162 protein-coding genes and 3 pseudogenes (1 of these 165 only partly in view) are annotated in these 175,513 nt (G+C 66.0%); 86 read left to right on the top strand and 79 right to left on the bottom strand.

Annotation, left to right across the window (positions count from 1 at the left end; genetic code table 11):
- Window positions 1-152: 152 nt before the first annotated feature.
- Window positions 153-737 carry a TetR/AcrR family transcriptional regulator gene (locus AAFP30_RS12045; protein WP_419230143.1) on the bottom strand — a complete coding sequence of 195 codons (585 nt, stop codon included), beginning with the start codon at window positions 735-737 and terminating at the stop codon, window positions 153-155.
- 82 nt (window positions 738-819) lie between these two features.
- On the opposite strand from AAFP30_RS12045, the gene AAFP30_RS12040 reads away from it, so the two are divergent.
- Together AAFP30_RS12040 and AAFP30_RS12035 are read left to right on the top strand one after the other, a co-directional pair.
- The gene (locus AAFP30_RS12040; RefSeq protein ID WP_419230142.1) at window positions 820-1,191 is read left to right on the top strand and encodes a DUF4267 domain-containing protein; all 372 of its coding nucleotides are present in this window, start codon (window positions 820-822) and stop codon (window positions 1,189-1,191) included.
- 37 nt (window positions 1,192-1,228) lie between these two features.
- Window positions 1,229-1,750: a cupin domain-containing protein gene (locus tag AAFP30_RS12035; RefSeq protein WP_419230141.1), complete on the top strand. Its 522-nt coding sequence runs from the start codon at window positions 1,229-1,231 to the stop codon at window positions 1,748-1,750.
- A 4-nt stretch (window positions 1,751-1,754) separates the two neighbouring features.
- Here the strand turns inward: AAFP30_RS12035 and AAFP30_RS12030 are convergent, their stop codons facing one another.
- Window positions 1,755-2,711 carry an alpha/beta hydrolase gene (locus AAFP30_RS12030; protein WP_419230140.1) on the bottom strand — a complete coding sequence of 319 codons (957 nt, stop codon included), beginning with the start codon at window positions 2,709-2,711 and terminating at the stop codon, window positions 1,755-1,757.
- A gap of 158 nt (window positions 2,712-2,869) precedes the next feature.
- On the opposite strand from AAFP30_RS12030, the gene AAFP30_RS12025 reads away from it, so the two are divergent.
- Complete coding sequence (locus AAFP30_RS12025) at window positions 2,870-3,715, top strand: Cof-type HAD-IIB family hydrolase (protein ID WP_419230139.1); 846 nt, start codon at window positions 2,870-2,872, stop codon at window positions 3,713-3,715.
- Window positions 3,716-3,764: 49 nt separating this feature from the next.
- Window positions 3,765-5,138: a wax ester/triacylglycerol synthase domain-containing protein gene (locus AAFP30_RS12020; protein WP_419230138.1), complete on the top strand. Its 1,374-nt coding sequence runs from the start codon at window positions 3,765-3,767 to the stop codon at window positions 5,136-5,138.
- Window positions 5,139-5,165: 27 nt separating this feature from the next.
- On the opposite strand, the gene AAFP30_RS12015 is transcribed toward AAFP30_RS12020, so the two are convergent.
- The 4 genes and pseudogenes from AAFP30_RS12015 to AAFP30_RS12000 all read right to left on the bottom strand — a co-directional run.
- On the bottom strand, window positions 5,166-6,617 hold the full coding sequence (locus AAFP30_RS12015; protein WP_419230137.1) for an MFS transporter: 1,452 nt from the start codon (window positions 6,615-6,617) through the stop codon (window positions 5,166-5,168).
- A complete protein-coding gene (locus tag AAFP30_RS12010) occupies window positions 6,614-7,861 on the bottom strand; it encodes an alpha/beta hydrolase family protein (RefSeq protein WP_419230136.1) in 1,248 nt (415 codons plus the stop codon). Before AAFP30_RS12010 ends, AAFP30_RS12015 begins: the two co-directional genes overlap by 4 nt.
- Before the next feature lie 2,068 nt (window positions 7,862-9,929).
- A pseudogene (locus AAFP30_RS12005) lies at window positions 9,930-10,433 on the bottom strand (AfsR/SARP family transcriptional regulator); the annotation flags it as partial.
- Window positions 10,416-10,673, bottom strand: a pseudogene (locus tag AAFP30_RS12000) (AfsR/SARP family transcriptional regulator); the annotation flags it as partial. The pseudogenes AAFP30_RS12005 and AAFP30_RS12000, both read right to left, overlap by 18 nt.
- Window positions 10,674-10,782: 109 nt before the next feature.
- Between AAFP30_RS12000 and AAFP30_RS11995 the strand changes: the two are divergent.
- The 10 genes and pseudogenes from AAFP30_RS11995 to AAFP30_RS11950 all read left to right on the top strand — a co-directional run bounded on the left by AAFP30_RS11995 (window position 10,783) and on the right by AAFP30_RS11950 (window position 23,955).
- Window positions 10,783-12,090, top strand: a complete 1,308-nt coding sequence (locus tag AAFP30_RS11995; protein ID WP_419230135.1) for an MFS transporter — start codon at window positions 10,783-10,785, stop codon at window positions 12,088-12,090.
- Window positions 12,091-12,175: 85 nt separating this feature from the next.
- Window positions 12,176-12,750, top strand: a pseudogene (locus AAFP30_RS11990) (dihydrofolate reductase family protein).
- A 62-nt stretch (window positions 12,751-12,812) separates the two neighbouring features.
- On the top strand, window positions 12,813-14,441 hold the full coding sequence (locus tag AAFP30_RS11985) for a sigma-54-dependent Fis family transcriptional regulator (protein WP_419230134.1): 1,629 nt from the start codon (window positions 12,813-12,815) through the stop codon (window positions 14,439-14,441).
- 156 nt (window positions 14,442-14,597) lie between these two features.
- Complete coding sequence (locus tag AAFP30_RS11980) at window positions 14,598-16,040, top strand: aldehyde dehydrogenase family protein (RefSeq protein WP_419230133.1); 1,443 nt, start codon at window positions 14,598-14,600, stop codon at window positions 16,038-16,040.
- Between the two features lie 21 nt (window positions 16,041-16,061).
- Entirely contained in the window at window positions 16,062-17,171 is a 1,110-nt protein-coding gene (locus AAFP30_RS11975; protein WP_419230132.1) for an NAD(P)-dependent alcohol dehydrogenase, read from the top strand.
- A 7-nt stretch (window positions 17,172-17,178) separates the two neighbouring features.
- Window positions 17,179-18,726 carry a class I adenylate-forming enzyme family protein gene (locus tag AAFP30_RS11970; protein ID WP_419230130.1) on the top strand — a complete coding sequence of 516 codons (1,548 nt, stop codon included), beginning with the start codon at window positions 17,179-17,181 and terminating at the stop codon, window positions 18,724-18,726.
- A gap of 112 nt (window positions 18,727-18,838) precedes the next feature.
- The gene (locus AAFP30_RS11965; protein ID WP_419230129.1) at window positions 18,839-19,252 is read left to right on the top strand and encodes a PEP-utilizing enzyme; all 414 of its coding nucleotides are present in this window, start codon (window positions 18,839-18,841) and stop codon (window positions 19,250-19,252) included.
- A 20-nt stretch (window positions 19,253-19,272) separates the two neighbouring features.
- Window positions 19,273-20,709, top strand: coding sequence for a hypothetical protein (locus tag AAFP30_RS11960; RefSeq protein WP_419230128.1), 1,437 nt, complete (start codon window positions 19,273-19,275; stop codon window positions 20,707-20,709).
- Window positions 20,710-20,830: 121 nt separating this feature from the next.
- Window positions 20,831-21,451 carry a hypothetical protein gene (locus AAFP30_RS11955; RefSeq protein WP_419230127.1) on the top strand — a complete coding sequence of 207 codons (621 nt, stop codon included), beginning with the start codon at window positions 20,831-20,833 and terminating at the stop codon, window positions 21,449-21,451.
- A 5-nt stretch (window positions 21,452-21,456) separates the two neighbouring features.
- A complete protein-coding gene (locus AAFP30_RS11950) occupies window positions 21,457-23,955 on the top strand; it encodes a pyruvate, phosphate dikinase (RefSeq protein ID WP_419230126.1) in 2,499 nt (832 codons plus the stop codon).
- A gap of 123 nt (window positions 23,956-24,078) precedes the next feature.
- On the opposite strand, the gene AAFP30_RS11945 is transcribed toward AAFP30_RS11950, so the two are convergent.
- From AAFP30_RS11945 to AAFP30_RS11925, 5 genes are read right to left on the bottom strand one after another with little or no spacing between them, the layout of a single operon-like run.
- Window positions 24,079-24,261, bottom strand: coding sequence for a hypothetical protein (locus AAFP30_RS11945; RefSeq protein WP_419230125.1), 183 nt, complete (start codon window positions 24,259-24,261; stop codon window positions 24,079-24,081).
- 55 nt (window positions 24,262-24,316) lie between these two features.
- The gene (locus tag AAFP30_RS11940) at window positions 24,317-24,598 is read right to left on the bottom strand and encodes a BMC domain-containing protein (RefSeq protein WP_419230124.1); all 282 of its coding nucleotides are present in this window, start codon (window positions 24,596-24,598) and stop codon (window positions 24,317-24,319) included.
- An 11-nt stretch (window positions 24,599-24,609) separates the two neighbouring features.
- A complete protein-coding gene (gene surE, locus AAFP30_RS11935; RefSeq protein WP_419230123.1) occupies window positions 24,610-25,434 on the bottom strand; it encodes a 5'/3'-nucleotidase SurE in 825 nt (274 codons plus the stop codon).
- Window positions 25,431-26,390 (bottom strand): HAD family hydrolase, encoded by a 960-nt coding sequence (locus AAFP30_RS11930; RefSeq protein ID WP_419230122.1) that lies wholly within the window; start codon window positions 26,388-26,390, stop codon window positions 25,431-25,433. The genes surE and AAFP30_RS11930 overlap by 4 nt, the downstream gene beginning before the upstream one ends.
- A 22-nt stretch (window positions 26,391-26,412) precedes the next feature.
- Window positions 26,413-27,417 carry a DUF7064 domain-containing protein gene (locus AAFP30_RS11925; protein ID WP_419230121.1) on the bottom strand — a complete coding sequence of 335 codons (1,005 nt, stop codon included), beginning with the start codon at window positions 27,415-27,417 and terminating at the stop codon, window positions 26,413-26,415.
- 248 nt (window positions 27,418-27,665) lie between these two features.
- On the opposite strand from AAFP30_RS11925, the gene AAFP30_RS11920 reads away from it, so the two are divergent.
- The 6 genes from AAFP30_RS11920 to AAFP30_RS11895 all read left to right on the top strand — a co-directional run bounded on the left by AAFP30_RS11920 (window position 27,666) and on the right by AAFP30_RS11895 (window position 32,870).
- Window positions 27,666-27,959 carry a EutN/CcmL family microcompartment protein gene (locus AAFP30_RS11920; RefSeq protein ID WP_419230119.1) on the top strand — a complete coding sequence of 98 codons (294 nt, stop codon included), beginning with the start codon at window positions 27,666-27,668 and terminating at the stop codon, window positions 27,957-27,959.
- 98 nt (window positions 27,960-28,057) lie between these two features.
- Window positions 28,058-28,375, top strand: a complete 318-nt coding sequence (locus AAFP30_RS11915; protein ID WP_419230167.1) for a BMC domain-containing protein — start codon at window positions 28,058-28,060, stop codon at window positions 28,373-28,375.
- Window positions 28,376-28,404: 29 nt separating this feature from the next.
- Complete coding sequence (locus AAFP30_RS11910) at window positions 28,405-29,781, top strand: aldehyde dehydrogenase family protein (protein ID WP_419230118.1); 1,377 nt, start codon at window positions 28,405-28,407, stop codon at window positions 29,779-29,781.
- A gap of 79 nt (window positions 29,782-29,860) precedes the next feature.
- Complete coding sequence (locus AAFP30_RS11905; RefSeq protein ID WP_419230116.1) at window positions 29,861-30,496, top strand: hypothetical protein; 636 nt, start codon at window positions 29,861-29,863, stop codon at window positions 30,494-30,496.
- Window positions 30,493-31,836, top strand: coding sequence for a malate dehydrogenase (locus tag AAFP30_RS11900; protein WP_419230115.1), 1,344 nt, complete (start codon window positions 30,493-30,495; stop codon window positions 31,834-31,836). The genes AAFP30_RS11905 and AAFP30_RS11900 overlap by 4 nt, the downstream gene beginning before the upstream one ends.
- On the top strand, window positions 31,833-32,870 hold the full coding sequence (locus AAFP30_RS11895; RefSeq protein WP_419230114.1) for an alcohol dehydrogenase catalytic domain-containing protein: 1,038 nt from the start codon (window positions 31,833-31,835) through the stop codon (window positions 32,868-32,870). Before AAFP30_RS11900 ends, AAFP30_RS11895 begins: the two co-directional genes overlap by 4 nt.
- Here AAFP30_RS11895 and AAFP30_RS11890 read toward each other — a convergent pair whose 3' ends face one another.
- The 6 genes from AAFP30_RS11890 to AAFP30_RS11865 all read right to left on the bottom strand — a co-directional run bounded on the left by AAFP30_RS11890 (window position 32,871) and on the right by AAFP30_RS11865 (window position 37,550).
- Window positions 32,871-35,027: a helix-turn-helix domain-containing protein gene (locus tag AAFP30_RS11890; protein ID WP_419230113.1), complete on the bottom strand. Its 2,157-nt coding sequence runs from the start codon at window positions 35,025-35,027 to the stop codon at window positions 32,871-32,873.
- Window positions 35,028-35,061: 34 nt separating this feature from the next.
- Entirely contained in the window at window positions 35,062-35,877 is an 816-nt protein-coding gene (gene eutJ, locus AAFP30_RS11885) for an ethanolamine utilization protein EutJ (protein WP_419230112.1), read from the bottom strand.
- A gap of 168 nt (window positions 35,878-36,045) precedes the next feature.
- A complete protein-coding gene (locus AAFP30_RS11880; protein WP_419230111.1) occupies window positions 36,046-36,486 on the bottom strand; it encodes a VOC family protein in 441 nt (146 codons plus the stop codon).
- Between the two features lie 22 nt (window positions 36,487-36,508).
- Entirely contained in the window at window positions 36,509-36,841 is a 333-nt protein-coding gene (locus AAFP30_RS11875; RefSeq protein WP_419230110.1) for a VOC family protein, read from the bottom strand.
- Between the two features lie 6 nt (window positions 36,842-36,847).
- Entirely contained in the window at window positions 36,848-37,057 is a 210-nt protein-coding gene (locus AAFP30_RS11870) for a hypothetical protein (RefSeq protein ID WP_419230109.1), read from the bottom strand.
- A 97-nt stretch (window positions 37,058-37,154) separates the two neighbouring features.
- Window positions 37,155-37,550, bottom strand: coding sequence for a DUF2255 family protein (locus AAFP30_RS11865; protein WP_419230108.1), 396 nt, complete (start codon window positions 37,548-37,550; stop codon window positions 37,155-37,157).
- A 163-nt stretch (window positions 37,551-37,713) separates the two neighbouring features.
- Here AAFP30_RS11865 and AAFP30_RS11860 point away from each other — a divergent pair, with 163 nt between their 5' ends.
- Entirely contained in the window at window positions 37,714-38,376 is a 663-nt protein-coding gene (locus tag AAFP30_RS11860; protein WP_419230107.1) for a hypothetical protein, read from the top strand.
- A 64-nt stretch (window positions 38,377-38,440) separates the two neighbouring features.
- On the opposite strand, the gene AAFP30_RS11855 is transcribed toward AAFP30_RS11860, so the two are convergent.
- Window positions 38,441-39,256, bottom strand: coding sequence for a DUF1206 domain-containing protein (locus tag AAFP30_RS11855; protein WP_419230106.1), 816 nt, complete (start codon window positions 39,254-39,256; stop codon window positions 38,441-38,443).
- Window positions 39,257-39,596: 340 nt separating this feature from the next.
- On the opposite strand from AAFP30_RS11855, the gene AAFP30_RS11850 reads away from it, so the two are divergent.
- Window positions 39,597-41,186, top strand: a complete 1,590-nt coding sequence (locus AAFP30_RS11850) for a DUF222 domain-containing protein (RefSeq protein WP_419230104.1) — start codon at window positions 39,597-39,599, stop codon at window positions 41,184-41,186.
- 50 nt (window positions 41,187-41,236) lie between these two features.
- On the opposite strand, the gene AAFP30_RS11845 is transcribed toward AAFP30_RS11850, so the two are convergent.
- From AAFP30_RS11845 to AAFP30_RS11820, 6 genes are all read right to left on the bottom strand, one after another.
- Window positions 41,237-41,722 (bottom strand): SRPBCC family protein, encoded by a 486-nt coding sequence (locus AAFP30_RS11845; protein WP_419230103.1) that lies wholly within the window; start codon window positions 41,720-41,722, stop codon window positions 41,237-41,239.
- On the bottom strand, window positions 41,722-42,432 hold the full coding sequence (locus AAFP30_RS11840) for a hemerythrin domain-containing protein (RefSeq protein ID WP_419230102.1): 711 nt from the start codon (window positions 42,430-42,432) through the stop codon (window positions 41,722-41,724). The genes AAFP30_RS11845 and AAFP30_RS11840 overlap by 1 nt, the downstream gene beginning before the upstream one ends.
- A 10-nt stretch (window positions 42,433-42,442) precedes the next feature.
- On the bottom strand, window positions 42,443-43,090 hold the full coding sequence (locus AAFP30_RS11835; RefSeq protein WP_419230101.1) for a TetR/AcrR family transcriptional regulator: 648 nt from the start codon (window positions 43,088-43,090) through the stop codon (window positions 42,443-42,445).
- A gap of 126 nt (window positions 43,091-43,216) precedes the next feature.
- Window positions 43,217-44,578 carry a flavin monoamine oxidase family protein gene (locus AAFP30_RS11830; RefSeq protein WP_419230100.1) on the bottom strand — a complete coding sequence of 454 codons (1,362 nt, stop codon included), beginning with the start codon at window positions 44,576-44,578 and terminating at the stop codon, window positions 43,217-43,219.
- A gap of 125 nt (window positions 44,579-44,703) precedes the next feature.
- Entirely contained in the window at window positions 44,704-46,362 is a 1,659-nt protein-coding gene (locus tag AAFP30_RS11825) for a CotH kinase family protein (RefSeq protein WP_419230099.1), read from the bottom strand.
- Window positions 46,363-46,453: 91 nt separating this feature from the next.
- Window positions 46,454-47,458: an alpha/beta hydrolase gene (locus AAFP30_RS11820; RefSeq protein ID WP_419230098.1), complete on the bottom strand. Its 1,005-nt coding sequence runs from the start codon at window positions 47,456-47,458 to the stop codon at window positions 46,454-46,456.
- A 128-nt stretch (window positions 47,459-47,586) separates the two neighbouring features.
- On the opposite strand from AAFP30_RS11820, the gene AAFP30_RS11815 reads away from it, so the two are divergent.
- The gene (locus tag AAFP30_RS11815) at window positions 47,587-48,714 is read left to right on the top strand and encodes a nitronate monooxygenase (protein ID WP_419230097.1); all 1,128 of its coding nucleotides are present in this window, start codon (window positions 47,587-47,589) and stop codon (window positions 48,712-48,714) included.
- Between the two features lie 7 nt (window positions 48,715-48,721).
- On the opposite strand, the gene AAFP30_RS11810 is transcribed toward AAFP30_RS11815, so the two are convergent.
- A complete protein-coding gene (locus tag AAFP30_RS11810) occupies window positions 48,722-50,368 on the bottom strand; it encodes an amidohydrolase (protein ID WP_419230096.1) in 1,647 nt (548 codons plus the stop codon).
- 26 nt (window positions 50,369-50,394) lie between these two features.
- Entirely contained in the window at window positions 50,395-51,936 is a 1,542-nt protein-coding gene (locus AAFP30_RS11805) for an APC family permease (protein ID WP_419230095.1), read from the bottom strand.
- A gap of 173 nt (window positions 51,937-52,109) precedes the next feature.
- Between AAFP30_RS11805 and AAFP30_RS11800 the strand changes: the two genes are divergently transcribed.
- The gene (locus AAFP30_RS11800) at window positions 52,110-52,856 is read left to right on the top strand and encodes a TetR/AcrR family transcriptional regulator (protein ID WP_419230094.1); all 747 of its coding nucleotides are present in this window, start codon (window positions 52,110-52,112) and stop codon (window positions 52,854-52,856) included.
- Here AAFP30_RS11800 and AAFP30_RS11795 read toward each other — a convergent pair.
- Window positions 52,820-53,296 carry an Lrp/AsnC family transcriptional regulator gene (locus tag AAFP30_RS11795; protein ID WP_419230093.1) on the bottom strand — a complete coding sequence of 159 codons (477 nt, stop codon included), beginning with the start codon at window positions 53,294-53,296 and terminating at the stop codon, window positions 52,820-52,822. The two genes, AAFP30_RS11800 and AAFP30_RS11795, sit on opposite strands and share 37 nt — an antisense overlap.
- A 148-nt stretch (window positions 53,297-53,444) precedes the next feature.
- Between AAFP30_RS11795 and AAFP30_RS11790 the strand changes: the two genes are divergently transcribed.
- The 3 genes from AAFP30_RS11790 to AAFP30_RS11780 all read left to right on the top strand — a co-directional run bounded on the left by AAFP30_RS11790 (window position 53,445) and on the right by AAFP30_RS11780 (window position 57,528).
- Window positions 53,445-54,857 (top strand): NAD(P)/FAD-dependent oxidoreductase, encoded by a 1,413-nt coding sequence (locus tag AAFP30_RS11790; RefSeq protein ID WP_419230092.1) that lies wholly within the window; start codon window positions 53,445-53,447, stop codon window positions 54,855-54,857.
- A gap of 123 nt (window positions 54,858-54,980) precedes the next feature.
- A complete protein-coding gene (locus tag AAFP30_RS11785; protein WP_419230091.1) occupies window positions 54,981-55,949 on the top strand; it encodes an alpha/beta hydrolase in 969 nt (322 codons plus the stop codon).
- On the top strand, window positions 55,942-57,528 hold the full coding sequence (locus AAFP30_RS11780; RefSeq protein WP_419230090.1) for a flavin-containing monooxygenase: 1,587 nt from the start codon (window positions 55,942-55,944) through the stop codon (window positions 57,526-57,528). Before AAFP30_RS11785 ends, AAFP30_RS11780 begins: the two co-directional genes overlap by 8 nt.
- 11 nt (window positions 57,529-57,539) lie before the next feature.
- On the opposite strand, the gene AAFP30_RS11775 is transcribed toward AAFP30_RS11780, so the two are convergent.
- Complete coding sequence (locus tag AAFP30_RS11775) at window positions 57,540-58,616, bottom strand: AraC family transcriptional regulator ligand-binding domain-containing protein (protein ID WP_419230089.1); 1,077 nt, start codon at window positions 58,614-58,616, stop codon at window positions 57,540-57,542.
- 135 nt (window positions 58,617-58,751) lie between these two features.
- Between AAFP30_RS11775 and AAFP30_RS11770 the strand changes: the two genes are divergently transcribed.
- The 4 genes from AAFP30_RS11770 to crtI all read left to right on the top strand — a co-directional run bounded on the left by AAFP30_RS11770 (window position 58,752) and on the right by crtI (window position 62,713).
- Window positions 58,752-59,552, top strand: coding sequence for an SHOCT domain-containing protein (locus AAFP30_RS11770; protein ID WP_419230087.1), 801 nt, complete (start codon window positions 58,752-58,754; stop codon window positions 59,550-59,552).
- Between the two features lie 106 nt (window positions 59,553-59,658).
- A complete protein-coding gene (gene idi, locus AAFP30_RS11765) occupies window positions 59,659-60,204 on the top strand; it encodes an isopentenyl-diphosphate Delta-isomerase (protein WP_419230086.1) in 546 nt (181 codons plus the stop codon).
- Complete coding sequence (locus AAFP30_RS11760; RefSeq protein WP_419230084.1) at window positions 60,201-61,124, top strand: phytoene/squalene synthase family protein; 924 nt, start codon at window positions 60,201-60,203, stop codon at window positions 61,122-61,124. Before idi ends, AAFP30_RS11760 begins: the two co-directional genes overlap by 4 nt.
- Window positions 61,121-62,713 (top strand): phytoene desaturase family protein, encoded by a 1,593-nt coding sequence (crtI, locus tag AAFP30_RS11755; protein ID WP_419230083.1) that lies wholly within the window; start codon window positions 61,121-61,123, stop codon window positions 62,711-62,713. The genes AAFP30_RS11760 and crtI overlap by 4 nt, the downstream gene beginning before the upstream one ends.
- Window positions 62,714-62,782: 69 nt before the next feature.
- On the opposite strand, the gene AAFP30_RS11750 is transcribed toward crtI, so the two are convergent.
- Genes AAFP30_RS11750 through AAFP30_RS11710 form a run of 9 tightly spaced genes read right to left on the bottom strand, consistent with a single transcriptional unit; the run spans window position 62,783 to window position 71,636 of the window.
- Window positions 62,783-64,264: a phytoene desaturase family protein gene (locus tag AAFP30_RS11750; RefSeq protein ID WP_419230082.1), complete on the bottom strand. Its 1,482-nt coding sequence runs from the start codon at window positions 64,262-64,264 to the stop codon at window positions 62,783-62,785.
- Window positions 64,261-65,406 carry a glycosyltransferase gene (locus AAFP30_RS11745; RefSeq protein WP_419230080.1) on the bottom strand — a complete coding sequence of 382 codons (1,146 nt, stop codon included), beginning with the start codon at window positions 65,404-65,406 and terminating at the stop codon, window positions 64,261-64,263. The genes AAFP30_RS11750 and AAFP30_RS11745 overlap by 4 nt, the downstream gene beginning before the upstream one ends.
- A complete protein-coding gene (locus AAFP30_RS11740; RefSeq protein ID WP_419230079.1) occupies window positions 65,393-66,193 on the bottom strand; it encodes a carotenoid biosynthesis protein in 801 nt (266 codons plus the stop codon). The genes AAFP30_RS11745 and AAFP30_RS11740 overlap by 14 nt, the downstream gene beginning before the upstream one ends.
- Window positions 66,190-66,885, bottom strand: coding sequence for a monooxygenase (locus tag AAFP30_RS11735; RefSeq protein WP_419230078.1), 696 nt, complete (start codon window positions 66,883-66,885; stop codon window positions 66,190-66,192). Before AAFP30_RS11735 ends, AAFP30_RS11740 begins: the two co-directional genes overlap by 4 nt.
- Complete coding sequence (locus AAFP30_RS11730) at window positions 66,882-68,003, bottom strand: polyprenyl synthetase family protein (RefSeq protein WP_419230076.1); 1,122 nt, start codon at window positions 68,001-68,003, stop codon at window positions 66,882-66,884. Before AAFP30_RS11730 ends, AAFP30_RS11735 begins: the two co-directional genes overlap by 4 nt.
- A 36-nt stretch (window positions 68,004-68,039) precedes the next feature.
- Window positions 68,040-68,810, bottom strand: a complete 771-nt coding sequence (locus AAFP30_RS11725) for a 2-keto-4-pentenoate hydratase (RefSeq protein WP_419230075.1) — start codon at window positions 68,808-68,810, stop codon at window positions 68,040-68,042.
- 14 nt (window positions 68,811-68,824) lie between these two features.
- Window positions 68,825-69,871, bottom strand: a complete 1,047-nt coding sequence (gene dmpG, locus AAFP30_RS11720) for a 4-hydroxy-2-oxovalerate aldolase (protein ID WP_419230074.1) — start codon at window positions 69,869-69,871, stop codon at window positions 68,825-68,827.
- On the bottom strand, window positions 69,868-70,821 hold the full coding sequence (locus AAFP30_RS11715) for an acetaldehyde dehydrogenase (acetylating) (RefSeq protein WP_419230073.1): 954 nt from the start codon (window positions 70,819-70,821) through the stop codon (window positions 69,868-69,870). The genes dmpG and AAFP30_RS11715 overlap by 4 nt, the downstream gene beginning before the upstream one ends.
- A complete protein-coding gene (locus tag AAFP30_RS11710; RefSeq protein WP_419230072.1) occupies window positions 70,818-71,636 on the bottom strand; it encodes a 2-keto-4-pentenoate hydratase in 819 nt (272 codons plus the stop codon). The genes AAFP30_RS11715 and AAFP30_RS11710 overlap by 4 nt, the downstream gene beginning before the upstream one ends.
- A 138-nt stretch (window positions 71,637-71,774) precedes the next feature.
- On the opposite strand from AAFP30_RS11710, the gene AAFP30_RS11705 reads away from it, so the two are divergent.
- The 6 genes from AAFP30_RS11705 to AAFP30_RS11680 all read left to right on the top strand — a co-directional run bounded on the left by AAFP30_RS11705 (window position 71,775) and on the right by AAFP30_RS11680 (window position 77,350).
- Window positions 71,775-72,494, top strand: coding sequence for an IclR family transcriptional regulator (locus AAFP30_RS11705; protein ID WP_419230166.1), 720 nt, complete (start codon window positions 71,775-71,777; stop codon window positions 72,492-72,494).
- Window positions 72,495-72,531: 37 nt separating this feature from the next.
- On the top strand, window positions 72,532-73,884 hold the full coding sequence (locus tag AAFP30_RS11700; protein WP_419230071.1) for a hydroxysqualene dehydroxylase: 1,353 nt from the start codon (window positions 72,532-72,534) through the stop codon (window positions 73,882-73,884).
- A gap of 136 nt (window positions 73,885-74,020) precedes the next feature.
- Entirely contained in the window at window positions 74,021-74,680 is a 660-nt protein-coding gene (locus tag AAFP30_RS11695; RefSeq protein WP_419230070.1) for a response regulator, read from the top strand.
- Window positions 74,647-75,852 (top strand): sensor histidine kinase, encoded by a 1,206-nt coding sequence (locus tag AAFP30_RS11690; RefSeq protein ID WP_419230068.1) that lies wholly within the window; start codon window positions 74,647-74,649, stop codon window positions 75,850-75,852. The genes AAFP30_RS11695 and AAFP30_RS11690 overlap by 34 nt, the downstream gene beginning before the upstream one ends.
- A gap of 135 nt (window positions 75,853-75,987) precedes the next feature.
- Window positions 75,988-76,914 carry a hypothetical protein gene (locus AAFP30_RS11685; RefSeq protein ID WP_419230067.1) on the top strand — a complete coding sequence of 309 codons (927 nt, stop codon included), beginning with the start codon at window positions 75,988-75,990 and terminating at the stop codon, window positions 76,912-76,914.
- Between the two features lie 103 nt (window positions 76,915-77,017).
- Entirely contained in the window at window positions 77,018-77,350 is a 333-nt protein-coding gene (locus tag AAFP30_RS11680; protein ID WP_419230066.1) for a response regulator transcription factor, read from the top strand.
- A gap of 7 nt (window positions 77,351-77,357) precedes the next feature.
- On the opposite strand, the gene AAFP30_RS11675 is transcribed toward AAFP30_RS11680, so the two are convergent.
- Window positions 77,358-77,954 (bottom strand): hypothetical protein, encoded by a 597-nt coding sequence (locus tag AAFP30_RS11675; protein WP_419230065.1) that lies wholly within the window; start codon window positions 77,952-77,954, stop codon window positions 77,358-77,360.
- Between the two features lie 130 nt (window positions 77,955-78,084).
- Window positions 78,085-78,669, bottom strand: coding sequence for a TetR/AcrR family transcriptional regulator (locus tag AAFP30_RS11670; RefSeq protein WP_419230064.1), 585 nt, complete (start codon window positions 78,667-78,669; stop codon window positions 78,085-78,087).
- Window positions 78,670-78,763: 94 nt separating this feature from the next.
- Here AAFP30_RS11670 and AAFP30_RS11665 point away from each other — a divergent pair, with 94 nt between their 5' ends.
- On the top strand, window positions 78,764-79,801 hold the full coding sequence (locus tag AAFP30_RS11665) for a hypothetical protein (protein ID WP_419230063.1): 1,038 nt from the start codon (window positions 78,764-78,766) through the stop codon (window positions 79,799-79,801).
- Here the strand turns inward: AAFP30_RS11665 and helR are convergent.
- On the bottom strand, window positions 79,785-81,950 hold the full coding sequence (gene helR, locus AAFP30_RS11660; protein WP_419230062.1) for an RNA polymerase recycling motor ATPase HelR: 2,166 nt from the start codon (window positions 81,948-81,950) through the stop codon (window positions 79,785-79,787). The two genes, AAFP30_RS11665 and helR, sit on opposite strands and share 17 nt — an antisense overlap.
- Window positions 81,951-82,044: 94 nt before the next feature.
- Window positions 82,045-83,232 carry an ROK family protein gene (locus AAFP30_RS11655; protein ID WP_419230061.1) on the bottom strand — a complete coding sequence of 396 codons (1,188 nt, stop codon included), beginning with the start codon at window positions 83,230-83,232 and terminating at the stop codon, window positions 82,045-82,047.
- A gap of 54 nt (window positions 83,233-83,286) precedes the next feature.
- Between AAFP30_RS11655 and AAFP30_RS11650 the strand changes: the two genes are divergently transcribed.
- The gene (locus tag AAFP30_RS11650; protein WP_419230060.1) at window positions 83,287-84,477 is read left to right on the top strand and encodes an MFS transporter; all 1,191 of its coding nucleotides are present in this window, start codon (window positions 83,287-83,289) and stop codon (window positions 84,475-84,477) included.
- A gap of 258 nt (window positions 84,478-84,735) precedes the next feature.
- Window positions 84,736-85,968 carry a kynureninase gene (locus AAFP30_RS11645; RefSeq protein ID WP_419230059.1) on the top strand — a complete coding sequence of 411 codons (1,233 nt, stop codon included), beginning with the start codon at window positions 84,736-84,738 and terminating at the stop codon, window positions 85,966-85,968.
- A 12-nt stretch (window positions 85,969-85,980) separates the two neighbouring features.
- Here the strand turns inward: AAFP30_RS11645 and AAFP30_RS11640 are convergent, their stop codons facing one another.
- Window positions 85,981-87,264: a competence/damage-inducible protein A gene (locus AAFP30_RS11640; protein ID WP_419230058.1), complete on the bottom strand. Its 1,284-nt coding sequence runs from the start codon at window positions 87,262-87,264 to the stop codon at window positions 85,981-85,983.
- 75 nt (window positions 87,265-87,339) lie between these two features.
- On the opposite strand from AAFP30_RS11640, the gene AAFP30_RS11635 reads away from it, so the two are divergent.
- Together AAFP30_RS11635 and AAFP30_RS11630 are read left to right on the top strand one after the other, a co-directional pair.
- On the top strand, window positions 87,340-88,536 hold the full coding sequence (locus AAFP30_RS11635) for a hypothetical protein (protein WP_419230057.1): 1,197 nt from the start codon (window positions 87,340-87,342) through the stop codon (window positions 88,534-88,536).
- Window positions 88,537-88,538: 2 nt separating this feature from the next.
- Window positions 88,539-89,756: a sulfotransferase family protein gene (locus AAFP30_RS11630; RefSeq protein WP_419230056.1), complete on the top strand. Its 1,218-nt coding sequence runs from the start codon at window positions 88,539-88,541 to the stop codon at window positions 89,754-89,756.
- Between the two features lie 4 nt (window positions 89,757-89,760).
- Here AAFP30_RS11630 and AAFP30_RS11625 read toward each other — a convergent pair whose 3' ends face one another.
- Window positions 89,761-90,669 carry an MBL fold metallo-hydrolase gene (locus AAFP30_RS11625; protein ID WP_419230055.1) on the bottom strand — a complete coding sequence of 303 codons (909 nt, stop codon included), beginning with the start codon at window positions 90,667-90,669 and terminating at the stop codon, window positions 89,761-89,763.
- Window positions 90,666-91,556, bottom strand: a complete 891-nt coding sequence (locus tag AAFP30_RS11620) for an SDR family NAD(P)-dependent oxidoreductase (protein ID WP_419230054.1) — start codon at window positions 91,554-91,556, stop codon at window positions 90,666-90,668. Before AAFP30_RS11620 ends, AAFP30_RS11625 begins: the two co-directional genes overlap by 4 nt.
- A gap of 134 nt (window positions 91,557-91,690) precedes the next feature.
- On the opposite strand from AAFP30_RS11620, the gene AAFP30_RS11615 reads away from it, so the two are divergent.
- The 5 genes from AAFP30_RS11615 to AAFP30_RS11595 all read left to right on the top strand — a co-directional run bounded on the left by AAFP30_RS11615 (window position 91,691) and on the right by AAFP30_RS11595 (window position 99,901).
- A complete protein-coding gene (locus AAFP30_RS11615) occupies window positions 91,691-95,053 on the top strand; it encodes a protein kinase domain-containing protein (protein WP_419230053.1) in 3,363 nt (1,120 codons plus the stop codon).
- Window positions 95,054-95,097: 44 nt separating this feature from the next.
- Window positions 95,098-95,739 carry a GntR family transcriptional regulator gene (locus AAFP30_RS11610; RefSeq protein ID WP_419230052.1) on the top strand — a complete coding sequence of 214 codons (642 nt, stop codon included), beginning with the start codon at window positions 95,098-95,100 and terminating at the stop codon, window positions 95,737-95,739.
- A complete protein-coding gene (locus AAFP30_RS11605) occupies window positions 95,736-96,962 on the top strand; it encodes an MFS transporter (protein WP_419230051.1) in 1,227 nt (408 codons plus the stop codon). Before AAFP30_RS11610 ends, AAFP30_RS11605 begins: the two co-directional genes overlap by 4 nt.
- Before the next feature lie 87 nt (window positions 96,963-97,049).
- Window positions 97,050-98,195, top strand: a complete 1,146-nt coding sequence (solA, locus tag AAFP30_RS11600; RefSeq protein ID WP_419230165.1) for an N-methyl-L-tryptophan oxidase — start codon at window positions 97,050-97,052, stop codon at window positions 98,193-98,195.
- Between the two features lie 458 nt (window positions 98,196-98,653).
- The gene (locus tag AAFP30_RS11595) at window positions 98,654-99,901 is read left to right on the top strand and encodes an HNH endonuclease (protein ID WP_419230050.1); all 1,248 of its coding nucleotides are present in this window, start codon (window positions 98,654-98,656) and stop codon (window positions 99,899-99,901) included.
- A gap of 459 nt (window positions 99,902-100,360) precedes the next feature.
- On the opposite strand, the gene AAFP30_RS11590 is transcribed toward AAFP30_RS11595, so the two are convergent.
- The gene (locus tag AAFP30_RS11590) at window positions 100,361-101,593 is read right to left on the bottom strand and encodes an oxygenase MpaB family protein (protein WP_419230049.1); all 1,233 of its coding nucleotides are present in this window, start codon (window positions 101,591-101,593) and stop codon (window positions 100,361-100,363) included.
- Window positions 101,594-101,879: 286 nt separating this feature from the next.
- On the opposite strand from AAFP30_RS11590, the gene AAFP30_RS11585 reads away from it, so the two are divergent.
- A complete protein-coding gene (locus tag AAFP30_RS11585) occupies window positions 101,880-102,497 on the top strand; it encodes a TetR/AcrR family transcriptional regulator (RefSeq protein ID WP_419230048.1) in 618 nt (205 codons plus the stop codon).
- A gap of 78 nt (window positions 102,498-102,575) precedes the next feature.
- Here AAFP30_RS11585 and AAFP30_RS11580 read toward each other — a convergent pair whose 3' ends face one another.
- From AAFP30_RS11580 to AAFP30_RS11565, 4 genes are all read right to left on the bottom strand, one after another.
- On the bottom strand, window positions 102,576-103,454 hold the full coding sequence (locus tag AAFP30_RS11580) for a 2-hydroxy-3-oxopropionate reductase (protein WP_419230047.1): 879 nt from the start codon (window positions 103,452-103,454) through the stop codon (window positions 102,576-102,578).
- 13 nt (window positions 103,455-103,467) lie between these two features.
- Entirely contained in the window at window positions 103,468-104,283 is an 816-nt protein-coding gene (locus tag AAFP30_RS11575; RefSeq protein WP_419230046.1) for a hydroxypyruvate isomerase family protein, read from the bottom strand.
- Window positions 104,284-104,367: 84 nt separating this feature from the next.
- The gene (locus AAFP30_RS11570) at window positions 104,368-105,162 is read right to left on the bottom strand and encodes a CoA-transferase subunit beta (RefSeq protein WP_419230045.1); all 795 of its coding nucleotides are present in this window, start codon (window positions 105,160-105,162) and stop codon (window positions 104,368-104,370) included.
- On the bottom strand, window positions 105,159-106,079 hold the full coding sequence (locus AAFP30_RS11565) for a CoA transferase subunit A (protein ID WP_419230044.1): 921 nt from the start codon (window positions 106,077-106,079) through the stop codon (window positions 105,159-105,161). Before AAFP30_RS11565 ends, AAFP30_RS11570 begins: the two co-directional genes overlap by 4 nt.
- 122 nt (window positions 106,080-106,201) lie before the next feature.
- Between AAFP30_RS11565 and AAFP30_RS11560 the strand changes: the two genes are divergently transcribed.
- A complete protein-coding gene (locus AAFP30_RS11560; RefSeq protein WP_419230043.1) occupies window positions 106,202-107,104 on the top strand; it encodes a LysR family transcriptional regulator in 903 nt (300 codons plus the stop codon).
- Window positions 107,105-107,162: 58 nt separating this feature from the next.
- Here the strand turns inward: AAFP30_RS11560 and AAFP30_RS11555 are convergent, their stop codons facing one another.
- Window positions 107,163-108,584: an MFS transporter gene (locus AAFP30_RS11555; RefSeq protein WP_419230042.1), complete on the bottom strand. Its 1,422-nt coding sequence runs from the start codon at window positions 108,582-108,584 to the stop codon at window positions 107,163-107,165.
- Between the two features lie 280 nt (window positions 108,585-108,864).
- Here AAFP30_RS11555 and AAFP30_RS11550 point away from each other — a divergent pair, with 280 nt between their 5' ends.
- The 12 genes from AAFP30_RS11550 to AAFP30_RS11495 all read left to right on the top strand — a co-directional run bounded on the left by AAFP30_RS11550 (window position 108,865) and on the right by AAFP30_RS11495 (window position 121,521).
- Entirely contained in the window at window positions 108,865-109,248 is a 384-nt protein-coding gene (locus AAFP30_RS11550; protein ID WP_419230041.1) for an ethanolamine utilization protein, read from the top strand.
- A gap of 6 nt (window positions 109,249-109,254) precedes the next feature.
- The gene (locus tag AAFP30_RS11545) at window positions 109,255-109,812 is read left to right on the top strand and encodes a dimethylamine monooxygenase subunit DmmA family protein (protein WP_419230040.1); all 558 of its coding nucleotides are present in this window, start codon (window positions 109,255-109,257) and stop codon (window positions 109,810-109,812) included.
- A complete protein-coding gene (locus AAFP30_RS11540) occupies window positions 109,809-110,798 on the top strand; it encodes a PDR/VanB family oxidoreductase (RefSeq protein WP_419230039.1) in 990 nt (329 codons plus the stop codon). The genes AAFP30_RS11545 and AAFP30_RS11540 overlap by 4 nt, the downstream gene beginning before the upstream one ends.
- Complete coding sequence (locus AAFP30_RS11535; RefSeq protein ID WP_419230038.1) at window positions 110,795-112,309, top strand: heme-dependent oxidative N-demethylase subunit alpha family protein; 1,515 nt, start codon at window positions 110,795-110,797, stop codon at window positions 112,307-112,309. The genes AAFP30_RS11540 and AAFP30_RS11535 overlap by 4 nt, the downstream gene beginning before the upstream one ends.
- Window positions 112,310-112,312: 3 nt before the next feature.
- Window positions 112,313-113,290, top strand: coding sequence for a PDR/VanB family oxidoreductase (locus tag AAFP30_RS11530; protein ID WP_419230037.1), 978 nt, complete (start codon window positions 112,313-112,315; stop codon window positions 113,288-113,290).
- A complete protein-coding gene (locus AAFP30_RS11525; RefSeq protein WP_419230036.1) occupies window positions 113,287-114,315 on the top strand; it encodes a heme-dependent oxidative N-demethylase family protein in 1,029 nt (342 codons plus the stop codon). The genes AAFP30_RS11530 and AAFP30_RS11525 overlap by 4 nt, the downstream gene beginning before the upstream one ends.
- A 46-nt stretch (window positions 114,316-114,361) precedes the next feature.
- Window positions 114,362-115,702 (top strand): ammonium transporter, encoded by a 1,341-nt coding sequence (locus tag AAFP30_RS11520; RefSeq protein WP_419230035.1) that lies wholly within the window; start codon window positions 114,362-114,364, stop codon window positions 115,700-115,702.
- Window positions 115,703-116,017: 315 nt separating this feature from the next.
- Window positions 116,018-117,361 carry a type III glutamate--ammonia ligase gene (glnT, locus tag AAFP30_RS11515; RefSeq protein WP_419230034.1) on the top strand — a complete coding sequence of 448 codons (1,344 nt, stop codon included), beginning with the start codon at window positions 116,018-116,020 and terminating at the stop codon, window positions 117,359-117,361.
- Between the two features lie 39 nt (window positions 117,362-117,400).
- Window positions 117,401-118,297 (top strand): glutamine amidotransferase, encoded by an 897-nt coding sequence (locus tag AAFP30_RS11510; protein ID WP_419230033.1) that lies wholly within the window; start codon window positions 117,401-117,403, stop codon window positions 118,295-118,297.
- Window positions 118,285-118,974: a protein glxC gene (locus AAFP30_RS11505; RefSeq protein WP_419230032.1), complete on the top strand. Its 690-nt coding sequence runs from the start codon at window positions 118,285-118,287 to the stop codon at window positions 118,972-118,974. The genes AAFP30_RS11510 and AAFP30_RS11505 overlap by 13 nt, the downstream gene beginning before the upstream one ends.
- Window positions 118,975-118,993: 19 nt before the next feature.
- A complete protein-coding gene (locus AAFP30_RS11500) occupies window positions 118,994-120,331 on the top strand; it encodes an FMN-binding glutamate synthase family protein (RefSeq protein WP_419230030.1) in 1,338 nt (445 codons plus the stop codon).
- A complete protein-coding gene (locus AAFP30_RS11495) occupies window positions 120,331-121,521 on the top strand; it encodes an NAD(P)/FAD-dependent oxidoreductase (protein WP_419230029.1) in 1,191 nt (396 codons plus the stop codon). Before AAFP30_RS11500 ends, AAFP30_RS11495 begins: the two co-directional genes overlap by 1 nt.
- A gap of 139 nt (window positions 121,522-121,660) precedes the next feature.
- On the opposite strand, the gene AAFP30_RS11490 is transcribed toward AAFP30_RS11495, so the two are convergent.
- Both AAFP30_RS11490 and AAFP30_RS11485 read right to left on the bottom strand, forming a co-directional pair.
- A complete protein-coding gene (locus AAFP30_RS11490) occupies window positions 121,661-123,358 on the bottom strand; it encodes an MDR family MFS transporter (RefSeq protein WP_419230028.1) in 1,698 nt (565 codons plus the stop codon).
- 145 nt (window positions 123,359-123,503) lie between these two features.
- Window positions 123,504-123,935 carry a MarR family winged helix-turn-helix transcriptional regulator gene (locus tag AAFP30_RS11485; RefSeq protein ID WP_419230027.1) on the bottom strand — a complete coding sequence of 144 codons (432 nt, stop codon included), beginning with the start codon at window positions 123,933-123,935 and terminating at the stop codon, window positions 123,504-123,506.
- Window positions 123,936-124,107: 172 nt separating this feature from the next.
- On the opposite strand from AAFP30_RS11485, the gene AAFP30_RS11480 reads away from it, so the two are divergent.
- A complete protein-coding gene (locus AAFP30_RS11480) occupies window positions 124,108-124,824 on the top strand; it encodes a DsbA family oxidoreductase (protein ID WP_419230026.1) in 717 nt (238 codons plus the stop codon).
- Between the two features lie 4 nt (window positions 124,825-124,828).
- Here AAFP30_RS11480 and AAFP30_RS11475 read toward each other — a convergent pair whose 3' ends face one another.
- The gene (locus AAFP30_RS11475) at window positions 124,829-125,986 is read right to left on the bottom strand and encodes a lipase family protein (RefSeq protein ID WP_419230025.1); all 1,158 of its coding nucleotides are present in this window, start codon (window positions 125,984-125,986) and stop codon (window positions 124,829-124,831) included.
- A gap of 123 nt (window positions 125,987-126,109) precedes the next feature.
- Here AAFP30_RS11475 and AAFP30_RS11470 point away from each other — a divergent pair, with 123 nt between their 5' ends.
- Window positions 126,110-128,086: an OPT family oligopeptide transporter gene (locus AAFP30_RS11470; protein ID WP_419230024.1), complete on the top strand. Its 1,977-nt coding sequence runs from the start codon at window positions 126,110-126,112 to the stop codon at window positions 128,084-128,086.
- Between the two features lie 4 nt (window positions 128,087-128,090).
- Here the strand turns inward: AAFP30_RS11470 and AAFP30_RS11465 are convergent, their stop codons facing one another.
- Window positions 128,091-129,413 carry an aspartate aminotransferase family protein gene (locus AAFP30_RS11465; protein ID WP_419230023.1) on the bottom strand — a complete coding sequence of 441 codons (1,323 nt, stop codon included), beginning with the start codon at window positions 129,411-129,413 and terminating at the stop codon, window positions 128,091-128,093.
- A 72-nt stretch (window positions 129,414-129,485) separates the two neighbouring features.
- On the opposite strand from AAFP30_RS11465, the gene AAFP30_RS11460 reads away from it, so the two are divergent.
- Window positions 129,486-130,259, top strand: coding sequence for a crotonase/enoyl-CoA hydratase family protein (locus AAFP30_RS11460; protein ID WP_419230022.1), 774 nt, complete (start codon window positions 129,486-129,488; stop codon window positions 130,257-130,259).
- A gap of 8 nt (window positions 130,260-130,267) precedes the next feature.
- On the opposite strand, the gene AAFP30_RS11455 is transcribed toward AAFP30_RS11460, so the two are convergent.
- The 7 genes from AAFP30_RS11455 to AAFP30_RS11425 form a co-directional block, all read right to left on the bottom strand.
- On the bottom strand, window positions 130,268-131,125 hold the full coding sequence (locus tag AAFP30_RS11455; protein ID WP_419230021.1) for a ribokinase: 858 nt from the start codon (window positions 131,123-131,125) through the stop codon (window positions 130,268-130,270).
- 29 nt (window positions 131,126-131,154) lie between these two features.
- Window positions 131,155-132,372: a cytochrome P450 gene (locus AAFP30_RS11450; protein ID WP_419230020.1), complete on the bottom strand. Its 1,218-nt coding sequence runs from the start codon at window positions 132,370-132,372 to the stop codon at window positions 131,155-131,157.
- A gap of 30 nt (window positions 132,373-132,402) precedes the next feature.
- Window positions 132,403-133,353 (bottom strand): PDR/VanB family oxidoreductase, encoded by a 951-nt coding sequence (locus AAFP30_RS11445; protein ID WP_419230019.1) that lies wholly within the window; start codon window positions 133,351-133,353, stop codon window positions 132,403-132,405.
- A gap of 111 nt (window positions 133,354-133,464) precedes the next feature.
- Window positions 133,465-134,223, bottom strand: coding sequence for an IclR family transcriptional regulator (locus tag AAFP30_RS11440; RefSeq protein WP_419230018.1), 759 nt, complete (start codon window positions 134,221-134,223; stop codon window positions 133,465-133,467).
- 58 nt (window positions 134,224-134,281) lie between these two features.
- Window positions 134,282-135,325: a quercetin 2,3-dioxygenase gene (locus tag AAFP30_RS11435; RefSeq protein WP_419230017.1), complete on the bottom strand. Its 1,044-nt coding sequence runs from the start codon at window positions 135,323-135,325 to the stop codon at window positions 134,282-134,284.
- Window positions 135,322-136,284, bottom strand: a complete 963-nt coding sequence (locus AAFP30_RS11430) for an alpha/beta hydrolase fold domain-containing protein (protein ID WP_419230016.1) — start codon at window positions 136,282-136,284, stop codon at window positions 135,322-135,324. The genes AAFP30_RS11435 and AAFP30_RS11430 overlap by 4 nt, the downstream gene beginning before the upstream one ends.
- Window positions 136,285-136,347: 63 nt before the next feature.
- On the bottom strand, window positions 136,348-137,232 hold the full coding sequence (locus AAFP30_RS11425) for a LysR family transcriptional regulator (RefSeq protein WP_419230015.1): 885 nt from the start codon (window positions 137,230-137,232) through the stop codon (window positions 136,348-136,350).
- 317 nt (window positions 137,233-137,549) lie between these two features.
- Between AAFP30_RS11425 and AAFP30_RS11420 the strand changes: the two genes are divergently transcribed.
- The 5 genes from AAFP30_RS11420 to AAFP30_RS11400 all read left to right on the top strand — a co-directional run bounded on the left by AAFP30_RS11420 (window position 137,550) and on the right by AAFP30_RS11400 (window position 142,784).
- The gene (locus AAFP30_RS11420; protein ID WP_419230014.1) at window positions 137,550-138,728 is read left to right on the top strand and encodes a 4-hydroxybenzoate 3-monooxygenase; all 1,179 of its coding nucleotides are present in this window, start codon (window positions 137,550-137,552) and stop codon (window positions 138,726-138,728) included.
- 35 nt (window positions 138,729-138,763) lie between these two features.
- A complete protein-coding gene (locus tag AAFP30_RS11415; protein ID WP_419230013.1) occupies window positions 138,764-139,978 on the top strand; it encodes a lyase family protein in 1,215 nt (404 codons plus the stop codon).
- Complete coding sequence (gene pcaC / locus AAFP30_RS11410) at window positions 139,978-140,355, top strand: 4-carboxymuconolactone decarboxylase (RefSeq protein ID WP_419230012.1); 378 nt, start codon at window positions 139,978-139,980, stop codon at window positions 140,353-140,355. The genes AAFP30_RS11415 and pcaC overlap by 1 nt, the downstream gene beginning before the upstream one ends.
- 47 nt (window positions 140,356-140,402) lie before the next feature.
- A complete protein-coding gene (locus tag AAFP30_RS11405; RefSeq protein WP_419230011.1) occupies window positions 140,403-141,155 on the top strand; it encodes an IclR family transcriptional regulator in 753 nt (250 codons plus the stop codon).
- A gap of 93 nt (window positions 141,156-141,248) precedes the next feature.
- Window positions 141,249-142,784: an acyl-CoA synthetase gene (locus tag AAFP30_RS11400; protein ID WP_419230010.1), complete on the top strand. Its 1,536-nt coding sequence runs from the start codon at window positions 141,249-141,251 to the stop codon at window positions 142,782-142,784.
- 7 nt (window positions 142,785-142,791) lie between these two features.
- Here the strand turns inward: AAFP30_RS11400 and AAFP30_RS11395 are convergent, their stop codons facing one another.
- Complete coding sequence (locus AAFP30_RS11395) at window positions 142,792-143,232, bottom strand: MarR family winged helix-turn-helix transcriptional regulator (RefSeq protein ID WP_419230009.1); 441 nt, start codon at window positions 143,230-143,232, stop codon at window positions 142,792-142,794.
- A 120-nt stretch (window positions 143,233-143,352) separates the two neighbouring features.
- Between AAFP30_RS11395 and AAFP30_RS11390 the strand changes: the two genes are divergently transcribed.
- Genes AAFP30_RS11390 through AAFP30_RS11380 form a run of 3 tightly spaced genes read left to right on the top strand, consistent with a single transcriptional unit; the run spans window position 143,353 to window position 145,678 of the window.
- Window positions 143,353-144,270 carry an SDR family oxidoreductase gene (locus AAFP30_RS11390; RefSeq protein ID WP_419230008.1) on the top strand — a complete coding sequence of 306 codons (918 nt, stop codon included), beginning with the start codon at window positions 143,353-143,355 and terminating at the stop codon, window positions 144,268-144,270.
- Entirely contained in the window at window positions 144,267-145,157 is an 891-nt protein-coding gene (gene couO / locus AAFP30_RS11385; RefSeq protein ID WP_419230007.1) for a 4-hydroxyphenyl-beta-ketoacyl-CoA hydrolase, read from the top strand. The genes AAFP30_RS11390 and couO overlap by 4 nt, the downstream gene beginning before the upstream one ends.
- A 38-nt stretch (window positions 145,158-145,195) precedes the next feature.
- Window positions 145,196-145,678: a MaoC family dehydratase gene (locus tag AAFP30_RS11380; protein WP_419230006.1), complete on the top strand. Its 483-nt coding sequence runs from the start codon at window positions 145,196-145,198 to the stop codon at window positions 145,676-145,678.
- A gap of 183 nt (window positions 145,679-145,861) precedes the next feature.
- Here the strand turns inward: AAFP30_RS11380 and AAFP30_RS11375 are convergent, their stop codons facing one another.
- Together AAFP30_RS11375 and AAFP30_RS11370 are read right to left on the bottom strand one after the other, a co-directional pair.
- Window positions 145,862-146,911, bottom strand: a complete 1,050-nt coding sequence (locus AAFP30_RS11375; RefSeq protein ID WP_419230005.1) for an alpha/beta hydrolase — start codon at window positions 146,909-146,911, stop codon at window positions 145,862-145,864.
- Window positions 146,912-146,932: 21 nt separating this feature from the next.
- Entirely contained in the window at window positions 146,933-147,418 is a 486-nt protein-coding gene (locus AAFP30_RS11370) for an Lrp/AsnC family transcriptional regulator (protein WP_419230004.1), read from the bottom strand.
- A gap of 189 nt (window positions 147,419-147,607) precedes the next feature.
- On the opposite strand from AAFP30_RS11370, the gene AAFP30_RS11365 reads away from it, so the two are divergent.
- The 3 genes from AAFP30_RS11365 to AAFP30_RS11355 are packed head-to-tail and all read left to right on the top strand — an operon-like array spanning window position 147,608 to window position 149,761.
- Window positions 147,608-148,399: an SDR family NAD(P)-dependent oxidoreductase gene (locus AAFP30_RS11365; protein ID WP_419230003.1), complete on the top strand. Its 792-nt coding sequence runs from the start codon at window positions 147,608-147,610 to the stop codon at window positions 148,397-148,399.
- 2 nt (window positions 148,400-148,401) lie between these two features.
- Window positions 148,402-149,253 (top strand): LLM class F420-dependent oxidoreductase, encoded by an 852-nt coding sequence (locus AAFP30_RS11360; RefSeq protein ID WP_419230164.1) that lies wholly within the window; start codon window positions 148,402-148,404, stop codon window positions 149,251-149,253.
- 19 nt (window positions 149,254-149,272) lie between these two features.
- Window positions 149,273-149,761: a nuclear transport factor 2 family protein gene (locus tag AAFP30_RS11355; protein ID WP_419230002.1), complete on the top strand. Its 489-nt coding sequence runs from the start codon at window positions 149,273-149,275 to the stop codon at window positions 149,759-149,761.
- A 1-nt stretch (window position 149,762) separates the two neighbouring features.
- On the opposite strand, the gene AAFP30_RS11350 is transcribed toward AAFP30_RS11355, so the two are convergent.
- The 3 genes from AAFP30_RS11350 to AAFP30_RS11340 all read right to left on the bottom strand — a co-directional run bounded on the left by AAFP30_RS11350 (window position 149,763) and on the right by AAFP30_RS11340 (window position 153,370).
- Window positions 149,763-151,424, bottom strand: coding sequence for an AMP-binding protein (locus AAFP30_RS11350; protein WP_419230001.1), 1,662 nt, complete (start codon window positions 151,422-151,424; stop codon window positions 149,763-149,765).
- Window positions 151,421-152,377: a cyclase family protein gene (locus tag AAFP30_RS11345; RefSeq protein WP_419230000.1), complete on the bottom strand. Its 957-nt coding sequence runs from the start codon at window positions 152,375-152,377 to the stop codon at window positions 151,421-151,423. The genes AAFP30_RS11350 and AAFP30_RS11345 overlap by 4 nt, the downstream gene beginning before the upstream one ends.
- 153 nt (window positions 152,378-152,530) lie before the next feature.
- The gene (locus AAFP30_RS11340; protein ID WP_419229999.1) at window positions 152,531-153,370 is read right to left on the bottom strand and encodes a TetR family transcriptional regulator; all 840 of its coding nucleotides are present in this window, start codon (window positions 153,368-153,370) and stop codon (window positions 152,531-152,533) included.
- Between the two features lie 101 nt (window positions 153,371-153,471).
- On the opposite strand from AAFP30_RS11340, the gene AAFP30_RS11335 reads away from it, so the two are divergent.
- Window positions 153,472-155,124 carry a class I adenylate-forming enzyme family protein gene (locus AAFP30_RS11335; RefSeq protein ID WP_419229998.1) on the top strand — a complete coding sequence of 551 codons (1,653 nt, stop codon included), beginning with the start codon at window positions 153,472-153,474 and terminating at the stop codon, window positions 155,122-155,124.
- 57 nt (window positions 155,125-155,181) lie between these two features.
- Here AAFP30_RS11335 and AAFP30_RS11330 read toward each other — a convergent pair whose 3' ends face one another.
- From AAFP30_RS11330 to AAFP30_RS11320, 3 genes are all read right to left on the bottom strand, one after another.
- Window positions 155,182-156,330 (bottom strand): acyl-CoA dehydrogenase family protein, encoded by a 1,149-nt coding sequence (locus AAFP30_RS11330; RefSeq protein ID WP_419229997.1) that lies wholly within the window; start codon window positions 156,328-156,330, stop codon window positions 155,182-155,184.
- Between the two features lie 29 nt (window positions 156,331-156,359).
- On the bottom strand, window positions 156,360-156,935 hold the full coding sequence (locus tag AAFP30_RS11325; RefSeq protein WP_419230163.1) for a TetR/AcrR family transcriptional regulator: 576 nt from the start codon (window positions 156,933-156,935) through the stop codon (window positions 156,360-156,362).
- Window positions 156,936-157,005: 70 nt separating this feature from the next.
- A complete protein-coding gene (locus AAFP30_RS11320) occupies window positions 157,006-158,199 on the bottom strand; it encodes a thiolase family protein (protein ID WP_419229996.1) in 1,194 nt (397 codons plus the stop codon).
- Between the two features lie 149 nt (window positions 158,200-158,348).
- Here AAFP30_RS11320 and AAFP30_RS11315 point away from each other — a divergent pair, with 149 nt between their 5' ends.
- Complete coding sequence (locus AAFP30_RS11315; RefSeq protein ID WP_419229995.1) at window positions 158,349-158,783, top strand: DUF1330 domain-containing protein; 435 nt, start codon at window positions 158,349-158,351, stop codon at window positions 158,781-158,783.
- Between the two features lie 10 nt (window positions 158,784-158,793).
- Here AAFP30_RS11315 and AAFP30_RS11310 read toward each other — a convergent pair whose 3' ends face one another.
- A complete protein-coding gene (locus AAFP30_RS11310) occupies window positions 158,794-159,114 on the bottom strand; it encodes a putative quinol monooxygenase (RefSeq protein WP_419229994.1) in 321 nt (106 codons plus the stop codon).
- A 95-nt stretch (window positions 159,115-159,209) separates the two neighbouring features.
- Window positions 159,210-159,836 carry a TetR/AcrR family transcriptional regulator gene (locus AAFP30_RS11305; protein WP_419229993.1) on the bottom strand — a complete coding sequence of 209 codons (627 nt, stop codon included), beginning with the start codon at window positions 159,834-159,836 and terminating at the stop codon, window positions 159,210-159,212.
- Between the two features lie 117 nt (window positions 159,837-159,953).
- Here AAFP30_RS11305 and AAFP30_RS11300 point away from each other — a divergent pair, with 117 nt between their 5' ends.
- The 3 genes from AAFP30_RS11300 to AAFP30_RS11290 are packed head-to-tail and all read left to right on the top strand — an operon-like array spanning window position 159,954 to window position 162,615.
- Entirely contained in the window at window positions 159,954-160,997 is a 1,044-nt protein-coding gene (locus tag AAFP30_RS11300) for a Rieske 2Fe-2S domain-containing protein (protein ID WP_419229992.1), read from the top strand.
- 30 nt (window positions 160,998-161,027) lie between these two features.
- The gene (locus AAFP30_RS11295) at window positions 161,028-162,113 is read left to right on the top strand and encodes a dihydrodipicolinate reductase (protein WP_419229991.1); all 1,086 of its coding nucleotides are present in this window, start codon (window positions 161,028-161,030) and stop codon (window positions 162,111-162,113) included.
- Between the two features lie 19 nt (window positions 162,114-162,132).
- Complete coding sequence (locus AAFP30_RS11290) at window positions 162,133-162,615, top strand: PPOX class F420-dependent oxidoreductase (RefSeq protein ID WP_419229990.1); 483 nt, start codon at window positions 162,133-162,135, stop codon at window positions 162,613-162,615.
- Window positions 162,616-162,791: 176 nt separating this feature from the next.
- Here AAFP30_RS11290 and AAFP30_RS11285 read toward each other — a convergent pair whose 3' ends face one another.
- Both AAFP30_RS11285 and AAFP30_RS11280 read right to left on the bottom strand, forming a co-directional pair.
- Entirely contained in the window at window positions 162,792-163,214 is a 423-nt protein-coding gene (locus AAFP30_RS11285) for a hypothetical protein (protein WP_419229989.1), read from the bottom strand.
- 447 nt (window positions 163,215-163,661) lie between these two features.
- Window positions 163,662-164,234 (bottom strand): type 1 glutamine amidotransferase domain-containing protein, encoded by a 573-nt coding sequence (locus AAFP30_RS11280; RefSeq protein WP_419229988.1) that lies wholly within the window; start codon window positions 164,232-164,234, stop codon window positions 163,662-163,664.
- 148 nt (window positions 164,235-164,382) lie between these two features.
- Between AAFP30_RS11280 and AAFP30_RS11275 the strand changes: the two genes are divergently transcribed.
- Window positions 164,383-165,480: an NAD(P)/FAD-dependent oxidoreductase gene (locus AAFP30_RS11275; RefSeq protein WP_419229987.1), complete on the top strand. Its 1,098-nt coding sequence runs from the start codon at window positions 164,383-164,385 to the stop codon at window positions 165,478-165,480.
- A 7-nt stretch (window positions 165,481-165,487) separates the two neighbouring features.
- On the opposite strand, the gene AAFP30_RS11270 is transcribed toward AAFP30_RS11275, so the two are convergent.
- Window positions 165,488-166,705 (bottom strand): PucR family transcriptional regulator, encoded by a 1,218-nt coding sequence (locus AAFP30_RS11270; RefSeq protein WP_419229986.1) that lies wholly within the window; start codon window positions 166,703-166,705, stop codon window positions 165,488-165,490.
- Window positions 166,706-166,823: 118 nt separating this feature from the next.
- Between AAFP30_RS11270 and AAFP30_RS11265 the strand changes: the two genes are divergently transcribed.
- Window positions 166,824-168,332: a flavin-containing monooxygenase gene (locus AAFP30_RS11265; protein ID WP_419229985.1), complete on the top strand. Its 1,509-nt coding sequence runs from the start codon at window positions 166,824-166,826 to the stop codon at window positions 168,330-168,332.
- 3 nt (window positions 168,333-168,335) lie between these two features.
- Here AAFP30_RS11265 and AAFP30_RS11260 read toward each other — a convergent pair whose 3' ends face one another.
- Together AAFP30_RS11260 and AAFP30_RS11255 are read right to left on the bottom strand one after the other, a co-directional pair.
- Window positions 168,336-169,400 (bottom strand): 2-oxoacid:ferredoxin oxidoreductase subunit beta, encoded by a 1,065-nt coding sequence (locus AAFP30_RS11260; protein WP_419230162.1) that lies wholly within the window; start codon window positions 169,398-169,400, stop codon window positions 168,336-168,338.
- A gap of 5 nt (window positions 169,401-169,405) precedes the next feature.
- On the bottom strand, window positions 169,406-171,343 hold the full coding sequence (locus AAFP30_RS11255; protein WP_419230161.1) for a 2-oxoacid:acceptor oxidoreductase subunit alpha: 1,938 nt from the start codon (window positions 171,341-171,343) through the stop codon (window positions 169,406-169,408).
- Window positions 171,344-171,484: 141 nt separating this feature from the next.
- On the opposite strand from AAFP30_RS11255, the gene AAFP30_RS11250 reads away from it, so the two are divergent.
- Both AAFP30_RS11250 and AAFP30_RS11245 read left to right on the top strand, forming a co-directional pair.
- Complete coding sequence (locus tag AAFP30_RS11250) at window positions 171,485-171,781, top strand: hypothetical protein (protein ID WP_419229984.1); 297 nt, start codon at window positions 171,485-171,487, stop codon at window positions 171,779-171,781.
- 40 nt (window positions 171,782-171,821) lie between these two features.
- On the top strand, window positions 171,822-173,126 hold the full coding sequence (locus AAFP30_RS11245; protein WP_419229983.1) for an NAD(P)/FAD-dependent oxidoreductase: 1,305 nt from the start codon (window positions 171,822-171,824) through the stop codon (window positions 173,124-173,126).
- A 75-nt stretch (window positions 173,127-173,201) separates the two neighbouring features.
- Here the strand turns inward: AAFP30_RS11245 and AAFP30_RS11240 are convergent, their stop codons facing one another.
- Both AAFP30_RS11240 and AAFP30_RS11235 read right to left on the bottom strand, forming a co-directional pair.
- The gene (locus tag AAFP30_RS11240) at window positions 173,202-173,720 is read right to left on the bottom strand and encodes a hypothetical protein (RefSeq protein ID WP_419229982.1); all 519 of its coding nucleotides are present in this window, start codon (window positions 173,718-173,720) and stop codon (window positions 173,202-173,204) included.
- Window positions 173,721-173,752: 32 nt separating this feature from the next.
- Window positions 173,753-174,532, bottom strand: coding sequence for a sulfite exporter TauE/SafE family protein (locus AAFP30_RS11235; protein ID WP_419229981.1), 780 nt, complete (start codon window positions 174,530-174,532; stop codon window positions 173,753-173,755).
- Between the two features lie 87 nt (window positions 174,533-174,619).
- Between AAFP30_RS11235 and AAFP30_RS11230 the strand changes: the two genes are divergently transcribed.
- Together AAFP30_RS11230 and AAFP30_RS11225 are read left to right on the top strand one after the other, a co-directional pair.
- Entirely contained in the window at window positions 174,620-175,039 is a 420-nt protein-coding gene (locus AAFP30_RS11230; RefSeq protein WP_419229980.1) for a CoA-binding protein, read from the top strand.
- 23 nt (window positions 175,040-175,062) lie between these two features.
- Window positions 175,063-175,513 carry the 5' portion of a hypothetical protein gene (locus tag AAFP30_RS11225; protein ID WP_419229979.1) on the top strand. Its footprint extends 293 nt past the window's final position, so 451 of the gene's 744 nt are visible here — the first part of the coding sequence; its start codon is at window positions 175,063-175,065; its stop codon lies off the right edge, out of view.

Raw genomic sequence — 175,513 nt, 5'->3', positions numbered from 1 at the left:
GCCCGGCTCCATTCCGAACCCGGAAGCTAAGCCCTCCAGCGCCGATGGTACTGCACCCTAACCAGTGTGGGAGAGTAGGACACCGCCGAACTAAACATTAAAACTGTAGCCCCCGAAGGTAATTCGGGGGCTACAGTTGTTTTTGCAGTAATTCATTTCTCCGATACGGCGGAATTGCCGAACAATTCGGTGAGCTCATCGATACGTGCGCCAGCATTGTCTGGACGGAGTCGCTGCGTTCGACTGAGCACCGACATGCCATGCAATGCGCTCCACAAAAGCTCCGCACGCGTCTCGGCATCGGGGCTGCCCTCGCCGCCGACGGCGTCCACCAGAACGCCGAACGCGTCGCGAAGTTCCGCCGGCGTGGACTCGTCCGCGAATCGCACCTCCAGTTGCATGGAGAACATCGCCTCGTACGTCGCCGGGTTGCCCGCGGAAAAATCCAAGTATGCCGTGATGAAACGCGTCAGATGATCATCCGCGTCGTCGTCCAAGACCGCGCGCATCGTCGTGGCGAAGTCACCGAACCCGGCAATCGCGACGGCATTGACGATCCCGTCCCGGCCGTCGGGGAAGTGTCCGTATAGGACAGGTGGGCTGTACTCGATTTCATTGGCCAGTCGGCGGGTGGTCACCGCTGACCACCCCTCGCTGTCGGCGATGGCACGAGCGCACTCGATAATCCTGCGCTCACGTTCCTGCCGTTCCCGCATCCTGCGTTCCTGAACTCCCACGACGCAAACTCTATCATTGATAGGGTTTCTATCGTACGATGTCTATCGTTGATAGAAGTTCTTCATATGGAAGAGGTACGCAGTGGTTGTCACCTGGATCGGACTCGTCATCGCCTGGATCGGCGCCGTGGGCATCGTCGCGATCGGCGTCGCCTACCTGGCGCGGAGCGAGAAGAATGCCGCCGGATTCGGCCTCCCGAGTACGCTGCCACCCGATGCTCGAGGGTGGTGGCAGGTCAAGGGTGCACGGGACATCGTCACCGGGGTACTGGTGATCGTGTTCACCTTCGCGGCGCGTGAGCAGTTGGCGCTGCTGGTACTCGTGCTGGCACTGATACCGCTGATGGATATGTGGATCGTGCTGTCCAACAAGGGCGATCGCAAAGCTGCGTACACGATCCACGGAGCGACAGCGCTCGCCCTGATCGTCGCAGCAATCCTGCTGGCCGTCTGACCACCTGCCCCAACCGCCCACAAGGATTCCGATCACCATGTCCGACAACGCCACTCATCCAGAAATCGCCGGCACCGACTCGACCGCGACGGTGCGCACCGCGCACGACGAGGTCGTCGGAAGCGAACGGGCGTCGATGCGCCTGCTCTTCGACGCCTCGGACACCGATGCTGCGCTCAGCTCATTGGAGGTACGTCTCGACGTCGGCGCCGATGGTGCTGCGCCGCATTATCATCGGCAGTCGTCGGAGATGTTCTACGTCCTCGACGGTGAGCTGCAGATGCTGGCGGGCGATCAGATCATGACCGTCGGTGCCGGGTCGTCGCTCATGGTGCCCAGACTGATGCCGCATGCGTTCGGTGCGACACCTGACAGTGCGGCGCGGGTCCTGAGCGTCCTGACTCCCGGCGTCGAACGCTTCGACTACTTCCGCCTGCTGGCTCGGCTGCAGGCCAACGACGCGACGCTGGAGGAACTGGCGGCAGCGCAAGGAGAGTTCGACAACCACTTCGTCGATGCCCCCGAATGGTGGCGGGAGCGCCACGCCGCCGCACGCTGACGCGTCAGAAGAAGGCGGGGCGGAACGTCGTGAACCAGGACTGCTTGAAGTCGCGTTGCCAGTAGTCCCACCAGTGGGTGCCGTCGGGCGTGACGTGCGTGGTCAGTTTGACCCCCGGAACCAGCGCGACGCGCGGGATGTAGATCTGCGTGCTGATCGAGGCCGCGGTCTCCAACGGCACCATCTGCGCGAACCACACCGGATCGAAGGTCGGGCTGCCGGGATTGACCCGTGGATCGTAACGACTTCCGAGGCCGGAACCCGACGAGAGATACACGTACTTGCCGGCCAGGTTGTTCGCACTCAGGAACGGGTCGTTCTGTGTCCATTCGCCGAAGGGCCAGAAGCCCCACATGTTGATCGGATTACCGCCGACATCGGCGATCGCCAGCTGAATTCCTTGCGCGAAACCGGGCGCGGACACCGTCGGATATCCGCTGTAGGAGGCGACGGAGTTGTAGAAGCCCGGGTGTCGTGACGCGAGGTTGAGCGCCGAGGTCCCCGACATGGACAGGCCGGCGATGCCGTTGCGCCGGTTGTCGCTGTTGTGGCGGCGCGCCATGTACGCAGGCAGTTCGCGGGTCAGGAAGGTTTCCCACTGGTTGACGCCGAGGACCGGGTCCGGGCGCTCCCAGTTGGTGTAGAAACTGCCGGCACCGCCGAACGGCATCGCCAGGTTGGTGCCCTTACCCACCATGAACTGGTCGACGTCGGTGTTGATCAGCCAGCCGCTGTTGTTGTTGGGGGCACGCAGGCCGTCAAGCAGGTAGAGAGTGGGTTTCGGTCCGCCTCCGCCGCCGTCGACGATGCGGACGGGGATGCTGCGGCGCATCGCCGCCGAATACACCATCTCGGTGGTGCCGGCGGCGTGCGCCGACGGCGCCACCACAACCACGATGCCCAACGCCACCAGCAGTGCCACGAAGCCGGCGATCACGCGAGTGCGAACCAGAGTTACCATGCGGCAGTCCCATCGTCGGACCAGGGATCGGATCACCGGTCGCTTGTAGGGCAGTCTAGGGTTCGACATATCAGTTCGCGCACCTAAATGGTGGAACCGAAACCTGTGAATGTCGCGGACTCGATCACCACCGACCGCCACCCAGGAAGCCCCCGACGATGACCATCCCGATCCCGCCGGTACCCACCGACGTCCGTCTGATCGTCACCGACATGGACGGCACCCTGCTCGACGGTGCGAAACAGATCCCCGATTCGTTGTGGCCGCTCCTCGACGACCTGGGTGATCGCGGGATCGTGTTCAGTCCGGCGAGCGGTCGGCAGGCGGCGACACTGCTGCATCAACTCGGTCACGCGGTGCCCGGACTGGTGGTGATTGCGGAGAACGGGTCGGTCGTCGCCCGCGACGCGGAGACATTGCACGTCGCGCCGCTGGGTCGGGCCGTCGTCGACGAGGTGCTGGCCCGCGCGCGTGAGCTTGCCGCCACCGGCACCGACCTCGGTGTTGTCTTGTGTGCACCCGACGGGTCGTTCGTCGAACGGTCCGACGATCGGTTCCTCGAGCAGGTGCATCCGTACTATTTCGCCAACGAGGTGGTCGACGACCTCACCACCGTCGACGCCGAGTTCGTCAAGGTCGCGATCTACGACTTCGGCGGCATCGAGGGGGTCACCGCGCCGGCGCTGATGAAGCTCGACGGCGCGATGGAAGTCGTTGTGTCGGGTGAACATTGGCTGGACGTGATGGCTCCCGGTGTCGACAAGGCGGTCGCCGTGCGGGCAGTGCAGGAGCGGCTCGATGTCACGCCGGCCCAGACGATGGTGTTCGGCGACTATCTCAACGACCTCGCCATGCTCGGTACCGCCGACTGGTCCTACGCGATGGCCAACGCACATCCCCGCATCCTCGAGGCGGCCCGCTACGTCGCGCCGTCGAACGAGGAGAACGGGGTGGTGCGCACGGTCCGTGCCGCTCTGGGCCTGCCGGATCTGCCCGCTTCCTGACGACCAAAGACCCTGCCGCTCGTGACGTCGACGGAGAACACTGAACGGTGTGAGCAGCGACGCCCTCCGGATGACCCAATCGGACATGTTCTCCTGGCGCATGGAGCAGAACCCGATCCTGCGCTCGACAGTGGTGGCGGTGCTGCTGCTCGACGCCTCCCCGGACTGGGATCGCTTCCTCACCACCGTCGAACGTGCCGCGCAGGTCCTGCCGTCGATGCGACGCAAGCTGGTGCCGGATCTCGGGCTCGCGCCACCGCAGTGGGTCGACGACCCCGATTTCGACCTGAGCTTTCACGTCCGACGTCTCGACGCCCTACATCCCAAGAATCTGCAGGGTGTGCTCGAGGTGGCCCGCACCAAGGCGATGACCGCGTTCGACCCGGCGCGACCGATGTGGGAGTACACCCTGCTCGACGGGCTCGAACAGGACGCCGCGGCCGCGGTGGTGATGAAGTTCCACCACTCGATGACCGACGGAGTGGGGGCGGTCCGCATCGCCGCCGAGATCATGGATTTCGAGCGGGCCGGCACGGCACGCGAGCCGATGCCCGCCGCCGACGTGTCCGCGAGCGGCCCGTCGATGATCGGGACCATCGGCTGGTACGCATCGTCGGGCACTGCGCTGGTGCGTGATTCGGTCTCGACGATGGCGAAGCTGGGCGCGCGGTTCCTGATCCGCCCGATCCAGGTGGTGCGTGACGTGGCCGGCACCGCACTGTCGGTCGCCCGCATCGTCGAACCGGTCGTCACGACGGCGTCGCCGGTGATGACCGACCGCAGCACCCGGCGACACTTGGCGACGCTCGATGTCCCGGTGGATCGGCTGGCGGCGGCCGCGAACGCAGGCGGCGGCACGCTCAACGACGCTTTCCTCGCCGGCATCGTGCTCGGCATGCGGGAATACCACCGCCGCCACGATGCCCAGACCGATCAGCTGCGGATCACCATGCCGGTGAACCTCCGAGCAGACGACGATGTCACCGTCGGCGGGAACCAGATCACATTGCTGCGCTTTGCGATTCCGTGCGACATCGCCGAGCCGGAGAAACTGATCGACCGCATCCACGAGATCATCGTGAACTGGCGGCTCGAGCCCGCGGTGCCGCTGGCCGAGCCGATCGCGGGGGCACTCAACATGCTGCCCTCCGGTGCCGTCGGCGCGATGCTCGAGCACGTCGACTTCCTCGCCTCCGACGTTCCGGGCTCGCCGGTCCCGCTGTACCTGGCCGGCGGAAAGATCCTCCGGCAGTATGCTTTTGGCCCGACGATCGGGGCCGCGTTCAACGTCACCCTGCTGTCGTATGTCGGTGACTGCTGTATGGGCATCGACGTCGACGACGCCGCGGTGCCCGACCTCGACGTGTTGGTCGAGAGTCTCACCCTCGGATTCCGTGAGGTCTGCGACCTGAACTCGGCGTGACCACCACTGGTCACGCCGAGACACAGATCAGAGCGCAGGCTCGGTGGTGCCCGCGGGCTGTGCGATGATCCGCTCTCGCGAGAGGAACACCACGGCGGAACCGAGTGCGAGGGCGAAAACCCCTGTCGCCACCCAGAATCCGACGGTGATCGCATCGGCCGCGTGCTGCGGAATCGGAGTGCGGGTGACCTGATGCTCGATACCCATCACGATCGACCCGATCACCGCGACGCCCAAGGTACCGCCGAGCTGCCGGATGGTCTGCACGATGCCCGACGCCTGACTCCGCTCGGCCGTGCTGACCCGCGACAGCGCATCGGTGTTGGTCGGTGAGAACACCAGTCCCAGGCCGAAACCGGTGATGATCATGCCGGGCACCTGCAGTGTGTAGTCGAGATGCGGGAGCGCGAGCGTCCAGCAGATCATGCCAATGGTGGCGATCGCCAGTCCGGTGATCACCGGCGGACGATTTCCGCGGCGGTCGTACCAGCGACCTCCGAGCTGTGCGGCAACGGTGATCGGCAGGATCAGCGGCAGCGACGCGAGGCCGGCCTTCATCGGACTCATGTGCAGCAGGTCCTGCATGTACAGCGTGGAGAACAGGATCGTGGCGAGCAACGAGAACTGCACCAGCCCGAGGGTGACGAGGTTGGCGGTGAATGCTCGGCGGGTGAACAGTCGGACCGCGACGAGCGGTGTGGCCGAACGCCATTGGGTCGCCACAAACGCGGCGGTGAGCAGCAGGCCGGTGATGAGAGGTACCAGCGTCGCCGCCGAACCCCAGTGCCAGGTGCTGCCCTGTTGGATGGCGAGGACCGTCAGGAACAGTCCGGTGATGAGCAGTGCAGCGGCACCCATGCTGATGTGGGCGTCGCGACGGCGCTCATTGGCGGGGCGGGCGACGGCGACGAGAATCAGGGCGATAACCCCGACCGGCACGTTGAGCCAGAAGACCGCACGCCAGCTGACCCACTCGGTCAACGCCCCGCCGATGAGCGGGCCGATGGCCAGAAAGATCTGGGAGACACCGGCATAGACGGCCATCGCCCGGCCGCGTTCGGTGATCGGGAATGCGTCCATGACGATCTTCGCGGAGACCGGCATCATCAGCGCGGCGCCGATGCCCTGCGCCGCGCGTGCGGCCAGGATCCAGAACTCGCCGCCGCCGGCGGGCGCGATACCGCAGAAGACCGAGGCGACGAAGAAGGTGATGACGCCCAGACGGAAGCAGGTCACCGGTCCCAGTCGGTCACCGAGCTTCCCGCCCAGTGCCACGCAGGCGGCCATCGCGAGGACGTAGGCATTGACCACCCATTGCTGGCCGGACGACGACAGTCCGAGGTCGCGGGTCATCGACGGAAGAGCCACGGTGACGACGGTCTGGTCCAGCATGATCATCGACAACGCGCCGGTCATCGCGAACAGCGTCAGCCAGCGGTTGCCGGTGAGGGTTGAGGCGCGGTTGATCACGGTGCTCATCGCCGGCCCCCGACCGTGGTGGTGGACTCAGCGGTGACGCGGTCGGCGAGGACGGTGTCGAGCCAGTCGTAGACGACGGCGTCCCACACCCGTTGGCCGATACCGCCGCAGTGACCCGACAGGCCGGTGCTCGGATCCGGTGCGCAGAGTTCCTTGCGTTCGACCGTGAGTGCGTCGAACAGTGTCTTGCCCTGGCCGCCGACGGGATCGCCGGACGATTCGACAATGATTGTGGAACAAGTGATTTGGTGTGCGCGGTCCAGAACGGTGTATCGCTTCAGCTCGGTGAAGTAGTCGGCGATGGTGGTCACGCCATGGCAGGCCATGCGCGAGCCGAAGAAGTCGGCGCGTTCCCGGCTCATCCGGCTGAGCAGGGTCATCAGCGGCGCAGCGATCCGGCCCTTCCATCCGCCGGGGATCTTGGCACCCATGTCGGGTTGGGCGGGATCGCAGATCATCGCCGCCACCCGGGAGTCGCCGGCGACACCGCGCGGGATGAGATAACCGGCGAACGATCGTCCCTCGGCGACAACACGTTCGGTGTCGACGCCCGGCACCGTGACGAGCCAGTCGAGGATCTGCGACAGCACGACCTCGTAATCGGGCCGGAAGTAGAGGCGATCGACGATCAGCGACGCCCCCTGACCGGGACCTTCGACGGACAGCACGTTGTAGCCGCGGGCCAGCGCACCCTGCGCGAAGCCCCAACCGGATTCGGCGGTCGAGTCGTACCCGCACGGCATGACGATCGTGGGTCGCGGGCGATCGGTGTCCGCGTTCGGACGGAACAGCCATGCGTGGATGCCGACCGATGCGGCGCTCGGGGTTGCGGTGTACGGCACCGACATCTCTTCGGCGACGATCGGGCTTGCGGTGTGCGGCAGCAGTTGCATCGCTCGGGCAAAGGTCTGGCAGTGCGCCTGGTAGGCGTCCTGGAGTCGCTGATCGTCGAGGTCGCTGCGGAGGTAGAAGTAGGCCTGGCGGTAGTACTCGCTCGCACGCAGGTAGGCCTGGTGGGCGGTCACCAGGTGGCCGGCGACATGGGCCTGCTCCGCGGCATCGCGGACCGACTCGGCCCGGGCGAGCCACTGCTGGTACCAACGCTGAGGGCGGTACTTGCCACCGATCGCGTGGGCGGTGGTGAATGCCTCGCCGAGGTCGGCGGCGCCGACGGCCGCAGCCGACAGTGTCCGGCCGAACTGGCCGTCGAACTCTTCGTTGGTGAATGCGATGTGCTGTGTCATGAGAATCTCCGGGGGGTGTGCTGATGTGGTGACATCAGGAGACCGCCCGGTCCTCACAAAACGCTCACATCCCGGAAAACCGCTGGTGATCGCTGGTTGCGAGGGCGTCGGTCGCATCGGTCCAGCCGTCACGCCAACCCTGCTCGAATTGCGCGGGATCGGTTTCACGGCCACGTTTGAGCGAGTCGTGGGTGAACGGATTGCGGGGCCAGTCGAGGCCGGCATCGACGGCATAGCGCCGCGACACGGCGAACGCCCGCCCTGCGCGTTCGGTCTCGCCGGCTGCGGCCAGATGATTCCCGCGTTGTTCGACGGTGTCGCAGATCTGCACTCCGCCGCAGTCCAGATACGCGCGGAAGGCCTGATCGTTCCACCGCAGTCCCATGCCGGAGTCACCTTCGAAGAGCGCCGCGATACCCAGCATGACCGCGGCGAGATGGGTCGCGAGGGGGTCGCCACGTTCGGTACCGAGGGCCAGTGCGGTGTGTGCGTGATCGAGTGCCTCGGTGAACTGCCCGGCGATCACCTCGCTCAGTGCGGTCGCGGCGATGACGGTGGCCTCGATCGCGGCGGTACGGCCTTCGAGGAGCGTGGCGGCCCGTGCGGCGTAATCGCCGGCGAGCGCGTGGTCGTCGCCGACCCAGGCCGCCAGGGACGCGAGGGCGAGCCGGACGATGTGGGTTTCCGGGTCGCGGTCATCGGGGACGACGATCGATTCCACCTCGTCGAGGCTGCGCACGGTGAGGTGCCGGTGGGCTTCGTCGGTGAGCTGGCTGAAGGCGAGTACCGAGCCCAGCGTCAGATCGACCAGGGCCACGGTCCGAGGGCGGCACGCACCGTCCGCGGTGGTGGCCGCGGCCATGCGCAGAAGCCGGATGCCGTCGGCCAGTCGTCGACGGAAATACCAGTAGGCGCCGAGTCTTTCGAGCAGATCGATATGGTCGTCGAGGAGTGCCGGGTCGGTGACGACGGACTCGAGGAATGCCACGACTGTGCTGTGGTCGTCGTCGATGCGGGCGAGGTCGCGCGCCGACCGTGAGGTGATGCCCATGGGGGTGGCCGCCAGCAGTGCCGCGACCGCGGTGTCCCGCGCAGCCACTGCCGCTGCAGCTTGGTCGGGTGCGCTGCTGCGGGCGTGATCGGCGACGGTCCGCAGAATGGTGAATCGGGTGGGGCGACGACGATTGCCGCGGATCGGCCAGAGCAGTGAGCGCCGGGTGAACTCGGCGAGGTCGTCGGCGATCGTGGGGCGGTCACCGACGGCGGCGGCGAGTGCCGGTGTGAAGGGGTTGCGCAGTGCGGTCAGGCGAAGGAACAGGTCGAACTGGTCCTCCGGCATGGCGTCGAAGGCCAGTGTGAAGGCTCGTGTCACGGGTTCGGGCACCGCGGTGCCGAGCTGATCGGCGACTTCGCCGACCGAGAAGGTGGCGGTGCGGGCTGCGGCGAGTTCCAGTCCCAGCGGCAGGCCGCCCATGGCGCGGCAGATGCGGTCGAGGTCGGTCCGCTCGTCCGCCCCGACCTCGAGGTGACCGGTAGCAGCCCGGATGCGATCGATGAGCAGGTGCTGCGCGGGCGACGGTGCGTCGCCGCCCGGAGATTCGATCGGCAACGGATGGACCGTCACCGCATGTTCGCCGTCGACGCCGCTTCGTTCGCCGACGCACAGTACCGTCACAGCGGCACACCGCTGCAATACGGTATCGATATCGTTGTCGCCCAGTGGCTTTTGCTGATCGATGGACGGTCGACCATCAAGCACGAGTAGCGCCGACATCGACGACAGGTGGGTGCACACCTGGTCGATAGCCGTGGGGAACTCGGCCGACGGCTGGATGCGCATCGTCTCGAGGATCGCGGTGGCGTCGTCGGTATCGTCACGGCGCGGGATGTACCAGACTCCGTCGTCGAACACGTCCGCGGCGCGTCGGGCCGCCTCGATCGCCAGGCGTGTCTTGCCGACTCCCGGGATGCCGGTCAGGCTAACGGCCCGTTCGGATTCGAGGAGGCGGATCACCTCGGCGAGCTCGGTGTCGCGTCCCACGAACGACGTGTGCTGCGACGGCAATCGGATGTGGCGCACCGCGCGACTGTGGTCGTCGAGGACAAGTCGTTGTGCGGCACGCACTTCGGTGCCGGGTTCGACGCCGAGCTCGGTGGCGAGGAGATCGCGGATGTCACGGTAGGCGGTGAGCGCCTCGGCCCGCTGCCCACCGGCGGCGAGCGCGCTGATCTTCACCGTCCACGCATGTTCGTCGAGCGGATCCCTGGTGATGAGGGCCTGGGCCTCGTCGAGCGCGCGGTCGAGGTCACCGGCGGTGAGGAGCAGGTCGGCACGGCGGGTCAGGAGCGCGGCCCGGACGGTGGTGAGTCGTCGGCGCGCCTGATCGAGCAGGGGCGTCGACGTCGCGGTGGTGAACGGTTCACCGCGCCAGCGGCGCAACACGTGCTCGAGGGCGTCGACGGTGGTGATGCGGGACTGGTCAAGGGCGGCGGCCGCCGCGGTCTCGAAGGCGATCGAGTCGACCGTGACTTCGGTGAGGTCGAGGCGATATCCGGCACGGTCGGTGACGATGGCCGACGGTTCACCGTTCGGCGACAAGGACTTGCGCAGCCGCCAGATCTGCGATTCCAGTGCCCGCTGCGTGCGCTCGGGCGCGTCCGGCCCCCACACCTCGGTGATGAGTGCGGTCGCCGGGACCGGGTGGCCGGCGTGCGCGCACAGGACCGCGAGGATCGTTCGTGGCTTGGCGCCGCCCGGGTCGCACAGCTCGGTGTCGCGTTCGGCGGCGAGCTCGCCGAGGTCGTGGATCACCAGCACCGGCAGGCCTCGGCGTGCCGCGTGGGCGGACGTCTCATTGGTCGAGTGTAGGTGGCCACCACCTCGAACGGGTCGCGTAAACCGACCTTGGGAGAATGGTCGGGTGACCGCAGCACCCCGCACCTCCCAAGCGATGGCGATCTGGCTCGTCGGGCTGGCCGTCTACTTCGTCGCGGTGCTGCACCGCTCGTCGCTCGCGGTCGCCGGACTTCTTGCCGCCGAACGGTTCGACATCAGTGCCTCGCAGCTCTCGACGTTCGTCGTGCTGCAGCTTCTGGTGTACGCGCTGATGCAGGTGCCGGTCGGACTCCTCGTCGACCGATTCGGCCCACGTCGGGTGCTGCTCACCGGCACCCTCATCCTCACCTGCGCCCAGCTGAGTTTCGCGTTCGCCGACAACTACGTCTGGGCGCTGTCGTCGCGATTTTTCGTCGGGGTCGGCGACGCCATGACCTTCGTGTGCGTGCTGCGGTTGGTGACGATCTGGTTCCCGACCCGACGCATCCCGCTGATGACCCAGCTGACCGGTGTGCTCGGCCAACTCGGTGCAGTCGCCGCTGCGGTGCCGATGACCTGGGCGCTCTCGACACTGGGCTGGACGCACGCCTACCTGCTGACCGCTGCGCTCGGCGCGATACTGCTGGTCGCTGCGCTGGTGATGGTGCGGGACTCGGTCGACGCGCGTTCGGTCTCCGGGCCGATGCTCGGCCTGGCCGGGATACGTCAGAGCGTCGCGGCGTCGTGGGAACATCCGGGGACCCGGCTGGGCTTCTGGATGCACTTCTCCACCCAGTTCAGTGCGACCGTCCTCGGATTGCTATGGGGCTACCCGTTCTTCGTCCAAGGACAGGGCCTCAGTTCCGGATCCGCCGGCGTGCTGCTGACGATCATGGTGCTCTCCATCATGGCGTTCGGGCCGGCGTTCGCGTGGCTGATCACCCGATGGCCATGGCATCGCTCGACCTTGGTGCTGTTGGTGATCGCCTCGATCGCGACGATGTGGGCGGTGGTGCTCGCGTGGCCGGGTGACGCGCCGTACTGGGTACTCGTCGTGCTGGTCGTGGTCTGCGGAATGGGTGGTCCCGCGTCGATGGTCGGCTTCGACGTCGGACGCACGTCCAACCCGATGTTCCGGGTGAGCACCGCCACCGGCATCATCAACCAGGGCGGTTTCTTCGCCAGCCTCATCACGGTGGCGATGATCGGCATCATCCTCGACTGGCGTACCCCGGACGGCGTCGACGGCTACACGTCTGACGCGTTCACCTGGGCGATGTCGGCACAATTCCTGCTGTGGGCCGTCGGGGCGACACAGATCTGGCGGTACCGCCGCAAGGGCCGCAACCGTCTCCTCCGCGACGACCCGGTGCTGTGGTCGCAGCAGTCGGGGCGAGCGGTACCGGACAACTGACGCTCTGCTCTGGTCTGAGCGATGAATTCCGCTGTGGTGATCCGTCTGTACCTGCAGACCAGATCAACACACACCGGAGGCCATCATGTCCACCACCTACACCTTCGACGTCTTCTGCACGCTCGACGGATTCGGTTCCGTCAGCGGCGGTGACTGGGGCGGATACTGGGGCAAGCAGGGTCCCGAACTCCTCGACCACCGCCTCGCTCTGTTCACCCCAGAACAGCGAATGATCTTTGGGCCCAACACCTATCGGTTGTTCACCGAGCTGTTGAAGGGCGATGATATGTCGGTGTTCGATCCGTGGGTCACTCGGATGCGCAACCTGCCGATGACAGTGTGTCGAAGACCCTGGACGGTCCGCTCGATTGGCCGGACGGCGCCGTCGTCCATGGCGACGCGGTCGACGTCGTCGCACGTCTCAAGGAGGAATCCGACGTACCCTTGCGGTCGCATGGAAGCCTGGCGATGAACCGGTCGTTGATGGCCGCCGGCCTCGTCGACCGGGTACACGTGACGCTGTTTCCCGTCATCACCGGGCGAAACGGTGCCGACCCGATCTTCGCCGGCGCTGCCGACTTCGATCTCGAACTACTCGAGACGCGGACGTTGGACGGCAGTATCCAGGAGCTCGTGTATCGGCCGACGCTGCATTCGTGAGCCGCACCACAGTCCATCGCTAGACTGGCAGGCGACCTCGTCGAGAACTGTGAGGGTGCACCATGTCGTTGGACTCCGAAGCCGACCTGCGGCCCGAGATCGCTCTCGGATGGCGGAGGTCGCTGATGAGCGGCCTCGACCCGGGCATGGAGGTCAAGGAGTCGACGATCTTCGAGGTCGACCGGCACAGCCGCTTGATCCGGGCCGCCGACCCCGTCCTCACCCGGATGGCCGACGAACTCAACGACACCCGGTTCTCGGTCCTGCTCGCCGATCACGGCGCGCGAATCGTCGACCGCCGACGCAGCAACCGGGTCCTCGACCGTCACCTCGACCGGGTCAAAGCGGTACCCGGGGCGCAGTACGTCGAAGAGGTCAGCGGCACGAACTCGCTCGCGACGGCGTTCGAATTGCGCAAGCCCATCGCGGTGACCGGTGACGAACACTTCCTGGAGGCGCTGCGCGTCTTCTGCTGTTACGGCGCCCCGATCATTCACCCCATCACCCGTCGCCTCGAGGGTGTGCTGGACGTGACCGGTCCCCGCGAGGATCTCAGCAACCTCCTCGGTCCCTTCCTCATGCGTGCCGTCCGCGACATCGAGCAGCGCCTGCAGGAAGGCTCTCGCCTCACCGAACAGCGCTTGTTTGCCGAGTTCCAGCAGGAATCGGCGCGCCGCAAGTCGGCCATCCTGCTCTTCGGCGAGAACCTCGCCCTGAGCAACGCGGCCGCGATGGACCTCATCACCACCGACGACCATCCGACGTTGCGGGCGCTGGCCGAGGATCTCGACAACCACGACCGGCTGACGCGAACCCTCTCGCTGACCTCCGGACGGTCGGTCGATGTGCATGCGCGTCTCGTCGAGGGTGGTCGCGACGGCGTCATCATCGAGGTCGTCCCCACCCGGGAATCCGGTGCACGACCGACGGTACGGCGGTCCCCGTCGGGAATCGAACGGCGCGTCGTTTCGATCGTCGGGGCGCCGGGTGCCGGAAAATCCACGCGCGCTGCGCAGATCGCCGGGGATGAGGCGCTCATCGTCGACTTCGCCACTGCCGCAAGTCAATCCATCTGGCGCCCCCAGGTTGCTGATGCGATCCGTGCCGAGAAGCCGCTCGTCTTCGACAATCTTCATCTCTGCGAGACGCGAGATGCGGCGACCATCCGCATGCTGACCGCCGACGCCAAAGGTGTTGTGGTCCTGGTGACGTCGGCGGACACCGAACTCGGGGGCGAACTGCGCGCACTGCTGTCCACCGCGGCGGAGCATGAAACGCTTCCGCTCGTTCGTGATGTCGGCGCCCGGTTACCGCAGATCGTGCACGACATCCTCGAGCGGGTGACCGCGTCGAACGACGTGCCGTCGGATGCGGCCGATCGGTTGCGGATGACCCCGTCGGCGCTCGACGTCCTCATCGAGCAGGAATGGCCCGAGAATCTGACCGAGTTGACGCGCGTGCTCCGGATCGCGGCACGCGGACGCACTCGCGGCGACGTCACCGTCGAGGACCTACCGAGCACGCATCGTGTGCGTCCGTCCCGGACCCTCACGCCCCTCGAGCGTGCCGAACGCGCGACGATCCTTTCTGCCCTGCGTGACTCCGACGGCAACAAGGCGGCCGCGGCGACCGCACTCGGAATCGGGCGAAACACCCTTTACCAGCGACTTCGCTACTACCAGATCTCCTGACAGGAGTATCTGCGGCCCGATCACACTCCCCGGGGGAGTGTTCGAAATCAGGACACTCGGCGCGTCCGAGCCGGACCACAGTGATGAGTGCCATAGTTACCACCCTGGGTGCCCGGGATCCCTGTCCGGTCACACCGCCGTTGCCGAGGAGGCCACGTGAGCGCGCCGACAGACGTCAAGTACGTCAACATCATCAATGGTCAAGCGACGGGAGCGGACACCAACGCACCGGTCTACAACCCGGCCACCGGGCAGCCGTTCGCCGAGGTACCTGTCGCCACCCGAGACGACCTCGATCGCGCGGTCGCCGCCGCCCGCGACGCGTTCCCGGCGTGGTCGGCGACCCCGATCGCCGAGCGGCAGGCCATCGTCTCGGCCATCGGCGACCGACTCGAGGAGCATGCCGAAGAGTTCCTGGCGTTGCTGACCGCCGAGCAGGGCAAGCCGCGCCCGATGGCCGAATGGGAGGTCTACGGCAGTGTCGCGTGGTTCCGTGAGATCGCCAAGCAGGAACTGCCTGAGGACCTTTTGGAGGAGACGTCGGAGCGCAAGGTCATCAGTCGCCACACGCCGCTCGGCGTCGTCGGCGCGATCGTGCCCTGGAACTTCCCGATTCTGCTTGCGGTGTGGAAGATCGCGCCCGCGCTCGTGTCCGGCAACACCATCATCGTCAAGCCGTCACCGTTCACCCCGCTCTGCGATCTCAAACTGACCGAACTCGTGCAGGATCTCCTTCCGCCGGGTGTGTTCAGCGCGCTCGCCGGCGACGACGACCTCGGCAAGTGGATGACTTCGCATCCCGGCATCGACAAGATCGCGTTCACCGGCAGCACCGAAACCGGAAAGCACGTGATGGCGTCGGCGGCGGGAACTCTCAAGCGGGTCACCCTTGAGCTCGGTGGCAACGATCCGGCTATCGTGCTCCCCGATGTCGACCCCAAGAAGGTTGCGCCGCAGATCTTCTGGGCGGCGTTCCAGAACAACGCGCAGTTCTGCAACGCCGCCAAGCGGATCTACATCCACGACGACGTCTACGACGCGGTGCGCGACGAGCTCGTCGAGTTCGCGAGGACCGTTGTGGTCGGCGACGGTTCACAGCCGGACACGCAGCTGGGGCCGATCCAGAACCGTCCACAACTGGAGAAGGTGACCGAGTACTTCGACGACTGCAGGGCCAACGGCTACACCTTTGCCCTGGGCGGCACGATCGACACGTCCTCCGACGGCTGGTTCGTGCCCGTCACTCTGGTCGACAACCCGCCGGAGGATTCGCGGCTGGTCGCCGAGGAGCCCTTCGGGCCGATTCTGCCGCTCCTCAAGTGGTCCGACGAGGCCGACGTGATCCGGCGCGCCAACGACACCGTGTGGGGTCTCGGCGCCACCGTGTGGGGCGCCGACCTCGAGGCGGTCGAGCGTATCGGCCGGCAGCTCGAGGCCGGCACGGTGTGGCTCAACGAGGTTCACGAATACTCGCCGCACCAGGTCTTCGGTGGTCACAAGCAGTCGGGCATCGGTGCGGAGAACTCGTTGCACGGTCTGGCCGAGTACACCAATCATCAGACCGTGTGCCTCAACCGCTCCGAGGGCTCGGTCGCCTGATCGCCGAAGGAGTACCTGATCATGAAAACTCAAGCAGCAGTGCTGAAAGCGGCGAGCACCGATCTCGAGATCACTGAACTCGACGTCGCCGAGCTGCAACCCGGTGAGGTGCTGGTCCGGATAGCGGGAGTGGGTGTCTGCCACACCGACCTCGGCGTGATCGCCGCGCCGGCCGACGGCCAGACGCCGATCGTGTTGGGACACGAGGGTTCCGGAGTCATCGAGGCGATCGGCTCCGGTGTCACCCAGCTCGAGGTCGGGGACAGCGTCGTGCTCTCCTACGCCCACTGTGGGGCCTGCGACAACTGTGAGAGCGGGGTTCCGCAGCATTGCCGGGAGTTCATCCCACGCAACCTCACCGGTGCCCGCGTCGACGGGACGACTCCGCTGAGCGAAGACGGGTCGCCGGTGCTGGGTGCATGGTTCGGTCAGTCGTCGTGGGCGCGGCACGCGGTCGTCGACGAACAGAACGCGATCAAGGTCGACGCCGATCTGCCGTTGGAGATCCTCGGTCCGTTGGGCTGCGGTATCCAGACCGGTGCCGGCGCCGTACTGAACACGTTGAATCCACCGTCCGGCACCTCGATCGCGATCTTCGGAGTCGGTTCGGTCGGACTCGCGGCGCTGCTGGGCGCGGTGGTCGCCGGATGCACCACGATAGTCGCGGTCGACATCGACGACTCCCGGTTGGAGACCGCTCGCGCGTTCGGCGCCACGCACACAGTGAACTCCTCGACGGTGGACGCCGTGGAGGAGATCGTCCGGGTCACCGGTGGCGGTACGCGATTCTCGGTCGACTGCATCGGTTTGCCGACGGTTGTGTCCGCCGCGATCAACTGTCTGCAGACGCCGGGCACATGTGCGACTGTCGGGTTCCAGGGCCTGCCCAACCAGTTGCCGATCGACCAGGGAAACCTATTATTCGGGAAGTCGCTGATCGGGGTGATCGAGGGCGACGCCGTTCCGCGAGAGTTCATTCCGCGGATGATCGAGCTCTACCGGAAGGGACGCTTCCCATTCGACAAGCTGATCGAACGCTTCTCCTTCGCCGAGATCAACATGGCCATCGACGCTGCCCATCATGGCAAGGTCACCAAGGCCGTACTCGTCCTCGACGACGCGGAGGGCTGAGGTCGACATGGCAACTCCACGCCCCGCGGTCGGCCTCGCCGAACTGCTTCCCTGGGCGGCTGAACGACACCCTGATCGCACCGCACTGATCACCTCCACACGGACACTCACCTACGCCGAGCTCGACGAACTCTCCAACCGCGTGGCATCAGCTCTGGCGGCCAACGGATTCGAGGTCGGCGACGTCGTGTCCCTGTTCGGACAGAACAGTTGGCAATGGATCGTCGCCTATCACGGTGTGCTGAAGGCCGGGGGTGTGGTCAACCCGGTCAACGTGATGCTGACGGGTCCCGAACTGCGGTACGTGCTCGACGATTGCGGGGCGAAGGCCCTGTTCCTCGGCGCCGCGGAGGCCGCTCGAGTCGGTAAGGAAATCTCGGATGTTCCTCTGGCACTGAGGGTTACGTTGGATACCTCATTCGATGAGCTGCTCGACAAGGGCAGTCCGGAACCGGTGGTACTGCCCGAGCGGGCGGGCCGGGATCTGGGCAGCATCGGCTACACATCGGGCACCACCGGACATCCCAAGGGCGCCATGCAGTCGCTGGAATCGGTACTGCTCAACTGCGCCCACACCGCAACGATGCACGGCAAGACCGAGCATGACGTCATTCTGTCCGCCCTGCCAGCTGCCCACGTCTACGGCAATGTCGCCATCAACGGCACGTTCCTCGCCGGAGGCACCGTAGTGCTGATGGAGCGGTTCAATCCGGATACTGCGCTCGAACTCGTTGCGCGTCATGGTGTCACCGTGTTCGAGGGCGTGCCGACGATGTACTCGATGCTGCTCGCGTCGCCGCATCTCGGATCTGCGGATCTCGGTTCGATCCGGGTGAGTACGGTTGGCGGACAGACGTTCTCGCCGGTGATCATCGAGCGGTGGGAGGCCCGCACCGGGGCCCCGTTGCTCGAACTCTGGGGGATGACCGAGCTGTCCGGACTTGGCACCACTCACTCGGTGTACGCGCCGCCATGTCCCGGATCGATCGGGGTGTCGTTGCCCGGCAACGATATTGCCGTGGTCCCCACCGACGGATCGGCTGGACCGGTACCAGTGGGGCAACCTGGAGAACTTACCATCCGGGGGCCGCTGGTGATGCTGGGTTATCACGGTCGACCCGAGGCCACGGCCGACGTGCTGGGGCCCGACGGATGGCTGCGCACCGGCGACGTGGCCTACCTCGACGAGGGTGGCCACGCCTTCATCGTGGATCGATTGAAGGACATGATCATCACTGCCGGCTATAACGTCTACCCGGCGGAGATCGAACGCGTTGTGGCCGCACATCCCGACGTGGCCATGGTGGCCGTCGGGCGACGCCCCGACCCGATCAAGGGGGAGATCGCGGTCGCGTATGTCGTCGCTCGCGCCGGCACCAGCCCGGACGCCGACTCGATCCTGACGTTCTGCGTCGATCTACTGGCCGCCTACAAGCGGCCGCGAGACGTCGTGTTCGTCGACGCGCTGCCGACGACATCGTCGGGAAAGCTGCTTCGACGCAAGCTTTCGGAGTTCGACCCCGCGGCCGGCACGAGCACTATCCCGCAGGGATAGACCACACCATTCATGTCTGTCTCGCGAGCGAGTGCGGTGCACCACACCACAAGCGCATTGTGAGCTTAGGAACATCACACGCCGGGGGTCCGGCTGAGGAAGAGGAGATTCCATGCAGGTCATCGCAGAGGGCTACAACGCCTTCGAAACATCGAAATCCCCAGTGGGCGAGGTGAAGTATCTCGACTCGCCGCAGGACGTCATCGAGGTTGTGCAGTCCGGCAAGCTCGGCGAGTACGTCCTGCTGGTGCGGGGCGGCACCACGACGTTCCTCACCCCCGCGCTGAGCATGGGCGCGATCGGCGTCATCACGATGTCGGGCGCACCCGAATCTCATCTCGGGATCCTGTCTCGGGAGTTTCAGATCCCCTGTGTCATGACCGCCCACCTCACCGATAGTGAGTCCCGCTACGAGGTCGGCAATACCGACGAATCGCACTTCGTCGAGATCACCGAGGCGTTGGTCGGCAAGAAAGTCCAACTGCTCTGTGACGATGACGAAACCGGCCGCGTGAGCCTCGTCTGACGACCTGGAGGGAATAGATCATGACCATCAACGCAGAAGCCGGCGCCAAGGCCACCTACAAGGACCGCTACCGACCCGAGGACGACGGATTACGTTTCCAGGACCTGACTTTCGAGGGCAACTTCGTCGGTCTCGAACCCGTCACCGACGGCATCCTGGGCGACAAGATGATGCGCTCTCGCGCCAAGAGCAAGGTGCTCGAGAAGGTCACCAAGGACGACGTCCTCAATGACCAGTTCACCCTCGACGAGCTCAACGACCTGAACAACTATCTGGCGTGGAACATCTGGGACACCCTGGTGATGCGCGCGACCGAGGGTGTCTCGGGCATGATCCCGCGACAGGAGTACGAGATCCTCGCGTTCATGCACGAGTTCTACCGGTGGCCGGAGTTTCTCCGTCTCGCCACCGACACCGTCGGTGCGCAGGGGCTGCTCGACATCGGTGCCTCGGCTCGCCGCGAGGTCGGCACCAAGGTGAACTCCGTGCACGACTGGTGCATCGGCGCCGTTGGATTCGGTATGGGACGTTGCGGACTCCTCGCTCTCGAGGCCATCGGACCCGATGAGTACGTCGAAGAGTCCAACACGATGCTGAAGTTCATGCAACGCATCCTGTGGGGCAAACGGCAGGACGGCTACATCCTCAACTCACAGGACCGCTATCGGTGCGCCATCCACGACGACGACTTCCTGCAGACCCTCACCGAGCAACTGGTGCCGCTGGAAGAAGGCGCTCCGGATCACTCGGCCTTCACCAGGTTCAACGCCGCTGCCGAACTGCTGGCGTTCCTGCAGCACTTCGACAATCGACTCGGTCTTGGTGACACGGGACCGTATGAGCTGCCCAACGGCAACCTGCTGATCCTGCGTGACCTGTTCGTGAACGAACCGATCTACCACTGGTCGGACGTGTGCGAGGACGCCGGACTGCCTTACTCCTACACCGTGGCCATCGAGATCGACCCGAATGCCATGGGACTGCAGGAGATCCGCGTCAACGATATCTCGACGACATTCACCCGGCCGAAGAACTACATCCCGGCCATCGTCGGCGGACGGGTGTTCGCCCGGGCCAAGCACGACAGCCCGATGAGCGAACTGCGGTCGCTGTCCATCGAGGAACTTGCCGGCGAACTCCCCAAGGTGCAGGAGGCCACGCTCAAGCTGTACCGCAAGATCTCCACCATGTGCCGTCGCGACCTGATCTGGTCGGGACACTACGTCTACTACATCGACATGATCCTGCCGTATCTGCGCCGCGCCGGCGTGTATGAGAAGTGCGTGCGGGACCTGCAGATGTGGGAGGTGGACCAGCGGGTGTCGAACTACTACTACGACATCACCAAGCGCGGATTCGCCCAGGAAGTGGTGCCGCAGAAAATCTTCTCCGGACGCGGCTACCTTCCATTCGGCGAGAACGCCGATCTCCGGTCCTCCAAGTACAAGTGGCTCTGAGGAATTGAGCGACCTGGATCGTCCAACGTAGGTCGTGACACCTCGCGGTGGTCGCGCCCGGTCGCGTCGTCGCGCCGGGCCCGGCCACCGCTTCGGTGTCCGCGCAACAGCTAGGAACCCCATGCCATCAACACTTCTCGACAAAGATCTCTACGACGCACTCAATGCGGTGGCGCTCAAGAAGATGTCCACCGTCGCCGGCGTCGCCGATGTCACCACCCTCGACCTCGAGGCCGCACAGACCGCTCTCTCTGCGTTGGCCGAGCGCAACCTCATCGTGCTCGTCGGTGACAACGCTCTACCCACCGACTCCGCTGCCGAGGTGCTCTCCGACTCCGCGTCGGCGATCTACGCCGACGTACGCACCGATCCCGCCGTACTGCGGGTCGCCGACAAGTTCGAGGACGTGAATTCACGCTTCCTCAAGGCGATGTCGGCGTGGCAGCAGATCGAGGTCGGCGGGCGAAAGATCACCAACGACCACTCCGATCCCGACTATGACATGAAGATCATCTCCCAGATCGACAAGCTCGTATCGCGATTGTCGGGCCTGCTGGAGACCTTGGGCGAGCGAGACCCACGTTTCCGTCTCTACATCACCCGATTCCGTGACTCGTCGGACAAGGTCGACGCCGGCGATGTCGCGTTCGTGTCCGACCCGACCCGGGACTCCGTGCACAACATCTGGTTCGAGTTTCACGAGGATCTTCTGCGCACCCTGGGCCGGAAGCGAAAGGAATGACCGTCATGGGAGCCGCACCGGCCGAACACACCCTGCTCACCCGTGCCTTCACCGATCCCGGGGAAGCGGATCTCGATGCCGTGGGAGGTAAGGGATTCGGACTGATCGAAATGACCCGCAACGGATTACGCGTACCCCCGGGCTTCGTGATCTCCACCGCGGCCTGTCACGCCTACCTCGCTGCCGACGAATTGACCGCAGAACTCGTGGCCGAAATCCGCTCGCGACTCCGCGATGTGGAGAAAACGACCGGAAAGACCTTCGGCGGGGGACCGCTGCCGCTGCTGCTCTCGGTCCGTTCCGGCGCACCCATCTCCATGCCCGGCATGATGGACACGGTGCTCAACCTCGGAGTGAGCCGAGAGTCGGCGGTGGCGCTCGCCGAGGCCACCGGCAGCCCACGGTTCATGGCCGACGTCGTCTTCCGATTCCACGGCATGTACGCCGAGACCGTCCTCGACGCCTTCGAGGTCCCCGACCGCGACGAACTCGGCACGATACTCGCGGGACTCGACGACGCGGCAGCGCCGGCTGAGGTCTACGACGCGGTGTGGTCTTACTGTGCCGACAAACTCGCCGAGGACTGCGACGACGAGGTGCCCACCGACCCCGACGCACAGTTGATCGGAGCCGTGGAAGCCGTGTTCCGATCCTGGAACACCCGCCGCGCGGTCACCTACCGAGAGGTCCATGGCATCCCCCATGATCTCGGCACCGCCGTGGTGGTGCAGTCGATGGCCTTCGGAAACCTCGACTCCCACAGCGGTTCCGGGGTCGTGTTCTCGCGCAACCCGGTGACCGGCGAACCGGGGATGTTCGGCGAGTATCTCTCGGCCAGTCAGGGCGAGGATGTCGTCGCCGGCACGCGCACCCCCGACCCGGTCCAGACGATGACTGAATCGGTACCCGAGGCCTTCGCCGAACTCGTCGAGACCTGCGCCACGATGGAGCGACAGCGCCAGGATATGCTCGACATCGAGTTCACCGTCGAACGCGGAACGCTGTTCATGCTCCAGGTACGCAGTGCCAAACGTACTGCACGCGCGGCGATCCGCATCGCCACCGACATGTATACCGAAGGTGTTGTCGATGCGACGACCGCGTTGCGGTCGGTGTCGCTGGATCAGGTCCGCAATGTCCAACGACCCGGCTTCGACCCGCAGGAACTTGCTGCGGCCAAGGACGCCGGCCGGATCATCGCCACCGGCGTCGGCGCCTCACCCGGCCAGGTGGTCGGTGCACTGTACTTCGATTCCGAGGCCGCGCAAACCGCGGCGAAGAACGGACGGTCCGCGATTCTGGCGCGTCCGGTGACCAGCCCTACCGACCTTCACGGCATGATCGCCGCCGACGGGATCGTCACGGCCACAGGCGGATCGACGTCACACGCCGCAGTCGTCGCCCGCGCATTGGGCACCACCTGCATCGTGGGGTGCGCTCAGCTGCAGATCGACCCGGTGGCCGGGACGATGACGGTAGGCGAGCGGACCTGGCGCACCGGCGACGAGGTGAGCCTCGACGGGTCAACCGGTGAGATCATCGCCGGCACGATCGATCTCGTCGACGGCGCGGCGGGCGACGGTGACGGATTGGCGGCACTGCTCGAGATCGCGGCAGCCACCGCCGACACCGAGGCCGAGATCCTCGGGCGGGCATACACGGTGGATCAGGTCGGTGAGCTCATTGAGCGTGGTGCGCGCGGACTCGTCTCGGCTGTCGACGACGTCCTGGCGACTGACGGCTCACTGGATCGGATCATCGCGGGTCTCGAAGGCGGACAGGAACTCTCGACCGCAGCAGCGGACCTCGAAGAGGCCATCGCCACCGCGTTCGGTCCGCTGTTCGCGGCCGCGGGAGCAACCGAGTTTGACGTCCGCGGTCTGGACTTCCATGACGATGATGTCGCAGAGATGTTCGCCATCTCCACTCTGTTCGCCGTGCACCCGCAGGTGGCGATGCCCCTGGGCTCGCCGGAACTTGTCGCCGCGCAGCTCAAAGGCCTGACACGAGCCGCGGAGAATACCGGTGCGACAGTCTGCTTCGTCAGCCCCCGCACCAGCGGGCGTGCCGAGGCCTCGGCGCTGCGTTCGCTCCGGGATAAACTCGGCCTGGACATCAAGGTCGGCTGCTACGTGACCAACACTCAGGGAGTCCTGGAGATCCCGGAGATCGCCGAAGAGGTAGATCAGGTGTGGTTGGAGCTGCAGCGGCTCCAGGCGGCGACCTATGGAGTGCCGCAACGTCATCTGCTCACCGCGGAACCACTGGACAGCTATGTGCGGGACGGATTGATCGACATCGATCCCCGCAAGCAGGTCGGTCCCTACGTCGAGAAGATCATCGACGACGCGTTGGTGCGGCTGAGCTCACCGGCGCAGTTGAGTGTTCGCCTGGCGGGCACGGTATCCGATGACACGGTGAGGCTGCTGCGCCGCAAGGGTATACAACGCATTGCCGTCGGACACGACGAGCTACGCCCCACTCGATTGGCGATGGCACGGTAGCGCGACCGATGCCGCACAACGAATCGCCGCACCACTTAAAGGAATGGTGCGGCGATTCGTTGTGTAGGGGGCGCGTCATGGCGGCGATGATGCTCTGGTGCGGGAGACCGATGGCTCAGACAATCAGGTCGGCGAATAGACGTCGCGGAGTGCGTTGCGGCGCACCGGATCAAGGGTGATGCGAGGATCGTCGAGCGCCGTCAGCAGGCGCCGTGCGTAGGTCAGACGATCGATGCCGAAGCGCACAAAGATGTCCTCGTCCGACCCCCCGCCGAATCGATACCAGCGGAGCGCGAAGTCGATCATCCGGACCACGTCCGACCTCTGAGCTCTGTCGGACTCTGGGCTCATGGGCGTCAGGTCAGGAAGGGAAGGACTCATCGATCACTACCTCTGCTTCCGGATGGGGACGCGGAATCACATGTGACGCATACAGTTCGCCAACGCGTGCGGCGGCGGCAACGCCGGCGGCGACCGCGGCCTGGACGGCACCCACATCGCCGTGCACCATCACGGTCACCTGCCCGTTCCGCAGCGCGCGGCAACCGTCGAGGGTGACATTGGCCGCCTTGACCATTGCGTCGCCCGCCTCGATGGCGCCGACCAGTCCGCGGCACTCGATCATTCCTACTGCACTCGCCATGTCGTTGCTCCTCACTCGATGTGTTCGGGTGGTGTTGGTGTTGGTGTTGGTGTTGGTGTTGGTGTTGGTGTTGTTGCCGGCGCCGATTCGGCCCACGCAATCGCGGCATCGCCGGTGAAGCTCAGCAGGGACACCGTCGGATGGCCAGCCTCCACGAGGCTGATGTCGGTGCCCGGATCGCGGATGATTCGCGGTGGCACTGCGGTCGTCCCGTTGGCCCGGTGGAACCGCTCGATGAACGGCACCAGGGTGGGTACGGCACCGCGGGCCCGCCAGTCGGCCTGCACCAGAGGCGCATCCAGTGTCGGCGCGTTGGGCACGTTGATGTTGAACACCGAACCACGCGGCGAACGCACGAGATCATCCAGCACACCGGCGACCAGGGTCTGCGCGGTCTGCCAATGGCGTATTGCGTCGTCGGGTTGGTCATCGCAGAAGAGGGAGACCGCGACACCGACCGCGCCATGCGCGGCACCGACAATTGCGGCGCCCGCGGTCCCCGAATGCAGCACTCCCGAGCCGAGATTGGACGCATCGTTGATGCCCGACAGCACGACGTCGGGTACCGGGCCCAGCTGTCCCGTCATTGCCAGTAACGCGATCATTCCGGGATGGGCCGCAGCGACCCGGATCTCGTTGCTCAGCGGGCCGGATGCCCGGGTGGTGATCACCGGTGACGCGTCGGGATCACGCCACAGGCCAGCGGCGCTTCCGCTCGATTGCCGATGCGGCGCAACCACATGCACGTCATGTCCGGCCTGTTCGGCGACCTCGGCCAGCGTGAGCACCCCAGGACTGTCGATGCCGTCGTCGTTGGTGACGAGAATGGTGCTCATGTCATGGTCCGGAGGATCGCCGCGGCCAGTGCCGGATCAGGACGCCGCAGCCGTGTTGCGCTGGAATCCACCACCGTGGCGGCAGAGGAGCTCACCACGGTGGCGGGGATCTGGGGTGCGGCGGCACGTCGCCGCTCGCGTCGCCGTCGGGCCGCCTCGACTTGTCGCCGTGCGACCGATACAGACTGCGCTGGCTCGAGAGGGCCGGCGTCGGCAGCGGGAGTCGCGCACGTGCAGGTCTCCTCGGCGCGGCCATAGAGGTGTGCCAGGAGTTCCTGCGGCCAGATCGCCACGAATTCGGCTCCCGCGGCGAGCAATTGCTCTTCGGTGTGCATACCCCAGGCGACGCCGACTGCCCGAATGCCGGCCCGACCCGCCGCCTCGACATCGCCGACCGTATCCGTGATCAGGACAACCTCGCCGGGATCGGCCGGCGGACGGGGCTCGAGCGTCCCGGTCACCGTCGGCTCGTCGTAGTACGCCCGGCACAGACGACCGGAACCCGATGCCGCGTCCGCGAGGAAGCGGGCGATGCCGGCCGCCTTGTCGGGTTCCACATCGCCCCCGAAGACATGGGCGAAGCAGTACTCGAGATGGTTGGCGCGCAACACCCGTCGCACCACCGCGGTGGTGTTCGACGACAGTACCGCCAGCCGGGAGTGCGGCACCATCGTCCGGACCACGTCGATCAGGCCGGGTACCATCGCCGGTGCGTAGTGGCTGTCGAGTGCGGCCATGAACTCGCCCACCACGACATCGGCACGATCCTCGGTCTCGCAGACCGCGCGGAGCGATGCGAAGAAGTTGCCCGCGAACAGGTGGTAGAACTTCTCGGCGCTGTCGACGGCCAGGTCGTGGCGGGCCGCGATCGGAGCGAACACCTGCCACGACGCCTCGCGGGTCTGGACCAGGGTGCCGTCGAGATCGAAGATGACCGCGGTGGGCGGTGGGCACATGGTTGTTGTGTCCCTTCGGGGGTCAGATGTCTCCGGAATAGATCTTGCAGAGGTGCTGGGGGCCGATGAAGTCCTGGATTTCGCCCCAGCCCTTCGCAGTCGGGTCGCCGTCGTAGCGCCATTCGGCGAGCACGTTGTAGCCGACCGTCCCCGGCCCGGCCTGCCACGGGAACGAGGTGCGTCCCAGACCGGTGAGTCGATGATGCTGACCACGGCTGTCGGTAAGCTCGAGTTCGACCGATTGGGCGAAGAACCCGCGTCGGACGGTACGGCCGGTGGCCTCCGAAAGTCCGTACAGCTGACCGTGATCCATCACGTACCCGTGCGCCAGGGAGAGATCGGTGGCAGCGTCGGGCCCGGCGTCCGGATCGAAGTCGAGGATGGCGTGCACTGCGAAGTCCTCGGAGAAGTGCGCGTGCAGCCAGCTCATCGTGTGACCCTGGTGCTCGTCGCGTAGTCCCCAGCTGTGATCCATCGTCGAGACACAGTTCACCGGGTAGGTGCGTCCACGAAGCTTGATCTCACCCTCGAACCTGCCGGTCTGATCGAAGTGTCCGGCGTAGGCCTCGCCCCAGGCGAAGGTGTCGTCACCCTCGGCCTGCGCGAGCGCCGCTGCGACCACCGGATCCTGCTTGGGGTCGTGGATGTCGAACGCATCGGCGAGTGCGGTGTAGCGGAAGGCGACGGCGACGCCGTCGCCGTTGTCGAACTCCACGTCCCAGACCTTGTTGGGTTCGGGCGAGGACACTTTCAGCCCATTGGCCAGCTGGTAGTCCCGGAGATTGCGTGGTTCGGGAATGGCGAGATGGTGCTGCGCATCCCAGTACTCGGCCTGCCACGGCGCCTCGACGAGCTTCGAGTTCATTGCGACCGTCGAGATGACGACCCCCACATTGGGCCGGAACAGTGCGTACACACCGACATTCAGGTGTGCTTCGGGAACATAGAAGCCGAAGAAGTTGGTCTCTGCCCAGGTCGGGTCGGCACTGGTCGGTTGGTGGAAATCGGCATCGATGTCGTCGATCATGGTCGCTCCTTGTCTGCGCGTACACCCTTCCGGGCGCGCACCTCGTGCGTGTCTCCCAGCCTGCCTGCCACCGGCGACGGACGTCACCTCCATGAGAGACAAACGGACCGGCCAACATTGTCCTCCGACGATAGGAGGTGACCTGTGGTGCGGTGCTTACCGTGTGTCGTGTTCACCACGGACCACCGCGGTTGACAGGCAATCGGACCGAGCCGCATCGCCGACGGTCCCCAGAACAGGAGGACTCCATGCGTGTCGCAAAGGTGGTCGGGCAGGTCGTCTCGACGGCCAAGCCGGATTCCATTGCCGGACGGACCATCCTGCTGTTGACCGACATCGATCCGGCACATCCCGACGATGTCGGAACCGGGTCCTACGCGGCCGTCGACCTTATCGGAGCGGGACGCGGCGAGGTGGTGCTGGTCGCGACCGGCGGTGCGGCCCGCATGGACTCGGCCACGACGACGGCACCGGTCGACGCCGCGGCCATCGGCATCGTCGACAGCCTCGTCGTCGACTCGGAGGTGACCTACGAGAAATGACCACGACCACCATGAAGACCCCGGCGTCCGGTGCAACCACCGCAACGCCACCGAAAACTCCTGCACCGCAGGAACACACAGAGAAGAAGGACACCACAATGGCACCTCAGGGCACTGCTACCCGCGGCGCGGGCGCACTCGGCTTGATCGAGACCAAGGGACTCGTCGGCGCGATCGAAGCGGCCGACGCGATGGTCAAGGCGGCGAATGTCCAGTTGGTCGGACACCGGGAGATCGGCGGCGGACTGGTCACCATCATGGTTCGCGGTGACGTGGGCGCGGTCAAGGCCGCCACCGACGCCGGCGCCGTCGCCGCGGGCAAGGCAGGCGAAGTCGTCTCGGTCCACGTCATCCCACGTCCGCACGAGGAGACCGAGAGTGTGCTCGCGATCCTGACCCGCCCGAAGGGCGCCTGAGTACCTGCGCGAGCTGAAAGGCAGAAGAGATGACAGCAGTCCTCGACCCCGATCTCGCAGCGCTTGCCGACGTCCGGGCTCAGGTCGCCGCCACCAAGGCGGCGTACGACGCCATCGATGGCGCCGATCAGGAGTATCTCGACAACATCGTCCGGGCGATGGCGCAGGCGGGCTACGCGGCTGCCGACCAGCTGGCCCGTATGGCGGCCGACGAGACCGGGTACGGCGTCTATGAAGACAAGATCATCAAGAACCGCTTCAACACCGGTTTTGTCGCGGACTGGATGCTCGAGCGTCGTGCGGTCGGTGTGTTGTGGGCTGATGAGGCCAACAAGGTTACCGCCATCGGGACACCGATGGGGTTGATCGCCGCCATCATCCCTGTCACCAACCCGACGGCGACGGTGCTCTTCAAGAGCCTGGCGGCGGTCAAGGCGGGCAATGCGGTGGTCCACGCACCGCATCCGCGCGCCGCGAAGTGCTCCCTGGCCGCGGCCGAGATCATGGCCGAGGCGGCCGCGAGGGCCGGGGCCCCCGAGCATCTGGTGTCCTGCCTGCAACAGCCGACGCTGGCCGCGACCGCCGAACTGATGTCACATCGCGATGTCCGCCTGGTTCTGGCCACCGGGGGTCCGGGCATGGTCGCTGCCGCCTACTCGAGCGGCAAGCCGACCATCGCGGTGGGTGCGGGAAACGTTCCGGCCTACGTGGATTCATCGGCGGCCGACATCCCCGAGGTCGCCACCATGCTCATCAGTTCCAAGTCCTTCGACAACGGAACCGCCTGTGTGGCGGAACAATCGGTGGTTGTCGACGCGCCGGTCGCCGACCGGTTGATCGCCGAGATGACCCGCGCGGGCACCGCATGGCTCGACGCCGGGCAGCAGTCCGCCTTGGCCCGCACCCTCTTCGACGAACGCGGCGGACTGCGTCCGGATGCCGTCGGCCAATCGGCGACCAAGCTCGCGCAGATGTCCGGGTTCTCGGTACCGGCGACCACCAAAGTGCTTGGTGCCGAACTCGATCGGGTGGCTGCCGACGAGTTGCTGTCACGGGAGATCCTCGGTCCGGTGTTGACGGTTTACCGGGAATCGGGGTCGGAAGCCGGGTGGCGACGCTGCCGGGAGATCCTCGCGCTCGGCGGTGAAGGCCACACCGTGGCCATCCACGCGTCGGACCCGTCGGTCATCGCCGCGTTCAGTGAGTTGCCGGCCGGGCGGATCATCGTGAACAGTCCCGCCCTCTTCGGCGGTATGGGCTACTCCTGCAATGTCGATCCGTCCTTCCAGCTCGGTACCGGCACCTGGTCGGGATCGATCTGCTCAGACAACGTCACCCCGCTGCATCTGGTCAACATCAAACGGGTGGCGCACCTGGCCCGCCCGTGGCGCGGGGTCTACGAGTGACCTCCGATCACTATCCCGTGCAGCGGTCTTCGCGGTCAACGTCGCATCACCACTTCATCTCACCAACGAGGATCACGTCATGAGCAACCAGGCAACGCTGAGAACGTACGCATTCATCGACCGCATGCAACCGCAGTGCGCCGCGCACGTCGCCGCCACGAGCCCCGGCGACCCACCCCTGGCAGGAATGTCGGAGCTGTTCGTCGAGATGGCGCCCGGCAACGAGGTCTTCAAGGCTGCCGACGTCGCCCTCAAGGCGGCTGGCGTGCGTCCGGCCATGCAGATCATCGAGCGCGAATTCGGTTTGCTGGAACTGCATTCGGAACATCAAGCAGATGTCCTGGCCGCCGGTGACGCCTTGCTCGGCGAACTCGGCATGAGCGAATCCGATCGCATCAAGCCCGTGATCGCGTCGACGCAGTTCATCACCAACGTGCACGGGTACCAGGCTCAGCTACTCAACAAGTGGCGCAAGGGATCGCTGCTGATGCCGGGCGACAGCCTGTTCGTCCTGGAATGCGCGCCGGCCGCCTATATCGCGTTGGCCGCCAACGAAGCCGAGAAAGCTGCAGACATCAGCGTGATCGAGATCCGGGCCGTCGGTCGCTTCGGCCGGTTGTTCGTGTCCGGCGGCGAGAGTGAGGTGGCAACCGCGCGGGACGCCGCGGTCGCCGCACTCGAGGCGCTCGACGGCGTGGAGGAGGCCAAGCGATGACCGTCCATGGCGCCGACTCGGTGGATGCCGTTCTCGCCGCCGGTGCAACGCAACTGGTGGTCGGGCGCACCGACATCGTGACCCCGCTGGCCCGCGAACGTGCCCGCGACGCCGGGGTCGAGATCGTCGTCGGCGGTGCCACGTCACCGGCCGGGACCGGCGAGGCGACCACTTCTCCTGCTGCGCAATCCCGTCCGACGAACGGACGAGCAGCGACGCCACGCGCGGGCCGGCCTGCGGTGGACGCCGAAGCTCTGCCGCTCCTCCGTCCACCATCGCCCGCGCTCTTTCGCCGCGGAGCGCCGTTGGCCGCCGCGGTGCGCATCGACAGATCGGGCTCCGTGGCAAGTGCCGGCAAGGATTCGGTGGCGAGCGGACGAGTACGGCGGGTCACTGTCGTCGGCGCCGGCAATGTCGGCATGATCGCGGCGATGCGCCTGGCCGAGAGTGACGCCATCGACGAGGTGGTGCTCGTCGACATCGCCGGTCAGCGCGCCGCCGGTATCGCCCTCGACATCACCCACGCCGCACCGCTTCTCGGGTTCTCCACCCGCGTACGAGGAGTCAACACCCTGGCGGAGGCCGGACCGTCGGAGTATGTCGTGATCACCGCAGGCAAGGCCCGGACACCCGGCATGAGTCGCACCGACCTGGTCGAAACCAATGCCGCGATCGTCGGGGCGCTCGCGCGTGATGCCGTCGAGGTCTCGCCGAATACGGTGCTGCTCGTCGTCACCAACCCGCTCGACGAGATGACCCAGCATGCCTGGCAGGTGTCCGATCTCCCCGCCAGTCGGGTGATCGGGATGGCCGGAGTGCTGGACAGCTCCCGATTCGAGGCGCTGACTGGGCTCGCCGCGGGAGTCCACCCGCGCGAGGTCTCCGCACTCGCGCTGGGAAGTCATGGCGGTGAGATGGTGATGCCGCTGTCGCAGGCGACGGTCGGCGGCATACCGATCGCCCGGTCCCTGCCGGCGCCCGAGGTCGACGCGCTGGTCGATCGAGCGCGTAACTCCGGCGCCGAGGTGGTCGGATTGCTGAAAACCGGTAGCGCGTTCTTTGCGCCGGGTCTGTCGGCGGCACGCATGGTGCTGGCCATGATCCGGGAGACCGGTGAGCTCCTGGCGGCAACCGTTGCGCCACAGGGTGAATACGGGATCAACTCGGGATATGTGGGATTGCCGGTCCGACTGAACCGCGCGGGTCTCGCGCAGATCGTCGAATTGCCGTTGACCACTACCGAACTCGGGGAGTTGCGCACAGCCGCGGACCGGATCGCCGAACGAGTGCAATCACTCGAGTCGGCCGGCGTCGCCGCGGATGCGGGTCGCCGGACATGAAGGCCGTCGTCTACCGCGGACCGGAAACCGTTGAGATCGCCGACATTCCCGAACCGGTGATCGCCGACCCCGCCGATGCGATCGTCGAGGTGACCCGCGCCGGAATCTGCGGCACCGACCTGCATCTCACCCATACAGGTGACGGACTGGCCGCAGGCAACGTGCTGGGTCACGAGTTCGTCGGTGTCGTCGTCGCGGTCGGTGCCGCGATCCGTGGGGTGCGCACCGGCGATCGCGTCGCCGGGGCCGATTTCACCGCCTGCGGAGCATGCTGGTGGTGTCGCACCGGTGACCAGTGGGAGTGTCCGCAACGCTCGTTCTTCGGCAGCGGTACCGTCTTCGGCCCGCAACTCGACGGCGCGCAGGCCGAACTCGTGCGGGTGCCGTTCGCGGACGTGACCCTGCAACGCCTGCCGGATGAGTTGTCCTGGGACGCAGCGCTCTTTCAGGGTGACATCCTGGCCACCGGCTACAGTGCGGTACGCCGAGCGCAATTCCGGCCGGGCGCAACGGTGGCCGTCGTCGGCGGCGGACCGGTCGGACAGATGACCAGCCAGGCCGCCCAAGCCAGTGGTGCCGGTCCGGTCGTGGTCATCGAGCCCGTGGAGGATCGTCGGGCACTCGCCGAGCGATGCGGTGCCATCGCCACCACCCCAGACGAAGCCCGGTCGGTGATTGACGCGCTCACCGACGGTCGAGGCGCCGACGTCGTCGTCGAAGCCGTGGGCGGCAGCCGCGGGCTCGAGACCGCACTCTCGGTGATCCGCCGTCGTGGCATCCTGGTATCGGTTGGTGTGCATACCGATTCATCCTGGGAGATGCCGGTGGCACGAGCGTTTGCCGACGAGCTCACCGTCTCCTTCGCCATCGGCAACGCCATCCGCCACCGCGACGAACTCGCCGCGTTGCTCAGCGCGGGCGTGATTGATCCGACGGTCATCATCGACAACCGCATCGGCATCGACGACGCGGTGGCCGGCTACGACGCGATGCGATCGCGGCGCAGCGTGAAGACGGTGATCGCGTTCGACTGATCAGTCCGTCAAGGTCTGATCTGCTTGTTCGGATACCTCGATGAGCCGCAACGCGAGGTCGGCGCGCATCCGGTCGCTGTGCTGGGACAGGTCCAGTCCGGTCAGCTTGCGGATGCGGTCGAGTCGATACGCGAGCGTCTTGTGATGGATGTAGAGCAGATCGGCGGCATCCTTCTGCGAACAGTTGGAGTCGAAGTAGGCACGCAGTGTCTTCATCAGCGAGCCGTCGTTGGCCGTGTCATATTCCTGCAGGGGACCGGTGATCTCGTGGACGAAGGACTGGAAGTCGGCATCCTCATGGCCGAGCAGCAGGCGGACGATGCCGAGATCGTCGTAGAGTGACGCAGAGCCGAGCCGCCGGGACGCCGCGAGAGCTGTCCGGGCCTCGGCGAACGCCTCCGGGAACTGACTCGGATGTTCGCGGGCATTGCTCAGGCCCCACGAGAACGTGATCTCGGGATGGCCCGCGGACAGGTGCGTATTCAGCGCGCGCAGGAACTCTCGCGATCGATCCCGATCGGCGATGGGAATCAGCGCGACCAGGCGGTTACCGCGGGTTCCGGCCAGCGTCGGTTGAGCGGGAATTGTCATGGCACGCAATGACTCGAGAATCGACCGACGCATGCGGTCGGTCGACGACACACTCCATTCCTCCTGATGTGCCAGCGAATCCAGGTTCTCGATCGAGCCGTACAGCACCCGGTGAGCACCACGCAGCCAGACCCCCATCTGCTGCGCGCGACCCCGGGCGGCCGAACGCTGCTCGTCCGAACCGTCCATCAGATCCCACAGGACCTGATCGAGGGCCTCGGCCCGGGCGAGGCTCGCGGCGCGTTGCTGGAGATGGAACAGCGCGCAGGCCAGAGCGGCCTGTGCGCAGGCGACCTCGGTCCGATCGTCGCTCGCCTCGCTGCCCTGCGCGCACACCATCCCGAACCCATCGCTGCCGAGCTCGATCGGATGGATCCAGATGGGTTGTCCGTCAGACGACATGGCGCGGTCGTGGTCGTGATGCAGCGCCGCACGCCAGGTGGCACAAGCTTCTTCGATATCGGCGGTGGCCGTATCGCGCGGGTAGACTGCCTCGACAATCCCGTCGGCGGTGACCACGGCGACGGTCCCGCCGAGGTACTCGGTGAGGACCCGCGTCACGCGCGCGAAGACGGCCCCGTTCTCCAGCACGATGTCGATCAGCGATTTCTGCAGGTGTGCGGTTTCGTCGAGGAGTTCGATCTGTGACTGCAACCGGCCACGGGTCGCCTCGAGGTCGGTCAACGCTGTGCGCTGCGAATCGTACAGTCGCGCATTGTCGATGGCGATGGTTGCGAGGTCTGCGAGGGCCTCGAGACGTCGAACATCGCGATCGGTGAAGTTCGAGTAGCGTCGCCGCCACACCTCGAGCACGCCGACGAGATCATCACCCTGCATCAGCGGCACCGCCAACGCCGATCTCGTCTCCTCCTGCTCGGCCAGCGACATGAAGTCGCCACTGATCCGATTGTCCTGCAGATAACTGTCGATCTTGGCGGCTGCTCTCGTTTCGAAGACCAGGCCCGCGACACCCTGGCCCTTGCTCATCCGCAGCCGGGACGTCTCGACAAGTCGATGTCCGACACACGATTTCATCCTGAGCTCGGCACCCTCGCGGAGGAACACGCCGCAGATGTCGGACTCGCTCATACGCAGGGTCTCGGTGGTGATCGTCAACAGCACCTGATCGAGGTCGGACACGCTGAGTACCTGCTTGGCGATGTCGCCGACGACGATCGACTCGTCGTGGTAGTCGTTCACCTCGGTGCGTGCGCGGTGCAGGTCGCGAACCAGGCTGAGCCACACGCATACCCGGGCCAACAGGTCGAGATCGGCCTCGGTCAGCGACGTGTTGCCCACCAGCGCATACTCACCGACCGCGCGGCCCGCCGCCGACAACGGGCCGCTTCGGAACTCTAGTGCGGTGTAAGCGGTCTGGTCCAGTGAGACCGCGGCCGCGTCGATTGAGGTGCCGACCGTGCCCCATGCCAGGTCGTCGTACCGGGCGAGGGTCAGCGAAGCGTCGTTCCGGCACGCCGCCTGCACCGCGGACTCCGCTTCGGATGCCGTGTGCACCACCGTCGCCAGCAGGAGGTCGAGGGAGCGGCGGGTGGACTCGGTCAACATAGGAGCTCGCTTCGACGACGGACTCCGTGGTCGATCATGGCGCTGACCGCGCGATGCCCAATGGTGTGATCAGGTTGGCGTGGGGATAGGTGTGGACCGTGCGATCGAGATACCGGGAGATTGTGGTGTCGGCACCGGGGTACATGAGCGCGCCACCCGCGAGGTGTACGTCAAGGTCGGACGCATCCCGGGAGAGCTCGGCGATATTCTGCGCGATGCGTTCGAACCCGGGCCGCAAAACAGGAAGATACTCGCCGCCGGCGTCGTCACGCTTGCGTCGTTCGGCCTCCCCGATGTCGACGCCTAGCGCCCCGGACAGAATGAGGTCGAGATGATGACCGCCGCCGGGCCGATCATCGAGGAAGACGAGTTCGCCGTCCCGGAACACCCCGACACCGGTCGAGCCGCCCCCGACGTCGACGACGACACCATCGGTGACGCCGAGCGCACGGTTGGCGGCACTGACCTCGTCGATCAGGAGCACCTCGTCGAAGTCCGCACCTTCGAGAACGAATCGGCACGCCCGGCTCTCGGCTTCGCCGACGCACGGCGGATAGGCAGTGGCCGCGCTGAGCAGATCCATGTCGAGTGCCTCTTCGGCGGCCGCCTTCAATCTGCGGGTCGCCTCGGCCGCGCCGGCGAAGTCCACCACCACACCGTCGCGGATCGCGGCCGTGGGCAGCACGTCGATCCACACTGGCGCACCGGCCTCATCGACGATGGTGATCACGCAGGTCGCGGTGCCGAGATCGATGCCGGTCCGCACGCGACCCGCGGTGGCGGCGGCTCGCGCACCGATCTGCGATCCCGCGGTGTCGAGAATGGTGGAGATCGTCGGAGGGCAACTCACGGCCACGCGTCACATCCTGGGGTCGAAGGGCCCGATCACCGGAAATATACCCACATCACTGCGACGACGGTCTTATCTCGGCCGGATAGTCGAAAAGGCACTGATTATCAATAGGGATAGATCCACGCTGCTTCAATCACACCGGGTGCTCGTATGTCGTCGGTCTGCTTACACCGCAGCGTGCACGAGTTCGAGCTGAATGTTGTCCGGGTCCCGGAACACCACCACCGAGTACGGCATCGGCTCGGTGACGTCGATGACCCCGGAGTGCTCGACGCCCACTTCGTCGAGCCAGCCCGCCCACTCGTCCAGCGCCGCTCGGCTCTCGACACCCCACGCCAGGTGGTCCAGACCGGTGCGGCTCTCGTCGAACGCGTCACCCTGGTGTGATTCGTGATGGTGCAGGCCGATGAGAAAGCCGTTGGAGGGGTCGACGAGCAAGACGGCGTACCCACCCTGCTCGTCGCCGTAGTGTGGGAACTCGACCGGAAGACGTTGTAGCCCGAGCACTTTCATATACCACTCGACGGATCGCTCGAGGTCGCGCACCGTCGCCGAGAAGTGGTTGAGGCCAGTGGTGGCCGGTGGGCGACGATCCGGTGTGGTCATGACATGCTCCCTGAGTAGTGGTTCAGCCCTTGCCGCCGACACCTATCTCGTTGCCGTCCGGATCGCGAAACACAGCTTTGCGCACACCGTTCTTGTACGTCTCCTGCGATTCCGGAACCACGTTACGCTCCGCGGCGGAGCTGAGGAACCCGTCGAGATCGTCGACGAACAGCGTCAGCCGCCCGTGCCCGGCGTCGTCGGGCGCCACCACGACATACACGTGGTCGTGAGCGATCAACGTCCAGATCCGCTCGATGTCGTTGGGGTGGTAGGACTCGACGTCGCCGAGCAGTCGATCGAACCAGTCGACGGCACGCGGCAGGCTGCTCACCGGGACGCCGGCAAAAATGTCCATGGCCCGTCACGCGTCGTCGGCCGGACCGGGATTCGTTCCGCCGTCGGTGATGTCGAAGTTCTTCCACTCGTCGCCCTCCCACACCTGCATGGCCATGCCGAGTTCGTCGCTGGGCGCCTGCTCGGTCTTGAACCAGTCGTAGGCGCTGGGAGAATCGGTGAACTCCTTCTCCGCCACGACGTCTCCGCGTGAGTCGATGACTCGGTACTGTGCCACGATTCCTCCTTGGTTCGGTGCGTCCACACCGACGCTACGGTCGCGCGTGATGGTGCTGTGCCGGACCGTGCGAGCTGTTGCCGGAACGTCGTCGTGGTCACAGAGTGGTAACGCGCTTTCCGGGGGTGAGGCGGAGCGTGGTCTGTGCCGCCGAATCGTTCACCATCCGATCAACCGTGCCGGTCCCGTAGCGGCTGTACTTCTCTCGGTAGGCTGCATCGACGCGTGGGCGTAGCGCGTCATCGGTATCCGTGCTGACGGCCACGTCGATGTTGTTGCTACCCAGCCGAACCTGTGCCTCCCGTGTCTGTACCGCCCGGCCATACCACCCCGTCTCCCGTCGATGCCAAGTGCGGACATAGACGTCGTCGTCGACGCACACCACCCAGATGGGCACGAAACGCGTGAGGGTGCCGTCCGATCGTCGCGCGGCAATCTCGAGCTCGTCGGACTGGTTGAGCGCAGCAACCATTTCTACTGTCCAGGAGGTCATTTCGGACAGTCTAGTGTCGCATTTGTCGCGATGCGATCCGCTGTTCACCGTTTGTGCATTCTCGACGCCCTCAAAGTTGGTGATGCGCTCCGCTGCTCTCCCTACGTTGAGCGCGAAACACATTCAGCCCGGCATCCGGGATCTCGAGGGGAACACAGAACAGATGAAGCTCAACAGACTCTTGGCGATTGCGGTCATGCTGATCGCGTCCATGGGGATTGCGGTAGGCACCGCCAACGCCGCTCCGCAGCCGACCGCAAAGACCGCCACACACTGGAACGTGGTGCGCCACGGTGCGTCGGTCGTCGTCACCACTGACACCGGAACCTTCTCTCAGGCCAACGGCAAGCTGATGCTACGCGACGCCAAAGGTGCTGTCGTGGAGTCGGTTCCGCTTGTCGCCGCGATCGACGACTTCACCCATCCGGTGGTCGCCCAAGTGAACGGCCGCAGCGCAAACCTGCACATCGACACGAACCCGTTGCTCGCGCGTTTCCAGCCGGTGGCCCACAAGGCCGATCTGTCGGCAGCGGTTGCCGGGGTGAAGGACAACATCACCCTGACCGCAGCCATCGGTGGATTCATCGGTGCGGCAGCCGGTTTGGTCGGCGGATGTCTTCTCGGCGCGGTGGCCGCCGGAGTGGTTTCCGCGCCTGCGGTACTACTGTTCGGGGCCGGCCCGCTCGCCGGTTGCGTCGGTGGCGCACTGCTTCTCGGTTCGGGAGCATCGCTGGCGGGCACCGCGATCGGTGGCCTCGGTGCGGTCGCCGCCAACGTCGGACCGTTCATCCAGTTGCTGAACGCTCCGCCGAAGAAGAGCAAGTAGTACACCCTCTCACACGATCGGCCCGTCCATGGACGGGCCGATCGTCATTCGGTGGACGGGCCGACTACATACGTGCGTACCGTGCCATCACAAAGCAATACACGCCGTAGGCGGCCAGACCGAGGGCTGCGAGGATCAATAGGAACTGACCGGCCGGCCACCCGGCGACGGTTTTCACCGCACCGTCGACGCCGGTGGCCTTGGACGGGTCGGCTGTCAGCGCGGCGACGATCACCAAGATGCCTGCGCCGGCCAACACCACACCCTTCGCCACATAGCCGACCATCCCGCTGATCTTGACGGTGGGGTTGTCGCCATCGATCTTGAGATCCTTGAAGAACTTCTGCGACGCGCCCTTGTACACGTGGTAACCGCCCACGGCGACGATCACCCCTCCGGCGATGATCAACACCAGCTTGCCCAGCGTCGAGCCCATCAACTGTGCACTCAGACCAGCGTTCTGCTGGCCGCTCGACTTGCCGTGTCCCAGCGCGAACTGCGCAGCCGACCAGGCGAACGCCAGATAGACGACGGTGAGCGCGGCCGCCTTGCCGCGGTGGAACCAGTCGTCATCGTCATCGGGCCGGGGATCGGCGGGGTGTGGTCCGGTGATCATCTCCGCAGCACGCCACAACGCCATCGCGACGAACGCCACCACGGCGACCCACAGTGCGATCCGGCCGCCGGGGGTCGACGCGAAAATGGCCAGCGCACCGGACTGATCGGCGTTCCCGGCGTCGCCGAAGGCCAGTCGCACAATGATGTAGGCGATCAACAGGTGCAACAGTCCGCTCACCACGTGACCCGCACGAGCGAACCGCTCGAACCAATCGCTGTCGGTGGCTTGCCGTACGGCGTCGGCCGGATTGGTGTTGGTCATCGGATCACTCCCAAGAAGTCGCGGTCCCTTCACCCGTACCAGATGCGGAGCGTCACTGTGTTCAATTGACGATGCCGAACTCCGCGAGCGCCCCTTCCGCTCCCTGAGCAGCCCGCGAGGCGCCAGCCGCCCTTCGTCGCGCTCGCAAGCTCGCTTGCTCAGGACCCGTGAGCGTGTCGAAGGGCAACGCGAGAAACAAACTTGTCGTACCCCCGAGGTATGTTCTTGGTAGCAGGAAGAGAAAGCAAACGAAGCGCCGCGACCCCAGGTTGGAGGGGTCGCATCAGAGATGAATGTGGGTGTCCTGCAGCCATGTCCGTATCTCTGAAAGGTCGCGCGCGTGTCTTCGACAGCCGACTCACCCCAGACGCCCGTGTGGCGTGGGTTGCCGGCTGCCTTCCTCGGCGGAATCGATCCCGCCGACGCCGATGAGGCGCCGATCAACGACCTGCTGCTCGGGATGACCGATTTGGATCGCGGTCACTCCTACCTGGCGTACTGCGACTATCGGACGGCCCAGGTGGTGTACGACCGGTACGTCGCGCCGCGTGAGGACACCGACGGATTCGTCGTCGACGGTTTTGCCGACGCCGCGACCCGCATCGCGCAGACACGGGCGATGACCCGCCACCAGGCCGAAGTGCTGTTGAACGAAGCTGTCGTGCTGCGCGACCGGTTACCCGATGTGTTCGAATGCCTCGGCGACGGAGTGATCTCTCAGCGGCAGGCTCAGCAGATCATCGTCGACACCGATCTGATCGACGGCCAATCCTATGCGCCCGAGGTGGATGCGGAGATCGCTCGACGGTTGCGGAAGGGCACGTTCTCCACCAAGGCCCTGCGGAATATGGTGGACCGCATCATCTTCCGGCACGACCCCGATGCGGTGCGCGAACGCCGCAAGGACGCCATCGACAAACGCGGTGTCTGGGTGGAGAACCGCCGCGATGGCACCGCCGAGTTGACCGCAGTGATGTCGGCGGAGAACGCGCGTCTGGCCTACGCGAGTCTCGCGGCGACGGCCGCCGCGAGGGTGTGTGAGCACGATGGGCGCACCAAGCCGCAGCGGGAGTCGGATCTGGAGTTCGCGTTGCTGACCGACAGCGACTTCGCGTGTGAGTGCGGGCGCGACGATTGCGCGGTCACCGTACTGACTCTCGACGACGCTGCCACCGACGGCATCGAAGACGCTCCGTCGAAGGCGCTGGTGCCGATCGCCCCGAAGTTCGTCATCCACGTCGTCTGCGACGAAGCCACCCTCGAGGGCCAGACCAACAATCCCGGCTACCTCGACGGGCACGGGGTGATCGACGACGAACACGTCCGCGAGCTCGCCGCCCGCCCGGATGCGCGGATCGCACCGCTGATCCCGCCGGACACGCCGATGAACCCGGACGGCACTTACACGCTGCCCGGATCACTGGCCTCGGATCCGTACCGGCCGACCACCTCGCTGGACGCGTTCATCCGCATCCGCCACGGGGTGTGCAGTGAACCGGGCTGCACGAAGAGTGCCTGGGAGTGCGATGGCGACCACGTCTGCGAGTTCGATCATGAGAATCCGGGCGCGGCTGGGCAAACGTCGTCGGAGAACATGAATCCGAAGTGTCGGCCGTGGCATTTGTTGAAGACGTTCTCGGGCTGGTTGGACGATCAGTGGCGCGACGAGGACGGTCAATTGCGCACGGAGACAGTCACTCCCGAGGGTTTGGTGATCCCGGGTGAGGCTGAAACGATGGAGGAACTCTTCCCCGGCCTACGGCGCATCCGTTACACCGCCTCACCCCAGGCCCCGCCGGCCACCGACGCCCCGGATCAGGAACGCCCGACACGCACCCGCAGTCGGACGGCGAACAAACATGCCCGACGCCGGGCGGAGAGGAGTCGCAACCGGAAGCGGCACAACGAAGGACCCGAGGCGCCATTCTGAGAACCCCTCGGCTCTCGGTGAATCAGTCTGGGGTACCGGGTATCTCGTGGCTAGCTGCTCGCAACTTGATGGACGGCCAACTCGCCCAGGCGGCGGAGATCATCGGTGAGCGCATCGCGTCGATCCCTGTGGGCTTTGACGAGAACCCAATAGATACGATCGAAGCCAGGAGCGACATACGTAACATCGTACGTTTGTACGACACGAGTTCCTGTCGGGGTCGGCGTGAGTTCGATTCGCCAGTCGGTGCGGTCGATCTTCCCCAAGAGTCCCAACGTCTTCCAACCAATTGTCCGCGGTGGCTCGACTACGGTGAACTCGCAGGTGCGCAGCCAGGTGAGTCGGCCGGAGCGATTGGTGCCGCGAAATCGCACACCCGGTGCTGCGTGGGTGTCGGGGCCGGTCCACCGGGCACCACGGCACTCGTGGCTCCACTCGCCAACCCGAGTGACATCAACGAGTATGTGCCACAGTGCTTCCGCCGGTGCATCCAGGAGAACCTCGGTGCGATTGTGTCGTGCCAGCCTGCCGATCATCACGAACCCCCCTCGACTCTGGACAGACTGATCGATCGCACATCGGCAGCAGGTCCGTTGCCCCACAGCAGATCTCGCCGCCGACGGTACCGCCGCGCGAATCCGTTGAGCAGAATCCAGCGCGGAATGGGAGGCACAACGCTCAGCATGACCGAACGGTCCTCCAGGGAGACGCCGTCGATCACCCAATGTCCCTCGAGACCCAGCTCGACGAAACCCTTGTGTTTGACGAAGTACTCGTCTTCGACAGCGCGGTACTCCGCAGTGGTGATTGTCCTCGCGACGATCGGCAGCATCTCCCGCTCCTCGCGCTCGAGGTGGGGCAGCAACTCCGTCTCGACTGTCGACAGCGCAGCCAGGAGTTCGCAGCGGTCGGCGTCTTGTGTCCGGTACCGAGTCGCGGCATCCTGCAGGACCTCAAGTGCCTGTGCGATTCGTTGGTGGTCGGCTTCCATCTGATCGAGAAGTTCTGCGGCGGAGGGGTTCTTGGATCGAATGAGCGGCCACAGGCCCCGATCCTCACCGGAGTGGTGGTTGTGTAGAAACCCGATCATCCACTGAAGGTGATCGGCGAGCGCTCGACGTCGTCGGCCGGTCAATTCGGGCGGCGTCTCCAGGACGATGCGCGACCGCCGCAGGTCGCGGCGCAGGGCGCTGTGGACGATCCCCATGCTCCGGGTGTCGGCGATGTGGTGCGGTTCGACAGTCATGACCGCTCCTCTACTCTATGGTCAATAACTTGAGAATCATTTCGGTGAGCCACTTTTCGTAGCGTTTGGCACTCCAGCCGGCGTTGGTCGTCAGCAGGTCGTAGACCTCCATGGTGACCACCGCCCAGAGTCCGTCACCCTCGTCGGGGGTGAGTTCGCGGCCGGCGATAGCCGCTCCGGCCTCATACACATCTCGGCGTTGTGCACGCCGCCCGGCATCAAGCCGCAACGCCAGGTCGGGATCCGACGCAGCACCTTCGGCGAGCGCACGTCGTAGGCCGGTGGTTCGGACATTGACGGCGGTGGTCAGTGCGGCACCGGCGGCCGCTCGTTCCCGAAGGGTTCCGGTCGCGAGCGCGGCGAACTCGGGCCGGTCGGCGAGTGCGATCGGCCGGGTATCGCCGACGACGCCGACGTCGAGCACCTCGTTGAGCAATCGTGACTTGGACTTGAATGTGGCGTACACCGTGTCGAATGCGACGCCGGCTTCGGCGGCAATCTCTCGCATGCCGACCGACCACCCCCGCTGCGCGAACAACTCGGTGGCCGCATTGATGATGCGCTCCCTTGTCTCCTCGGCCCGGCGCTGTCGCAGTGTCGAGTTGTACCTCCGCGGCCTCGGGGTGCTGTGTTCCGCCTGGTGTTCGTTGGTGGTCACCACTCCATTGTGGAACGAGACTGTTTTCAATACAAGGGCGATCTGGCGAATTAGAATATTCGTATTACAGGTCTGACCGTGTTCAACGACCGACCACTTCCGGTCCTGCCGGCGGACGCGGTGCCGTCAGTCTGCGCGTCGATCGGTCAAGTCGCTCAGCGACACCGACCGACCCAGCACGTTCTCGGCCGCGCGGTGACCGGAGAGGAGGGCTGCGGTGACGGTTGCCGGGTCGTCGGTCCACGTCGCTTCACCGGCGATGTGGAGGACGCCATCGCCGACCGGTGTGGCCAACGCGTCGTGGTCGGCGGTGGTCGATCCCACTGTCATGTAGGCGTAGGAACCGCCTGCGAACGGATCATCCTGCCAGTGGGTTACATCGATGCGAGTGGGTTCCTCGACGTCGTCGTAGATCTCCGCCAAGGCGTCAAGGACCGAGTCGGCGATCTGGTCGTCGGTCCACTCGCGTACCTCGCGTGCGCACGGTCCGGCGGCGAAAGTGAGCAGGGTGGGTTCGCCGCTGAGATGGGTCAGGTCATACCAGGAATGCCACCACCGTCCGGCAGCTCCCTGCCGTCGGATCGCGTACACGTCTGTGTCCCAGAATTTGGTGGCAAATCTCAGGAAAACCTTCTCGAACGCATTCATCTCCAGACGCTCCAACGCGCAGGAAAGGGGTTCTGGCAGTGGCGGATCGACGTCGATCGTCCCATCTTTGAGGACGCCCACCGGCACCGTCAGGATCACCCTCTCCGCGGAGAAGGACGCCTCGGCAGTCGCCACCGACGCGCTGCCGCCAGTCCACTGCACGCGAGTAACGGTGTGCTGCAATCGGATATCAAGTCCCTTGGCCAGAGACGTGGCGAGGTGGTCGTAGCCATCGGGGAACACGACTTCGTCGCCATCGGTCTGGTCGTCGTCGAGGCCGTGCGCGTCGAGGTCGTCGATCCACACGCCGTACTGTTCCTCCGTACGGTGCTGCAGGAACTCGCGGACGCGGTCGCGGCGCTCGGTGTCCCAATCAAGTTGTGTCAGTGTGTGTTCGACGACCGATCCGTAGCTGGTGGCGGGTGCGGCGCCGGCGATGGTCTGGGTGAGTGCCCGGTCGAATGCGGCGATGTCGTCGGCGTAGGCCGCGACCTGGTCGTCACTCAACCGCACTCCCGCGGGGTCGTAGTAGGCAATCGGTGCACTGTCGGGCTGGTAACTGCCGACCGTGAATTCGACGTCGCGCATACCGAGAGCCTGAGTGACCTGGTGTAGCGGCGCGTTGTTGATGCCATGAATCCACGACGCGCCCAGGTCGGTGATCTGGCCGTACGCGCGGTCGGTATGGACGCGACCACCAATGCGATCGCGGGCCTCGAGGACCAGGACGCGCTGTCCGTGACGTGTCAGCAAGCGCGCGGCGGTGAGACCGGCGACCCCCGCGCCGACGATGAGGGTGTCGAATCGTGTGGAGGAGTCGGTGGTGGCCGAAGCGCTCATGTGGGCAGTGTAGCGGTGGGTTTCGACGCGCACGGCTCCTTCGTCGCCGGGCTTGCTCAACCGGCGGTTGGGGCGCACGGCTCCTTCGTCGCCGGGCTTGCTCAACCGGCGGTTGGGGCGCTCGGCTACGAGAGGAAGAGCTTCGAACCTTGGGCTTCCTGATGTACGCGCGGTGCTCCGGACGCGGTGGCGTCGGCACCGAAACGGGCGCGCAGCCCCGTGCGGACGCTGACCAGGCTGAAATAACCACTGTGCGAGAAGTTCTGCGGGTCAGCGTCGAGCGGCTCGACACGGAACTCGTCGGCGTGACCGGTGTTGTCGCCGGCTCCCGCGTACAGCAACTTGTGTCCCGGACCCGAATTGAGATTGGTGCTCGCATGGAGAATTTTCCCGGATGCCTTGTTGACGATCGACTGTCCGTCGCCGAGGGCGGGGAGGGTCCACAGATCAGTGTCCTCCTCGGCGGCGAGTCGGGGTCGGTGGGTCACCTCGAAGTTGGTCGGCGTCGGCACGTCGAGGGGGATGGGTTGCGACGACACGTGCATACAGTCGTTCGTGGCGTCGTCTCGGATGTACAGGCTATCGGCGGAATCGACCCCGCCGGCCAGGTAGCCCGCAGACATGGCCAGCCGCAACTGTTTCCGCACGATGCCGACTTCGACGGGCAGGTTCGGCACTCCCAGCCCGGACAAGGTCGCGCGCATCTCCTCGAGCATCGGGATCAGCACCGCGTCTTGGGACTTGCGGCCGAAAATGCCACTGCGGTAGATGCGTATCTGCTCCAGGACTTGGGCACGCCGGGTCGGATCGCTGCGCACGAGCTTCGCCAGTCGTCCTTCGGTGCCGAGAAGGAAGTGACGGTCGGGTTGGAGGGTCTGATCAATGCCCCAGGGGATCATCGCGAAATGTACATTGTCGATGCCCGGGGTGTGCACGGCGTCGACGTTGTTGTAGACGTAGGTGTTGTTGGTGTTGCGGCTGTAGCCATCCCAATGCTTGAGGAAGAACTCCATGGCGTACAGCCGGATGAACTGGTCGAGGTCGAACACCTCTGCCGCACCATCGATCCCGTGGGCTCTGAGGTGGTCGATGGCCAACCGCAGGTCGGCCTTGTCGTCGAACTCCGAGAGTGACTCTACGCCGATGAAATCGATTCTGCTGCTGGAGAAGTCGTCGGTGTGCTCGATTTCGTACAGATTTCCCTTGGTGTGCTGAAAGTTTCGCTCGATGTAGCGCGGCATGATGGGTTCGGCGTTGACGAACACCCCTGGACTGTTGACGCCCGGCAGGCCCTGCCCGATCGGGGTCCCGTTGACAAAGACCCGCGCGAAGTTGCACCGCGAGTGCGGTAGTCCGGACAGCTCGAACAGCTTGTAGCCCAGCGGTTGCCGCACATACGATGCGTCCTGGATCGAGTTGTTCAGCGTCAGGTATCGTGTCCCGATCAGCGCCTCGATCAGCGGTCGATTCGGTTTGTTGTCTTTCCCGAAATCGATGTGCAGGCACGGCTTGTTGCTGTTGATCGATCCGCAGAACGACTTCTTCTTGATACCCACCTTGGTGAACGTGGTCCTGGGCGGGAATCTGGTACCGGATATCTCGACCTTGGTTGCCGTGCGCCAGGTGTAGCGGGCGCCGTCGCGCCAATCGAAGTTGCATCGCCCGCCTCTCGGCTGTTCGTTGCGCACCGCGTCCCACTCGCCCGGCGGCATGGTGATCCGCACGGTGACGATGTTGTCGAGCGCGTACAACGAGTCCATGGCCTGTTGTTGCTGTGCGGTCATCACATCTCCCGGGATCGTCACCGTCGATAGGGCAACGATCCCGACAATGCGCGCGCTGGGCGCGAGTAGTCGTCTACTCGAATTCCGGCGGTTATCCGACGGGAAGGGTGGTCACGGTGTTGGTGCGCAGCAGCAGATCGTAGTACCGACCGCCCGGGTAGTAGGCCACCGTCGGATGACGATCGACGAGGTCGGCCGTCCAGTGCGGGGCGAGGGTCCGGATCACCCGACCGTTGCGGGGACGGGGCACCGCGAGTTCTGACGCGATGCCGAGGATGTCGGTGTCGGCGCCCTCGACGTCGATGTGGACACCGGTGGTCAGTTGTGCGCCGAGAAATCGCTGGCGGGTCGTCTGTTCCAGCCAGTGGGTGCCTTGGCCACCGACGTTGGAAATCGACGGCGGCGACGAGATGACCCGGATCGGTAGCCCCGCCCGGCCCAGATCGACAGCGGCGGTATGAAAGTTGTTGCCGATGAAGGAGTTCACCGGATCGATCAGCATGAGGCCGGACAGTCTGCGGTAGTCGACGGGGTCGGTCCGACGCAGGGCATTCGCGGCGGTCAGCACGAACTCGCCGCCGGCCGAATGTCCGGAGAACACCATCGCCTTCGGTATCGCGACGTCCGTCCGACCGGTCGAATGCTCGGCTCGTCGCAGGCTCTGCGACAAAGCGCTGCCCGGATCGGTGCCGTGCCCGAACACCGAGGCCATCGTCGCGATGAAGGCCGTGTTGTCGGCGAGGTTGTAGGCCACCCCGCAGCCCGACGGACTGATCGACTCCACGCTGGTGCTGGCCACAAGCAGACCTTGCTTCGCATACGCCGTGGCCAGGCCATCGAGGTTGGTCGCCGATCGCATGAAGCCGTGCTGCAGCCAGACCAGGCCCGACGGGTTCCCGGCCGGGAAGTACCAGCGCACCGGCACCTGGACGGGCCGATTCTGGCAGGTGGTGGCGACGTAGGTATCCGCCGCTGCGGTCGTCTGCGGCGTGGTCGGTGCGGCCTGTGCGCTGCCGATGCCGGCCAACGACAGCAGGCTCGCGACCACGGTCGCAGCCGTCACCACCGCGCGTCGTGTGGCGAAGTTCCCAAGCATGTTCTCGTCCCCCGATCGAGCTGTTATCGCATCAACGAGAAGGGTAGCCACTTGCCGGTGACCGGCGGGTGCGGTATCAAGATTAGAACACGTTCTAATTCTGCCCTGACGGCATCGAGGAGACTCCTATGCGCACCCCGATCTGCGACGAACTCGGTATCGAGTTCCCGATCTTCGCCTTCACCCACTGCCGCGACGTCGTGGTCGCGGTCAGTAAGGCCGGTGGCTTCGGCGTCCTCGGAGCGGTCGGGTTCACGCCCGAGCAGTTGGAGATCGAACTCAACTGGATCGATGAGCACATCGGCGACCGGCCGTACGGCGTCGACATCGTCATCCCCAACAAGTACGAGGGCATGGACGCCGAGATGTCGACCGAGGAGCTCACCAAGATGCTCCAGTCCATGGTGCCTGCGGAAACCCTGGACTTCGGACGGAAACTCCTGCGCGACCACGGCGTGCCGCTCAATGAGGACGACGACAACTCGCTGCAGCTACTCGGATGGACCGAGGCCACCGCGACCCCGCAGGTCGAGATCGCGCTGCAGCATCCCCAGGTGAGCCTGATCGCGAACGCACTCGGCACACCGCCGGTGGACATGATCGAGAAGATTCATGCGGCGGGCCGCAAGGTCGCCGCGTTGTGCGGATCACCCAAGCAGGCCCGCAAGCACGCCGACGCCGGGGTGGACATCATCATCGCCCAGGGCGGCGAAGGCGGCGGACACTGCGGCGAGGTCGGCTCCATCGTGCTGTGGCCGCAGGTGGTGAAAGAGGTTGCGCCGGTTCCCGTTCTGGCGGCCGGTGGCATCGGCAGCGGGCAGCAGATCGCGGCGGCGCTGGCGCTCGGCACCCAGGGTGCGTGGAGCGGTTCGCAGTGGCTGATGGTCGAAGAGGCTGAGAACACGCCGCGCCAACAGTCCGCCTACGTCAACGCGAGCAGCCGCGACACCGTGCGCAGCCGATCGTTCACCGGCAAGCCATGCCGCATGCTCCGCAACGACTGGACCGAGGCCTGGGAGAACCCCAGCAACCCCGATCCGCTGGGAATGCCGTTGCAGTACATGGTGTCCGGGATGGCCGTTGCCGCGACGCACAAGTATCCCGACGAGAGCGTCGATGTCGCCTTCAACCCGGTCGGTCAGGTCGTCGGGCAGTTCGAGAAGGTGGAGAAGACCTCCGCGGTGATCGAACGGTGGGTACAGGAATACATCGACGCCACCAGCCATCTGGAGAGCCTGGCGTCCTCGACAGTGTGATCACGCACTATGCGCGGTATACGCACTTTCCGTTGACGTAGGTTGCCGAGACTCGGGTATCGGCGATCGCACCCGGGTCGAAGGTGAACGGATCACGATCGAGCACAACGAGATCCGCGTAGTAGCCGATGCGGATGGCTCCGGTCTCGTCGAGGTGGTTCACGTACGCCGATCCGGCGGTGTAGGCGGCGATCGCCGTGGTGAGGTCGAGCCGCTGCTGGGGGAGGAACACCGGATCGTCTGCGGCACTGTCGGGCCCGCGTCGGTTGACCGCCACGTGAATACCGTCCAACGGATTGGCGCTGCTGACCGGCCAGTCGCTGCCGGCGGCCAGCGTGGCGCCGGATCGTAGGAGATCGCCGAACGGGTACTGATGGGCCGCTCGTTCGTCGCCGAGGACCGGGATCGTCAGCTCGTCCATCTGCGGTTCATGAGCAGCCCACAGCGGCTGCATGTTGGCGGTGGCGCCGAGGTCGCGGAAGCGTGCAATGTCGGCGGGATCGATGATTTGGATGTGCGCCAGGTGCGGGCGGGTGTCGCGGAAGCCGTTGGTGCGCCGCGCCATCTCGATGGCGTCCAATGCGTCGCGGACAGCTCGGTCGCCCAGGGCGTGGAAATGCGTCTGGAAGCCGGCAGCGTCGAGCTCGGTGACGTACTTGGCCAGGTCGGTCGGCTCGATGAAGGTCGTGCCGCGATTGTGACCCTGACAGCCGCACGGGCTCAGATACGGTTCGAGCAGCGCTGCGGTCTGGGATTCGGCGATCCCGTCGACCATCAGCTTCACCGACCCGGCGGATAGTCGGCCGATGGTCAATCGATCGCGGCGGCTGATCATTTCGTCGATCTGCTCGGCGCCGCGGGTGCGATCCCACCACTGGGCGGCGCGGACCCGGGCGGTCAGCCGGCCATCGCCGGCGATGGTGGCATATGCGTCGCAACTGTCGGGCAGTGACGCCCCGGGTCCGACCATCGCATCCTGCCAAGCGGTGATGCCCTGCGAGTGCAAGTGTTCCTGCGCCAGCAGGAGAGCGTCGATCATCTGCTCGGTGCTGGGTGTAGGCATCAGGTCCGCGACCAGATCCATGGCCGACTCCTGCAGCATGCCCGTCGGAGTGCCCTGTGCATCGCGCTCGATGCGTCCACCCTCGGGATCGGGTGTGTCGCGGTCGATACCGGCGAGCTCGAGCGCCCGCGAATTGACCCATGCACCATGATGATCCCGGTTTGGCAGGTACATCGGGCGGGCGGGGACCACGTGATCGGCCATCTCTGCGGTCGGCAGACCACCCGGGAAGGCCTCCAATGACCAACCGCCGCCGCTGATCCATTCCGCACCCGGGTGGGCCAGAGCGTATTCGGCGATGGCGGTCAGGGTCGACTCGGCGTCGCGGCACTCGGTCAGATTGCATTGGGCCAGTTCGAGTCCCGCGGCCACCGGATGGACGTGGGCGTCCTGGAATCCCGGGATCAGCAGGCGGCCGTGCAGATCCACGACCTCGGTCTCCGGACCGATCAGGTCCGATGCGTCAGATCCGAGGGCGACGATGCGTCCGTCGCGCACGGCGACGGCCGTGGTCCGACTGCGTGCCGAGTCCATCGTGAGGACGGGTCCGTTGTGGAAGACGGTGTCGGCAAAGGTATTGGTGGCGTGCATGGTTGGTTCTCCGGTTGGTGTGATGGTCAGGCCGGTAGTTCGGCGGAAGTGATGATTGCGTTGGGGGTGTCGGGGCCGTCGGTCAGGGTGGTGGCGTCGGCGTCGGTGCCGCGTCCGGACACGAAGTACGGGGACTTGCGCCCCCACTTGGCGACGGCGGCCATGACGAGGCCGGAGCCGACCATCAGGGTCGGGATGGAGATCAGGAACCATCCGTTGTTCGGGACGAGTTCAAAGTGGTCGGTCGAGTTGATCCACGTCCACGCCAGGTATCCGCTGAGCGTGAACAGGATTGCGCTACTCAGGAGTGGAATGATCACGGCACCAATGGCTTTTCCTGGCTGGTTGCGCAGGGTGCTGCGGAAGCGGACGGCGGACGCGACGCCGGTCAGCCCGTACCACAGTGCGACGACGAATCCGACGGAGTTGACGCCGGCGAGGATGAGGTCGCTCAGTTTGGGGATGATCACGGCGATCAGAGCAAGGGTGCCGGCGAGAACGGCGAAGCAGACGGTGGCCAGGGCGGGGGTGCCGAACCGCGGATGGAGTTTGGTCCAGACCGGCCCGAGGGTGCGGTCGCGGCCCATGGCGTAGAGGAAGCGGGCGCTGGGGATCAGGGTGGCCTGGATCGATGCCACGACCGACAGGGTCAGGGCTATCACCGGGAGGGCGGCGAGCGGTTCGTCGGCGAGCATGCTGCCGAAGGACGCGAGCCCGGCAGTGCCGGAGGTGGTCAGTTCGTCGTGCGGGATGACGCGCTGGAAGGCGATCGCCGCCAGCACGAAGAGTCCGAGCGCGAGGATCACGGTGAGCAGCCCGGCGCGTGATGCGTCCTTGGGGTCGCGGACCTCCTCGTTGACGCTGAACGCGGCCTCGAAGCCCCAATAGCAGAACACCGCGACCACCAAGCCCTGGGCGAGAACGGTAAACGATTGCATCGCAAACGGATTGAACCATGCCCAGGAGAAGGGCTGACCACCGGCGAACACGCCGTACAGACAGAAGCCAACCAGGACGGTGTATTCGAAAGCGAGCAGGTACTTCTGCAGGCGCGCGGCGACATCGATCCCGCGGATCGCGGTGATGGTCAGTGGCACCAGGATCAGTAGGCCCAGAACGGTGGTCTGCAATGTCGAGTTCGCGTCCAGGGTGACCCCCAGGACCGACGAGACGTGCGCCATGTCGAGGAGTTGGATGATGGCCGAACCGGCGATGGCGGTGGTGTAGGTCAGGAAGATCAGCACGCTCACCATCTGGAACCAACCGGAGAGGAAGCCGAGCCAGGGGCTCAATGTCTGTCCGACCCAGACGTAGCTGTTGCCGCAGTTGCTCTCGACCTTGTTCAGCGTTGCGTAGCCGATGGCGATGCCGATGATGGGCAGGAACGCGAGGACCAGCAGGATCGGCATCTGGATGCCGACGATGGTCGCGATGGCTCCGAGGCCCACCCCGACGGTGGTCGTGATGGCGGTGCTGGAGGCCGCGATGGCCAGGCCGTCGGCGGTACCGAGGCGGCGGGCCAGAGTGGGCTGCGAAGGTCCGCCGTCGCTCGAATCGAGTGGTGTCATGATCGTGTCTTCCGTAGGTGCTGCTGCCGAATGCGTCGGCGCGGAGTGGATGCTGAGGGGCGTCGATGCCCGTGACCGCGGGTCTGTGACAGAAAACACCGGATCCGCCGTTTACGTAAAGGGTGTTGACATAAGCTCGCGTCCTGATCAGAGTTCGTCAAAGGGAGGTCGCGGTGTCGGGTCGATCACCGAACAGCGGACGTCGTCGTAAACCCACCAAGTCCGGCGTCGTGCTCACTCACGAACTGATCGTGGATACCGCGATCCGACTATTGCGACTGCATGGCAGCGAGGGGCTCTCCGCGCGCCGGCTCGGTCTCGCGCTGGGCGCCGACGCGAGCGCGCTCTACCGGTATTTCCCCAGCGTGGACGACCTGAGACTGGCGATCGCGGACCGCCTTATCGACCGAACGATGGGAGACCTGCGCGTCACCGGTGACTGGAAGGCAAATCTGCGCGCGTTCGGACTGCAGGTGCATGCCGCGTACGTCGCCGATCCGCACGTTGCGGTGCTGGCGGCCAGTCGGGTCACCGGACGACCGCACGAGACCGCCATCGTGGAGCGCATCATCGGGGTGCTGCGGGCGGCCGGATTCTCCGATGCGTTGGCGACCAAGCTCTATCGCGCGATGGTGGATCAGATGCTGGCGTTCGCCGCCCTCGATGGGGCGGAGATGGCGTTGCCGCCGGAGGCGCGCGAGGCCGATCTGGAGAAGTGGGCATCGGTGTATGCGCAACTACCGGAGGCGGAGTACCCGAATATTTCCGCGGTCTCCGCACAACTGGTGGCGATCGGCGAGCGCAGCGCGTACCCGGTGGCTCTCGAACTCATGCTCGACGGCGCGGAGGTGTTGCTGGAGCGCAGCCGCAGCGCTGGGTCCGGTCAGTCGTCGTCGACGCCGGGAACGCCCCAGCCGTAGGCAAGTTTGTGCACCTCGAGCACGAACAGGGATTCGGTGGACACGACGTCGTCCAGTCCGCCGATCCCGTGCTCGACAACCTCGACGAAGTGCGGAATGTCGCGGCAGATGACCTCGACCATGACGTCGAATCGACCGCTGGTCATGACGACGTAGCTCGTTTCGGGCATGGCCGCCAATGCCTTACAGACTTCTCGGGCCCGCCCGGGTCGGACGGAGACCCCGATCATCGCGAGACGGTCGAAGCCGATCGACAGTGGATTGGCGATGCCGACCACCTGGAGGGTGCCGGAGTCCTCGAGCCGTTTGGTCCGGTAGCGCACCGACGACGCCGGGATGCCCAGTTCGTCGGCGAGGCTGGAGAACGTGCGCCGGCCGTCGACCTGAAGAGCCGCGATGATGCGGCGATCCACGTCGTCGAAGTCGCTGGTCGGTTCCACGCGCTTGAGGCTACCGGGTAGTCCGTGGAGCTCTGCGGGCAACTGCGAGAGTAGTTGTCTGCCGAATCAGCAACTACTGGGCCAGTTCATTGATGAATCAGCAATATCTGTGGCAGACTGGTGGCGAAATCGGAAACGAGACAGGAAAATGCACACCACAGTCTTCGAGCGTCGACCCGCCGACGCCAATGTCATCAATCATTCGCTTGCCCACACTGACGACCGGGTGTTCTGGATCGACGACGTCGAGCGCGATCGCTACGACTCACTGCACGGCGAGGTCGAGGCCGACCTCGTGGTCGTCGGGGGTGGATACACCGGACTGTGGACGGCGCTACGGGCGGTGGAACGTCAGCCCGACCTGCGGGTTGTGCTGCTCGAAGGTCATCGGGTCGGATGGGCGGCGTCGGGCCGCAACGGCGGATTCTGCGAGGCCAGCCTGACGCACGGTCGGGAGAACGGGATGGCGCGCTGGCCCGACGAAATGCCGGCCCTCGAGCGGATGGGGCAGCAGAACCTCGATGACATCGAGGACACCGTTGCGCGTTACGGCATCAAGGCTGACCTCGAGCGCACCGGCGCGCTCAGCGTCGCGGTCGAACCGCACCAGGTCGCCTGGCTCGCGGAGGGGAGCGACTCCGGAGACGAATACTTCGACGAGGCCGGCATCCGAGCGCAGGTCAACTCGCCGACCTACCTCGCCGGAACCTGGGATCGACGCGGCAACATGCTGATTCACCCGGCCAGGCTTGCCGTGGAACTCGCGCGCACGGTCAGCAAGTTGGGCGTGACGATCTTCGAGGCATCACAGGTCACCCGACTGGAGAACGAGGGTTCGCGGGTGCGGGTGCACACCGACGCGGGGGTGGTCACCGCTGATCGTGTTGCATTGGGCACCAATGTTTTTCCGTCGTTGCTCAAGCGCAACCGGTTGATGACCGTACCTGTCTACGACCATGTGCTCGCCACCGAACCACTGTCAGAGGAGCAGCTTGCGGAGATCGGATGGCAACAGCGACAAGGGATCAGTGACCTCGCCAACCAGTTCCACTACTACCGGCTGACCGCAGACAACCGCATCGTCTTCGGTGGCTACGACGCGATCTATCACTTCGGGCGCAAGATGAAGCGCCGGTATGAGCACAACACCGAGACCACCCGACGACTCGCGAGCCACTTCTTCACCACCTTCCCGCAACTGGAAGGGATTCGGTTCAGCCACAAATGGGGTGGCGCCATCGACACCTCCACCCAGTTCTGCGCCTTCTTCGGCACCGCGATGACCGGTAAGGTGGCCTACGCGACGGGCTTCACCGGACTCGGCGTCGCCGCAACCCGGTTCGCCTCCGACGTCATGCTCGACCTCCTTGCCGGCGAGCAGACCGAACGCACCGAACTGGAAATGGTGCGCAAGCGGCCGCTGCCGTTCCCGCCCGAGCCCCTGGCGTCGATCGGTATCAACCTCACCCGCTGGTCGCTCGATCGCGCCGATCACGCCGAGGGGCGGCGCAATGTGTTCCTGAAGGCCATGGACGCGGTGGGGTTGGGCTTCGATTCCTGAGTTGTGGGCCGTTGGCCGGAACTGTCGTGTTTTGGCCTCGCGGGTGCTGTCGTGAGCGACCCGGGCCACCTACGGTGGAAACGTGACCCAGGTCACGTCACCGTCGACGGCAAGGGAGCAACGATGCCACTGGAACCCGTATCGCAGGCACTTCTCGAGCAACTCGCCGAGTCACGGCAGCCGCCGATCAGCGAGCAGACGCCCGCGGTGGCCCGCATGACCGGACCGATCTTCTCCGGTATGAGCGGTCCGGGTCCAGAGGTCGCCGCAGTGCACAACCTCAAACTCGAGGGCACCGACGGTGGGCAGTTCCGGGTGCGGGTGCTCGTGCCCGAGGGGGAACCGCAGGCCGTCATCGTCTACTTCCACGGCGGCGGTTGGGTGCTCGCCGACATCGACCTGCAGTACGACCACGTCGGCCGCGACCTCGCGAACCGCACCAACTCCACGGTCGTGCTCGTCAACTATCGCAAGGCCCCCGAGCATCGCTTCCCGGCCGCGGTCGACGACAGCTACATCGGCCTGTGCTGGGCTGCCGAACACGCCGCGGAGTATGCGAAACCCGGTGCGCCGCTGATCGTTGCGGGGGACAGTGCCGGCGGCAACATCGCCGCGGTGATGGCGCAGTGGGCCCGGGACCGCAACGGCCCGCGCGTCGATTACCAGGCCCTGATCTACCCGGTTACCGACTGCGATTTCGAGACCGCGTCGTACACCGCGCCGCAGAACCAGCTACTTCTCAACCGCGACACCATGATCTGGTTCTGGGACCACTACCTCCCGGACGCCGAGGCGCGCACCCATCCGGACGCGTCGCCGTTGCGCGGCGACCTGGCGGGTCTACCGCCGGCACTGGTCTATGTCGCTGAGTTCGATCCACTGCATGACGAAGGTGTCGCCTACGCGCAGGCGCTCGAAAAGGCAGGTGTCCCAGTCACTACCGAGCTTGCCGAAGGGCAGATGCACATCTATTTCCAGATGGCCAAGGTCCTGCCCGGCTATGAGACCGGCATGGCGCTCGTCGCCGATCACATCACCACCTTCCTCGCCGAACACGCGAGTACCCACGGAAAGGCGGTCAGCGATGCCTGATCACGACGTCCTCATCATCGGCGCCGGCTTCTCCGGCCTGTACCAGCTCTACAAACTGCGGGAACTCGGCTTCGATGCACACATCGTCGAGGCCGGCGCCGACGTCGGTGGAACCTGGTACTGGAACCGCTATCCCGGTGCACGTTGCGACATCGAATCGATCTTCTACTCTTACTCGTTCGACCCCGAACTCGAACAGACCTGGGATTGGACCGAACGGTATTCTGCTCAGCCGGAGATCCTCGCGTACGTCAACCATGTGGCAGACAAGCATGATCTGCGCAAAGACATCGCCTTCAACACCCGGATCACGACGCTCGAGTTTCACGATGATGACGACACCTGGACGGCCACAACTGATTCCGGTGCCACCATCACCGCACGCTATGTGATCGCGGCGACCGGGTGCCTGTCCAAGCCGCTCAATCCGACCTTCCCCGGCATCGACGACTTCGACGGCGACATCTACCGGACCTGGGAGTGGCCCCACGACGGGGTCGATCTGACCGGGAAACGAGTCGGTGTCGTCGGCACCGGGTCGTCGGCGGTGCAGACCATCACCGCTATCGCTCCCGACGTCGCCGAGTTGACGGTATTCCAGCGCACGCCGACCTACGCCGTGCCCGCGCATAATCGACCGGTCGCCGAGGAATTGGCCAAAGCCAGAACGCATTACGACGAGCTGCGAGAGGCAAGCCGGATGGCGGTCGGCGGATGGCCGTGCAGCGTCGATCTGGCACCGTTCTTCGAGGATCTCGACGACGCCACTGCCGAGGAGGCGCTGGATCAGCGGTACCAGAAAGGAGGACTGTGCTACCAGATGACGTTCCGGGACATGCTGTTGCTCCCGGAGGCGAATGACCGTGCGGCGGAGTTTGTTCGGGCGCGCATCAAGGACATCGTCACCGATCCCGCGACCGCGGAACTGCTGACACCGCGCTCGTATCCGATTGCCGCCAAACGGATGTGCGTCGACACCGGCTATTACGAGGTGTACAACCGGCCGAACGTGACACTCGTCGACATCAAGAAGAATCCGATCGAGACGTTCACCGAACGCGGTATCCGCGTCGGCGACACCGAGTACGAGTTCGACGTCATCATCCTGGCCACCGGCTTCGACGCGATGACCGGTGCGCTGGAGTCGATCGACATCCAGCACGGCGACCAGACCCTGCGGGACAAGTGGTCTCACGGCCCGCGCACCTATCTGGGCCTGATGTCGGCGGGATTCCCCAACCTGTTCACAGTGACCGGGCCGCAGAGTCCGTCAGTGCTGTCGAACATGATGACGTCCATCGAGTATCACGTCGAATGGATCACCGATGTGCTGAAGTATCTGCGCGATCACGGTCTACATCGCATCGAGCCCGAGGTTGCGGCCGAAGACAATTGGGTCAACACCAACAACGACCTCGCCGACATGACCCTGCTCGGCGAAGCACCGTCGTGGTACATGGGCGTCAATGTGCCCGGAAAGCCGCGCGTCGCACTACCGTTCGTCGGTGGCGTCGAGGTGTACAAGCAGATCGGTGACGGGATCGCGGTGTCCAACTACCACGGGTTCGAGATGGTGTAGCGGGGTGTCGCTCACTCGACGATGCGACCCCACCGTCGCATCGCACGGGTGAAACTCGACCAGTCCCGGTAGCCGAGGCGTTCGGCGACGCGGGCGCGCGGGATCGACGGATCGCGAAGCAGGTCGTGGGCGAGCCCGCGTCGGACGTCGTCGTGGATGGCACGGTACGACGTCCCCTCGCGGGTGAGTCCGCGGCGCAGTGTTCGCGTCGAGTAGTGCAGGTCGGTGGCGCACTCGTCGAGGGTGCGGTCGAGGGAGCGCTGCTCGAGCAGATACGCCCGTACCTGCCCGGCGACGCCGTGCGAGTGGAGCCGTTCCTCGCGCAACCGTTCGCAGTGTTCGGTGATCACCGACATGGTGTGCGGGTTGCCCATCGGCAGCGGTAGGTCGAGGTAGCCGCGCTCGAAGATCAGTTCACTGCGGTCGCAGCCGAAACGCACCGGCACCCCGAAGACGTCCGCATAGATGGTGCGGGCGTCGTCGGAGTCGACATCGTGCGCGAAATGCACCTCGATCAGCGGGTCCACGTCCTGCCCGGCGAACAGTTCGCGCTGCATCTGCATGCTCGCGCTGAGATCGCGTTCGGTGACGAAGGTGGCGATGTCGTCGGGCACGCCGTCGGTGAGCACCCACAGCGACCACCGGTCGTCGGCGATGAGTTCCCCGCTGAAGGTCGCGAACGCGAATGTCAGCGGCGAATAGCGCAGTCCGGCGCGCACCATCTCCGACACCACCGAACACGACTGCAGCAGGTAGCCGTAGTAGCCATACGAGGTCAGGTGGTATTCGCGGCCGATCTGGGCGCCGAGACCTGCCGAAGCGTCGAACGCGGCGAGCAGGTTGCGGATGACCGCGATCTCCTGCTGCGCCTCGACCAGCCGGTCGGTATCGCGGAGGTCGTCGGGAGACAGCCCGGTGCCGTCGAGCAACGAGCCGAGTGCGCAACCGTGGGCGTCGGCCCAATCGCACATGATGGCGATGCCCGCGGTGGTCCGCGGGTGATCCCAGGGATCGTTCATGTGCGCGAAGACCGACGTCGGGGAGTCTTCGCCGAACATCTCCCCGTCGATGTCAGCGATCAGCGACACAGCTCGTCCTCTCCGTCACACGGTGTTGTGAGCAGTATCACTGGTGCTGCCGGGTCGGGGCAACGACCAGCGGCAGTCGTGGCTCGATCGCTCGTACAGTGGTTGGCGACGCCGTCGACGAAAGGCCAACACCTGATGGACCCAGCTGTCACTCCTGCCGCCGACCAGGCGATCGACGACATAGCCAAACGGCACGGACTGTCGAAGGAAGCCGTGCTGGCCATGCTGCTCGCGTTGCGCGCCGGTGGCGGCCGAATGGCCCAGTTCTCCATCCCCGAACTCGGTGGTAGCGGTCAGTGGATGCGGGGCGGCATGACGATGGTCGGCGACATGTTCGACAACTCACTCAAGGTACGCGTCGATGCCCTGTGTACCGAGCTGGCGCAGCTCGTCGACAGCACCCAGGTATTCGCGGCGACCCCCGCTCAGAACCAGGCCGCAGGGTTCGGCACCGCGAGCACCAACTGGTGGCCCGAGGGACTCGGGGTGCCGAGCTCCACCGGGGCGCAGAACGGCGTGCGGTACGCGATCTTTCCCGGCACCCGCCGTCTCGTCGTCGAATCCGGTGGCGCGGCACGGGTGTACGACACCGGTGACCACCGGATCGGAGGCGTTCAACAGCAGCAGGGCGGACCCGCCGGCACGTTGAGCTTCACCAGCCAGCTCGGCACATTCGACGTGTCGAGCCTGCGCGCGCTGGACGACGATGCCGTCGCCCAAACCCCGGCCGCGGCACCCGCACCCGACCACCAGGCGAAGCATCGAGCCGAGACCCCGCCGGTCGCCGACGTCGCCACGCCCTCCACGTCGGGCACCGCGGACGGCTCCGACGCCGTCATCGCGGCGATCGAGTCGCTGGCCGGCTTGCACCAACGGGGCATCCTCACCGACGAGGAGTTCACCGCGAAGAAGGCGGAGCTGCTGAGCCGGTTGTGAGCGCGGCACCGAGCGCCTGACACCATCCGATCCGGCATCGGCACCGAACACCCCATGCCGGGGTCATCCCTGTGCCCATACCCTGGGGCTATGAACGGAGGCCGGAATGACCGATGATCTCGTCGTGCTCGTCGACGCCGAGTGCCGACCGCGAGGCACGGCGCCGCGACAGAGCGTGCACGGGACCGACACCCCGTTGCACCTGGCCTTCTCCTGTCACCTGGTCGATTCGGTCGGCCGCATCCTGATGACCCGCCGCGCGCTGTCCAAGACCACCTGGCCCGGGGTGTGGACCAACTCCTACTGCGGACACCCGCGCCCGGGCGAGAACATCGAGGACGCGGTCGCGCGGTATGCGCCCCGCGAATTGGGACTCGAGGTCGACGACCTGACCTGCGTACTTCCCGACTTCAGCTACCGCGCTGTCGATGCCGGCGGGGTGGTGGAGAACGAGATCTGTCCCGTCTACTGGGGCCGCGCGATCGGGCGACCGATCCCCAACCCCGACGAGGTGATGGATTACGTCTGGACGCCGATCGACGACGTCTGGGCGGCGGCGATCCGCACGCCGTGGGCGTTCAGTCCGTGGTTCGTCGAGCAGGTGCACGCGCTCGGTCCGCGCCCTTACGACGAGGTCAAGTGGGCGTCATGACCGCGACCACGCGCCGGCCGTCCGACCAGGATGATTCGCGTCCCTACCACCACTACGACGAGGTGGCCGAGGAGAGCGCAGCCCTGGTCATCAAGTCCTATTCGTCGTCGTTCGGACTTGCCTCGCGGCTGCTCGCGAAGCCTGTTCGGCGCGACGTGCACAACATCTATGCCCTCGTCCGGGTTGCCGACGAGATCGTCGACGCACCTCGGCCCGGGCAGACCGAAGCCCAGCGACGCGAGGCCCTCGACAACCTCGAGGCCGAGGTCTCCTCGGCGCTGCATACCGGTTCGAGCAGCAACCTGGTGGTCCACGCGTTCGCCCGCACCGCGCGTCGCACGGGCATCGACCCGACGCTGGTGACCCCGTTCTTCTCCTCGATGCGCGCCGACCTCGACTGCACCGTGCACGACGAGAAGAGCCTCGCCGACTACATCTACGGATCGGCCGAGGTCGTCGGATTGATGTGCGTGCATGCGTTCCTCGCCGACGAACCACAACGCAAGGCGCGCTACGACCAACTCGCGCCCGGCGCGCGGCGTCTCGGCGCGGCATTCCAGAAGGTCAACTTCCTTCGCGACCTCGGCGAGGACAGCGGACAACTCGGACGGCGCTACCTGGTCGGCCTCGACCCCGACAACCCCACCATCGAATCCTGGCGGCGGTGGCTCGATGACATCGACGCCGATCTCGCCGCTGCGGCCGAAGCAATCCCGTTGCTGCCCAGCGGAACCCGCGTCGCCGTCTGCGCCGCCCACGACCTGTTCGCCGAACTCGCCCGACGACTGCGGAGCACTCCACCGGAAATCGCCTGTCGCACGAGGGTGCGCGTGCCGGGACCGCAGAAAGCGCGGATCGCTGCGTCGGCCGCCGTTCGTCGTGGAGTGCCCCGTACCCCGACCGAAGTCTCGGTGTCGTGACGGCTGGGAATCGGCGGATCGTCGTTATCGGCGGTGGAGTCGCGGGCCTGGCGACCGCCGCGCTACTGGCCGCCGACGGCCATCAGGTCGACCTCGTCGAGAAGAATCCGACCGTGGGTGGGCGTGCCGGATCGTGGGAGCGCGACGGCTTCCGCTTCGACACCGGTCCCTCGTGGTGGTTGATGCCCGAGGTTTTCGACCACTTCTTTCGACTGCTCGGCACCTCGACCGACGAGCGACTCGACCTCGTGCGGCTCGACCCCGGATACCGGGTGTTCTTCGAGGGCGACGCCGAGCCCATCGAGATCACCGGCGACGAGCAATCGAACCGCAAGGTATTCGACGCGGTCGAGCCCGGGGCCGGCGCTGCGCTGGACGGCTACCTCGCATCCGCCCGACGCGCATACAGCCTTGCGGTGCAACGCTTCCTGTACACCAACTTCGATTCAGCCGCCGCCTACCTCGGACCGACCGTGCTCAAGAATGCGCGGGAGTTGGTCGGGTTGCTGGTGCGAAACCTGGATGACTACATCGGCGACCGCTTCACGGACCGCCGTCTGCGACAGATCCTGGGCTATCCGTCGGTGTTCCTGGGGTCCTCGCCCGACCGGACGCCTGCCATGTATCACCTGATGAGCTGGCTGGATCTCGCTGACGGAGTGCGTTATCCGGCAGGCGGTTTCACGACTCTGGTGGATGCGCTCGCCGACGTCGCTGCCGAGCAGGGGGTGCGGATACACACGTCAACCGCCGCCACCGGCATCGTCACGCGACCCCGAAAGCGACGGACGCCACGGGGGTCTCGAGCGGCGGTCAGCGGAGTTCGGGTGCGCGACGCGGCCGGCGCCGAGCGGGTGCTCGACGCCGACGTTGTGGTCGGCGCAGCCGACCTGCATCACGTCGAAACCCGACTGCTGCCGCGCGAACTCCAGACCTTCCCGCAGAAGTGTTGGGACAAAGCGACATCCGGCCCGGGTGCGGTGCTGGTCTACCTCGGGGTGCGTGGTGAGCTGCCCGAACTGGCGCATCACTCGCTGTTCTTCACCGAGGACTGGACCACCAACTTCGACGCGATCTTCGAAACACCCACGCGCATACCCGATCCCGCATCGCTCTACGTGTGCCGCCCGTCGGCGACGGACTCGACCGTGGCACCCGGCGGACACGAGAATGTGTTCGTGTTGGTGCCGGTACCCGCCGACCCCGGCCTCGGCTCCGGCGGCGAGAACCGGGACGGCGACACCACGATCGAGGAGATCGGCGACCGCGCCATTGATCTCGTTGCCAAGTGGGCCGACATCCCCGACCTGGCGGACCGCGTTGTGGTGCGACGCACCGTCGGCCCGGCCGACTTCGTGACCGACGTGAACGCCTGGTCCGGCGGCGCCCTCGGGCCCGCACATACGTTGCGGCAGAGCGCCTTCTTCCGGGCATCCAACCGATCACGCAAGGTCGACGGATTGTTCTACGCCGGCCACAGCACGACACCGGGCATCGGATTGCCGATGTGTCTGATCAGTGCTGAACTCGTGCGGAAGCGATTGCGGGGGGACAAGTCGGTGGGGCCGTCGTCGGTCCAGGGTGGTTGATTGCGAGCCCTTCGTGGCTCGGCTGGCGCCTCGCACCTCAGGGAGCGGAAGCTGGCAGAACTCAGAGCGTTAAGACCCGACGAGGTCGGCGACGATCTGGGCGGAGAGCATGACGAGGGGGAGGCCGCCGCCGGGGTGGGCGGAGCCGCCGACGAGGTAGAGGCCGGGGACGGGGGAGGCGTTGCGGGGGCGCAGGAATGCGGCGCGGGGGCCGTTGGACGACGTGCCATAGATTGAGCCACCCGGCGTGCGAGTGCGACGTTCCAGATCGGCGGGGGTCAGAATGATGCGGTGCCGCAGGTTCTTTCGGAGCTCAAGGCCGCGATCGGCCATCACGTCCAGGATGGCGTCCGCGTAGCGATCCGCCAGACCGTCGGCATCCCAATCCATTCCGGCATCTGGGTCGTGTCGGGGCGCGTTGACCAACACGAACCACGCGCCCGTCTTCGGACCGGGAACGATGGCCGGGTCGTCGGGGGCGGACACATACACCGTGGGTCGGGGGACCGGTCGCGGCGGACCGTGCCGGCCGAAGACTGCGTCGAACTCGGCGTCGTAATCTTCGGCGAACAGGATGTGGTGGTGCGGTTGGGGCGGTGGATCGTCGACGGCCAGCAGCAGCACGAACCCCGACAGCGAGGGTGTCGCGCGGCGGATGCGCCGCAACGCCCGTGCCGCACCGCGATTCTTCAGGAGATGTCCGTACACCTGTTCCGCGTCGGCGTTGGCGACGATCACCTCGGCGCAGCGTCGTGTCCCGTCGGCCAGCACCACACCGTCGGCTCGGCCGCGCCTGTTGGTGGGGATCTCCGCAACCGCGCAACCGGTTTCGACGACACCACCCAACTGCTCGAGTCGCTCGCGAATCGCCGTGGCGATCCGGCCGAGTCCACCCGGCACATACCAGGAGCCCCAGGCCTGTTCGGCCCACGGCACCGAGGCGAGCGCGGCGGGTGCCCGCCGCGGATCGGAACCGGTGTACGTCGCATAGCGATCCAGCAGCATGCGCAGTCGTGGGTCGTGCAGATGGTGGCGCCCCACGCCGCGCAACGTTTGCCAGGGCGCGATCGTCGCGACATTGCGAGGTCGCGACGCACTCACCAACGACCCGACACCGATGGGTGATTCCAGAAACGTTTCGTGGGTCAGGTCCCAGATCGATTGCGCACGTGCGAGAAACGACGACCACTGATCACCGCGACCGGGCCCGAGCGCAGCATCGAGCGCTTCGGGAATCGCCGCGAGGTCGCCAGGCAGATCCAGGTCGGTCCCATCCGGGAAGCGATACCGGGCCGCGATCTCCAGTCGCTGCAGTTCCACATAGTCGTCAAGCCGACCTCCGGTGGCGGCGAACAGATCTCGTAGCACTTGCGGCATCGTCACCAACGATGGCCCGGTGTCGAAGACGAAGCCGTCCTTCTCCACCACGCCGAGCTTGCCACCGATCTCGGCGGCCTGCTCGAGGACCGTTACGAGGTGCCCCTGCGCCTGGAGCCGAAGGGCCGCGGCCAGGCCGCCCACGCCGGCGCCGACGACGATCGCCTCACTCATTCGCGCACGGCCACCGGCCGGCCCTTCCACTCCGGTGTTCCCCACTGGTGTGCGACAACCGAATCCGCGATCAGACCGGTGAACGCCAGCATCGAGATCGGATGGGCCAGCACATCTGGCCACACCCGTCCACCGGTGACCCGCGCGGAGATCGCCCGCGACGCCACGCCGGCGAGAAAACCGACCGCCCCCGCACCCGAACCGCGCAGCATCGCAATCGGCGGGACCACATGGGTGACATTGAGCGCGACCACCACCGCGAGAGTCCCTGCGGGAGAACCGAATGCTGACCACAGGGATTTGCGATAGCCCTGCCGTAGTGCCGCGCCGTCGTCGTACATGCGACACGTTGCGAGCCGACTGCCCTCGGTGACGACGCCGCGTCCGCCGACCCGCTTGACGGCACGGAGCAGAGCGATGTCCTCGATCACCTCACCTCGCCCCGCCTCATGGCCGCCGGCACGCCGGTAGGTGCCCGCGTCGAGCGCCATGAACTGCCCGTTGGCTGCGGACAGCGACGGCCGTGCTGATCGTTCCGCGATCCGCAGCGGTAGCGTACTCATCCACGACCACTGCAACAGTGGCTGCACCACCCGCTCGGATACCGTCTCCGCGCGCTGTCGCGGATAGGGGCTGACCAGGTCGAGGTGAAGTGTGCGGAGTCCTCCGACCGCCGCGACAAACGCGCACGGCTCGACCCGCACATCCGCGTCGACGAAGATCAGCACGGTGGACCGCTGCCCCGATTCGGCCGCACGCGAGGCCAATTGTGCACAGGCCCACGGCTTACCCAGCCAGCCTGGAGGGGTCGGCGTGCCCGCGACGACCTCGACGCGGCGGTCGCGCATCGCGACGTCGGCCACGAGATCACCGGTACCGTCCGACGATTCGTCGTCGAGCACAATGACCCGACCCGGCCCCGGCCACCGATCCAGCGCAGCGAGTATCGCGGTGAGACATGGCACGACGTTGTCGGCTTCGTCGCGCACCGGAAGCAGCACGACGATGGGTTCCGGTTCCGGTGTCGCGCGGGGATCGGGTCGTCGGATCTGCAGCGCATTGACCACGGTGAGGCCGAGTGACGCCACCGCAGTCGCGGCCCCGACGCGAACCACGGTGTCCCACAGATCAGATCCGCGCACGATCACCTCCGCGGAGCACCACGACCAAGAGCGGCACGGCAATCGCACCCATTATCAGCCCGCCGACCAGCGCCACCGGTGGCCGACCGAAGAATACGGCGTGCGCCATCACCGAGGAGAAGTACGTCCAGAGGTAGATCGTGATCGGCAGCGCGTCGTCCGTCGGCCTGCCGAGCAACCGGTCCAGGACCGCCATCATCACCAGCGCGACGAGGAACCAGCCGGCGAAGTTGGTCAACGGAATCCCGTCGACCCCCGGGAGCGACGGTTCGGGATGGTGCCAGCGCCAATACCCCTGGTCGACCATCTGTGGATCCAAGAACACATCCCACGCGGTAAGCGCGCATGCCCCGACAACCACAGTGGCCCAAGGCCGTTGCGTGCCGGTCAGTCGGCGAGCCGCGACCAATGCGGGCCACGCCATCATGATCCACGCCAACGGCACCACGATCGGCACTCCGAACAGCTCGGGTCCGAGGGTTCCGGTGTAGTCGTAGTCGCCGAATGGGACACCCGTATGCACGCCCACTGATTCCGCGATGAGCCCGCCGCCTCCTGCGACCGCGGCGAGGATCGCTGCGGCCGATGGGCCGACGGTGGCCGCCACATGCACGAGAACTGATGCGGTCAACAGCACCACGCTCGCGATCGTCAGACCCAGTGTGCCGCCGTCGACGTACGGGAAGGCGCACTGGACGACGAACGTCGCCGCGAACAACACCCAGCCGAGTCGAAGCAGGCGCGAATGGCGGTGTCCGGTCGAGGGAAGCGTCAAGAGCCGGCTCACGGGGTGTGTCCTCGATAGTGTCCACTGACCTCGGTCACCGCGAACCGCGCGAACAACTCTTCGGCGTACCAGCGTTCGGGATTCGTGCGGCGGATCGCGGCGCGATGTTCCGGTGAGCGATAGGCGAATTCGGTCAGGTCGGCGGCCGACTCCCACAGCGAGAACGTGCCCTGCAGGCCGATCGGTGCCTCCCCGATCCCCAGCGCCAGTTGCAGGCCCGGCGCGTCGGTGAGTTCGCTCACCACCGGCGGCACCGCACGCCAGAATGACAACGCGCGTGTAGGGCGCAGGCGGGCGCGCGTAATGGCCGCGACCGGGCCGGACCACTCGCGGGAACCCGTTGGTGCGCCAAAGGGTTCGCGACGCGCCCACTGCCCACGACTGGTCAGCGGCCGTAACCGGACGCTCAGTTCCTCGGTGCTCGCCGTCGTCCACGACCGCACCAGCTGCGACGACGCACCTGCGTCCGCGGCGGCTTCGTCGTCCCACACCGACACCAACGCCCAATGATGAGGATCGGCGTCACGCGGGGTGAAGGTGCGGGCCGATCCGGTACCGAGTAGCTTCCCGAATCGTAGACCCGGCACCTGTCGCAACGCCCGTCGTCCACCGGCCATCCGCCGCAACGCCCCGAGAGTGCTGCGTACACCCCAGATCCGCACGTCGACCACCGGAGTGCCCGGATCGGTCATGAGGTCCGCCAGACGCACCGCGCGACGAGGTCACGCAACGCGACCCGCGTCATCAGGTCGACCGGTAACTCGTCGATCGCCTGTTCCGCCTCGGCTGCGAGCTGGGTGATCCGTTGCTCCACATAGTCCGCCGCGCCGGTCTCCTCAAACACCCGGCACACCTCGGCGAGTCCCTCTTCGGTGAGGTCGGGATTCCCGAGGTTCTCCGAGAGATGCTGTTGCTGAATCGGATTGGCACGTTCGGCGGCAACCGCGACGAGAAGTGTGCGTTTGCCCTCGCGGATGTCGTCGACGACGGGTTTGCCCGTCTGCGCCGCATTCCCGAAGACGCCCAACAGGTCATCGCGCAACTGGAAGGCCTCACCGGCGATCAGGCCGAGGGACTCGTAGGCACCCATCAGTTGATCGGAGGCGCCGCCGAGCGCACCACCGAGCCGGAGAGGATGCGCGACAGTGTATTTGGCGCTCTTGAAATGCAAGACGAGTTGCGTGCGGGACTTGGAGGCGGTCGGCAGGGTTTGACCCAGAATGTCGAGATATTGTCCGCCGATGGTCTCGTCGCGCATCGTCGACCACACCGCGCGGGTGCGGCGGCGGATCGGTGTGGGCAGCGCGGACACCGCGTCGGCGATCAGGTCGTCGGACCAGGTGAGGCAGAGGTCGCCGGCCAGGATGGCGATGGCCTGTCCGAAGTCGTCGGACTCCCCGGCGAGTCCGGTGCGCCGATGTCGGTCGGCGAAGTGCCGATGTGCGGTCGGTAGTCCGCGCCGCTCGTCGCTGTGATCCATCACGTCGTCGTGGATGAGTGCGGCGAGATGGAAGAGTTCGATGGCGGCGGCGGTCTCGAGTGTCCCGTCCGGCAGCTCGCCGCCGGTTGCGCCGCGCGCACCCCAGAGACAGAACGCGGCGCGCAACCGTTTACCGCCGGTGAGGGCGCGTTCGAAGTAGTCCGCGAGTGGGGCGACGTCGGGGTGGATGCCGGTCAGCAACGCCGTATGCGCAGCGACGTGTTCTCGTAGAACCGCATCCACGCCCGACACGTCGTCGCGGGCGCACGCCCTGATATCAGGATCACGGGTATCCGCGCGTGGGCTTCCAGGAGGCGACACACCCAGCATTCGGAGCCGTCGCCGTCCCGGATGGGACCGACGTGCTCAGGGTTGCCGGGGGATTCCCGCGACGGTCACCGAGCCCAGACCCTCGACCACACATTCGGCCACCCCGCCGTCGAACGGGAGCGCCGCGGTGGCGGCACCGGCGAGGATGACATCCCCGGGCCGCACCGGCAGTCCGCGTTTGATCGCCATGCGTTGCGCCTCCCGGACCGCCTCGATCGGATCACCGAGGATGGCGGCGGTGGTACCGGTCACCTCTTGCCCACCGACAGTGATCCGCACCGCGGCATCCGGAACAGCCTGCAGTGGCTGCCATTTCCCGACGACGAAACCGGCGGCCGAGGTGTTGTCGGCGACGACGTCTTCGTGGGTGAACCGGAAGTCGCGGTAGCGGGAGTCGATGATCTCCATGGCCGGGGCGACCGCGTCGACGGCGGTGGTCAGGTCGAAGTCGGGATCGTCGAGATCGACGTGCTCACCCACCCGGTAGGCGACCTCGGGTTCGATGCGCGGGTGGATGAACCGCGCGAGATCCACCGATCCGCCGTCGTCGACCTGCATGGCATCGGTGAGTCGGCCGACGATGACCTCAGCGACCCCCATCTGCGCCATCTTCGCCTTGCTGGTGAAGCCCATCTTGATGCCAATGATGCGTTCACCGCGTGCCTGGCGACGCTCGATGAGTTCGGCCTGCACGGCGTAGGCGTCGTCGAGGTCGAAGGTGGCGGTGTCGGCGAGGCTCGGGGTGTCGGTCACCGACACCAACGCCGAATCCAGGACATCGGCCAGGGCCGTGATGTCGGCGGTCATGGAGGCCCCCTTCGTCATCGTGATCCTACGGTCGCCGACGGTTCGCGGTCGGCGAGATCCAGCGCGATGTCGACGATGAGATCCTCTTGACCGCCGACCAGGCCGCGTCGGCCGACCTCGACCAGGATCGACCGGACATCGAGGCCGTAGCGGTCGGCGGCGACCTCGGCGTGCCGCAGGAACGACGAGTACACCCCCGCATATCCGAGGGTGAGGGTTTCGCGATCCACCCGCACCGGCCGATCCTGCAGCGGCCGCACCAGATCGTCGGCGGCATCCTGCAGTGCGAACAGGTCGCTGTTGTGTTTCCACCCGTTGAGGTCGGCGACCGCGATGAACGGTTCGATCGGGCAGTTGCCGGCTCCCGCACCGTGCCCGGCCAGTGACGCATCCACGCGGTAGGCGCCCTCCTCGACGGCGGTGATCGAGTTCGCCACGGCCAGCGACAGATTCTCGTGGGCGTGGATACCGATCTCGGTGTCGGCGTCGAGCACGTCCCGGTAGGCACGCACCCGGTCACGGACGCCGTCCATGGTGAGACGGCCGCCGGAGTCGGTGACGTACACACAGTGCGCGCCATAGGATTCCATCAGCTTGGCCTGCCGGGACAGCTCGGCGGCGTCGGTCATGTGGCTCATCATCAGGAAGCCGGAGACGTCCATGCCGAGTTCGCGGGCGGTGCCGATGTGCTGGGCGGCGACGTCGGCCTCGGTGCAGTGCGTGGCCACCCGCACCGACCGCACCCCCAGGTCGTAGGCGTGCTGCAGTTCCTTGATGGTGCCGATGCCGGGAAGTAGCAGGGTGGTCAGCCGGGCGTGGTTCAGGTTCGCCGCGGCCGCCTCGATCCACTCCCAGTCGGTGTGGGAGCCGGGACCGTAGTTGAGGCCGCCGCCGGCGAGTCCGTCGCCGTGGGCGACCTCGATGCCGTCCACCCCGGCTGCGTCGAGGGCGGCGACGATCCGGCCGACGTCGGTGGGAGTGATGCGGTGGCGGACGGCGTGCATGCCGTCGCGCAGGGTGACGTCCTGGATGAAGAGTTGGGTGGTCGGTTCGGTGGTCATCGTGCCTCCGTGGTGGTGAGTGACGCGATGGTCTCCGCGTAGCGCAGACCGGCCGACGTCATGATGTCGAGGTTCCCGGCGTAGGCCGGCAGATAATGGGCGGCGCCCTCGACCTCGAGGAACACCGACACCTGGTGGGTTGCGCTCCCGGCCTCCGGCGCGAGGGTGTGCACTGGCTGTCCCTCGGGCACGGGACTGATCTGCACCTCGTGCTTGAGTCGGTAGCCCGGCACGTAGCGCGCCACCTCGGCGACCATGTCGACGACGGACTGACGGATCTTGTCGTGGGTGGCCGGGTCGGCGTCGGCGATCAGGCAGAGCACGGTGTCGCGCATGATCAGCGGCGGCTCGGCCGGATTGAGGATGATCACCGCCTTACCGCGGCCCGCGCCGCCGACCGCTTCGATGGCGTGACTGGTGGTCTCGGTGAACTCGTCGATGTTGGCGCGGGTACCCGGACCTGCCGATTTGGACGCGATGGACGCGACGATCTCCGCATAGGGCACCGGCGTCACTCGGGACACGGCGGCGACGATGGGGATCGTCGCCTGCCCGCCGCAGGTCACCATGTTGACGTCGGGGGCATCGCGGTGGTCGTCGATGTTGACCGCCGGCACCACGTACGGGCCGATCGCGGCGGGGGTGAGGTCGACGAGACGCTTGCCGAGCGGCAGCAGCTTCTCGGCGTTGGCGACATGCGCCTTGGCCGAAGTGGCGTCGAAGATGATGTCGATGTCGTCGAACTCGGGCATCGCGATCAGCCCGTCGACGCCGTCGGCGGTGGTGGCGACGCCGAGCCGACGGGCGCGGGCCAGGCCGTCGGAGTCGGGGTCGATGCCGACCATCGCGCGCATCTGCAGATGTTCGGCGGTGCGGAGCACCTTGATCATCAGGTCGGTGCCGATGTTGCCGGAACCGATGATGGCCACACCGGTCTTGGTGTCACTCATTTGGTCTTCTCCTTGATGAAAGTGGCGGTGACCGAACCGAGTCCGCTGATCTCGGCGGTGACGGTGCAGGGGCCGGTAACCGCGGCCATCGGGCCGAGCGCACCGGACAGGATCACCTCGCCGGCGCGCAAAGGATCGCCGAAATCGCGGGCGGTGATCGCCAGCCAGCGCAGCGCGTTGAGCGGATCGCCGAGGCAGGCGTCGCCGGTGCCGGCGGAGATCTGCGCGCCGTCGACGGTCATGGTCATTGACGCCTCGACCGGAGTGAACTCGTCGAGCGTGCGATGCGTGGTGCCGACCACGAAGCGGCCGCTGGACCCGTTGTCGGCGACGGTGTCACCGAAGGTGATGTCCCAGTTCGCGATCCGACTGTCCACGATCTCAATGGCCGGTGCGGCGTAGGCCACGGCGGCGCGGATCTGCGCGGGATCGAGATCGCCGTCGGCGAGATCGGCGGCGAGGACGAAGGCGACCTCCGCCTCCACCTTGGGCTGCAGCAACCCGGCGAGCGAGGTGCCCGACTCCTCGGTGTCGGCCATGTCCTCGAGCAGCACACCCAGGTCGGGCTGATCCACACCCAACTGCTGTTGCACGGCTGGGGAGGTGAGCCCGATCTTGCGTCCGACGACGTGGGCGCCGGCGGCGATGCGGGCATCGATCTGGGTGCGCTGCACTGCGTAGGCGGCGGCCACGTCGTCGGTGCCGATCAGGTCGCGCACCGGCGTGCACGCGGTCCGGGTGATCTGGGCGGTACGCAGCCGCTCGGCCGCGTCGGCGATCGCCGACGTCGTGACCGATGACTCGGTTGTGTTCATGAGGTGTCCAATGCTCTGCGGGGTGTCGAGGTCCACTGTTGCGGCTGGTAGAGGGGCGGGCCAGCGTTTGGTTCCGGTGAGCGGAACTCGGTGGGTAGGGTGGCTGGCGTGGATCCGACAACCGTGCTGGGCAAGGTCATGCTGGTGCTGCACGCGTTCCGCATCGACGACGCGGTGCTCGGGTTCGCCGAACTCGGCCGCCGCACCGGGCTGTCCAAAGGCACCCTGCACCGCGTGCTCGCCGACATGACCGAGGCGCGGCTCATCGACCGCACCGACGTCGGCTACCGCCTCGGCAGCCACCTGTTCGAACTCGGGATGCGGGCCTCGGTGGAACGCAGCCTCATCGAGGTGGCCACCCCGTTCATGGAAGACCTCTACGTCCGCACCGGCGAAACCGTGCATCTCGGCGTCGTCGACGGCGCCGAGGTCGTCTACCTGTCCAAGATCGGCGGACATCGACAGGCTGCCGCGCCGTCGCGGGTTGGCGGCCGAATGCCGTTGCACTGCACGGCAATCGGTAAGACTCTGCTCGCGTTCAGTAGCGAGGGGCTGCGCGATGAGGTGCTGAGTCGGCCGCTCGTCCGGCGCACCCGGCACACCGTCGTCGCACCCGGAACTCTGCGCACCCAACTCGACCGCATCCGAAACGACGGTGTCGCTTACGAATTCGAGGAATCGGCGGCCGGTGTGGTCTGTGTCGGCGCGCCGATCTGGGAGAACGACGACCTCATCGGGGCGGTCAGCGTGACCGGCCCGTCGCACCGGTTCCGCCCGCAGGCGCACGCCACGATCGTCCGGGCGGCGGCCGACAACGTCGGCCATGCGCTCACCCGACGAGACGAATTGCGGTCGTAGTCTCACGCGCGAACGCGCCGGCCACTATCCTGACCGCATGCATTGCGTGGTCGTGGGTGGGGGACTGGCCGGCCTGGCGTCGGCGGTATGGCTGACCGAGGCGGGCCATCGGGTGACGCTGCTGGAGCGGCGCGGATCGCTTGGCGGGCGCACCATCTCGATACCGTTGGCCGTCGTCGACGACGTCCCCGACAACGGACAGCACGTCTTCGCCAGCGGCTACCAGCACCTGATGCGCTACCTCGACAGCGTCGGCACCCGCGACCACGTCTGCTTCCCCGGACGCATGACGATCCGCATGCCAGGCGGCGCCACCCGTCGATCGGGCTTCGGTGGCCTCGACGGAGTGCGCACCGCCGTCGGCGATCTGCCGGGCGTGCGCGGCCTCGACAAATTGCGCACCGCACGCGCCCAGGCGACTCTCATCCGGCAGGCGCTTCGCCAGCCGTCGTGGCTCGACGAGATCACCGCCGACGAATGGTTCCGGCGCATCGGCATGCCGCAGTCGGCGCGCGACGCCCTCTGGGACGGCATCGTCATCGGCCTGACCGGCGATAAACCCGACATCTCGTCGGCGAAGGTGCCCGCCGACCTGCTGGTCACCGGGATGCGTCGCGCCCGCGAAACCCGCACCCCCATCTCCATCGGCTACCCGACGGTCGACCTCGACACGCTGTTCCTCGACGGCGCGGAAAAGGTGTTCGCGGACAACGGAGTCGAGATCCGGCACCGAGCCGTCGTCAGTTCGGTCGACGTCGCCGACGGCACGGTCACCGGCGTCACCCTGGCCGATGGGGAGCAGGTGCCCGCCGACGCGGTCATCTGCGCGGTACCCGTCTGGAACGTGCACGGACTGCTCGATCAGGTACCCGGCCATGAGGAGATCTACGCGGCGGCAGAACAATTGACGCCCGTCCCCATCGTCAGCGTCAACCTGTACCTCGACCGCTCCATCGGTATGAGCGATTGGGGAGAGGTCCTGCATGGCGGTGAGGGCGTGCTGGAACAAGTCTGGGATCGGCAACGCATGCACGGTCGTGACGCGTCGCAGAATCACTTCTACTCGACGACCGTGTCGGCGGCCTACGAGCTGACGCACAAGACGAACGCGGAGATCACCGAGATCCAGATGGAGATGCTGCGCAAGTACTTCCCGGACGCCCGCGACGCGCAGGTGCTCCACAGTCATGTCGTGCGGATGCCGAAGTCGACGTTCGCCCAGCGTCCCGGCACCGCCGGCATTCGTCCCGACCAGCGCACCGCAGTCCGTGGGCTGGCTTTGGCCGGCGATTGGACCCGCACCGACTGGACCACCACCATGGAGGGCGCCTGCCAGAGCGCGGCCCGCGCCGTCGAGGTGATTCTCGAGTACGCCAACACGCCAAGTTGACCCGCATGGGTGACACCGGAATCGTCGCCGTCCCCGCACACTGGACCCGTCAGCCGTAACCGCTGCACCCCGCCGGAGTGGGCGCACGGCGTGCCGTGGTGCGCCAATGTCGTTGGCGTCGGCAATGATATTCGGCATGACCGAATCCCCGCAGCGGGTGTGGCGTGTAGGAGTCGTCGATGATCACGAGCAGATCGTGCGTGGGCTGCGCGCCACCCTCGACGACCAGACCGACATGGACCTGGTGGCCGGCGCCGGTACGGTCGCGGAGCTGTTGGCCGTGACCGCCGACATCGACCTGGTACTCCTGGACCTCCGGCTCGACGACGGCACCTCCCCGATCACCAACATCGACACCCTCGCCCAGGCTGGTATCCCGACTCTCGTCTACACCTCGGGCGACGAGATGTACCTGGTCCGGCAGGCCGCGAGCGCCGGCGTTCTCGGCGTTGTCCGTAAGAACGTGCGGGAATCAGAGCTATTGGCGGCAATTCGGCAGGCGCTCGCCGGCGACACCGTGCCCGGCATCGACTGGGCCGCGGCCATCGACTCCGACTCCGGATTCGTTGACCTGTCCCCGCAGTTGCGCCGAGTGCTGGAGCTTTACGCGGCGGGGGAGTCGTCGGCCCGGGTGGCCCGTGAACTCGACATCTCCGCCGAAACCGTCAGCGACTACGTCAACCGCATCCGCTCCCGCTACACCACCGCGGGACGGCCGGCGCCGACGAAAACCGACCTGTACAAGCGTGCGATCGAGGATGGATGGCTGCCGATACCGCGGCGCTTCCGCCGCTGACCGTCGACGACGACGAACGCGACCAACTCGCCGGCCGACGCATCCTGCGGTTGATGTCGGTGTTCGTCTCCGTCGGCTACCTTGCGTACGCGGCGATGACTGCGTCCATGGTCGTCGACTCGCTGCCCATCATGGACACCTGGTGGACGGTCTCGGCGCTGATCCTCACGTTCGGGACCGGGATCGCATTGGGCCCACTGAGCTGGCGCGGCGATATCCGGCGGATGCGGATCGCTGCGGCAACCGCCTCGGCGGGGTACCTGCTCACCCTGGCGCTGTGGTGGTTCGGATGGAACGGGACGGTCATGGACACGGTGAGCGGTATCTGGTTCTCGCAGTTCTCGGGCCTGCCGGCGATCGCCTCGGCACTGGCTTTCCGGGCGGTCATCCCGTTCGTCTACCTCGCGGTCGTCAGTGTGTCCACCGTGGTCATCAGCCACGCGTCCCGATTGCCGGAACTCGGCGGCCCGATCGTCGCGGATGTCGCGTGGGCCTTCTCGTTCTCGCTGATCTTCGTGGCCGCGTCGGTGATGGCGATCCGAACCGCGGGCATCCTCGACGCCACCCGCGCCCGTGCCTATCAGGTGACCGCCGACGTCGCGGCGGCGCGGGCACGATCAGCCGAACGGTCGCGGTTCGACGCATTGACCCACGACAACGTCATGTCCACGCTGCTGCTGGCCGCACGCCGCGGCGCCTCGCCGGAACTGGCGCAGGACGCGCATGCCGCGCTGCACGCGGTGGATCAGGCGGGGCAGGGCCAGGAACCGCTCTCGGTCACCGCCTTCGAGGCGACCAGCGCGGTCCGGGCCGCGGTCGCACTCGTCGATCCCGCACTCCGGGTGGCTGTCGACGGAGCCGAACTCGACGAGGCATATCCGGGCGCCGCGGTCTCCGCGATGGCATCGGCCACCGCCGAAGCGGTGCGCAACAGTCGGCGGCATGCGGGTGCGGCGGCAACCGTGGAGGTAACGGTGGTGGCTGAACCGGATCGGTTGCGTGCCGAGGTGGTCGATGACGGGGTCGGCTTTGACCCCGACGTGGTGGCGGCATCCCGCCTGGGAATCGCGGTCAGCATCCGAGGCCGGATGAGCAAGGTCAACGGTGGTGCCGCGCACATCGATTCGCGCCCTGGGCACGGCACCCGGGTGCTGCTCGAGTGGGTGCGATGACCGAACCGCATTACGCCCCCGCCGAGCGCGAAGATGTCCGCGATCTGCTCGGTATGCGGCAACCCGGTGCCTGGCTGGTGCTGGGTGCATTCCTCGCCTCGACGTGGACCGCCACCGCATTCGTCCCTCGACGGGGTGTCGCCCGTCTGGCCGACCATCGTCGCCGCACTGATCCTGACCGTGGGTGCGATCGCCATCGTGCAGGTGCCAGGCGATCCGCTGTCGATGCCGATGACGGTAGCTCTCACTTCGGTGGGGCCATTGGCGTGCGGCTTCGCGCTGTCGGTGACGCCCAGCGCTGCGGCATCCTCAGTATTGGTCACCTGGGTACACGGTGGTGCGGTCGCGATCTACACGTTCATGTGCGTGCGCGGCCGGCGGGTGGCGCCGTGGATAGGGCTGGCTGCCGAAGCCGCGATATTCGCCTGGTGGGGCCATTCGGTCGGGCATTCGATGGTCAGCAGCGCCGGATTGGTCGCCATCGACGCCGCACCGCTCATCATGGCAACGCTGTTCTCCTTCACCTTGCGGCCGACCGCGAAGGAGGTGTTTGCGTTGCGCTCGCAGACCATGACCCAGGTCGGACAGCTCGCGGCCGAGACCGCGGCGACCGAGGAACGTCTCCATCAGGTGCGGTTTCTCGATCAGATGGCCCGGCCGCTGCTCGAGCGAATCGCGTCCGGCGACGAACTCACCGCCGCCGAACGAACCGAGTGCGAACTGCTCGAAGCCCACCTGCGTGACCGGCTGCGCGCTCCGCTGATGTCGACACTCAACCTCGACGACCCCGCCTATCGCGCCCGGACCCGCGGTGTCGAGGTGGTGTTCATCGACGACTCCCGCGCAGACAGCTCCGGTGGAGTCGACGTGGACTCCCGGGTGGCGGCAGCGGTGGAAGAACTGGCGAGTGAGGTCCTCGACGCCGCGGACCACGGGCAGGTGTTCGTGCGGGTATCGGCGCCTGACCGCCCGATCGCGGCATCGGTGCTGCGTCGCGGAACCGACGGATCCAGCGTGCGATCCGAGATCGATCAGACCGGCCGGATTCGTTCCTACAGCTGACCCCACGTTCGGGGGCACCCGAAGTTGTGTCTGGCCGCTTTTGTCGGGTCTTCGTAACGTCATGGTGAGAGTTCGTTTCACGCATCCTCGAGGAGACGCCCCGATGACCGAGCCGCTGCCGTCCGAACCGTTGCCGTCGCGTCCGATTCGGTTGCTCAGCGATCGTGAGGTCGAGGTGCTCACACGCTGGTTGGTCAGTGAATCGAAACGTGAAGTGGCCCAGGCACTGTTCATCACCGATGCGACGGTGCACACCCATCTCGCGCGGATTCGGGGGAAGTATCAAGCGGCGGGCCGCCCGGCGAACACCAAGGTCGCGTTGCTCATACGGGCGATCGAGGATGGTTACGTCACGCTCAGCGATGTCGCGCGACAGATCGGGCTGGAGCCCAGTGCGGCGACCGGCGCGGCCATCATGTCGGTGGCCCGATCGTAACCGTGCGTCAGCTGTCGCGCCGCGCCCAGCCGTCGCCGCTGTCGGTCAGTTGCGCCAGTTCGAGGTCCCAGGCGTGACGCCGGAACCGTCCGAGCATCCACCCGGCGGCCATCACGAACAGGATGGACGCAGTGATCGCGCCGACGTAGAAGGTGGTCGCGACCAGGACGGTGTTGGCCATGGCGTCGGCCGAGGTCATCGGCTCGGTGCTCGGCTTGCCCTCGTCGTCGACGTAGAGCGGGAACTGCTCACCGGTGTCGACCGCAGAGTCGACGTGCACCGACTGGACGTGGGCGACCGAGTTGTAGGACCAGCGGGCCTCGACCATGGAGTCCCCGCCGTCCGGCGTGAGCAGCGACGAACTCTTCTCGTTCGCGGTCGCCTGCACCGTGTGGACGGCCGCGGTTTGTCGCGCCTGCGTCTCGAGGAGTGAGCTGTGAATGTGTTGTCCCACCGACACGGCCAGCGGGATGGCGATCACCGCGAAGATCACGGCGATCCAATGGGCCAGCGCCTCAAACCGATCCGATGCGCGGACCAGGGGATTGCGACTGGCGAGTCGGGAGATGGGCCATCGTCTGGGCACTAAAATCGATTCGGCCATTATCCGAGTTCACCTCCCGAGCACACGTACCTCCACGGTGCCACCGGGGAGGTCGTCGATGCCAGTTTGATCCCGCGGAACGGGAGCAATCTCACACCAGGTCGTCGCAGTGATCGAGTCTTCGTCGCCATTACCCGGCCGATCCCGGACCGGCCAACGATGACCACAGTGGCAACGCGACGTCGGCGACGATCTTCTCGATGCGGGTGTCCGGCAGTTCGCCAGTGAACAGCAGATCATGGCGGGCGAGGTCGAACGGGAGGCTCAGCAGTCGGTCGTCGATGACGCCGTCGCCGAGTTCGCCGCGATCCCGGGCGCGGTCGATCGCGGGGCGAATGATCTCCTGGCTACGCGTCAGCAGCAGTTCCTGCAGTATCCGGCGGCCCGCGGTATCCAGATCGGCGAGCAGTCCCAGGATGGTCTGGCGTTTGACTCGGGTGATGTGCTTGCGCAGCAGGCGCAGTGCACCGGCCGTGTCGTCGTGCAACGTGCCGGTGTCCGGCGCGGTGAGCGGCCGCAGAACCCCGCCGACCGCGGCGATCACCATGTCGGCCTTCGACGACCAGCGACGGTAGAGCACCGGCTTACTGGTCTCGGCCCGTGCTGCCACGCCCTCGAATGTGGTTGCTGCGTACCCACGTTCGGTGACCTCGGCGACCACGGCAGCCAGGATCGCCTGCTCGAGCTCGGCGCCTCTCCGACGGGTGGCTGTCACCGATCCTCCTAGATACGTTGCGTTTCCTATTCTGGCAGGTTACCTTAACCCTCAGAATTAAGAAACTGTCCGTATCTCGTTGAGGTGAAAACACATGTTCAACAACGGAGCAGGCGGCGCATCAGCGGCGCCGAACGAGAACAAGAAGATCCCTGTGCTGGTCGTCGGCCTCACCGTCCTGCTGGGCGTCATGCTGATGGCCTTCGCGTTGCCCGCGGCACGATCGGCGCCGCACGATGTTCCGGTGGGTGTCGTAGGGCCGGCGCCGGCCGTGGCGGCGCTGCAATCCAAGGCCGACGGATTCGACATCTCTAGCTACGACGACGAGGCCGCGGCCCGCGACGCGATCCTGCACCGCGAGATCTACGGTGCGCTTGTCCTGCAACCGAACGGCGATGTGCACACGTTGGTGGCGACCGCGGGCAGTGTGCTGGTGGCGACCGGCATCGAGGCGATCGGTAACAACCTTGCCGAAGCGCAGCACGGGACCGCGACCGTCACCGATCTGAAGTCCTTCCCCGACAAAGACCCTCGAGGCGCGGGTCTCGCCGCCGGCGCACTGCCCATCGCACTCGGCGGATGGATCGGTGCCGTCGTCATCATGATGATGCTGCACAGCTTCCGTGGCCGACTGATCGCCGTCGCCAGCTTCGCCGTCGTCGGCGGTCTCGGGTTGACCGCGGTCCTGCAGTTCATCGTCGGCACCTTCGACGGCAACTACTGGCTCACCTCACTGGCAGCGATGCTGGGCATCGCGGCCACTGCGATGATGGTGCTCGGTCTGCGGGAACTGTTGGGCGGCTTGGGCCTGGGGATCGCGGCGATCTTGCTGATCCTGCTGGGCAACCCACTGTCCGGGCTGTCCAGCGCACCCGAGATGCTGCCCACGCCGTGGGGGTGGATCGGGCAGTTGTTGCCCCCGGGCGCTACCGGATCACTGCTGCGCGACGTGGTGTTCTTCGAGGGTCACGGCGCCACCCACGCCTTCGTGGTACTCGTTTGCTGGTTCGTCGCCGGGTCGGCATTGTTCGGAATCGCGGAGTGGCGCAACCGGAATCGACCCGAGCCGGACGGTCCCGAACACCTGATCGCTGAGGCGATCGGGGAGGATGAAGCTACTGGCCACCGCTGAGGACGACGAGCCGCTGCGTGGCGCGAGTCATCGCCACGTAGCGGTCCACCGCCCCTTCGATTCCGTCACCGAAGCGCTCCGGTTCGGCCAGGACCACGAGGTCGAACTCCAAACCCTTGGCGGTGACCGGGGTCAGCGAGCGTACGCGATCCCGACCGGCGAACGACGGATCGCCGATCACGCATGCGGTGCCGTCCGGGTTGGCCCGCAGCCAGTCGTCGAGGATCTGATCGCGCTGCCCGATCGGGGCGTTGTGGACGGGAATTCCGTTGCTGCGAATCGACGTCGGCACGTTGGCGTCCGGGATTGCCGTGCGGATCACCGGTGCGGCCGCCGTCATGATCTCCTCCGGCGTGCGGTAATTGATCGTCAGCGACAAGGTGCGTGTGTCGCGGAGGCCGACGCGCTCGAGCCGCTCACCCCAACTCTCGGTGAACCCATGCCGCGCCTGCGCCCGATCACCGACGACCGTGAAGCTGCGTGACGGACAGCGGCGCAGCAGCATTCGCCATTCGGTATCGGTCAGCTCCTGCGCTTCGTCGACGATGATGTGCGCGAACGGTCCGGCCAGCGCATCGGGTGTCGCGGCGTCGGCGGCCCCCTCGTCGACGAGTACGTCGCGCAGATCCTCTTGGCGCAGCATCGACATCAGACCTTCGCCGTCGTCGTGCACGTTGGCGTCGAGTAGATCCTGGACCACGTCATCCATCCGACGGCGTTCCGCCGCGAGTGTTGCCGCGCGTTGCTGCGCTCGGCGGTCGGCGTCCCGGTCGCCGAGCCGGTACCGGGCGGCATCGAGCAGCGGTAGGTCGGCGACCGTCCACGCGCGGACATCCGTGCGCTGCAACAGCTGACGGTCCTCGGCGGAGAGCCATGGCGCGCACATCCGCAGAAACGCGGGTACCGACCACAGGTCTCCGACGATGTCCTCGGCGTCGAGCATCGGCCACGTGCGATGCACCACCGCGGCCAGTTCCTTGTTCCGAGCCAGGGACGTTCGCACGTCGGCTGTCGGTACCTCGTCGCCGATGCGATCGGCGACGATGGCGGCCAGCGCATCCCAGATCTGCGGTCGCGCCTCGTTGTGCGGTGTCCCGGGGTCCGGTGCGGCGAACACCTCGGCCCAGTCGGAACGCGTGAGAGCGACGTCGGCCCACTCGGTCTCGACGACGATCCGCTGCGCCGGCGCCTCCTCGTACCAGCGGACCGCGGTCTCGATGGCATCGATCATCCGCGCCGACGACTTGAGCCCCGCGACCGAAGAATCCGCCTCGGCCACTGCGATTTCCCCTTCGGGCAGGAGATCCCGCAGAGTGCAGGTGGCGACGCTGTGCTCGCCCAGACTCGGCAGGACATCGGCGACGTACCCGAGATACGGCTCGTGCGGTCCGACGACGAGCACGCCGCCGCGATTGCCCTTCAATCGTGGATCGGTGTAGAGCAGATAGGCGGCACGGTGCAACGCCACCACCGTCTTCCCGGTGCCGGGACCGCCGTCGACGACCAGCGCACCATGGGAATCCGCGCGGATGATGGCGTCCTGGTCGGCCGCGATGGTGCCGAGCACATCGCGCATCCGCGGGGATCGGCTGGCACCCAAACTGGCGATGAAGGCTGAATCCTCGTCGAGTACAACGTCATCGCGAGTGGTCGCGGACGTGAAGACCTCGTCCCAGTAGTCGGTGATGCGTCCCTGTGTCCAGCGGTAGCGGCGACGATCAACCAATCCCAAAGGCGCGGCGGGGGTGGCGGCGAAGAACGGCTCGGCCATCGGGGTGCGCCAGTCCACCAGGAGTTGTCGGCCGTCGGGTGCGGTCAGGCCGAGGCGGCCGATGTAGGTGGTGTCGTCGCCGCGCATCCGGCCCAGACACAGATCCACGCTGTAGCGCTGCAAGGTGCGCAGTCGGGAGGTGGCGTCGTGGATCTCCATGTCGCGGTCGACGGCCTGGCGTCCCTTGCGGGCCGGTGCGGTGCGTAACGCGTCGATGCGGACGGACAGTTCCGTCATCGATCGTTCGAGGCTGTCCTGCAGGACTGCGAAATGGTGCTCGTCGTCGGCGATGAATCTCGGGTCGGCTTTCGAGTCGGCTCGTGGCGGCAGGTCGAAGACGGTGGCGGTGCGGGGCGGGAATGGTCTCTGATCAGGCATAGGGCACCGATTGTGCACCCGAGTGGGGGTCTTGCCGCAAGGCCCCCACTCCGGTATATGTTGAAAGTGGCAGCAACAGTTCAGCTGCCGTCACTCACACCCACTCGGCCAACGCCTCTGCCGTCGTGATGTGATCGATCCCGCGAATCGCGGCGCCCCGCAACGGCCCGTCGTCGCCATGAATACCGTCGAGTACCGGTGTCGGTGACGGCCGTCGGTAAGCCATCAATCCGTTCTGGTAGGCGGCGTCGAAGGATTCAGATGATCTGGCACGCAATGGGATTGCAAGGCCACCCAAGGTGACCAGGGCCGGGTCGTGCAGGTTGACCAGTGCGGCGACACCGCGGCCGAGCGAGGCTGCGACACTGTCGAACGCCGCTTGCTCGCGGAGAGTCGGCGCGGTCTTCGCAATGAGTTTGTGCGCGTAGGTGATCGGATTGCGAGGTGCTGGATCGCCGCATAGCTCGGCCAGCGCCAGCCCGTCGACGGTAAGTCCCCAACAGCCGTAGGCTCCGCACGGACATTGGCGTGCGGGATCGCCGAACGGGATGTGCCCGTATTCGCCGGCCCCGCCATGTTCGCCGGTCGCGGGCACCCCGTCGACGATCAGTGCGCCACCGACGCCGACCGCGACGATGAGATGGAGCACGGTGCCACCGTCGCGCGCGACCCCGGTGCGGGCTTCGGCCAGTCCGGCGAGAGTGGCGTCGTTGCCGAGCACGACGGGCAGGTGCACGTCGTCGGGGAGTTGCGCGGTCAGCCGCGACAGGTCGACGTCGAGCCAACCCTTGGGACTGAACTGCACCAGGCGGTCGTCACTGATCGTGCCGGCCACCGACACCGAGACCGCGCGCACCCGCCGACCTTCACGGGCATGGATTTCGCTGATGGCGACGGCCATGTCGTCGAGCACGCGCACCGGTCGCTGCCGTAGCCGCGGGGACTGCGCCTCGATTTGCGGTTCGCCGTCGAGTCCAACGCAGGCCACCCGCCACCCGGTGGCCAAGAGCTCGGCGACGATGACGAGCGGTCCGCGGGCGTGGGCGTGCAGCACGGTCGTGGGCCGGCCGCGACCCTGCGCCGGGGCAGGGCTCTCGTCGAGGAGTTCGGCGACGCGTAGTCGGGCGAGGAGATCGGTCGCGGCCCCGCTGCTGATGCCCAGTTCCTGTGCCGCCGCCGCCCGGGTGATGCCCGGTTGCGCACGGACGAGGTCGATGAGGCGTGCCGCCGTGAACAGGCGCGCTGTCGCGCTTGATTGTGATGTTGACGACGACGTGGCCATGCTCCCGATAATCGCATTGCTAATAAACTCGTGTCCCGAGTATATTCGTGACTCGTGTCCAACACCACCTACACCCCTGCGCCGAAGACCGGCGGTGACGTCCGCGACAACATGCCCGCGCTGTTGGCGCTGGGCTTGGCGTGTTGTCTGGCGGTGACGACCGAGATGCTTCCGGTCGGCTTGCTGCCGTCGATTGGCGACGCGTTCGGCGTCGGTGCGTCGACGACCGGGCGGCTCGTCACGGTGTTCGCGGTGATGGTGGCGGTCTTCTCGGTACCGCTGACCTTGGCGACGCGGCGCATGCCGCGCAAGCCGCTGATCGTGGCGACGGTGAGCGGCTACCTGCTGTCCAATGTGGTCATCTTCCTGGCGCCGTCGTTCGCGGTGATCGCCGCGGGGCGGGTTATCGGCGGGTTGTCGCATGCGCTGTTCTTCGCGGTCTGCATCGGCTATGTGCCGCGACTGGTGGAAAGCGGGCAGGTGGGTCGCGGGCTGGCGATCGTCGGCGGTGGTTCCACCGCCGGTTTCGTCCTGGGTGTGCCGTTGTCGACGGCGCTCGGTGCCGCGGTCGGCTGGCGTAACGCGTTCCTCGTGCTGGCAGTGGCCGCCGCGGTCGCGCTGGCACTGGTCATCAAATTCCTGCCCGCGGTGCCCGGCGGGAAGGCGCCGACGGGATCTGGATCACGCAGTGCGCGAGCAAATCTCGGTGTAGTGGTGTCGTCGAACATGATCACGTTCATCGGTCACTACACGGTCTATACGTACATCAGTGTGGTGCTGCTGACCGCGGGTGCGTCCGAGTCGTCGATCGGGCCGCTGCTGCTCGTCTGCGGCGTGTGCGGTCTGGTGGGACTGTGGTGTACCGGGCGCAGCATCGACCGGCGTCCGCGCGGCACGGTGCTTGTCGTGCTGGCACTGCTGGCCGCGTCACTCCTCGGTATCGCTTTGGGGCAACAGTGGTTGGCGCTGGCGCTCCTCGCGGTCGGCTTGTGGAACGGCGTGTTCGGTGGCGTGCCCGCGATCTACCAGACGTCGGCGGTGCGTGCGCTGCCCGATTCGCCCGAGGTTGCCGGCGCGTGGATCAACGCGACCGCCAACGTGGGTATCGCCCTGGGCGCACTCATCGGCGGTTCGGTGCTCCAGTCCGATTCGGCCATCACCTATCTCGCGATCATCGGTGCCACGATGGTGGGCGTCGGCCTGCTCATCGCGGTCGTCGGCAAGCGCGCCTTCCCCGCCGCCTGACCCCACACCCCAGCCCCCCGCCCACAGCAACCACTTTCCCGCCCACAGCAACCACTTTCCCGCCCACAGCAACCACTTTCCCGTCCACAGCAACCACTTTCCCGCCGACAGCAACCGTTTTACCGCTGACAGCAACCACTTTCCCGCCGACAGCAACTACTTTCCCGCCGACGGCAACCGTTTTGCCGCTGACAGCAACCACTTTCCCGTCGACAGCAACTCACCGTCCTGTTCGTAAGGTGCGGGTATCGTCCTCCTATGGCTTCTTTCGACGACGCTCTCGCCCGCGCAGCCGAACTCGATGCCGCCGACCCGCTCCGAGAGTTTCCACGTCGGTTCCTCCGACACGACGACCCCGACATCGTCGCCTATCTCGACGGCAACTCCCTCGGCCGTCCGACGCGGGCGTCCGCGGAACGGCTGGCCACGTTCATCTCCGACGAGTGGGCGGGCCGGCTGATCCGTGGTTGGGACGAGGCATGGTTCGATCTGCCTCTGGCGCTGGGCGATCGGCTTGGCAGCGTGGTACTCGGTGCAGCGCCAGGGCAGACGGTGATTGGTGATTCGACGACGGTCCTGTTGTACAAGTTGGCGCGCGCAGCGGTGGCGATGCGGCCGGATCGCACTGAGATCGTGCTCGACCGCGACAATTTCCCCACGGACCGCTACCTGATCGAGTCGCTGGCCGGCGATCTCGGTCTGACGCTGCGCTGGATCGACGCCGCGTTCGATGGTGGGGTTACGGCGGCAGATCTCACGGCCGTCGTGTCCGACCGCACCGCCCTGGTGGTCCTCAGTCACGTCGCGTATCGGTCCGGGTACTTGCTCGACGCACCCGCGCTGACGGAGATCACGCACGAAGCGGGAGCGCTACTGCTGTTGGACCTCTGCCATTCGGCCGGTTCGGTGGAGATCGAACTGGATTCGTGGTCAGTCGATTTCGCGGTCGGTTGCACCTATAAGTACCTCAACGGTGGGCCGGGGTCGCCGGCCTTCGCCTACGTCGCCGCCCGACATCTCGACGACTTCGTACAACCGATCTGGGGGTGGATGGGCAGGGCGGCGCCGTTTGAGATGCAGCAGGGATACGTTCCGGCGCAGGGTATTCGACGTGTTCTCAGTGGAACCCCGGCGATCATCGGGATGCTCCCGATCCAGGACACTCTCGACATGATCGACTCGGCGGGAATGCCGGCGCTGCGGGCGAAATCGGTGGCGCTCACCGAGTTCGCGCTGTCGCTCGTCGACGACTGGCTCGCCGGAGTGGGGGTGCAGGTGTCGTCGCCGCGCGACCCCGCATGTCGGGGCGGACATATCACCATCGACCACCCCGCATTCCGTGAAGCAACCGACAGATTGTGGGTGCGTGGGGTCATCCCGGACTTCCGCCGACCCGACGGCATTCGGATCGGGTTGAGTCCTCTCAGCACCACCTTCGGTGAAGTGGTTGACGGTGTGGCGGCGATTCGCGACGATCTTGCCGCGTCGTGAATCGCTCGACGACTAGGAGTTCCGCAGTGTCCGTGCGACGAGATGCAGTGCGGCCGTGGTGGCGAGCGCCCGGACGGTAGCGCGGTCACCGGCGAATCGGCGGAGTTTGGTGACCGTCGGCTGACCCGTGACCGCCACCCCGAACCACACCGTGCCGACCGGTTTGAGCTCGGTGCCCCCGCCTGGGCCGGCCACTCCCGTCGTCGACACCGCGACATCAACATCCAAGCGCCGCAACACTCCTTCGGCCATCGCCGCGGCCACCGGTTCGCTCACCGCGCCGTGCTCGGCGAGCAATTCCTCCGGCACGCCGAGAACTTCGCTCTTCACCTCGTTCGCGTACGACACCACACCGCCCAGCACATACGCCGACGACCCCGGCCGATCGGTCAGGCGTGCCGCCACCATCCCGCCGGTACACGACTCGGCCGTCGCGATCATCCGCCCGTCCAGCAGTCGGGCGATCTGCTCGTCGATGGTCGAGCCGTCGGTGGAAAAGATCTGTCGCCCATGGCGTTTGGTCAGCACATCGACCAGCGACGCATAGGTACCAACGGCGGCTTCGGGGAAGCGGGTCACCATGTCGATCTCCCCGAGGCGGATACACGTCGTGATCTCCAACGCGGCCAGGTCGTCGACGCGAGATTCGGCGTCGCGCAGGGTTTCCGCGAGATCCGCCTCCGATAGGCCATAGGCGCGGATCGTCTCCTGGACGTAGTCGTCACGTCCGGCAATAGCTTCGGCCACCGGTGACGCCGCCATCGCGGTCGGCCACATGGTCTGCAGCTCGCGCGGGGGACCGGGCAGGATGAGTACCGCCGGCATCGGAGATCCGTTGTCCGACGGCGGAATGGCCACCCCGGGTGCGGTCCCGACCGGTGGAATCGATTCTGCCCCTTGCGGAACCATCGCTTGCTTGGTGATCCCGACGGCGAGCGCGTCGGGGATGGGTCCGTCGTCGAGGTGTTGCCAGCGCCGGATGATGCCCTCGATGTGCGATTCGAGTGCCGAGTCGAGCTCGAGCGGCCGGCCGCAGTACTCGGCGACCGTGGGGACGGTGAGGTCGTCGGCGGTCGGACCCAACCCGCCGGTGGTGATGATGAGGTCGACGCCTTGCGTGGCGAGAAAGGCGAGTTGTGCGGTGAGATCGTCGGGCCGGTCGCCGCACACAGTGATGTGTGCGACGTCGACGCCCATCTCGAGGAGGCGCTGTGCCACCCATGGCCCGTTGCGGTCGGTAACCCGACCGGTCAGAACCTCGGTACCGGTGACCACGATGCCCGCGCGCACTGTCATTTCATGAAGCGTAGTCGGGACAAAACAGATGCCGGTCGCCGATCATGGAACCACGACCGCAACGAGAGGTAGGCGATGAACGGTAGGACGATAGCGACGGCAGCGCTGGGGCAGTTCAAGAAGGCGCGACTGGCCTATCTCAAGATGCGTGGTCAGACGCCGGACACCCTCGCCGAGCAGCGCATTGCCAGCGGCCAGTCGTGGGAGGAATTCTGTGACACGCTCAAGGCCGCCGGTGCCGCGGTCGTTTTCCCCGGCACTCCCACCGATCCGCTGACCCAGGCCGAGGGCTATCGCTACCTCAGCCGACTCACTCGCGCCGGCCTCGAAGCGTTCATCGAGTACGCCGACCCACGGGCACCGGTCCTGCGGCGGATGATCCACGAGACCGCCAAGATGGGCTCCGACAACCCGGACAACTACTACATGAACGCCACCGTCGACGGAACACTCGACTACCGCATCACCGGCACCCGCGGCACCGTCGACTACCTCGGCTTCGGCACCCAGGAAGGCAACTACGGCGAGGGCGGCCAGATGCCGACCACCGGCTATGTTGAGGCAGCCGACCTCGAGATCGGCGACGACGGCCGATTCGAACTCATCGTCAGCGCCACCGAGCACCCCGGCAACTGGCTCTCGATGACCCTGGACACGGGGCTGCTCATCGTGCGACAGACCTTCGCCGACCGCGCCACCGAGATACCGGCCGACCTCACCATCGAACTCGTCGGTGGCTCCGCTGCGCCGGCACCGGTGACCGCCGCTCAGATCGACGCCGGTCTTGGCAAGGCGAGTCTCATGGTCGCGGGGGCGTCGATGCTGTTCGCCAAGTGGTCGCATGACTTTCAGAAGCACGTCAACGAGCTACCGATGTTCGACCCGGATAAGTCGACGAAACTCGGTGGCGACCCGAACATCATCTACTACCACAGCTATTGGCGACTCGGCCCCGACGAAGCGCTCGTCATCGAAACCGAGATCCCCGACTGCGACGCCTGGAACTTCGTCCTCGACAACCACTGGTTCGAATCTCTCGACTACCGCTATCACCCGATTCACGTCAACAAACACACCGCCACCTACGAGCCTGACGGCAGCGTCCGAATCGTTGTTGCGCACAAAGACCCTGGCCTCCCGAACTGGATCGACACCACCGGCCACGACTGTGGTGGCATGACCTTCCGCTGGATTCGGGCGACGACGCATCCGCAGCCGCGGATCCGGGTCGTCAGCACCGCCGAGCTGGCCGCGCTGAGCTCCCCGGAATAGCCGTGCCGTTCAGCCCTTTTCAACGACGACCGATCCGCACCATCAACCGGGTCGGTGCGGTGCTCGAGTCGCGCGGCATCCGGGTGGATCTGTCCGCCGACGCGCTGTGCCGTCGGGCGGTGAAGGCGACCGGGCTGCCTTGGGTGGCTGACCCGCAGGTCGACGAAGCGCTCGATGTGCTGACGTCGTCGATCATCGACGATGCCCGATTGAGTACCTTTGGCGCACTGGTGATTCGCGCACGGCTGCACGGCATCCTGACCACCCGACTGCGTGTGGCCGAACTGATCCGCACGCACCCCGAGATCCGCGACATTGAGATCACCCCGCCAATCGTGATCGCCGGACTGCAACGCAGCGGTACCACGATGCTGCACCGACTGATCGGCGCCGACCCTCAGATGCGGTCGGTGGGGTCGTGGGAGGTCATTCATCTACTGCCGCGCAAGCACGAGAAGCCGGGTGCGCCAAGGGCGCGCATCGCACAGACCAAGGGTGCCGAGTTGGCGCTGCGGTATCTGAATCCGCATTTCTTTGCCATCCATGCCGTGGAGGCCGACGGTCCTGAGGAAGACGTTCTGCTGCAGGAGTATTCGATACTTTCTCAGGTTCCCGAAGCGATGCTGTCGGTGCCGTCCTATGCGGCGTGGTTGCAGCGGCAGGACATGCATCAGTCGTATGAGTATCTCCGCACCCTGCTGCAGATCCTGCATACGCAGAACCCGCGGCCGCGGTGGGTGCTCAAGACACCCGCCCACCTCGAGCACCTCGACACCCTGCTCGATGTCTTCCCCAACGCCCTCATCGTGCAGACCCATCGGGATCCGCGCAGCACCACCGCGTCGTTTTCCAGCATGCTCGCGCACGGGCATTCGATGTTCAGCGATCACGTCGACGCATCGGCCGTTGCGCGACATTGGTTGTCGCGCAATGCCGACATGGTGAATCGGGCGCTCGATGTGCGGGCGGCGAGGCCTGAGGTGTTCCTCGACGTCCAGTACACCGACCTGATAGACGACCCCATGGGGCAGGTCGAACGTATCTATGCGGCAGCCAGATTCGACCTCACCGACGAGACTCGCGCTCGGATGGCGGAGCATCGTTCGGGTCATGCGCAGAACGCGCATGGGGTGCACCGTTACGACCTCGCTGATTTCGGACTCACCGCTGAGGAAGTCGACGAAGCGTATGCGCGGTATCGGCAGACATTTTCGCTGTGATAACTCAGTTGGCCGCCGTGAGGCCATCGAGGATCGGGTAACCGCTGACGTAGCCGATCTCAACGAGTTCCGTGCCCGGCGAGACTCCCCGCAGTTCCCGCGCGATCGGTGCCGCATCGATTGCACGCGAGAAGCCGGGCAACCAATCATCGTGATGGCACAATACAACTCGTTGCGGCCTCAGTAGATCAACCTCGGCGGCAACGAACTGTGCGAGGGTGCCCTGCACCGGATTGCCATCAATGTTCCCGCGTCCGGCGGCGGCCAGGATCGCGACGTCGGGAGTGACGTCATCGAGGATGCCGGCCCAGTATCCGCTGGTGTCCTGGAACAGGATTGACCCTGCGGGCGACTCGATAAGGTAGACGAGCGTATGCCCGTCTCCGCGGGCGCCCTGGTCGGACTCCTGCAGATGCGCGACGACGTCGGCCCCGAGACCGCGGAGCCAATCGGTGAGTTCGCCGTAGCGTCGTAGTTGTTCTTGGTAGGTGAGGCCGATGTCGCCGAAGCACGCCACATCGGAATCCGGCATCTGACGATGCGACCACACGCAACTGTGCAGACTGGGAAACACGGTGACGGTGATGTCGTCGGCGAGTCGAATGCGTTCGCCGCCGGACACCGACATCAATTGGCCCGCGGGGATTCCCTGTTCGGTCATGATTCGAGTGGTCTCGTAATTGCCGACGATGGTGGCGCCGGTCCGTCGCGCGATCCGTTCGGCACCCCACAGATGATCGAAGTGGGAGTGGCCCACGAGAATCCAGTCGGCCGTGTCGATATCGTCGGGGCTCATTCCGCTGCCCACGGCGCCGTCGACTCGGTCGATATAGGCATCGAGAAAGACGACGGCGCCGCCGAGCGTGAGCCGAAAGGTGGCGCATCCGAACCAGTCCAGCGTTGCCTCGCTCATGACATGCCGCCTATGCCGGCCGCATCCGGATCCCGGGACGCGGTCAGCTCCTCCGCCTTCGCCCACAATCGCCCGGCAAGCTCGAAATCGCAGGCTTCGCTGGACCTTCCGAACAGGACGGGCTCGCCACGCAGCGCCCACAGTCCGTCGACGCCGACGTAGCTTCCGGGAGCGATGGGTGCGGTGAGGCAGTACAGCGTGGTCCGGGCGCCCGCATCGACGTCGTTGGCGAACACCGATGCGGCACCCTGGACGGCCCGATGGGCGAGAGCGAGACGAGGCTTGTTGGAGATATTCGACGCCACCCACCCCGGTGTGGTCATCATGACCGACACCGGCGATCCGTCGGCGCGGAGGCGACGGTCGAGCTCGAGCCCCCACAACATCACCGCGAGCTTCGACTGCGCGTAGGCGCGCGCCGGATTCCACCGGCGCCGCGTCAGGTCGAGATCCTCGGGGTCGACATGCCCGGCCTTGTGCGCATCCGACGCGACGAGCACGATCTCCCGTTCGATGCGGGGAAGCAGCAGACTGGTGAGCGCGAATGGGCCGAGGAAGTTGGTGCCGATCCCCAACTCGAATCCGTCGGCGGTGCGCGTGTGCGTGTGTGGGAAGACACCGGCGTTGTTGATGAGGTAGTCGACCCGGCCGTCGAGCCGCTCGGCAAAGGACCGCACCGAGGCGAGATTAGCGAGATCGAGTTCGATCACCTCGCAATCGCCGCCGAACTCTGCCGCGCGCCGACGACCGAGGTCGACGTCGCGCACCGCCAACACCACCCGGACCCCGGCGCCCGCGAGCGCTCGTGCGGTCGCCATGCCGAGTCCGTTGGTGGCGCCGGTGACGATCGCACGACGGCCGCTGAGTGCTGACAGATCGATATCCATGCCCTCGACCCTACGGACGCAGCGATGCCGAACCCCGGCAATTCGGCCCCCGCATTCACCCCCATCACCCATCTCGGAGGATTAGGCTGGAACTCACGCCCGGCCCCAAACCCGGGGGTGATCGAGGACAGGAGATGGCTGATTTCGATCCGCTGATGACGCAGCGCGATGTTCTCCCGGATGTCGCAGCAGAGTTGACTGCGGCCGGATTTACCGATCCCCTGCTGATCGGTCGCGGCGGATTCGGTGCCGTCTACCGCTGTGGCCAGCTCAAGCTCGATCGCACTGTCGCCGTCAAGATCCTCACCGATCACCTCGACGATCAAAGTCTCGAACGTTTCCTCCGTGAACAGCGGGCGATGGGTCGGCTGTCCGGGCATCCGAACATCGTCAACATCCTCGAGGTGGGCGCCACCACCAGCGGCATGCCGTTCATCGTGATGCCGTATCACCCGCACGACTCGCTGGACGCGCGCATCCGCAAGCAGGGTCCGCTTGACTGGCCGGATGTGCTGCGCCTCGGCGTGAAAATGGCCGGTGCGCTCGAGACCGCCCACCGATCCGGCACCCTGCACCGCGACATCAAACCCGGCAACATCCTGCTCACCGAGTACGGCGAACCGCAGCTCACCGACTTCGGCATCGCCCGGATCGTCAATGGTTTCGAGACCGGCGCCGACATGGTGACCGGCTCACCCGCCTTCACCGCCCCCGAGTTGCTCACCGGCGACGCACCCACCGTCTCCTCCGACGTCTACGGCCTGGGTGCCACCCTGTTCTGCGCGCTCACCGGACACGCAGCCTTCGAACGCCGCAGCGGCGAACAGGTCGTCGCCCAATTCCTGCGGATCGCCGCCGAACCCGTCCCCGATCTCCGCTCGGCCGGCGTCCCCGAGGAGGTGTCGCACGCCGTCGAACACGCGATGGCCCGCGAGCCCGAGGACCGTCCGACGACGGCCGCCGGCTACGGGGAAGAGTTGCGTGACATCCAGCGACGACTCGGGCAGCCGGTCACCGAGATGGCGCTGCCCGCCCAAGCCACCCAGGACCCGCTTACCGGGGGACCGCCGCGACGGCACGCCGACTCCACCACCGCCCCGCCGACACCGGCGACCAAGTTCCGGCCACCGCTGCGTCGCCGCACGCAAGTACCTCGCAGCCGCCTGCTCGAGGTGTTGCGCGCCGGGGAACGTCGTCGCCTCATCCTCATCCACGGACCCGCCGGGTACGGCAAGACGACGGTGGCCGCGCAATGGGCCGAGCGACTTCACGAGGAAGGTGTCCAGGTCGGCTGGCTGACACTGGACGACGACGACAACCGATTGTCGTGGTTCCTCACCCACCTCGTCGAGGCGATCCGCCGCGTGAACCCCGACGTCACCGCCGATCTCGACGAACCCCTCGAGGACCACCGCACCAACGGTGACCAGTGCCTGCTGACCGCCCTCATCAACGCGATCCACGAGCACGGCGAACGCATCGTGATAGTCGTCGACGACTGGCACCGCGTCACCGACGCCGACGCCATCGCCTCGATGGACTTCCTCCTCGAACATGGTTGCCATCACCTGCAATTGGTGATCACCAGCCGATCCCGCACCGGACTTCCGGTCAGTCGCATGCGCGTTCACGACGAGCTCGTCGAAATAGACATCGCCGGATTGTGTTTCGACGACGACGAAGCCAGGTCCTTCCTCGTCGATGTTGCCGGACTGGACCTGGAGAACAGTGACATCACCGACCTGCGCAACTCCACCGACGGCTGGGTTGCGGCGCTACAACTGGCGTGCCTGTCGCTGCGCAGTGCGGACAGTCCGTCAGAACTCATCTCCAACATCTCTGGACGGCACCGCGCCATCGGCGACTTCCTCGCCGAAAATGTCTTGGGGGCACTGCAACCCGACATCCTTTATTTCTTGCTCACCACCTCGGTCGCCGACGAGATCTGCGCCGGCCTCGCCACCGCGCTGAGCGGCGAACCCCGGGGGCAGGCGCTGCTCGAGGACATCGAAATGCGAGATCTGTTCCTCCGCAGGATCGATCCCGACGGCGACTGGTTCCGCTTCCACCCGCTGTTTCTCGAGTTCCTGCGACGGCGACTGGAACGGGACCGCCCCGAACTGGTTCTGCCACTCCATAATTCGGCATCGGAGTGGTACTCCGAACACGGTATGCTCGCCGAAGCCGTCGATCATGCGCTGGCGGCGCAGGATTCGGGTCGGGCGGTCGAACTCGTCGAAGCGGATGGTCGGACGCTGCTGGAGCATTCGCAGATGACAACCCTGCTCGGACTGGTGGAGAAGCTCCCGCCGAGTGCGGTCGCCGCACGGCCCCGACTACAACTGGCGGTGGCTTGGTCGAATGTGTTGCTGCACCATACCGATCGAGCGCGCGGTGCGATCGGTCGGGTCAATACCGCGCTACAGCGCGAACCCGCGGACGCGCCCGACGTCGCCGGGATGCGTATCGAGGCCGACGTCGCGCTGGCCTGCACCGACGCCACCGCCGATCGCGTCGACCGCATCGACGCCCTCGTCGAAGAATGCCTGGCGCATCCGGACTCGTTGCCGCCCTTCGTCGTTTCCTCGGCCGCCGACGTCTCCACCATGTCGGCCACCATGCGATTCGACTTCGACGAGGCCCATCGTCGCCAGCAATGGGCGTTGCCGTACCACGAGCAGAACACCGGTGCCTACGCGGTGATGTACGGATACGCGCTGGACGGACTTGCCTATATCGAGGAGCTAGAGCTCGATAAGGCCGAACACTGCCTGCGCAGCGCGGTGCACGTCTCGCGGCGCAACAGTGCGGGCGGTTCGCAGGCCTACCGTCTGGCCGCTGGGTTGCTCGCCCAACTGCTCTACCAGCGGGGTGCGGCCGACGAGGCGAGTGGACTCCTCGAAGACAGTCTCACCCTCGCGCCCGACGAAGGCATCACCGACATGATCCGCGCCCGCTACGTCACCGGCGCGCGCCTGGCAGTGCAGCGGGGTGATCTTGAGCGGGCTGGGGAACTGCTCGACGCCGCTGCCGACGTCGCCGACCGGATCGCCGCCCGCCGGCTCCGCGCCTTCGTGGAGGTCGAGATGATCGCGCTGGGGGTGCCGACCCGCCGCACCTTGCACCCGCGCGTCGACTACGCCCACCGTGTCGAGCCGACAGCCGGGTTCGCCGAGATCATCGCCCAGGCCGAGGAAGAGGCCGCTATCCGACTGCTGCTGCGCGACCCCGGCAGTGTCGAGTTGGCGTGTCATTGGGCGCGGGAGTGGGTCGACCACCTCGCCGACAGTCACCGACGCCGAGCATTGCTGCAGGCCAGGCGGCTGAAGGCGCTGTGCTTGGCCGCCGCGGGGCGATCCGAAGACGCGCAGGACCAGATGGCGCTTGTCCTCGAGGCCTGCGACGAGGCCGGGATGGTCCGCTTCGCCATCGACGGCGGTGCCGGCGTTGCGTCGGTGGCCGCGGCGGCGCGGTCGATCGGCGGCGGCCACTTCTGAATCACTTGTACGCATCCTTGCATGCAAGTGATACGGTGTCCCGCATGTCGACAGCAGGAGCGCCGATCGCGGCCGAACGCGCCTACGACTACACCAAGGCGCAGATCATCACCGGCGGACTCGCGGGCGGGCAGCTCGTGAGCGAAGCGGTGATCGGCGCTGAGTTGGGCATCAGCCGCACCCCTGTACACGAGGCGTTTCTCCGGCTCGGCACCGAACAGTTCCTCGACTTGGTCAGCCGCAAGGGCGCGATCGTCCGGCCGCTCACCCCGACCGAGACCGCCGACGTCCTGGCCATGCGGCGCGGCATCGAAACCAGCTCGGCCGAGCAGGTCTTCCTCAAAGGCGGCGCCGACAAGCGGATCGCCGGACTGCTCACCGAGAATCTCGAGCGGCAACACACCGCCGTGTCGGCCGTTGACGTCGACGCCTTCGTCGTGGCCGACGACGAGTTCCACGCACTGATGATCGAGGCATCCGGCAACCCGATCGCCGCCCACTTCTATCAACAGCTACGCGATCGGCAGCAGCGTCTGCGAAACCTTTTGCTGCGCATCGAACCCTCGACGTTGAGTTCCTCCTACGACGACCACCGCGACCTCGCGCAACGCCTGATCTCTGGCGACCGCGACGGTTTCCTTGCCCGACTCAACGCCCACCTCGACCGGTATCAGGGGGCCATATGACGGCCGGTGTCGCGTCCGCCACCCGGACACCTGTCGAGGCACGACGCTCCTGGATCGTCGTGTTCGGCATCCTGTTCGTGTGTGCCTGGTCGGGCAACCAGTTCAGCCCGATGTTGTTGCTGTACAAGAACGTCGACCACTACTCGGCGTCCATGGTGACGTTGTTCCTCGGCATCTATGTCGTCGGATTGGCGCCGGCCTTCGTGTTGGCCGGCGCTCTCTCGGACCACTTCGGCCGACGACCACCCATGCTGTGCGCAGTGCTGTCGGGCGTGCTCGCCAGTGTCTTTCTGGCACTGGGCGAACTCGGCTGGACGCCGATCCTGATCGGACGGTTGTTCGCCGGAGTCGCGGTCGGTACCGCCACCGCCGTCGGGACCAGCTGGCTCAAGGAGGTGTCGCAGCCGCCGTTCGACATGGACGCCGATGTCGGCCTGGGTGCGCGACGATCGTCGGTGGCGTTCACCACCGGATCGGCGTTGGGCGCGTTGACCGCCGGCAGCATCGCCCAGTGGGGACCCTGGCCGGAGGTGCTGCCGTACGTCATCCACATCGCGGTCACCCTGCCGTTCCTCTGGTTCATCCGTCACACCCCGGAAACCGTGGTGCACCCGCCGGTCAAACCCACGGTGCGGTCCAGACTGCGGGTCGGATCGGTGCGGCACCGACGTTTCCTGCGTGTCGTCGTGGTCTGCGGCCCATGGCTTTTCGCCGCGTGCGCGCTCGCCTACGGGTATCTGCCGGTGCTGCTGGCCGACCAGTCGGGCAGCTTCGGCCTCGCCTACGCGACGGGCCTGAGCGTGGTTGCGCTGTTCTGCGGCGCGCTGATTCAGCCGGTCGCCAAGCGCATCGACTCGGTGTCGAGCGCGCGGGGCACAGTGGTCGCGTTGGTCACCCTCACCGCCGGCGTCGCGGTGATGATCGCCGCCGTCGCGTTCGAGAACCTGTGGATCGGCGTGGCCGCCAACGTGATCTTCGGCTGCGGTTTCGGCATCGGCCTGGTGTCCGGGTTGATGGAGGTGCAGCGCCTCGCACCGCCCGAGGACCTCGCCCGACTCACCGGAATCTTTTATGCCATCGCCTATCTCGGCTTCGCGTTGCCGACGCTGCTGGCCGCGCTGGAGACGTGGGTGCCGGTGCTGGCGCTGCTCGGCGTCGTCGTGGTGCTGCTGGTGGTGTCGACGGCCGTGGTGCTGGGTGGGTATCGGAAGCATCTGCCCTGAGCGGTTTCGGTGATGAGTCTCAGCGAGCGTCGCGCGACTGTGCTGCCGAGCCCATTGTGCCGACACGACTAGACTCCGGAGATGACCATGAGTGACAACAGTTTCGACGTCATCGTCATCGGACTCGGCGGTATGGGCAGCGCTGCCGCTTATCACCTCGCGCGCCGCGAAGCCCGCGTCCTCGGACTCGAGAAGTTCACCCCGGCTCACGATCGCGGCTCGAGCCACGGCGGTTCCCGCATCATCCGGCAGGCCTACTTCGAGGACCCCGCCTACGTACCGCTCCTGCTACGCGCCTACGAACTCTGGCAGGAACTCGCCGACACCACCGGACTCGAGGTCTATCGCAAGACTGGCGGACTGTTCATCGGGCCACCCGACAGCCTCACCGTGTCCGGCAGCCTGCGCGCCGCCCGCGACTGGGATCTGCCGCACGAGATGCTCGACGCCACCGAGATCCGCAGCCGTTTCTCCACTTTCACGCCGTGCGACACCGATGCCGCATTCTACGAAGCCAACGCCGGATTCGCTCGGCCCGAAATGACCGTGCGGGCTCACCTCGATCTTGCTGCACGCGAAGGCGCGGATTTGCGTTTCGGCGAGCCGGTACATGACTGGGCAGACACGGAATCGGGCGTCCGCGTGACCACCTCGGCGGGCACCTTTACAGCCGGACAACTCGTCATCTGTCCGGGCGCCTGGGCGCCGCAGTTGCTCGCCGACCTTGGCGTCCCAATCAAAATCGAACGACAAGTCCTGTACTGGCTCGCCCCGGTCGGTGGCACCGCACCCTTCGAATACAATCCAGTATTTATCCACGAAAACACTGCCGGACAGCATGTTTATGGCTTCCCTGCCATCGACGGTCCCGACGGCGGAGTCAAGGTGGCATTCTTCCGCAAAGGCGAAGACCTCTGCACACCCGACACCATTGACCGCACCGTCCATCCCGACGAGATCGACGCCATGCGCACTCGCGTCACCGAACTGCTGCCGGCGTTGAGTGGGCGTGCAGTACACGCCGCGACATGTATGTACTCCACCACCCCGGACGAGCACTTCGTCATTGCCCGGCCCGAGTCGTTGACGAATGTGACTGTCGCCTGCGGGTTTTCCGGACATGGCTTCAAGTTCGTACCGGTGGTCGGTGAAATCCTCGCCGACCTGGCGATCACCGGCGCCACCGCCCACCCCATCGCACTCTTCGATCCCGCACGGTTGGCTATCACCTGACAACCCTCGGCGATCTTGGAGTAGCGCCGCCCGCACTGTAACCACCTATCTGACTCGATTATTCGGAGTTGAGGGCATGCGCGAGTAATGAGTGGACTGCGGCGTTTGTCTGCCCGACCGTCACACCGGTCGGGCAGACAACCCGTCATCGCACCTTCACACTATGGAGTTCTCAAAGGTCGTGCGCAGTTCCGACTTTCACCGAGTGCGCGGGAAATGTGCTGTGCTGTAATGCCTCTCCCTCAGGCCTTCCTCCTTGACCCGACACAGACCATATCTCCTGCCACCGACAATCCTGATCGACCACTGCGCACCCGACGAAGTCATCCGAACTTGTCGGAGGCCCGCGATACACTGACCGGTTGCGGATCGTCGGCCGCGCGAAAATTGCTGGTGCACAGTTCGTTTGCGTTGCTCAAGACCATTGACTCGAACATGTGTGCGAGTACAATTGAGGTATGCCCTCCACCACCGCTCCCACTCCCGCCGACCTCCTCGCCACCGCCCGCGAGCTGACCGTCACCGGGCTGACCCGACGTCAAGCCTTCGACACCACCCGCACGATCATCGACCTGTCCAACACCCTCGGACACCTGCTGAGTGTGTGCGCCGCAGAGATGGACCGCCTCGGGGTGGCCACCCAATCCGGCGGCAAGATCAAACCCTTGCTCATCGAGATGGGATTGGCACCCTCGGTGGCCGACCGAGTCCTGCGCATCGGCCGCGGACTCCCGGCCATGCAGTTGCTCCCCGGGTATGCCGAGGACGGAGTGTTCCCGATCGAGCACCTCGACGCCATTGTCGCCGGACTGGGGCACGTCGAGCGTCGAGCCCTGGACGGGCTGTGCGACGAGGAGAAGCGAGAGGTGGAATCGGCGTTGATCGCCCAGGCAGCCTCCGGCGCGACGCCGACCGAGATCACGGATAAGGCACGCGCGCTGGGCAATGAGTACGCGGCCGAGGCCGGTGGGCTGCCGGCGGCCGAGGACCACACCCTCAACGAACTCATGTTGATCAAGGTCGACGGCCGCGTGCGCATTCGGGGGGACGTGGACATCGTGACCGGGGAGAAGTTGATGGGCGCCATCAGCTCGCTGTCGAAGAAGCGACCCGAACCCGACGGATCGGAGGATTCACGGTCGACCGCCCGACGTCAGAGCGATGCGCTCGATCAGATCGTGGACGCGGCGGCGGCCACCACCAGTCCGTTCCTCACCCGCCCGAACAATCACGTGAACCTGATGATGCCTGCCGCCGACCCCACCATGTCCTACTTACAGTCCAACGGGCCGGTCACCGCTGCCACCGCCGCCCTGCTCGCCTGCGACGCGGGGATCACCGCACTGATCGTCGACGACCAGACGGTGCCGTTGAAGATGGGCAAGGAAACCCGCTACTTCCCTGCCCACATCCGGAAGGCGATCATCATCCGGGACCAGTGCTGCATCAAGTGCGGGGCACCCGCCCGCTGGGGCCACGCGCATCATCGGCTGTTCTGGAGTGAGGGAGGTCCGACCGACCTCGACAACGGATGCCTCCTCTGCCCGTCGTGTCACGCCGACGTGCATCACCTCGGGTGGGACATCATCATGGGTGCTGATGGGCACCCCTGGTTGATCCCGCCCGCCTCAAGAGATCCACGACGACAACCCATCCCCGCCTACAACAGACGCACCATGACCCTCGAGGATCGGGTCGCGGCGTGAGCGCGGGTTACCGGCCCTTCGTGACGCTCGCGGGTCCTGAGCAAGCGAGCTTGCGAGCGCGTCGAAGGGCGTTCCTCGCGGGCTCCTCAGGGAGCAAGAGGGGGTCACCGATGATCGGAGATCCATCGATCCCTGAGGTGCGAGGCGCCAGCCGAGCCACGAAGGGCTATCCGGTAGCGAGAAGTCCACCGTGAGAGACGGTTTCGACACGCCCCTCGCCTAGCGGCTCGGGGCTGCTCAACCAGCGGTAGGGGGGTACGCCCTCGGGACGGCTCAACCAGCGGAGAGCTCAGCACATTTCCCGCGCACCCGTCGAAAGTCGGGACCGCGCAAGTTCTTTGATAACTCCATAGTGTGAACCGGCAGGCAACCAAAGCAATCCACCCGCCACCACAGCATCGGCGCCAGGGTCGAGGACGTCGAGATGTGGTGGCGGGTGGCTCGGCCCCCCGCCCGAGGTCAGTTGTAGTGCGGGTTGTTGAACACCGGGATCTCGATGTTGATCGGCATCCGTAGTTCCGACATGTAGAACAGCACGAACTGGCGCAAGAACTCGTCGATCAACCAGTACGCTTCCCGCGGCATGCCGACGTTCAGCAACCCCTCACGGATGGCCACGTAAGGGCCCCAAGCAGTTTCGAGGAGCGGACTCCAGACAGGCTCACGGGGGATGTTCAGCCAGTCGGCGGGTTTGTCGCCCAAGACGAAGCGGGTCAGCGCACCCAGGACCGGGCGAGAGAGGAGACTCAGATCGAGGTTGCGGCCGAGATCCAGGAGTGTGTCGGCGAGCTTGATGCCTTCCGGTGTGGGCGCCAGAATCGGGTCGAGCACCTGCTTGGCCTGGGAATCCGCGGTGTGCCAAGAGTTCGGGATGTACTCATCCTGGACGCCGAGCATGTGCGCGGTGAGCTGCCACGAGTGCAGGAAGCCCGCCGATTCGTCGGCGGCGATCGGCACGTTCCACTTCTTGAAGTTGCGCATGACGCTGGTCGGCAAGCTGTGCCAGGTGACCATGATGTCGGCCTGACTGATCGGCTTTTTCTCGGTCGCGACGTGCTCCCACCACGGCGATTGGGGGAGAAGGTGGCGGACCGCGGCGTGGGCAAGTCGTGTCTTGACGCAGGTCACCACCATCTCGCCGTCGGGCTGATAGGCGTTGAGGGAACCGATGTCGTAGCCGAGCTTGGCCGTCTTGGTGATGCGGTCCTTTAGATCCCAGCCGCCCTTGGAGTAGTACACCGCGCGGGCTTCGCGGGGGATGATTGTGCTCATCATGCCGCTGGCGAAGCCGTAGAGGACCCCGAGGTAGGTGCCGCGTTTCTGATTGAACTTGACCGCGGTGGCGAGCTTGCCCTGATCGGTCCACTTGGGCATCGTCTTGGCGTGCTCGAGGAAGTCGCGCAAGTCCTTCGGCAGGCCGGCAGGCAACGGCTGGCCGTTCTTCGTCCATGACCGCAGGATGCGGTTGACCTCGGGCACCTGGCCGCGGTCGAGGAGCTTGGCGATGATCGGGTCGGCTTCGTCGTCCCATACCTGCTTCGGGTCCGCGCCTCTACCCGCTCCGGGTACTGACCCGCTGGGTTTCCACGTCCATGGCGCAGCTTGCGCCGGTGCGCCGACGGCCAGGGCCGCTCCCGCTGCTCCGATAGCCCCCCCGGCCTTGAGTACCGTGCGCCTGTTCAGATCTTCCATTGATCTCGTGTTCCTTGTCCCCGACGGACGCCTCGATCGCTTCCGTAGTCGAATCATGCTGGGCTGCAGCGTGAAATCTCCCATGGCTGAGGGAGCCCTCGTGCTGCCTGTACTCGCTCGGACGACCCCCGACACCGACCGTACGAATCTGAGCACATGGTGCATCTGAATACGCGCGCATTCAGATGCACCTGAGTATGCTCCGCTGCCAATGTGCTGTCAATCACTTTGCCGATTTGGCGTGAGGCACGTGCCCAGCCCCGGATCTGTCAGACTGGATCGCACCATGGCACCGACGAGCCGCCCCTATAACGGGGTCGACACCGGGGAGCGAGTGGCTCAGCGACACGAGCGGCTCCTCCAGGTCGGCCTGGACATTCTCGGTGATCCGCTGGGCGACGACGATCTGACACTGCGCACCATCTGTGGTCGCGCACAGCTGGCCCAGCGCTACTTCTACGAGAGCTTCACCGACAAAGACGAGTTCGCGGCCGCCGTCTACGACTGGGCGCTGGCCAAGGTGGTCATGTCCGTTCAGAAGGCGCTGGCCGAGGCGACCTTCGTCGACGGCGCGCGCGTCGGACTCACCCAGCTGATCGAAACCGTCGCCGACGATCGTCGGATCGGCGAGCTGCTGTTCAGCCCGCACCAGGTCAACACCGTCATCGTGGCCAAGCGCTTCGAATCGACGGGGCTGTTCGTGCAACTGTTCAGTAAGCAGGTGCGCCACGAGTTCCGGCTTGATGGCGCCGGTCGCGCACCCCTGGTTTCGCACTTCCTTGTCGGCGGCGTGGCCCAGGCGATCGGCGCGTGGCTCAACGGGGAGGTTGACGTGACCCAGCAGGAACTCGTCGACGAGTTGGTGGAGATGTTGACGGTGCAGGGTGTAGGGCGGTTTGAGTGATCGCGCTCGGGGCCCTTCGTGACGCTCGCTCGTCCCTCGCGGGCTCCTCAGGGATCGTGGGGTGACGCTCGCTCGTAGTCAGTCGGGAGTGTCGAGCCGACCGGACATTCTTTGAACCCCACGGAACAGTGCGCCGTGGTCGAGACTGCCGTCGCCGTTGGCCCGCGCCGAGGCCATCAGGGTGGCCATCAGTGAGCCGAGCGGGGTGACCACCCCGGCCTCGCGGGCCGCAGCGGTCACATTGCCGAGATCCTTGTGGTGCAGATCGATTCGTGCCCCGGGGGCGAAGTCTCGCGCGATCATCCGGTGGGCCTTCTGGGTGAGAACGGTCGAACCGGCGAGGACCTGCACCGCGGCCGCAGCGTCGACGCCGCAGGCCTCGAGGAAGACGATTGCCTCGGCGACGGCCTGGATATTGGCAGCCACGATCAACTGATTGGCGGCCTTGACTGTCTGCCCGCTGCCACTCGGTCCGACGTGCACCACCGTTTTGCCCACCGCATCCAGCACCGGGCGGGCACGGTCGAAGGCGTCCGCGGTGCCACCCACCATGATCGACAGGGAGCCGCCGATCGCACCCTCCTCGCCGCCGGACACCGGCGCATCAAGCATCGAGAATCCTTGCGTGGCAGCGTCGTCGGCGAGTCGGGTGGCGACGTCGGGGCGGATACTGGAGAAGTCGACGATCACCGTGCCCGGCGTGGCATGGGCGAAGACACCGTCGTCGCCGGTGAGGACATCCTCGACGTCGGGGGAGTCGGGCACCATCAGCGCCACGACGTCAGCGCCGTCGATGGCATCAGCGATCGAATCGGCTGCGGTGCCACCGGCATTGACCAGATCCTCCGCGCGCGACCGAGTCCGATTGAAGCCGATGACCGTATGTCCGGCACGGACCATATTGATGGCCATCGGACTGCCCATCACTCCGAGTCCGATGAAAGCGACTGTGGCCATGCGATATTCCTCCTCAACGGTCGACCGGGACGGGGAAGCCCGGCACCCAATCGAACGTGGTGGCGCGGGTGGCGATGTACTCCAGGCTGATCCACCCGCCGTAGCCATGCGCGATGAGCGTATTCACATACCCTGCCAGGTCGAGGGCTCCGGTACCCGGCTCGCCCCGGCCGGGTGCGTCGGCGATCTGTACGTGTCCTATCCGATCGATGCGCTCGTTGAGGACGTGGTCGAGGTTCTCCCCATTGGTGGCGAGGTGATAGAGGTCGGCGAGGAGTCGTAGATTGTCTACGCCGTGATCGTGGCGGACGCGGTCGATTACTCCGATCGCATCGTCGGCGAGGGTGAGCGGGTAGTCCGGTATGCCACTGACGGGTTCGACCAACACGTCGGCGCCGATTGCGGCGGCCGCAGTGCCGGCGAACGCGAGATTCTCGGCGGCCAACGCGTCCTGAGTTTCCGGCGCAAGGCCATCGATTCGGTTGCCGTACAACGCATTGAAGCCAACCGTCGCCAATTGTTCGCCGATCGCGACGGCCACCGCAACGCTGTCGCGGAACTCACTCGACGTCTGCGGATGCGACAACAAACCTCGCTGGCCGGCGGAGAGGTCGCCCGCCGCGAAGTTCAGGTGGGTGAGCCGCACGCCGGCATCGTCGATCGCCGTGATGAACGCGTCGACGTCGCGGTCGGCGGGAACTGCGGTCTCAAACGGCCACCAGAACTCGACCGCACCGAAACCCGCATCGCGCGCGGCCTGCGGTCGCTGCAGCAACGGGAGATCGGTCAGCAGGATCGAGCAGTTGACGGTCAGGCGGTCGGTGTCCACAACGAAACCGTCACCGAGCGGGCGCCGAGGCGCGGCTGAGGTCGACGACGGTCATCCGGTCACTGTATCGGGCCGGTGGCCCGCTCAGCGTAGGTAAAGCCGCACCCGGTCCAATTCGTCGCGGAGTACTCGGATCTCCTCGACAGTGGGGATCGGAGTGCGGGACACATCCGCCGAGACCTGTAGATCCCAACCGGTTGCCGCTCGCACCTGGTCGACGGTCACACCCTCGTGAATGCTGGTGAGCTGCAGTTCCGCAAACGGGTCATCGCGGGACAGCACACCCAATGGGGTGAACACACGGGTGACACCGCGACCACGCGGCATGATTCCGTCGCCGGCCTCCCGCGCCCGGACCGGGCTCGGGGAGGTGCAGAAGTCCAACTCCGCGGGGAAGGCTCCGGGATCGTGGCGACGCATGATGACGAACACCTCGTGCGCATTGGGCATGATCTCGACGGCACCGCCGCCACCAGGCAAGCGCACGGTGGGCTGGTCCCAGTCGCCGATGATGCTGGTGTTGAGGCTGCCGTACTTGTCGATCTGCGCGGCGCCGAGGAACCCCACGTCGACGTTGCCGCCTTGCAGGACGTAGCCGAACAGTGCGGGCATCGAGATCACCGACTCGGCGCCGGAAACGACCACGGAGTCGGCGATGCCCTCGGCCATCGCAGCAGGGTGCGCTCCGCAGACGCCGGACTCGTAGATCATCTCGGCGTCGGGATTCCACAGTCGTTTGGCGAGGTCGACAGCCAGGGTGGGTAGCCCGACGCCGGCGAAAACCTTTTCCCGACCGACCAATTCGCGGGCCGCAACGGCGACGATGGTCTCGGTGATCGTGGGTTCGTCGGTCGTGCTGGACGCGGCAGAGATGGTCATCGTCGGCTCCCGTAGTTCACCGGGTCGGAGTAGCGGGGTTCGACCCGAAGGTCGTTCCAGTACTCCTCACCGAGTTTCTCCAAATATTCGGTGTGGTCGTGCAGGTCATGGACCCATTCCTTCAGCCACGTCTGCAGTTGCTGAGCGTCCTTGCTGATCGCGGTCCATCGGCGGTAGAAGCCGCAGTCGCGGTCGTAGTACCCCTGGGCGTAGGACGGGTGGGCGCCGCGTGGGCAGTGGACGACGGCGTCGACCGCGTGGGACGGAATCAGAGTGCGACTGGGATCCGAGCGGATCACCTGATCATCGACGATCTCTTCGACGACGACGATGGCCCGACGTGCTGCGTACACGGCCTCCTGCTGAATACCCGAGATGCCCCAGATCTGTGCGTTGCCGGCGCGATCGGCGCGCTGGGCCTGAATGATCGTGACATCCGGATTCAGCGGTGGCACAACGTACACACTGCCCTCGCCGAAGGGATCCTCGACGAGTCGGATATTCGGATTGACCTTGGGCAGGTCGCTGCCGGCGTAAGACCGGAGGGGGAAGAACGGGAGTCCGGCGGCCCCGGCCTGATAGCGGCACACCATTCCGTAGTGGCTGTATTCCTCGACCTCGAGTCGCTCGGGATCGTGGCGTTCAATGCGTCGCCGCAGTTCATGCAGCGACCCGGCCGAACCGCTTGCGAAGAACGAGGCGACGAGCTTGGAGACGCAGCCGGCGGCGACCAACTGATCGGAGACGATGTCGGGCGTCATGCGGCAGAGCGTGAGATCCCGTCGCTCCTGTCGAATGATCTCGTGCGCCGCGGCGAACGGGATGAGGTGGGAAAATCCTTCGAGCGCAACGGTCATACCGTCGTGCACGTGAGTGGCGATGGCCTCGCGCATGCTCGTTGTCTTGTCGGCTGCCATGTGTCCTCCGATGCCGGGAATCCGGTCGCGTGATCTATGTCTCGTAGTCTGGCATGTCGATTACCTGCAGTCCAATACAAAAACTGTCACCCATTGATTCTCCTCGTGCAATAATCTGGGTCGTGGAGATTCATCAGATCACCGCCTTTCTCGCGGTCGCCGACGAGTTGCATTTCGGTCGTGCCGCGCAGCGATTGCGAGTGGCGCAGCCGCCGTTGAGTCGAACCATCAAGCAGCTCGAAAAGGAGTTGGGTGCAGAGCTTTTCGTACGCAGTACCCGTCGCGTGCAATTGACCGAGGCGGGTGCCGCGCTGGTGGGTCCCGCTCAGCGGATTCTCGATGACTGCCGGCTGGCCGAGCTCGCGGTCGCGACGTCGGGGCGCGGGAGGACGGGGCGGGTGCGTGTGGGATTCGCCGGGTCGTCGTCGCATCAGTTGGTGGCCACGTGGGCGAGGTTGGTGCGGCGCACTCACCCCGGCATCGAACTGGTCCTCGACAGTTCGGCGTACGCGGCCGAAGCGCTGAACAAGCTCCTCGACGGCACCTACGATATTGCCCTGGCGCGGTGGATGTTTGACCCGCCGGCCATCACGTCGCGGGTGATCGCGCACGAGCAGATCGTCATCGGGCTGCCACGGGCCCATCGTCTCGCCGACGACGATGCGGTTGCGATGGGTGACCTGGCGGACGAGAGGTGGGTGACACTACCGGCGGACCCTGGATCGGTCACCCGAGATCTGTTGGTGCGCTTCGCGTATGAAGCCGGGTTTGTACCGCGGATCGTGCAGTCCGCCCCGGATTCGTTCTCCCTCACTGCGCTCGTCGCCGCCGAGGTGGGCGCGACGCTGACGGTGTCGTCGGTGGCCGGCAACATCACCAACGACGACGTGGTGTTCCTGCCGCTGCGTGATGCGCCGGTCCTTGATGTTCGGCTCGCGTGGCGAGAGGACAACGAGAGTCCCGCCACCCACGAGGTGCTGCGGTTATCGGAGGAGGCATTGCCCTCGGTGCCTCCGACGGACTGAACAAGCCCACGAGCCGAGGTAGCGCTGCTGCCTCGGCTCGCGGGGACTGAGAAACGGATCAGCTGGTTTCGGCGAGATGATCGCCTGCCGACAGCCGTGACGTGGTCATCGGTGCCGGAGTGGGTGACGGCGGATTCTCCGTGCTGCCGTTCAGCTCGATCTCGTCCTCACGCTCCGCGCTGGACATCTCGCCGACCCGGTATCCGGTGCGGTTCAACAGGAGCAGGGTGCACACGAGGGAAACCAGCGCATAGGAAGCCGACACGATCGCGACACCGATGATGTTGCCCGACGAGTTGTAGAGCCACTGCGCCAGCACCGGGGTACCACCGCCGACCACCAGCGAGCACAGTTGGTAGGACAACGACAGGCCGGTGTAGCGAATCCTGGTGGGGAAGGCGCGGGCGAGCAACCCGGCGATGGCGCCGTAGAACAGTGAATGCGGGATCGTGGCGAGACACATGCCGATGACGGCGATGGAAAACACCTCGGTCTTGATCGCGAAGAACATCGCCGGCATCAGGATGAACTCGGGAATCACGATGAGGCAGATGGCTTTCCGCATGTCCATGCGAGAGACCAGCACCGCGCCGAACGGTTGCACCACGAGCTGGACCACCAATGCGATGGCGATGACCGCGAGGAAGGTGCCGCGTGTGTAACCGAGGGAGTTCGTCGCCCACGACAGCGCGAAGGTGTTCTTGAAGTAGGTGACCTGGGCCAGCGGCAGGGTTCCGGCGCCGATCAGCACCAACAACCAGTGCTTGCGCAGCACCTCCTTGATCGGCAGCTTCACCGTCTTGTTCTGCTTCAGCACCGATTTCATCGCATCGGATTCCTCCAGCTTGAGCCGGATCACCAGACCCACGATCACCAGGACGGCGGAGAACAGGAACGGGATGCGCCAGCCCCAGCTGACGAAGGCCGGCGTCGGCACCGCCGACAGGATGAAGAATGCGAGGGTCGCCAACAGGTTGCCGGCGGGCGAACCCTGTTGCGCGAACGCCGAATACAGGATGCCCTTGCCCTTCGGCGCGTTCTCGCTGGCGACCAGGACTGCGCCGCCCCACTCACCACCGACCGCGACACCCTGGATGACGCGCAGTGTGACCAGCAGGATCGGTGCCCAGACACCGATCTGCGCATAGGTCGGCAGGAAGCCGATGCCGGCCGTCGCAACGCCCATCATGAGCAGAGTGATGACGAGGGTGGTCTTGCGGCCGATGCGGTCACCGAGGTGCCCGAACAGAATGCCGCCGATGGGGCGGGCGAGGAATCCGGCCCACAGCGTCACGAAGGCCAACAGCGTGCCGACGCCGGCGGGCAGGTCGTCGGGGAAGAAGATCTTGCCGAACACCAGCGCGGCCGCGGTGCCGTAGATGTAGAAGTCGTACCACTCGATCGTGGTGCCGATGAATGCCGCGATCCCGGCCCGGCGGGCCTTTCTCGTGACGTCGTCCGGAGCCGTCGTCGTGCTCATGTTCGCTACCTCCCAGCTCGCCGTGCGATGTGGTGCACGTCTCAATGAGGCTGACAGACGACGACCTTGACTGTCCAATACCTAATCAATCGTGATTTCTTCCTATCTGGGTATCAATAATGATTGCGACGGGCGTCTCACTAGGAGGGTCTGTGTTTCGTGACAATAAACAGCGCCGTCATCCTCCGGTAATACGCAGACCGTTTCATATTGAGGGACAAAGTTTCCTGTTAAGAATCTGGCCATGTTTCCAGATCCGTCGATCCAGAGGAGAACAACAATGACCATCGACAGCGCCCAGGCCTTGGAGTTTCGCGTGACAAGCGACGCGTGGAAGTCGCTGCCGAAGATGCCCGACGCCGAGTATCCCGGCACCGAGGGATTCATCGGTGACGTCTACGAGAACCCGGACGGCAGCACCATGTGCAGCGGATTCTTCGAACTCCGCAATACCGATGCCCCGCTCTACTACGAGTACGAATACGACGAGATGAAGGTCGTCCTCGAAGGTGAGTTCCTCCTGGAGAACAAGGAGACCGGACAGAAGACGGTGGCCAAGGCCAAGGACGCCATCTTCTTTCCGAAGGGCTCCAAGATCTACTTCAGCACGCCCGACTATGCGCTCGCGTTCTACACCGGCCACCGCGACGCGACGCTGCTCTGAACCGCAATGGCGCAGATCGACGTCTCCAGCATCCCTGATTGGGCGCGCCCAGCATCGTCGACCACGGACGGGCTGCCGGATTTCGGCGGCCGATCGTATGTGGTCGTCAGCGTGGGTGACGAGGCCGCAGCGATGGTCGAGCGCTGGACACCACAGTTGCCTCACGACATCGAGGTGAGCCGAGTGGTCGCCGACGACAGCGCCGACGCCGCCGACGAACTCCGAGTGCAGCTCGCGTCGGCGACCGTCGGGGTACGCGTCGTGCTCGCCGGCCCGGCCGGCGCCTGCCTGCACCTGCGGGGTGTCGCGACAACAGCCGGACTCGAGGATGACGAGATCCACGTGACCCGCTGCGGTGCCGGACCGATCGAGATCTTCTGCTCGCATTGTCGCGAAACCACGGTCGCCGTCGCCGACGTCGATGACCTCGTCGACTGCGCCGGGTGCGGGCGGTCGTTGCTCGTCTACCACCACGTCTCCCGTCGATCGGGCCGATACCTCGGCTTCATGGTCGACGCCGAGACCCCGACCGCGCCGACATCCGACAAGGAGTCTGTCCCATGACCGCCATCGCGCCCGACGACATGACGAATGCGATCGCACGTCCCGCCGGCACACTCGACCTCGTGATCACCTCGATCACCGAGCAGACGCCGGCCATTCGCACGTTCACCGTCGCCGCCGCCGACGGCCACGAGTTGCCCGCCTTCATCCCCGGTAGTCACCTCGTGGTCCACGCGGGCCCACATGTCAACGCCTACAGCCTGACCAACGACGGCGTGCGCCCTACCGAGTACACCATCTCGGTGCTCCGGATCGCCGACGGCAACGGTGGTTCCGTGTGGCTCCACGACGTCGCGCGAGTCGGCGACCCGATCACCGTCGGCCTCCCGCGCAGCGCCTTCGCGCCGATTGCCCGCGCACGGAAGCACTTGCTCATCGCCGGCGGGATCGGGGTCACGCCGATCTTGTCCCACGCTCGGGCCGCGCGACGCTGGGGACGTGACATCCAGTTGCTCTACACATTTCGGCCGGGCCATGCCGCACATATGCACGACCTGGTCGAGCTGACCGGACGGTCGACCGAACTGTTCACCGACCGGATGACCTTCGCCGAGCGGCTCGACGTCGCGCTGACCGAGCAACCCGTCGGCACCCATCTCTACACCTGCGGTCCGGCCGCGATGATCGACCACGTGATCGGCGCGGCGGTGGCCGCGGGATGGCCGCAGTCCCGGATTCACCACGAACGCTTCGGCATCGACGCACTGGACGCCGGAGACCCGTTCACCGTGCGGCTCACCGAATCGGGTCGCGTGGTCGAAGTTCCGTCGGGCACCAGCCTCCTGGAGTCCCTGGAGGACAACGGAATAGCCGTGAAGAATCGGTGCCGCCAAGGCGTCTGCGGTGAATGCCGGATTCCGGTCACCGCCGGACGGCCGATCCACCGCGACCTGTACCTCAGCGATGAGGAGAAGAACGCCTGCACCGCACTCATGCCCTGTGTCTCCCGCGCCGAAGCCGGCGCCGTCCTGGAGGTCCCGCTGTGACCGTCACCGCCACCGAACATGCTCTCGTCGAGAGCTTTCCATTTCCGTTCGTCGACGACACGTATCGCTACAGCACCAACGTCGAGCCGGCGGCCAGCGCCGTCGAGACCGCGGGTGGGCAGTGGGGCGAGACGGTCATCGTGATCGACGACGAATACCACGACGAACTCCGGCAACGTGCAGAGATACTCGAAGCCGATCCGAGCCGGTATGCCGTGCTCCCGCACATGCAGCCGGCCGCATGGGATGCGATGCTCACCATCATGCGCGAGCTGTCGCTGGCGCAACCGGAACAGATGCGGTTGACGGCACTCGGCACCGACACCTGGCGGTGGGAGAACGACCTGCTCGACATCGCGCAGGACTTCAGCTACGGCGACAGCACCTCACTGCCCGAGGAACCTTTGCGCTACATCACCTCTCAAGTCCAAGAGGACATCGCACTGCTCGACCAGCGCAGCGGATCGCTGTTCGTCGACGCCGGTCTGATCACCTTCGCGGCCGACTGGAGCTTCGGCTTCGACGTCGGGATGAGTTTCCTCGAGATCCACGGCCCGGTACCGCGGGTACGTACCGAGGGAGTGATCACCCGGGCCCACGAATTCCTGAAACGCCTTCAGCCACACGAGCCCTACCGGCGCACCAACTGGACGATGACGATCGGCCGGCGCCTGGACGTCTCCACCGAGCGCTATCCCGAGTGGGGCCCCGACCGTGAGATGATCGGGAACGTCGACGACGAGACCTTCGGGCGCCTCGTGCACCTACGCGTCGAGGTGCAGCATCTGATCCGACTGCCCGATTCGGGCGCGATCATGTTCCTCATCCGGACCTACCTGCTGCCCCTCGAGCAGCTGGCGACCGTGGAGGCATGGCGTCATCGGACCGCGGAAGTACTGGCGGAACTCCCCGATGACATGGCGGACTACAAGGGAATCATCAAGTACCGCAACCGTTCTGCCGACTGGCTACGGGCCGCGGCACCCACGACGCCGAGCTCCCGGCACCCCGGCCTGCCGCGATGGCCCACAACGCCGGCGGAGGTCGATCCGTCGGCCGCAGCGTTTCTGATCGTTGCGGTAGGACACGATCCGCTGACCGCTCAGGTGTCGCGCACCTGGGTGGCCGCTGCCGAGATCGCCGCGCCGACTCGGCTTCTCGTGCTCGATACCGTTGAACAGGAGACCGATCGGCGCGCCCTGGTCGCTGCCCTGGGAGAGGCCGTGACAGGAACACGGATCATGATCGCCGGTGGACAATACGACGTTCTCGTCGCGCTCGCGGCGGCGCGTGCGGCCGGGGCCATCGCCGACGAGCTGAGCTCGTTTGTCACCGACGCCAGTGACCTACCGCTCTACTGCGCGCACTGCCGTCACACCTACCGGACCACCGGAGTTCCCGGTGATGTCGTCGAGTGCCGGGGCTGTGCACGGCAAGTGGAGATCCACTCGCATCATTCGGCCACCCGGGGAGCCTTTCTCGCTTCCGCTGCCGACGCGCAGGAGCTGTGACCGATGACCACCAGCACCGCACATCTGCACCCCGGCTACCGCACCGATGTCCGGACCGTTCGCGTGGTCGAGGTCTCGCCCCTCACCCCGGATATCACCCACTTCCGGTTCGCACCTGAGGTCGCCGAGAGTCCGCTGACCCCATACCAACCGGGTAGTCACCTCATCGTGACCGCAGGTGACACACGCAATGCGTATTCGCTCGTCGACGACGGGGTGCTGCCCACGTCCTATGGCATCTCGGTGTTGCGCAAAGGCTCTGGAGGAGGATCCGAGTGGCTGCACACCACTCTCGTCGAGGGTGCGACGATTGAGATCGAAGGTCCACGTTCCATGTTCGCCCCGGTCTTGGATCAGCGGCACGCGTTGCTGGTCGCCGGCGGGATCGGCGTGACACCCATTTTGTCCCACGCCCGGGCCGCGATGCGTGCGGGCACGAGCCTGGACATCGTGTACTCCTATCGACCCGGTCACGCCGCGCACCTCGATGACCTCAGGGCGCTCGCCGAGCGGTCCGGTGTCGCTCTCTATGAAGCCACCTCTGTCGAGGAGACCATCGACACCCTCGTCGAACGCCTTGCGGCACAACCGCTTGGCTCGCACGCCTACGCGTGCGGACCGGCACCCCTGCTCGAGAGCTATCAGACGCTGGCGGCTGCGGCCGGATGGCCGAGCGCTCGGGTGCATCTCGAGCGATTCGCTGCGCCCGAACAAGATCCGGGCGATCCGTTCACCGTGACGCTCGCCGATGGTGCCGTGCTCGATGTCCCGTCCGGCGTGTCGCTCCTGCAGCGACTGCTGGATCACGGTGTGGCGGTGCCGAATCTATGTCGTCAGGGCGTGTGTGGCGAATGCCGGATCCCGGTGCGTTCGGGCACTGTCATCCATCGTGACTTCGTCCTCGACGAGGACGAGCGACGCACGGGTGAATCCATGCTGTGCTGCGTGTCCCGCGGCCATGACCTCGAGGTAGAGCTATGACCCTTGCCGCCCAACCGGATGCCGCGACAGTGCGCGACTACCTGGCACAACCCGTCGACCATTTGTCGAATCTTCCCTGGCCGTTTCCGGACGAACTCGCCGAATTCTCATACAGTGTCAACGTCGAGCCGGCCCGAGTTCCCCGCCGCACCCGGGGCGGGGAATGGGGACGCCACCTCGTCGACCTCGGCGGCGCCGAGTATCCGGCCATCATGGCCGAGCGACGCCGCATCCTCGACGCCGACCCGTCTCGGGTGCGGATTCGCCGGGGGATGGAACTCGCGTGCTGGGACCTGCTGCTCTACTATCTGCGCGATCTTGATCTCGCCTATCCCGAGACCATGCATCTGACCGAACTCGGTGATGGCCGATTCCGTTGGCACAATGAGCTTTTGGGTACCTGCGCCGAGTTCGTCCTCGGTGATGACGCCACGCTCCCGGGTGGCCCGTTGGATTTCCTGGCGCGCGAGGTACCCGACGATCTGCTCCTCGTCGTCGACCGCGACGGGCGACTCTACTTCGACGCCGGACTCGTGACCTTTGCCGCTGCCTGGTCGGTGTCTTTCGATGTCGGCATGGACATGTACGAAATCCATGCGCCCGTACCGGGTCTCATCCGGGACGGGATCGTTGCCCGGGCCGAACAGTTCCTGCGGCATCTGCCCGCCGACCAGGTGTACCGGCGGGTGAATTGGACGCTGTCGGCATCGGATTCGCCCAAACTCGACGTGAGCCTCGAAGCGCTTCCCGAGTGGGGCCGGGACATCCCGGCCATGGTCCGCGACCGCGACTTCGGTCGGGCCCGACTACGGATCGAGCTCGAACACTTTGTGCGCCTGCCGATGTCCGGTGCGGTCACGTTCAACATCCGGACATTCATGGCCTCCCTCGAGGAGATTCGACGGATTCCGGAGTGGGCAGATCAACTCGCCACCGTCATCGAAACGCTCGATGAGAAGATCGCGGCCTACAAAGGCTTTCTCGACTACCGCGACGATGTCGTCGCCTATCTCCGCGGACACTGACGTCCGCACACCCCAGAACATCCGATTCTCGATCGAAGGAACACCCATGGAAGCCATGCTCTCCGCGCACGCGGATCTGTCGTGGATGCTGGCCGCATTCGTCTTCGTCTTACTCATGTTTCCCGGCCTCGCCCTGTATTACGGCGGCATGGTCGGCTCCCGCAACGTCCTCAACATGATGACGATGGTCCTGGCCACGCTCGGTATCACCTGCGTCATCTATGTCCTCTACGGGTACGGGATGGTATCGGGTCCGTCTGTCGGCGGCTGGGGCATCATCGGCAACCCCGCGGACTACATCGGCCTCGGCAAATACCTGTCCGATGACGGCTCCGGCGGTATCCAGGTGCTCTACATCGCGGCCTGGTTCATTCTGTTCGCCGCCATCACCGTGGCGATCGTCGCCAGCGGGGCCGCCGGACGGATGAAGTTCTCGGCATGGCTGGTGTTCGTCCCGATCTGGCTCACCCTCGTGTATTTCCCGGTGGCCCACTGGATCTTCGCTGCCGACGGTGACGGCTACCAGGGCGGTTTCCTCCTCAACGACATCAAGGTCCACGACTTCGCCGGCGGCACCGCCGTCCACATGAACTCCGGTGTCGCCGCGTTGGCCCTGGCCATGGTGCTCGGAGCACGGCGTCGCCGTGCCGAACGTCCGCACAATGTGCCGCTGGCGCTACTCGGCGGCGGCATCCTCTGGTTCGGCTGGTTCGGGTTCAACGGCAGCTGCGCGGGTGGTTCCAACTTCGTCACGCAGTTTGTCATCCTCAACACCCTGCTCGCCGGGGGTGCGGGCATGCTCGGATTTGCGGTGATCGAACGACTCCGGGAAGGTCACGTCACCTCGCTGGGCATGATGACCGGCGTCATCGCCGGACTCGTCGGCATCACGCCGTCGGCCAACACCATGACCCCCGTCGGCGCACTCGGAGTGGGTCTCGCGGCGAGCGCAGTGGTCGCTGTGTTCCTCAGCATGAAGAGCAAGTTCAAGGTCGACGACACGCTCGACGCATTTGTGGTCCACGGGATCGGCGGCATCGTCGGAACCCTGTGCATCGTGCTCTTCGCGTCCGGATCGGCCCCCGCAGGGGTGACCGGCATCCTGCTCGGCGGAGGCTTCGACGTGGTCTGGCGCGAACTCGCCGGCATCGTGATCACCTGCACCTTCTCGTTCGTGATGACCTGGCTGATCGCCAAGGCGCTGGATAAGACGATCGGGCTGCGGGTCGACGAGGAGACCGAGGTCGTCGGCCTGGACTCGACGATCCACGCCGAGACCGCTTATGAGATCCCCGCGGCCGGTGTCGGCCACGCGTCGGGTCTCAGTGAGGCGATGCTCGCGCGGATGCCCGCAGGCGCACCGGGGGAGAAGGCGCCGACTGCTTGACTTTGCCCTATTGACAACGTGCCCATCACCTTTCGGTGGTGGGCACGTTGCTTCCTTTTCGCTGTTCATCGGATGCCTCCTTTCGACCAGCGTCGGGCTCGCTTCGCTCACTCTTCGCGCTCAAGGAGCGGGGGAGGGCAGGGGGCTCAAGGGCGGGAAGGGCGTCGGGCTCGAGGAGCGCATGGCCCAGATCGACACCCACCGCTCACGCCCACGAAACACCACGGCAATAAACAAGCGGTCTACTTTCAGTAGACAAAAGTTCACAAGAGTAGTCATACTGATTTCGACCCCCACACCAAGCGGAGACACACCATGACCGACACCCACGACCTCGCCGACCTTTGTGCGGCCTCGGGGACAAAGTTCATCCTCGCGCTGTTCGTCGACCTCCGCGGAAAGCCGTGCGCCAAGCTGGTGCCGGTCGAGGCCATCGATGAACTCGCCACCGACGGCGTCGGTTTCGCCGGCTACGCGGTCGGCGCGATGGGGCAGGAGCCCAAGGACCCTGACCTGGTTGCGATCCCGGATCCCGCCTCCTTCCTGCCGATTCCCTTCATCAAAGAGGGACTGGCGATCGTCCACTGCGACCCGCATGTCGAGGGCAAGCCGTGGCCGTTCGCACCCCGCAACATCCTCAAGGCGCTCATCGCCCAGGCTGCCGACGCCGGGTTCGAGCCGTGGGTCGGTGCCGAGGTCGAGTACTTCCTTCTCAAGCGCGCCGCCGACGGCTCACTCGTCACTGCCGACGCCGCCGACGACTCATCGCAGCCCTGCTACGACGTCCGGGGCCTCACCCGCATGTACGAACACCTGACATCGGTGTCCACCGCCATGAACCAGCTCGGGTGGGGCAACTACGCCAACGATCACGAGGACGGCAACGGCCAGTTCGAGCAGAACTTCGCCTACTCGGACGCGCTGACCACCGCCGACCGGGTGGTGACCCTGCGCTACCTGCTCTCCACCATCGCCGCCGAGCGCGGCATGATCGCCACCTTCATGCCCAAGCCCTTCGCCGAACGCACCGGCTCCGGCCTGCACCTGCACCTCTCGCTGACCTCCGCCGGCACCCCGGTGTTCCCGGAGAACGGCGACGACGAGCGCGGTCTCGGATTGTCGCCCACCGCTTATGGTTTCGTCGGAGGCGTGCTCGAACACGCCTGCGCCCTGCAAGCGGTTATGGCGCCAACGGTCAACTCCTACAAGCGAACCGGAGCCACGGCCACCCGGTCCGGTGCGTCCTGGGCGCCACGCAAGGCGACCTACGGTGGCAACGACCGCACACACTATGTCCGCGTGCCGGATCAGCAGCGCGTCGAGCTGCGTGGCGGTGACGGCTCGGCCAACCCCTACCTCGCCATCGCCGCAGCCCTCGGTGCAGGCCTCGACGGGGTCAAGCGGAGTCTCGACCCAGGCGCCCTCGGTAGCTGCCCCTCGCACGTCTCCGACCTCCCGCTCACCCTCCTGCACGCCGTCGACGCGCTCGATGCCGACCCGGTGATCACCGGGGTGCTCGACGCCGCCACGCCCGACGACTGGCCGCAGGATGCGCAGAGCGTCTCCGCATACTTCGCGCACCTCAAGCGCGACGAGTTCTTCGACTGGCACTCCGCTGTCTCGCCGTGGGAGGTCGATCAGTACCTCACCGCGTTCTGACAGAACCACTTTCGATCACGACCAAGCAAAGGAACACCAATGTGTGGAATCGTCGGGCTGCACCTGCGCAACCCTGATCTCTACCCGCAACTCGGCGCCCTGCTGAGCGGCATGCTCTGCGAAATGCAAGACCGCGGAGCCGATTCGGCCGGCATCGCCGTCTACGGCAACCCCCAGTGGTCACCAGCCGGCCACGGCTGCATCAGCCTCCTCGGAGTGGACACCGACCACACCGCGGCCGCCACCGAGGTGGCCGCCGCGCTCGGTGCTGCGGTGGCCGCACAGCGCGTCGACGACACTCTGGTCCTGTCGGCGGCAGTGCCGTCCGAGGAACTACTCGTCGCAGCCCGCGCCACCTTCCCGACCGCGCTCGTCGCCGGCTTCGGCTCCGACCTCACCGTTCTCAAAGGTGTCGGCACACCGACGTCGCTCAGCCAATCCTGGGGTCTCGCTTCGGCTTCGGGGTGGCAAGGTGTCGGACACACCCGCATGGCCACCGAATCCGCCGTCACCCCGTCAGGTGCGCATCCCTACGCTGTCGGTCCGGAGCAGTGCCTGGTGCACAATGGTTCGTTCGCCAACCACGCCACCATCCGTCGCGAACTCCGCTCGCAGGGTGTCGTTTTCGACAGCGAGAACGACACCGAGGTGGGGGCACGCTTCGTCGCGCAGCAGCTCGCCGCCGGACGCGACGTCGAAACCGCGCTCAAGGAACTCTGCGCCACCTTCGACGGGTTCTACACGCTCCTGGTCTCCAATCGCGACTCGTTCGCCGTGGTCCGAGACGCCATCGCCTGCAAGCCCGCCGTCATCGCCGAGACCGACGACTGGGTCGCGATGGCCAGTGAATACCGCGCTCTGGCACACCTGCCGGGCGTCGAAAACGCCCGCATCTGGGAACCGGAACCGGAGGTAGTCTACGCATGGACACGCTGAGCCCCAACCACTTCGACCTCGCCACCACCACGCTGCGTGAGGTGAACTCCGCACTGCACGGCGACATCTCGGGCGAGGTCACCATCGACAACCCCGCGGGCGCCCACAACGTCGCCGCCGGACTCAACGCCCCGGTCAAGGTCACCGTCAACGGCCACGTCGGCTACTACGCCGCCGGCATGAATCAGCAGGCCGAGGTCGTCATCGAGGGCAACGCCGGCACCGGTGTCGCGGAGAACATGATGAGCGGCACCGTCGTCGTCAAGGGCAACGCATCCCAGTCGGCCGGTGCCACCGCACACGGCGGACTGCTCGTCATCGAAGGCGACGCCGCCGCCCGCTGCGGCATCTCGATGAAGGGCGTCGACATCGTGATCGGCGGCAACGTCGGCCACAACAGCGCCTTCATGGCGCAGGCTGGGCGGCTGGTCATCCGCGGCGACGTCGGCGACGGACTCGGCGACTCCATCTACGAGACCCGAATCTATGTGCGCGGCACCGTCAAATCGCTGGGGGCCGACTGCATCGCCAAGCCGATGCGTGACGAGCACCTCGAGGAACTCGCCGGACTGCTCAAGGCCGCCGGGTTCAAGGACGACGACCCGAAGTCCTACACCCGCTACGGATCGGCCCGCGAGCTCTACCACTTCCACGTCGACAACGCCGCCGCGTACTGAGATCACCCGGAGAAACACCATGACCGACAACCTGTCCCTCGGCCAACGCGGCCTGCGTGAATCGGCGACCTTCGACCGCGCCGCCATCGCCGAGATCCAACGTGCCGCATCCACCGGCATCTACGACATCCGCGGTGGCGGTGCCAAACGCAAGGTGCCCCACTTCGACGATCTGCTGTTCCTTGGTGCGTCCATGTCTCGGTATCCCCTCGAAGGCTATCGCGAACGTTGCGGCACCGACGTGGTTCTCGGCGACCGCAACGCCAAATATCCACTGCACCTCGATACTCCGGTCACCATCGCCGGAATGTCGTTCGGCGCGTTGTCCGGTCGTGCGAAGGAAGCCCTCGGGCGGGGTGCGTCGGAGGTCGGCACATCGACGACCACCGGCGACGGTGGCATGACCCCGGAGGAACGAGGTCAGTCCAAGCATCTGGTCTACCAGTACCTGCCGTCGCGCTACGGCATGAACCCCGACGACCTCCGCAAGGCCGACGCCATCGAAGTCGTTCTGGGACAGGGTGCCAAGCCCGGCGGTGGCGGAATGCTGCTGGGGCAAAAGATCTCCGAACGCGTCGCCGGTATGCGTACTCTGCCGCAGGGTATCGACCAGCGCTCCGCGTCCCGGCATCCCGACTGGACCGGCCCCGACGACCTCGCCATCAAGATCGGTGAGCTGCGCGAGATCACCGACTGGGAAAAGCCCATCTACATCAAGGTGGGCGCCACCCGCACCTACTACGACGTGAAGCTCGCCGTGCACGCCGGCGCCGACGTCGTCGTCGTCGACGGCATGCAGGGCGGTACCGCCGCCACCCAGGACGTCTTCATCGAGCACGTCGGCATCCCCACCCTCGCAGCGATCCCGCAGGCCGTGCAGGCGCTCCAAGAACTGGACATGCATCGCAAGGTGCAGCTGATCGTGTCCGGCGGCATCCGCACCGGAGCCGACGTCGCCAAGGCGATGGCGCTCGGCGCCGACGCGGTCGCGATAGGCAGCGCGGCACTGATCGCGTTGGGCGACAACGATCCCCAGCACGAGGACGAGTATCGCAAGCTCGGTAGCGCTGCCGGCTTCTACGACGACTATCAGGAGGGCAAGGACCCCGCAGGCATCACCACGCAGGACCCGGAACTCGCGGCCCGATTCGACCCGATCGAGGGCGGCCGACGTCTCGCCAACTACCTGCGGGTGCTGACCATGGAGGCGCAGACCATTGCCCGCGCCTGCGGCAAGGCTCATCTGCAGCACCTCGAACCCGAGGACCTGGTGGCGCTGACCATCGAATCCGCTGCCATGGCGCGGGTACCGCTCGCCGGAACCTCCTGGATTCCCGGCATGAGCGGTGCGTTCTGATGGCGGCCGACACCGCAGACGTCGTCATCGTCGGCGGCGGGCTGGAAGGCGCCGCCGCGGCCTGGGCGCTCAGTGAACGCGGCATCACCGATGTCGTTGTCGTCGAACGCGATACCGTCGGCGCCGGCATGACAGGGAAATCGTCGGGCATCGTCCGCTGTCACTACGGCGTCAGCTCGCTCGCCGCCATGGCCGCCGTCGGGCTCGAGGTGTTCGAGAAGGCCGAGGACATCTTCGGTACCGACATCGGTTTCCGGCAGACCGGCTACGTGGTCGGCGTCGGCGAGGCCAACGTCGACAGCCTTCGGAAATCGCTTGCTGCGCAACGCGAGGTCGGGGTGCAGACCGAGGAGATCGACAAATCCGAGGTGGCGAAGCTGTGGCCGGTCGCCGATCTCGAACCGTTTGCCGCGTTCGGCTGGGAGGCCCGCGGCGGCTATGGCGATGCCTACCAGACAGCGCAAGCGTTCTCCGGCACCGCACGGGCTGCCGGAGTTCGGCTCCGGCAGGGCACCGAGGTGACCGGACTCGTCGTCGACGGTGACCGCGTCTCCGGGGTTGCCCTTTCCGACGGCTCCACCATCTCCGCCGGCACCGTCGTCGTCGCGACCGGCGTATGGAGCGCACCGTTCCTCGCGCCCTACGGACTGGACATCCCGATCCGGGTGCACCGCGAGCAGATCGTGATGATCGATCCCGGCGTCGACCTCGGGCGCGTACCGGTGTTCTCGGATCTGGTGTCGCTGCAATATGTTCGGCCCGACGTCAACGGGGAGATCCTGTTCGGCAACTCCGATCTCGCCGAGCTGGAGATCGCCGACCCGGACGGCTACCTCAACCGCGCCACCGAGTCCTTCATCGACCTGACCGTCGACAAGGTCGGCACCCGGTTCCCCGCATTGGACAACGCCTCGATCAGCAGCAGCTACGCCGGCTGCTACGACGTCACCCCGGACTGGAACCCGGTGATCTCCCGCACCCCGCTCGACGGACTGATCGTTGCGGCCGGCTTCAGTGGCCACGGGTTCAAGATCTCGCCCGCCGTCGGGCGGCTGGTCGCCGACCTCGTCGTCGACGGCCGGTCCAGTGACCCGCGTATCCCGGAGTCCGACTTCCGGTGGTCGCGGTTCGCCGAAGGGGAGCACCTCACCACCCGGTTCCCGTATGTCGGGGCGGGGGAGATGCGCTGAGCTGACAGCAAACCGCTCCCCCATTCGGAATCGGCTCCTTCGATCGAAGGCGCGGATTCGGAATGGGGGAGCGGGGCTTCGAGACGCGTCGGGCTCGCAGGCTCGCTCGTCGCTCCTCAGCCGGCGGGACGGGCGGGGGCTACTTTGTCCGGCCGGCTCGGGAGTCGTCGGCCCACTCCGGCTCGACGATGATCGGATCGCCGGAGACGATCTCGGCCAGCTCGGCGTCGATGACGTCACCATCGGCGACGGCTTCCTGCTGCTCGGTACGCCGCTGCTCGTCACCCGACTGGGTCTTGAGCGCGACCTCCTTGATGAACAGGACGGCCACCAGGGTGATGGCGGCGAGGATGCCCGCGATGAAGAAGATGCGGGCGATGCCGTCGCCGTAGGCGCCGCGGACGATGTCGGCGATCGGGCCGGGCAGATCCTTGAGGTTGGACAGGCCGGCACCGGACCCGCCCGCCTTGCTCATGTCCACACCGGCGGCGGTCAGGCCCTGGGTGATCAGGTCGGTGACGTGGTTGCTCAACACCGCACCGAGCACCGACACACCGGCGGCACCGCCGAGCGAGCGGAAGAAGGTGACCGTCGAGGTCGCGGCACCCAGCTGCGAGGCGGGCACGTTGTTCTGCACGGCCAGGACAAGGTTCTGCATGCTCATGCCCATGCCGATACCGAGGATGAACAGGTAGCAGCCGATCAACACCATGTCGGTGTGCGCGTCGATGGTCGACAGCAGGAAGAAGCCGGCGGTCATCATTGCGGCGCCCGCCACGATGAAGCCCTTCCACCGGCCGAAGCGAGTGATCAACTGACCGGACACGGTGGCCGAGATCATCGATCCGAGGATCATCGGCAGCGTCAGCAGACCGGCCGCAGTAGGCGAGTAGCCACGCGCGATCTGGAAGTACTGGCCCAAGAACACCGCACCGCCGAACAGTGCGACACCGACCGCGACGCTGGCGAGTACGGCCAGGGCGATGGTCCGGTCCCGGAACAGGTCCAGCGGAATGATCGGGTCCTTGACCTTGCTCTCGGTGACGACGGCGGCGATCAGCAGCAGCACACCCAGGATGACGAGTCCGAACGACATGGCCGAGGCCCAGTCGAAGCTCTTGCCGGCGAGGGTGACCCAGATCAGCAGGGTGCTCACACCGGCGGCGATGAAGGTGGCGCCGAAGTAGTCGATGCTCACGTCCTTACGGACGACCGGCAGATTCAAGGTGCGCTGGATGACCAGCAGCGCGATGATTGCCAGCGGCACGCACACGTAGAACGTCCAGCGCCAGCCGAGCCAGCTGGTGTCGACGATGACGCCACCGATCAGCGGGCCGGCGACCGTGGCCAACGACATCACCGCAGCGATCGGACCCTGGTAACGGCCGCGCTCACGCGGACTGAACATCGACGCGATGACGATGACGACCAGCGCCTGCAGACCACCCAGACCGAGACCCTGGATCACGCGGAACCCGATCAACATGTCCACCGACTGCGACAGACCCGCCAGGACCGACCCGAGGGTGAACAGCGCCAGCGCCAGCTGCACCAGCAACTTCTTGCTGACCAGGTCGGAGAACTTGCCCCAGATCGGGGTGGTCGCCGTAGACGCGAGCAGGGTCGCGGTGACCACCCACGTGTACTGGTCCTGCGTGCCGTGCAGATCGGTGATGATCGTCGGCAGTGCATTGGACACGATCGTCGACGACAGGAACGCGACGAACATGCCGAGCAGCAGACCGATCAGGGCCTCGATCTTCTGGCGATGCGTCATCGGCGAGTCGTCCGCCGGTGCGGCGACGGCCCCACCGGGCTGTGGCGTGGACGTACTCATGCGGAAACCTCCCAAGGTTCTGTGGGACCCGCGCGGATGACCCGCGGGTGAGTTCAGAAGCGTGCTCTCGATCACGTTTAGTTGAATGTTGCAACGATACGGGATGTTGGATGCAACATGCAACTATTGGGAGCTATTCCCGCAGTTACTTGGTGTTTTCGCCGAGGCGTCGCAGCAGGCGGGCCAGCGTCCGGACGTCGTCCTGGTCCCATCGGGACAGCCGATCGCGCCAGTTGGCCAGTGCGGTGGCATGCACTTCGTCCATGCGTGCTCGTCCGAGATCGGTCAGGGCGACCAACCGCGCGCGTGCATCCTGGGGATCGGGTCGTCGTTCGACGAGGTCGAGCCGCGCGGCCGAGTCGATCTGCCGGGTGAGCGTGGACTTCTCCAGACCCAGTTCGCTGACCAGTTGCGACATCGGCACCGCGTCGTTGCGGGACAGCAGCGCCAGCATCGGATAACAGGTCGGGTCCAGGCGCGGATGGATGGCGCGGGAACGTTCGCGGGATTGGATGCGACCTCGACGCCACATGTCGACCAACTCGGACTCGAGTTCGGTGATGGGGTCGGCGGTCACGAGGCGTTCCTTCGGCTCAGCGGCGGACGGTTGCTGCATCCGCTCGCCGACAGCGTACCCAGGCGCCGGGGGTGGGGGCGAGAGTGACGCCGGAACAATGGTGCGGGCTTCGGTGTTGCAGGTTTTCGTGATCCGACGCGGAAGCCGCGTCGAGAAAGAAAGGACCTCCGCGATGACCGTCACCGTCGACATCTGGACCGACATCAACTGTCCCTTCTGCTATCTCGGCAAGGGACGTTTCGAGGCCGCGCTGCGGGGGTTCGATCGGCGTGACGACGTTGTCGTCGTCCATCATTCGTTCGAACTCGACCCGACGGTGCCCGCCGACGTTTCCGGCGCGGTGGAACAGCACATTGCGGACAAATACGGCATCAGCGCGGAGCAGGTGCTCGCCAACGAACGCGGCATCGCCGCACAGGCCGGTGAACTGGGACTGCCGTACAAGGTCGGGGGCCGTGACTACGGCAGCAGCTTCGACATGCATCGGCTACTGCACTTCGCGCTCTCCCAGGGCAAGCAGGAGACGCTTCTCGACGCGCTCTACGCCGGCAACTTCGCCGAGGATGCGCCGTTGTTCGGGGATCGTGAACGGCTTGTCGGCGTTGCCGTTACGGCAGGCTTCGACGAGCAGGCGGTGCGCGGCGTCCTCGACGATCCCGAGGCCTACGCCGAGGACGTCCGGCGCGACGAACAACAGGCTGCTGCGCTCGGCGTCAGTGGCGTCCCGTTCTTCGTGTTCGGTGGCAAGTATGGCGTGTCGGGTGCGCAGCCTGTCGAAACCTTCACGCGTGCATTGGAAATGGCATCCAGTGAGCAGATCGTGACGGTGGGTGCAGACTCCGCCGACACGTGTGGACCCGACGGATGCGCGGTCCCGCAAGCCGATTGAGGCGTCAGCTTCCCGGAACCGGGTGGAAGCCGCCCTCCGGGCGCACCAGGTGCGCGTCGCCGAACTCGTTCGGGACGCCCTGCGGCGTCAGGGCCGAGATGTAGTGGTGCGGGCCGTGATCGTCGATCTCGTACTCGGTCGGTAGTCGGCGCAGGATGGGCAGCTGCCGTGCCGCGAACGAGAGTGGAAGTCCGAGCAGGCCGAGGAATCCGTGGTCCTGCGTGATCGGCTTGTCGGTGGTGTCGTCCCAACCCCGGTCGGCGTCGAATCGGTACTGCTGTCCGAAATGGGCGAATTTGCCGACGGCCGTTGGCGGTAGATGCGGCACCGGGTCCTTTTCATACACGTAGCGGACGGTGCGCTCCTGCAGGAACTCGTCGTCGCGGCAGCGGTCGGCGAACGCGGGTTCCCCGACCATCGGCTGCCCGAAGGTGTAGGTTCCGTGAAACGCGTCGGCGAACCGGCTCACGTACTCCGGTTCGGTGGCCAGCATGACCGCCATCAGCGCGGCCATCGCACCGCCGAGGCTGTGGCCGGTGACGTAGAGCGTGGACATCGGCTGCAACGGTCCGGAACTGTTGTCCGGGTTCGACGTTGCCATCCGTGCCCGGTCCGCATCGCCATCCGGATGCGGTTCTACGATGGGCAACCCGTTCGCGGCGCGTTTGAGTGCCTCGACGATCACGTACCGCGTGCTGCGGACATTGCGGTAGAAGCCGCCGTGGATGGCGTAGGTCCGGCCGTCGGAATCGCCGAAGGGGAACGCGATTTGGTCGGGATGCGCGTCGAGGTCGCCGAGCCAGCTGATCACGTCGGCCGGTTTGGTGCCCCGATAGGCGAGGATCACCACCCGGCCGTCGGCGCTCTGCACCAGGTAGGCGCTGGAGGTGATGAACATGGCGTCGACGGAGAAGGTCGCCTGCAGACATCGGTTGTGGGGCATCCCCATTCGGGCCATCATCTCGGCCATCGTCGATGCATCCGCGTATGCGTATCCCGAGGCCACCGCCAATGTGTGCTGGACTGTCGGGTCGGGGCAGTCGGTGGCGGTGACAAGATCGTCGACCAGGCCCGGATAGACCGGGAATTCGGCGTTCGGCGAGTCGAGCATGGTCGGCCGCAGCGTGTCGTACGACGGTGCGATGGCAGCGGAGATCAGCATGTCTGGAGCCTAATCGCAGATGACTCGTTCGCAGTGGTGCCGAACCCCTGCGAACTCTCGACCCCACTCTTAGAGTGAATGAGTCCGTGCACGGCTGTCGGGGTCGGTGAAGGGATCGTCGCGATGTCCACAACTGGTTCACCGATCAAGGGCGCGCCGTCGGCGAGTCTGCGCGAGATCACGCTCCGCGGCATCATCCTCGGCGGACTGATCACCCTGGTGTTCACCGCCGCCAATGTCTATCTGGGGCTCAAGGTCGGACTGACCTTCGCCACCGCAATCCCCGCGGCCGTCATCTCGATGGCGATCCTCCGGTACTTCGCCGACCACTCCATCGTCGAGAACAACATCGTGCAGACCATCGCGTCGGCGGCGGGCACGCTGTCGGCGATCATCTTCGTGCTGCCCGGCCTGATCATGATCGGATGGTGGACCGGCTTCCCGTACTGGACGACGGTCGCGGTCTGCCTGATCGGCGGCATCCTCGGCGTCATGTACTCGATTCCGCTGCGCCGTGCCCTGGTCACCGGATCCGACCTGCCCTACCCCGAGGGTGCGGCCGCCGCCGAGGTCTTGAAGGTCGGCGACACCGCCGCGGGTGCCGAGGAGAACCGGCGCGGTCTGCGGGTGATCGTCGTCGGCGCCGTGGTCTCCGCGTTGTTCTCGATAGCTACCCAGACCAAGATCATCGCCTCGACGATCTCCGGGTTCGTGCGGGTCGGTGCCGGTGGCACGATGTTCGGTGCGAGCCTGCTGTTTTCGCTGATCGGTGTGGGACACCTCGTCGGCGTCACGGTCGGTATCGCGATGCTGGTCGGGCTGGTCCTGTCCTACGGGATTCTGCTGCCCATCCGCACCTGGAACGACCTCCCCGGTTCCGGCTCCATCGACGATGTGGTCAGCTCGGCGTTCAGCAACGAGGTCCGGTTCATCGGCGCCGGCGCGATCGCGGTGGCCGCCATCTGGACGCTGGTCAAGATCATCGGTCCCATCGTCCGCGGCATCACCGAAGCGATGGTGTCGGCGCGGAAGCGGAAGGCCGGCAACAAGGTCGACATCACCGAACAGGACATGCCGATCACCCTCGTCGGCGGTGTCATTCTGGCGCTGCTGATTCCCATCGGATTCATGCTGTGGGACTTCGCGCACAACACCGTGCTGCACGGCAGTATGGGCTCGGTCATCGCGGTGAGCATCATCTTCGTCTTCCTGATCGGTCTGATCGTGGCGTCGGTGTGTGGTTACATGGCCGGCCTCATCGGGTCGTCGAACAGCCCGATCTCGGGTGTCGGCATCATCGTGGTGCTCGCGGCGTCGGTCCTCATCAACATCACGTATGGCTCCAGCACGTCGGAGGAGGCGGCCGCGCTGGTCGCCTACACCTTGTTCACCTCGGCCATCGTGTTCGGTGTCGCGACCATCTCGAACGACAATCTGCAGGACCTCAAGACCGGCCAGTTGGTCGGCGCGACACCCTGGAAACAGCAGGTTGCGCTCGTCATCGGCGTCGCCTTCGGCTCCCTGGTGATTCCTCCTGTGCTGCAGTTGATGCAGACCGCATTCGGTTTCGTCGGCGCGCCGGGTGCCGGGGAGGATGCGCTGGCGGCGCCCCAGGCGGGACTGATTTCGTCGCTGGCCGAAGGCGTGTTCGGCGGCGACCTCGACTGGGCGCTCATCGGAGTGGGTGCGCTCATCGGTGTGGTGGTCATCGCGATCGACGAGGTGCTGCAGCGGACCACGAAACTGAGCTTGCCGCCGCTGGCCGTCGGCATGGGCATGTACCTGCCGATGGCGGTCACCCTGATCATTCCGATCGGCGCGTTCATCGGCCGCTGGTACAACCGCTGGGCCGAGCGGACCGGCGGCAACGTCGAACGCAAGAAGCGTCTGGGTGTGCTGCTGGCCACCGGCCTCATCGTCGGCGAAAGCCTCTGGAATGTGGTGTTCGCCGGGATCGTCGCGGCGACCGGCCGCGACGACGTCCTCGCGATCGTCGGCGACAGCTGGGAGACCGGGGCGGAAATCCTCGGTGTCGTCGCATTCGTTCTCGTGACCGCCTGGCTCTACAAGTGGACGCAGAAGGAGAGCAGCAAGCCCTGAGTGATCAGGGCGTACAGTCGCTGATCGCCTGATCGAGGATCTCCAGCCCGAGACGCAACTCGTCGTCGGTGGCGGTGAGCGGCGGCGCGATTCGGAAGATCCCGCCCATGCCGGGCAGCTGCACGATGTTCATGTGCAGACCGAGGTCGAAGCAGCGTCGGGTGACGGCCGCTCCGAGTTCGTCTGCACCGCTCTTGGTTTCGCGGTCGGTGACGAGCTCGATGCCCTGCATGAGTCCGCGGCCGCGGACATCGCCGACGACGTCGTGACGGTCGGCAATCTCCAGAAGCCCTTGTCGCAGTGCCGCTCCCGCCTGCTCGGCGCGCGCTGCGAGGTCGTCGCGGATGAGGACGTCGAGCACGGTGTTGCCGACCGCGGCGACCAGCGGGTCGGAGACGTGGGTGGTGAAGAACAGGAAGCCGCGCTCGTGCGCCTGCGCTTCGATTTCCGCGGAGGTGATGGTCGCGGCCAGCGGCAGGCCGGCGCCGAGAGTCTTGGAGAGAGTGAGGATGTCGGGGACGACGCCGTCGAGCTGGAAGGCATACCAGTCGCCGGTGCGACACAGCCCGGTCTGTGCCTCGTCGAGGATCAGCAGCATGTCGCGCTCCTCGCACTTGTCCTTCAGCGCGCGCAGGTAGCCGGGTGGGAGTTCGATGAGCCCACCCGACGAGAGGATCGGTTCGACGATGCAGGCGGCGAGGGAGCCGACGGATTGGGCGTCGATCATGCCGAAGCCATAGTCGAGTTGACGACGCCAATCGTGGGTGCCGTCGGGGTGGGTGAAGTCGGGACGGTAGGCGTTCGGCGTCGGCAGCGCGAGGTTGCCGGGCGCCACCGGGCCATACCCCTTGCGCCCGGAGCTGTAGGTCGCGGCCGCCGCGGCGTGGGTCATGCCGTGCCACGACCCGGCGAACGACACGATCTCGTGTTTGCCGGTGACCAGCTTGGCCATCCGGATCGCGGCCTCGTTGGACTCGGCGCCGGTGGTCAACAGCACCACCTTGTCCAGCGGATCGGGCAGCGACTCCGCCAGACGCCGCGACAGGTCGACGACCGGCTGCGACAGCATGCCGCTGAACAGGTGGTCCAGTGTCGCGACCTGCCGCTGGACCGTCGAGACGATCTCCGGGTGCGAGTGACCGAGGATTGCCGACATCTGACCCGAGGTGAAGTCGAGCAGCGAACGGCCCGACTGGGTGTAGAGATAGCTGCCCTGCGCGCGGTCGATCAGCTCGGGCGAATAGCTGGGGCAATAGCGGATGAGTTGGCGTTGCGGGTCGTCGTCGCTCGTGTCTGTCGACACCTGATTCTCGCGAGTGCTCGTCATGTTCTCACCGTAGTGCGGCCGGTGGTCTAGCGTTTTGTGGCGGAGCATGCGTCTACAGAAAGGACTGCGGCAATGTCATCACTCGACATCGCGACGGCCGACGCCGTACAGATCTGGACCATCAATCTGACGGAGGTGGGTAACGCGATCACCGGCGCGGAACTGATCGCGGAGTTCGAGGCCGCTGTCGACGAGGCCAATCTTGATGCCGACGTTCGTGCCATCGTGCTCACCGGTGCCGGGCACATCTTCTCCTCCGGCGGCAACGTGCAGGAGATGGCCGACGAAGAGGGACTCTTCGGGCTGTCGGGAGCGGCCCAACGACACGGGTATGCCTCGGGTATCCAACGCATTCCGCGTGCCATGCTGCGCTGCGAGGTACCCGTGATCGGTGCGATCAACGGTGCTGCGGTGGGCGCCGGATGCGACCTCGCGATGATGTGCGACATCCGAGTCGCCGCCGAATCCGCCTTCTTCGCCGAGAGTTTCGTCCAGTTGGGGCTGATCCCCGGCGACGGCGGATCCTGGTTCCTCCAGCGGGCCGTCGGCTACGAACGGGCCGCCGAGATGACCTTCACCGGCGATCGGGTCGACGCGGCGACTGCGCTCGCGTGGGGCCTCGTCAGCCGGGTGGTGCCCGACGACGAATTGCTGTTCGAAGCAACCAAACTCGCGCGTCGGATCGCGCGCAACCCCGGTCACGCGCTCCGCATGGCGAAGCGGCTGCTGGTGGAATCCCGCACCAGCTCACTGGATTCGGTGCTCAACCTGGCCGCAGCGATGCAGCCGCTGGCGCATCAGACCCCGGAACATCGGGAACGCGTGGCGCGGTGGAGTAAGAAGTAGTCCTTCCCTCACTCACGCTGCTGCGCAACAAGTTCCGTGGCTGCCGTGGTAGCGAGGCGAACCGCCTCGAGCATCTCGCTCCCGGTGGCAAGGTGCGCCGCAAGAACGCCGGCGAACATGTCACCGGCACCGGTCGTGTCGACGACGTCGACCGGCTCCACCGCGATGCGTTCGACATTGCCGTCGGCGGCGGCGATCACTCCGTCGCCGCCGAGCGTGATCAGCACCGATCTCGCCACATCGAGTAGTTGTCGCGCAAGGGTTTCCGGGTCGTCGCTCGTGGTCGGCGCGTAGAACGCGGCCTCGTGTTCATTGACGACGAGCGGATCGGCGGCGGCGAGGATTGTCGGGTCCAGTTCGTCCACGGGGCTGGGGTTGAGGAGCATCCGACGGCCGTTCCGGGTACACCACGCAGCGACGGCAGCGGTGACCTCGCGCGGTGATTCGAGCTGTGTCAGCACGATTCGCGGATCAGCGGCGTCCAGGCTGTGGCGCACGTCGTCGGCGGTCAACGAGCCATTCGCCCCGGACAACACGATGATCCGATTGGCGCCGGAGTCGTCGACCTCGATGACGGCCTGCCCGCTGATGCCCTCGGTACGCCGGACGTGGGTGACGTCGACACCCCCTGCGAGTTGGGCGTCGAGCATCCGATCGGCAGCGTCATCGCCGCCGACGATCCCGATCAGGGCGGTGGTGCCGACGGTCGCCGCAGCCAAGGCCTGGTTGGCGCCCTTGCCGCCTGGCCGCTCCGACTTCGAACGCCCCATGACCGTCTCGCCGGAGTCGGGCATCCGCTCGACGTGGATGACGATGTCGAGATTGAGGGTGCCGACGACGGCGACGTCGACGTGTGCGTTGGTCACATGTCGATTATGCCGTCAGGGTTCCCAGGTCATCCGGCGGCCAACTGCATCCGCACCGGCAACGACTCCCACGACCGCAGGGTGTTGTTGAGGTGTCGGCGTGGCGGGGCGGTGAGTTCGATGGATTCGACGCGCGTGGCGAGGGCCGTCAGCAGGGCTTCGGATTCCAGGCGCGCGATGTGCTGGCCGACGCACTGGTGGATGCCCATGCCGTAGCCGACGTGTCCGGAGGGGTCGCGGGACAGGTCGAACTCGTCGGGTCGATCCCAGCGGCGTGGGTCGCGGTTGGCGGCACCGAGGAACATCACGATCTTCTCGCCGTCGGGGATGGTGACGCCGCCGATCTCGACATCTCTTGTGGCGGTGCGGAAGAAGGTCTGCACCGGCGACTCCCAGCGCACGGCTTCGTCGAATGCGGTGCGCGCGAGGGAGATGTCTTCGCGGACGCGTTGCCACTGTTCGGGGTGGGTGGCGAAGGCGTAGAGCACCGCGGCCAGGCCGTTGACGGTGGTGTCGACGCCCGCGGTCAGCAGCGACCGTACGATGCGCGGCGGCTGGTCGTGGGTGATGTCGCCGCGGTCGGCGGCGGCCCAGATGTCGGCGCCGAAACCGGTGTCGGCGAGGTTTTCTCGTTCGCACTGCTCTGCTACCCACGCGGAGAGCTCGCCGACGCGGGCATCGCCGGCGGCGACGAGGCTGTTGTGCGGGCCGAACGCGTTGAAGGTGTGGTTGCCGTAGGGCAGGAGGTTTTCACGACCTTCCTGTCGCAGCCCGACGGCATCCGGGAAGACGCGCAGCGGAAATGCCTGGGCCAGTGCGGGTACCGCGTCGAACTCGGTGCCATTGGCGAGGACCTGATCGACGAGCTCTACGGCGTCGGCCATCCAGCCATCGCGCAGGCGGCGAATCGAGCGTGGTGACAGGACCTTCGACAGCACCGCGCGCGGAGCGTCGTGGTGTGGCGGATCAGCCTCGAGAAGTAGGCTCGGTGGGCGCCAGGGCTTTTCGTAGCGGAAGTTGCTGAGTCCCACGCCAGCGCCGGACTGGAACGACTGCCAGTCGGTCAATGCGGCGTGTACCTCGTCGTAGCGGGCCATGCCGTAAATGCCATATGTCTCGAGGTAGACGACGGGGCCGGCCTCGCGCAGCTCTTCTTGGAATGGAAGAGGATCGGCGAGCACGTCGAGGCCGAACGGATCGGACGTCGAGGTGGGCAGCACGGGGGCGTCGGCGAGTGGGGTGGACATCGGAACTCCTTGTGGTTCAGACGAGAGAATCTACAGATCGAGGACGAGGCGATCGGAGCACGCGCGCGACACGCAGACGAGCATGCAGTTGTTGGCGGCGCGTTCGTCGTCGTCGAGGACGGAGTCGCGGTGGTCGGGCACGCCGTCGAGAACCGTTGTCTCGCAAGTGCCGCACAACCCTTCGCGGCATGAGCTGAGGACACCGATCCCGGCGTCGGCGAGGGCGTCGAGGACCCCGACCTCGGGTGCGACGGTCACCACGTGACCCGACCGCGCCAGTTCGAGTTCGAAGGCGATGCTACGGGAGGCTTCGTCGCCGGGCTGGGCGGTGAACCGCTCGAGCCGAAGTCGTCCGACCGGCCAGTGCTGGGTCAGCGCGGTGACGTCGTCGAGAAAGGACTGTGGCCCACAGACATACACGCGCGTGTCCTCATCGACAGCAGTCAGGAGTGTGGCGAGATCAGTACGGCCCGACTCGCTGCTGGCGACGATCGATACTCGATCCCCGTACACACCGAGGTCGTCGGCGAACGCCATGGTGTCCCGATATCGGCCGCAGTAGAGCAAGTCCCACTCCGCGCCGACGATCTCGGCCTGCGCCACCATCGGCAGCATCGGGGTGATGCCGATGCCGCCGGCGATGAACAGATACCGGGTCGCGGGTGCCATCCGAAAGTTGTTGCGCGGTCCACCGATCCCGACCAGGTCGCCGACGCGCAGTTCGTCGTGGATATACGACGACCCGCCCCGGCTGTCGGCTTCGCGACGGACTGCGATGCGGTAGGTGTAAGCGTCCCAACGATCTCCACACAACGAGTACTGCCGGGTGAGTCCGTTCGGCAGGATCACGTCGATATGCGCGCCGGGCGCCCAGTCGGCGAGGCGACGGCCGTCGGGGTGGTCGAGGGTCAGGGCAACCACATCGCGGGCGACGACCGTCCGGTCACGGACTCGTAGCGTGTTGGTGCTCTGCGGCGTCATGATCACTCCTCGATCTGTGGGCTGGATCAAGGGTGCCCGACGGAGTGGCCCAGGCCATAGTCAATTCTCAATCATTGAGAGAGTTGGACAAGCCCAGAGCGTAGGCGGAGGTCAGCGAGGTGCGGCGGCCGACGCCATTACCCGTGAGATCCCCCGCGCGGTCGCCTGCAGCGCCGGGATCTTGGTGAAAGCGGTGTCGTCGTTCGGCACGATCAGGGCGAGAGCGGCGATCACCGTGTCGTCGGACCCGCGGATCGGTGCGGCAATGCCGGTGGTGTCGGGGTAGATGTGCCCCGGACACAGCGCGTATCCCTGTCGACGGATGTGGGCGAGGGTGGTGCGGAGTTGGGCGGCGGTGTGAATCGTCTTGTCGGTGTAGACCGTCATCGGTGCGGTCGCCACGGCTTCCTGTCGGGCAGCGTCGGCGTGCGCGAGAAGGACCAGACCGGACGACGACGCATGTACCGGTAGCCGTCCCGCGATGCGGCTGTAGTTGACCACTGGATTGGGGGAGGTGAGTCGCTCGAGGAACAACACCTCGGTGCCGTCGAGCACCGCGAGTTGGGTGTCGTTACCGATGACCTGGTGCAGGTCCTCCATGAACGGCATGGCTGCCGCCCGCAGCCCGGTGGCAGGTGAGGATCGGGATGCCAACTCCCACAACCGGACTCCGATGCGGACCGACCGGCCGTCGCGTTCAAGCCACCCGGCGGCGGTGAGTTCCTCGATGATCCGGGATGCGGTGGCGACGTGGAGTCCGGAGCGGCGGGCGATGTCGCCGACGGTGAGTGAGGTGTCGTCGAGGCCGAATGCCTCCACCACCCGCACGGCACGCGCGATCACCGATTCTCCGGTGGCGACGCGCGGCATGGATGTTCCTGTTCTGGGTGGTCGTGGTGATCTCGATTAGACCACCACGACCCAACGGCTATCCCAGATGTGCGTAATTGCTCTGCGGCGGTGGGCCGACCATCACCACGTCGAGGTCGGCGATCTGACCGAGCTTGCCCATGAGCGTCGTCGGGTTGACGAGTCCCTCGGTGTAGACGTTGTCGGTGGTGGCGTCGCCGGTGCGGTCGAAGAACGGTTCGAAGATGTCGGTGGTCAGCACGCCGAGCATGCGGGTGTTGTGGGCGCCGAACGCGTAGCTGTGGATGGTGCCGGCCGGTGCGTGGACGTAGTCGCCGGGGGTGACGAGGACTTCGGTCCCGTTGACGGACAACCACACTCGACCCGACACGCAGAAGAAGTTCTCCGTGTGCTGCTGGTGGAAATGCTGCGGAATATAGGGCTGTTTCGCGCCGAGGGTCAGCACCGAGAAGTAGCGGCTGCCGGTGTTCGCGCCGCGCGCGGAGAACGTGTTGATGGCATCCGGCCATTCCCGATGCTCGCCCTCGTGGGCGCGGATGAAGTACGGTTCGACACCCGACGGGAGGCTGGTGTCCCAGGTGTCGGAGGCGTCGACCTGCGGCAGATCGTGGGTCTGCCAGCCGCCTGGTAGACCGATGGTGTCCGTGGACTTCGCGCTGTAGATATGCTGGGCGACTTCGGTTTCTGAGTTCAGGAGCGCGTCGAGTGCACCGCCGGGCGCCGACCACAGCAGGAACTTGGAGAGGTTCTGGGTGAAGCGATAGGCCACCGGTACCCCAGCGGGAACGTGAATCGAGTCGCCGGCGCCGAGGACTCGGCTCTCGCCCGGCAGCCAGAACTGGACGGCGCCGTCGAAGACGTAGAACGAACGCTGATGGTCAGCGAGACTGTGGAATCCGGCGCCCGCGCCTCGCGGACCGAGGACGAAGGCGGCGTCGAAACCGCCTCCGCTGTCGGCGGATCGGGCGATCACCGTCCAGAGCTGGTTGCCGATCTCATAGCGCTGTCCCTCGCCGGTGGGCAGGTAGTAGGGGACGGGTTCGCCGGGCAGTGAGCCGACGACAGGTGCGAGGCCGTGGATGGCGTCGAGATTGGTGGTCATGCGGATTCCTTTGCGTGCAGGGCGGTTACGGATGTGCTCAGAAGATGGGTGGCGAGGAACGCGCCGATGGTGTCGAAGCCGAATCGGGTGCGTTTCTCGGTGGTGGCGGTTCGGTGGGTGGCGGGCGCGGTGCCCTCGGCCTCGAGGCGTCCGTCGTCGAACACCTTGGCCATGTCGACGTCGAGCCGCCCGCCAGGGTTGAGGAAGCCGTGCCGGTAGTCGTCGACGAGGTAGAGGTCGCTGGCGACGCCATGGGCGAGGAGCGCCTCGTGCAGTAGCTCGCTGTGCCGATGGCCGACGAGGACGTCGCCGGTGCCGTGCGAGATCTGGAACGGCGGCGCGGCAGAGGTGACCTGCAGGTGCGGGCTGGCGGCGGTCGCTCGGTACGGCTGCTCGTCGGGCAGTCCGCCGATGAGGCGCGCCTCGGGCGAGTTGCGCGGGTCGGTGCCCGGGAGGGGAGCGCCGGGCGGGACGTCGGCCTGGGTGAGATCCACCGGTCCGTACGATTCTGCGACCGCCCGCACCGAGGCGTCGCCATCGGCGTCCTCACCCGGCAGCGTCGCGAGGTGTCCGGTGAGGCCGGCCAGCGCGGCGAGGTGTCCGCCGGCCGACGCGCCCCACACGCCGATGCGATCGGGGTCGAGGCCGAGTTCGGCGGCGTGGGTGCGCAGGTAGCGGATCGCCGCGCGCACGTCGTGGAGTTGAGCGGGGAAGATCGCCTCGCCGGTGAGTCGGTACTCGATCGAGGCCATCGCGATGCCGGCGTCGGCGAAGTAGCGCCACAGGTCTGGGGCGAGCGTCCGGTCGCCGGTGAACCAGCCACCGCCGTGCAGCCAGATGACGACCGGTACGGGTTCGGCCTGGTCTGGGCGGTAGAGGTCGAGCAGCAGCGGACCGTTGGCACGGTTGACGTACGTCAGCGTCCGCGGCGTTGCGGGTGCAGTGTCGGGGGAGGTCACGTCGACCATCGTGCGGTCTGTATCACACCAAGTCCATCAGGAATTGGTGGACGAACGTTCGGGTTACCCGAACGTTCGCTGGTCGCGAACGCTGTGTTCAACGACGTCGATGAAGTCCACGAGAGTGGGATTCGGGCGTTGGGGGAGGCAGAGGTAGGTCGTCAGTCGGGGTGCCGTCGGGAACGGGATGAAGTGGATGCCCGGTCGGGCGTACGACTCGGCGGCGGACTCGCCGGCGATGTTGATGCCCGCGCCGACGCTGCAGAGCTCGAGGACCTCTTCGAAGCTGTGGGCGATGGGACGAAGCACGACGTCGTCGGTGTCGCCGATCAGGGTGTGCAGCCAGCGCGACGACGTCTCGCTGTCACGGACCGCGATGAGCGTTTCGCCGGACAGATCCGCCCGCGTGATCGCGGGGCGGTTGGCGAGGCGGTGGTCGTCGCGTACGACCACGACGCACCCTTCGTTCCAGAGTGGTTGCGCCCGAACATCCTTCGGAGCCTCGCCGGCCTCGGTGACGAAAACGCAGTCAACCTCGTCGTCGGCGAGTGCGCGGTAGGCGCCGTCGAGTCCGAGGTGTTTGATCTCCCAGGTGACCTCCGGCATCGCCGCGGTCGCCGCCGACATCGTCGCGCGGAACCGGGCACTCGAGACCATCAGCCCGACCCGGACCGCGGTGCGTCGTCGCCCGCCCCCGCTCCATTCGACGACCTCATCCATCGCCGCGAGCGCCTGCCGCGCGAGGGGGAGGAGTTCGGTGCCGGCCGCGGTCAGGGTGACGTGGCGCGGAGTGCGCTGCAGGAGTGGTCGGCGGATCCGTTTCTCCAGGACCGCGATGTTCTCGCTGACCGTCGACGGACTCAGGTGCAACGACTGCGCCGCGCGACCGAAATGCAGGTGCTCGGCGACGGCGACGAAGCAGCGGAGTTGTTGCGTGGTGATGTCCATGGTCGTCCCCGATCGTAGGTCTCTGCGGATCAGCGCACCCCGCGTTCCCGCGTTGACAGCGCCCTCCGTCGCGTCGACAGCGCCCTCGGACTGCGCAGCGTGGCGCTGTCAACGTGATCGAGGGCGCTGTCGAGGAGATTCAGGGCGCTGTCGACGGGATGCAGGGCGCTGTCAACGTGGCGCGGGTTTCACTGAGTGAAAGCTGGGTGTCGACGGATGTGACGCGGGACTCGTAGGTTTCATTGCATCGCCCCTTCGACACGCTCAGGGAGCGGACGGCGTCGACGTTTGCACAGCCCCACGAATCGGAGAACACCATGAGCAACACCACCCGCACGCAGGTTGCGATCGTCGGCGGTGGTCCCGCCGGCCTGATGCTGTCGCATCTGCTGCACAACGCCGGCATCGAGAGCGTCGTCATCGACAACCGCACCGTCGAGCAGATCGAGACCACCCACCGTGCCGGCATCCTCGAACGTGACAGCGTGCGGTTGCTCGTCGACTCCGGTGTCTCCGACCGGGTTCTCACCGACGGCCACGAACACGAGGGCATCTCGCTGCGCTTCGGCGGCGTCAGCCACCGCATCGACTTCCAGAAGCTGGCCGGTGCGTCGTGCTGGCTCTACCCGCAGACCGAGGTCTTCATCGACCTGCACCGTGCCCGCACCCGCGACGGCGGCGACGTCCGCTACGGCGTCAGCGACGCCGAGGTCACCGGGGTGACCGACACCCCGATCGTCCGATTCACCGACGCCGACGGCGCGCGCCAGGAAATCACCGCCGACCTGGTCGTGGGCGCCGACGGCTCACGCAGCATCTGCCGCGGCCTCGTCGCCGACGCCCATCAGTACTTCCGCGAATACCCGTTCGCCTGGTTCGGTGTCATGGTCCAGGCCCCGCCGAGCGCCCCCGAACTCATCTACACCCGCGCCCCCGAAGGCTTCGCGCTCATCAGCCAGCGCACCGACACCGTGCAACGCATGTACTTCCAGTGCGACCCGGGCGAGAACCCCGATGACTGGTCCGACGACCGCATCTGGGACCAGCTACACACTCGACTGTCCGGGGAGGATGGCTTCCGGCTCAAGGACGGCCCGGTCCTCGAACGCACCGTGCTGCCATTCCGCAGCTTCGTCCAGTCCCCGATGCGCCACGGCAAACTCCTGCTGGCCGGCGACGCCGCGCACACCGTCCCGCCGACCGGCGCCAAGGGCCTCAACCTCGCCCTCGCCGACGTCCGGGTACTCGCCGACGTCCTCGAACGCGCCATCACCAAGGACGACGACGCCGCGCTGGACACCTACACCGACCGCGCGCTGTCTCGCGTGTGGAAGGCGCAGCACTTCTCGTACTGGATGACCACGATGCTGCACAACGTCGACGGCGCCTCGGACTTCGACGAACAGCGCCAGCTCGGTGAGTTGGAGACGCTGGTGGCCTCGGAGGCCGGCTCGACCTACCTCGCCGAGGGCTACACGGGTTGGCCCCTCCACTGACCTCCGGGACGGTCGGCACCCGATACCGTTGAACGATGACCGACATCCTGTGGCCCGGAGACCAGCACGCTGGTGACCTGTTCACCGACACCGCGGTCCTCGACGCGATGATCGCGTTGGAGGCGGCGTGGTCGTCGGGGCTGACGAAGGCCGGAATCGCGCCGCCCGGTGTCGAGGTGAGCGCCGACCGGTTGCGCGCCTTGGTGTCCGATGCCGACCGGGAATCCATCGCGGTGTCCGCCGAATCCGGCGGCAACCCGGTCATCCCGCTGGTGAAAACCCTGCGCGCCGGGCTCGGCGACGGTGGCGCGGCCACCTGGCTGCATCGGGGGCTCACCAGCCAGGATCTCGTCGACACAGCACTCATCTCCTGTACCGCAACGGCTTTCACACAATTGCGCGCAGAGCTCCGAGAACAGGTGCGGGCTCTCGTGCGGCTGGCCGATGAGCATCGAGCCACCCCAATGGTGGCACGCACCCTCACCCAGCAGGCGATCCCGATGACGTTCGGGCTCAAGGTCGCCGGCTGGCTCCGCGGTGTGCTCGACGCCGTCGAACAGGTCGACCGTTTGGTATTCCCGGTGCAGATCGGTGGTGCGGCAGGTACTTTGGCGGCCGCCTATGAACTCGCGGCGGCACTGGACGATCCGGCGTCTGCAGTCCTCGAGGCCACCACGGTGGCGGCCCGGGAACTCGGCCTGGAGCCGACCGTGCCCTGGCACACCGTGCGCACCGAGATCACCCGTAGCGGGGATGCCGCGGTCGGCTGTACCGACGCGTGGGGGCACCTCGCCAATGATGTACTGACGTTGTCGCGCACCGAGATCGGTGAGCTCGGCGAAGGAGCGGCCGGTGGGTCGTCGACGATGCCCAACAAGGCCAACCCCGTGCTCTCCGTATTGATCCGACGCGCCGGACTCACCGCCCCGATGCTGGGCGCGACGTTGCACGTGGCCGCGGCCGACGCGTTGGAGGAGCGGTCGTCGGGGGCCTGGCATGCCGAATGGGATGCGCTGCGAACCCTGATGCGGCACACGGTTATTGCGGGTCGACAGACCACCCGGCTGGTCGCCGATCTGCGGGTGCATGCCGATCGCATGCGCGCCAATCTCGACGCTGCCGGGGATGCGGTGACCGCCGAACAGCGCACCATGGCCAAGCTCGCCGATCACCCGCCGCGCGGCGATTATTTCGGTGCCGCAGACAGACTCATCCAGATTCAACTCGACCGTGCAGAGGGAGTCCAATAATGACGAAGTACGACGACGGTATGGTGGTGCGCCGCGAGGTCCTGGGCGATGCGCACGTCGACCGCGCGACCGCCGCGATCACTGATCTGACCCAGGAGTTCCAGGAGTTCATCACCGAATACGCGTGGGGCAGCATCTGGACCCGGCCGGGACTCGACCGCAAGAGTCGATCGATGATCACCCTCACCGCCCTGATAGCGCGTGGCCATCACGAGGAGCTCGCGATGCATGTGCGCGCGGCCGTGCGAAATGGGTTGTCGCGCGACGAGATCAAGGAAGTCATCCTGCAGTCCGCGATCTATTGCGGTGTCCCCGATGCGAATACGGCGTTCCGAATCGCGTCGAAGGTGTTCGCGGAGATCGACGCGGAGGGCTGACACCCGCCGCGCGGTACAGTGCTTTCACTGAGTGAAAGGCTGGTGGGATGGCGGGCAACACGAGCGCACCGGGGCAATCCGTTGCGGCACGCACCCTGTCCGTCCTCGGCACGTTCGACGACGGCCACCGCGCACAAACCCTGACCGAGATCGCCGGCCGTGCCGAACTCCCCGTCCCTACTGCGCACCGACTGGTGCGCGAACTCGAGGCGTGGGGCGCCCTGGTCCGTCGACCCGACAGCACCTTCGTCATCGGTCGGCGTCTGTGGGATCTCGGCCTGCTCGCCCCGATCCAATCCGGTCTCCGCGAAGTCGCGGCGCCTTTCCTGCAGGATCTGTATGCCGCGACGCGGGCCACGGTGCATCTGGCGGTGCGCGAGGGCACGCAGGTGCTCTACCTCGACCGACTGTCCGGGCGCACCTCGGTTCCGGTGGTCAGTCGCGTCGGCGGGCGATTGCCGCTGTATTCGACAGGCGTCGGCAAGGTTCTTCTCGCACACGCCCCCGACGACGTCCGTCGAGCAGTGCTGGCCGAGCTGCGTCCGTTCACCCGGCACACCATCGTCGCGCCCGGGGTCCTGGACCGACAACTACGTCAGATCCGGCAGCAGGGCTATGCGACCACGGTCGAGGAGATGACATTGGGTGCCTGCTCGGTCGCGGTTCCGGTGCGAGCGGGCGACGAGGTGGTCGCCGCACTCGGCGTGGTGGTGCCAACGCTCGGGCGGAATCGCACTTCACTCGTCGCTGCAGCGCAGGTCGCGGCCGCCAGTATCGGGCGCACGGTCGGTATCCGCTGACTATCAGCGCTCGGCTTCCTTAATCATTGACAAACTCAATGATTAAGCGTTACCGTGATTGGCACCACATCTCGATCGATCAGGAGTGTCAGCATGCGTAATCAGGGCGTCGGCACGTGGCCCTTCCGGAGCTCACGTCGGGACCCGGAGGCGACCGCGATCGTGTTCCGCGAGCAGGGCATTTCCTACCGCGAGCTCGATGAGCGGGCGACCCGGTTGGCGCACGCGCTCGCCGACCTCGGCCTCGAGCGTGGCGATCGCGTCGCGCTGCTGAGCGCCAACCATCCGTCATACCTGGAGGGACTGTTCGCCACAGGGCTGCTCGGGGCTGTGCTGGTGCCGCTGAACGCGCGACTCACTGCACCCGAGGTCACCTACGCGCTCCGCGACTCCGGTGCCCGCATCCTCGTCCACTCCGCCGAACTCGGACAGGTCGCGGTCGCATCCGCTGAGGAGGCCGGTGTTCAAACACGCGTGGTGGTCGACGGCGCTCCTGACGCCGATGCCGTTGGCTATGAGCAGATCATCGCGGCAGCCGGCGTCGAACGCATCGATCGCGATGTGTCCCACGACGACGCGTGCTTCATCATGTACACCTCCGGAACCACCGGAAATCCCAAGGGCGTCGTCCTGACGCACGGCGGTGTCACGTTCGCCTCGATGAATCCGATCGTCGACCTCGACCTCCGCAGCGATGAGGTCTCGCTCGTCGCGGCACCGCTGTTTCACACGGCCGCACTGAATTACATCTCCCTGCCGACAATTCTCAAGGGCGGCACGGTGATCATTGAGGAGGGGTTCGAGGCGGGCCGAATCCTCAAAGTCATCGAAGAGCGCAAGGTCACCTACTCCTTCGGCGTACCCACGATGCTCGACGCGATGAGTGCACATCCGGACTTCGCGAGCGCGGATCTGTCGTCGATCCGGCGTTGGATAGTTGCCGCGGCACCGGTTCCGCCACGCACCCTGCACACGTACACCGAACGCGGAGTGAACCTGTGCCAGGGCTACGGGCTCACCGAAACCGGTCCGGGCGCATTGGTTCTCACGCCGAAGTTCGTCGAGAGCAAACTCGGCACCGCCGGAGTGCCGCAGTTCTTCACCGATGTCCGAGTCGTCGATGTCGACGGGGTGGAGACCAAACCCGGTGAGCGCGGGGAGATTCAGATTCAAGGACCGAACGTGATGCGCGAGTACTGGAATCGTGAGGACGCCACTGCAGCAGCGTTCGTCGACGGTGGTTGGTTCCGGTCCGGGGACGTCGGCGTTCGCGACGACGAGGGATACATCACCATCGTCGACCGGCTCAAGGACATGATCATCTCCGGCGGTGAGAACATCTATCCTGCCGAGATCGAGGCGGCCATCCTCGAGTACCCCGGTGTCGTCGGCTGTGGCGTCTTCGGCGTGCCGAATGACAAGTGGGGCGAGGTGGGCTGCGCGGCAATCACTCTCGCGCCAGATTCGACACTGACCTACGACGATCTGGAGAGCTTTCTGAACGGGCGGCTGGCCCGCTTCAAGATCCCCAAGTCGATGGTGCTGCTCGAGGAGATCCCGCGCAACGCAACGGGAAAGATCCGCAAGGACCGGCTCCGCGACATGTACTCCACGCCTGAGCCGGTCTGAGGGCAGGTCAGGTCGTCGAGGTGTTGAACGTGGTGCGGTAGAGCAGGTCACGCAACGCCTCGAGCTGATCGTCATCGGCCCCGACGAAATGTTCGCGCGACACATCACGAGTGAGTTCGCGTGCGCGGCCGCACAGTTCGCGGCCTGCGTCGGTGGCAAGGATCAGCTTGTTGCGGCGGTCGTTCGGATCGGTGGTGCGTACCACGAGATCTCGTGATTCGAGTTCGTCCACAAGGGCCACGATCTGACTCGGATCGAGACCCACGTCGGAGGCCAGGCGTCGTTGGGTGATGCCGTCGGGCTCATCGCAGACTGCGGCCAGCGCGCTGTATCCGCGGACTTTCAAGCCAAGTGATGAGAGCTTTCGGTTGGTGGTCTTGACCAGCAGCGCGCTGGTACGCGCAATGAGGAATCCGAGATCGTCCTCGAGGATTCGCCGCTCTGACATCGGACTCCTTTCGCTGGTGGCGACACACCACATGGAGACTATCAGCAATCAACCATTGACAAACTCAATCATTGCGACTCTAATCAAATAGGACGCAGTACACGCCCCAAGGAGGCATTTATGGATCTCACCGGCAAAGTCGCCATCGTCACCGGCAGCGGACAGGGCCTCGGATTGGCCTATGCGAAGGAACTCGCCGCCGACGGTGCGGCCGTCGTCATCAACGACGTCCGCCAGGAGACCGCGGACGCGGCGGTCTCCGAGATCGCGGCCGCCGGCGGCAAGTCCGTGGCCGTCGTCGCCCCGGTCGGCAGCACCGAAACCGCACAGGCGTTGGTCAAAGCGGCCGTCGACAACTTCGGGCGCCTCGACATCTTGGTCACCAACGCGGGCATCCTGCGCGACAAGGTGCTGTGGAAGATGACCGACGACGACTTCGACGCCGTCATCAATGTGCATCTGCGGGGCACGTTCACCTGCGTGCGCGAGGCCGTCGTTCAGTTCCGCGAGCAGGGCGAGGGTGGCCGCATCATCTGCATCGGCTCGCCCGCCGGTCAGCGCGGCAACTTCGGCCAGACCAACTACTCGGGCGCCAAGGCCGGCATCGTCGGCATGGTCCGCACCTGGGCGATGGAACTGCGCAAGGCCGGCATCACCGCCAACGCCGTCTGCCCGGTCGCCGCCACCGCGATGACCGAAACCGTGCCGATCTTCAAGCCGTTCATCGACGAGGCCAAGGAAACCGGCAAGCTCGCCGACGTCATCCGCCGCGAGGTCGGCATGGGCACGCCGGAAGACGTGGCCGGGGTCATCGCGTTCCTCGCCTCCGACGCAGCCGCCGACATCACCGGCCAGGCCATCTCCATCGGCGGCGATCGCCTTGCGTTGTGGTCGCACCCGGAGATGACCGAATCCGCCTACCACGACGATGGGTTCAGTGCCGACGACGTCGCAGCTGTCTGGCCCGGCACGTTCGCCAACAACCTCGAGACCGTCGGCGAAGAGTTCCCCGCCGAGGTGCTGGCGGCCGCAAAATGAGCCGCTACGAATACGGCGTCGATTTCGACGCCATCAAGGCCATCGACATTCACACCCACGTCGAGATCGACGGCTGCGGACATCATTCGCTCGACGACGAACTGATGGCCGCGTCGGAAAAGTACTTCAAGTCGGGTGAGGAACGTAGCCCGTCCATCGAGGCGATGGCCCAGCACTACCGTGAGCGCAACATGGCAGCCGTGGTCTTCACCGTTGATGCGCAATCGGCCACCGGGCATCCGCCGAACAATGTGGAGGAAATCGCCGAGCGTGCAGCCGAGTTCAACGACGTCCTGATTCCGTTCGGCTCGGTCGACCCGCTGCAGGGCAAGGCCGCGGTCAAGCGGGTGCATCGCCTGGTCGACGAGTTCGGGGTCAAGGGCTTCAAGTTCCATCCCAGCATGCAGGGCTTCGAACCGAACGACCGCCAGTTCTATCCGCTGTACGAGGCGATCGTGGAATGCGGTGTGCCGGCACTGTTTCACACCGGCCAGACTGGCATCGGCGCCGGCATGCCCGGCGGACACGGGATCAAGCTGCGGTACTCCGACCCGATGCTGCTCGACGACGTGGCCGCCGACTTCCCCGACCTGACGGTGATCATGGCTCACCCGGCCGTGCCGTGGGTCGATGAGCAGATCTCGATCGCCACGCACAAGGCCAACGTGTACATCGACCTGTCCGGGTGGTCGCCGAAGTACTTCCCGCCGCAGTTGGTGCGCGCCGCAAACTCGATGCTGCGCAACAAGGTTCTGTTCGGCTCGGACTTCCCGGTCATCCAGGTCGACCGCTGGCTCGCCGACTACGCCAAGCTCGAGATGAAGCCCGAAGTGGAGCCGCTGCTCTTCAAGGAGAACGCCATGCGCGTTCTCGGCATCAAGCGCTGACCCAATCCAAACCCTCATCATCAGAAGGACTTTCCCTCATGACCGCAGTTAGCGAACCCGTCGTCACCAAGGTCGCCACCCTCGCCGACCTCGACCCGCTCGTCGGTAAGACCATTGGTATCAGCTCGTGGCTGCCCGTTGCGCAGGACCGCATCAACACGTTCGCCGACGCCACCGACGACCACCAGTGGATTCACGTCGATCCGGAGCGCGCCACCAAGGAAAGCCCCTTCGGCGGACCGATCGCCCACGGCTACCTCACCCTGTCCCTGATCATCCCGATGTTCTCCGAGATCTTCGCGGTCGACAGCGTGAAAATGGCAGTCAACTACGGGCTCAACAAGGTTCGCTTCACCAGCCCGGTGCCCGCCGGCGGTCGGGTGCGTCTCAACGCCACCCTCAAGTCGATCGAGCACCTGCCCAAGGGTGGCGTGCAGGTCGTGATCGACGGCGTCATCGAACTCGAGGGCAGTGAGCGTCCGGCCGTCGTCGTCGAGGGTGTGTACCGCTACTTCGAGTGAGGGCACATCGTGATCGACAGCGTGCCCCAAGAGCGTTGACAGCGCCCTAGATTACGTTGACAGCGCCCTAGATACGAGACCGACGTGCCTCTCTGCGGCAAGGTGGGCGCTGTCAACGAAATCTAGGGCGCTGTCAACGCAACTCCCGGCGTCAGCCGGACTAGCTCGACCAGCGGTTGGACGCTAGTCCAGCGCGCCGAGGAATTCCTCAATCCGTGGCCAGGTTTCGGCGCCGGCGTCACTGCTGGCGATCAGGCCGAGGTGGCTGGTTTCGACGGTGGTGAAGTGGACCTGCGGGGAGTCGCCGAAGATCTCGACGCCGTGATGGGCGCCTGCCCAGCTGACGATGGCGTCGCGGTGGCTGCCGAACAGTTGGATCGGTACGCCGATTGCAGTGAGGTCGATCGGCCGGCCATCGAAATCCAGTACGCCTGCGGCGAGTTCGTTGCGGAACACCAGATTCTGCCACATCTGCTCGGCCAGCTTGCCGGGGTAGCCGGGGAGGGATTCCTGGAACCAGTCGATGACCTGCATTCGGGCCAGTGCTTCGGTGTTGTCGGCGTTGCGCATGATGTAGCCGGGTTTGCGGAGTTCCCGCTGCCACGCCGTTGCACGGTACGCGACACGCACCAGCGGCGCCGGAATCCCGCCCATCGCCTTCAACGCGAGGGTCACCGGCTTGTCGCCGATCGGCCGGGTTACCGCGCGGACCAATGGATAGGGCTGCACCACAGCATAATTCAGTGGTGTGCCGATCGCGGTGATCGACCGTACCGGCAACTCGGGATGTGCGGCGACGGTCAGGAACGCAACCGTTCCGCCGAGACTCCAGGCGGCGAGGTCGAGGGTCGCCGCCTGCCGGTAGTCGTCGAGGGTGCGGTGGATGGCCTGCGGGGTGATGTCGTCGAAGAAGTCCTCGAAGCCGAGATGTCGGTCGGCATAGTGCATCTCGCCGAAGTCGACGACGTACGGGATGCGACCGGTCGAGAGTAGGAACGCCACCAGGGACATGTCCGGGGCGAGGTCGTAGCACCGCGCAGGTACGGCCAGCGGCGGGACCAGGAGGACCGGCGGCCGGCCGGCGGCACGAGCGGAGTCCAAGTCGTCGTCGGTGCCGTACCGTCGCAGCGTGCGATGCGGGCCCTCCGCGATCACTGTGTGCGGAGTCGGCTGATCGTCGGCGACCCGGTCACCGCGGGTCAGCCGATACAGGGTGCGTACGCCGTCGAGCATGGATGGGATTGTATCGACGCCTCAGCGGGAGTCGATGCGGCGCTGTACCAGTCCGTCGATGCGGTAGTCGACGAGCTTGCGCATCACCAGTGATGTGGTGGTGCGGGTGACGCCGGGGATGTCGAGGATCATGCCGGCGATGCGGTAGAGGTCGTCGGCATCGCGGGCGACGACGTGGACCAACAGGTCGGTGACGCCGGTGAGGCCGTGGACTTCGAGTACCTCGGGTATCTCGGCCAGCGCAGCGGAGACCGGCGCCAGTTGGCTCTGCGTGACATCGGTCAGCACGAACGCGGTCAGCGGATAGCCGAGGGCCGCCGGATCGATGCGGCGGTCGAACGACCGCAACGCCCCGCGCTGCTCGAGCTTCGCCAACCGAGCCTGCACCGTGTTGCGCGACAGTCCGGTGCGGTCGGCGAGCGCGATGACCGTCGCGCGTGGGTCGTCGGAGAGCGCAGCGAGGATGCGGGCGTCGATGGCGTCGACGGGGCGGTCGGTGTCGGACATGATGTCGCCTCGCTGTGTTTTGGCTGCAGCGATTGTGCAGATTGATCACTCTAGCGTCTGAATACTGCCAGAAGTGCAGGCGCGCGGGAGGGTCTAGGTCGGCGGCGATCAGATCCCGGTGGCCGGGAATCGCGATCCGAACAGGCAGCTCGGTCGTTACGCTCCACCCCGAGACGAGGGAGGACGACGATGACCGACCTGTTCAAGTACGGGCCGTGGGCCGTGATCGCCGGGGGTTCGGAGGGAGTCGGCGCGTCGTTCGCCCGACAACTGGCACAGGCGGGGGTGCACCTGGTCCTGATTGCCCGGAAGCCGGAACCGCTCGATGCCACCGCGGAGACTGCGCGTGCGTTCGGGGTGCAGGTCAGGACGCTTGCCCTCGACCTGACCCGGCGGGACTCCATAGACACGATCGTGGCGGCAACCGATGATCTCGACGTGGGCCTTCTGATCTACAACGCTGGTGCCAACAGCTACGGCAGCGGATTCCTGGACGGCGACCTCGGTCGGTTCCACGACGTCATCGATCTCAACATCACCACGCAGCTCGCGCTCGTCCAGCACTTCGGTCGCCAGATGCGTGACGCGGGGCGTGGCGGCATCCTGCTCGTCGGCTCGATGAGCGGCTATCTCGGTGCCGCTGAGCTGAGCGTGTACAGCGGAGTCAAGGCTTTCGGTCGCATCTTCGCCGAATCCCTCTGGCTCGAACTGCGCGAGTACGGCGTCGACGTTTGCGAACTGATCCTCGGCGTCACCCGCACACCGGCGATGCAGCGGGCCGGCCTCAACTTCGACGTCCCCGGCATGCTCGTCAGCGAGCACGACGACGTGGCGCGCGAAGGGCTCGAGCATCTCGGTGACGGACCGGTTTGGATTGCCGGCGGCAACGCGCGACAAGTGGAGAAACGCAACGGCTCCGACCGTGCTGCGCTGGTGCTCGGCGCGCACGAGGCGATGCAGCGGATGCTGGCGCGGAGATGAGCGTGCGCATCGGACTGACCTCTCCGATCGTTACCCTCGTTCCCGGCGTCCACGATCCGTGGGAGGTCACCGCCGGCATTGGCGAGCTGGCGCAGATCGCCATCGCCGCCGACCGGTTGGGCTTTGACCACCTCACCTGCAGCGAGCACGTCGCCGTGCCCGTTGCGGTGGCGGCCGAGCGCGGCGGGACGTACTGGGACCCGTTGGCCACGTTCGGTTTTCTCGCCGCACGTACCGAACAGATCCGCTTGGCCACTCAAGTGCTGGTGCTCGGCTATCACCACCCATTGGAGATCGCCAAACGGTATGGCACGTTGGATGCAGTCAGCGGCGGACGGCTGGTGCTGGGTGTCGGGATCGGTTCGCTCGACGACGAATTCCGGCTGCTGGGGGCGTCGTTCGACGACCGCGGGGCGCGGGCGGATGATGCGCTGCGGGCTTTGCGCTCGTCACTGTCCACGGAACGGCCCGAATACCATGGCCGATTCTACGATTACGGCGACGTGGTGGTGCGTCCGCACGCCACGGCCGATCACGTGCCGATGTGGATTGGTGGGCGATCGATGCGCTCGCTTCGGCGCGCCATCGAACTCGGCGACGGCTGGGTGCCCTTCGGTCTCGGGCGTCGACAACTGCGCGAGATGCTCGATTCCGTTGAGCTACCACCAGATTTCGATGTCGTCCTCGGATCCGGCCGACTCGATCCGGGTGGTGATCCCACTGCTACGTGCACTGCGATTGCCCAGACTCTGGACGACGGTGCAACGATCGTGTCGGTGACCATTCGGGCTTCGTCGGCCGATCACTATGTGCAGCAACTGGAATCGCTGGCAGAGTTGGTGGAGATCGGGTGAGATCTCAGAAAGGTGAACGATGGAGGACAGGCTGTCGGTGCTGGAGTCGCGGCTACAGCGACTCGAGGATGAACACGCGATCGGGCAACTGATCGCCTCTTACGGACCGCTGGTCGACGACGGCGTTGCACAACACGTTGCGGCACTGTGGACCGGGGACGGCACCTATGACATCGACACCGGAACGATGGAGAGCCCGGAGCAGATCGCCGCGATGGTCGAATCGCCGGCGCATCAGGGACTCATCGCCGGCGGATGCGCACACTTCCTGGGACCCGCGCGAGTACACGTCGACGGTGATTCCGCAGTGGCCGTGTGCTATTCGCTCCTTATTCGGCATCGTGACGGCGCCTTCTCGGTGTTCCGGGCCACCGCCAATCATTTCGCCCTGACGCGCACGTCCGGCGGCTGGAAGATCAGCCGCCGGACGAGTCGGGTGTTGGATGGAGCCGAGCAGGCTCACCTACTGCTCGGGGCAGGGGTGCGGGGTGAGGCGCCGCCTGCGTGAATCACCGTGCAGCATCACGCAGCTCGCGCCGCAGGATCTTCCCGGTGACCGTCTTGGGAAGTTCCTCGACGATCTCCACCGACCGCGGATACTTGTAGGCGGCCATCTGTTCCTTACAGAACTCGACCAGCTCCTCCGGTGTGGCCGTGGCGCCCTCTTGCAGGGACACATAGGCTTTCACGGTTTCTCCACGGTATTCGTCGGGGATGCCGATGACCGCGGACTCGCGCACCGCAGGGTGGGTGTAGAGCACGTCCTCCACCTCCCGGGGCCACACCTTGTAACCGGACGCGTTGATCATGTCCTTCTTGCGGTCGACGACGTAGTACCAGCCGTCGGCATCCATGAATCCGACGTCACCGGTGCGCAATTCGCCGCCCGGAAGAGACTCTGCGGTCTTCTCCGGTTTGTTCCAGTACCCCTTGACCACCTGCGGACCCGACGTCGCGAACTCGCCGATCTCACCGACCGCCACATCGTCGCCCTGCTCGTCGATGACGCGGACCACGGTGTTGAACACCGGCACCCCCACCGACAGCGCACCCGACGTCGGGTCGACCGGCGCCCGCACCCCGAGCGGAACCCCGTGGGACGGCGACGAGGTTTCGGTGAGGCCGTAGATGTTGTGGATGTAGGCGCCGAAGATCTTCTCCAACCGATCACCCATCGCGGGTGCGATCGGTGCACCTCCCGAGTACAGGATGCGCAGGCTGGCAAAGTCATCCGGTATCGCACCGGGTGCCGCGGAGAGCGCGTTGAACGCGGTGATCGCCGCCACGGTGAACACCGGCTTACGTTCCCGGATCGCGTCAAGCGTCACGTCGGGCGAGAAACGGTGCGCCAGCGTCAACGGCGCCCGCGCCAGCATCGCCAGCATCACGTGACCGACGAGTCCGGTGATGTGGAACAGCGGCGCGACACCCAGAATGCCTTCCCCGGGCTTGAGGCCCGTCCACTCCCGGTATGTCTGCGCATTGAACGCCAGATTGCCATGAGTGTTCATGGCGCCCTTGGGTTCTCCGGTGGTACCCGACGTATAGGTGAGCACGGCGGTGTCGTCGGCCGCCAGAGTGGGGGCCGGTAAGGTCGAGCCGTCGTACCCGTCGATGATCTCGAGCAGATCGAGCGTGCCGTCGCTGCGGCGACGTTCTACGCCGTCGAACAATCGGGAATCGTTGCGGGACTGGAAATCCAGCGGCGACGTCGTGATCACGGTATGCACCGACGTGTTTCCGGTCGCGATGACTGGTTCGGCGACGTCGACGTAGAGGTCGTCGAGGGTCAGCAGGGCGGTGGCGCCGGAATCGGTGAGGATGTACGTGAGCTCGCGCTGCTTGTTCATCGGATTCACCGCCACCGCAACACCTCCGGCGCGCCAGGCAGCAACCAGACCAATGATGAACGACGGATTGTTCTGCACGTAGATGGCGAGCCGCTCACCAGGCGAGAAGCCCTCGGCAACAAGGGCGGCCGCCAGCGCCGACGCCGCGCGGTCCACATCACCGAAGGTCAGAGTCCCGTCGAAGTAGTAGACGAACGGGGCGTCCGAATCCGCGGCGACCGCCGCGTCGAAGACGTCGAGCGCAGTCTGATACTCGACCTCGATGTCGGCCGGGCTGCCCGCGGGATAGCGAGCGAGCCACGGCCGGTCGGCGTAACTCACTTGACCACCACCGGGTTGACCGGTGAGCCGGTGGCGTTGTGGATCTTCAATGGTGCTGCGACGTAGAAGAACTCGTATACACCGTCGTCGGCGCAATCAGCAGCGAGCTTCTCCAGGTCGCAGATCTCGGTGAACGCGATGCCGAGGTTGCGCATCAGGGCGTTGTGCAGCACCAGCGCCACGCCGTTGTGCGGGTCGGTGGTCACCTCATTGGCGATGGTGTCGGTGACCAGATTCGGAATCTCCTTGCTCTGGAACCATTCCACCAACTCGGGGGAGTAGACCAAACCGGGCTCGCAGAAGTCGTCGTAGAACTTGTCGCCCTGCTGGAAGAAGAGTTCGAGGTGGTTGGTGCGGATCACCAGGATGTCGCGTGGCTTGATCTCGATTCCTTGAGCGGACGCGCACTTTTCGAGGTCGGTGTGGTCGAAGGTCTGGCGCGGGGCGATTGCGTCGACGCTCAGGTAGCGCGCCATGTCGAGCAGGACGGCGCGTCCGGCGACCCCGCGTTCGGCGATGGGTTCGACGCTGGCCTTGTCCAGTCCGCCGATCGTGGTGCGGGCGTCGTAGCCGTTCCAGATCTTGCCGTCGTACCAGACGTGACCGAGTGCGTCGTACTGGGTGGAGCCCTGCAGGAACGCGTTGATCTTGTCGTCGGCGTAGTGCAGGCCGCCGGGGAAGGCCGGTCCGTCGCCGCCCTCGTCCCAATGTGACTCGTCGAGGATCATCTCGCGGGTGGCAGGACTCCGTCCGGGCCACACCGGGTCGCCCTTGGGGTCGCCGATCAGTCGCTGCAGCGTGAACAGGGCGCCCTTCTTGATCAGCGATGCGCCGGCAAGCACCTGTTCGGCGGTGAGGTAGTTGAGGCTGCCGACCTCGTCGTCAGCTCCCCACTTGCCCCAGTTGGAGGGCGAGCCGTCGAGGAGTTCGGTCAAGTCGGGTGCAGTGGTCATGGTGCGGCCTCTCCGTTGAGTCGATGGCAGTGAACTGAACATCGGTGATCGAACGTTCGGGTTGTTCAGTGAGATGAGCATCACAGGCTTTTCGGTCGGCGTCAAGGGGCGACGCAGATCTGAATGGCTGTGCGGCGGGCGGAGATTCGAAGTTCAGTTCTGCTGAACAAGCATCATCGCGAGTGCGTGGTCGGCATATTGCCGTGCGACGTCGGGTGGACTCATGGGCCCGGCAGCGGAGAACCAATAGGGCAAGGCCATGCACATGGTGGCGACCACGCGGGCCGTCTCGCGCGGGTTCGGCGTGGCGAACGCACCGTCTGCGGTGGCCTCGACGGCGGCGGCGTCGAGCCGATCCTGCAATCGGCGGCGGACGGCCACGATGCGTTCGCGGTCGGGGTCTTCCAGGCTGCGCATCTCGGTGGCGGAGATGAAGGCGAGATCACGGCGCACCGCGTGGCACAGGGCAAGCGCCTCCACCATGCGCGCAAAGCGATCGGCGGCATCGCCACCCTCGGAATCCGCTGCAGCGACGCGCCATTCGATGTCCTGCAGGGTCAGATCCATCAGCGTGACGAGGAGGTGCTGCTTGCTGCGGTGATAGTGGTAGATGCCGGCGACGCTGCTGTCGGCGGCGGTGGCGACCAGCCGCATTGTCGCGCCGTGATAGCCCATCTCAGTGAAGACCTCTACGGCTGCCCGGAGCGCCGGATCGAGGTCGAGTTCGGTGAAGTGTCGCCAGTCCGACGTGCCGTTCGGCGACTCGACAGCTTCTGGCGGTTCGGCGACCGGGGCGAGCAGATGCGCAGGTGGAATGTCGAGGGCGCGGGCGATCTGCTGAAGCCGATCGATGGTGAGGGCGACCTTGCCGTTCTCGATCGCGCTCATGGTGCCGACGCTGACACCGATCGCCGACGCGAGCCCCCGCAGCGTCAGACCCGACCGCACGCGCGCCTGGCGCACTGCGGGTCCGGCACCACTGGGTTCAGTCATCCTGAACACCGTAGCCCGTCGGCCGGCGATGTGGAGGGAATAGCCGGGTGCTCCGGGTCGAGGTCATAGACTGCGGACAGCGACCCGCGGAAGGAGTCGGCGTGAGCGTGTATGACGACCGGCCCTGGCTGGCCCACTATGACGGACGGCCTGCGCATCAGCGGGTCGAGTATGCGACTGCCCTCGACATGTTCGATGCGGCTGTCGCCGCCGCCCCGGACGACCCCGCCGTCCGGTACTTCGACGCCACGATGACCTGGTCGGAACTCAACGCCGCCTCCGACACTGTCGCTTGGCTGCTCCGCGCACGGGGTTTTCGGCAGGGTCAGCGGTGTGCGTTGTACCTGCAGAACGATCCGGCCTTCGTGATCGGTCTGATCGCGACGTGGAAGGTCGGCGGGATCGCCGCAGCGGTCAGCCCGATGAGCAAGGCTGACGAGTTCGCCTACTTCCTACGGCGCTATACGCCCACCGCACTCATTGCCCTCGACGACCTCTACCTTGACGTCGCGCAGGAGGTACTGGCCGACCCGGAGCGGAATCTCATCGTGCCCATTGTGCTCACCGCATCCGCACGGGACTTCCAGAGTCGCGATGATCCACGGGTTTTCGACGATGATGGGGTTGCCGCGCCGCCGGACACCATCGACCTCGCCGCGCTGATCGTCGCCGGCCGGAAGACGCCGGTGCGGCGGCCGGTCGGGCCCGCGGATGTCGCGGTTCTGCTCAGTACCTCGGGGACCACCGGGTTCCCGAAGGGCGCCCAGATCAGTCATGCGAACCTGACCTTCAACACCCAGACCTATCGGGATTGGACGCGGCTGACACCAGGCGAGCCGATCTTGGCGCTGGCGCCCATCTTTCATGTCACCGGCCTGGTGGGGGCGGTGACCCTGGCGATGCTGATGCGATCACCGGTGGTGCTCACCCACCGCATCCTGCCGACGGTCGTCGCCGACGCGATTCGCGATTGGCAGCCGGTGTTCGCCGTCGCCGCCATTACCGCGTATCTCGGTTTGGCCGACGAATCCGACATCACCGCAACAGAAATGGCATCCCTGCGGTTGCGGTACTCGGGCGGCGCGCCGATCGAACCCGCGGTGGCCGAGCGGCTCGACGAGCGACTGGGCGGCTACATTCACAACATCTACGGCCAGACCGAGACGACCTCGCCGTCGCACATCGTGCCGGCCGAACTGCGCGCCCCCGTCGACGCGGAGACCGGTGTGCTCTCGGTAGGTATTCCGGTGTCCAACACAGTGGTTCGCGTCGTCGATGACGCCGGCCGGGATCTGCCGGTGGGGGCGATCGGCGAGCTGATCACGACCGGTCCGCAGGTGATCGGTGGGTACTGGGAGGATCCGGAGGCGACCGCCGCCGCGTTGGCCGGGGGCGAATTGCACACCGGTGACGTCGGTTTCATGGACCCGCAGGGATGGTTCTACGTCGTTGACCGGAGCAACGATGTGATCAATGCGGCCGGGTACAAGATCTGGCCGCACGAGGTGGAGCAGGTCCTCGCCCGTCATCCGGACGTGGTGGAGGCGGCGGTGGTCGGTATCGCCGACGATTACCGCGGGGAGAGTGCAAAGGCGTTTGTGGTGGTGCATCCCGACAGTACGGTGACGGAGCGGGAGCTCGTCACCTATTGCCGAGAGCGGTTGGCGGCGTTCAAGTATCCGCGAGAGGTCGAGCTGGTGGGAGCGTTGCCGAGGACGGCGACGGGAAAGTTGTTGCGGCGTAAGTTGCGGTGAGGGTGGGATGGTCGCTCCTCGGCCGGCGGGAGTTCCGCGAGCCGAGGAGCGATGAGACTACAGCCCCATATCCCGCCCGATGAGATCCTTCATGATCTCGGTGGTGCCACCGAAGATCGTCTGGATACGGGAGTCGGTGTAGGCGCGCGCAACCCGGTATTCGTTCATGTAACCGTAGCCCCCGTGCAGCTGGACGCAGCTGTCGATGACGCGCTTGGCCAGCTCGGTGCACCACCACTTGTTCTGGGCGGCGTCGAGGGCGCTCAGGTCCCCGCCGACGCCGGCCTGCAGGCAGCGGTCGATGTAGGTCTCGGCGATGTCGAGTTCGGTGGACATCTCCGCGAGGGTGAACCGGTTGTGCTGGAAGGTGCCGATCGGCTTGCCGAAAGCCTTGCGGTCCTTGACGTACTGCAGGGTCTCTTCGTACACCGCGCGCGCACCGGCGATCGCACCGACACCGATCGACATGCGCTCGGACGGCAGGTTGTGCATCAGGTGATAGAAGCCCTTGTTCTCCTCGCCGAGCAGGTTCTCGGCGGGCACGCGAACATCGTTGAAGTGCAACTCGGCGGTGTCCTGCGCCCGGAGGCCCATCTTGTCGAGCTTGCGGCCCCGCTCGAAACCTTCCATGCCACGCTCGACGACCAGCAGGGAGAATGCCTTGTGGCCTGCGGACGGATCGGGATTCGTGCGGCACACCACGACCACCAGGTCGGAGTTGATGCCCGCGGAGATGAACGTCTTGCTGCCGGAGAGGATGTAGTCGTCACCGTCGCGCTTGGCCGAGGTCTTGATGCCGGCCAGGTCGCTGCCCGCTCCGGGCTCGGTCATGGCGACCGCGAGAATCGTTTCGCCGGTGGCCATTCCGGGCATCCACCGCTTGCGCTGTTCCTCGTTGGCCAGGTGCAGGAAGTAGGGCACGAGGACGTCGTTCTGCAGGCTCAAACCGGGTGCAGCGCCACCGAATCGCGCGAACTCCTCGACGACGATTGCGTTGAAGCGGAAGTCGTCGGCGCCGCCGCCACCGAATTCCTCGGGGATGTTGAAACCGAGCAGCCCGGCGTCGCCGGCCTTGACGTAGGCTTCGCGGTCGACCTGACCGTTCTCCATCCACTTCTCGACGTTCGGGGCGCATTCGCGGGCGAGGAACTCACGCGCGGTTTCGCGGAGCTGTTCGTGCTCAGGCTCGAAGATGGTGCGTTTCATGCTGATTCACTCCTTGTGTGGGTTCGTGGTCAGTGGGTGGGTGTCTGTGCGCCGACGGCGCGCAGGGAAGTGGCGACATAGGTGGCGGCCACCTGGTCGGGCGTGCGGGGGCCGGAATGCCGGTACCACGCGGTGACCGACTGGCAGGCGCCGAGCAGATAGCGCAGCACCTCTTTGACCTCCTCGTCGATGTGGAACTCGCCCGACGCCATTCCGCGGCGCAGGACGTCTTCGATCTTGTTCTCCATCTCCGACCGCAACGCGACGTAGCTCTCTCGGCGCGGGTCGGTCGGATCGAGGTGGCGGAATTCGCTTGCCACGCTCGCCAGTTCGAGGTCGCCGGTCATGTGCAAGACGATCGCCTCGATGGCGTTCGACAGCTGGTCCGTCGGTGTCGTGGCGTCGTCGATCGCGGCGGTGACCCGACTGAGGACCGACTGCATCCCCGACTCGAGCAGGGCGAACAGGATGCCCAGCTTGTTGTCGTGGTGGTAGTACAGCGTCGGTAGCGACACCTCGGCGCGGGTGGCGATGTCCCGGATCGACGTCCCGTGAAAGCCGCGTGCATGGAATGCGTTTCGTGCGGCTTCCAGTGTCGGGGGCAACGGAACCGCCCCGCTCCCCCGCCGGCCGGACGGGGCGGGCCCCGGGGCGGCTGGGCCCCACGTCGACGAATCAGACACGTTCGATGATGGTGGCGTTGGCCATGCCGGCGCCTTCGCACATCGTCTGCAGTCCGTAGCGCCCGCCGGTGGCCTCGAGTTGGTTCACCAGCGTGCTCAGCAGTCGGGTGCCCGACGACCCGAGTGCGTGACCCAGGGCGATGGCGCCACCGCGCGGGTTCAGCTTGGCCGGATCAGCACCGAACTCGTGGGCCCAGGCCAGCGGCACCGGCGCGAAGGCCTCGTTGACCTCGTAGGCGTCGATATCGTCGATCGACAGCCCGGACCGCTCAAAGATCTTGCGGGTGGCCGGGATCGGCGCGGTGAGCATGAAGACAGGATCGTCGCCGGCCACCGAAAACGAGTGGAAGCGGGCGCGCGGCGTGAGGTTCAGCTTCGACGCCATGGTGTCGCTCATGATGAGGGCCGCAGATGCGCCGTCGGTCAGCGGCGACGAGTTGCCCGGCGTGATGTGCCAGTTGATCTCCGGGAACCGCTGCGCGTACTGCTCGGAGTAGAACGACGACTTGAGGCCGCCGAGTCCCTCCGCGGTGGTCGACGCGCGGACGGTCTCGTCGACCGAGTGGGTGACGGTTTCGCCGTCGGCGTTCTTGACGTCGATCGGGATGATCTCGCGGTCGAAGAAGCCTTCGGCGGCGGCCTGCGTTGCTCGACGATGGGATTCGGCGGAGAACTGGTCGAGGGTTTCGCGGTCCAGCTTCCACTTCGCGGCCACCAGTTCGGCGGAGATGCCCTGGCCGACAAGGCCTTCAGGATAACGAGCGGCGATGCTGGGGCCATACGGGTTCTGGCCGGCGACGGTGAAGCCCATCGGCACCCGGCTCATCGACTCGACGCCGGCGGCGATCACGATGTCGTAGGCGCCGGCGATGACGCCCTGCGCGGCGAAGTGTGCGGCCTGCTGGCTCGAACCGCACTGGCGGTCGACGGTGGTCGCGGGCACCGACTCGGGGAACCCGGCCGACAGCAGGGCGGTGCGGGAGATGTTGAGGGCCTGCTCACCGGCCTGACCGACGCAGCCGCCGATGACGTCGTCGACGAGGGCGGGATCGAGGTCGTTGCGCTCGACGATGCTTCGCAACACATGGGCGAGCAACTCGACCGGCTGGGTGGCCGACAGGGCGCCGCCGGGCTTGCCCTTTCCGGATGCGAGGCGGGCTACGTCGACAATGACGGCTTCTGGCATGAGTGAAATCCTCTCGGGTCGGCGGGCGGGAACCGGCACTCTGCACACGTCGCAGCGCCGATCTAACGCTCGATAAACAGGTCTAGCACGCCGCATGCCGTCGAATCAACAGATTGGGCGAGACGCGGTCGACTCCTTACGCTGACCGCATGAGCGAAACACTTCCGCCCGACGACCGCCGCACCATCGATCCGCGTCGCGGACAACTCCGAACGGTCACCGAATTGCCCGCTGACCAGCCGATCACCATGCTCAACCTGCTGCGGTTCCGTGAGGTGGCGGACTACTCGAATGCCGGCGACCTCGCGCCCGCGAAACCGATCTCCGGTGCCGATGCCTATCGTGTCTACAGCCGCGGCGCCCTGGCGCACCTGGAGAAGGCGGGCGCGGAGGTGGTGCTGCAGGGCGACTGCGGGCCGACGGTAATCGGCCCGATCGACGAGTCATGGGACTCGATCCTGGTGGTTCGCTACCCATCGCCGGCGGCCTTCGTCGAGATGGTGACGAGTCCGGAGTACCAGTCCCTGACGCGGCACCGGACCGCGGCGGTGGCGGACTCCCGATTGATCGCCACCACCGCCTGAGGGCTCAGGGTCAGATGCTGCCTTTGTCGGCGTCGCCGGCGGCGACCGCGGTGAAGGTCTTGACGTCGAGCGGGCCGGCGAGTTTGTCGCCGAGCGCCTTGCCGAGTTCGGCAAGTGCCGGCGCCTTGCTGTGGGTGCCCAGCGCCTCCATCGACTCCCAACGTTCGATCATCACGAGATCGGTGGAGTCGCCGGTCGCCTCGTGCAGGGCGTACTTGCCGCAGCCCGGTTCGGCGTGCACCTGCGGGATGGCGGCCAACACGGCGTCGCGCACGGCGGCTTCCTCGCCGGGCTTGGGGGAGATGGTGGCGACGACGATGATCTCGGGCATGGCAGAACGCTCCTTGGTTCGATAGGTGATCCGGTGTCCGACGTTAGGTCATCCGGCAGTCGTTGGACACCATTTCCCACTCCCTGGGATGCACGTCAATCGGCCACGGGCCGTTCCAGATACGCGACGATCGCGTTCGCGAAGCCACGGCGCGCGACGTCCTCGTCCTGATAACTGCCCAACTGTGCCTCGGACACCAGACCCCGCATGGCGCCGGGAATGAACGCGGCGACCTCGCGGACCCGCGCCGGATCCACGTCGAGGTCGGCGAAGGCCTTCTGACAGGCGCGAGCCCACGAGTCCTTCCACGACGCGAACTCCGCGGCGGTCTGCGGGAAGAGTCGTTCGAGTTCGTCGTGATCGCGGGGGAGCGCGGCGCGCAGATTCTCGATCGCCAGCGAGTCGACGGTGGTCAGTCCGTGGAACAGCATCTCGACGATGTCAATGACGCGTCGAGCCAGTGGGGCTGTGTTGTTCTCCCGGTAGGGCAGTTCGCCGCGTCGTTCGGCGGTGTGCTGCAGCACCGCCGCCCACAATCCGTCGACGTCGCCGAACTGGTATTTGACTGTGCCCCACGTGGCGCCGATGTCCTTGGCGATCCGGTTGGCCGACACCGAACCAGGCTCGCCGCTCGCCAAGGTCCGCAGAGCGGCGTCGAGCATGGCGTCACGGGTCGCGAGGCCACGCCGATTGGTCCGTCGACCGCTCACCTCGGTGGTCATAGTGCCTGATGGTAGCCCGCCACCGACATTTTCGTAGAACCCTCTGTCTTTCTTTCGTAGAACCCACTATGGTTCTGCGTGGGACGCGGAAGCGTGCGCTGCGAGAGGAGCGTCGGGATGGCGAGGACCCCGTTGTCGATGGAGCCGACCGGATGGTTTCAGGTCGCGTGGTCGGTGGAGATCGGTATCGGCGACGTCCACACCATGACCTACCTCGGGCGGGAGATGGTCGCTTGGCGCTCGGCGTCGGGCGCGGTCTCGGTGTTCGACGCATACTGCGAGCATCTCGGTGCGCACCTCGGCTACGGCGGCCACGTCGAGGGCGAGAACCTGGAGTGCCCCTTCCACGGCTGGCAGTGGAACTCCGAGGGCCGCAACGTGTGCATCCCGTACGAGAAGCATCCCAACAAGGGACGTCGCATCCGCAGCTATCCGGTCGTCGAGCGCAACGAAGCGATTTGGATCTGGTACGACAAGGACGGTGCTGCACCGCATTTCGACGTCCCCGACATCTTCGCCGATTTCGACGACGACAAGACCGCCGACGACTACTACCCACCCGTGCCGGCCGCCACCCTGTTCCGGTCCGGACTGGAGATCCACCCGCAGTACATCATGGAGAACGGCGTCGACTTCGCCCATTTCAAGTTCGTCCACAAGACGCCGTTCATGCCCGAGTTCACCCGCCACGACTTCTCCGGACCCGTCTCCTACGTCGACTTCACCATCGCCTTCGATGAGGGCGCCACCCTCGAAAATGCCACCAGCGGTGTGGAGTCCATCAACGCCGGACTCGGTTGTTCGGTGACGAAGAGCTGGGGAATGATCGACAACCGCACCATGCCGGCGGTCACGCCGGTCGACGATCACACCTCCGACGTCCGGTTCACCGTGTGGATCGGACGCAAACGTGGTGAGGAGACCGGCGACCTCACCGATTACGGAAAGACGATGGCGGGCTTCGTCATCGAACAGTTCGAAGCCGACATCCACATCTGGGCGCATCAGCGCTACTCCGACCCGCCTGCGTTGTCGCGCAAGGAATTCGAGGGGTTCACCGCACTGCGTGAATGGGCCCGACAGTTCTACCCCGACGGCGGTCCGGACGGGATCGACCCGCAACGCCCACACAGCGGTGCTGTCATGTCCGCACAGCCCTGACCATCGATCAGTTCTCGAAAGGTTATGTTGATGAACTCCTCCAGCAAGATCCGCGTCTTCCAGGTCGCCACAGGCAACCTCGGCACCGAAACGATCGGCCGCATTCAGGGCCATCCCGACCTCGAACTCGTTGGTCTGCACTGCTATACGCCGGAGAAGATCGGACGTGACGCGGGTGAGATCGTCGGCCTGGAGCCGATCGGGGTACGCGCCACCGGCACCGTCGAGGAGATCATCGCAGCCAAGCCGGATGTGTTGACGTTCCACGGGGTCTTTCCCGACGAGGACCTCTACCTGCAGGTACTCGAGGCCGGTATCAACATCGTGACCACCGCGGACTGGATCACCGGCTATCACCGCAACACCAATCACCCGCGGCCGGGCGGGCGCAAGACGACCGAACTCATCGAGGAGGCATGCCAGAAGGGTGGTGTCACCTTCTACGGCACCGGCATGAATCCTGGTGCGCTGCAGGTCATCGGAGTGGTGCAGTCGATGGATGTTGCCGACATCCAAAACATCACCGTCACCGAATCGGTCGATGTATCGTGCCACCACTCGGTGGAGACCTGGAAGGAGGTCGGTTACGGCAAGCCGGTCGACGACCCATCGCTACCGGAGTCGCTCCGCAAGTTCACCGAGGTGTTCGCCGATTCGGTCTACCTGATGGCCGACTGCTTCGAGCTGGAGCTCGACGAGGTTGCCTTCGACTACCAGTTCGCCGCGTGCACCAAAGATGTCGACCTCGGCTGGTACTTCCTGCCAGAAGGGTCGTTGGGCGGCAATTACATCAAGTACCAAGGGATGGTCGACGGGGTACCGCGGGTGGAAACCCACCTCGAGTGGCAGATGACGCCCTACACCGACCCGTCGTGGGATATCAAGGGCTGCTACATCACTCACATCACCGCCGACCCGTCGATCTACAGCAAACACATGATCTTCCCCAAACGCGGTGTCGACCTGTCGAATCCGGACTCGTTCGCCTCCATCGGCATGACCGTCACCGGCATGCCCGCGCTGAACTCGATCAAGTCGGTCGTCGCGGCGCGGCCGGGCATCATCACCAGCGCCGACCTGCCGCTACGCGGATTCGCGGGACGATTCGCGATCTGAGGAGGCGTAGGGTCTGGGTATGGCCCGAACCGTAGCGACCTCCGATTCCGTCGACCGTGCTGCACTCCTGGACTTCGTTCGTCCGCGACACCACATGATTCTCAGTACCGTGCGGGCCGACGGAACACCGCAGATCTCGCCGGTGACCGGTGGCGTCGATGACGAGGGACGCATCGTCATCTCCACCTACCCCGGGCGTGCGAAGGCCAACAACGCCAAACGCACTCCGGCCGTGAGCGTCTGCGTGTTGTCCGACGAGTTCAACGGTGCCTGGGTGCAGGTCGACGGCACCGCCGAGGTCCTCGACATGCCCGAGGCCGAGGATGCGCTCGTCGACTACTTCCGCTCGATCTCCGGTGAGCACCCCGACTGGGACGACTACCGCGCTGCGATGCGGACGCAGGGCAAGTCGTTGATCCGAGTCACCCTGACGCGCTGGGGTCCCGTTGCCACCGGCGGCTTCCCCGCCGACGTCGCGGCGAAACTCGATGCGCAGGACTGACCTGCCGGTCATTCACACTGTGGAGTTGTCAAAGGTCGTGCGCGGTCCCGATAGTGGTCGGGTGCGCGGGAAATGTGCTGAGCTCTCCGCTAGTTGAGCCGTCCCGAGGGCGTACCCCCCTACCGCTGGTTGAGCAGCCCCGAGCCGCTGGGCGAGGGGCGTGTCGAAACCGTCTCTCACGGTGGACTTCTCGCTACCGGATAGCCCTTCGTGGCTCGGCTGGTGCCTCGCACCTCAGGGATCGATGGATCTCCGATGATCGATGACCCTCTTGCTCCCTGAGGAGCCCGCGAGGAACGCCCTTCGACGCGCTCGCAAGCTCGCTGCAGTCCGCGGCCGATCCGCAGCACCCGGTCGGCCACCACCGGCGCCAACCCCATCTCGATCAGCAAGGGTTTGATCTTGCCGCCGGATTGGGCGGCCACCCCGAGGCGGTCCATCTCCGCGGCGCACACACTCAGCAGGTGTCCGAGGGTGTTGGACAGGTCGATGATCGTGCGGGTGGTGTCGAAGGCTTGGCGTCGGGTCAGTCCGGTGACGGTCAGCTCGCGGGCGGTGGCGAGGAGGTCGGCGGGTGTGGGAGCGGTGGTGGAGGGCATACCTCAATTGTACTCGCACACACGTTCGAGGCAATAGGTTTATGCGGCGGAAATCGACTGTGCATCAGTATTTTTCAGGATATCCAAATTCTAGAACCGTCCAGTGTATCGCGGCCCTCTGACAAGTTCGGACGACTCAGATCGGGCCACCTGCGCGCGATCGGAATTGTCGGGGGCGGGGGTTATGGTGTGTTCGGGTCAAGGAGGAAGGCCTGACGGAGAGACTTTACAGCGCAGCATATTTCCCGCGCACCCGATGAAAGTCGGGACCGCGCATGCTCTTTGAGAACTCCATAGTGTGATAGTCAGACAAGGGCTGCCTGCCCGACCGGGGTGACGGTCGGGCAGGCACCGTCGGAGTTCGTCATCGCGCCACGCCGACGTGCCGGTTCATTGTGCGAGAAGGCGGCGCACCTTGCCGATTCGTGAAGCGGTGATGGGTAATAGTTACCGAGTCGCAGGTTGCGCGCGAGCGAACTCGGTGACCAGGGTGGCGTTGAACGCGGGCAGGTCGTCAGGATTGCGGCTGGTGATCAGGGTGTTGGGACCTCTGGAATCCACTGACACCTCCTCGTCCACCCAGGTGCCGCCGGCATTCTTGACATCGGTCTGCAGACTCGGCCACGAGGTGAGTGTGCGGTCGCGTACGACGTCCGCCTCGATCAGTGTCCAGGGTGCATGGCAGATCGCTGCGACGGGTTTGCCGGCGTCGACAAAACCGCGCGCAAAGGCCACCGCGTCGGAGTTCATCCGTAGCGCATCGGGATTCGCCAGTCCGCCGGGAAGGACGAGCGCGTCGAAGTCGTCGACGGAGACAGAGTCGACCGTGGCGTCGACCGGAAACGTGTCGGCCCTGTCCAGGTGGTGATACGCCTGCACGGTCCCGCTGCCGGTGGACACCAGTTTCGCGGTGCCGCCGGTAGCTTCTACCACCTTCCAGGGTTCGGTCAGTTCCACCTGCTCGACGCCTTCGGGTGCGACCAGGAAGGCGACCGTGATTCCGGTGAGTTCGTCAGCCATGAGGTATGTCCTTTCGTTGCTGTCGACGGTGACACCCCGACCGCCTGCCGTTGCTGGACAGACACCTCTGTGCCCGACGGTACGCCTATTCCATGGGCTGTCCACGGGAGTGCTGTCGACGTAACGGACATACGCGTAGCGTGACGGTATGTCCGATACGTCTGATGTCGCAGTGATCGGCGCCGGTGTCATCGGCCTTTCCGCCGCCTATCATCTTGCTCGCCAAGGGCTCTCCGTCACGATCTACGATCCCGGAGTGCCCGGGTATGGACAATCGGCCGGTCAGTCGCGCATCTTCCGGCATGCGCACGACGACCCCCGCTTGATCAGGCTGGCGGTGCGCGCCCGCGAGCAATGGCGTGAGTGGGGCGACGAGTTCGGCACCACCCTGGTGTCCGATGACGGAGCCATTGCGCTCGGGCCATCGGTACGACGTCGGCTCGCGTTGCTGCGGCAGAGCGGAGTGGACGCACGGCTTCTCGACAGCGCCCAACTCCGCGAGCTGCTGCCGATCCTGGCCGACTACAGCGGAGACGCGATGTTCGACCCGTTCGGTGGATCGATCCATACACGCGCCGCCATAGAGGCGCTGACGGCGACCTTCGCCGGCCGGTTCGTGCCCGAACAGGTAATCACGTTGGAGAACAGCGGCGAGGGTGTGATCGTCCGTTGTCCCACCACGGTGGGACGGCACGGTAGCGCCGTCGTGTGTGCGGGACGTGGGACTGCAGCGCTCGCGCGAGGCGTGGGTCTGGCGCTGCCGATCCGGTTGGGTGCGCATGTGCGAGTGACATTTTCGCTGCGGACCGGTGTGGACCGGCTGCCGACCCTCCAAGACGGTAGTGGTGTCTTCGGTGCAGCTGGAGTGTATGCGGCCGCCTACCCCGATCGATCCGGATACGGTCTCGGCATGGCCGAGTCGGTCGATGCGCATGATGACGGTGCGGTCGACGATGCGGCGGGCCTGGCTCGACTTGCCGACGATGCCGCGCGATACGTCGAACACGCGCTTCCGGGGGTCGATCCGACGCCGCGGGATGTCGTGCACTGTTGGGTCACAGCACTGCCGTGGGGCGATGACGGCATGGCGATCTGGCGGTCGGGTCCGGTGTCAATTCTGGCCGGGCACAATCTGTTCAAGCACGCCCCGGTGATCGGGGAGGCGCTGGCGGAGTCCGTGGTTGATGGTGTGGTGCCGGAGGGGTTTGGGGTGGGGGAACGGTTGGGGGAGGCTGTTCCTGGGTGAGGTGCGCTCAACCAGCGTGAGAAGGGGACCAGCGGAGGACTTCGAGGGCGGCGGCTACATCGACGAGGTTCTCTGCCAGTGGTCGCGGGAGGAGTTCGTCGGCGCGGGCGAGGCGACGGATTACTGTGTTGCGATGGGTGTAGAGATGCTCGGCAGTACGGGACGTGTTGCACTGCAGACTGATCCACGTTCTGAGGGTGTGGATGGTGTCGGGGTCGGCGGAGGGCAGGTCGCCGAGGGTGTCGTGGACGAAATCGTCGGCGGCGCCGGGGTCTGTGGTCAGCAGGGACACGAGTCGGACGTCGTCGTAGCGGGCGATCTGTTGCGGAGAGGCGAGTTGCGCGACGAGACGTTGGGTGGTGAGCGCCTGGAAGTGGCTGCGGCGGAAGCCGTCCAGGTCGGTACCGGGGCGGCCGAAGGCGATGCGGACGTGCGGTCGGTCGGGGAGGTGTTGTGCCGATGGAATCGTCGTGGTGGGTAACCAGATCCATAGGGTGGCGGCACTCGCCACGATCGTGAGTCGTTGGCGAACCGCGGTCGCATGTGCGAGTTCGTCCGCCACGACGTCGAGATCCTGCGAGGCCCCGCCGACGCCGTCGGCCCAGACGATCGCGGCGAGATGCGGTCCGGTGAGTCGGTAGCCCAACTGACCCTCGGCCCGCGCGGGCGGGATCGGCGCACCCTCGAGGAGAAGCGTCACCGTCGCGCGACGTTCGGCATGGGTGCCGCGCGTGAGATCGGCTCGCTCCTGAGCCATGCGCCGCGACATCGCCTCGACGGTGTCGTCGATGAACGTGGAGATCGACAGCGACGAGATCTCCAACAACTCCTGGAGTTCGGCCGGGTCGGAGGTGAGACGGAAACAGACCTCCATCCATCGGCGCCAGGCGACATTCGTCGCGGTTCGGTAGGCGTCGAGCGACGCCTCGTCCAGGCCGCGGCGCACGAGATCGCGAGCGGTGTCGAGCACCTCGTCGGCGAAGTTGATCGGTACCCGCTGTCCTGGGTGCTGCACGTTGGCTGCCGCCCAGTGCAGCATGTTGGCCATGTTGGTACGGCGAGTCCCTTCCGCGAGCACCGGATCGTCGGCCACCCCCGCCATGCGGACGCCGCCGAGCGAGGCGTCGTGCATCTCTGCGATCCACTCGTCGGGCGGATGCAGTGCGATCTCGGCTCCTTGTCGTAACAGGTCACGGATTCGCGGAGATGGTGACGGCCAGGACATGCGAACAGTCTGCACCATCATTCGCGCGCTGTGAGGCACAATGCCTCTGGCGGCAGCGGCCGGGATTGGGGATGCTGGACTCTGAAACAGCATGACCTGGGAGGCAGAGGAGTACCTCATGACCACTTCGACCACCACCGATACCGTCGACGTCCTGATCGTCGGCGCCGGCATCTCCGGCATCGGCGCGGCGCGCTATCTCACCGTCGAGCATCCGGAGCGAAGCCTTGCCATCGTGGAGGCGCGGGCGGTGTCGGGCGGCACCTGGGACCTGTTCCGCTACCCCGGCATCCGGTCGGACAGTGACCTGCACACGTTCGGCTACGACTTCAAGCCCTGGCGCGACAAGCAGGCCATCGCCGACGCACCCCGCATCCTCGACTACCTCCACGAGACCATCGACGAGAACGGGCTCACCGACAAGATCCGCTATCACCACCGGGTGGTCTCGGCGGCGTGGTCGTCGGAGACTGCGCGCTGGCTGGTCGACATCGACCGCGACGACACCGGCGAGCGCATTCAGATCAGCGCCAACTGGATCTTCTGCGGTTCCGGGTACTACCGCTACGACGAGGGATACACCCCGGAATTCGAAGGCAGGGAGAGCTTTACCGGACAGATCGTCCACCCCCAGCACTGGCCGGAGGATCTCGATTATACGGGCAAGAAGGTAGTGGTCATTGGCAGCGGTGCGACCGCAGTGACCCTCATACCCGCACTCGCGGCCGACGCGGCGCATGTGACGATGCTGCAGCGCACCCCGTCCTACGTGATTCCGTTGCCGCGGGAGGATGCAATTGCCAACGCGCTCAAGCGGTATCTCGGTGACGAACGTGGGTACGCCATCACGCGCTGGAAGAACATCGCCATCCAGCGAATCAATTACGAGTTCTGTCAACACTTTCCGAAGTTGGCGCGCAAGCTCATCCGTAAGGTCAATGCCGACCGGCTGCCCGAGGGCTTCCCGGTGGACACCCATTTCAACCCGCCGTACAACCCGTGGGATCAGCGGTTGTGCGTCGTCCCCGACGGCGACCTGTATCGCACGATCCGCCACGGCGACGCCGATGTGGTGACCGACCGGATCGCCACGTTCACCGAGAAGGGCATCCTGCTCGAGAGCGGCACCGAACTCGAGGCCGACATCATCGTCACCGCAACGGGACTCAACCTGCAGTTGTTCGGCGGCATGGATCTGACCGTCGACGGCGCACCGGTCTCGTTCCCGGACACCGTCGCCTATCGCGGCATCATGCTGTCCGGTCTACCGAACTTCGCGCTGGCCGTCGGCTACACGAACTCGTCGTGGACCCTCAAGATCGGCCTGCTGTGCCAGTACTTCTGCCGGCTGCTCACCTATATGGACGCCCATGGCTACGACGCTGTCCGCGCCGAAGCCGATCCCGGTATGGAGACCCGGCCGCTACTCGACTTCGGCGCCGGTTACGTGCAGCGGTCGTTGTCGAAACTACCCAGGCAGGGCACCGAGGCGCCGTGGACGATGGCGATGAGTTACTACTCGGACCGCAGGCAGTTGCGGGGTGACGTGGCCGACGAACATCTGCACTTCGAGGGGCCGCGGACTCGATCGGTGACACCGAGTCCGAGTCGGCGGGCGGCGGTGTGACCCCTACACAGTCCAGGTGTCGTGACCGGTCAGTAGTTGCTGTAGTGAGTCACCGTCCACCGGGTGTTGTTCCCGCGCAACCGTGTTGACGCGGCGCACCTCGTCGTCGTAGGCGGGTCGGGTGACGCTCCGGAACACGCCGGTCAGGGTGTGGGTGAGGTCGTGGTCGGAGAGTCGTGATAGTGCGTATGCGTACTCGGGATCGTCGGTGTGCGCGTCATGCACCACGATGTCATGCTCGGCGACCTCTGCGGTCATCGCGACCCGCAGCCCGAAACCCGCTTGCACGACGCAATATTCGCCCTGCGCGCCGAAGACGATCGGCTCGCCGTGCGTCAACGGGATGAGGCGTTGCTCTGCCCCGTCCTTGCGGAGGACGTCGAAGGAGCCGTCGTTGAAGATGGGGCAGTCTTGGAGGATCTCGACAAATGCGGTACCCCGATGTGCCGCAGCAGCTCTCAGGACCTCCGTGAGTCCCGGGCGGTCCGAGTCGAGCGCGCGGGCGGCAAACGTCGCCTCGGCGCCCAGCGCCAGGGACAAGGTGTTGAACGGGTGGTCGACGGACCCGTGCGGACTCGATTTCGTGACCTTGCCGACCTCCGACGCCGGGGAGTACTGCCCCTTCGTGAGGCCGTAGATCCTGTTGTTGAACAACAGGATCGTCATGTTGACGTTGCGACGCAGCGCGTGGATGAGGTGATTGCCGCCGATCGAGAGGGCATCACCGTCGCCGGTCACCACCCATACCGACAGATCTGGCCGGGTGACCGCGAGTCCGGTGGCGATGGCCGGTGCGCGGCCGTGGATCGAGTGCAGCCCGTAGGTGTTGAGGTAGTAGGGGAATCGGCTCGAACACCCGATGCCGGAGACGAACATCATGTTCTCGCGCTTGATACCCAACTCCGGCAGGAAGTTGCGGATGGTGGCCAGGATGACATAGTCGCCGCACCCGGGGCACCAGCGCACCTCTTGATCGGAGGCGAAATCCTTGGGCTTCAGCGGGACTTCGGTGCGGGGGATCGGTGTGGTGTCGGTCAGGCCGAGATCGGCACCGACACGCTCGGCCATCTGAGTCACGTCGTTCCCTCCTCGATATCGGTCTGCAGATAGGCGGCCGATGCGAGGGCGGTGGCCGCCTTCGCGTGCTCGCGCTCGCGGAGTGTGCCGTCGAGTGCCGCGTCGATCACCTGATGCAATTCGTCGCTGAGGAAGGCCAATCCCTGCACCTTGGTGACGGTTTGGACATCGACGAGGTATCGGGTCCGGAGAATCGAGGCGAGTTGACCGAGGTTCATCTCGGGCGCGACGACCGTGGAGTAACCGCGCAGGATGTCACCGAGATTCGCCGGCAGCGGATTGAGATGTCGAAGATGAAGGTGCGCAACGTTCTTCCCTTCGCGGCGGGCGCGACGACAGGCTTCGCCGATCGGCCCGTACGAGCTGCCCCACCCGACCAGCAGTAGCTCGGCTGCTCCGGAGGGGTCATCGACGACGCCGTCGGGCACCGCGATGTTGTCGATTTTCGCCTGCCGCAGCCGCACCATCAGGTCGTGGTTCGCGGGATCGTAGGAGATATCCCCACTGCCATCGGCCTTTTCGAGCCCGCCTATGCGGTGTTCGAGACCGGGCGTGCCGGGTACGGCCATTGCCCGGGCCAGGGTGTCCGGATCACGGGCGTAGGGCGTGAACACGCCGTCGACAGGTACGCCCGTCGCATGGCCGGGATCGATCGGCGCGAGCTCGGTCACCGTCGGAATCGCCCATGGCTCACTACCATTGGCGATCGCGCCGTCCGACAGCAGTAGCACCGGTGTGCGATACGTCAGGGCGATCCGGGCGGCCTCCACCGCGGCGTCGAAGCAGTCGGCCGGTGACCGTGGCGCGATGACGGCGACCGGGGATTCGCCGTTGCGGCCGAACATTGCCTGCAGGAGGTCGGATTGCTCTGTCTTCGTGGGTAATCCGGTGGACGGACCACCCCGTTGGACGTCCACGATCAGCAACGGTACCTCGGTCATCACCGCCAACCCGATGGATTCGCTCTTGAGCGCGAGTCCAGGTCCCGAGGTGCTTGTGACACCGAGTGCGCCACCGATCGAAGCGCCAAGCGCGGCACCGATTCCTGCGATCTCGTCCTCGGCCTGGAACGTCGTCACGCCCAGGTTCCGGTGCTTGCTGAGTTCGTGCAGGATGTCCGACGCGGGGGTGATGGGATACGTTCCGAGGAAGACCTCGAGACCCGACAACTGGCCTGCGGTCACGATCCCGTATGCGAGTGCGGTGTTGCCGGTGACTTGCCGGTAGGTGCCCGGCGGCAGGGTGGCGGCCGCGACATCGTAGGTCGTTGCGAAGCTCTCGGTCGTTTCGCCGTAGTTCCAGCCCGCCTTGAATGCCAGGATATTGCCCTCCGCGATGTCGGGCTTGGCGGCGAACTTCGACCGCAGGAACTCCTCGATCCCGGCGTTGGGCCGGTTGTACATCCACGAGAGCAGGCCGAGCGCGAACATGTTCTTCGCCCGCGCACTGTCCTTGCGGCTCAACCCGGCCGGGGCGACGGCGCCGATGGTCAGGGTCGCCATCGCGACTTGGTGGACGACGAACTCCTCGAGGGAATTGTCGTCGAGCGGGTTGCTCGTATAGCCGACCTTCGACAGATTGCGTTTGGTGAACTCGTCGGTGTTGACCAGGATCATCGCCCCACGCGGAAGGTCTCCGACATTGGCCTTCAGCGCGGCCGGATTCATCGCGATCAGCACGTCGGGGCGGTCTCCGGCGGTCAGGATGTCGTAGTCGGCGATGTGGATCTGAAACGACGACACCCCGGGCAAGGTGCCCTGGGGCGCACGGATCTCGGCTGGGAAGTTCGGTTGGGTGGCGAGGTCGTTGCCGAATGCGGCGGCTTCGGAGGTGAAGCGATCGCCGGTCAACTGCATACCGTCACCCGAGTCGCCGGCAAAGCGGATGACGACTCGTTCCAGCTTGGTCGAACTCGCTCGGGTGTGCGATTGCATGGTCACCTGCGAATGTAGTCCTTCTCGCCGAAACGTGTCGGCGCCTCGCGGGCGTGGCGACGTGGCATGGTGGAAATCCGCTCCGGAGTGCGGGAATCGGGCTCACCGCGCGCTCAGGTTCACCTCCTACTGTCAGATTCCATGAGCATCAGTCCCACAGTCCTCGTGTCCTCCGCCGGCCTCGTCGGCGGCTATGCCGCTGCCCGGTTCTCCGGTCGCCGCGAACTCGGCGGTGTCGTGCTGGCCGGCGCCGGTGCGTGGTGCACCCGGGAGTGGGCCAAGCAGAGTCCGGCCGCGGCGGCGGGGTTGCTGACCGGGTATCTCGGGGCGTTCGGTGCGTCGCACCCGCTGGCCAAGAAGATCGGCGCGTGGCCGTCGGTGTTCGCGGTCACCGCGGCGACGGCCGGCACCACCTACGCGGTGACCCGCAACGCGTGACCGCACCAGGTAGCGGCGCGGACTCTGGCAGAATCCGGCTGTGACCACAAAGCCGCACGTCGTCATCGTCGGGGCCGGGTTCGGCGGTATGCATACCGCCCGAGCTCTGAAGCGGGCGGCGGTGCGCGTCACCGTCGTCGACCGTGGGACCAGCCATCTGTTCCAGCCACTGCTCTATCAGTGCGCCACCGGCCTGTTGTCCGAGGGCGCGATCTCCAGCCCGATCCGGCACCTGCTGCGACGACAACGCAACGCCGACGTCGTCCTGGGCGAGGCCAACGGAATCGATCCGGCGGCAAGGACATTGACCGTCGATCGACCGGACGGATCGACGATGACGCTCACCTACGACTACCTTGTTGTCGCCGCGGGTATGCGCACGTCGTATCACGGATGTGAGCATCTCGCGGAGCACTCGATCGGCATGAAGACCCTCGACGACGCGCTCGCCATCCGCCGTCGGGTGATGGGCGCCTTCGAGGTTGCCGAATCGCTGCCGGATCCGGAACAGCGACGGCACTGGCTCACGTTCGCGGTGGCCGGCGGTGGGCCGACCGGCGTGGAGCTCGCGGGCCAGATCCGCGAGGTCGCCACCGTCGCGCTGCACCGTGAGTTCCGCACCATCGACCCCGCGGATGCGCGAGTTCTGTTGCTACATGGCGGAGATCGGGTGTTGCCGTCGTTTTCGGCGGAGCTGTCGCGCAGCGCGCAGAAGACCCTCGACAAGCTCGGCGTCGAGACCCACCTCGGCGTCCACGTCACCGACATCACCGACGATGCGGTGGAGACGACCGACAAGAAGACCAAAGAGAAGATCCGGTATCCGGCGCGGACCGTGCTCTGGACCACCGGCGTGGAGGCAGTGCCATTCGCCGGGGTGTTGGCGAAGGCGCTGGGCGTCGACCAGGCGCACGCCGGCTGCATTGCGGTCGAGGCGGATCTGTCGGTCGCCGGACATCCGGAGATCTTCGTTGTCGGCGACATGAGTTCCCGCGACAAATTGCCTGGCGTGGCCGAGGTCGCGATGCAAGGCGGACGGCACGTCGGTGGGGTCATCGCCGGGCTGGCTGCCAGCGGTTCCGAGCGGGCGCCGTTCCGCTACCGCGATCTGGGGAGCGCGGCCTACATTGCGCGACGTCATGCGGTGGTGCAGTCCGGGCCGTTGCGGCTCTCCGGGTATCCGGGGTGGCTGGCGTGGGGTGTCATCCACATCGCGTTCCTCGCCGGGGTGCGTAACCGGATGGGCACCGTCGTCAACTGGGGTGCGACGCTGCTGACCGAATCGCGGCGTGAGCGTGCGATCACCTACGGCGATCCGGAGACGGCGCGGCAGCCCTATCGGTGAGGGTCGTACGGCTGGTGGCGGGCCCTTCGTGGCTCGTCGCTATCGCTCCTCACACCTCAGGGAGCGAAGTGGCAGTCAGTGCCCGTGGGCGAAGATCTGGATCAACAGCACGACGAGAGCGAGCGCGACGAGCATGGCGAAAGCCGCCAGCTTCTGCCCCCCGCTCAGGTGTGATCGTCGTACGGCCAGCCAGCCGACGGTCCCGAGAATCGCGATGTACAGGTACGCGGAGAGGATCAGGGCGGTCGACAGATCGAGCACATCCGCCCAGGCCAAGGCGATCAGGATCAGTGGGACGACCGCGGTGGACAGCGCGCCGAGAGTGCTGCGCAGGAGATGACGGAGTTCGGAGCCGTGCGGAAAGTGCCGGTGGACCGCCAGATGGGCGATGACGTCCGACGCGAAAGCGGCGACCGCAACACCCAGCAGACCCGACAGCAAGACCGCGAACGCGTGCGCACCATCCTGATGACCCGGCGCGTTGTACAGCACCAACACGATGGCCAACCCGGTAAATGCGACGTAGACGCGCTCCTTCAAGTACGCGACCGCGACCGGTGCGGTGAAGCGAGGGCTGGTCTCTTCGGTGGACATGGGCACATTGTGGCCTATTCCTTGAAGACGTTTCAGCCGAGCAGCCGCCACAAGCCGATCAACCCGACGACGACGATCACTGCGCGTAGGGCTGTCGGTGACAACCGTCGACCGTACCGGGCGCCGATCACCCCACCGATCAACGAGCCGAGCGCGATCAGTCCGGCGGCGGCCCAGTTGATCCGGTCGAACGCGACGAGCGTGTAAGTGACCGCGGCAACGACGTTGACGATCAGCGACAGCAGGTTCTTCGAGGCGTTGAGGCGTTGCATGTCGTCGGGCACGATGATGCCGAGCGCGGCCATCAGCAGGATGCCCTGGGCGGCGGTGAAGTATCCGCCGTAAATACCGACGGCGAAGGTGGCGGTCACCATCAACGCGATCCGCGGCCCGGTGAGGTCGTAGTCGTGGGGGTCGGCGCCGCCGGACCGCCGGACGACCCATCGTTGGATGGCCGGTTGGGCGACCACCAGGATCAGCGCGGCGATCAGCAGCACCGGCACGATCGCCTCGAACACGGTCTCGGGCAGGTGCAGCAGTAGCCAGCAACCCAGGATGGCGCCGAAGAACGATGCCGGCATCTGCCACCGCAACCGGGGCCACTGGCCGGCCAGTTCGCGTCGATAACCCCACGTCCCCGACACCCCGCCGGCGACGAGACCGATCGCGTTGGACATCGTCGCCGACACCGGCGGCACCCCGAACGCCACCAGCGTCGGGAAGGTGATCAGCGTGCCGCTGCCGACGAGCGTGTTGATCGCGCCGGCACCCATACCGGCGAGGAAGACGATGAACAGTTCAGCGGTGGTCACCCCCACGAGGGTGCCCGGTACGAGTCCGAGCCTCGTCGGCGGGGTGAACCCGACACCGGCCGGCGATCAAGACATTAGGCTCGCAGCATGGCTACCACCGACGAGGTCGTCGAACAGATTCTGCGCACCTACGACACGATCACCGTGGTCGGTGCGAGCGCCAACCCCAGCAAGGCCGCCAACGAGGTTCCCGCCTACATGGCCGACCGCGGGTGGCGGATCATCCCGGTCAATCCGCATGCCGAGGAGATCGTCGGACAGAAAGTGTTCCGCACCCTCGCCGACATCCCGGAGCAGGTGGGCTTGGTTGACGTGTTCCGGCCGTCCGCCGACGCCGCCGAGGTGGCCCGGCAAGCGGTCGACGCCGGGGCGTCGGCGCTGTGGTTGCAACTCGGTATCACCTCGCCCGAGGCTCGGGCCATCGCCGAGAAAGCCGGATTGCTTTACGTCGAGGATCGCTGCCTGATCATCGAGCAGCGTCGCACCGGCATCACGCAGTCGGCCTGACGCGGCGAAACGGCTGAGCCACCGTGCACTTCGACCTCGACGGCGCAGACAACGGCAACCTTCCGTTGTTCCTGCTGTTCCTGGCGTTTGTGCTGACCTTTGTGATCACCCGCCTGATCACTCGGTTGATCAGGGCCGGCAGGGGACCGTTCAAGAACAACGTGCGCGGCGGCGTGCACATCCATCACGCGGTGCCGGGCATCATCCTGACCATCGCCGGTGCGTTCGTGTCGGTGGCGGTCGGTGGTTCCTCACCTGGTGCGGAGATCAGCGCGGTGATGGTCGGCATCGGGGCGTCCCTGGTGCTCGACGAATTCGCGCTGATCTTGCATCTGCAGGACGTCTACTGGTCGCGCGAGGGCCAACTGTCAGTGCAGGTGGTGTGTCTGACGATCGCCGGGCTCGGGATGACGGTGCTCGGCGTGAATCCGCTGACCGAGAGCGCCACCCTCAATCTCGGGCCGCTGGCGCTGA

This window comes from Gordonia sp. CPCC 205515 (genome assembly GCF_048537925.1).
GTDB lineage: Bacteria > Actinomycetota > Actinomycetes > Mycobacteriales > Mycobacteriaceae > Gordonia.
Note: the sequence above shows the minus strand (reverse complement) of the source record. Positions and strands in the feature narration are given on the sequence as shown.

Excerpts from the sequence above, each read along its gene's own strand:
- AAFP30_RS11375 (WP_419230005.1), bottom strand. The coding sequence starts at position 146,911 with ATGCTCGACGGCGTACGCACCCTGTATCGGCTGACCCGCGGTGACCGG.
- AAFP30_RS11310 (WP_419229994.1), bottom strand. The coding sequence starts at position 159,114 with ATGCCCGAGATCATCGTCGTCGCCACCATCTCCCCCAAGCCCGGCGAG.
- AAFP30_RS11415 (WP_419230013.1), top strand. The coding sequence starts at position 138,764 with ATGACCGACATCCTGTGGCCCGGAGACCAGCACGCTGGTGACCTGTTC.
- AAFP30_RS11915 (WP_419230167.1), top strand. The coding sequence starts at position 28,058 with ATGGCACCTCAGGGCACTGCTACCCGCGGCGCGGGCGCACTCGGCTTG.
- AAFP30_RS11890 (WP_419230113.1), bottom strand. The coding sequence starts at position 35,027 with ATGTTGACCGAGTCCACCCGCCGCTCCCTCGACCTCCTGCTGGCGACG.
- AAFP30_RS11480 (WP_419230026.1), top strand. The coding sequence starts at position 124,108 with ATGACCGTCACCGTCGACATCTGGACCGACATCAACTGTCCCTTCTGC.
- AAFP30_RS11730 (WP_419230076.1), bottom strand. The coding sequence starts at position 68,003 with ATGCTGGGTGTGTCGCCTCCTGGAAGCCCACGCGCGGATACCCGTGAT.
- AAFP30_RS11820 (WP_419230098.1), bottom strand. The coding sequence starts at position 47,458 with ATGCTTGGGAACTTCGCCACACGACGCGCGGTGGTGACGGCTGCGACC.
- AAFP30_RS11460 (WP_419230022.1), top strand. The coding sequence starts at position 129,486 with ATGTCATCACTCGACATCGCGACGGCCGACGCCGTACAGATCTGGACC.
- AAFP30_RS12010 (WP_419230136.1), bottom strand. The coding sequence starts at position 7,861 with ATGACACAGCACATCGCATTCACCAACGAAGAGTTCGACGGCCAGTTC.
- AAFP30_RS11445 (WP_419230019.1), bottom strand. The coding sequence starts at position 133,353 with ATGACGCCGCAGAGCACCAACACGCTACGAGTCCGTGACCGGACGGTC.
- AAFP30_RS11900 (WP_419230115.1), top strand. The coding sequence starts at position 30,493 with ATGACCGTCCATGGCGCCGACTCGGTGGATGCCGTTCTCGCCGCCGGT.
- AAFP30_RS11605 (WP_419230051.1), top strand. The coding sequence starts at position 95,736 with ATGACGGCCGGTGTCGCGTCCGCCACCCGGACACCTGTCGAGGCACGA.
- AAFP30_RS11450 (WP_419230020.1), bottom strand. The coding sequence starts at position 132,372 with ATGTCCACCCCACTCGCCGACGCCCCCGTGCTGCCCACCTCGACGTCC.
- AAFP30_RS11845 (WP_419230103.1), bottom strand. The coding sequence starts at position 41,722 with ATGATCGGCAGGCTGGCACGACACAATCGCACCGAGGTTCTCCTGGAT.
- idi (WP_419230086.1), top strand. The coding sequence starts at position 59,659 with ATGACCGATGATCTCGTCGTGCTCGTCGACGCCGAGTGCCGACCGCGA.
- AAFP30_RS11595 (WP_419230050.1), top strand. The coding sequence starts at position 98,654 with ATGCCCTCCACCACCGCTCCCACTCCCGCCGACCTCCTCGCCACCGCC.
- AAFP30_RS11355 (WP_419230002.1), top strand. The coding sequence starts at position 149,273 with ATGGAGGACAGGCTGTCGGTGCTGGAGTCGCGGCTACAGCGACTCGAG.
- AAFP30_RS11785 (WP_419230091.1), top strand. The coding sequence starts at position 54,981 with ATGCCACTGGAACCCGTATCGCAGGCACTTCTCGAGCAACTCGCCGAG.
- AAFP30_RS11855 (WP_419230106.1), bottom strand. The coding sequence starts at position 39,256 with ATGACCAACACCAATCCGGCCGACGCCGTACGGCAAGCCACCGACAGC.
- AAFP30_RS11635 (WP_419230057.1), top strand. The coding sequence starts at position 87,340 with ATGAACGGTAGGACGATAGCGACGGCAGCGCTGGGGCAGTTCAAGAAG.
- AAFP30_RS11300 (WP_419229992.1), top strand. The coding sequence starts at position 159,954 with ATGGCGAGGACCCCGTTGTCGATGGAGCCGACCGGATGGTTTCAGGTC.
- AAFP30_RS11620 (WP_419230054.1), bottom strand. The coding sequence starts at position 91,556 with ATGGATATCGATCTGTCAGCACTCAGCGGCCGTCGTGCGATCGTCACC.
- AAFP30_RS11565 (WP_419230044.1), bottom strand. The coding sequence starts at position 106,079 with ATGGCAGCCGACAAGACAACGAGCATGCGCGAGGCCATCGCCACTCAC.
- AAFP30_RS11725 (WP_419230075.1), bottom strand. The coding sequence starts at position 68,810 with ATGACCGCCGACATCACGGCCCTGGCCGATGTCCTGGATTCGGCGTTG.
- AAFP30_RS11590 (WP_419230049.1), bottom strand. The coding sequence starts at position 101,593 with ATGGAAGATCTGAACAGGCGCACGGTACTCAAGGCCGGGGGGGCTATC.
- AAFP30_RS11615 (WP_419230053.1), top strand. The coding sequence starts at position 91,691 with ATGGCTGATTTCGATCCGCTGATGACGCAGCGCGATGTTCTCCCGGAT.
- AAFP30_RS11420 (WP_419230014.1), top strand. The coding sequence starts at position 137,550 with ATGAGCAACACCACCCGCACGCAGGTTGCGATCGTCGGCGGTGGTCCC.
- AAFP30_RS11965 (WP_419230129.1), top strand. The coding sequence starts at position 18,839 with ATGCAGGTCATCGCAGAGGGCTACAACGCCTTCGAAACATCGAAATCC.
- AAFP30_RS11505 (WP_419230032.1), top strand. The coding sequence starts at position 118,285 with ATGGACACGCTGAGCCCCAACCACTTCGACCTCGCCACCACCACGCTG.
- AAFP30_RS11920 (WP_419230119.1), top strand. The coding sequence starts at position 27,666 with ATGCGTGTCGCAAAGGTGGTCGGGCAGGTCGTCTCGACGGCCAAGCCG.
- AAFP30_RS11680 (WP_419230066.1), top strand. The coding sequence starts at position 77,018 with ATGACCGAGCCGCTGCCGTCCGAACCGTTGCCGTCGCGTCCGATTCGG.
- AAFP30_RS11395 (WP_419230009.1), bottom strand. The coding sequence starts at position 143,232 with ATGTCAGAGCGGCGAATCCTCGAGGACGATCTCGGATTCCTCATTGCG.
- AAFP30_RS11690 (WP_419230068.1), top strand. The coding sequence starts at position 74,647 with ATGGCTGCCGATACCGCGGCGCTTCCGCCGCTGACCGTCGACGACGAC.
- AAFP30_RS11555 (WP_419230042.1), bottom strand. The coding sequence starts at position 108,584 with ATGAGCACGACGACGGCTCCGGACGACGTCACGAGAAAGGCCCGCCGG.
- AAFP30_RS11400 (WP_419230010.1), top strand. The coding sequence starts at position 141,249 with ATGCGTAATCAGGGCGTCGGCACGTGGCCCTTCCGGAGCTCACGTCGG.
- AAFP30_RS11960 (WP_419230128.1), top strand. The coding sequence starts at position 19,273 with ATGACCATCAACGCAGAAGCCGGCGCCAAGGCCACCTACAAGGACCGC.
- AAFP30_RS11380 (WP_419230006.1), top strand. The coding sequence starts at position 145,196 with ATGACCGCAGTTAGCGAACCCGTCGTCACCAAGGTCGCCACCCTCGCC.
- AAFP30_RS11490 (WP_419230028.1), bottom strand. The coding sequence starts at position 123,358 with ATGAGTACGTCCACGCCACAGCCCGGTGGGGCCGTCGCCGCACCGGCG.
- AAFP30_RS11780 (WP_419230090.1), top strand. The coding sequence starts at position 55,942 with ATGCCTGATCACGACGTCCTCATCATCGGCGCCGGCTTCTCCGGCCTG.
- AAFP30_RS11365 (WP_419230003.1), top strand. The coding sequence starts at position 147,608 with ATGACCGACCTGTTCAAGTACGGGCCGTGGGCCGTGATCGCCGGGGGT.
- AAFP30_RS11925 (WP_419230121.1), bottom strand. The coding sequence starts at position 27,417 with ATGATCGACGACATCGATGCCGATTTCCACCAACCGACCAGTGCCGAC.
- dmpG (WP_419230074.1), bottom strand. The coding sequence starts at position 69,871 with ATGACCACCGAACCGACCACCCAACTCTTCATCCAGGACGTCACCCTG.
- AAFP30_RS11540 (WP_419230039.1), top strand. The coding sequence starts at position 109,809 with ATGACCGCCATCGCGCCCGACGACATGACGAATGCGATCGCACGTCCC.
- AAFP30_RS11440 (WP_419230018.1), bottom strand. The coding sequence starts at position 134,223 with ATGCCGCGCGTCGCCACCGGAGAATCGGTGATCGCGCGTGCCGTGCGG.
- AAFP30_RS11390 (WP_419230008.1), top strand. The coding sequence starts at position 143,353 with ATGGATCTCACCGGCAAAGTCGCCATCGTCACCGGCAGCGGACAGGGC.
- AAFP30_RS12025 (WP_419230139.1), top strand. The coding sequence starts at position 2,870 with ATGACCATCCCGATCCCGCCGGTACCCACCGACGTCCGTCTGATCGTC.
- AAFP30_RS11275 (WP_419229987.1), top strand. The coding sequence starts at position 164,383 with ATGTCCGATACGTCTGATGTCGCAGTGATCGGCGCCGGTGTCATCGGC.
- AAFP30_RS12015 (WP_419230137.1), bottom strand. The coding sequence starts at position 6,617 with ATGAGCACCGTGATCAACCGCGCCTCAACCCTCACCGGCAACCGCTGG.
- AAFP30_RS11645 (WP_419230059.1), top strand. The coding sequence starts at position 84,736 with ATGGCTTCTTTCGACGACGCTCTCGCCCGCGCAGCCGAACTCGATGCC.
- AAFP30_RS11950 (WP_419230126.1), top strand. The coding sequence starts at position 21,457 with ATGGGAGCCGCACCGGCCGAACACACCCTGCTCACCCGTGCCTTCACC.
- AAFP30_RS11715 (WP_419230073.1), bottom strand. The coding sequence starts at position 70,821 with ATGAGTGACACCAAGACCGGTGTGGCCATCATCGGTTCCGGCAACATC.
- AAFP30_RS11530 (WP_419230037.1), top strand. The coding sequence starts at position 112,313 with ATGACCACCAGCACCGCACATCTGCACCCCGGCTACCGCACCGATGTC.
- AAFP30_RS11435 (WP_419230017.1), bottom strand. The coding sequence starts at position 135,325 with ATGACCACCAATCTCGACGCCATCCACGGCCTCGCACCTGTCGTCGGC.
- AAFP30_RS11580 (WP_419230047.1), bottom strand. The coding sequence starts at position 103,454 with ATGGCCACAGTCGCTTTCATCGGACTCGGAGTGATGGGCAGTCCGATG.
- AAFP30_RS11270 (WP_419229986.1), bottom strand. The coding sequence starts at position 166,705 with ATGTCCTGGCCGTCACCATCTCCGCGAATCCGTGACCTGTTACGACAA.
- AAFP30_RS11675 (WP_419230065.1), bottom strand. The coding sequence starts at position 77,954 with ATGGCCGAATCGATTTTAGTGCCCAGACGATGGCCCATCTCCCGACTC.
- AAFP30_RS11280 (WP_419229988.1), bottom strand. The coding sequence starts at position 164,234 with ATGGCTGACGAACTCACCGGAATCACGGTCGCCTTCCTGGTCGCACCC.
- AAFP30_RS11345 (WP_419230000.1), bottom strand. The coding sequence starts at position 152,377 with ATGACCACTGCACCCGACTTGACCGAACTCCTCGACGGCTCGCCCTCC.
- solA (WP_419230165.1), top strand. The coding sequence starts at position 97,050 with ATGAGTGACAACAGTTTCGACGTCATCGTCATCGGACTCGGCGGTATG.
- glnT (WP_419230034.1), top strand. The coding sequence starts at position 116,018 with ATGACCGACACCCACGACCTCGCCGACCTTTGTGCGGCCTCGGGGACA.
- AAFP30_RS11710 (WP_419230072.1), bottom strand. The coding sequence starts at position 71,636 with ATGAACACAACCGAGTCATCGGTCACGACGTCGGCGATCGCCGACGCG.
- AAFP30_RS11465 (WP_419230023.1), bottom strand. The coding sequence starts at position 129,413 with ATGACGAGCACTCGCGAGAATCAGGTGTCGACAGACACGAGCGACGAC.
- AAFP30_RS11905 (WP_419230116.1), top strand. The coding sequence starts at position 29,861 with ATGAGCAACCAGGCAACGCTGAGAACGTACGCATTCATCGACCGCATG.
- AAFP30_RS11865 (WP_419230108.1), bottom strand. The coding sequence starts at position 37,550 with ATGACCTCCTGGACAGTAGAAATGGTTGCTGCGCTCAACCAGTCCGAC.
- pcaC (WP_419230012.1), top strand. The coding sequence starts at position 139,978 with ATGACGAAGTACGACGACGGTATGGTGGTGCGCCGCGAGGTCCTGGGC.
- AAFP30_RS11265 (WP_419229985.1), top strand. The coding sequence starts at position 166,824 with ATGACCACTTCGACCACCACCGATACCGTCGACGTCCTGATCGTCGGC.
- AAFP30_RS11470 (WP_419230024.1), top strand. The coding sequence starts at position 126,110 with ATGTCCACAACTGGTTCACCGATCAAGGGCGCGCCGTCGGCGAGTCTG.
- AAFP30_RS12030 (WP_419230140.1), bottom strand. The coding sequence starts at position 2,711 with ATGGTAACTCTGGTTCGCACTCGCGTGATCGCCGGCTTCGTGGCACTG.
- AAFP30_RS11305 (WP_419229993.1), bottom strand. The coding sequence starts at position 159,836 with ATGACCACCGAGGTGAGCGGTCGACGGACCAATCGGCGTGGCCTCGCG.
- AAFP30_RS11975 (WP_419230132.1), top strand. The coding sequence starts at position 16,062 with ATGAAAACTCAAGCAGCAGTGCTGAAAGCGGCGAGCACCGATCTCGAG.
- AAFP30_RS11790 (WP_419230092.1), top strand. The coding sequence starts at position 53,445 with ATGCACACCACAGTCTTCGAGCGTCGACCCGCCGACGCCAATGTCATC.
- AAFP30_RS11330 (WP_419229997.1), bottom strand. The coding sequence starts at position 156,330 with ATGAAACGCACCATCTTCGAGCCTGAGCACGAACAGCTCCGCGAAACC.
- AAFP30_RS11830 (WP_419230100.1), bottom strand. The coding sequence starts at position 44,578 with ATGAGCGCTTCGGCCACCACCGACTCCTCCACACGATTCGACACCCTC.
- AAFP30_RS11500 (WP_419230030.1), top strand. The coding sequence starts at position 118,994 with ATGACCGACAACCTGTCCCTCGGCCAACGCGGCCTGCGTGAATCGGCG.
- couO (WP_419230007.1), top strand. The coding sequence starts at position 144,267 with ATGAGCCGCTACGAATACGGCGTCGATTTCGACGCCATCAAGGCCATC.
- AAFP30_RS11880 (WP_419230111.1), bottom strand. The coding sequence starts at position 36,486 with ATGACCACACCGGATCGTCGCCCACCGGCCACCACTGGCCTCAACCAC.
- AAFP30_RS11805 (WP_419230095.1), bottom strand. The coding sequence starts at position 51,936 with ATGACACCACTCGATTCGAGCGACGGCGGACCTTCGCAGCCCACTCTG.
- AAFP30_RS11550 (WP_419230041.1), top strand. The coding sequence starts at position 108,865 with ATGACCATCGACAGCGCCCAGGCCTTGGAGTTTCGCGTGACAAGCGAC.
- AAFP30_RS11955 (WP_419230127.1), top strand. The coding sequence starts at position 20,831 with ATGCCATCAACACTTCTCGACAAAGATCTCTACGACGCACTCAATGCG.
- AAFP30_RS11320 (WP_419229996.1), bottom strand. The coding sequence starts at position 158,199 with ATGCCAGAAGCCGTCATTGTCGACGTAGCCCGCCTCGCATCCGGAAAG.
- AAFP30_RS11405 (WP_419230011.1), top strand. The coding sequence starts at position 140,403 with ATGGCGGGCAACACGAGCGCACCGGGGCAATCCGTTGCGGCACGCACC.
- AAFP30_RS11815 (WP_419230097.1), top strand. The coding sequence starts at position 47,587 with ATGCGCACCCCGATCTGCGACGAACTCGGTATCGAGTTCCCGATCTTC.
- AAFP30_RS11825 (WP_419230099.1), bottom strand. The coding sequence starts at position 46,362 with ATGACCGCACAGCAACAACAGGCCATGGACTCGTTGTACGCGCTCGAC.
- AAFP30_RS11875 (WP_419230110.1), bottom strand. The coding sequence starts at position 36,841 with ATGGACATTTTTGCCGGCGTCCCGGTGAGCAGCCTGCCGCGTGCCGTC.
- AAFP30_RS11760 (WP_419230084.1), top strand. The coding sequence starts at position 60,201 with ATGACCGCGACCACGCGCCGGCCGTCCGACCAGGATGATTCGCGTCCC.
- AAFP30_RS11695 (WP_419230070.1), top strand. The coding sequence starts at position 74,021 with ATGACCGAATCCCCGCAGCGGGTGTGGCGTGTAGGAGTCGTCGATGAT.
- AAFP30_RS11255 (WP_419230161.1), bottom strand. The coding sequence starts at position 171,343 with ATGCAATCGCACACCCGAGCGAGTTCGACCAAGCTGGAACGAGTCGTC.
- AAFP30_RS11585 (WP_419230048.1), top strand. The coding sequence starts at position 101,880 with ATGGCACCGACGAGCCGCCCCTATAACGGGGTCGACACCGGGGAGCGA.
- AAFP30_RS11475 (WP_419230025.1), bottom strand. The coding sequence starts at position 125,986 with ATGCTGATCTCCGCTGCCATCGCACCGTCGTACGACACGCTGCGGCCG.
- AAFP30_RS11290 (WP_419229990.1), top strand. The coding sequence starts at position 162,133 with ATGGCCCGAACCGTAGCGACCTCCGATTCCGTCGACCGTGCTGCACTC.
- AAFP30_RS11295 (WP_419229991.1), top strand. The coding sequence starts at position 161,028 with ATGAACTCCTCCAGCAAGATCCGCGTCTTCCAGGTCGCCACAGGCAAC.
- AAFP30_RS11895 (WP_419230114.1), top strand. The coding sequence starts at position 31,833 with ATGAAGGCCGTCGTCTACCGCGGACCGGAAACCGTTGAGATCGCCGAC.
- AAFP30_RS11665 (WP_419230063.1), top strand. The coding sequence starts at position 78,764 with ATGTTCAACAACGGAGCAGGCGGCGCATCAGCGGCGCCGAACGAGAAC.
- AAFP30_RS11700 (WP_419230071.1), top strand. The coding sequence starts at position 72,532 with ATGCATTGCGTGGTCGTGGGTGGGGGACTGGCCGGCCTGGCGTCGGCG.
- AAFP30_RS11510 (WP_419230033.1), top strand. The coding sequence starts at position 117,401 with ATGTGTGGAATCGTCGGGCTGCACCTGCGCAACCCTGATCTCTACCCG.
- AAFP30_RS11495 (WP_419230029.1), top strand. The coding sequence starts at position 120,331 with ATGGCGGCCGACACCGCAGACGTCGTCATCGTCGGCGGCGGGCTGGAA.
- AAFP30_RS11940 (WP_419230124.1), bottom strand. The coding sequence starts at position 24,598 with ATGGCGAGTGCAGTAGGAATGATCGAGTGCCGCGGACTGGTCGGCGCC.
- AAFP30_RS11810 (WP_419230096.1), bottom strand. The coding sequence starts at position 50,368 with ATGCACGCCACCAATACCTTTGCCGACACCGTCTTCCACAACGGACCC.
- AAFP30_RS11285 (WP_419229989.1), bottom strand. The coding sequence starts at position 163,214 with ATGCCCTCCACCACCGCTCCCACACCCGCCGACCTCCTCGCCACCGCC.
- AAFP30_RS11315 (WP_419229995.1), top strand. The coding sequence starts at position 158,349 with ATGAGCGAAACACTTCCGCCCGACGACCGCCGCACCATCGATCCGCGT.
- AAFP30_RS11860 (WP_419230107.1), top strand. The coding sequence starts at position 37,714 with ATGAAGCTCAACAGACTCTTGGCGATTGCGGTCATGCTGATCGCGTCC.
- AAFP30_RS11545 (WP_419230040.1), top strand. The coding sequence starts at position 109,255 with ATGGCGCAGATCGACGTCTCCAGCATCCCTGATTGGGCGCGCCCAGCA.
- AAFP30_RS11370 (WP_419230004.1), bottom strand. The coding sequence starts at position 147,418 with ATGTCCGACACCGACCGCCCCGTCGACGCCATCGACGCCCGCATCCTC.
- AAFP30_RS11240 (WP_419229982.1), bottom strand. The coding sequence starts at position 173,720 with ATGTCCACCGAAGAGACCAGCCCTCGCTTCACCGCACCGGTCGCGGTC.
- AAFP30_RS11520 (WP_419230035.1), top strand. The coding sequence starts at position 114,362 with ATGGAAGCCATGCTCTCCGCGCACGCGGATCTGTCGTGGATGCTGGCC.
- AAFP30_RS11610 (WP_419230052.1), top strand. The coding sequence starts at position 95,098 with ATGTCGACAGCAGGAGCGCCGATCGCGGCCGAACGCGCCTACGACTAC.
- AAFP30_RS11655 (WP_419230061.1), bottom strand. The coding sequence starts at position 83,232 with ATGGCCACGTCGTCGTCAACATCACAATCAAGCGCGACAGCGCGCCTG.
- AAFP30_RS11750 (WP_419230082.1), bottom strand. The coding sequence starts at position 64,264 with ATGAGTGAGGCGATCGTCGTCGGCGCCGGCGTGGGCGGCCTGGCCGCG.
- AAFP30_RS11840 (WP_419230102.1), bottom strand. The coding sequence starts at position 42,432 with ATGACTGTCGAACCGCACCACATCGCCGACACCCGGAGCATGGGGATC.
- helR (WP_419230062.1), bottom strand. The coding sequence starts at position 81,950 with ATGCCTGATCAGAGACCATTCCCGCCCCGCACCGCCACCGTCTTCGAC.
- AAFP30_RS11340 (WP_419229999.1), bottom strand. The coding sequence starts at position 153,370 with ATGACTGAACCCAGTGGTGCCGGACCCGCAGTGCGCCAGGCGCGCGTG.
- AAFP30_RS12035 (WP_419230141.1), top strand. The coding sequence starts at position 1,229 with ATGTCCGACAACGCCACTCATCCAGAAATCGCCGGCACCGACTCGACC.
- AAFP30_RS11260 (WP_419230162.1), bottom strand. The coding sequence starts at position 169,400 with ATGGCCGAGCGTGTCGGTGCCGATCTCGGCCTGACCGACACCACACCG.
- AAFP30_RS11570 (WP_419230045.1), bottom strand. The coding sequence starts at position 105,162 with ATGACCATCTCTGCCGCGTCCAGCACGACCGACGAACCCACGATCACC.
- AAFP30_RS11625 (WP_419230055.1), bottom strand. The coding sequence starts at position 90,669 with ATGAGCGAGGCAACGCTGGACTGGTTCGGATGCGCCACCTTTCGGCTC.
- surE (WP_419230123.1), bottom strand. The coding sequence starts at position 25,434 with ATGAGCACCATTCTCGTCACCAACGACGACGGCATCGACAGTCCTGGG.
- AAFP30_RS11525 (WP_419230036.1), top strand. The coding sequence starts at position 113,287 with ATGACCCTTGCCGCCCAACCGGATGCCGCGACAGTGCGCGACTACCTG.
- AAFP30_RS11930 (WP_419230122.1), bottom strand. The coding sequence starts at position 26,390 with ATGTGCCCACCGCCCACCGCGGTCATCTTCGATCTCGACGGCACCCTG.
- AAFP30_RS11970 (WP_419230130.1), top strand. The coding sequence starts at position 17,179 with ATGGCAACTCCACGCCCCGCGGTCGGCCTCGCCGAACTGCTTCCCTGG.
- AAFP30_RS11770 (WP_419230087.1), top strand. The coding sequence starts at position 58,752 with ATGGACCCAGCTGTCACTCCTGCCGCCGACCAGGCGATCGACGACATA.
- AAFP30_RS11910 (WP_419230118.1), top strand. The coding sequence starts at position 28,405 with ATGACAGCAGTCCTCGACCCCGATCTCGCAGCGCTTGCCGACGTCCGG.
- AAFP30_RS11425 (WP_419230015.1), bottom strand. The coding sequence starts at position 137,232 with ATGGACATCACCACGCAACAACTCCGCTGCTTCGTCGCCGTCGCCGAG.
- AAFP30_RS11230 (WP_419229980.1), top strand. The coding sequence starts at position 174,620 with ATGGCTACCACCGACGAGGTCGTCGAACAGATTCTGCGCACCTACGAC.
- AAFP30_RS11705 (WP_419230166.1), top strand. The coding sequence starts at position 71,775 with ATGCTGGTGCTGCACGCGTTCCGCATCGACGACGCGGTGCTCGGGTTC.
- AAFP30_RS11640 (WP_419230058.1), bottom strand. The coding sequence starts at position 87,264 with ATGACAGTGCGCGCGGGCATCGTGGTCACCGGTACCGAGGTTCTGACC.
- AAFP30_RS11250 (WP_419229984.1), top strand. The coding sequence starts at position 171,485 with ATGAGCATCAGTCCCACAGTCCTCGTGTCCTCCGCCGGCCTCGTCGGC.
- AAFP30_RS11735 (WP_419230078.1), bottom strand. The coding sequence starts at position 66,885 with ATGACCGATCCGGGCACTCCGGTGGTCGACGTGCGGATCTGGGGTGTA.
- AAFP30_RS11985 (WP_419230134.1), top strand. The coding sequence starts at position 12,813 with ATGTCGTTGGACTCCGAAGCCGACCTGCGGCCCGAGATCGCTCTCGGA.
- AAFP30_RS11945 (WP_419230125.1), bottom strand. The coding sequence starts at position 24,261 with ATGATCGACTTCGCGCTCCGCTGGTATCGATTCGGCGGGGGGTCGGAC.